This is a genomic window from Pseudooceanicola batsensis HTCC2597 (assembly GCF_000152725.1).
In the GTDB taxonomy this organism is placed as follows: domain Bacteria; phylum Pseudomonadota; class Alphaproteobacteria; order Rhodobacterales; family Rhodobacteraceae; genus Pseudooceanicola; species Pseudooceanicola batsensis.
Genome location: NZ_CH724131.1, coordinates 2,735,412 through 2,918,710, shown reverse-complemented (window position 1 = coordinate 2,918,710; position 183,299 = coordinate 2,735,412). Strand labels below are relative to the sequence as shown.

Annotated in this window: 157 protein-coding genes, 3 tRNA genes, 2 rRNA genes and 1 pseudogene; 67 read left to right on the top strand and 96 right to left on the bottom strand. The window is 66.7% G+C overall.

Features of this window, described 5'->3' with window-relative positions:
• The 3 genes from yaaA to OB2597_RS17920 form a co-directional block, all read right to left on the bottom strand.
• The coding region (yaaA, locus tag OB2597_RS17930) for a peroxide stress protein YaaA (RefSeq protein WP_009807031.1) at nt 1-668 on the bottom strand (668 nt) is incomplete at its 3' end.
• Nucleotides 669-677: 9 nt separating this feature from the next.
• Entirely contained in the window at nt 678-2,717 is a 2,040-nt protein-coding gene (gene recQ / locus OB2597_RS17925; protein WP_009807030.1) for a DNA helicase RecQ, read from the bottom strand.
• 171 nt (nt 2,718-2,888) lie between these two features.
• Nucleotides 2,889-3,176 (bottom strand): YggT family protein, encoded by a 288-nt coding sequence (locus OB2597_RS17920; protein WP_009807029.1) that lies wholly within the window; start codon nt 3,174-3,176, stop codon nt 2,889-2,891.
• A 137-nt stretch (nt 3,177-3,313) separates the two neighbouring features.
• Between OB2597_RS17920 and OB2597_RS17915 the strand changes: the two genes are divergently transcribed.
• From OB2597_RS17915 to OB2597_RS21555, 11 genes are all read left to right on the top strand, one after another.
• The gene (locus tag OB2597_RS17915; protein WP_009807028.1) at nt 3,314-3,850 is read left to right on the top strand and encodes an acyl-CoA thioesterase; all 537 of its coding nucleotides are present in this window, start codon (nt 3,314-3,316) and stop codon (nt 3,848-3,850) included.
• A gap of 81 nt (nt 3,851-3,931) precedes the next feature.
• Nucleotides 3,932-5,287: an MFS transporter gene (locus tag OB2597_RS17910; RefSeq protein WP_009807027.1), complete on the top strand. Its 1,356-nt coding sequence runs from the start codon at nt 3,932-3,934 to the stop codon at nt 5,285-5,287.
• Nucleotides 5,257-6,162, top strand: coding sequence for a penicillin-insensitive murein endopeptidase (mepA, locus tag OB2597_RS17905; RefSeq protein WP_009807026.1), 906 nt, complete (start codon nt 5,257-5,259; stop codon nt 6,160-6,162). The genes OB2597_RS17910 and mepA overlap by 31 nt, the downstream gene beginning before the upstream one ends.
• Nucleotides 6,135-7,034: an esterase-like activity of phytase family protein gene (locus OB2597_RS17900; RefSeq protein ID WP_009807025.1), complete on the top strand. Its 900-nt coding sequence runs from the start codon at nt 6,135-6,137 to the stop codon at nt 7,032-7,034. Before mepA ends, OB2597_RS17900 begins: the two co-directional genes overlap by 28 nt.
• Before the next feature lie 64 nt (nt 7,035-7,098).
• Nucleotides 7,099-7,719, top strand: a complete 621-nt coding sequence (locus OB2597_RS17895; protein ID WP_009807024.1) for a queuosine precursor transporter — start codon at nt 7,099-7,101, stop codon at nt 7,717-7,719.
• 255 nt (nt 7,720-7,974) lie between these two features.
• On the top strand, nt 7,975-8,388 hold the full coding sequence (gene arfB, locus OB2597_RS17890) for an alternative ribosome rescue aminoacyl-tRNA hydrolase ArfB (protein ID WP_009807023.1): 414 nt from the start codon (nt 7,975-7,977) through the stop codon (nt 8,386-8,388).
• Nucleotides 8,389-8,452: 64 nt separating this feature from the next.
• The gene (locus OB2597_RS22110; RefSeq protein WP_009807022.1) at nt 8,453-8,614 is read left to right on the top strand and encodes a hypothetical protein; all 162 of its coding nucleotides are present in this window, start codon (nt 8,453-8,455) and stop codon (nt 8,612-8,614) included.
• Nucleotides 8,615-8,710: 96 nt separating this feature from the next.
• Complete coding sequence (locus tag OB2597_RS17885; RefSeq protein WP_009807021.1) at nt 8,711-8,968, top strand: type II toxin-antitoxin system ParD family antitoxin; 258 nt, start codon at nt 8,711-8,713, stop codon at nt 8,966-8,968.
• Nucleotides 8,965-9,282: a type II toxin-antitoxin system RelE/ParE family toxin gene (locus OB2597_RS17880; RefSeq protein WP_009807020.1), complete on the top strand. Its 318-nt coding sequence runs from the start codon at nt 8,965-8,967 to the stop codon at nt 9,280-9,282. Before OB2597_RS17885 ends, OB2597_RS17880 begins: the two co-directional genes overlap by 4 nt.
• 236 nt (nt 9,283-9,518) lie before the next feature.
• Nucleotides 9,519-9,704, top strand: a complete 186-nt coding sequence (locus OB2597_RS21560) for a hypothetical protein (RefSeq protein WP_084658882.1) — start codon at nt 9,519-9,521, stop codon at nt 9,702-9,704.
• A 4-nt stretch (nt 9,705-9,708) separates the two neighbouring features.
• Nucleotides 9,709-10,227 (top strand): Fic family protein, encoded by a 519-nt coding sequence (locus OB2597_RS21555; protein ID WP_202944585.1) that lies wholly within the window; start codon nt 9,709-9,711, stop codon nt 10,225-10,227.
• Between the two features lie 249 nt (nt 10,228-10,476).
• Here OB2597_RS21555 and pncB read toward each other — a convergent pair whose 3' ends face one another.
• Nucleotides 10,477-11,769, bottom strand: coding sequence for a nicotinate phosphoribosyltransferase (pncB, locus tag OB2597_RS17875; protein ID WP_009807019.1), 1,293 nt, complete (start codon nt 11,767-11,769; stop codon nt 10,477-10,479).
• A 60-nt stretch (nt 11,770-11,829) separates the two neighbouring features.
• Entirely contained in the window at nt 11,830-12,426 is a 597-nt protein-coding gene (gene pncA, locus OB2597_RS17870; RefSeq protein WP_009807018.1) for a bifunctional nicotinamidase/pyrazinamidase, read from the bottom strand.
• A 176-nt stretch (nt 12,427-12,602) separates the two neighbouring features.
• Between pncA and trhO the strand changes: the two genes are divergently transcribed.
• Complete coding sequence (gene trhO, locus OB2597_RS17865) at nt 12,603-13,514, top strand: oxygen-dependent tRNA uridine(34) hydroxylase TrhO (protein ID WP_009807017.1); 912 nt, start codon at nt 12,603-12,605, stop codon at nt 13,512-13,514.
• A gap of 112 nt (nt 13,515-13,626) precedes the next feature.
• Here trhO and OB2597_RS17860 read toward each other — a convergent pair whose 3' ends face one another.
• From OB2597_RS17860 to OB2597_RS17820, 9 genes are all read right to left on the bottom strand, one after another.
• Nucleotides 13,627-14,841: an MFS transporter gene (locus OB2597_RS17860; RefSeq protein WP_009807016.1), complete on the bottom strand. Its 1,215-nt coding sequence runs from the start codon at nt 14,839-14,841 to the stop codon at nt 13,627-13,629.
• Between the two features lie 410 nt (nt 14,842-15,251).
• Nucleotides 15,252-15,782, bottom strand: coding sequence for a 2,4'-dihydroxyacetophenone dioxygenase family protein (locus tag OB2597_RS17855; protein ID WP_238529732.1), 531 nt, complete (start codon nt 15,780-15,782; stop codon nt 15,252-15,254).
• An 11-nt stretch (nt 15,783-15,793) separates the two neighbouring features.
• Nucleotides 15,794-16,495, bottom strand: a complete 702-nt coding sequence (locus OB2597_RS17850; RefSeq protein ID WP_009807013.1) for an SDR family NAD(P)-dependent oxidoreductase — start codon at nt 16,493-16,495, stop codon at nt 15,794-15,796.
• Nucleotides 16,492-17,409, bottom strand: a complete 918-nt coding sequence (locus OB2597_RS17845; RefSeq protein ID WP_009807012.1) for a sugar kinase — start codon at nt 17,407-17,409, stop codon at nt 16,492-16,494. The genes OB2597_RS17850 and OB2597_RS17845 overlap by 4 nt, the downstream gene beginning before the upstream one ends.
• Nucleotides 17,410-17,436: 27 nt before the next feature.
• A complete protein-coding gene (locus OB2597_RS17840; RefSeq protein WP_009807011.1) occupies nt 17,437-18,087 on the bottom strand; it encodes an RraA family protein in 651 nt (216 codons plus the stop codon).
• Between the two features lie 34 nt (nt 18,088-18,121).
• A complete protein-coding gene (locus OB2597_RS17835) occupies nt 18,122-19,099 on the bottom strand; it encodes a C-terminal binding protein (RefSeq protein WP_009807010.1) in 978 nt (325 codons plus the stop codon).
• Nucleotides 19,100-19,119: 20 nt separating this feature from the next.
• Nucleotides 19,120-20,133 carry a DctP family TRAP transporter solute-binding subunit gene (locus tag OB2597_RS17830; protein ID WP_009807009.1) on the bottom strand — a complete coding sequence of 338 codons (1,014 nt, stop codon included), beginning with the start codon at nt 20,131-20,133 and terminating at the stop codon, nt 19,120-19,122.
• A 17-nt stretch (nt 20,134-20,150) separates the two neighbouring features.
• Nucleotides 20,151-21,437: a TRAP transporter large permease gene (locus tag OB2597_RS17825; protein WP_009807008.1), complete on the bottom strand. Its 1,287-nt coding sequence runs from the start codon at nt 21,435-21,437 to the stop codon at nt 20,151-20,153.
• Complete coding sequence (locus OB2597_RS17820) at nt 21,434-21,937, bottom strand: TRAP transporter small permease (protein ID WP_009807007.1); 504 nt, start codon at nt 21,935-21,937, stop codon at nt 21,434-21,436. The genes OB2597_RS17825 and OB2597_RS17820 overlap by 4 nt, the downstream gene beginning before the upstream one ends.
• Before the next feature lie 156 nt (nt 21,938-22,093).
• Between OB2597_RS17820 and OB2597_RS17815 the strand changes: the two genes are divergently transcribed.
• The 10 genes from OB2597_RS17815 to OB2597_RS17770 all read left to right on the top strand — a co-directional run bounded on the left by OB2597_RS17815 (nt 22,094) and on the right by OB2597_RS17770 (nt 31,526).
• Nucleotides 22,094-22,750, top strand: coding sequence for a GntR family transcriptional regulator (locus tag OB2597_RS17815; protein ID WP_009807006.1), 657 nt, complete (start codon nt 22,094-22,096; stop codon nt 22,748-22,750).
• 573 nt (nt 22,751-23,323) lie between these two features.
• Nucleotides 23,324-23,929, top strand: coding sequence for a hypothetical protein (locus tag OB2597_RS17810; protein WP_009807004.1), 606 nt, complete (start codon nt 23,324-23,326; stop codon nt 23,927-23,929).
• Nucleotides 23,929-24,336, top strand: coding sequence for a phage holin family protein (locus OB2597_RS17805; protein WP_009807003.1), 408 nt, complete (start codon nt 23,929-23,931; stop codon nt 24,334-24,336). The genes OB2597_RS17810 and OB2597_RS17805 overlap by 1 nt, the downstream gene beginning before the upstream one ends.
• Nucleotides 24,329-25,510, top strand: a complete 1,182-nt coding sequence (locus tag OB2597_RS17800; RefSeq protein ID WP_009807002.1) for a DUF3618 domain-containing protein — start codon at nt 24,329-24,331, stop codon at nt 25,508-25,510. Before OB2597_RS17805 ends, OB2597_RS17800 begins: the two co-directional genes overlap by 8 nt.
• On the top strand, nt 25,507-26,454 hold the full coding sequence (locus OB2597_RS17795) for a YihY/virulence factor BrkB family protein (protein ID WP_009807001.1): 948 nt from the start codon (nt 25,507-25,509) through the stop codon (nt 26,452-26,454). The genes OB2597_RS17800 and OB2597_RS17795 overlap by 4 nt, the downstream gene beginning before the upstream one ends.
• 111 nt (nt 26,455-26,565) lie before the next feature.
• Complete coding sequence (gene ehuR / locus OB2597_RS17790; protein WP_009807000.1) at nt 26,566-27,936, top strand: MocR-like ectoine utilization transcription factor EhuR; 1,371 nt, start codon at nt 26,566-26,568, stop codon at nt 27,934-27,936.
• Nucleotides 27,937-28,045: 109 nt separating this feature from the next.
• Nucleotides 28,046-29,065 (top strand): TRAP transporter substrate-binding protein, encoded by a 1,020-nt coding sequence (locus tag OB2597_RS17785; RefSeq protein ID WP_040609428.1) that lies wholly within the window; start codon nt 28,046-28,048, stop codon nt 29,063-29,065.
• A 74-nt stretch (nt 29,066-29,139) separates the two neighbouring features.
• On the top strand, nt 29,140-29,781 hold the full coding sequence (locus tag OB2597_RS17780; RefSeq protein WP_009806998.1) for a TRAP transporter small permease: 642 nt from the start codon (nt 29,140-29,142) through the stop codon (nt 29,779-29,781).
• A gap of 4 nt (nt 29,782-29,785) precedes the next feature.
• A complete protein-coding gene (locus OB2597_RS17775; RefSeq protein WP_009806997.1) occupies nt 29,786-31,069 on the top strand; it encodes a TRAP transporter large permease in 1,284 nt (427 codons plus the stop codon).
• Nucleotides 31,070-31,085: 16 nt separating this feature from the next.
• Nucleotides 31,086-31,526: a universal stress protein gene (locus tag OB2597_RS17770; RefSeq protein WP_009806996.1), complete on the top strand. Its 441-nt coding sequence runs from the start codon at nt 31,086-31,088 to the stop codon at nt 31,524-31,526.
• A 74-nt stretch (nt 31,527-31,600) separates the two neighbouring features.
• Here the strand turns inward: OB2597_RS17770 and OB2597_RS17765 are convergent, their stop codons facing one another.
• Together OB2597_RS17765 and OB2597_RS21075 are read right to left on the bottom strand one after the other, a co-directional pair.
• Nucleotides 31,601-32,101, bottom strand: coding sequence for a hypothetical protein (locus OB2597_RS17765; protein WP_009806995.1), 501 nt, complete (start codon nt 32,099-32,101; stop codon nt 31,601-31,603).
• Nucleotides 32,098-32,673, bottom strand: a complete 576-nt coding sequence (locus OB2597_RS21075; RefSeq protein WP_238529731.1) for a helix-turn-helix transcriptional regulator — start codon at nt 32,671-32,673, stop codon at nt 32,098-32,100. The genes OB2597_RS17765 and OB2597_RS21075 overlap by 4 nt, the downstream gene beginning before the upstream one ends.
• A gap of 875 nt (nt 32,674-33,548) precedes the next feature.
• On the opposite strand from OB2597_RS21075, the gene OB2597_RS21070 reads away from it, so the two are divergent.
• From OB2597_RS21070 to OB2597_RS17740, 4 genes are all read left to right on the top strand, one after another.
• Entirely contained in the window at nt 33,549-38,453 is a 4,905-nt protein-coding gene (locus OB2597_RS21070) for a hypothetical protein (RefSeq protein WP_009806993.1), read from the top strand.
• Between the two features lie 124 nt (nt 38,454-38,577).
• Nucleotides 38,578-42,318: a hypothetical protein gene (locus OB2597_RS17750; protein ID WP_009806992.1), complete on the top strand. Its 3,741-nt coding sequence runs from the start codon at nt 38,578-38,580 to the stop codon at nt 42,316-42,318.
• Between the two features lie 359 nt (nt 42,319-42,677).
• Entirely contained in the window at nt 42,678-45,440 is a 2,763-nt protein-coding gene (locus tag OB2597_RS17745) for a type I secretion system permease/ATPase (RefSeq protein WP_238529730.1), read from the top strand.
• Complete coding sequence (locus OB2597_RS17740) at nt 45,433-46,773, top strand: HlyD family type I secretion periplasmic adaptor subunit (protein WP_009806990.1); 1,341 nt, start codon at nt 45,433-45,435, stop codon at nt 46,771-46,773. The genes OB2597_RS17745 and OB2597_RS17740 overlap by 8 nt, the downstream gene beginning before the upstream one ends.
• Before the next feature lie 153 nt (nt 46,774-46,926).
• Here OB2597_RS17740 and OB2597_RS17735 read toward each other — a convergent pair.
• The 8 genes from OB2597_RS17735 to OB2597_RS17700 all read right to left on the bottom strand — a co-directional run bounded on the left by OB2597_RS17735 (nt 46,927) and on the right by OB2597_RS17700 (nt 54,166).
• Nucleotides 46,927-47,003: transfer RNA gene (locus OB2597_RS17735), tRNA-Pro, on the bottom strand.
• Between the two features lie 274 nt (nt 47,004-47,277).
• Complete coding sequence (gene leuB / locus OB2597_RS17730; RefSeq protein WP_009806989.1) at nt 47,278-48,381, bottom strand: 3-isopropylmalate dehydrogenase; 1,104 nt, start codon at nt 48,379-48,381, stop codon at nt 47,278-47,280.
• A 340-nt stretch (nt 48,382-48,721) separates the two neighbouring features.
• The gene (locus OB2597_RS17720) at nt 48,722-49,615 is read right to left on the bottom strand and encodes an endonuclease/exonuclease/phosphatase family protein (protein ID WP_009806987.1); all 894 of its coding nucleotides are present in this window, start codon (nt 49,613-49,615) and stop codon (nt 48,722-48,724) included.
• A gap of 95 nt (nt 49,616-49,710) precedes the next feature.
• Entirely contained in the window at nt 49,711-50,553 is an 843-nt protein-coding gene (locus OB2597_RS22590) for a hypothetical protein (RefSeq protein WP_009806986.1), read from the bottom strand.
• Between the two features lie 284 nt (nt 50,554-50,837).
• Nucleotides 50,838-51,443 (bottom strand): 3-isopropylmalate dehydratase small subunit, encoded by a 606-nt coding sequence (leuD, locus tag OB2597_RS17710; protein ID WP_009806985.1) that lies wholly within the window; start codon nt 51,441-51,443, stop codon nt 50,838-50,840.
• Nucleotides 51,444-51,494: 51 nt separating this feature from the next.
• On the bottom strand, nt 51,495-52,898 hold the full coding sequence (gene leuC / locus OB2597_RS17705; protein WP_009806984.1) for a 3-isopropylmalate dehydratase large subunit: 1,404 nt from the start codon (nt 52,896-52,898) through the stop codon (nt 51,495-51,497).
• A gap of 297 nt (nt 52,899-53,195) precedes the next feature.
• Nucleotides 53,196-53,402, bottom strand: a complete 207-nt coding sequence (locus tag OB2597_RS22585; protein WP_009806983.1) for a hypothetical protein — start codon at nt 53,400-53,402, stop codon at nt 53,196-53,198.
• A 152-nt stretch (nt 53,403-53,554) separates the two neighbouring features.
• Complete coding sequence (locus OB2597_RS17700; RefSeq protein ID WP_009806982.1) at nt 53,555-54,166, bottom strand: VPLPA-CTERM sorting domain-containing protein; 612 nt, start codon at nt 54,164-54,166, stop codon at nt 53,555-53,557.
• A gap of 217 nt (nt 54,167-54,383) precedes the next feature.
• Here OB2597_RS17700 and OB2597_RS17695 point away from each other — a divergent pair, with 217 nt between their 5' ends.
• The 6 genes from OB2597_RS17695 to OB2597_RS17670 all read left to right on the top strand — a co-directional run bounded on the left by OB2597_RS17695 (nt 54,384) and on the right by OB2597_RS17670 (nt 60,979).
• A complete protein-coding gene (locus OB2597_RS17695; protein WP_009806981.1) occupies nt 54,384-55,703 on the top strand; it encodes a mechanosensitive ion channel family protein in 1,320 nt (439 codons plus the stop codon).
• Nucleotides 55,704-55,781: 78 nt separating this feature from the next.
• Nucleotides 55,782-56,240 carry a ribosome silencing factor gene (gene rsfS, locus OB2597_RS17690; RefSeq protein WP_009806980.1) on the top strand — a complete coding sequence of 153 codons (459 nt, stop codon included), beginning with the start codon at nt 55,782-55,784 and terminating at the stop codon, nt 56,238-56,240.
• 6 nt (nt 56,241-56,246) lie between these two features.
• Nucleotides 56,247-56,717 carry a 23S rRNA (pseudouridine(1915)-N(3))-methyltransferase RlmH gene (gene rlmH, locus OB2597_RS17685; protein WP_009806979.1) on the top strand — a complete coding sequence of 157 codons (471 nt, stop codon included), beginning with the start codon at nt 56,247-56,249 and terminating at the stop codon, nt 56,715-56,717.
• Between the two features lie 268 nt (nt 56,718-56,985).
• Entirely contained in the window at nt 56,986-58,503 is a 1,518-nt protein-coding gene (gpmI, locus tag OB2597_RS17680; protein WP_009806978.1) for a 2,3-bisphosphoglycerate-independent phosphoglycerate mutase, read from the top strand.
• Nucleotides 58,500-59,642 carry a murein hydrolase activator EnvC family protein gene (locus OB2597_RS17675; protein WP_009806977.1) on the top strand — a complete coding sequence of 381 codons (1,143 nt, stop codon included), beginning with the start codon at nt 58,500-58,502 and terminating at the stop codon, nt 59,640-59,642. The genes gpmI and OB2597_RS17675 overlap by 4 nt, the downstream gene beginning before the upstream one ends.
• A 5-nt stretch (nt 59,643-59,647) precedes the next feature.
• Nucleotides 59,648-60,979, top strand: a complete 1,332-nt coding sequence (locus OB2597_RS17670) for a S41 family peptidase (protein WP_040609921.1) — start codon at nt 59,648-59,650, stop codon at nt 60,977-60,979.
• A gap of 226 nt (nt 60,980-61,205) precedes the next feature.
• Here the strand turns inward: OB2597_RS17670 and OB2597_RS17665 are convergent, their stop codons facing one another.
• The gene (locus OB2597_RS17665; protein ID WP_009806975.1) at nt 61,206-62,069 is read right to left on the bottom strand and encodes an N-formylglutamate amidohydrolase; all 864 of its coding nucleotides are present in this window, start codon (nt 62,067-62,069) and stop codon (nt 61,206-61,208) included.
• A gap of 145 nt (nt 62,070-62,214) precedes the next feature.
• On the opposite strand from OB2597_RS17665, the gene OB2597_RS17660 reads away from it, so the two are divergent.
• The 4 genes from OB2597_RS17660 to OB2597_RS17645 all read left to right on the top strand — a co-directional run bounded on the left by OB2597_RS17660 (nt 62,215) and on the right by OB2597_RS17645 (nt 63,988).
• Nucleotides 62,215-62,289 (top strand) — tRNA-Val (locus OB2597_RS17660).
• An 80-nt stretch (nt 62,290-62,369) separates the two neighbouring features.
• Entirely contained in the window at nt 62,370-62,495 is a 126-nt protein-coding gene (gene ykgO / locus OB2597_RS17655) for a type B 50S ribosomal protein L36 (protein ID WP_007255499.1), read from the top strand.
• A gap of 327 nt (nt 62,496-62,822) precedes the next feature.
• On the top strand, nt 62,823-63,662 hold the full coding sequence (locus OB2597_RS17650; protein WP_161601047.1) for a WD40 repeat domain-containing protein: 840 nt from the start codon (nt 62,823-62,825) through the stop codon (nt 63,660-63,662).
• The gene (locus OB2597_RS17645) at nt 63,659-63,988 is read left to right on the top strand and encodes a hypothetical protein (RefSeq protein ID WP_009806973.1); all 330 of its coding nucleotides are present in this window, start codon (nt 63,659-63,661) and stop codon (nt 63,986-63,988) included. Before OB2597_RS17650 ends, OB2597_RS17645 begins: the two co-directional genes overlap by 4 nt.
• A 16-nt stretch (nt 63,989-64,004) precedes the next feature.
• Here OB2597_RS17645 and OB2597_RS17640 read toward each other — a convergent pair whose 3' ends face one another.
• From OB2597_RS17640 to OB2597_RS17580, 14 genes are all read right to left on the bottom strand, one after another.
• A complete protein-coding gene (locus OB2597_RS17640) occupies nt 64,005-66,338 on the bottom strand; it encodes a mechanosensitive ion channel domain-containing protein (RefSeq protein ID WP_009806972.1) in 2,334 nt (777 codons plus the stop codon).
• 102 nt (nt 66,339-66,440) lie between these two features.
• Entirely contained in the window at nt 66,441-68,087 is a 1,647-nt protein-coding gene (locus OB2597_RS21065) for a peptidoglycan-binding domain-containing protein (protein ID WP_009806971.1), read from the bottom strand.
• Nucleotides 68,088-68,124: 37 nt separating this feature from the next.
• A complete protein-coding gene (locus OB2597_RS17630) occupies nt 68,125-69,345 on the bottom strand; it encodes a phenylacetate--CoA ligase family protein (RefSeq protein ID WP_009806970.1) in 1,221 nt (406 codons plus the stop codon).
• Between the two features lie 17 nt (nt 69,346-69,362).
• On the bottom strand, nt 69,363-70,013 hold the full coding sequence (locus tag OB2597_RS17625) for a hypothetical protein (protein ID WP_040609919.1): 651 nt from the start codon (nt 70,011-70,013) through the stop codon (nt 69,363-69,365).
• Between the two features lie 62 nt (nt 70,014-70,075).
• On the bottom strand, nt 70,076-70,927 hold the full coding sequence (locus tag OB2597_RS17620) for an ABC transporter ATP-binding protein (protein WP_009806968.1): 852 nt from the start codon (nt 70,925-70,927) through the stop codon (nt 70,076-70,078).
• An 82-nt stretch (nt 70,928-71,009) separates the two neighbouring features.
• On the bottom strand, nt 71,010-72,296 hold the full coding sequence (locus OB2597_RS17615) for an ABC transporter substrate-binding protein (RefSeq protein WP_009806967.1): 1,287 nt from the start codon (nt 72,294-72,296) through the stop codon (nt 71,010-71,012).
• 94 nt (nt 72,297-72,390) lie between these two features.
• A complete protein-coding gene (locus OB2597_RS17610; RefSeq protein WP_009806966.1) occupies nt 72,391-73,467 on the bottom strand; it encodes a branched-chain amino acid ABC transporter permease in 1,077 nt (358 codons plus the stop codon).
• A 3-nt stretch (nt 73,468-73,470) separates the two neighbouring features.
• Nucleotides 73,471-73,665: a hypothetical protein gene (locus OB2597_RS17605; protein WP_009806965.1), complete on the bottom strand. Its 195-nt coding sequence runs from the start codon at nt 73,663-73,665 to the stop codon at nt 73,471-73,473.
• Between the two features lie 7 nt (nt 73,666-73,672).
• Entirely contained in the window at nt 73,673-73,882 is a 210-nt protein-coding gene (locus tag OB2597_RS17600) for a hypothetical protein (protein ID WP_009806964.1), read from the bottom strand.
• An 18-nt stretch (nt 73,883-73,900) separates the two neighbouring features.
• Nucleotides 73,901-74,887, bottom strand: a complete 987-nt coding sequence (locus OB2597_RS17595) for a branched-chain amino acid ABC transporter permease (protein ID WP_040609427.1) — start codon at nt 74,885-74,887, stop codon at nt 73,901-73,903.
• A gap of 45 nt (nt 74,888-74,932) precedes the next feature.
• Nucleotides 74,933-75,298, bottom strand: coding sequence for a hypothetical protein (locus OB2597_RS17590; protein WP_009806962.1), 366 nt, complete (start codon nt 75,296-75,298; stop codon nt 74,933-74,935).
• 92 nt (nt 75,299-75,390) lie between these two features.
• Entirely contained in the window at nt 75,391-76,209 is an 819-nt protein-coding gene (locus OB2597_RS17585; RefSeq protein WP_009806961.1) for an ABC transporter ATP-binding protein, read from the bottom strand.
• Entirely contained in the window at nt 76,202-76,534 is a 333-nt protein-coding gene (locus OB2597_RS21960; RefSeq protein ID WP_148234758.1) for a hypothetical protein, read from the bottom strand. The genes OB2597_RS17585 and OB2597_RS21960 overlap by 8 nt, the downstream gene beginning before the upstream one ends.
• Entirely contained in the window at nt 76,531-78,504 is a 1,974-nt protein-coding gene (locus OB2597_RS17580) for an AMP-binding protein (RefSeq protein ID WP_009806960.1), read from the bottom strand. Before OB2597_RS17580 ends, OB2597_RS21960 begins: the two co-directional genes overlap by 4 nt.
• A gap of 205 nt (nt 78,505-78,709) precedes the next feature.
• Between OB2597_RS17580 and OB2597_RS17575 the strand changes: the two genes are divergently transcribed.
• The 3 genes from OB2597_RS17575 to OB2597_RS17565 are packed head-to-tail and all read left to right on the top strand — an operon-like array spanning nt 78,710 to nt 82,010.
• Nucleotides 78,710-80,611 (top strand): PAS-domain containing protein, encoded by a 1,902-nt coding sequence (locus OB2597_RS17575; RefSeq protein WP_009806959.1) that lies wholly within the window; start codon nt 78,710-78,712, stop codon nt 80,609-80,611.
• Nucleotides 80,608-81,312 (top strand): response regulator transcription factor, encoded by a 705-nt coding sequence (locus tag OB2597_RS17570; protein ID WP_009806958.1) that lies wholly within the window; start codon nt 80,608-80,610, stop codon nt 81,310-81,312. The genes OB2597_RS17575 and OB2597_RS17570 overlap by 4 nt, the downstream gene beginning before the upstream one ends.
• Nucleotides 81,303-82,010, top strand: a complete 708-nt coding sequence (locus OB2597_RS17565) for a hypothetical protein (protein WP_009806957.1) — start codon at nt 81,303-81,305, stop codon at nt 82,008-82,010. The genes OB2597_RS17570 and OB2597_RS17565 overlap by 10 nt, the downstream gene beginning before the upstream one ends.
• Before the next feature lie 6 nt (nt 82,011-82,016).
• Here OB2597_RS17565 and OB2597_RS17560 read toward each other — a convergent pair whose 3' ends face one another.
• The 4 genes from OB2597_RS17560 to OB2597_RS17545 all read right to left on the bottom strand — a co-directional run bounded on the left by OB2597_RS17560 (nt 82,017) and on the right by OB2597_RS17545 (nt 86,215).
• A complete protein-coding gene (locus OB2597_RS17560; RefSeq protein ID WP_009806956.1) occupies nt 82,017-83,219 on the bottom strand; it encodes a hydantoinase/carbamoylase family amidase in 1,203 nt (400 codons plus the stop codon).
• A 148-nt stretch (nt 83,220-83,367) separates the two neighbouring features.
• Nucleotides 83,368-84,099 carry an SDR family NAD(P)-dependent oxidoreductase gene (locus tag OB2597_RS17555; RefSeq protein WP_009806955.1) on the bottom strand — a complete coding sequence of 244 codons (732 nt, stop codon included), beginning with the start codon at nt 84,097-84,099 and terminating at the stop codon, nt 83,368-83,370.
• Between the two features lie 45 nt (nt 84,100-84,144).
• Nucleotides 84,145-84,909, bottom strand: a complete 765-nt coding sequence (locus tag OB2597_RS17550; RefSeq protein WP_009806954.1) for a DUF1365 domain-containing protein — start codon at nt 84,907-84,909, stop codon at nt 84,145-84,147.
• A 1-nt stretch (nt 84,910) separates the two neighbouring features.
• Nucleotides 84,911-86,215 (bottom strand): NAD(P)/FAD-dependent oxidoreductase, encoded by a 1,305-nt coding sequence (locus OB2597_RS17545; protein WP_009806953.1) that lies wholly within the window; start codon nt 86,213-86,215, stop codon nt 84,911-84,913.
• A 238-nt stretch (nt 86,216-86,453) separates the two neighbouring features.
• Here OB2597_RS17545 and OB2597_RS17540 point away from each other — a divergent pair, with 238 nt between their 5' ends.
• Together OB2597_RS17540 and OB2597_RS17535 are read left to right on the top strand one after the other, a co-directional pair.
• Nucleotides 86,454-87,020, top strand: coding sequence for a sigma-70 family RNA polymerase sigma factor (locus OB2597_RS17540; protein WP_050759252.1), 567 nt, complete (start codon nt 86,454-86,456; stop codon nt 87,018-87,020).
• A complete protein-coding gene (locus tag OB2597_RS17535; RefSeq protein ID WP_009806951.1) occupies nt 87,017-87,661 on the top strand; it encodes a ChrR family anti-sigma-E factor in 645 nt (214 codons plus the stop codon). Before OB2597_RS17540 ends, OB2597_RS17535 begins: the two co-directional genes overlap by 4 nt.
• Here OB2597_RS17535 and OB2597_RS17530 read toward each other — a convergent pair.
• Both OB2597_RS17530 and mutL read right to left on the bottom strand, forming a co-directional pair.
• Nucleotides 87,658-88,908 carry a DNA recombination protein RmuC gene (locus OB2597_RS17530; RefSeq protein ID WP_009806950.1) on the bottom strand — a complete coding sequence of 417 codons (1,251 nt, stop codon included), beginning with the start codon at nt 88,906-88,908 and terminating at the stop codon, nt 87,658-87,660. The genes OB2597_RS17535 and OB2597_RS17530 overlap by 4 nt on opposite strands.
• Nucleotides 88,905-90,791 carry a DNA mismatch repair endonuclease MutL gene (gene mutL / locus OB2597_RS17525; protein ID WP_040609426.1) on the bottom strand — a complete coding sequence of 629 codons (1,887 nt, stop codon included), beginning with the start codon at nt 90,789-90,791 and terminating at the stop codon, nt 88,905-88,907. The genes OB2597_RS17530 and mutL overlap by 4 nt, the downstream gene beginning before the upstream one ends.
• Nucleotides 90,792-90,974: 183 nt before the next feature.
• Here mutL and OB2597_RS17520 point away from each other — a divergent pair, with 183 nt between their 5' ends.
• Nucleotides 90,975-91,784 carry a division plane positioning ATPase MipZ gene (locus OB2597_RS17520; RefSeq protein ID WP_009806948.1) on the top strand — a complete coding sequence of 270 codons (810 nt, stop codon included), beginning with the start codon at nt 90,975-90,977 and terminating at the stop codon, nt 91,782-91,784.
• A gap of 214 nt (nt 91,785-91,998) precedes the next feature.
• Here OB2597_RS17520 and OB2597_RS17515 read toward each other — a convergent pair whose 3' ends face one another.
• Genes OB2597_RS17515 through OB2597_RS17500 form a run of 4 tightly spaced genes read right to left on the bottom strand, consistent with a single transcriptional unit; the run spans nt 91,999 to nt 94,342 of the window.
• Nucleotides 91,999-92,757 (bottom strand): SDR family NAD(P)-dependent oxidoreductase, encoded by a 759-nt coding sequence (locus tag OB2597_RS17515; protein WP_009806947.1) that lies wholly within the window; start codon nt 92,755-92,757, stop codon nt 91,999-92,001.
• A gap of 58 nt (nt 92,758-92,815) precedes the next feature.
• Complete coding sequence (locus tag OB2597_RS17510) at nt 92,816-93,421, bottom strand: AAA family ATPase (RefSeq protein WP_009806946.1); 606 nt, start codon at nt 93,419-93,421, stop codon at nt 92,816-92,818.
• The gene (locus OB2597_RS17505) at nt 93,422-94,066 is read right to left on the bottom strand and encodes a DUF1523 family protein (RefSeq protein WP_009806945.1); all 645 of its coding nucleotides are present in this window, start codon (nt 94,064-94,066) and stop codon (nt 93,422-93,424) included.
• Nucleotides 94,067-94,078: 12 nt separating this feature from the next.
• Nucleotides 94,079-94,342, bottom strand: a complete 264-nt coding sequence (locus tag OB2597_RS17500; protein ID WP_009806944.1) for a hypothetical protein — start codon at nt 94,340-94,342, stop codon at nt 94,079-94,081.
• 167 nt (nt 94,343-94,509) lie between these two features.
• On the opposite strand from OB2597_RS17500, the gene OB2597_RS17495 reads away from it, so the two are divergent.
• Nucleotides 94,510-95,067, top strand: a complete 558-nt coding sequence (locus OB2597_RS17495; protein ID WP_009806943.1) for a hypothetical protein — start codon at nt 94,510-94,512, stop codon at nt 95,065-95,067.
• Nucleotides 95,068-95,142: 75 nt separating this feature from the next.
• On the opposite strand, the gene OB2597_RS17490 is transcribed toward OB2597_RS17495, so the two are convergent.
• Nucleotides 95,143-96,345, bottom strand: a complete 1,203-nt coding sequence (locus OB2597_RS17490; protein WP_009806942.1) for an aminopeptidase P family protein — start codon at nt 96,343-96,345, stop codon at nt 95,143-95,145.
• A 355-nt stretch (nt 96,346-96,700) separates the two neighbouring features.
• On the opposite strand from OB2597_RS17490, the gene OB2597_RS17485 reads away from it, so the two are divergent.
• Nucleotides 96,701-97,693, top strand: coding sequence for a P1 family peptidase (locus tag OB2597_RS17485; RefSeq protein WP_009806941.1), 993 nt, complete (start codon nt 96,701-96,703; stop codon nt 97,691-97,693).
• Nucleotides 97,694-97,796: 103 nt separating this feature from the next.
• Entirely contained in the window at nt 97,797-99,272 is a 1,476-nt protein-coding gene (locus OB2597_RS17480) for an NAD-dependent succinate-semialdehyde dehydrogenase (RefSeq protein ID WP_009806940.1), read from the top strand.
• 94 nt (nt 99,273-99,366) lie between these two features.
• Here OB2597_RS17480 and OB2597_RS17475 read toward each other — a convergent pair whose 3' ends face one another.
• Nucleotides 99,367-100,530: an MFS transporter gene (locus OB2597_RS17475; RefSeq protein ID WP_009806939.1), complete on the bottom strand. Its 1,164-nt coding sequence runs from the start codon at nt 100,528-100,530 to the stop codon at nt 99,367-99,369.
• A 242-nt stretch (nt 100,531-100,772) separates the two neighbouring features.
• Here OB2597_RS17475 and OB2597_RS17470 point away from each other — a divergent pair, with 242 nt between their 5' ends.
• From OB2597_RS17470 to OB2597_RS17450, 5 genes are all read left to right on the top strand, one after another.
• Nucleotides 100,773-100,955 carry a zinc-finger domain-containing protein gene (locus tag OB2597_RS17470; protein WP_009806938.1) on the top strand — a complete coding sequence of 61 codons (183 nt, stop codon included), beginning with the start codon at nt 100,773-100,775 and terminating at the stop codon, nt 100,953-100,955.
• A 129-nt stretch (nt 100,956-101,084) separates the two neighbouring features.
• On the top strand, nt 101,085-103,892 hold the full coding sequence (gene polA, locus OB2597_RS17465) for a DNA polymerase I (RefSeq protein WP_009806937.1): 2,808 nt from the start codon (nt 101,085-101,087) through the stop codon (nt 103,890-103,892).
• A gap of 25 nt (nt 103,893-103,917) precedes the next feature.
• Nucleotides 103,918-104,460 carry a carboxymuconolactone decarboxylase family protein gene (locus OB2597_RS17460; protein ID WP_009806936.1) on the top strand — a complete coding sequence of 181 codons (543 nt, stop codon included), beginning with the start codon at nt 103,918-103,920 and terminating at the stop codon, nt 104,458-104,460.
• A 92-nt stretch (nt 104,461-104,552) separates the two neighbouring features.
• The gene (locus tag OB2597_RS17455; RefSeq protein ID WP_009806935.1) at nt 104,553-106,307 is read left to right on the top strand and encodes a SulP family inorganic anion transporter; all 1,755 of its coding nucleotides are present in this window, start codon (nt 104,553-104,555) and stop codon (nt 106,305-106,307) included.
• A 41-nt stretch (nt 106,308-106,348) separates the two neighbouring features.
• Complete coding sequence (locus OB2597_RS17450; protein ID WP_009806934.1) at nt 106,349-106,999, top strand: 2-dehydro-3-deoxygalactonokinase; 651 nt, start codon at nt 106,349-106,351, stop codon at nt 106,997-106,999.
• Here OB2597_RS17450 and OB2597_RS17445 read toward each other — a convergent pair.
• The 4 genes from OB2597_RS17445 to OB2597_RS17430 are packed head-to-tail and all read right to left on the bottom strand — an operon-like array spanning nt 106,987 to nt 110,811.
• Nucleotides 106,987-107,901 (bottom strand): metal ABC transporter permease, encoded by a 915-nt coding sequence (locus tag OB2597_RS17445; protein WP_009806933.1) that lies wholly within the window; start codon nt 107,899-107,901, stop codon nt 106,987-106,989. The genes OB2597_RS17450 and OB2597_RS17445 overlap by 13 nt on opposite strands.
• Nucleotides 107,901-109,085, bottom strand: a complete 1,185-nt coding sequence (locus OB2597_RS17440) for a metal ABC transporter permease (protein WP_009806932.1) — start codon at nt 109,083-109,085, stop codon at nt 107,901-107,903. The genes OB2597_RS17445 and OB2597_RS17440 overlap by 1 nt, the downstream gene beginning before the upstream one ends.
• On the bottom strand, nt 109,082-109,873 hold the full coding sequence (locus tag OB2597_RS17435; RefSeq protein ID WP_009806931.1) for a metal ABC transporter ATP-binding protein: 792 nt from the start codon (nt 109,871-109,873) through the stop codon (nt 109,082-109,084). The genes OB2597_RS17440 and OB2597_RS17435 overlap by 4 nt, the downstream gene beginning before the upstream one ends.
• Nucleotides 109,873-110,811: a metal ABC transporter solute-binding protein, Zn/Mn family gene (locus tag OB2597_RS17430; RefSeq protein ID WP_238529728.1), complete on the bottom strand. Its 939-nt coding sequence runs from the start codon at nt 110,809-110,811 to the stop codon at nt 109,873-109,875. Before OB2597_RS17430 ends, OB2597_RS17435 begins: the two co-directional genes overlap by 1 nt.
• Before the next feature lie 232 nt (nt 110,812-111,043).
• Between OB2597_RS17430 and deoC the strand changes: the two genes are divergently transcribed.
• On the top strand, nt 111,044-112,033 hold the full coding sequence (deoC, locus tag OB2597_RS17425) for a deoxyribose-phosphate aldolase (protein WP_009806929.1): 990 nt from the start codon (nt 111,044-111,046) through the stop codon (nt 112,031-112,033).
• A gap of 42 nt (nt 112,034-112,075) precedes the next feature.
• A complete protein-coding gene (locus tag OB2597_RS17420) occupies nt 112,076-114,418 on the top strand; it encodes an aldehyde dehydrogenase family protein (protein WP_009806928.1) in 2,343 nt (780 codons plus the stop codon).
• 58 nt (nt 114,419-114,476) lie between these two features.
• Here the strand turns inward: OB2597_RS17420 and OB2597_RS17415 are convergent, their stop codons facing one another.
• The 6 genes from OB2597_RS17415 to OB2597_RS17390 form a co-directional block, all read right to left on the bottom strand.
• A complete protein-coding gene (locus tag OB2597_RS17415; RefSeq protein WP_009806927.1) occupies nt 114,477-114,797 on the bottom strand; it encodes a YciI family protein in 321 nt (106 codons plus the stop codon).
• 65 nt (nt 114,798-114,862) lie between these two features.
• Nucleotides 114,863-115,342 (bottom strand): SRPBCC family protein, encoded by a 480-nt coding sequence (locus tag OB2597_RS17410; RefSeq protein WP_009806926.1) that lies wholly within the window; start codon nt 115,340-115,342, stop codon nt 114,863-114,865.
• Nucleotides 115,339-115,671 (bottom strand): ArsR/SmtB family transcription factor, encoded by a 333-nt coding sequence (locus OB2597_RS17405; protein ID WP_009806925.1) that lies wholly within the window; start codon nt 115,669-115,671, stop codon nt 115,339-115,341. Before OB2597_RS17405 ends, OB2597_RS17410 begins: the two co-directional genes overlap by 4 nt.
• A gap of 59 nt (nt 115,672-115,730) precedes the next feature.
• A complete protein-coding gene (gene serB / locus OB2597_RS17400) occupies nt 115,731-116,597 on the bottom strand; it encodes a phosphoserine phosphatase SerB (RefSeq protein WP_009806924.1) in 867 nt (288 codons plus the stop codon).
• A gap of 83 nt (nt 116,598-116,680) precedes the next feature.
• Nucleotides 116,681-117,784 carry a class I SAM-dependent methyltransferase gene (locus tag OB2597_RS17395; protein ID WP_009806923.1) on the bottom strand — a complete coding sequence of 368 codons (1,104 nt, stop codon included), beginning with the start codon at nt 117,782-117,784 and terminating at the stop codon, nt 116,681-116,683.
• A gap of 21 nt (nt 117,785-117,805) precedes the next feature.
• Nucleotides 117,806-118,684, bottom strand: a complete 879-nt coding sequence (locus OB2597_RS17390; protein WP_009806922.1) for a M15 family metallopeptidase — start codon at nt 118,682-118,684, stop codon at nt 117,806-117,808.
• A gap of 138 nt (nt 118,685-118,822) precedes the next feature.
• Between OB2597_RS17390 and OB2597_RS17385 the strand changes: the two genes are divergently transcribed.
• Both OB2597_RS17385 and OB2597_RS17380 read left to right on the top strand, forming a co-directional pair.
• Nucleotides 118,823-119,401, top strand: a complete 579-nt coding sequence (locus tag OB2597_RS17385; RefSeq protein WP_009806921.1) for an OmpA family protein — start codon at nt 118,823-118,825, stop codon at nt 119,399-119,401.
• A complete protein-coding gene (locus tag OB2597_RS17380) occupies nt 119,401-121,596 on the top strand; it encodes a serine/threonine protein kinase (protein WP_009806920.1) in 2,196 nt (731 codons plus the stop codon). Before OB2597_RS17385 ends, OB2597_RS17380 begins: the two co-directional genes overlap by 1 nt.
• A 3-nt stretch (nt 121,597-121,599) precedes the next feature.
• Here OB2597_RS17380 and OB2597_RS17375 read toward each other — a convergent pair whose 3' ends face one another.
• From OB2597_RS17375 to tssA, 23 genes are all read right to left on the bottom strand, one after another.
• On the bottom strand, nt 121,600-122,319 hold the full coding sequence (locus tag OB2597_RS17375; RefSeq protein ID WP_040609912.1) for a PP2C family protein-serine/threonine phosphatase: 720 nt from the start codon (nt 122,317-122,319) through the stop codon (nt 121,600-121,602).
• Entirely contained in the window at nt 122,316-122,981 is a 666-nt protein-coding gene (tagF, locus tag OB2597_RS17370) for a type VI secretion system-associated protein TagF (RefSeq protein ID WP_009806918.1), read from the bottom strand. Before tagF ends, OB2597_RS17375 begins: the two co-directional genes overlap by 4 nt.
• On the bottom strand, nt 122,981-126,556 hold the full coding sequence (tssM, locus tag OB2597_RS17365) for a type VI secretion system membrane subunit TssM (protein WP_009806917.1): 3,576 nt from the start codon (nt 126,554-126,556) through the stop codon (nt 122,981-122,983). Before tssM ends, tagF begins: the two co-directional genes overlap by 1 nt.
• A complete protein-coding gene (gene icmH / locus OB2597_RS17360; protein WP_009806916.1) occupies nt 126,553-127,956 on the bottom strand; it encodes a type IVB secretion system protein IcmH/DotU in 1,404 nt (467 codons plus the stop codon). Before icmH ends, tssM begins: the two co-directional genes overlap by 4 nt.
• A gap of 42 nt (nt 127,957-127,998) precedes the next feature.
• A complete protein-coding gene (gene tssK, locus OB2597_RS17355; RefSeq protein WP_009806915.1) occupies nt 127,999-129,339 on the bottom strand; it encodes a type VI secretion system baseplate subunit TssK in 1,341 nt (446 codons plus the stop codon).
• 25 nt (nt 129,340-129,364) lie between these two features.
• Nucleotides 129,365-130,858 carry a type VI secretion system-associated FHA domain protein TagH gene (gene tagH / locus OB2597_RS17350; RefSeq protein ID WP_009806914.1) on the bottom strand — a complete coding sequence of 498 codons (1,494 nt, stop codon included), beginning with the start codon at nt 130,856-130,858 and terminating at the stop codon, nt 129,365-129,367.
• Between the two features lie 71 nt (nt 130,859-130,929).
• Nucleotides 130,930-131,244, bottom strand: coding sequence for a PAAR domain-containing protein (locus OB2597_RS17345; protein WP_009806913.1), 315 nt, complete (start codon nt 131,242-131,244; stop codon nt 130,930-130,932).
• Nucleotides 131,244-131,882, bottom strand: a complete 639-nt coding sequence (locus OB2597_RS17340; protein WP_009806912.1) for a DUF6931 family protein — start codon at nt 131,880-131,882, stop codon at nt 131,244-131,246. The genes OB2597_RS17345 and OB2597_RS17340 overlap by 1 nt, the downstream gene beginning before the upstream one ends.
• A gap of 8 nt (nt 131,883-131,890) precedes the next feature.
• Complete coding sequence (locus OB2597_RS17335; RefSeq protein ID WP_009806911.1) at nt 131,891-134,065, bottom strand: type VI secretion system Vgr family protein; 2,175 nt, start codon at nt 134,063-134,065, stop codon at nt 131,891-131,893.
• Between the two features lie 32 nt (nt 134,066-134,097).
• Nucleotides 134,098-134,385, bottom strand: a complete 288-nt coding sequence (locus OB2597_RS17330; RefSeq protein WP_009806910.1) for a hypothetical protein — start codon at nt 134,383-134,385, stop codon at nt 134,098-134,100.
• Entirely contained in the window at nt 134,385-138,680 is a 4,296-nt protein-coding gene (tssB, locus tag OB2597_RS22770) for a type VI secretion system contractile sheath small subunit (protein ID WP_009806909.1), read from the bottom strand. The genes OB2597_RS17330 and tssB (OB2597_RS22770) overlap by 1 nt, the downstream gene beginning before the upstream one ends.
• On the bottom strand, nt 138,677-139,534 hold the full coding sequence (locus tag OB2597_RS17320; RefSeq protein WP_009806908.1) for an ion transporter: 858 nt from the start codon (nt 139,532-139,534) through the stop codon (nt 138,677-138,679). The genes tssB (OB2597_RS22770) and OB2597_RS17320 overlap by 4 nt, the downstream gene beginning before the upstream one ends.
• Nucleotides 139,535-139,567: 33 nt before the next feature.
• Nucleotides 139,568-140,575: a hypothetical protein gene (locus OB2597_RS17315; RefSeq protein ID WP_009806907.1), complete on the bottom strand. Its 1,008-nt coding sequence runs from the start codon at nt 140,573-140,575 to the stop codon at nt 139,568-139,570.
• A gap of 42 nt (nt 140,576-140,617) precedes the next feature.
• Nucleotides 140,618-141,865 carry a hypothetical protein gene (locus OB2597_RS17310; RefSeq protein ID WP_009806906.1) on the bottom strand — a complete coding sequence of 416 codons (1,248 nt, stop codon included), beginning with the start codon at nt 141,863-141,865 and terminating at the stop codon, nt 140,618-140,620.
• A gap of 27 nt (nt 141,866-141,892) precedes the next feature.
• Entirely contained in the window at nt 141,893-144,628 is a 2,736-nt protein-coding gene (tssH, locus tag OB2597_RS17305) for a type VI secretion system ATPase TssH (protein WP_009806904.1), read from the bottom strand.
• The gene (gene tssG, locus OB2597_RS17300; protein ID WP_009806903.1) at nt 144,625-145,644 is read right to left on the bottom strand and encodes a type VI secretion system baseplate subunit TssG; all 1,020 of its coding nucleotides are present in this window, start codon (nt 145,642-145,644) and stop codon (nt 144,625-144,627) included. Before tssG ends, tssH begins: the two co-directional genes overlap by 4 nt.
• Complete coding sequence (gene tssF, locus OB2597_RS17295) at nt 145,641-147,518, bottom strand: type VI secretion system baseplate subunit TssF (RefSeq protein ID WP_009806902.1); 1,878 nt, start codon at nt 147,516-147,518, stop codon at nt 145,641-145,643. The genes tssG and tssF overlap by 4 nt, the downstream gene beginning before the upstream one ends.
• A gap of 6 nt (nt 147,519-147,524) precedes the next feature.
• The gene (tssE, locus tag OB2597_RS17290) at nt 147,525-148,022 is read right to left on the bottom strand and encodes a type VI secretion system baseplate subunit TssE (protein ID WP_009806901.1); all 498 of its coding nucleotides are present in this window, start codon (nt 148,020-148,022) and stop codon (nt 147,525-147,527) included.
• Nucleotides 148,015-148,818 (bottom strand): type VI secretion system accessory protein TagJ, encoded by an 804-nt coding sequence (locus OB2597_RS17285; RefSeq protein WP_009806900.1) that lies wholly within the window; start codon nt 148,816-148,818, stop codon nt 148,015-148,017. Before OB2597_RS17285 ends, tssE begins: the two co-directional genes overlap by 8 nt.
• Nucleotides 148,819-148,899: 81 nt before the next feature.
• The gene (locus OB2597_RS17280) at nt 148,900-149,424 is read right to left on the bottom strand and encodes an Hcp family type VI secretion system effector (protein WP_009806899.1); all 525 of its coding nucleotides are present in this window, start codon (nt 149,422-149,424) and stop codon (nt 148,900-148,902) included.
• 47 nt (nt 149,425-149,471) lie between these two features.
• A complete protein-coding gene (gene tssC / locus OB2597_RS17275; RefSeq protein WP_009806898.1) occupies nt 149,472-150,965 on the bottom strand; it encodes a type VI secretion system contractile sheath large subunit in 1,494 nt (497 codons plus the stop codon).
• A 3-nt stretch (nt 150,966-150,968) separates the two neighbouring features.
• On the bottom strand, nt 150,969-151,484 hold the full coding sequence (tssB, locus tag OB2597_RS17270; protein ID WP_009806897.1) for a type VI secretion system contractile sheath small subunit: 516 nt from the start codon (nt 151,482-151,484) through the stop codon (nt 150,969-150,971).
• Between the two features lie 60 nt (nt 151,485-151,544).
• Nucleotides 151,545-152,570, bottom strand: a complete 1,026-nt coding sequence (tssA, locus tag OB2597_RS17265) for a type VI secretion system protein TssA (protein ID WP_009806896.1) — start codon at nt 152,568-152,570, stop codon at nt 151,545-151,547.
• A gap of 182 nt (nt 152,571-152,752) precedes the next feature.
• Between tssA and OB2597_RS17260 the strand changes: the two genes are divergently transcribed.
• From OB2597_RS17260 to OB2597_RS21955, 5 genes are read left to right on the top strand one after another with little or no spacing between them, the layout of a single operon-like run.
• Nucleotides 152,753-153,175 carry a hypothetical protein gene (locus OB2597_RS17260; RefSeq protein WP_050759251.1) on the top strand — a complete coding sequence of 141 codons (423 nt, stop codon included), beginning with the start codon at nt 152,753-152,755 and terminating at the stop codon, nt 153,173-153,175.
• Nucleotides 153,176-153,177: 2 nt separating this feature from the next.
• The gene (locus OB2597_RS17255) at nt 153,178-153,810 is read left to right on the top strand and encodes a MotA/TolQ/ExbB proton channel family protein (RefSeq protein WP_009806894.1); all 633 of its coding nucleotides are present in this window, start codon (nt 153,178-153,180) and stop codon (nt 153,808-153,810) included.
• Complete coding sequence (locus OB2597_RS17250) at nt 153,807-154,226, top strand: ExbD/TolR family protein (RefSeq protein WP_009806893.1); 420 nt, start codon at nt 153,807-153,809, stop codon at nt 154,224-154,226. Before OB2597_RS17255 ends, OB2597_RS17250 begins: the two co-directional genes overlap by 4 nt.
• Nucleotides 154,223-154,627: an ExbD/TolR family protein gene (locus tag OB2597_RS17245; protein ID WP_009806892.1), complete on the top strand. Its 405-nt coding sequence runs from the start codon at nt 154,223-154,225 to the stop codon at nt 154,625-154,627. Before OB2597_RS17250 ends, OB2597_RS17245 begins: the two co-directional genes overlap by 4 nt.
• Nucleotides 154,628-156,523, top strand: coding sequence for a DUF4384 domain-containing protein (locus tag OB2597_RS21955; RefSeq protein WP_009806891.1), 1,896 nt, complete (start codon nt 154,628-154,630; stop codon nt 156,521-156,523).
• On the opposite strand, the gene OB2597_RS17235 is transcribed toward OB2597_RS21955, so the two are convergent.
• The gene (locus OB2597_RS17235) at nt 156,524-158,005 is read right to left on the bottom strand and encodes a caspase family protein (protein WP_009806890.1); all 1,482 of its coding nucleotides are present in this window, start codon (nt 158,003-158,005) and stop codon (nt 156,524-156,526) included.
• Between the two features lie 144 nt (nt 158,006-158,149).
• Between OB2597_RS17235 and OB2597_RS17230 the strand changes: the two genes are divergently transcribed.
• The 6 genes and pseudogenes from OB2597_RS17230 (at nt 158,150) to OB2597_RS22570 (ending at nt 169,218) form a co-directional block, all read left to right on the top strand.
• The gene (locus OB2597_RS17230; protein WP_009806889.1) at nt 158,150-159,202 is read left to right on the top strand and encodes an OmpA family protein; all 1,053 of its coding nucleotides are present in this window, start codon (nt 158,150-158,152) and stop codon (nt 159,200-159,202) included.
• 34 nt (nt 159,203-159,236) lie between these two features.
• Nucleotides 159,237-160,556 carry a hypothetical protein gene (locus OB2597_RS17225; RefSeq protein ID WP_009806888.1) on the top strand — a complete coding sequence of 440 codons (1,320 nt, stop codon included), beginning with the start codon at nt 159,237-159,239 and terminating at the stop codon, nt 160,554-160,556.
• A gap of 224 nt (nt 160,557-160,780) precedes the next feature.
• Nucleotides 160,781-162,448, top strand: a complete 1,668-nt coding sequence (locus tag OB2597_RS17220; protein ID WP_009806887.1) for a ShlB/FhaC/HecB family hemolysin secretion/activation protein — start codon at nt 160,781-160,783, stop codon at nt 162,446-162,448.
• A complete protein-coding gene (locus OB2597_RS17215) occupies nt 162,396-167,294 on the top strand; it encodes an MBG domain-containing protein (RefSeq protein ID WP_084658869.1) in 4,899 nt (1,632 codons plus the stop codon). The genes OB2597_RS17220 and OB2597_RS17215 overlap by 53 nt, the downstream gene beginning before the upstream one ends.
• Before the next feature lie 9 nt (nt 167,295-167,303).
• Nucleotides 167,304-168,665, top strand: a pseudogene (locus OB2597_RS17210) (caspase family protein); the annotation flags it as partial.
• Between the two features lie 106 nt (nt 168,666-168,771).
• The gene (locus OB2597_RS22570; protein WP_238529760.1) at nt 168,772-169,218 is read left to right on the top strand and encodes an SEL1-like repeat protein; all 447 of its coding nucleotides are present in this window, start codon (nt 168,772-168,774) and stop codon (nt 169,216-169,218) included.
• A 220-nt stretch (nt 169,219-169,438) separates the two neighbouring features.
• Here OB2597_RS22570 and OB2597_RS17205 read toward each other — a convergent pair whose 3' ends face one another.
• The 5 genes from OB2597_RS17205 to OB2597_RS17185 all read right to left on the bottom strand — a co-directional run bounded on the left by OB2597_RS17205 (nt 169,439) and on the right by OB2597_RS17185 (nt 174,830).
• The gene (locus OB2597_RS17205) at nt 169,439-170,266 is read right to left on the bottom strand and encodes a metallophosphoesterase (RefSeq protein WP_009806883.1); all 828 of its coding nucleotides are present in this window, start codon (nt 170,264-170,266) and stop codon (nt 169,439-169,441) included.
• A gap of 105 nt (nt 170,267-170,371) precedes the next feature.
• On the bottom strand, nt 170,372-171,619 hold the full coding sequence (locus OB2597_RS17200) for an ABC transporter substrate-binding protein (protein WP_009806882.1): 1,248 nt from the start codon (nt 171,617-171,619) through the stop codon (nt 170,372-170,374).
• A gap of 111 nt (nt 171,620-171,730) precedes the next feature.
• Nucleotides 171,731-172,693, bottom strand: a complete 963-nt coding sequence (locus OB2597_RS17195; protein WP_009806881.1) for a carbohydrate ABC transporter permease — start codon at nt 172,691-172,693, stop codon at nt 171,731-171,733.
• A complete protein-coding gene (locus OB2597_RS17190) occupies nt 172,690-173,670 on the bottom strand; it encodes a carbohydrate ABC transporter permease (protein WP_050759250.1) in 981 nt (326 codons plus the stop codon). The genes OB2597_RS17195 and OB2597_RS17190 overlap by 4 nt, the downstream gene beginning before the upstream one ends.
• Nucleotides 173,670-174,830 carry an ABC transporter ATP-binding protein gene (locus tag OB2597_RS17185; RefSeq protein ID WP_009806879.1) on the bottom strand — a complete coding sequence of 387 codons (1,161 nt, stop codon included), beginning with the start codon at nt 174,828-174,830 and terminating at the stop codon, nt 173,670-173,672. The genes OB2597_RS17190 and OB2597_RS17185 overlap by 1 nt, the downstream gene beginning before the upstream one ends.
• Before the next feature lie 110 nt (nt 174,831-174,940).
• Here OB2597_RS17185 and OB2597_RS17180 point away from each other — a divergent pair, with 110 nt between their 5' ends.
• Nucleotides 174,941-175,813 (top strand): LysR family transcriptional regulator, encoded by an 873-nt coding sequence (locus tag OB2597_RS17180; protein WP_009806878.1) that lies wholly within the window; start codon nt 174,941-174,943, stop codon nt 175,811-175,813.
• A gap of 379 nt (nt 175,814-176,192) precedes the next feature.
• Here OB2597_RS17180 and OB2597_RS17175 read toward each other — a convergent pair whose 3' ends face one another.
• From OB2597_RS17175 to OB2597_RS17165, 3 genes are all read right to left on the bottom strand, one after another.
• A complete protein-coding gene (locus OB2597_RS17175; protein ID WP_009806877.1) occupies nt 176,193-176,483 on the bottom strand; it encodes a hypothetical protein in 291 nt (96 codons plus the stop codon).
• 379 nt (nt 176,484-176,862) lie between these two features.
• Nucleotides 176,863-177,432: a VPLPA-CTERM sorting domain-containing protein gene (locus OB2597_RS17170; RefSeq protein WP_161601046.1), complete on the bottom strand. Its 570-nt coding sequence runs from the start codon at nt 177,430-177,432 to the stop codon at nt 176,863-176,865.
• A gap of 104 nt (nt 177,433-177,536) precedes the next feature.
• Nucleotides 177,537-177,860 (bottom strand): transposase, encoded by a 324-nt coding sequence (locus OB2597_RS17165; RefSeq protein WP_009806875.1) that lies wholly within the window; start codon nt 177,858-177,860, stop codon nt 177,537-177,539.
• A 382-nt stretch (nt 177,861-178,242) separates the two neighbouring features.
• Here OB2597_RS17165 and OB2597_RS22765 point away from each other — a divergent pair, with 382 nt between their 5' ends.
• Nucleotides 178,243-179,433, top strand: coding sequence for a recombinase family protein (locus OB2597_RS22765; RefSeq protein ID WP_407636178.1), 1,191 nt, complete (start codon nt 178,243-178,245; stop codon nt 179,431-179,433).
• Here OB2597_RS22765 and OB2597_RS17155 read toward each other — a convergent pair.
• The 3 genes from OB2597_RS17155 to OB2597_RS17145 all read right to left on the bottom strand — a co-directional run bounded on the left by OB2597_RS17155 (nt 179,390) and on the right by OB2597_RS17145 (nt 183,169).
• Nucleotides 179,390-179,466, bottom strand: a tRNA-Met gene (locus OB2597_RS17155). The two genes, OB2597_RS22765 and OB2597_RS17155, sit on opposite strands and share 44 nt — an antisense overlap.
• Nucleotides 179,467-179,537: 71 nt before the next feature.
• Nucleotides 179,538-179,652: ribosomal RNA gene (rrf, locus tag OB2597_RS17150) — 5S ribosomal RNA — on the bottom strand.
• A gap of 99 nt (nt 179,653-179,751) precedes the next feature.
• A 23S ribosomal RNA gene (locus tag OB2597_RS17145) occupies nt 179,752-183,169 on the bottom strand.
• Nucleotides 183,170-183,299 lie beyond the last annotated feature (130 nt).

The following is a 183,299-nucleotide window of genomic DNA, read 5'->3' as shown; positions in this document are numbered from 1 at the left end:
GCGATGCGGCGGGTGATGACGAAACGCGCCATCGCGCCGCGCGCCCTCTTGGCGTGAAAGGACACGACGCTCGTCCTGCCGTTCCTCTCCTCGAGGAAGGTGGGGGTGATCACCGCCAGGCCAAGCGCATCCGTGTCGACCGCACCGAAATATTCCTGGCTGGCGCAGTTCAGCAGCGTGTCGGTGCCGACCGCGCGGGCCTGCGCCTTCAGCGCCTTCGCGGGCAGATCGCGCCAGTAGTCGTAGAGGCTCCGGCCGCGGCGGGTTCTGAGCCGGGTTCCCATCTCCAGCCGGTAGGGCTGGATCCCGTCCAGCGGACGCAGGACACCGTAGAGGCCCGAGAGGATCCGCAGGCGCTCCTGCGCGCGGTCCAGTTCGTCGGCATCGAGCGAGCCCGCTTCGAGCCCCTGGTAGGTGTCACCGGCAAAGGCCAGCGCGGCGGGGCGCAGCGCCCCGGGGGCGGGATCGTCCACGTAGTCGCGATAGCGGTCGCGATTCAGCCGCGCGAGATCCTCGGAGAGGTCCATGAGGCCCCGCAGTTCCGTCAGCGTCCGGCCGCGCATGGTACGCGCCAGGCTGTTGGCCCGGGTCAGAAACTCGGGCCGGGTCATCGCGGCCTCGCGTGGGGTCCAGTCGAGCCGCTTGGCGGGAGAGATCACGATCAGCATGGGCCGGGTCTACCCGGCCCGCGCGATGGCGTCCAGAAAGGCCGCGCCGAAACGTTCGGCCCGACGGTCGCCGAGGATGCGCTCCATCGTCGCGGCGTCGCGGGGCTTGAGGTCCACCACCCTGGCGATCACCGAGGCCGAGCAGGACAGCGGCTTTTCGGTGCCGTCGGTGCCGGTGTGCAGGTCGCGCTGCACCTCCATCAGCCGGTCGAAGAGGCCGCCGCCGTCGCGGCCGGCCAGTTTCAGGCGCCGGGGGTGCATCTCTTCGGTCGCGCCGTTGATGACGGCGAGGAAGGTGGCGCCGTAGGTTTCGAGCTTCTTCGCCCCCACGCCCGAGATGCGGGCCATGGCGTCGAGATCGGCGGGCCGCTGTTCGGCCATCTCGATCAGGGTGCGGTCGTTGAAGACGACGTAGGCCGGCACGCCCTGTTTCTCGGCCAGGTCGCGCCGCCGCGCCTTGAGGGCGGAGAGGAGCGGTTCGTCCTCTTCATTGACCAGCGTCCTGACGGCCGGCCGCCGCGCCTTTGCCTGCATCGTGTCGCGCCGCAGGCGGATCGTCTCTTCGCCCCGCAGGATCGGCCGGGCGGCCTGGGTCATGGTCAGCGCGCCGTGCCGGTCGGGGTTGGGACGGACGAGATCGCGGCCCATCATCTGGCGGAAGATGCCCTGCCATTCGCCGCGCCCGATGTCGCGCCCGACCCCGAAGGTGGGCAGGTCGTCATGGCCGCGCGCCCTGACCTTGTCGGTGGCATTGCCGGTGAGGATGTCGACGAGGTGGCCGGCGCCGAACCATTCCTCGGTGCGCAGGATCGCCGAGAGCGCCTTGCGCACCGCCTCGGTCCCGTCGAAGACCTCGGGCGGCCGGTCGCAGAGGTCGCACTTGCCGCAGGCCTCCGACTCCTCGCCGAAGTACCGCAGGAGCGCCACCCGGCGGCATTCGAGCGCTTCGGCGAGGCCCAGGAGGGCGTTCAGACGACCGTGGTCGGCCATGCGCCGCTCGGGCGGGGCCAGACCTTCGTCGATCTGGCTGCGGCGCAGGCGGATGTCGTCGGGCCCGAAAAGGGTCAGGGTTTCGGCGGGCGCGCCGTCGCGGCCGGCGCGGCCGATTTCCTGATAGTAGGTCTCGATCGACTTGGGCAGGTCGGCATGAGCGACCCATCGGATGTCCGGCTTGTCGATCCCCATGCCGAAGGCGACGGTGGCCGCGACGATCAGCCCGTCCTCCTGCTGAAAGCGGGTCTCGGCGGCGCGGCGATCCCCGGCCTCCATCCCGCCGTGGTAGTGGATCGCGGCGTGACCCGCCTCGCGCAGGGCCTGCGCCAGGGTTTCGGTCTTGGCGCGGGTGCCGCAGTAGACGATGCCCGAGCGGCCCTTGCGGGCGGCGGCGAAGTCGAGGATCTGCCGGCGCGGCTGGTTCTTGGCGGCAAAGGCCAGGTGGATGTTCGGACGATCGAAGCCGCGCAGGAACCGTTCCGGCGTGCGTCCCTCGAACAGGCGCTCGACGATCTCGGTCCGGGTTTCGGCATCGGCCGTCGCCGTGAAGGCCGCGACGGGCACGTCGAGCGCGGTCCGCAACGACCCGATGCGCAGGTAATCGGGACGGAAATCATGGCCCCACTGGCTGACGCAATGCGCCTCGTCCACCGCGACGAGGGAGACGCCGATGCGCCGCAGCATGTCCTGCGTCGCGACCGAGGCAAGACGTTCGGGCGCGAGATAGAGCAGCTTGAGCGTTCCGGCGTCGATCGCCTCCCATACGGCGGCGGTTTCCTCTTCGGTATTGCCCGAGGTGAGCGCCCCCGCCTCGACCCCGGCGGCGCGCAGGGCCCGCACCTGGTCGCGCATCAGGGCGATGAGGGGCGAGATCACCACCGTCACGCCCGGGCGCATCAGGGCCGGCAACTGGTAGCACAGCGACTTGCCGCCGCCGGTCGGCATGATGGCCAGGACGTCCCGTCCGGCGGCGACGGCGGCGACGATTTCCTCCTGCCCGGGGCGGAACGCGTCGAAGCCGAATACCTCGCGCAACAGGGATGCCGTTTCGCTCATCTGCCTCTCGTGTCCGAAGTGTCTGCCCCTATTCGGCCCGATCGGCCGTTAAGGTGCAGTAAACCAAAATATGGGGGTCGGGTTCAAGGCAAGCGCGGCATCTCGTGGCATGATCCCGCGGGTTTTCCCGCGGTCCCGGAGTCCGGGCCGCGCATCCCCCTGCCAGCGCCTTCAGTAGAAGGCGGCGATATTGTTCTGGAGAATGATCCGCAGGGCGAAGACACCGATCAGCACCACCAACGGCGCGAGATCGAGGCCGCCCATGGGGGGCAAGATACGGCGGATGGGGCTGTAGAGCGGCTCCAGCAGGCGGTTGAGCCCGTACCAGATCTGACCGACCAGCTGCTGGCGCACGTTGAGCACCTGGAACGAGATCAGCCAGCTCATGATCACGTGGGCGATCACGAAGAACCAGACGATGTCGAGGATCAGCATCAGGATCTGGAATAGCGACTGCATCGAGGGCCTCCTGTCAAAGCGGTTCGTACCTAAGGGGCGGAGCGCGATTAGGCAAGGGGCACGGCGCGCGGGGGTGACGCACCGTCCCGGTTGACCCCCGGGCGCCCGCGGGTTCTCTACGCCGCAGGAGGCGCCCCATGTACCCATTTCTTCGTCTGGCAAAAGAGATCGTCAAGTTCCGCGGCGCGCCGCCGCTCGGGGCGCAAGACGTGCATGTCTCGCATCACCGGATCTGGCCCTGGGATCTGGACTTCATGTCCGAGCTCAACAACGGCCGGACCCTGTCGATCTTCGATCTCGGCCGGATTCCCTTTGCCATGCGGTCGGGGCTGTTCCGCGTGCTGCGCAAGCGCCGGTGGGGGCTGACCATCGCCGGGTCGATCGTGCGCTACCGGCGCCGGCTGACCAACCTCCAGCGGATCGAGATGCAGTCGAAGATGCTCGGCTGGGATGACCGGTTCATCTACATCGAACAGTCGATGTGGACGCGGGACGGGACCTGCGCCAACCACGGCATCTTCCGGGCCGCGCTGGTCGGCGAGGGCCGGATGGTCCCGACCGGGGACATCCTGCGGGAAATGGGGATCACCGACACCTCTCCGGCCTTGCCCGACTGGGTCGCGGCGCTCTTCGCGGCGGATGACGACCGGCCGTGGCCGCCTGACCGCATCTGAGCGCCAGCCCCGCTGTCGCAAAGGATTTTCTTGCCCCGCCATGCCTTTCCGGCTCATATCGCCGCAAACGGGGGACGGGATATGGAACTGCGCAGGCGCATCTGGGGCTGGTTCTTCTTCGACTGGGCCAGCCAGCCCTACAACACGCTGCTGATCACCTTCATCTTCGCGCCCTACGTGCAGGAGCTGATCGGGGATGGCGCCCGCGCGCAGTCGGCCTGGGGGTTCGGCGTGGGCCTGGCCGGGTTCCTGATCGCCGTGCTCGCCCCGGTGCTGGGGGCGATCTCGGACGTGTCGGGCAATCGGCGGCGCTGGATCTGGGCGTTCTCGGCGCTTTACGTGATCGGATCGGGAATGCTGTGGTTCGCCGCTCCGGGCGATTTCGACCTCTACACGACGCTGTTCTTCTTCGGCATCGGCATGGTCGGCATGGAACTGGCGACGATCTTCACCAATTCCATGCTGCCCGACCTCGGGTCGAAAGAGGAAATCGGCCGCATCTCGGGCAACGGGTGGGCCTTCGGCTATCTCGGCGGGCTGGTCGCGCTCGTACTCATGCTGACGCTCTTTGCCGAGAATGCCGAGACCGGACGCACGCTGATCGACATCGAGCCGGTCCTCGGCCTCGATCCCGAACAACGCGAGGGCACGCGCTTCGTCGGGCCGCTGACGGCGATCTGGTACGCGGTCTTCATGATCCCCTTCTTCCTCTACGTCCGCGACCCGAAACCGTCGCGCGTACCCAAGGGCGCCGCGCGCGAGGCGCTGCGCGGGCTGCGGGCGACCCTGCGCAACCTGCCGCGCACGCCGTCGCTGTTCTCCTATCTCGCCTCGTCCATGTTCTATCGCGACGCGCTGAACGGGATGTACGTGTTCGGCGGCATCTATGCCTCGGGCGTGCTCGGCTGGTCGGTCACCTTCATCGGGGTCTTCGGGATCGTCGCGATCATCGCGGGCGCGATCTTTGCCGTGATCGGCGGGCGGCTGGACCAGCGCTTCGGCCCGAGGCCGGTGATCATGGTCTGCATCCTGATCCTGTCCTTCGTGGCGCTGTCGATCGTCTTCGTGTCGCGCACCTCGGTCTACGGTGTGCCGGTGGATGCGGGCTCGATGCTGCCGGACATCATGTTCTTCGTCTTCGGCGCGCTGATCGGCGCGGCCGGCGGTGTCATCCAGGCCGCAAGCCGGACGATGATGGTGCGGCAGGCCAACCCGGACCGCATGGCCGAGGCTTTCGGCCTCTATGCGCTGGCGGGCAAGGCGACGTCGTTCCTGGCGCCCATGCTGATCGGGATCGTGACCACCATCAGCGGAAGTCAACAAATCGGCGTGTCCCCCCTGATCTTCCTTTTTCTCATCGGCCTGATCTTGTTAGTCTGGGTGAAACCGAACGGAGATCCCCAGGCATGGTCCGACCCTTCGCCCTCATCGCCCTGACCGCGCTGCTTGCCGCCTGCGGCGGCGGCACGCCGCAGGTCTCGTCGAAACAGGAGGTTCCGGCCTCGATGCAGGGCAAGGAGGCGCGGCAGCTCTTCGGGGCGATGAGCTTCGCTTCGGGCAACACGCCGGGCGCCTACGGCAGCTATGCCAAGGGCTGCGCCGACGGCAGCGTGCAACTGCCCGAGAGCGGACCGACCTGGCAGGGGATGCGCCTGTCGCGGAACCGCCACTGGGGCCACCCCGCGACCATCGACTTTGTCCAGGACCTCAGCCGCAAGGCCGCCGCCCTGCCGGGGTGGAGGGGTCTCTATGTCGGCGACATCTCGCAACCGCGGGGCGGGCCGATGCTCTCGGGCCATGCCTCGCACCAGATCGGGCTGGACGCCGACATCTGGATGCTGCCGCCGAAACGGCTCGACCTCAGCCGGTCCGAGCGCGAGAACATCTCGTCGATCTCGCTGCGCCGCGCCAAGGGGGCCTATACCAACGACAACTGGACACCCCAGCACCACGAGGTCCTCAAGGCCGCCGCCAGCGATCCGCGGGTGGCGCGCATCTTCGTGTTTCCGGGCGCGAAGGTGAAGATGTGCAACGAGGCGACCGGCGACCGGTCCTGGCTGCGCAAGATCCGGCCCTGGTACGGGCATCACTATCACTTCCACGTGCGGCTGAAATGCCCGCGCGGAGCCGCGGGCTGCGTGGATCAGGCGGCACCGCCGCCCGGCGACGGCTGCGCAGATGCGGAACAGTGGGTCCGCAACATCCTCAACCCGCCGCCGCCGGATCCGAACGCGCCCAAGCCGAAGCCGCGCCGGCAACTGACCATGGCTGATCTTCCCGGGCAATGCGTCTCCGTTCTGCAGTCGCGCTGACCCTCCTCGCCGCCTGCGCCTTCACCCCCGTCGCTCCGGTCGGGGCGGTCGAAGGACCTGCGCGCAAGGTGCCGGTCGTCGGCGAGGACAAGCGGATCGGCGGCCTGTCGGGTCTGGCGGTGCTCGATGGCGGCGCCCGCTTCGTCGCCGTGAGCGACCGGGGCGCCCTGGTCGAGGGGACTTTCCTGCGGGACGGTAGCGCGCTGCGCGAGGCGCGCGTCACCAGGGTGACCGAGCTGCGGGGAACGACCGGCGGTCGCCTCGACGGCAACAAGGTCGAAACGGATGCCGAAGGGTTGGCGATCACTCGCGACGGGGCGCTGAACATATCTTTTGAATACGTGCACCGTGTAGCCAAGTACCGCGATCCGTCGCGCGCCCTGCCCTATCCGGCCCTGCTGCGCGGCCTCGGGATGGAAGACAACGGTGGACTCGAGGCGTTGGCCGTGGACAGTCGGGATCGGCTCGTCGCGGTGCCAGAGACCGGGCCGCGCGGAACGGACCTGCCCGTCCTGCGGTTCGAGGACGGCCAGTGGCGAAAGATCGGCCTGCTGCACCCGAGCGACGGGTTCGCGCCCGTCGGCGCGGATTTCGGACCCGACGGCAGGCTCTACCTGCTGGAGCGCGCGGTCGGGGCCTTCGGCTTCCGCTCGCGCATCCGGCGGCTCGACTTCCGCGAAACCGGAGGGGTCTTCGATACGGCAGTGATCTGGCAGTCCGGTACCGGACTGGGCAATCTCGAAGGACTGTCGATCTGGTCCGACAGCGACGGCGCCGTCCATGCGACGATGGTGGCGGACGACAACTTCTCGGCCCTGCTCTACGGCGGGATGGTCACGCTGACCCTTGCCAAGTCCGCCGGGACGATGTAGGCGCCTCTCCGGCCCCCGAGGGGCCACAAGTCTCCGCGACCTTGTCTAAAAAACGGACCCTGACATGACCCGCATTCTTCCCGGCATTCTCGCCATGGCCGTCGTCGTCGTGGCCTCCAACATCCTCGTGCAGTTCCTGTTCGGACAGTGGCTGACCTGGGGCGCCTTCACCTATCCGATCGCCTACCTCGTGACCGACGTGATGAACCGCGTCTACGGCGTGGCTGCCGCGCGGCGCGTCGTCTTCATCGGTTTCCTCGTCGGTGTCGCCTGTTCGCTGGTCGGCACGCAGATCATGGGCGAGTTCGGGCCGCTCGTCACCTGGCGCATCGCCCTCGGATCCGGCCTGGCCTTCCTGACGGCGCAGTTGCTGGACGTGGCGATCTTCGACCGGCTGCGCTCGGGCCGGTGGTGGCGCGCGCCCCTGGCCTCGACGCTGGTCGGATCCTCGGTCGATACGGCGATCTTCTTCTTCGTCGCCTTCTCGGCCAGCCTCGCCGTGCTCGAGCCCGGAAACGACGTGGCCTGGGCGAACGAGACGCTGCCGCTGCTGGGCGCAGGTCCCGCCGCACCGCTCTGGGTCTCGCTCGCCGTGGCGGACTGGATGGTCAAGCTGAGCCTCGCGATTCTGGCGCTGCTGCCTTTCCGGGCGATCGTCGGAAAACTTTCACCAGAGGTTGCGTGATTTCTTTTGACACACACGAAATATGTGTCACCCTCCCAGTATCGGAAACAGATGAAAGGAGGTGCTCTAGTGTCTATTGAGGTATTGGAGAGAGGTGTCGGAACAGTTTGGAAAGGTGTGAGCTGAGGCAGCCCTTGGCTTGCAAATGACCAAATTGGTGGCAGCCTAACCGGCCCCACCTCCTGAACTCGAGGGAGCCGTCCGAACCGATCGGACGGCTCTTTTGCTTTTCTCCCCCCGCGCTATATCGGGCCCATGCTGCGCATCACCGATCAGATATCCATCGAGGACTGGGAGATCACCGAACAGTTCACCCGCTCGGGCGGCCCCGGCGGGCAGAACGTGAACAAGGTGAACACCGCCGTCGAGCTGCGCTTCGAGGCCGAGCGCTCGCCCTCTCTGCCGGATGCGGTCAAACGGCGTCTGCGGCGGCTGGCCGGGCGGCGCTGGACCAAGGAGGGCGCGGTGGTGATCCAGGTGTCGGAGGAACGGTCCCAGGCGCGCAACCGCGAGATCGCACGGGAGCGGCTGGCCGAGCTGGTGCGCAAGGCGACGGTGGCGCCGAAGCGACGGATCAAGACCAAGGTCTCGGCCAACCAGAAGCGGAAGCGGGTGGAGGCGAAGAAGGCGCGGTCGGAGGTGAAGGAAGGGCGCGGGTGGGAGAGGTAGCGGTGCCCATGGAACGCCGCGGCCGAGGTGGCGGTTGAGTCTCCGAGCAAGAAGGAGAGATCAGATGCCCGACCCGAAACCCAAGCGCGGAATGCCCCGCTCCCTCATCTACGCGGCGATCCCGGCAGGCTTCATCGTCCTCGTGCTGATCATGGTCCTCGGCGGCGTGGCGGTGAAGGAGGACGTGGTGCCGAGCGTCAGCGATGTGACGGAGGACGGGGAGTGAGGGGGCGCCCACGCCGGGCAGCGCCGGTTTGGGCATTCCCTATACATCTCGCGCATCTTGGCATATATTGCCAATGATCGCCGACGGGAGATTTCCATGGCCACACGCAATGTCGTTTTGACAGATCAGCAAGAATCGCTGGTGACCCGCTTGGTTGCCTCTGGCCGATACCAGAATGCGAGCGAAGCGTTGCGGGCTGGGTTACGGCTGTTGGAGGAAGAGGAGGCCGGGACGGCGGAGCTGCGGGCGCGGCTGGCGGAAGGCCTGCACCAGGCCGAGGTCGGGGTTCTGGCCGAGGGCAGTGGCGCGGAGGCGGTGCGGCGTGCCTTTGCAAAGGCACGGGATCGGGCGTGACCCGACCGTGGCGGCTGACCCGGCAAGCGGAAGAAAGCCTGACGGAGATCGCGCTGTGGACCTATGAGACATTCGGGCCGGCCCAGGCGGAGGCCTATGAGGCGGAGCTACTGGACTGCTGCGAGAGGATCGCGGCGGGAGAGGCGGTGACGCAGGGCTGCGACGTCCTTGTGCCGGGGGCAGAGGGGCTTCGGTTCGCGCGTGCGGGCGGGCATCACGTGGTGTTCGTGGAGCGGGAGGGGGCCGTTGTGGTGGTGGATGTGGTGCACCAGCGGATGGATTTGGCGAGGCGGGTGCGGGAGTTGGGGCATTAGGGTGCGGGGTTGCGCGCACCGATGGCGGGGCGACGGGTGGTGCGTGCGAGCACGCACCTTACGGCTTGCTTGGCTCGCTTCTAGATATACATGTTGAACCAAATACTACTTTTGGCCGCGCGGTGATGATCTGCGCAACAAAATGTAAGAACTTTCCCTGCAGCCACCTACGCACTTGCAGCGTTGATACGTATGTGAGATTCTGGGAAAAACAGCAGGCACAAGGACACGAGAAAATGAACAAGAGATTGAATGAACTAGTGAATTTTGCTCGAACCGTTCGAATGTCAGAACCACAGAAGTTTGAGCAACGAGTCAGCTTCGCCTACGGTACAGCAAACATAGAAAACGAAAACGTGACGCGCGAGATGGTCCAAAAAGCCGCTGATGCGCTACAGGCTGCCGTACCTAGCAAGGGCTGATTGAATGTCGGATCGAAAAAGCGAAGCCGAAATTCCTACGCTAATTTCGGATCCGACGGAACTTGCAGAGAAAGAAGCCGCCAACGCTCTCGAACAATTTGACTGGGCAATAGAAGAGACGGAGCGTTGGCTGGCTGAAGGGAAGCCAACGCTCCGAGTGTCGATGTTGCTCACGTTGCATCGAAAAGCTCTAGACGGAATCGATCGGCATGCAGGAAATTTCCGGCCCGCTGCAGTCACTATCAGAGGTAGTAAACATAATCCTGTTTCGGGAGACGACGTTGCTCGGTACGTCGAAGAAATGCTCGACTACGTTATCGAGAACTGGGATGAGCAAACGGCAATTCATCTTTCATCATACATAATGTGGCGTCTGAACTGGATTCATCCATTTGCAGACGGCAACGGTCTGCACGTCGAGGATGCTATCCTACATGGTGTTGTGCGGTCGTCTTGGACAAATTTTGCCCGGCACGAAGACGATTCCGGAACAAATCTCGGAAAGCAAGCAGCCCTACTATGATGCATTGGAGGCGGCTGACATAGCTTGGAAAAAAGGCCGAATTGATGTTTCGGCTATGGAGAGACTGATGGAGGGTTACCTAGCCAATCAGTTGGTCGGCCTCCAAGAGAAAGCAACTGGAAGATCATTGCTTCCAGAACCTAAGGCACCCGGTATTATTCGTCGCTGTATTACTGCGATCGAACGTCACCCAGTAATTTTCGGCGGTGTTTTCGTCGTGATCGCCGCTATATTGACTAGTGTACTTGCCTAAACCACAACCTCCACCCTCTCCTGCTCCCCAACCCCGAACACCCTTTTATACCGCGCGATCTCCGCTACCGGCCCCATGGCCTTCTCCGGGTTGTCCGACAGCTTGACCGTCGGCCGCCCCTCCGCCGCCACAGCCTTGCAGACCAGCGAAAACGGCGCCAGCGCGTCCCCGGGGACCAACCCGCGGAAGTCGTTCGTCAAGAGCGTCCCCCAGCCGAACGACACGCGGACCCGGCCCGAGAACTGGCGGTGCAGCTCCTCGATCTTCGCCACGTCCAGACCGTCCGAAAAGATGACCAGCTTCTCGCGCGGGTCCTCCCCGCGGGAGATCCACCAGTCGATGGCGGTCTCGGCGCCGGTCGCCGGGTCTCCGCTGTCGATGCGGATGCCGGTCCATCCGGCCAGCCAGTCGGGCGCGCGGTCAAGGAACCCCTTGGTGCCGTAGGTGTCGGGCAGGATGATGCGCAGGTTGCCGGAATGCTCCTCGTGCCAGTCGGCCAGCACGTCGTAGGGGGCGCGGGCCAGCGCCGCGTCGTCCTGCGCCAGCGCCGAATAGACCATGGGCAGTTCGTGCGCGTTGGTGCCGACCGCCTCGAGATCGCGGCGCATGGCGATCAGGCAGTTGGAGGTGCCGGTGAACTTCTCGCCCAGCCCCTCGATCATCGCCTGCACGCACCAGTCCTGCCAGAGGTGGGAATGCCGGCGCCGCGTGCCGAAATCGGCGATGCGCAGCCCGTCGAGATCGCGCAGCGCGGTGATCTTCTCCCATATCTTGGTCATGGCGCGGGCGTAGAGCACCTGAAGCTCGAACCGCCCCATCCGGTCGAGGATCGCGCGGCCGCGCAGTTCCATCAGGATGGCGAGGGCGGGTATTTCCCACAGCATGACCTCGGGCCACTGGCCTTCGAACGTCAGCTCGTACTGATCGCCGACCCGTTCGAGGTGATAGGGCGGGAGCGAGAGGTTCTCGAACCACTCCATGAAGTCGGGGCGGAACATCTGGCGCTTGCCGTAGAAGGTGTTGCCGCGCATCCAGGTGGATTCACCGCGCGTCAGCGACAGCGACCGGACATGGTCGAGCTGTTCGCGCAGCTCGCCCTCGTCGATCAGGTCGGCCAGGGGGACGTGTTTCGAGCGGTTGATCAGGGAAAACGTGACCTGCGTGTCGGGCTTGTTGCGAAAGACCGACTGACACATCAGCAGCTTGTAGAAATCCGTGTCGATAAGCGAGCGGACGATCGGGTCGATCTTCCAGCGGTGGTTCCAGACACGGGTGGCGAGATCGGTCATCGGGGGCTCCTGTCAGCGCCACACGGTTAAAGCAGGCGACAGGATGCAATGTCCAGACGGTCAGGCGATCCCGGCGCCGGCCTGCGTCATCCCCTCGAGCGCCGCCTGCAGCGACCCGTTCAGATCGATGGCGCGGCAGAGGTCGGTGCGGACGGTCACCCCGAAGCCCAGTTTCGCCGCATCGACGGCCGAGAAGTTCACGCAGAAGTCGGTCGCGAGGCCGACCAGCGTCAGGTCCTCGATGCCGCGGGTGCGAAGATAGCCCTCGAGCCCGGTGGGCGTCTCATGGTCGTTCTCGAAGAAGGCGGAATAGCTGTCGATGGCCGGGTCGAAGCCCTTGCGGATGATCAGGTCGGCCCGGTCGGTCGTGAGGTCGGGATGGAACTGTGCCCCGTGCGAGCCCTGGATGCAGTGATCCGGCCAGAGGACCTGCGGGCCGTAGGGCATCTCGGTCATCTCCATCGGCTCCTTCCCCTCGTGCGAGGAGGCGAAGGAGGAATGCCCCGCCGGGTGCCAGTCCTGCGTGAGCACGACCGCGTCGAATTCGGTCATCAGCTGGTTGATGCCGGGGACGATGGTGTCGCCCCCGTTCACGGCGAGCGCGCCGCCGGGGCAGAAATCGTTCTGGACGTCGATGACGAGCAGGGCGCGGGTCATATCAGGGCTCCGGTCTGGTTTGCGGGAACGTAGCAAGGCGAACGCCGGGGTCAATGGCCGATCCGGCGCGCGGCGCGCCAGGGGGGCAGCGGGTTCGGGCCACCGGTTCCCGAGACCGCCTGCCCGCGAGGCCTGGACGCTTGCCCGGGGCCGGCGCGAGGCGTAGAGGACGGCGCATGTTCACCATCGCCGCCCTCTATCACTTCACCCGGTTCGACGACCCCGCGGAACTGCGCGGGCCGCTGCTCGATCTGTGTCTGGCGGAAGGGGTGACCGGGTCGCTCCTGCTCGCGCAGGAGGGGATCAACGGCACGATCGCGGGAACGCGCGCGGGGCTCGATACGGTTCTGGCTCATATCCGCGCCCTGCCCGGCTGTGCCGATCTGGAGTGGAAGGAGAGCACGGCGGAGGCGCAGCCTTTCGGGCGGATGAAGGTCCGCCTGAAGAAGGAGATCGTGACCATGGGCCAGCCGGACGTCGATCCGCGCGCCCGGGTCGGGCATTACGTCGATCCGAAGGACTGGAACGATCTGATCCGGTCGCCGGACGTGGCGGTGATCGACACGCGGAACGACTACGAGGTCGCCATCGGCACGTTCGAGGGGGCGGTCGACCCGCAGACGGAAAGCTTCCGCGACTTCCCCGCCTGGTGGGAGGAGAACAGGGAGAGGTTCCACAACAAGCGGATCGCGATGTTCTGCACCGGCGGTATCCGATGCGAGAAATCGACCAACTACCTGCTCGGCCAGGGGGTCGAAGAGGTCTACCACCTCAGGGGCGGCATCCTGAAATACCTCGAGGAGGTGCCGCCCGAGGACAGCGCCTGGCAGGGCGACTGCTTTGTCTTCGACGGGCGCGTTTCGGTCGGGCACGGCCTGGCCGAGGGGCCGCACGAACTCTGCCATGCCTGCCGTCGCCCGATTCTGCCCGAGGACAGGGCGCGGGCGGCCTACGAGCACGGGGTGTCGTGCCACCACTGCATCGAGGAAACCTCGGAGGCCGACAAGGCCAGGTTCCGCGAACGCCAGCGCCAGATCGGCCTGGCCAAGGCGCGGGGCGAGAAACACCTGGGGCGGCAGGACACCTGATCCGCCCCCGCGCTGCGTCATCCTCGGGTTCGACCCGAGGATCTGCCGCCACTGCGCGCACGCTCCGGGACCGGAAATCCGCGGATCGGAGCCGAGGATGCCGGGGCGCGGACTACGCCGCCAGCGCGCCGGCCCGGCGGGTCCGCGCCAGGATCAGCAGCATGATACCGATGTTCAGAAGGTTCCAGGCAATGCCGTTGACGAAGGCCAGGAAATAGCTGCCCGAAACATCGTAGATCCAGCCCGCCATCCAGCCGCCGAGCGCCATGCCGACGATCGTCGTCATGATCACCAGGCCGACACGGGCGCCCGCCTCGCGGGCCGGCAGGTATTCCCGTACGATCACCGCGTAGCTCGGCACGATCCCCCCCTGCGATAGACCGAAGACCGCCGAGACCAGATAGAGCGACGTCAGGCCGCCGGAGGGCAGGTAGAGCACCAGCGCCATGGTCTGGAGGGTCGAGCCGATCAGAAGGGTGCGCACCCCTCCGATCCGGTCGGCCAGAAGCCCCGACAGGATGCGCGACGCGACGCCGCCCAGCAGCATCAGCGACAGCATCTGCCCGCCGACCGCCGGCCCGTAGCCGAGGTCGACGCAGAAGGCGACGATATGGACCTGCGGCATCGACATCGCGACGCAGCATCCGATACCAGCCAGCCCCAGCATCACGGTCAGGGCCAGCGGCGAGAAGCCCGAGGACCGCGCCCGCGCAAGGCTCATGCGGTCCGACTGCGCCACGGCCAGATCCGGCAGGCGGCGGCGCAGCAGGAACGCGCCGGGAATGACCACGGCCAGAACGGCCACGCCCAGAACCGAATAGGCCGCCCGCCATCCCCCGCCGGCGATCACGCCCGACAGAAGCAGCGGCCAGAGCGCGCCGGAAAGGTAGTTCCCCGAGGCGATCAGCGCCACGGCGATCCCGCGCCGCCGGAGAAACCAGAGCGAGACGTCGGCGATCAGCGGCGCGAAGCAGGCCGCGGCGCCGAAGCCGATGAAGAGATGCAGGACCGTGACGGCCAGGAACCCCGGGAACACGGCCGCGACGAGGAACCCGGCCCCCTGCAGGATGCCGGCACCGATCAGCGCCTGCGTGATGCCGTATCGGTCCACCGCGCGGCCGATCAACCCGTTGCCGAGGGCGAACCCGGCCATCGTCAGGGTGTAGGGCAGCGTGGAATCGGCGCGGTCGAGGCCGAACTCGGCCTGTACCGAAGGCAGGACCAGGATGACGGCCCACATGCCGACGTTGCCGACAATCGATAGGGCGAGCGAAAGCGCGAGCCTCCGCCAGGAATAACCGCTGTCCAGAACGTCCCCGTCACCCATGCGCGGACGCTATGGGCGGCCTGCGATCCCGGCAAGACCAAAAGCGATGCGCAAAAGCGCCGATGCGTCCGCTGGTGGCAACGGCAAGGAGGCGCGGAAGTCAGGAGCCCGCGAGACGGCCGGACAGCACGCTGAGTGCCGCGCCGCCGACTACTCGGGCGGCGAGCCGCCGGTTGCACCGGCGCTGAATTTCGCGACCGGCGGGCGGTCGTTTCTCTGCACCGCGTCGACCAACCACATCAACAGGATGAAGGGCGCGGCACGGCCCTCGGCGGTCCCTCCGGGAGGAGCCGCTCGCCGCGCCATGCGGCGCATCCGTGCGGGGTCGGGACGACCGGCCGCTCAGCCGCCCCGATCCGCGGGCCATACCCGCCGTGAGCGCCGCGGCCATGCGGCCCGGGCCCCTGCCATCACCGGATGAACTGCTGAACGTAGTCCTCGCCCAGGCCGACCTCGGCGTAGTGCGCGCGGCACATGTCGATCTTGGTGAAGACGTCCTCGTACCCGACCGGCTCGCCCCAGGGGTCGACGTAGGACATGACGCCGTTCACCTGGAAGAGCGTGATCATCTCCTCGACGTCCTCGGGGACCACCAGCGTATGCGTCTCGCCCGGCGGCTCCATGACATAGCCGCCCTCTTCGGCGACCCAGTCGTGTTCGAGATAATACCACTTTCCCCGGATCACATAGCCATGCACGGTGTTCGGGTGCCGGTGGCGCGACAGAACGCCGGATTTGCGGACCTTGAGAAGGTTGACCCAATATCCCTGCGACCGGTTCAGGCAGAGCGGGCGGAACCAGACGTTGGGGGCCTGAGGCACCCAGATGCGATCGTCCTGCGGCACGGCCTGCGGGACCACGATCTCGTCCAGGGCGTCCGCGGGGAACGGCTTCTGATAGGGCATCAGAGCCTCGTCGCGGGTCTCGTCTGTCTTGCTCATCATGTTCTCCTTCATACTGCCGAATAGCCGCCGTCGACCGGCACGACCGATCCGGTGACGAAGCTGCAGCGCGGATCCAGCAGCATGGCGACCACGTTGCCGACCTCGCGCGGACGGCCCCATCGGCCCTGGGGGGTGCGCCCGAGGATGCCGCTTTCACGGGTGGCGTCGCTGCGCAGCCCCTCGGTCATCCGTGTCTCGATCCAGCCCGGCGCGACGGCGTTCACGCGTATGCCCTCCTCGGCCCATTTCGCGGCGAGCGATTTCGTCAGCTGCGCCACCCCGCCCTTCGAGGCCGAATAACCCGGCACGAGGGGACCGCCGAAGAAGGACAGCATCGAGGCGGTGTTGACGATCGTGCCCCCTGCCGCGCGCAGCTTGTCGCGGGCGGCAAGACAGACCCGCATGGTGCCCAGGAGATTCACCGCGATGACCTGTTCGAAGACCGCCATCTCGTATTCCTCGCCGCGCCGCAGGATGCCGGCGCAGTTCACCAGCCCGTCCAGCCGGGGCAGATCGCCCAGCAGGTCGGTCACGGATGCGTCGTCGGTGACGTCCAGCGCCGCGTTGCGCAACCCCTCGGCCTCTTCGGCGTCGGCGGCCTCGGCTTCGGTGAGACCGGTGGCCGTCACCTGCCATCCTTCGTCCAGCAGCGCCTCGACCACCCCGCGTCCGATGCCGCTGGTGCCGCCGGTCACGAGCGCATGTTTCATGGTGCCGTCCTTTCGTTCAGGAAGGCCTCGACGGCCTCGCGCTTCGGCATCGGCGCGACGGCCCCGTAGCCCCGGGTGGAGAGGGCGGCCGCCGCATTGGCATAGCGGGCCGCCGCGAAGGGATCCCGGCCCGCCCGCAGCTCGGCAAGGAAGGCGCCGTCGAAGGTGTCGCCGGCCGCCGTCGCGTCCACGGCCTCGACGGGAAACGCCGCGACGCGGTCGCGCCGCTCACCGGTGGCCACCAGCGTGCCCTCCGCCCCGAGCGTCAGGGCGACCACGCCCGCTCCGAGGCCGAGGTAGAAATCCGCGATGGCGTCGGGATCCGAAAGACCGGTCAGCACCTCGGCATCCTCGAGCCCCGGCAGGGCGATATCCGCCATTTCCATCGCCGCGTGGATCACCGCGCGGGCGCGCGCCAACGGCCAGAGCTTGAGGCGCAGGTTCGTATCGAAGGACACCTGCACGCCCGCCTCTCTCGCGGCCTCCATCGCGGCGAAGACCGCGTCGCAGGAACTGTCCGAGATCGCCTGCGTGATGCCCGAGACGTGCAGCACCCCGGCCTGCGCGATCACCTGCGGGTCGATGTCAGCAGGCCGGATCCGGCTGGCGGCCGAATCCTTGCGCAGATAGCTGAAGCTGTGCCCGTCCGGCCCGTGGGTGATGAAATAGACGCCGGTATGCGCCTCCGCATTGCGCCGGACCGCGCCCGTCTCGATGCCCTCGTCCTTCCACAGCCGCATGAAACTGTCGCCGGCGGCGTCCGCGCCGAGATGCGTCAGCACGCCGACCCGCGCGCCCGAGCGGCGCGCGGCGACCGCGCAGTTCGAGGTATCGCCCCCGTGGCCCGCCAGGAAGCGGCCGTCGGGCTGTTCGTTGAACTCCAGCATGGGTTCGCCGAAACAGAGAATATCCATGTCCGCCTCCTCGCGCGTGTCGGGGCCTCAGATGCGGCCGTATTTCGCCAGCCCCTCCTGGAGCGAGCCGGCCTCGGTGATGAGCCGCGCCTGCTCGGCCTCGCGTTCGTCGATCTCGCGCGCCATCTTCAGGACCTCTTCGGCGTGGTCGCGCGGGATCACGACGATGCCGTCCACGTCGCCCACCATGATGTCGCCGGGGTTCACCTCGATCCCGTCCAGCTTGACCGGCACGTTGGCGGCCACGGTCTTGTAGCGGCCCACGGTCGTTCCGGGGGACGCCGAACGGGCATAGACCGGAAAGTCATAGTCGCGTCTGATCTCGGTGATGTCGCGCACCGCCCCGTCCAGCACGGCCGCCTCGAGCTTGTTGGCGACGGCGCCGGCGGTCATCAGGCCGCCCCAGACCGCGACATCGGCTTCGCCATCGATCGAGATGACGATCACCGAGCCGGCCTCGGAACTGTCGATCAGCTCGATCGCGTGGGTCGGCGGATGCGATTCCTCCGTCGCCTCTTCCAGCACGGTGACAGCCGGGCCGACGATCTTCTTGTCGTTGATGCGCGGCTTGATCGCATGAGCCAGGTAGCCGCGGCGCCCGGCGATCTGGTCCATCGCGTCGGCGCAGGACGCGATGGCGGTTTCGCGGAAACCGGCGATGAGTTGGTCGAGGGTCATTGTCTGTCCTTTCTGGGATCGGAATTTTCACAGGTCATCGCGTGGGCCACCGGTTCACCCAGTTCTCGGGCGGCTGCCCGGCCAGAACGCGGGCCACCTCCTGCGCGGCGAGCGTCTGCAAGCGCTCGACGGAGGCTTCGGAGTACCAGGCGCCGTGATCGGTGAGCACGGTGTTCGGGGCCTCGAACAGCGGGTTTGCCGCCGGGGCCGGTGGTTCGTCTTCGAAGACGTCGATGCCGGCGCCGAAAATCCGCCCCTCTGCGAGGGCGGCGGCCAGGGCCGGCTCGTCAACCAGCCCGCCGCGGGCGACGTTGACGAGGATTGTGGTGGGTTTCATCAGCGCGATACGTCGCGCGTCGATGATATGGTGCGTCCCGGCCACGAGAGGCGCGTGCAGGCTGATCACGTCCGCCTCGCGGCAGATCGTGTCGGGATCGGCGGGGGTCACGCCTTCGCGGCGCAGCTCCGCGTCGGGGACGCCAGGATCATGGGCCAGCACGCGGACAAACCCCAGGGCCCGGAATTTCGCGGCGGCGGCCCGGGCGATGCGGCCGTAGCCCACGAGCCCCAGGACCGCCGCGCGGCGGCCGGGGATCATGGCGGCCTGCCCCACGCCCCAGCCCCCCGAGCGCACCTCGGCGTCGCGCGCGGGGATGCGGCGGTTGACGGCGAGGTAGAGCGCCACGGCGTGGTCGCTGACCTCGTGCTCGGCGCCGTAGTCGGGGACGTTGGCCACGTAGATGCCGGCCTCGCGCGCCGCGGCCAGGTCGATGTTGTCGACCCCAACGCCATAGCGCACCACCCCCCGGAGGCCGGGTGCCGCCGCGATTTCCCCGGCCCCGAAAGGCCGTTCGCGCAGCAGCACCGCGACCGGATCAAGACGCGCGAGCGCCGGAGCCGCCGCCTCGGACTCGGGCACGGCGACCACCTCGACCCCGTGCTCCGCCAACAGCGCCCTTTCGGTCGCGTAGTCGGCGTAGCCCGGTTCGAGAACGGCAACGACCTTTGTCATGGCAGCAACCCCGGCTCTTCTCAGTACTGGTCGCGATAGGCCTGAACGGCATCGTCCAGCCGGTCGGGCCAGTCCTCGCCGATCTCGCCGACGATATAGTCGCGCACGGCGGGCTGCGCCGCCTCGCGGAACTTGGCCTTGTTCTCGGGCGAGACCGGGGTGACCTCGAGACCCTTCTCGGACAGGATCGTGGCCGCGTTGGCATCCTGTGCCGCGGTCATGCCGCGGTGGATGGTGACCGCGATGTCGACGCACTGGTCGACGGCCGTCTGCTGATCGCCGCTGAGGCCCTGGTAGAAGTCCTCGTTCATCATGTAGGCGTGCCACGAGAAGACGTGCCCATCGAGAGACACGTATTTCTGGTGCTGGTAGAGCGAGGCGTTGAGGATGTTGGTCACCCCGTTCTCCTGACCGTCCACGACGCCCTGTTGCAGCGCGCCGGGAAGCTCGGGCCAGGGGACCGGGGTCGCCGAGGCGCCGAGGCTCTCGACAAGGTTCACCCACACGGGCGCGGTCATCACGCGCATCTTCATCCCCTCCATGTCCGAGGGCTGCGAGACAGGCCGGACCGAATTGGTGAAGTTGCGCACGCCGTTGTCGGCCACGCCGAAAACGCGAATGCCGGTCTGATCGCGCATGTCCTCGAAGAGCGCATCGCCGAACTCTCCGTCCATGACCGACCACGCCATGGCCTGGTCGTCGAAGATGTAGGGCATCGCCAGAACCGAGAACGGCTTGTAGGTGCCCGAGATCGGACCGTCATGCACGACGCCCATCTGGATCGTCCCCAGTTCCAGCCCTTCCATGACCGTGGGGCCGTCTCCCAGCTGGCTGGCCGGGAAGATCTGGACGTCGATCGCGTCCGAGGTCTTGCCCTCGACGCAGCTCTCGAAGGCGAGCGCCGCGGCATGTTTGGGCGAACTCATGTCGGCCGACTGGAAATGGGCGTATTTCAGCACCTTGTCCTGCGCCTGAACGGCGCCGGCAAGGGCGGTCGCGGCCGCGGTGGTGGCCAGTAGGGTTTTGTACAGCATTGGTTTTCCTCCCTGAATCAGTTGCTGTATCCGAAGAACTCCGGAATGGCGGTGCTTACCGAGGGCACGAAGATGACCACGAGCAGCACCGCCAGCTCCGCCGCCAGAAGCGGCAGAACGGCACGGGACAGCGCCTCGAGGCGCAGGCGTCCCACGGTCGAAATGACGAAAAGAACGGGTCCGATCGGCGGTGTGATCATGCCGATGGCGAGGTTCAGCACGAGCATCATCGCGAACTGGCGCGGGTCGATACCGAACTGGTGGGCGATGGGGGCGAGGATCGGCGTCAGGATGATCAGCGCCGGCAGCGTGTCGAGGAACAGTCCGCAGAGCAGCGAGAAGACGGCGAGCAGGATCAGCACCAGCGTCGGGTTGTCGGTCAGCCCGCCGAGGATCGCGGCCAGTTCCTGCGGGACCTGCAGGTAGGCCAGCAGCCAGGCGAAGATCGAGGCCATCGCGACGATCAGCAGGACCGAGGATGTCGTCAGCGCCGCATTCACGAAGACCGCGTACAAGCGCCTCCAGCCGGCCTTGCGGCTCACCACCCCGAGCAGCAGCGCATAGGCTGTCGCGACGGCGCCCGCTTCGGTCGGGGTGAAGACCCCGCCGAGGATTCCGCCCAGGATCAGCAGGGGCATCAGCAGCGCCGGGATCGCCACGACGGCCGAGCGGCCGAGTTCGCCGGTGGTCGCGCGATGCTCGCGCCCGCGGTAGTCGTGCCTGACCGAGACGAAGTGGTTCACCGCCGCAAGCGCCAGCCCCATCAGTATGCCCGGCAGGATGCCGGCGAGGAACAGACCCGCGACGGTCACGTTGCTGTCCGAGATCGCGTAGACCACCATCAGGATCGAAGGCGGGATGATCGGACCGATCGTCGCCGTCGCCGCCGAGAGCGCGCCGGCATAGTTCTTTTCATAGCCCGCCTCGCGCATCATCTTCATCACGATGGCCGAGGGCCCCGCCGCATCCGCCAGGGCCGAGCCGCTGATCCCCGCGAAGAACATCGAGACCAGCACGTTCACGTGCCCCACCCCGCCGCGGATGTGGCCGACAAGGTCGTTGGCCAGCCGCAGGAGCGACTGCGTCAGCCCGAAGGCGGTCATCAGTTCCGAGGCGAGGATGAAGAACGGGACCGCCATCAGTGGAAAGGAATTGATCCCGCCGAATATCTGCTGCGTCGCCAGCATCGGCGTGAGCGAGCCGTCGATCAGGATCGCCCCGAGGCCTGCCACGCCCATCGTCAGCGCGACGGGCACGCCGAGGATCAGGCAGCCGAAGAACAGCAGGAAGAGCGCCGTGGTCATTCCGCACCCTCCTCGGCCAGGCTGACGGGGTCCTGAAAGTCGCCGCGCACGAAGCTGCGCAGGAACAGCAGCAGGTGAAGGATGAACAGCCCCGCGCCCACGGGAATGGCCAGATATGCCACGCCGCGCGGGATCTGCGTGGCCATGGTTTCCTTGTTCCAGCCGAACTGGGCAAAGGCCGCGCCGTACCAGACCAGCGCGCCCATGAAGGCCAGCATCAGGACCGCGATACCCGCACGCAGGCCCTTGCGCGCCGTGCCCGGAAGCACGTCCTGAAGCGCGGTGATCGCGACCAGCCGCCCCTCGCGCAGCGCGATGCCCGCGCCGAAGAAAGCGCCCGCGATCATCAGGAAACGCGCCACCTCGTCGCCCCAGGCGAAGGAGCTGCCGAAACCGTAGCGCAGCACCACGTTGACGATGACGACGGCGAAGGTCGCCGCCAGAAGCAGCGCGACCAGCACCTTGTTCAAGGCCGTGAGATAACGGTCGAACGCGTCCATGTCCCCTCCCTGCGACCGCAGCCCTTGCCGCGGCCTCGCCGCCGATCAAGCCACACTGGCATACAGTATGTCAAACTGTATCTGGCATACTGAGTGCCATGGAATTTCCGCAATGGCCGTGCTATTCACGGGGCAGAGAGCCGGAAAGACAGTCGCATGAACCGCATCGAGCGCCCCAAGTCCCTGACCGAACTAGTTTTCGAAGGTCTGAAGGCCGAAATCGTCACCGGGCAGCTGGAGATGGGCGAGATGCTGTCGGAGACCCGGATCGCGACCCGGCTGGAGGTCAGCCGCACCCCCGTCCGCGAGGCTTTCGCGCGCCTTGAACTCGAGGGGCTGGTCGAATCCCGTCCGCAGCGCGGCACCTTTGTGCTGACGATGGGCAATCGCGAGTTGCAGGATATCTGCGACACCCGCGTCTGTCTTGAGACCGGCGCGCTCCGCACCGCGTTCGAGCGCGCCCGCGCCGATCTGATCGCGGCCCTGCGCCGGATCCTGGTCGAGATGTCCCGCGCCCGCCGGGAGGATGCGACGGCGGAATACCTGCGCCTCGACGCCGAGTACCACGAGGCCATCCTGACCGCGTCCCGCAATCCTTTCATGCTCGACGCCTACATGACGATCGCCGCGAAGATGAGCGTCCTGCGAAACAAGCTGGGCGACCACCCCGACCACATGCGCAAGAGCTTTGACGAACACCGTCGCCTGATCGAACTGCTAGAGGCCGGAGACCTGCCCGCCGCGACCAAGATGCTGGTCAGCCACATCGGTCGCAAGGAAGGCAGCTACTGGAACATCCCCGCATCCAAGTAAACCGCCCCGGACGGACGCGCCGCCGATACGCCCGATCCTGAAGTCAGGCGCCGGCCTTCACCGCCGCAACGGCCAGAGAACCGGCTTTGCCGCCGGGATCAATGAACGCGCTTCACGAGGCCGCCCGGTCGATTGCCAGTGCATCTTCGCGGGTAGACGTCGCGCAGCCGGGTCGCATCCCCACCCGACCGCGCGGTCCGCGAACGCCCCGACGGACCGCGCGCGACCGAGGGACCGCCTCCGGTCCTTCAAGGCAAATCGTCCGGACCCGAACGCACGGTCAGATCGCGCGGACGGGACACCGTCGCCCGCGGGCGGGGGCGGTGCTGCGCGGTGGCTTCCGGGCCGCCGGTCAAACCTCGTTTCGGGGTCTCCCGGTGCGGTCGCGCGCGGCCCGGCGCCGGTACCGATCTTCCGGCCGGAGGAACCGAACGCCCGGCTTGAGCGTCTGTCCCTATGTGAGCAGAGCGAGGAGACCTTCATGCACGCAATCATCTATTTGGTCGGCCTACTGGTCATCATCGTCGCGCTACTGAACTTCATCGCGTGACCACTTCGACAGAGGGATTCTTCATGACACATCAAGACGACACTGGCACAGGGCGCGACAGCGCCGACACCGCGCAGGATACCGCCGAGCGGCTGGCGCAGGACGGCAAGGACGCCGTGAAAAGCGCCAAGGACCGGGTGAGCGAAGAAGTCTCGTCGCAGGCCGAAGCCGGCAAATCCGGAGTGGCGGACGAGATTTCCGACATGGGCCAGGCTCTGCGGACGGCCGCACAGGAGTTGCGGAACGGCTCGCCCCAGGAACGGACGCTCGGCTACATGGCCGATACGCTCGCCGATCTTTCCGGCACCGTCCGGAACAAGGACCTTGGTGAATTGGTGGACGACGTCTCGGGCTACGCCCGCAACAACCCCATGGGCTTTCTCGCCGGTGCTGCGCTGCTGGGATTCGCCGGGACGCGGCTTGCCAAGGCGTCGCGCCGTGATCGCGAACGCTCGGTCGACCTGCGGAGCTACTGGGATACCGACGACCACGACGAAGAGGTCGGCCGGCACATCACGCAGCGGGACGCTCCGGCAACGCCTCCGACCCCGGCACCCTCCACGACAAGCCCGGCCGGCGCCGCGAGCCATCCGGCCCCGGGCGTCCGCACAACCAAAGGAGAGACGTGATGAGCGGAACTGAACACACCCGTACCGAGAGCACCGGCTCTCTCCTGAGCGAGGCGATGACCCATGTCTCCTCGCTCGTCCGGGGCGAAGTGGATCTGGCGCGGTCGGAAATCGACCAGAACCTGCGCCGTGCAGCCACCGCCGTCGGACTTCTGATCGCGGCGGTCGTGATCGCTCTGACCGCGCTCAACGTCCTGTCCGCCGCCGTCGTGTCGGGCCTGACCGAAGCCGGCATACCCGCGGGCTGGTCCGCGCTCATCGTCGGTGTCGTGCTGGGGGTCATCGCGGCCATCCTGGTGAACAAGGGCACGAACGATCTCAAGCTGTCGAGCCTCGCCCCGAGCCGCACCGCAGAAAATCTCAAGCGCGACGCGCGCACCTTCACAGGAGACAGCAACGATGTCTGATACCAGATCTCCCGACGAAATCGAGCGCGACATCGAACGCGAGCGCTCGGACCTGAAGGACACGATGGACGAGCTGCAGGACCGTATCTCGCCCGACCGCATCATGCGCGAGGTGAGCCGGGGCCTGTTCGAACATGGCGGCGACATCGGCACGGCCATCAGCGCCTCGGTCAAGCGCAACCCGGTCGCTCTCGCCCTGACGGGTGTGGGCCTGGCATGGCTGATGAGCGGAAAGTCCTGGGACGAAACACCGGGTGCCGACAAGCTGCGCAGGTCCGTGGCGGACGTGGATGCGCCGAAGCGGCCCGTCACCCACGACCGGTCCCCCAACACCTATCCGCCTTACGCTGCGGGAACCGCCGGGCAGGATGCCACGCATCATCCCTATGCCCCCGCCGGCGCGCGCTCGGACACCGCGTCCGACCACTGGATCTATGCGGATGATGACGATTGGGACGACTATCCCCATCACGACGAGTCGAGCGGCCCGTCGATGAAGGACCGCATGTCCCAGGCGGCGCATTCGACCGCGGCCGGCGTCTCGGCCGCCGGCGATCGTGCAAAGGGCACCGCCGGCAATCTGCGCGATCGTGCCGCCTCGGGTGCGGGTTCGGTCCGCGACAGCGCCAGGGATGCGCAGGCCGCGACAGCCGAACGCGCCCGTCGCATCCGCGACCGCCTGGCGCGTGGCACCGAGGATCTGGGCGACGAGGCGCGCGAACGCATCATCGCCGCCCGTTGGGCTGCGGTGAAGGCTCGCCGTTCTGCCGCGCGCCGCGCCCGCCAGGGCGGCGACATGGCCTCAGACTTCTTCCAGGAGAACCCGCTGCTCGCAGGCGGGCTGGCCCTGGCGGCCGGCGCGTTGCTGGCCGGAGCGCTGCCCCGCACCAAGCAGGAGGACGACTATTTCGGCTCCCGCTCGGATGAGGCCTACGACCGGGCAGAGCGGATTTTCGAATCGGAACGTCGCAAGTTGACGAAAGTCGCCGGGCGGGCGGCCGAGGCCGGTCAGGAGGCGCTTCAGGACGCGCGCGGCAAAGCCGACGCCGCCGCCCCGGGCGACAAGTCGGCCGTCGAACACGTGGCGGACGAGGTCAAGGAGGGCGTGAAGTCGGTCCAGGACGAAACCCGCGACGAAGCCAAGGCCCAGAAGCTCGGGAAACCCGAGAAATGATGGACTCGCCCGATACCGGGCAGATGGCGCGCACACCGCGCGCCATCCCCGCCGCGGGATGGAAGGATATCCTGCTGCGCGTCTGGGCCGAGATGGGTCGGGACCACATCGGCCTGATCGGTGCCGGCGTCGCCTTCTACGGTCTGCTGGCGCTCTTTCCCGCGATCACGGCGCTGATGGCCCTCGCCGGACTGACCTTCGACGCCTCTCAGGTGACGGCTCAGATCGAGTCGATTTCCCAATTCGTGCCGGAGGCCGCGGCGGACATCATCATCGACCAGGCCGTCGCCGTGACCGGCAGCCAGGACGGCGGTCTCGGGCTTGCGGCGATCCTCGGCTTCGCCCTCGCCATATGGGCCGCGTCAAAGGGTGTCGGCAGCCTGATGGAAGGCATCAACATCGCCTATGACGAAACCGAAACGCGCGGCTTTGTCCGTCTGACGCTGACCCGGCTGGGCCTGACGCTGTTCCTGGTCTTCGGGATGGTGGCCGGGCTGGGCGCGACCATCGTCCTGCCGTCGATCCTGAGCCTGATCAACCTCGGCGCGACGACCGAATTGCTGATCGGCCTCGCCCGGTGGATCGCACTTCTGGCAATGACGGTCGCGGGGATCACGGTGCTCTACCGTGTGGCGCCCGACCGCAAGGACGCCACCTGGTCGTGGCTGGTGCCAGGGGCGGTGCTGGCCACCCTGCTGTGGATCGGCGCATCAGCCGCCTTCGCCATCTACGTGCAGAATTTCGGCAGTTACCAGGAAACGTTCGGAACGCTGGCCGGCGTGGTCATCCTGCTGATGTGGCTGTGGATTTCGGCGTATGTCATCCTGTTGGGTGCAGAGCTCAATGCAGAAGCGGAAGCCCAGACCCGCGTCGATTCGACGGTTGGCGCGTCGATGCCGCTGGGACATCGCGGCGCCGTAAAGGCCGACACCTTCGAAGGATAAACAGGTTTGCATTGCGGAGACAGATCCTTCCCTGCCGCGCCCTGCCGATTGACAGGCAGGAATACGGTCGATTGTATCGGGCGGCTCTAGCCCCGCCGTAACCCAGTCCCCATGCCGATCCAATTGCCCCCGCGCGAAACTCTGACCGAGCCGCTCTACCTCAGCCTCGCCTCCGCGATCGAGAAGGCGATCCTGACCGGACGCATCGCGCGGGGCGAGCGGTTGCCGACGCATCGGGCCGTGGCGGCGCAGCTGGGCCTCAGCATCCACACGGTCAGCAAGGCCTTCGACCGGCTGCGCCAGCAGAACCTGATTGGCGCGCAGGTCGGGCGCGGAACTTTCGTCGTCGATCCGGAGGCCGGGAGCGATCCGCCCTACGCGGTGCGCCCGCCGGAAGACGGCCTGCTGGACCTCGCCATCTCGCGCCCGCTGTTCGACCCGCGCCACGACCGGTTGATGCGGCAGGCCCTGCGCGACCGTGCGGCCCTGGCGGATTCCTCCGTCTTCCTTTCCAGCCGCCCGAACCTCGGCCAGACCGCGCACCGGCAGGCCGGGTCGACATGGCTGGAATGGTGCGGCGTGCCCGCCACGCCAGATCGGGTGGCGGTGACGAACGGCGCTGCCCATGGCCTCGCCCTGGCGCTTTCGGCGGCGACCCGGCCGGGCGATGTGGTGCTGGCGGACCGGATCACGCATCATACGATCGTATCGCTCTGCGCATATTTCGGGCTGCGCCTCATCCCGGTCGACGGGGATTCGGACGGCATGCTGCCCCGGAGCCTTGCCGCCGCTTGCGCGCAGGAGGGGGCGCGGGCGGTGGTGACCCTGCCGACGCTGTCCGGGCCGGTGCCGCGCATCATGCCCGAGGACCGTCGGCGCGCGCTTGCCGAGGTGCTTCGGAGGCACGATCTGACTGTGATCGAGAACGATGCGCATGCACCGCTCGCCCTCGATCCGCCCCTGCCGTTCGCGGCCCTGATGCCGGACCGGGTGATCCACCTGTCGACTTTTACAAAGGCGGTCATGCCGGGGCTGCGCACCGGCTATCTCGTCGCGCCGCTCAAACTGCGACCGGCGATCCTCGCCCGGATGATCGCTCTGAGCTGGAGCGCGACGCCGCTGCTGGCCGACATCGCCGCCGCCTGGGTGGAGGACGGAACCGCGTCCGCGCTGGCCAATTGGCAGCGCGGGGCCCTTGCCGGGCGGCACGCGGTCCTGGCCGAAGCTTTCGCCGGCTGCGACTGGGTCGGCCACCCCTCGGCCCTGCATGCCTGGCTGACGCTGCCGGGCGGCTGGCGCTGCGCGGATTTCGTGGCCGAGGCGCGGCTGCTCGACATCGATGTCGCGCCGGGTCCGAATTTCCTCGCCAACCCGTCGGACCGGGTGGACGCCGTCCGGATTTCCACCGGCGGCGTTCCGGATGACCCCGCCTTCCGCTCTGCTGCCAACCTGCTGGCGGAACTGGCGAAAATGCCGCGCTGAAGAATAGGGATCCAGCCCGCCAAATTGTCCTGCGACAATATTCGATTTGACATGCTGGACAATGCGCCCCAGCTTTAGAAAAACTTTGTTCAAAATCAGGGAGATCGCCATGACGCGCAGATTTACACGCATCCTGACGGCCGTTGCGGCCACCAGCACGCTCACCCTCGCTGCCAGCGGCGCAAACGCCGAGACCTGGCGCTACGCCTTCGAGGAAGCCATCGACGAGGTGCAGGGCGTCTTCGCCCAGAAGTTCAAGGAAGAGGTCGAGGCCAATTCCGATCACACCGTCCAGCTCTTTCCCTATGGAACGCTAGGCGAATCCGCCGACACCATGGAACAGGCGCAGGCCGGCATCCTGCAGTTCGTGGACCAGAGCCCGGGCTTCACCGGGTCGCTGATTCCCGAGGCGCAGGTCTTTTTCGTGCCCTACCTGCTGCCGCAGGACACCGAGACGCTCGGGGAATTCTTCCGCACCTCAAAGGCCATCAACGAGATGTTCCCCGAGCTCTACGCCGAGCAGGGGCTGGAACTGCTCACCATGTTCCCCGAGGGCGAGGTCTGCATGACCACGCAGGAGCCTGTCTCGTCCCCCGAGGACCTGAACGAGGTGAAGTTCCGGGTGATGACGAACCCGCTGCTGGTGGAAAGCTACAAGTCCTTCGGCGCCACGCCGACGCCGCTGCCGTGGGGCGAGGTCTACGGTGCGCTGCAGACCGGCATCATCCAGGGCCAGGAAAACCCGATGTTCTTCATCGAGTCGACCAAGATGTACGAAGTGACCGAGGTCATCACCTGCGCGGGCCACAACAACTTCACCACCGCGGTGATGGCCAACAAGGACTTCTATGACGGTCTGTCCGAGGACGACCAGCAGGTGATCCAGAATGCGACCGAAGTCGCCTTCGACCACATCATCGACTATCAGAAGGGCCTCCACGACGAGAGCATCGAGAAGATCACGGCGGCCAAGCCCGACATGCAGGTCAACGTGCTCAGCGAAGAAGAGCGCCAGCCCTTCGTGGACGCGGGCGAACAGGTCGAGGCAACCTTCCTCGAGATGACCGGCGACGGCGGCCAGCGTATCCTCGATCAGCTGAAGGCCGATCTCGACGCGGTCACCGACTGACCAGGGTCCGGGGCGGTCCCGTCAGGCACGGGGCCGCCCGCTCTTGCTTTTCAAATCAGCACGGGGACGGGGCATTGACCGACAAGGACGCTGGCGGCGGACACGACTCGCAGCTGCAATCCCAGACCGACACCACCGGTCTCGACGATGCCCCGACGGGGCCTTACACATCCAACCTTCCCGGCTTTCTCGGGACCATCGACATTGTCATCAGCCGGATCGAATCCCTCGTTCTGGCGGTCGGGGTCCTGCTCATGGCGGCGAACACGGTGGCCAACGTCATCGGGCGCTTCGTCTTTCAGAGCTCCATCTTCTTCTCGGAAGAGCTCAACCGCATTCTGATCATCATGATCACCTTCGCAGGCATCAGCTATGCCGCGCGCTACGGACGCCACATCCGCATGTCTGCGATTTACGACGCGCTGTCGTCGCGCACCCGCAAGGTACTGATGGTGGTGATCTGTTTCGTCACCTGCGCCTTCATGTTCGTGCTGGCGTACTACGCCTTCACCTACATCCTCACACAGGCCGGACGGGGCCGCGTGCTGCCGTCGCTGCAGATCCCCGTCTGGATCACGCTGGTGTGGGTCCCGCTCGGCTTTTTCATGACCGGCCTGCAGTACCTCCTGACCGGAGTGCAGAACCTGCTGGCCAAGGACATCTACCTCTCGACCGCCGTGCTCGAAGGGTATGACGACGACGAGATGGAGGTCTGACACAATGGCCCTGCCGCTGTTTTCCGTGATGATCCTGCTGCTGCTCGCCGGCTTTCCGATGATGATCCCGCTGATCGCGGCCTCGGTCATCGGCTTCGTGACGCTGTTCGGCGGCGTGTCGCAGCTCGAGACGATGATCCAGCAGATCATGGCGGGGATACGCCCCGCCTCTCTCATCGCCGTGCCGATGTTCATCTTCGCCGCCGACATCATGACGCGCGGCCAGTCGGCGAACCGGCTGATCGACCTCGTGATGAGCTTCGTGGGTCACATGAAAGGCGGGCTCGCCGTCTCGACCGCGGCCGCCTGTACCATGTTCGGCGCGGTCTCGGGCTCGACCCAGGCAACGGTGGTGGCCGTGGGCTCTCCGCTGCGGCCACGGATGCTCAAGGCCGGCTACAAGGACAGCTTCGTGCTGGCGCTGATCGTGAACTCCTCGGACATCGCGTTCCTGATCCCGCCGTCCATCGGCATGATCATCTACGGCGTCGTCTCGAACACCTCGATCGCCGAGCTCTTCATCGCCGGCATCGGGCCGGGGCTTCTGATCCTGGTGCTCTTCTCGATCTATTCCTGGATCTACGCAGTACGGAACAAGGTCCCGACCGAGCCGAAGGCGAGCTGGCGCGAGCGTGTCTCGGCGGTGCAGAAGGCGCTCTGGCCGCTCGGCTTTCCCGTCATCATCATCGGCGGCATCTACGGCGGCATCTTCAGCCCGACCGAGGCGGCCGCCGCCTGCGTGCTCTACGCACTGCTCCTCGAGGTCGTGATCTTCCGCTCGCTCAGCCTCAAGGGCGTCTACGACACCGCGAAATCCACAGGGCTGATCACGGCGGTGGTCTTCATCCTGGTGGGTGTGGGCGCTGCGTTCTCATGGGTGATCTCCTTCGCGCAGATCCCGCAGCAGATCCTCGGCTCCATCGGCATCGACGAGATGGGCCAGATCGGCGTGCTCTTCGTCATCTCCATCGCCTTCTTCGTCGGCTGCATGTTCGTGGACCCGATCGTGGTGATCCTGATCCTCGTGCCGATCTTCGCGCCGGTGGTGGATTCGGTCGGCCTCGACCCCGTTCTGGTCGGGACGATCATCACCCTTCAGGTCGCCATCGGGTCCGCCACGCCACCTTTCGGATGCGACATCTTCACCGCGATCGCGGTCTTCAAGCGGCCCTACGTCGAGGTGGTGCGCGGCACGCCGCCCTTCATCGTGATCCTGCTGGCGGTGGCCTGCGCCCTGATATTCTTCCCGCAGATCGCGCTGTTCCTGCGCGACCTCGCGTTCCGGTAAGACAAGGGAGGCCGGTATGTTCACCTCGATCCTCGTGCCGTTCGACGGCTCGCCAAGCGCGACCTCGGCCCTGCGCTATGCGCTGGACCTGTCCAAGCTGGGAGAGGGCGCAAAGGTCACGCTGCTGACGGTGTATCGCCACCATTCGATGCTCGAGGCGTCGCTGTCGATGGTCCGCCCGAACGACCCGGGCAACATGGACGATGCGATGCGCGGCCATGCGCGCGAGGTGGTGGAGTTCGGAAAGAACATCGCGCTGGAGGCCGGCTTTGACCGGGTACAGGCCTTCGTGAAATCGGGGCCGGCCGCGCGCACCATCATCAAGTTCTCGGAAGACCGGGGAATGGACCTGATCGTGATGGGCAGCCGGGGCATGGGCTCGATGGAAGGCTACCTGCTGGGCAGCGTGTCGCACAAGGTGACGGGGCTGGCGCGAATCCCGGTTCTGCTGGTCTGATCCACCTGCGCCGCTGTTTCATCGGGTAAGGCCGACCCCAACACCCATCCTGCCGGCGACGGTGGAGACCCGAATCACACGGGGTAGGAAAACGCCCGGATAATCCCCCAGAACCGCATGTTGAGCGATGCGATCCGGGCGATGTTGTCCTCGATCTCGGCGATGGCTTCGGCGTCAATGGCACGGGTCTTGCCGACGCGGATATCCTGCTTTCTGTCCGCGATGCGCATCATGATGGTGCGCACTTCGCCTTTTTCCTCGTCGAAGGAATAGATGCTGTGCGCGTAGTGATTGCGCAGCGCCGCCAGCTTCGAGAATTCGTGCGTCAGGTCGAGCACGCGCTTTCGCTCGGCATCGGGGGTCCGGTCCAGCTTGGCCAGACGCTCCACCAGGTCGACCCGCGCCCTTGTCGTGTTGAGGGTCAGGAAGATCACCGTCGCGGTTTCCTTGTCCGTCCGCGACAGCCCCGCGATCAGGTGGATCAGCAGGCTCTCGGTATTCGTCCAGACGTAGGTAAGGCGCCCGATCAGAACCAGGAGGTCATCGAACGGCTCGGTCGTCGCGCCCGGCGTCACACGTCGATCCAACCCGGCGCAGGAAGCCGCTCGCGGTTCTGCAGGAACCAGGTCGTCGCGCCGGTCCGGTTTCGCACGTTCAGCTTGGCGAGGACGTGGTGGATATGGAGCTTCACCGTGTGTTCCGACAATCCGAGGTCGTTGGCGATGGACTTGTTCTGCTTGCCCGCCGACACGAGTTCCAGAACCTGAAGTTCGCGGCCGGTCAGTCCTGCGGCGTCGTCCAGGCGCGGGCGGACGCCCCCCAGGGCATCGGGGGGCAGCCGGGTCTGCCCGCCCTCGTTCTCGGGTTGGAGCGAATCCAGCAGTTCGCTCGGCACGAACCGCTCTCCGCAAAGCTGCATCCGCAACGCGGCCAGCCACACGTCCATCTGCGCCCCGAGCGGCACGAACCCGATTTGCCCCGGCCCCGCCTCCCGCGGGCGCGCCAGCAGGCGCCGCGCGATTTCCGGATGGTAATAGGCCAGCGCGATCATCCCGCCACCGCAGGCGAGCGAAACGGCGTCCAGCTCGAAATCCGGCTCGTCCACCATGCGCTCCTCCAGGACGCAGACCTGCGGAACTCCATCCACGGAGGTCAACTCCTTCAGGGCGCGCACGCCAGGGACCCGGAGCGCTCGCACGCCACCCAGTTCGCCGTGCACGAACCGCAGAATGCTGTCTGAGAAAAAAATCGGGCTTCCGACGAAGATCACCGACCCGGCAACCGCGTCTTCACCCGACGCAGGCCACGATGATCCACGTGCTGCAAGACTATCCATAATGCCACCCCCCGGAAAGCAACTGATTGACTTAAATACGAAATCGGGACGATCCCGATATCGTCACATCAATAGATCCACAAGTTAGTTCAAATTCGCGTCAGGTCTATAAGGTAACTCAAAACCGGTCCGCCGGATATCAAGTTATCGAGAGGTTAATAACGATGTAAACTGGTAAACATCTTTTCCGGAGAATAACCGGATGAGACATATCCATAGGGTTAATGGACATAGATCGAATGGCTAGGTCGAAATCCTGCCGACGCCCCGACCTGAGAAAAAACTTCAACAAAAACATATATTTAGCCGACAACCGCCGCATTTAGCCGAATTGCCGGGCTGTTAGGATCTGTTAATCGGTAAATCATGAATTCATCGGCGCCATTTCTCGGCGACCGGCGAACGAAACCACCGATTGAACAGATCGGGCGGGTCCGCTCCCGAATGATCTTTTGGGCATCCGGCTTTTGCCGGGCCGGTCCCGTCTTGGAATTTAAGCAGTCGGAAGAATTATAGAAGGGAGGTATTTCGTCAAAGGAATTTGACGTCGCCGTCATTGTTCGGCCCCTCAATCGGGCAGCCGACAAGATGACACAAGACTATCCCCCAAGCATCAGACGATAAGCGCTTTTTAGAAGAGCTGCGCTGCGCTCCGATGCTTTCACATCAGAAAATGAGAGTGAAAAATGGCTAAGGATATCAGAAACAACCTGATCGGACTGACCGATCTCGACGACGGGGTCGAGGTCGATAAGGACGTTGATGTCGAGCTGGATGCCAATCTCAACGGCAACGGCAATCTCAATATCAACAAGGATCACAACGAGAGCGAAACAGACACCACAACCACGACCGACACGACGACCACGAACGAGAACTACAACACCAACACGACGGAGGCCACGAGCACGACCTCCGGGTCGAACGACAACTCGAACTCGAACACCAGCACCCAGTCGGCCGAAAACACCAACACGAACGGCAACACCGCCGACACCGAGGCGACCGCGAACGGCGAGGCCTCCAGCGACAGCGACAGCGGAAGCGAAAGCTCTTCCGACAGCACGTCCGACGCGGTGTCCAACGTCGAGAACACCAGCGACGTGGACGTCGACGTGGATCTTTCGCTCGAAGGCTACGAGCCAAGCGATGACGACTTCGGCGATTTCGACCTCGAAGGCTCGGAAGTCAGCGACTTCATCATGTCCGAGGGCGACGTCGATTATGATCCGGGCCACGACTTCGCGGTCGACAATCTGCTGAACAACTCGCTGAGCGGGGAAGGCAACGACTCCGGGTTCGTCGTGCCGCAGAACATCGTTCTGGAAGACAACGACACACTGGAGGAAGCCAGGGTCGTCAACGACGGCGATTTCTCGCAGTCCGGAAACGCCCATGGCGGCGAGGCCACTTCGGGTGACGGCATCAGCGTCAGCTCGGACGGTGCGGCGGGCGGCAGCGATGCCAGGTCCGAAGGCGGCGACGCCGAGACGGACGAGACCGAAGGCGGCGACGCCTCTGCCAAGGGCGGCGACAGCGGCGACACCGGCGAGGTCGATGTCGAATCCGGTGACGGCGGCGACAGCGGCGAGGTCGAGGCCGAAGGCAACGAAGGCGACGGTGCCCAGGTCGATGTCGAAGCCGACGGCGATGGCGGCGATGGCGGCGACAACGACTCCGAAAACGATGGCGACTCCGAGGCCATGACGGAAAGCGACGTCGAAGGCCGAGGCGGCGACGGAGGCGACGCGGATTCCGAGAACACGGTTGAAGCCGACAGCGATTCCGAAGTCGACAGCGACGTCGACGGCGGCGACACCGGCGAAGCCACCTCTGAATCCGACCAGGACTCCGAAGCCACTTCCGACACCGAAACCGATGCGGATGGCGGTGACAGCGGCGAAGCGCACAGCGAAGGCAACGGCCTTGGACTGGGCTTCAGCGAATCCGACGCGGACGCCGAGTCCGGCGATGCCGGCGACACGGACGGCGACGTCGAGGTCACGACCGAGTCGGAGACCGACAGCCACGCCGAAGGCGAAGCCGGCAACGGCGGTGACATCGACCAGGAGGCCGACGCGGAAGTCGAAGGCACGGCCGAGGCCGATGCCGAAGGCGACAGCGGCGACACCGGCGACATCGACACCGATGTCGAGGCCGACGCCAGGTCCGACGCCGACGGTGACTCCGAAGGCGGCGACGGCGGCGATGTCGAAGGCGACGTCGAGGGCGAGGCAGACGCCGAAACCGACAGCCACGCCGAAAGCGAAGGCGGCGACACCGGCGAAGTCGGTCAACTGGCCGGTTCGCTGGCCATGGGCGATGCCGAGACCGAGAATGACATCGAGGCAGGCGACACCGGTGATGCCGATGTCGAAGGCACGGCCGAGATGGATGCCGAGACCGACGGCGACGCCGACGGCGGCAACGGTGGCGACATCGACGGCGACGTCGAAGGCAGGATCGATGCCGAGACCGACAGCGACGCAGACGCCGATGGCGGCAACGGCGGCGATGTCGACGCAGAAGCCGAGGGCGACGCCGAGGGTGATGCCGAGAGCGAGAACGAGCTCGAGGCCGGAGACTCCGGCGAGGTCGACTCCCGCTCCGAGGCCGACGCCCAAAGCGACGGTGAGGTCGACAGCGAAGGTGGCGACACCGGCGAGGCCGACAGCGACTTCGAAGCCCAGTCCGACGCCGAAACGGACAGCGACGCCGATGCCGAAGGTGGCAATGGTGGCGATGCCGAAAACGAAGCCGATGGCGAAAACGACGTCGCAGCCGAATCCGACTCGGAAGCCGATGGCGGAGAGTCGGGTGATGTCGAGGGCGCGGCCGAAGGCGATGCCGAGGTCGATGCCGACTCCGACGTCGAAGGCGGCAATGCCGGCGACATCGACGGCGACGTCGACGGCGACGTCGATACAGAAGCCGCAAGCGAGATCGAGGCGGAAGGCGGCGACGCCGGCGATGCCGAGAACGAAGCTGACGGCGATGCCGACACCGACTTCGAATCCACGGCCGAAGCCGAAGCCGGAGACTCCGGCGAGGTCGATGCCGATGCCGAAGGCGACGCGGACGTCGACGCCCGGTCCGAAGCGGACGGCGGCAACGGCGGCGACATCGACGGTGACGTCGATGGCGAGGTCGATGCCGAAGCCGAAGGCACGGCCGAAGGCGACGGCGGCCAGGCCGGGGACGCCGAGAACGGCGCCGGGGCCCTTGGTCTGACCGGAGCCGGCCCGACGGCCGATGCAGAGGCCGGCGATTCAGGAGAGGTCGACACCGACGTCGACGGCTACAGCGGTGCCATGGGCGCCTCTGGTGCCGGTGCAGGCGGTGGTGGCGGCGGCGACGCCGAAAGCGAGGCAGAGACCGAAGGCGGCGGTGCGGGCGAAGGTGCCCAGCTCGACGTCGACGTGGCCGTCGCCGACGATGCCACGGGCGGTGCGGGAGGTGCCGGTACGGCAACCTCCGGCGAAGCCTCCGGTGCCAGCAATGCCAACGGCACCGCAACCGGCACGGGCGGCACGGGTGGCGCGGCCACCGGGACCACCGGCTCCATCGACCAGGACACCACCACCGACGCAGCAGCGAGCGGCAATGGCGGTGCGGGCGGACGCGGCGACGCGACCAACTCCGACACGGCGACGGGAACCGGAACGGCCTCGACCGACTCCGAATCCGGCGCTGGTGCGGCGGGCACGTCGGACGCGACCGGAACCGCCGGCGGTGACGCGACCAACTCCGGCATGTCCGGCGCGGGTGGCGCAGGCAGCGCGACCGGCGGGACCGGCACGCAGAACGCCTCGGGCGATGCCACGGCGTCGGGCGATGGCGGTGCGACCGGCATGACCGACGCGGACGCCACCGATACCGCGACCGGAACCGGGACGGCTTCGACCGACTCCGAATCCGGAGCGGGCGGCCAAGGAATGGCCGACATCGACGGTACGGCCGATGGCGACGCCAGCAACACCAGCACAGGTGCGGCAGGCGGTTCCGGAACGGCTGATGGCGGCATGGCCGACATCGACCTGACCGGGGATGTTGCCAGCAGCGGCGACGGCGGCATGGGCGCAGCGGGTGACGCTGCAACCGACGACGACGCCACCTCGACCGCGACGGGCACCAACAGCACCGCTTCCGGTGCAGGCGGCGCCACCTCCGGTTCGGCGGACAATGACGCGACGGGCGACAGCCAGTCGACGGCGACGTCCGGCGCAGGCGGAGCAGCCAGCGGCGACTCGGGCATGGTCGACAACGATGTGTCGGGTGATGCGATGGCAGACGGAACCGGCGGTGCCGGTGCGGCTGGCACGGCATCCACCGACGACGACGCATCCGGAACGGCCACCGGCTCCACCGACTCCGAATCCGGAGCAGGCGGCGCCGGCATGGCCGACAACGACGCCACGCAGACGTCCGACCTCATGGGCGATGCGGCATCCGGGGCCGGAGGCGCAGCCTCGGGCGACGGCGGCATGGCCGACAACGACCTGCAGTCCGAGGCGGCCAACGACGCCACCACGGGCAACGCGTCCGGCGGAACGGTCGGAACCGATGACGATGCCTCGGCCAGCGCCGACGGTACGGTCACCGGAACCAGCGGAGCCGGTGCGGCGGGCATGTCGGACAACGACGCCGATGCGGCGGGCAATGCAAGCTCGGACAACCAGTCCGGCGCGAGCGGAGCCAACACCATATCGACGGGCATGCTCGACACCGATGTGACGGGTGATGCCGCCAACACCGGCACCACCGGGGAAGGCGGTACGCAGACCTCGTCCACCGACGACGACTCGTCGGCGACGGGCACCGGCTCGCTCTCGGGTACCGGCGGCGCCAGCGGCGCGGCCGATGCCTTGAACGATGCCGACGCCTCGGGCGACGGCATGGGCCACGCCGAAGCCTCGACCGGAAGCGCGGATGCGGATGCGTCCTCGACCACGGACCAGGCTGCCGACGGCACGTCGACCTCGTCGGCCGCCAGCGGTGCCAGCGGGGCAACCACGGCCGACATCGACGGGTCGTCCTCTTCCACCGGAACGGGGTACGCCGACGGTGACGGAGGTTACGGCGGCCTGTCGGACATCGCGGCGGAAGCCCTCGCCGAATCCATGACGGACAACGACACCTCGGTGAACACCGGTGCAGGTGGCGCGGTCGCCAACGACGTCATGGCCGGGTCCGACACCTCGGTATCCGGAGATGTCTCCGCGATGTCGGGTGCCGGGGCCATGGGCGGCGAAGCCACGGGCACCAGCGGTGACTCGGGCTATGCCGAAGGCGGCATGGCGACGTCCGGCGCGGTCACTGGCGGCACGGCGACCGGCGGTGCCGGCGGCGCGGCCACCAACGGCGACGGCGGCATGGGCGGCAACAACGGCGGCTCGTTCGGGTCGGGCAACGGGGATGACGGCTTCATCCAGGGCGAGGCCTATGCCTCGGCCGCGGCGCAAGTCACCACCTCGGCGTTCAACCAGGACATCGTCATGGGTGCCAACGTCCTTGGCAACACGGTCGACATGACGGTCGTGGGCGGTGCGTTCAGCACCAACTACACCGGCGAGGACGACGACGGCATGTAAGCCGCAGAACGACACCGATCGGGGCCGGTCCGCCGGCCCCGATCACTCCCTCCGAAAGGGCTTCGGGCCCGCATCCGTTCCGGACCGGGATTGAATGTTGAACCAACCAGGGCGCATCTGAGCCATGAGAGACGACGCAGTCACCGAGTCCATCAGCCATTTCATAGGTTTTTTCTCTCTCGCCGAGGAACAGTCCCGGCTCCGCGCCGAGTATGACCGGTTCAAGGCCGAGCAGGCCGCCGCGGATGAGCAGGCCCTGCTGGAGACCGAAAGCCAGTTCCGCCCTGCCCCGCTGACGCCCAAGGGCTATGATCCCGACCTGAATTTCAAGGCGCCGCCCCCGCTTCCGGCCGAGCCTTTCGTTACGATACCCTTCGTTCCGGTGCCTCAGCTTCCTCCCGAGGTGCTGATCGTCGGCGCGACGCCGGTCCTGCCCGCGCCGGAGCCGCTTGTCGCGGCCGGCCCGCCCGGACAAAGCTTCACCCTGTCGCCGCCCAGTTCGATGGCCGCGGTCGTGGTCCAGAAGAATACCCTTTCGGACAACGACGTGGTCGGCGGAACGGCGGAGATCGGCCAGGCCGCCAAGGCAGAGACCGAAGCTGCCATGTCTGCCCTGGAGGCCCTGGCCGCGGCATTGAGCCCGATCGACCTGCCGATCTCCAGCATCGACGGCGACTGGTTCGAGATCGTCGACACGATCGTAGAGGCCGCCAGCACTCTCGCCGGGGCCGTAGGAGCGCTGCCGGGCGCCGTCACCCTGACCGCCGACACTGGCGAGGAAACGACCACCGCACAGGTTGGCGAAGGCGAATTGCAGATGACCTTCGCCTCGGGCGAGGCGGCGCAAGGGGTGCATGTCGACGGGGTCTCGATCGAGGACATACCCGAATGGCAGGACTATCTGCCCGATCTGCTTCAGGAGGAGGAAGAGGACGATAGCGAACTCTCGGACGAGGATCACGACGACGAGCCGGACGACGAGGAAAGCCCGGTCGAGATCGCGGCTGCGTCGAGCGATGACGACCCGGAGCCCTCCCTTTCGGGCGGCGATGGCGACACGGCCCTCGCGGGCGGCGAAGCCTCCGATGGCCTCGCCGCCTCGGGCGAGGACACATCCGGCCTGGGGGGGGCGGCCGGCGACGACACGCCCGACGAGGCCCAGGACGTCGCGAAAGAGCACGACTTTTCCGGGGATTTCGAAGACGGCTCTCCCGGTGCGGATGTGGACTACGACCCCGGCCATCACATCGGCACCGGCGGCAACGAACTGATCAACGAGACGACGATCAATTCGACCTGGCTGGATGCCAAGGCCTACGCGGTCGGCGGCGACTACATGAAGTTCGACGCCATCTCCCAGACCAACGTCATCGTCGAAACCGACAGCGCTCCGGCGGGGGTGTCCGCCGCGACCGGCGGGATCGGCGAGCCTGGTCCCGGTCCGTCCGAGGCCCACAACCTCGCCAGTATCGAATCACTCTCCCGCGAGGAATACGAGGCGCAGAAAGCCGCGGACTCCGAAGAAGAGCCGCCGGTCGTCGAACCGGCTGCGACGGTCTTCCCGACTGACTGGGTGGTCACGTCGGTGACGGGCGACCTGATCCAGACGAACTGGTCGCACCAGGTCAACTACGTGTCCGACAGCGATACGGTCTCGTTCAGCTTTTCCGGCAGCAACACCACGCTCGGCACCGGTGACAACCTGACGATCAACGACTTCTTCGCCTGGGAACTCGGGTTTCAGTACGATCTGATCGTCATCGACGGCCACATGATCGACGTCTCCATCATCAAGCAGATGAACGTCCTGCTCGATTCCGACACATTCGAGGTCCACCTCTCGGACGACACCGATGCCGCGACCGAAGACCCGGTGGAAACTGCGGTCGCCGCGGCGCCGGTTCCCGCACCGGCCGAGGGTGCCACGCAGGTGGCTGTCAGCGGGACCGGCCCGAGTGCTGGCCCGACGACCGAGGTGAGCGGGTCGAACGCGATTGCCGGTCAAGGGACCGAAGGCAAGAGCGCGGACGACACGGTGGTGACCGCTGCCGCCACCGCCTCGAACGATATAGCCGGTTCAATGGGTGCCTTGGGTGCCGAAACGTCCCCGAGCGCCGCGCCGGCCCCCGACACCGCAGAGCGAGAGAACAGTTCCGTCACGAGCGAGACGCAGACAGCATCCGCCGCGACGACCGAAACCGGCAGCGCATCACGGACCGACGAGGTCAGCACGACCCATGCTGAAACGACTGGTTTGTCGGTCAGCTCCGAAACGACAGAATCAAGCAGTACGCCGCCAGACAACGCCCCCGGCGCGGCCACGTCCGAGACTGCGGCCCCGGCGCAACCCGCGGGTGTGCTGACCGGCCCGGACACCACCGCCGAAGCATCCGACGAGGCCGAGCACACCCTTCCGCTCGCCTCACCCGAACCGACGGATCCAGCCCCGACCCACGAACCCGCTGACGCCACGGCCATTCCATCTGCGACGACGCAGACCGCCCCCGCGCAGTCCGCCGTCCCGCACACGCCGGCAGTCGAAGCGGATGCGGCGCCGGAGGCCTCTCCGTCCCTCGAATCCCCGGCCGCCGAACCCGCGGCAATTACGCCGCCCCCCCAACCGACAGGGGCGCCACTCACAGCGTCCGTTGCGGCGGTGGTCGGGGATACCCAAGCGCCGGAAACGACACACGGCCAGACGATGGCGGCAACGCCCGGCGAGACAGAGGCGCCGCCGCTTGACGAGGCCTCCGCCGATCCCCAGCCCCCCGATCAGTCCCAGGAGGTTTCGTCCACCGACCCCGCCTTGGAAAAGCCGGTCCCGGCCTCCTCCCCATCGCAGCTAAGCGGCACGCCGGCGACGACCGACGGCGCACCGGTTGTTCCGACGTCCGGCCTTTCGTCTCAGACGGTGCAATCGGCAACGGCCTCCGGCACAGACGAGACGGGACCGCTTGCCGAGAACGACGACGCGACGGCCGCCGGAGCCGACTTTTCGCAGACGGAGGTCGAAAAGGGCGAGCATCAGCTGGGCGCGACCGCGTCGGGCAGCATTGTCCAGGCCGGCGATCATCCCGACGTTACGCAACCGGACGCCGCGGCAACGTCCCAGGATGAACCGAAGGCTGCGCCCGAGGTGGCAGACGCCGAACCGGTTCAGGCGAGCTCTTTCGAAGACAGCGCTACCGAGGCCAGCGCAGCCGACCAGGCCGACGCCGCGCCCGAAGAGGGCCTCGCAACCGGCATCAAGGCCTCGATGGCCGACAACATGCTGGTGAACCAGGCCAAGATCACCACAATCGGCAAGGACCTGACCGCCGAGATGGACGCCGTCTACGGCAGGACGCTGGATGATTTCCAGTCCGGCAAGGAGAAGATCGAGGACGATCTTCTGGCGAAGCAGGAGTTCATGGGCACCTCGCTTCTCAAGGTCCTGCACATCAAGGGCGACTTCAAGACCGTCAACGCCGTCCAGCAGACGAACGTGCTGGGCGATGACGACGCGATCGAACTGGCCATCGACGAATTCGCCGCCGGATTGAAGGAGGACATGGAGGTGACCATGGGCTCGAACGCGCTCGCGAACCTCGCCTCGATCAAGGACAGCGGCATCGACTCCACGATCGTGGCCAAGGGGGCGACCTATTCCGACGCCCTGCTTCACCAGGCCGAATTGATCATGCCGGACATGCCCGAGTTGCCCGATCTGTCGGCGATGCACGGCGCCCTCGCAACCGAGGCGGTCGCGTTCCTGTCGGAAGACATGATCACGAAGGCGCCGATGCAGGCGATGAAGGCCGACATGCATGCGCAGATGGACGCGGCACCGCCAAGCGCCGACATCATGCAGACCATGCTGGCGTAGACCCTGACCAGAGAATTGATGTGAAAGACTATTCAGCCGACACCGAGCGGAACGAAACCGGAAGCCCCGCCGCAAAGGCATCCGCTGGGAAGGGCTTGCATCTGCCGCTCTATCTTCGGGTCGATCAGCGCGTGAACCTTGACGGCACGAAGGGTCGGTTCGTTTCCCGCCGAAGCTCCGTCTCGGACCTCGCCATAGAACTCGCGAAGACCGGGGTGAGACCAGTGGCCTCGGTCAAGGGCGGCAAGACATCCGGCTCCGCAGGGAGCTTCACGAAACGGTTTACACTCACGGAAACCAAGTCGCCACGATCTGCGGCCGGGGGCCCGCAGTCGGACACGGGCGCGGAGCCGGACCAGATGACAGCGGACCTTTCTGCTCCCGAGAAGCCGGAGGCGCCGGAGGTCCCGCAGCAGCAGGTAGCAAAGACGGACGGGCCGGATCGGGATACGGCGCCAAGGCCCGGAGCCGACGCCGATGTCGACCTCGATGCGGGTAAGCCCGCGCTGAGACCGGCGGCAGCCGTCCGCACATCGACGGGCCTCCAGGTCGCGATGGAAAGGATCAACGGCCCGTTCGCCTCGCCGCCCGCCGCTCCAGCGACCGAAACCGCTGTCTCGGAACCACCGGCGCAAGCCGAGACGGCATCCGGCGCACAGGGTGGCAAGCCGGGAACGGCGACCGGCGGCGAAGGGGCGACGCAGCGATCCGGGCAAGCGGAACAGGTGATCGCCGACAGCCCGTCCGAACCTGCTCATACCGATGGCACAGGCGCGGCTCCAGGCTGCGACGTCGGGCGGGCCGAGGCCGCCACCGAACGCCCCGTACCCGCCGGAAGTTCACAGGAAGACGGCAACCCCGTCCAGACCACCATGCCGCAAACGGCCGTGGACACCGCCGAAAGGGCCGACGACGCCCGGGCCGGAGGCAGCGCAGCCGACCCCGCGGAGACACAGATCAAGCCCGGCGCAGCAACCGCCCCTTCCCGCCCGCTGCAGCAGGCGGTGCACACGCCCGAACCCGCCAAGGCCACGCACCCTCGCGCCGAGACGCCGCGGACCAGCGACACCGCCGACGCCAAGGCGACCCCCGCGCCACCGGCCGGCCCGACCCGACCCTCTGCCCCCGAAACCGCAACCGGCACCACGCAGAAGACCACAGCCCCCCCGGAGCATGCCGGACACGCCCCGCAGGAAGCGCGCGTCACGGTGCCTGAGCAGGACGGCGCCACCGAACCCGTTGCGCGCGGCGGCGGCGACCGGATGGGAGAGACCATCGAGGGCGACACCGGTCCGATCATGCGTCGCAAGGATGATCCGCCCCCGGGCGGCGGCGACGGCGGCCGACCGCCCCCGCCAAAATTCCACCGCCGGAAGGGCCCGCAGGACTTCGGAGAGAACCTGCGCACCGGCACCATCGCCGTGCGCCGGAACCTCTTCATCGTGATGATCCTGACCCTGGCCACGAACCTTCTGATCCTGTCGATCCCCATCTATCTGTTCCAGATCTCGGACCGTGTTCTCACGAGCCGTTCGACCGATACGCTGGTCATGCTGACGGTGATCATCGTCGGGGCGGTCGTTCTGCAGACCTGTTTCGATGCCCTGCGGCGTTTCATCCTGATGCGTACAGCGGTCGAGGTCGCGGTCCGTCTCGGCGCGTCGATCCTGAGCGCGGCGGCGCATGCCTCGCTGCACGGCACCGGCCGCGAGTATCAGACGCTCGGCGATCTTCAGCAGCTTCGCGGTTTCCTCACCTCGGGCACGCTGCTGGCGTTCCTCGACGTGCCCTTCGCACCGCTCTTCGTGCTGGCGATCTATCTGGTGCATCCGCATCTCGGCTCGATCGTGGTGATCAGCGCCCTTCTTCTCGCGCTGGTCGCGTTCATCAACCAGCGCCTCACCCACAAGCCGTTTTCCGAGGCCAACCAGGCCCAGTCACGTGCCAACGGTCACCTCGAATCCATGTCGCGCAACAGCCAGATCATCAATGCGCTGGCCATGATCCCCGAGGCGGTCACGATCTGGGGACGGGACACGGCCGCGTCGCTGACCGCGCAGGTGCGGGCGCAGGACCGCAACATCGTGATGTCCGCCGTTTCCCGCGCGGTGCGTCTTCTGACGCAGGTGGCGATGCTCGGCTGGGGGGCGTACCTGGCCATCGACGGGCAGATCACGGGCGGTATGGTGATCGCCGCGTCGATCATCGCGGGGCGTGCGCTGGCGCCGATCGAGGGCTCGATCGAGGGCTGGAACGCGTTCATCATCGCGCGGCAGGCCTATGACCGGATCCGTACCCTGCTGACCAACTCGACGCTCCAGTTCGAAAAGCTCAACCTACCGCAGCCGGAGGGCCGGCTCGATGTGGAACGGCTGCTCTATGTCCCGTCGGGCACCAAGCATGTCGTGCTGAACAGCGTGAGCTTCAGCCTCAATCCCGGGGAGTCGCTGGCGGTGATCGGCAATTCCGGCGCCGGCAAGACGACCCTGGGCAAGATGCTGGTCGGATCGGTGCTGCCCACCTCGGGCAACGTGCGTCTCGACCTCATGGACCTGCGCAACTGGGACCCGAGGCAGTTCGGCGAGAATATCGGCTACCTGCCGCAGGACGTGCAGCTCTTTCCCGGCACCATCAAGGACAATATCGGACGCATGCGGCGGGACGCCACCGACGCGCAGGTCTATCGCGCGGCCATGCTGGCCGACGTGCACGAGATGATCGCCAACCTGCCGCATGGCTACGAGACCTGGGTGCAGGCCGACGGCTTTCCGCTGTCGGGCGGGCAGAAACAGCGCATCGCCCTTGCCCGCGCCTTCTTTGGCGATCCGCGGTTTGTGGTGCTGGACGAACCGAACTCCAACCTGGACACGAAGGGTGACAAGGCACTGTCACAGGCGCTCCAGCACGCGCGGCGCAACAAGATCACCGTGGTCGTGATCACCCAGAAGCCGTCGCTTCTGAGCGCCGTCGACAAGATCATGCTGCTGGCCGACGGGTCCGTGCAGATGTTCGGGGAACGGACGCCGATCCTTCAGGAACTCGCCGGACGGAAATCGCCGCAGCCCCGCGTGCCGGAACAGCCCCGTCCGCAGAACCTGCCGAAGGGGAACACCAATGTCTGATCAGGCCGGTCTTGCCGACATCGACGACTGGTATGCGGCCGTTCCGCGCTCGATCGCCCGGCAGGCGACCATCGGTCTGCTGCTCATGGCGATCACTTTCGGCGGCTTCGGAGCCTGGGCCTTTCTCGCCCCCCTCGCCGCGGCCGTGATCTCGCAGGGGAGTTTCGTCGCCATCGGGCAGAACAAGATCGTCCAGCACCTCGAAGGCGGCATCATCAAGGACATCCTCGTCGACGAGGGGGATCAGGTCCAGGCCGGCCAGCTTCTCCTGCGGCTCGATGAAACGAAGGCGCTTGCCAACGAACGCGAACTCGTGCTCCGCCTCAGCCGCCTGGAAGCGATCGAGGCCCGCCTGCTCGCACTCTACGACGGGAAGGAGCGACTGACGTTTCCGCCCCATCTCATCGAGCAATCCGAACGTGCCGAAATCCGCCAGATCCTTGCCGGTCAGCAGACCGCCTTCGACAGCGCCACCGAGGGACTGCAGAACGAGATCGCCCTGCTGGAGCGCAACCGCGCCGCCCTTGCGGTCCGCAGCGCGGGATACGAGGCTCAGCTTGCCTCGCACAACGAACAGGTCGAGCTTCTGGAAGAGGAATTCGCCGCCCGCGACATCCTGCTGGGCAAGGGGCTGATGCGTCGGGCCGAAATGACCGCGCTGAAACGCACCCTCGTCGAGGCGGCGGGCCAGATCGGCCGGCTCGAAGCGGAAATCGGAGAGATCGAACAGCTGTCGCACAAGTACGAGATGCAGATCGCGCAGACCGTCCGCCAGCACCAGCAGTCGGCGCTGGACGACCTGCAGCCGATCCAGGGCGAGCTCGACTCGATCCGCGAACAGCTTGCCGCCGCGCGCAACGTGCGAGAACGCACCGACGTGATCGCCCCCGTCTCGGGCACGGTGGTGCGGCTGCACTACCATACGGCCGGCGGCGTGATCGAAAGCGGCCGTGCGATAGCCGAGATCCTGCCCTCGGAACAGCCGCTCATCATCGAGGTGCAGGTCCCCCGGGTCGATATCGATAGCGTCCGCAAGGGCCAGCACGCCACCATCCGCCTCACCGCTCTCAACCGCCGGACGACCCCGATCCTGTACGGTAAGGTCATCTACGTTTCGGCCGACTCGGTGACCGACACGCAGAACGGAAACACGCAGGAGGTCTACATCGCCCGTATCTCGATGCCCGTGACCGAGTTGCGCCGCGTCGCGAACTTCACTCCGACGCCCGGCATGCCGGCCGAGATCATGATCCAGACGGCCGAACGGACCTTTGCGCAATATATCGTCAAGCCGATCCGAGACAGCCTCGGACGGGCCTTCAGGGAGCAGTAGGCCGCGTATCCGACGCGCGGTGGCGTACCTTTCCCAGCTGTGGCATTTTTTTACCGTCGCACCGATCGGGCCAGCGCAACCGCAACGCGTGGGTCCGGAAGGGCCCCGTAAAGGGTGTCATAAAATAAGGCGCCCGAAGGCGCCTCGTTTCATTGGTCGGAGTGGCGAGATTCGAACTCACGACCCCTGCCTCCCGAAGACAGTGCTCTACCAGGCTGAGCTACACTCCGACCGTGAGGCTGCGAGGTAGCGTCTTTGTTCCCGCTTGGCAAGAGAGATCTGGCGGCGTTTCCGCGATTCAGGGAAGCGGATCGGAGGCGCTGAGGGCAGACACAGCCCAGTTGAGCCGCGGGCGGCGCGGAGAGGCGAAACAACGCTGTTTCACGACCCGCGCGCCGTCGGGCCGCCCTCCGGCCGCGGAACGAGTGGTCAGCGGCACAAGGCCCGCCAAGGGGCGGGAGCGGCACCGGTGTGAGGCCGGCCGCGAGAGGCCCGCCCCTCTGATCAGAGCGACGCGTCCAGCGCCGCAAGCACCGCGTCGCCCATCTCGGCGGTGGTCGCCGGGGTGATGCCCTCTTCGTTCAGCAGGTCAGCGGTGCGGACGCCGTCGCCCAACACCGCGTTTACCGCCTGCTCCAGCCGCGTCGCCTCGTCCCCGAGATCGAAGGAATACCGCAGCGCCATGGCGAAGGAGAGGATACAGGCGCAGGGGTTGGCCTTGCCCTGCCCCGCGATGTCGGGGGCCGAGCCGTGCACCGGTTCGTAAAGTGCCTTGGGCCGGCCGTTGTCCATCGGCGCGCCGAGCGAGGCCGACGGCAGCATGCCGAGCGACCCGGTCAGCATCGCGGCGAGGTCCGACAGCAAGTCGCCGAAGAGGTTGTCGGTGACGATCACGTCGAACTGTTTGGGCCAGCGCGTCAGCTGCATGGCCCCGGCGTCGGCGTACATGTGGCTGAGTTCCACCTCGGGATAGTCCTTGCCCACCTCGGTCACGACTTCGCGCCAGAGGATACCCGACTCCATCACGTTGGCCTTTTCCATCGAGCAGAGCTTCTTGCCGCGCTTCATCGCCAGATCGAAGGCCGAGCGGGCGACGCGGTCGATTTCGCTCTCTGTATAGCGCTGCGTGTTGATGCCGACGCGCTCGTTGCCCTCTTCGAAGATGCCGCGCGGCTCCCCGAAATAGACGCCGCTCGTCAGTTCGCGCACAATCATGATGTCGAGCCCCGCGACCACGTCCTTCTTGAGCGACGAGAAATCCGCCAGCGCGTCGAAACACTGCGCCGGACGCAGATTGGAGAAAAGGTCCATCTCCTTGCGCAGGCGCAGCAGGCCGCGCTCGGGCTTTACCGAGAAATCGAGGCTGTCGTATTTCGGCCCACCGACGGCACCGAGAAGGACCGCGTCGACCTCCTGCGCCCTGGCCATCGTGTCGTCATGCAGCGGGGTGCCGTGCTTGTCATAGGCACAGCCGCCGACGAGATCTTCGCTGACGTCGAAGGTGATGCCGCGCCGGGCGCCGAACCAGTCGATGATCTTGCGCACCTCGGCCATGACTTCGGGGCCGATCCCGTCGCCGGGCAGGATGAGAAGCGAGGGGTTGGTCATGGATCTGTCCCTTTCGTCAATTGCGGGACATCTCCCCGTCCCGGTCGCCGGGCTTGGCGTAAACCGAGGGGCGGACGGGGTCAAGAAAGGCGGAGCGCGCGGTGCTGCAGGGATCCGGCACCCCCTGTAGCAGAAACGTCGCCGCGCAAGCGAATGTGCAGGTGACGACGTGGCATCGGGGGGCGGACAGCGGGTGCAATATTGCGGCGGGGCGCGGCGGCAGGATCAGCTACTTCGGCGCCAGGCCGGCGCGACTCTGCCCGCAGTTCCGGGTCACCGCGGTCGATGACGCGCGCGGCGCGCGGGACGCGGCGGGCCCTGAGGCTCAGGCGGCTGCGGCCTAGCTTTCTCCGATCCACAGGTCGATCCAGATCGGATGGTGTCGGCTGGCCTCGGGGTCGGCCGTCAAAACCCCTGCCGCGTCGACCGACAGTCCGGACGAGGGCAAGAGGTAGTCGACCCGCAGCGCCCCGGGGCCGGGCGGGGGCCAGTTCACCGTCGGCCGGTCCGTCAGGCCCGGCGGATCGAGGATCCGGGGATCCGCAAGAAAGGCGCGCATGACCTCCTGACGACCGTCGCCCCCGTGCGGGTCGAGGTTTGCCGTGCCCACGACTAGGAACGGCGGTTCGGGCGGCGGACCGAAAGCCCCGTCCAGCCGGTGGCGCCAGAACGAGAGTTCGTCCGCGTTTCGCCGGCCGTTCCGGTCCTCGGGTCCATCGAAGACCGGCGGGGCGGCGTGGAAAACCATCAGCGTGAGCGCGCCCCGGGGCAGATGCACTGCGACCTCCCAATGCGCCACGGTCGAGAGGCGTTGGATGTCCGCCCCGGTCGCGGCCGCGCCCAAGCGCCCCTGCACATCGATCAGGAGGCTGTCCGGGACGTTGCGCCAGAGCCGGGAGGAGTGATCGGCGGTGAGCGTCAGCGGCCATCGCGAAAGCACGGCCAGCCCGCCCTGCCCCGGAAACCGCCCGTAGCCCTGAGCGTCCCCGGGGGCGCCCGCCCGTCCGTCGCCGTTCAGGTCGAGACCCGTGGGGATACCGGAATTCGGGCGCTCTGCGAAAAGGTGGGGAAAGCGGGCGGCGCCGTCCGGGATCGCGTCACGCAGGGCGGTCAGCGCCGCCCCGTCATGATCGTAATCGATGTCGCCCAGCACGAGGATGTCGGCATTCAACTCCGCGATCCGCGCCGCCACCTTCACGACACGGGGCGTCCCTTTGCGGATGTCGCGCAGCAAGAGGCCCGGCCCGTCCGCCGCAAGTTCCGTGTGCCAGTAGGCGATGCGCAGCGGTTCGGCCCCGGCAGGGGCCGCGACCGCCGCGAGAAGAAGGATCAGACAGCCTGCAAGCCGTCGTCGGAGCGTGCCTCGGCATAGGTGCGGCGGCGCTTTTCCTCGATGATGTCCGCGACGCGGTGCAGCGCGATGCCGCGAATGATCAGGTTCGCCGGAAGAAAGGCCCATGCCGTCATCACCCATATCAGGGTGTGGGGATTGCCGATCGCCGACAGGTCCACCAGCACCCCGGCCAGTTTCACGAATGCCGGCAACAGGAATGGCAGAAGAAACCCTAAGGCCATGTTAACGACGCTGTCCCTTTTCAGGCGGGCCACGACGTCTCCGCCGCCCGTGGGGTCGAAAAGCGGCAGGTTGATCCAGACGTTGAACGCGCCGTATCGCACGGGCCAGCCGTAGATCCGCACCAGGAGGCCGAAGCCGACAACGCCGAGCAGCGCCACGACATAGGCGATGCCCGCCGCCGCGCGCACCATCGCGACCGTCGCGGCCGCCGTGTCCGACGGCAGCGCCAGCAGCACGAGGCGCACTGGCGAGAAAGGGAAGTCGATGGCCCGCGCCATAAGCTCGGCCAGGGTCATCAGCAGCGAGGCGATCGGCGTCTCGAGCGCGGCGCCCGAGAAGTAGACCGTCAGAAGCAGCACCATGGAGAACATTGTGAAATAGCGCAGACGGTTCACCGGCGGCGCGAAGCGGAACTCGAGGATCGAGGGGAACTGGCTGAAGTACTCGACAAAGGTGAACGCGCCGGCGACGAGCGCGACCAGGACGGTGACCTGCGCGACATCCGCCCCAACCTCCGGCAGGAGGAGCGACGGTGTGGCGATCGCCAGCGCGATCAGGAGGGCGCGCAAAAACGCGCCGGTCAGACGGACGATCACTGCTCTTTCCCCTCAAACTGGCCCGGTGCGATACGTCGCCGCCCCTGTGTTCCAACTTGATGCCGCATTTTGCGGTGCCTCATTATTGCCCCAATCGTGCCGACATTTCGCCCGAGGCTCAAGCGGCCATTCCATAAGACGCGGGAAATAGGGCGATTCCTTGGAGGAACTGGTGCGTTCTTGCATCATTTCAGGCGCGAAAAAGGGGCCAAACGGCCCCTTTTTGCTACAAGTTGTGGATCCCGGTCCGGCAGGCCATAGGCCCGGTCCAGGACGGACCCAGGTCAGACCCAGGGGCGGGCCTGGGCGGCGCGGGCCTCGAACGCGTCTATTTCGGCCACTTTCTCGAAGGTCAGGCCGATGTCGTCCAGCCCCTCGAGCAGGCAGTGCTTGCGGAAAGGGTCGATGTCGAAGCTGAAGGTCTCGCCCTCGGAGGTCGAGATCGTCTGCTTTTCGAGGTCGACTTCCATACGGGCGTTCGCGCCCTTCTCGGCGTCCTTCATCAGCACATCGACCTGCTCCTGCGGCAGGATGATCGGCAGCATGCCGTTCTTGAAGCAGTTGTTGTAGAAGATGTCGGCGAAGCTGGTCGAGACGATGACCTTGATGCCGAAATCCGCCAGCGCCCAGGGCGCGTGTTCGCGAGAGGAACCGCAGCCGAAATTATCTCCCGCGATCAGGATCTCCGCCTCGCGATAGGCCGGTTTGTTGAGCACGAAGTCGGGGTTCTCGTTGCCCTGCCGGTCATAGCGCATCTCGTCGAAGAGGTTCACTCCGAGACCCGAACGCTTGATCGTCTTGAGGAAGATCTTGGGGATGATCATGTCGGTGTCGATATTGACCAGCGGCATGGGGGCTGCGATGCCCGAGACTTTTTCGAATTTGTTCATTTCACTTGTCCTTCGGATTCTCCGGGTGGGGTCGACCCCCACCGTTCCGGCTCACATCATCTCGCGCACGTCGGTCAGACGGCCGGTCACGGCCGCCGCCGCCGCCATTGCCGGAGAAACGAGGTGCGTGCGGCCCTTGTAGCCCTGCCGCCCCTCGAAGTTCCGGTTGGAGGTCGAGGCGCAGCGTTCGCCTTCCGAAAGCTGGTCGGGGTTCATCGCAAGGCACATGGAGCACCCCGCCAGACGCCATTCGAAGCCAGCGTCCTGGAAGATCCGGGCCAGGCCCTCTTCCTCGGCCTGGGCGCGGACGAGGCCCGAGCCGGGAACGACCATGGCGCGCAGCCCGTCCTTGATCTTCTTGCCCTTGAGGATCGCGGCCGCTGCGCGCAGATCCTCGATCCGGCCGTTGGTGCAGGAGCCGATGAAGACCGTGTCGATCTCGATGTCGGACAGCTTCTGGCCGGGGGTCAGGCCCATGTACTCGATGGCGCGGCGGGCGGCTTCGGCCTTGCCGCCGTTGAAGGTCTCGGGGGCGGGGACCACCGCGTCGATCGGCAGGACGTCCTCGGGCGAGGTGCCCCAGGTCACCACCGGCGCGATATCCTCGCCCTTGATGGTGATGACCTTGTCCCACTGCGCATCATCGTCGGAATAGAGCGTCTTCCACCAGTCCATCGCCGCTTCCCACTGCGCACCCTTCGGCGCATGGGCGCGGCCCTTGACATAGTCAAAGGTCGTTTCGTCCGGCGCGATGAGACCCGCGCGGGCACCGCCCTCGATCGCCATGTTGCAGACGGTCATCCGGCCTTCCATCGACAGGTCGCGGATCGCCTCGCCGCAGTATTCGATGACATAGCCGGTGCCGCCGGCGGTGCCGGTCGCGCCGATCACCGAGAGGGTGATGTCCTTGGCGGTCACACCGGGGCGCAGCTTGCCGGTGATCTCGACCTTCATGTTCTTCGATTTCTTCTGGATCAGCGTTTGCGTGGCCAGCACGTGCTCGACCTCGGATGTGCCGATACCATGGGCCAGCGCCCCGAAGGCACCGTGGGTGGCGGTGTGGCTGTCGCCGCAGACCACGGTCATGCCGGGCAGTGTCCAGCCCTGTTCCGGGCCGACGATATGGACGATGCCCTGGCGGACGTCGTTCACCGGATAGTAGATCAGGCCGAAGTCCTTCGCGTTCCGGTCCAGCGCCTCGACCTGGATGCGGCTTTCCTCGTTCTCGATCACGGCGTTGCGGTCGCCGGTCGTCGGGACGTTGTGATCCGGAACGGCGATCGTCTTGTCGGGCGCGCGAACGGTGCGGTTCGCCATGCGCAGCCCCTCGAAGGCCTGGGGCGAGGTCACCTCGTGCACGAGGTGGCGGTCGATATAGAGCAGGCAGGTGCCGTCTTCGGCCTCATGGGCCACATGGGCATCCCAGATCTTGTCGTAGAGCGTCTTGGGGGACATGGAACTTTCCTTTGCTGAATGGATGGTTGCGCCATCGGGTTTGGCTGCGAAAGCAGGACGGGCGCGCAGGGTCAGCCCCGCGCGGCGGTCATAGGCGCGCCAGCACCGTCATCGTCGCGCCGAAGAAGCGCCAGGGAAGGCGTGCGCGATCATCCATGTCGAAAACCCGTACCATGCCGGGTGAAATACACCTGCGCGGCATTTCCCGCAAGGGGAAGCGATCAGGTACGGACCACGGTGGCCGCCCGGCCGCGGCGCGTGTCGCGGGGACGGGGTCCGCTGCCGTGCCCTGCGGCGTCAGCGGGCCGCGGAGCCGAAGACAATCCGGGCCGCCCTGTCGCGCGCGGGATCGCGCCGCGGCAGGGCGAGAACCCCCATGAAGCCCGGCCCCCGTTGCAGAAGCGCGCGCCGGTAGCGTTGCAGAGAGAATGCAGACCGTGCCTTCAGTGCGGGTCTGACCAGACCCTTCGGCGGGTTGGCGGTATGGTGAGTCTCGCGGGTCATGCCGGCATTGTAACACGACTCGCGCCAAATTGCGCGTTTCGTCCGGCGGAATCCGAGCGCTCGGGACACGGGTTCACGATGCGAAACGGGGCGGGGTCGATTCCGCCCCGTCCGGTAGTCACCCTGCACGCGGCCGAGGCCGCGCGGCGATATCAGCCCTTGCGGCGGCGCAGAAGGCCCAGCCCGCCGAGCGCGGACAGGAACAGCGCCGCCCCGGCGGGAAGCGGCACCGCGGAATAGGTGAAGGTGATGGTGCCCTCATCCGGAGTGGAGCTGTCGTAGAACCCCAGCCGGTACTGGCCCGCGGCAAGGTTCGCGAACAGCGTGGCCCCCGGTTTCGCCGCGCCCGCGGCCTGACCGCCCGTCGCGCCTGTCGCAGCCACGAGGTTGCAAAAACCACTCCCATCCGAGACCGGCGAGACAGAGCTGCCGCAGTTGGTGGTGTCGGTCGTCCAGCGACTTACGAAATCGCCCACCCCGTCGAGCAGATCGAGGGTGTAGCCGGAGACATCGTTGTTGTTCCCGTTCGCATCATACGCAGTCAGCGAAAGGGAGAACGCGGTGTCGGAGGTAAACATCGCCGTCGCCGTGAAGGGCGTGTTGCTGCCGGGATCGAACGAGAAATCCACCGTCGAGCCGAGCGGCGAGACGGTGACATCGCCGCCGCCCTGCTGGACCTCGGTGGTCGCTGAAACCACGGCCGCGCCGGCCTGGGTCGCGAGAAATGCGGCGGAGACCCCCGCGAGGAGAGAGAAAAACTTCATCTTTCAACATACCTTTCAATGCTTCCGTCCCCGCGCAGGGCCGCGGGACGATTTTGTTTGGCGCAGCTTAGCAGTGAAGTAAACGACTCCCAAAGGAATTCCGGCAATTCTGTGTTTCCAAACGGGCGACATTGCGGCGGCCTGCCTTTCGAACGGGCACCACCGCACTTGCGGCGGCGGTCGGCCCGATGCAGACTTCTCCGGCCAAGGAGACCGGATGGAAAACGACCCCCCGCTCAACCTCGTTCTCGAGACCCTGACGCGCCTCTGGGCCCAGGCGCAGGTCTTTCTCGGCGGACTGCTGCGAGAGTGGAACGCCTATCAGATCCTGATCGCCCTGGGCGTCTTCCTCGTGGCCATGCTGGCGACCCACCGGATCGCGCCCCGGTACCACGGCTGGCTCCGCGACCGTGAGAACTGGCCGAAATGGCGCCTGCGCTTCGCGCTGCTGCTGCATCGCCGGATGCGACTGATCGCCTTCGTGCTCCTGATCTGGCCGGTCATCTGGATCATGCGCGAGGTGACCTGGCCCTCCAGGAGCTATCTGCTCACCATCATCGGCAGCCTCGCCTTCGCCTGGCTGATGATCGCACTGGCCTCCCGGCTGATCGCCAACCCGGCGCTGCGCGCCATTCTGCGGATCGGCGGCTGGATCTGGGTCACGCTGATCATCCTCGGCCTCACCGGCGAAACCCGCCAGCTGCTCGAAAGCGCGGGGTTCACGCTGGGCGAGGCGCGGATCACGGTCTGGACGATCCTTCAGGCGCTGGTGATCCTGACGGCGCTCTTCACCCTGGCCCGGGTGCTCAGCCACGCCTCGGCCGCCAACATCAGCCGGGTCGAGGACATCTCGCCCTCGATGCGGGTGCTGGTGGTCAAGTTCCTGCAGCTGCTGCTCTACGGCCTCGCGCTGTTCATCGGGCTCAAGGCGGTCGGCGTCGACCTGACGGGGCTCGCAGTGCTCTCGGGCGCGATCGGCGTCGGCCTGGGCTTCGGGCTGCAGAAGGTCGTCTCGAACCTCGTCTCGGGCATCATCATCCTGCTCGACAAGTCGATCAAGCCGGGCGACGTGATCTCGGTCGGGGAAACCTTCGGCTGGATCAACTCGCTCGGCGCGCGCTATGTCTCGATCACAACGCGGGACGGCAAGGAATACCTCATCCCGAACGAGGACCTGATCACGACCCAGGTGGTCAACTGGTCCCATTCCAACGATTTCGTCCGGCTCGACATCTATTTCGGCACGGCCTACGGCGACGATCCGCACGCCGTGCGGCGGATCGCGATCGCGGCCGCCGAAAACGTGGACCGGGTACTGACGGACCGACCGCCGGTCTGTCACGTGGTCGGTTTCGGCGACAGTTCGGTGGACTACATCCTGCGGTTCTGGATCAGCGATCCCACGGGCGGGCTGACCAACATCCGGGGCAACGTCTACCTGGCGCTCTGGGACGCATTCCAGGACAACGGCATCTCGATCCCCTTCCCGCAGCGCGAGGTCCGGATGCTGAACGATCCCGCCAAGGCGCCAGAGTGACGGTCCTTTTCCGCCACTCTGCGGCCAAATCGCACCAGTTTCATTGAAATGACACGACCCCGCTGCTATTTTCAGATCATGTCCAGCGCCGGGACGCAGGCGGCGCGCAGCAAGGAGGACAATGTCCTGTCACTTGACATTGCAGCGGCGGAAACCGCTTCTCACGGGGCCGAAGTGATGGCCCAAGACCAGTCGATCAGCGAATCCCTTCTGGATCTGATCCTGACCTCCCTCGACACCGACAAGGCCGAAGACATCGTGCAGATCGATCTGCGCGGGCGGTCCTCCATGGGCGACTTCATGGTGATCTGCTCGGGCCGGTCGACGCGCCAGGTGGCCGCGATCTCGGAAAAACTCGTCGAGCGGATCAAGGAGACCTACGGCTTCACGGCCAAGATCGAAGGCAAGGATACCGGCGACTGGGTCCTGATCGATACCGGCGACGTGGTGGTGCATGTGTTCCGCCCCGAGGTCCGCGACTTCTACCAGCTCGAGAAGATGTGGATGCCGGCCCGGTCCGAAGCCAGCCACGCCTGATCTCGCGTGAAGCTGACGATCTGCGCCGTCGGGCGCCTGCGCAAGGGGCCCGAGGCCGATCTGATCGACGACTACCTGACCCGCGCGACCCGCACCGGCCGCGCCCTGGGCCTCGGACCCGCCTCGGTCTCCGAGGTCGATGACCGCAAGGGCGGCGGCATGGCGGCCGAGGCCGCGCTGCTGGACCGTGCCCTTCCCGCCCGCGCCCGGGTCGTCGCGCTGGACGAGCGCGGCTCCATGATCAGCTCCCCAGATTTCGCCTCCACCCTGGCCGATTGGCGCGACGACGGCGCGCAGGATGCGGCCTTTCTCATCGGCGGCGCCGACGGTCTCGACCCGACGTTGCGCGCCCGGGCCGATCTCACGCTCTCCTTCGGCCGGATGGTGTGGCCTCACATGCTCGCCCGGGTCATGCTGGCCGAACAGCTCTACCGCGCCACGACCATCCTGGCGGGCTCGCCCTATCACCGCGCCTGACTCCGGCTTCATCTTGCCCAAATACTCCGGGGGTGAATTGAGCCGCAGGCTCAAGAGGGGCAGAGCCCCTCTTTCCCCTTGATCGCGCACCTCCGGTTCGACAGGGGCCAGCGCCCCTCTTTCCCTTTCTTCGCGCACCTCCGGCGCCACAGGAACCACCGCCCTCCACGCAGGAAGCGGCCGGCAAAACCCCGCTTCAATCCCGGGCGCCGAGCCGTTAAGACAGGCACGACCGAGACAGGCTCGTGAGCAGGCCGGAGCAGACCCGATGACCACACCGAAACCCGTCGTCCTGTGCATTCTCGACGGCTGGGGCCTCTCCGACCAGGCCGAGGCCAACGCCCCGCATCTGGCCGACACACCGACCTTCGACCGGATCATGGCGACCTGTCCGAATGCCACGCTCGTGACGCACGGGCCGGACGTGGGCCTTCCCCGGGGCCAGATGGGCAATTCCGAGGTGGGGCACACCAATATCGGCGCGGGCCGGGTGGTGGCGATGGACCTGGGCCAGATCGACCTCGCGATCGAGGACGGCTCCTTCGCAGAAAACCCCGCGCTGACCGCCTTCGCCGACCGACTGACGGCCACGGGCGGGACCGCCCATGTCATGGGGCTGGTGTCGGACGGCGGCGTGCACGGGCACATCAGCCATATCAAGGCGGCGATCGCGGCGCTGGCGGCCAGGGGCGTGCCGGTCGCGTTCCATGCCGTGACCGACGGGCGGGACGTGGCGCCGAAGTCGGCCCATGGCTACCTGTCGGACCTCGAGGAGGCGATGCCCGGCACCGCGTGGATCGCCTCGCTGTCCGGGCGCTACTACGCGATGGATCGCGACAACCGGTGGGACCGCGTGGCCGCGGCCCATGCCGCCATGGTGCGCGGTGAGGGCGCCAGGGCCGAGACTGCCTCCGCCGCCATCGACCAGGGATACGACGCAGGCCAGACGGACGAATTCATCACCCCGACGGTGATCGGCGACTATTCGGGCGCGCGGGCGGGCGACGGGTTCTTCTGCCTGAACTTCCGGGCCGACCGCGCGCGCGAGCTCCTGCGCGCCATCGGCGAACCGGGGTTCGACGCCTTCGACACGGGGCCGCGTCCCGACTGGGCCGGGCTGCTGGGGATGGTGGATTATTCCCGCGATCACACGGCCTACATGACCACCTGCTATCCCAAGCAGGAGATCGTGAACACGCTCGGCGAATGGGTGGCCCGGCACGGCCGGACGCAGTTCCGCCTGGCCGAGACCGAGAAGTATCCGCATGTGACCTTCTTCCTGGACGGCGGCGTCGAGGTCGAGAAGGCGGGCGAGGATCGGCACATGCCGCTCTCGCCCAAGGTCGCGACCTATGACCTGCAGCCCGAGATGTCCTCCGAAGAGGTCACCGACCGCTTCGTCGATGCCATCGAGAAGGGCTACGACCTGATCGTCACCAATTATGCCAATCCCGACATGGTCGGCCATACCGGCGATCTCGCGGCCGCCATCGCTGCCTGCGAAGCGGTGGACCGGGGGCTGGACCGGGTGGTCGCGGCGCTGGACAAGGCCGGAGGCGCCATGATCCTGACCGCCGATCACGGAAATTGCGAGGTGATGGTCGACCCGGAGACCGGCGGACCGCATACGGCGCATACGACGAACCTCGTTCCGGTGGCGCTGATCGGCGGGCCGGAGGGTGCCGGCCTGCGCAGCGGGCGGCTGGCGGATCTGGCGCCGACGCTGCTCGCGCTCATGGGCCTGCCGCAGCCCGACGAGATGACGGGAGAGAGCCTGATCGCATGAACCGCGGCCTCCGCCTTGCCTGCCTGGTCGTCGCCCTGGCCCTGCCCCTGCCGGGCCGGACCGCCACGGATCCGGCGCGCGCGGCCTCGGACGCGGCGGTGGAGATAGAGGCGGCCATGCAGTTGCTGGCCGAGGCCGAGGCGGCGCCTGACCGCGTGGCCGCGCTGACCGAAACGACGCGCGCCTTCGAGACCGGACTGGCGGCGATGCGCGAGGGGCTGCGACGCGTCACCGCGCGCGAGGCGGAACTCGACCGCGAATTGCAGGCCCGCGAGGGCGAGATCGCGCAATTGCTGGGCACCCTGCAGGTGATGGGCGGCACCGGCACGCCGGCGGTCTTCCTGCATCCCTCCGGCGCGGTCGGAACGGCGCGGTCGGCGATGATCGTCGCGGATGTCTCGCGCGCGCTGGATGCGAAGGCCGCGGGACTGCGCGCGCGGCTCGAGGAGGTGCGCGTGCTGCGGCAGTTGCAACAGAGCGCCTCGGCCACCCTGGCGGACGGGCTGCGCGGCGTGCAGGAGGCGCGCACCGACCTCAGCCAGGCGGTGGCGGACCGCACCGACCTGCCGAGGAAATTCACCGAGGACCCGATCAAGACGGCCCTGCTGATCGCCTCGACCGAGACGCTCGGCGCCTTCGCCTCGGGCCTCGCGGGCATCGCCGAGGACGAGCGGGCGCTGGACCTGCCCCCGGTCCGAACCCGGCGGGGCGAAATCCCCTCGCCGGTGCGGGGCCGGGTGCTGCGCGGCCCGGGCGAGGCCGACGCGGCGGGCATCGAACGCCCGGGCGTGGTTGTCGCAACACGGCCACGGGCGCTGGTCACATCCCCCACGGCAGCGACAATTCGGTATCGCGGGCCTTTGCTGAACCTCGGAAATGTGATGATCCTTGAGCCGGAACCGGGGATTCTTTTCGTGTTCGCCGGGCTCGACGTCGTCTATGGTGCCTCGGGCGACATTCTGGCCGCCGGCGCCCCCATCGGGCTGATGGCCGGCCAGGAGGGAGACCTTGGCGCAATGCTGACCGAAGCCGGCGGGGAAGAGGCTGGAACTGGACGGAGCGAGACGCTCTATATTGAAGTCAGACAGGACAACGTCCCGCAGGACCCCGCAGAGTGGTTCCGGGGCCTGAAGGAATGATGAGCATGAAAAAGCATATCGTGGCGGGACTGGTCGGGATCACGGCGGGGCTGTTGGGATCGACGCAGGTGGCGGCACCGCTGCTGGCGCAGGACAGTGCCCGATCCAGCAACGTCTACGAACAGCTCGACCTGTTCGGCGACATCTTCGAGCGTATCCGGGCGCAATACGTGGAAGAGGTCGATGAATCCAAGCTGATCGAGGCGGCGATCGACGGGATGCTGACCTCGCTCGACCCGCATTCCAGCTATCTCTCCCCCGACGACGCCAGCGCGATGCGTGTCCAGACCCGCGGCGAATTCGGCGGGCTGGGGATCGAGGTCACGCAGGAAGAAGGTTTCGTCAAGGTCGTCTCGCCCATGGACGGGACGCCGGCGGACGAGGCTGGGATCGAGGCCGGCGACTTCATCACCCATGTCGACAGCGAGAGCCTGCTGGGCCTGACGCTGGACGAAGCGGTGGATCTGATGCGCGGGCCGGTCGGGTCCGAGATCATCGTGACCGTGGTGCGCGAGGGCGAGGCCGAACCGTTCGACGTCTCGATCATCCGGGACACCATCAAGCTCACCGCGGCGCGGGTGCGCACCGAAGGCCACGCCATCGTGGCGCGCGTGACCACCTTCAACGACCAGACGACGCCGAACCTCGTCGAGGGGCTGGAGCGCGAGATCGAGGCCGCCGGCGGCATGGAAGAGGTCGACGGCATCGTGCTCGATCTGCGGAACAACCCGGGGGGGCTGCTGACCCAGGCGATCAAGGTGGCCGATACCTTCCTCGAGAAGGGCGAAATCGTCTCGACCCGGGGCCGCAATCCCGAGGACGGGGAGCGGTTCAACGCGACGCAGGGCGATCTGATGGACGGCAAGCCGATCGTCGTGCTGATCAACGGCGGCTCGGCCTCGGCGTCCGAGATCGTGGCGGGCGCGCTGCAGGATCACCGGCGGGCGATCGTCGTGGGCACCAAGTCCTTCGGCAAGGGATCGGTGCAGACGGTGATGCCGCTGCGCGGGGACGGTGCGATGCGGCTGACGACGGCGCGCTACTACACGCCCTCCGGCCGGTCGATCCAGGCGCTCGGCGTCTCGCCCGACATCATCGTCGAACAGCCGCGCAGCACGCCGGACGAGGAGGAAGAGGACGAGGCGACGAGCCGCCGCAACCGGTCCGAGGCCGATCTGCGGGGCGCGCTGAACAACGACAGCCTGAGCGAGGATCAGATCCGCCAGATCGAACAGGAACGCGAAGAGGCGGAGCAGGCGGCGGCGCTGCGCGACGAGGATTATCAGCTGGCCTATGCGGTGGACCTGCTCAAGGGGCTGATCGCCCTGCGCCAGTAGGGTCGGCCCCAATCCGGCCCAATCCGGCGGAGCGCCTGCGGCGCATTCCATTCCACCGGCCCCTGCGGGGGCCGGGGCGCCTCCGGCGGGGATATTTTTCAGACCAAAGAAGATCAGGGCGCGATGCCCTCGGGCCGCGCTGCCGGGCCCGTGGCGGTGGCGCGACGGGTCAGGAGAACGCCTGCCCGAGACCACCGGGACGTGCCCGGGTCGGCCCCGAGGAGGATCATTCCGCCGCCAGCGGGGCCGCGGAGGCGCGGCCGATCTCTGCGATCGCGGCGGCCACGCGCGTCATCAATTCCTTGAAGGCCGCGAAGTCGGGACGGGGCTCGATGCGCTGTTCATCCATGTAGAGCGAGCGGTCGATCTCGACCTGGATGGCGTGCTGGCGGCGGGAGGGCCGGCCGTAGTACTGCGTGACGAAGGCGCCGGCGAAGGGCGTGTTGCGGGCCACGGTCAGGCCGGCGGCGCGCAGTGCGGCCTCGACCCCGTCGATGACACAGGTCGAGGCGGAGGAGCCGAACCGGTCGCCGATGACCACGTCGGGCCGCCGCGAGCCGGTCCGGACGACGCAGTCCACGGCCTCGCGCGGCATGGAGTGGCAGTCGATCAGGATCGCCTCGCCGAAGAGCGCGTGCGCCGCGTCCAGCTGCTGCTGGAGCGCCGCGTGATAGGGATGCCAGCAGGAGGCGAGACGGCCGCGGGCCTCGGCCAGCGTGATCTTGCCGCGATAGATCGCGCGGCCGTTCGACACCACGCGGGGGATGACCCCCAGCCCCGAGGCGATGCGGGGATTGTGGCCCGGGCGCCGGATACCGTCGATCACCGCGGGATCGAGTTCGTCGGGGCCGCGGTTCAGATCGACGTAGGCGCGCGGTACACGCGCGGCCAGAAGGGGGGCTCCGAAATCTCTGGCGGCGCGGAAGAGGATGTCGACGAAGGCGTCCTCGGACGAGCGGATCGAGCGTCGGTCGAGCACGGAGGCCCGGAGGAAGTCGTCCGGATAGTCGCGACCGGAATGCGGCGAGGCGAAGACGACCGAGGTCGTCAGCGCGTCAGGATGATAGAGGTCGTATCCGGGCATGGTCATGGGCGTTCCGATCACCGCAGTCTAGACCGAAAACTTTCGCCTCCAAAAGGCTTGATCCCCCCTGCGACTCTTATTATAGACACGCGGACCGGCGCGGGTTCCCCGCGCCCCTTTTGATTGAAGGGGCGGGGCCGTGCAGGGACATGGGCGGTTAGCTCAGCGGTAGAGCACTTCGTTGACATCGAAGGGGTCACAAGTTCGATCCTTGTACCGCCCACCATGTTTCACCGGCCCGCGGCCAAGGCCCCGGGTCAGATTGCGAATCAGGCGCTCGCCGCGCCGCGAAGAAGGAGATGACCGATGAAGGTCCGCAACTCGCTCCGCTCGCTGAAGCAGCGCCATCGCGATTGCCGCGTCGTGCGCCGCAAAGGCCGCGTCTACGTGATCAACAAGACGCAACGCAAGTTCAAGGCCCGCCAGGGCTGAGAACTTGGGGCACCCCGATCCGAAAGCCGCCCTCAGGGGCGGCTTTTGTCGTCCGGGGGTATTGAATCCGGGACCTGCGCCGGGCGTGTTCGTCGTGGTAGTGGAAACGGAGCGTTGCCGTGCGGAATGAAAATTGACGGAGTGTCGTCAAAAGGTTATTTATCCAAGCCCGCAGTTCACGAGGCGTTGTCCAAGGTGAAGAAACATTTCCGCTTTCTACCGGTCGTTGTTGCCGGATGCATGCTGGCCTCCGGGGCCGCTGCAGTGAGCGTGCCGGCCGACGATCCGCTGTCCGCGCGGCCCCTCGCGCCGGCCTCGGGGTCTCCGATGCCTCGGGTCGGCCCGGGACCGGCGACCGACGGGTACGACTTCGACACCGTGACGTCGCATCAGATCTGCCGCCTCTCGCGGCAGGGCTGCGATGGCGGAGATCCTGTCCCGACGCTGGTCCGCGCCGACGGTTTCGCGATCATGGACAGCGGAGCCTCGGCCGACGGCGGGGTCTATGTCTTCGACGGCGCGACGGGCGCGATGCTGCGTCAGCTGACCCCACCGGCCAGCGAAAGCGATCCGGCCTTCGGGCAGGCGGTTGCGGTGTCCGGCACGCAGGCCGCCGTCGGAAGCCAGGGCGACGCCTCGGCGCCGGGCGCGGTCTATCTGTTCGATGCCCTGACCGGGGGCGTTCTGGCCAGGTTCACCGCTCCGGATGGCGCAGCCGGCGACCGGTTCGGATACTCCGTGGCGCTATCCGGCACACGCCTTCTGGCCGGGGCGACCGGCGGCGGGAGCGGCGCGGTCTATCTGTTCGACACGGAGACCGGCGAGGTGCTGCGCAGGTTCACTGCCCCCGCGGGGCTGGGACTGAGCGATTTCGGCGGCGAGGTCGCCTTTCTCGATGACCGGATCCTGATCGGTGCGCAGAGCCGCGACGGGACGGGCGGAACGAGTCCGACCGCCCTGCTCTTCGACGGCCGGACCGGGGAATACCTGACGCGCACCACCCCTGTCTCCGGCGGACCGGCGATCTTCTCGGGCGGCGCGACGGCGCGGACGCAGACGGATTCCGCGGAGCCGGCACCGGCACCGGCGATCCCGCTTCCGGCGGCGTTCTGGCTTCTGGCCGCGGCGCTCGGCGGAACGGTCCTGATCCGGAAAGGCACGGCATGAGGCGGATCGGCCTGATCGCCCTGCTCGCCCTCTCGGGCGCGACCACCGGCGCGCTGGCGCAGACCGGCGAACGGTGCGCCCTGGTGGGTCAGATGGCCGGGTCGGTCTGGCTCGAGATGATCCAGGCGCTTGGGGATGCGCAGGCGGATGCGGTGGAGAGCGCGATCGGCAGGCTCGATCACCTGACCGCCACCTATGCCCGGATCGGCTGCGATCAGCGCGCGCTGAACGCCACCTTCGACTGCGTGCTCGACGGGGGCGCACCGGCCGGACCGCGCGCGGTCCTGCGGCAATGCATGGCGCGGCACGGCATCGCGCAGGAATAGCGCCGGCGCGCGACGGTCAGGCCGTCGCGTCCTGGTCCATGTCCACCTTGAAGGTCTGCGTGCTGCCGTCCTTGGCTTCGCCGAGGTAGATCGTCTGATGCGGAAAGGGGATCTCGATGTTGCGGTCGTCGAAGACCCGCTTGAGCACCTCGTTATAGGCCCGGCCGACACCCCATTGCGCGCCGGGGACGCTTTTGATCCGGGCGCGGCAAACCACGGCGCTGTCGCCGAAGGAATTCAGACCGAACCATTCCAGATCGCCGATGATATTGGCCCGGTTCTCGGGATTCGAACGCAACTCGTCGAAGGCGTCGAACATGGCTTTCTTCACCTCGTCGACATTCTCGCGGTAGGCGACGCCCATGTCGCAGACGAAATAACCGAAGTCGCGCATGTAGTTCGTCACCATGTCGACGGACGAGAACGGCACGATGTGAAAGGCACCCGCGAGGTCGCGCAGCGAGACGGAGCGGATCGTCAGACGCTCGACCGTGCCGGTGGTGCCGCCGACGGTGACGACGTCGCCGACGTTCATCGCATTCTCGAACTGGATGAAGATGCCGGTGATGATGTCCTGCACCATCTTCTGCGCGCCGAAGCCGATGGCCAGGCCCAGCACCCCGGCCGAGGCCAGGAGGGGCGCGATGTCCAGCCCGATTTCCGCCAGCACGAACATCAGCGTGACGATGATGAGGGCGATGGTCGCCGCGTTCCGCAGCAGCGACAGCAAGGTGCTTTCGCGCGCGGAAGCCACCGGCCCGAATTCGGGGTTCAGACGGTAGTCCACCCAGGAGGTCAGGGCGAGCCAGACCAGGAAGGCGACGATGAGAATGGCGAAGACCGAGAACACGGCGCCCGTCAGGCGCACGCCGATCTGGCTGGCCATCCAGCCGCGCAGGTCGATCAGGTCGATCGCGTTCATGGCGAAGAGCACGACGAGAAGGAAGATCACCAGCCGCAGCACGAAGAGAAGCCGCGGGACGAACCGGTTCAGCCGGGTCTCGAGCAGGGGCATCCGGGTCGTGATGCGGTCGGGCAGCGAGACGCCGCGCGCCATGGCACGGCTGATCAGGCCCGAGATCGCGACGCCGATCAAACCGATCACCGCCACCTGGCCCGAGGCGGCGAAGGCGCGGAACACCGCGTCGCCGGGCCGGACCAGCACGATCATGAACATGACGAAGAGGTAGGCCAGCGCCGGCCAGTGCCAGTGCGTGGCGAGAAAGTGGAGCGTTCCGCGGTGGCGGGACGGGCTCTCGGCATCGGCGAGGGCGCTTCCCATGCCGCCTGCATCGGTGTCGGGTGTCATCGCCTCGGCCGCGACGGCGGTCATCGGCTCGTCGCGGGTTTCCGCGACGGCGGGCCGTTCGTCGGTGGGGACCGCGGGCCGGCCCCCCCGCTCGCCCAGCATCCACTCGGTTACCGGGCGCCGGTTTCGGAGGATGAGCCAGACGGCGATGGCCAGCACCGCGAAGGCGATCAGGGTCGAGATCGCGCGCCCGGCGGCGAAGGAGACGTTGGCATTGATGATCGGCACGACCAGCAGCTGGCCATAGCCGCCGATCCCGACCAGCAAGCTGAGGCGCGCGCTCAGGTAGCTTGCGGCCCGGTCGCCGATCGGCATCGGCCGCAGATGGGTGGCCGAGGGTGAAAGAACCAGACGCACGGCAAGCTTGGCCATCTCGACCAGCAGGAAGGCGTTGAGATAGAGGGTCTGGCGGATGCCGATCTGCCCGAATTCGCCCAAGGCGAGCAGCGCGATCACATAGCCCGCCGCCCAGGCCAGTATCACGTTGAGCGCATCGATCAGGCCCGAGGCGATGTACAGCGCGACGGTGCGGGCGAAGCCCCCGTCGCGCGCCGAGCGGCCCATGCGCGCGTAGATCGACTTGCCGATGCGGCGCAGCATAACGAAGACGACGACCGTCGCGGCGATCACGAACGCCAGCTCCCACAGGGCGTCGAGAAGGACCGGGACTTCGTCGCCGCGCAGCCCCTCGAACACGGCCGGAGCGCGCGTCACCTGGGACCAGGCGGCGGTGGCGCTGTCGGCGATGCCCTCGGCGGCCTCCTGCGTGACCATCGCGATGCGCCGGCCGAACGAGAGGTCCTCGGGCGGGGGGGCGCCATCGGCCAGCGTTTCGACGACCTCTCCGGGCGTGGCCTCCGTCTCGGCGCCCGCCGCGCGCAGCTGTTCGATCAGCTGCTCGCGCGCGGCCTCGTCCTCGATCACGTCGAGCAGAAGCTTGAGGCTGGTCGGTTCGGGCGGCACCTCCTCTGCGGCGTCCTGCGCGATTGCCTGAAACGGCAAGAGAAGGATCAGGAGGAGGGTCGTCAGAAAAGTTTTCATATCACTACAGTTTGGCGTATTTCGGTTCCGGATCAAGATAATGCAAGCGCCACGATTTCAAGCCGCGACTGCGCGGGGGCGGGTGAAACGCCGGTGCGGCCGCTAGCTGGACAGCAGCCGCACCATGGTTGCCTGCGTGACGAAACCTGTCACCTCCAACCCGCGCGAGCGCTGGAAGCGCCGGATCGCACGCCGGGTCTCGGCATCGAACCTGCCGTCGGGCGCGCCCGGCTCGAACCCCAGTTGCTGCAGTCGACGCTCGACGAGAACGCGGGTGATCGGGTTGTTGACGACGCCCGCCTCCTGCTGGCGCGCGGCCTCTTCGGCGGCGGTGTCCCGCGGCGGTTCCCGCAATTCCGTGATCCGGCTGCGGGCGGCGCCGGCGAAGGCGTTGTCGGGATAGCGGCGCAGGAACCGGATGTAGGCCTCTTCGGTATCCTCGGACCGCGCGCGTTCCCAGGCGTCGCGGATTTCCGCATCGGCCTCGGCCTGCTCCCGCTCTTCGATCCGGTCCAGACGGTCGCGGGCCGTGTCGGCAAAAATACCGTCGGGGTAGCGGTCGAGATAGGCGGCGAGGTCGGCCCTGTCGCCGGTGATGCCGGTGCGGGCCCAGTAGTCGCGGTCCTGCTGTTCCTCGGCCGCGCGCCGGGCCTCGGCCTCGCGTTCCAGTTCGGCAGCGCGCGCCGCCCCTTCCGAGCGCAGCGCGGAAAGCTGGCGCGCATCGAGGTATCCGGTCTCGTCAAAGCGGCGGGCCACCTGCCAGTCCGTCAGGGCGCTGCGCGTCGCCGGCCCGAAGATGCCGTCCACGCCCCGCGTGTTGAACCCCAGGATCGTCAGATACCGCTGCACCTCGCGCCGCGCCTCGCGGGTGAGGGCGAGATCGGCCTCGGCACTCTGCGCGGCGCGCAGGGGCGCGTCCCGCAGGCCCTCGATCCGGGCCCGGGCGTCGGCCGCGAACCGGCCGTCGGGATACCGGTCGAGATAGGCGCGGAAGGCCGGCTCGCTGCCGATGTCCTGCGCCGCGTTCCAGTAGGCGAATTCCCCGGGATCCGGCAGGCTCGGGCCCTGCCCCCCCTGCCCCGAGCCGGTCATCAGCCCGATGGCGCGGGAGAGAAAGCCGGAATAGGTGACGCCGCGGGGCGCGTTCGCGGCAACATCGGCGAAAGAGCCGCCGCGGGTGAGCAGGCCGGCCCGAAGCGACGACAGGAGCGGGCGGACATTGCCCTGCGCCAGCGCCACGCCCTGCGGCGCCTCGACCGCGCCCGCGCCCGCCGCGAGGGCCGGCCCGGTGTCGAATTCCGCGCCGCCGGCCGACATCATGACCACCGACCGCCCCTGCGCCGTTCCGGCGAGGTCGAGCAGAGGCGAGACGGCGATCCCCTCTTCCGCGACGGAAATTCCGTCCGGAAGCGCGGCCTCGGTCCCGAGAAGAAAGGTTTCCGAGGCGGTGGCGGCCATCTGGCCCGAGAGCACCACCACCACGCGGTTGTCCGTGTCCGAGGCAAGGGCCGCGGCGAAATCACGCGCCATGGCGCGCATCCCCGACCCGGTGCCGTCCTGAAGCGCGAAGGTGGTGAAGCCCGCTGCTTCCAGCTCGCGTTCGAACCAGGCGGCATAGCCGCTGCCCTCCCTGTCGCCGATCTCGTCGTATTCGGCATTGACGAGGACGAGGGCGAGGTCGGCCGCGCATAGCGGCGCGGCCATGGCCGAGGCCGCGAGAATGGCGATCCGTTTCAGGGTCTTGAACATGGCATCCTCCCGTCAGGCGGGATCGCGCCCCGCCAGGTCAGTCGTAGCTGCGCTGATCCTCGATGACCTTGCCGTCGTTGGGCAGCGCACCCGGGGCGACAACTTCCACCCGGCCCTTGAGTTTCAATACATCCATGACCGACTTCTGATATGCGATATCATCGCCACCATCGGCTTCGACCTGGACAACCATGACATCCATCTCGCCCTCGCGCTGCGCGAGAACGCGGGCGCGACGGATTTCGGAATGGCGGGCGACAAGCTGGGCGACCTGTTCGGGGCGGACGAACATGCCCTTGATCTTCGTGGTCTGGTCCGCCCGGCCCATCCATCCCTTGATCCGCATGTTGGTCCGGCCGCAGGGGCTTTCGCCCTGCAGGACCGCCGACAGGTCGCCCGTGGCGAAGCGGATCAGCGGATAGTCGGGATTGAGCGTGGTCACTACCACCTCGCCGACCTGGCCGGGCTCGACCGGGTCGCCGGTGCCGGGGGTGACGATTTCGACGATGACGCCCTCGTCGACGATCATCCCCTCCTTCGCGTCGGATTCATAGGCGATGTTGCCGAGATCGGCGGTGGCATAGCTCTGCAGGCAGGCGATGCCCCGGTCGGCGTATTCCTGGCGCAACGACGGGAAGAGCGCCCCGCCGCCGACCACTGCCCGCATGAAACCGAGCGGCATGCCCATCTCGTCCGCCTTGTCGAGGATCACCTTGAGGTAATCCGGCGTGCCCGCATAGGCGGTGCAGCCGATGTCGCGGGCGGCCTGGACCTGCAGCTCGGTCTGGCCGGTGCCAGCGGGCAGGACCGCGGCGCCGACGGCGCGCGCACCGTTCTCGAAGATCATGCCGGCCGGTGTCAGGTGATAGCCGAAGCAGTTCTGAACGATATCGCCCTTGCCGATCCCGGCGGCATGCAGGAACCGCCCCATCCGCCACCAGTCGTGGCCGACGCCCCCCGGCTCGTAGATCGGTCCGGGGGACTGGAAGACATGGGCAAACCCGGAAACCGGCAGCGTCGTCAATCCGCCGAAGGGCGGCCTGGCTGTTTGCGCCGCCCCCAGGTCGGACTTGCGCAGAACCGGCAACGCGGCCAGATCCTGCAGGGTGATCACAGACGGGGCGTCGACCTCGTCGAGCCGTCCGCCGTAGCCGGGCAGCCCCTGGGCCGCCGCCACCTGGCGCGGCAGATCCTGCGCAAGCGCCGCGGCGCGTTCATCCGCGCTGCGCGTCTCGAGCGTGTCGTAGTGGTACTCCATGCCTTCACTCCGTCGCGTCAGGTCCGGGCGGCTTGCGCCACGGCGTCGCTTTCTCCGTCCAGGGCCGCCCGCGCCAGCCCCGCAAGAAGCCGCACGAAACGGCCCCTCTCTCCTGCCAACTCTTCCAGCTTTTCCGCATCCTCGGGCAGGCCCAGCTTGCCGGCCTGGTCCAGACACAGCCGGTCCGCCGTCGGCCCGAGCCCGGTCCAGACCATCTGCGCCTCGCGGCAGAAGATGTCGGCGCCCGTCGAACCGATGCCCTTCACCTCCTGCAACAACTTGCGGACCCGGGCCGGGTCGCCGCCGGCCCGCTCGTTCAGATTGCGCAGGTCGTCGTCATATGTCTCGCGCACCAGTTCGGCGGCAGCGCGGATCTGGTCTGCGCCGACATTGTCGAACCGGGCATAGCCATTCTCGTTCAGCACCCGGATCAGCCTGCCTCGGCCCGCGTCGAGGATCGCGTCGATCTTGTGAAAACCCGTCTCACGCAGCGCCGCCGAAGCCTGGAGGGCCTTGCGCCCCGAGATACGGGCCGAACACAGCTGCGCCGTCAGCAGCCAGTGGAACCATTGCTGCGGCACGTCGCGCGCGATGTTGGCGCCCACCTCGTCGCTGAACAATTGGCCCTGCGTGTCGATCAGGGCCTTGGCGATCTCCTTGCAGCTCATGGTCACCTCCGTCGCAAAGGGAGGAAACGACCGGCGCAGGGCGCTGTTCCGGGCCGGCGCGATCATGACAGCCAACGTTTGCGGCGGCGGTACGACCGGACATCCCGGAACGACTTGCGCCCTTCGTCGGACATGCCGAGGTAGAATTCCTTCACATCCGGGTTCTCGCGCAGTTCGGCGGCGGGGCCATCCATCACGATCCGGCCGGATTCGAGGATGTATCCGTAATGCGCGAACCGCAGCGCCACGTTTGTGTTCTGCTCGGCCAAGAGGAAGGTCAGCCCCTCCTTCTCGTTCAGGTCCTTGACGATGCCGAAGATCTGCTCGACCAGCTGCGGCGCGAGGCCCATCGAGGGCTCGTCCAGCAGCACGGTTTCCGGACGGGACATGATCGCCCGCCCGATGGCGACCATCTGCTGTTCTCCGCCCGAGGTATAGCCGGCCTGCGACTTGCGTCGTTCCTTGAGGCGCGGGAAATAGCTGTAGACAAGGTCGAGATCGGCGTCGATCTCGCCCTTCGAGGCGCCGCGGGTATACGAACCTGTCAGCAGGTTCTCTTCGACGGTGAGGTGCTCGAAACAGTGGCGGCCCTCCATCACCTGGATCACGCCCTTCTTGACCATCGCCGCCGGATCAAGGTCCGCGACACGTTCGCCGCGGTAGAGGATCGAGCCCTTGGTGACCTCGCCGCGCTCGGAGTGCAGCAGGTTCGACACCGCCTTGAGCGTCGTGGTCTTGCCCGCCCCGTTGCCCCCCAGAAGCGCGGTGATCCCGCCCTTGGGGACATGCAGCGAGACGCCCTTCAGCACGAGGATCACGTGGTTGTAGATCACCTCGATATTGTTGACTTCCAGAAGCTTCTCGGCCGTGGCGGGCGCCTGGTCGGGGGGCTGTCGCAGCTCGGTTCGGGTCATTGCGTGTCCTCGGAAATCTTTGGGGCCGTGGCCCGCCGGAATGTCCGGGGCCCCGTCGGGCCCCGGACAGGATCGGGTCGGATCAGTCGCACTCGCGCGGGGTGATCCCGTTCTCTTCCGCGTAGGCCATGGAATCCTCCATGATCAGCGGGTCGATGACCTCGAGATCGGGCTCCATGAAGTCCGAGACCGGGGTCCAGGTCTGGTCCGCGGCGTTCCACTGCTGGATGAAGGCGGTCCGCGGCGCAGAGTGCTGCGCGCAGCTCAGCTGGAAGCCGCCGGTGAAGCCGGGCAGACCCAGTTCCTCGAAGCGGGCATCGCTGATCTCCAACGTCTCCATCGCGTCGCGCAGCTGCGTTGCGTCGATGTCGGAGGTGCCGCTGGCCTCCTGTGCCTGACGGATCGCCTCGGCCAGGACGGCGGCGGTGTAGACGCCACGATTGTAGCCGACCTCGCCGAACTTGGTGCCGTCCCCGGCGGCCAGGCCCGCGTCGATCACGGTCGACTTGATTTCCTGCATGGCGGGGTAATCGGTGCCCGCGCCGTGCCAGGTGACCGACTTGTAGCCGTCGGCGCCCTCACCCACGGGAACGACGTCCGCTTCGGAGCCGGACCACCAGACACCGATGAACTTGTCCATCGGGAAGCGGATGTTCGACGCCTCCTGGATGGCGACCTGGTTCATCACGCCCCAGCCCCACATGAAGACATAGTCAGGACGTTCGCGCCGGATCTGCAACCACTGGGACTTCTGTTCCTGGCCCGGGTGATCCACGGCCAGCAGGACCAGTTCGAAGCCGTGCTTCTCGGACAGCTTCTCAAGCGTGCGGATCGGCTCCTTGCCGTAGGCGGAGTTGTGGTAGACCAGCGCGATCTTCTTGCCGTCGAGCGACCCCCCCTCCTGCTCCATCGCGTATTTCGTCATGATGGAGGCCGCGTCCCAGTAGGTGCCGGGCAGGTTGAAGATCCATTCGAAGACCTTGCCGTTCACCGCCGAGGTCCGGCCGTAAGCGACGGACCAGATCGGGATCTCGTCGGCGGTCGCCTTGGGGATCAGCTGATAGGTGATGCCGGTGGATTGCGGGATGTAGACCAGAGCGCCCTGGCCCTTGGTCTGCTCGTAGCACTCGACGCCCTTTTCGGTGTTGTAGCCGGTCTCGCATTCCAGCACGTTGATCTGCTCGCCGCCGATGCCGCCGTCGCGTTCGTTCAGCATGGTCATGTAGTCGCTGAACCCGTCGGCATAGGGGATGCCCGACGGCGCGTAGGGGCCGGTCCGGTAGTTCAGGGCGGGGATGGTCAGATCGGCCAAGGCCGGTGCCACCCCCATGACCGTTGCAGCAAGTGCTGCCATCAGTTTCAGTCTCATCGGTTCTATCCTCCCTTTTTTTCGAGTCCGATGCAGTTGGTTTGGGGCAGTCGCCCCGGGACGTTCCCGCGGTGGATGCCGCGCTCCTCTCGCGTCAGTGGGGGAACGGCCAGAGTCGGAGTTTCTCCTTCGTGACGCGCCACAGCTGGGCCAGCCCGTGCGGCTCCGCGACAAGGAAGACGATGATAAGAAAGCCCAGGATCATGATCTCGAAATGTGACGCCAGCCCCGTGGGCCAGCCCAATGTGCCGACCAACACGTTCTTGAGCAGTACGGGCAGGAGCACCAGGAAGGCCGCCCCCGCGAAGCTGCCGAAGATCGAGCCGAGACCGCCGATGATGATCATGAACAGCACAAGGAAGGACTTGTTGATGCCATAGACCTCACCCACTTCGACCGCGCCGAGATAGACCGCGAAGAACAGAGCGCCCGCTATGCCCACGAAGAAGGACGACACGGCGAAGGCGGTCAGCTTGGAGATCAGGGGATTCACGCCGATGATCTCGGCCGCGATGTCCATGTCCCGGATCGCCATCCACCTGCGGCCCATGGCGCCGCGGGTGAGGTTCCGGGCAAGAAGGGCCGAAGCGACGGTGAAGACGAGGCAGAAGAGATAGGTCGCCCAGGCCTCGGTCGCAGGGCCGGTCACGGCCTGGCCAAAGACGGTGCGTTCGGGCGCGTTGATCTGGCCCGAGGCCGAGTTGTTGTAGAACCACGGGACCCTGTTGAAGAGCCACACCAGGAAGAACTGCGCGGCCAGCGTGGCCACTGCCAGATAGAACCCCTTGATGCGCAGCGACGGCAGGCCGAACAGCACACCGACGATGGCGGTGATGCCCCCCGCCATGACGATGTGAAAGAAGATGTTGATGTCGGGGAAGGCAGTCATCAGCTTGTAGGTCGCGTAGGCCCCGACCGCCATGAAGCCCCCCGTCCCGAGCGAGACCTGTCCGCAGTAGCCCACGAGGATGTTCAGGCCGATCGCCGCGATGGCGTATATCAGGAACGGCAGCAGGACCGCATTGGCCCAGTAGTCGTTGATGACGAAGGGCACGATCAGGAAGGCGACCGCCAGAACGGCGTAATAGCGGTAGCGGTCGAACCGGATCGGAAAGGTCTGGTTGTCGTCGACATAGGATGTCTTGAACTCACCGGCTTCGCGATAGAACATGTCTCAGACCTCGTGCATCTTGGGGGACCGCGGGCAGGCGGTGTCGCCCGAGCGGTGAATTGGCGTGCGGAAACGGATGCCGACGTCCGCCAGGGCAAGGGATGTCATGCGCAGCCCCCTCGTCGCCTCGCGGGCCGCGACCGCGAGGGATCTGAAGTTCGGCCGGAACGTCCCGTCGGAGATGGCGCGCTGCTTCATGTCGGTCTCAGGCCCTCGCCAGCGCGACCAGCCGGACGATCAGCCAGACCAGACCCGCCGAGACGAGCGCCAGACCAAGCATGGACAGAAGCGTCACGTCCGCCCAGAAGGGGCCGCTCTCCAGATCGCCCTTTCGGGCCTCGCCGATCATTCGGGCGAGCCAGATGGCGGCCGACCCCGGGATCAGCAGGATGACAGGTGGCAGGAGTGCGCGCATTGGGTTTCCTCCGCATCGTCAGACCCTCTCGATGATCTTCTCGCCGAACAGGCCCTGCGGCCGGAAGACGAGGAAGATCAGCGCGAGCACATAGGCGAACCAGTTCTCGGTGGCACCGCCGACGAGCGGCCCGATGGCGAATTCGAAGAGCTTCTCGCCGACCCCGATGATCAGCCCGCCGACGATGGCGCCGGGGATCGAGGTGAAACCCCCGAGCATCAGGACTGGCAGCGCCTTGAGTGCAATGAGCGAAAGCGAGAACTGAACGCCCGATTTCGCGCCCCACATGATGCCCGCCACCAGTGCGACGAAGCCCGCGATGGACCAGACGAGAACCCATATGAAGTTGAGCGAGATGCCCACCGACAGCGCCGCCTGGTGATCGTCGGCTACGGCGCGCAGGGCCCGGCCCTGCTTGGTGTACTGCGAGAAGAGCATCAGGGCGGCCACGAGGATGATGGCGATCACCGTGGCCCAGATGTCGAGGTTGTCGATGAAGAAGCCGTAGCCGAAGAAGTCGTAGGTCGCCTCGTCTATGGCGGTGTTGATGCCCTGCGGCAGCCCGACGTCTAGTTTCTTGATGTCGGCGCCCCACATGAGATCGCCCAGCCCCTCCATGAAATAGGCAAGCCCGATGGTCGCCATGAAGAGGATGATGGGCTCCTGGTTGACGAGGTGCCGCATGATGAAGGCGTTTACCGCCCAGGCGAGGCCGATCATCACCACGATGGTCAGCACGATCCCCACGACGGCTGGCAGGTGCCATCCGAAATGATGCACCTCGGTTCCGAATATGGCGTTGATCAGGTGGGAGAAGGGCACCTGACCCTCCATGATCCCCACGAGAGTGAGGGCGGCAAAGAGCGCCATGACGCCCTGCGCGTAGTTGAAGATGCCGGAGGCCTTGTAGATCAGAACGAAGCCCAAGGCGACGAGGGCATAGAGCACCCCGGCCATCAGGCCGTTCAGAAAGACCTCCATTCCGAATAGCAGCTGGTCAGGCATGCGCCGCGCCCCCCTTTCTCAGCGGGCACGCGGCGCGCGCCCTTGTCAGTTCCGCGTCGCGCCAGCCGGTTCGCAGGCGCAGTCCGCGATCAGCGCGTTGGCCTTTTCCGAACGTTTGCCGGCCGGCACCGCCTCGAGCGCGGAGCGTGCCGCCAGCAGGCCCTCGGTGATATCCTCGGCCGTGAAGTCCGGCCGCGTGTCGCCCTCGCCCATCTCGGGCTGGCGGGCATTGCGCGCGGCATGCGCCGCGTCCCGCAGCGCCTGTTTCAGCGCCTGCCGTTCGTCCGTCAGCAGATCGTCCAGGTCCTCCTGGCGGAACTGCGCCGCCTGCAGGGCGGCCGCATCGCTCAGTCCACGATCCTCTCCGAGGATTTCCGCAAGTGTCTTCTTGGTCCAGGTCAGGTCGGGCATCCGTGGTCTCCTTCCGTGTGTTCGGAAGGACAACGGCGACGGACCGGGCAAAGGTCCCCGCACGGGCGGAATTCGCCAACGGAGTCGCGGCCTCAGTCATGCGCAACCCCCAGATAGGCGTCGATGACGTCCTGGTTGCTGCGCACCTCGTCCGGTGTGCCGTCGCCGATCTTCTGGCCGTAATCCATGACGACCACCCGGTCGCTGAGATCCATCACCACGCCCATGTCATGCTCGATCAGCGCGATGGTGGTGCCGAACTCGTCGTTCACGTCCAGGATGAAGCGGGACATGTCCTCCTTCTCCTCGACGTTCATGCCCGCCATGGGTTCGTCGAGCAGCAGGAGCGACGGTTCGGCCGCCAAAGCCCGGGCCAGTTCGACCCGCTTCTTCAGTCCGTAGGGCAGGCGCGCGACGGGCGTCTTGCGGATATTCTGGATTTCGAGGAAGTCGATCACCTTTTCCACGACTTCGCGGTTCTCGACCTCTTCCTTCTCGGCCCTGCCCTTCCAGAGCGCCTGTTGAAACAGGTTCGTCTTCATGTGGTTCAGGCGCCCGGTCATCACGTTGTCCAGAACCGTCATGCCCTCGAAGAGAGCGATGTTCTGGAAGGTGCGCGCGATACCCTGCCGTGCGACCTCGTAGGGTTTCATCTGGGGCCGCTTCGCACCCTTGTAAAGCACCTCGCCCTCCTGCGGGATGTAGAAGCCGCTGATGACGTTCAGCATCGAGGACTTGCCGGCGCCGTTCGGCCCGATGATCGCGCGGATCTCGCCCTCGCGGATGTCGAAGCTGATGTCCTTGATCGCCACCACCCCGCCGAACCGAAGAGTGATGTTCCGCATCTCCATCACCACGCCGCCGATCCTGCGGCCGTCTTCGGTGGTGTAGCCCTCGGTCTGGTCAAGCATAGACAACCCCCTGATACTGATAATTTTTTCTGCAGAAGGTGCGATGGCCCGTTGTTCGGTCTTTCCTTGTGCATTTGCTGCCAGAGGAAACTGCTGAAGTTGGAAGGCTCAATTCACTAGGAGCATTCCGATGCCAATAGCACCGACCCAACCCGACCTCTTTGAAGATGGCCTTGTTGCTGTCGCAAAGACGGATGGTCTCCCCGCCCAGTGTGCGTTCGAGAAACTTTGCAGCACGCATGGCATCAATTCCGGCTTTGCTCCTCTGAGCTTCCGTCTTGTTGTGCAACGAATATTCGACGCGCAATGACAGATGTTTGCTCATTCCGCCGCCACCTTGCGCGTCGCGACCGGCACCACCCTGGCGTCGCGGATCTCCAGCGTCGCCGAGATATAGCCCTTGCGGCCGTCCTCGTAGGTCACCTCGGTCCGGGTCGAAACCTCGTTCGAGCCGTCGTAGAGCGCGGTGATCAGGTCATCGTACTTGTCCGCGATCATGCCGCGGCGCACCTTGCGGGTGCGGGTCATCTCGCCGTCATCGGCATCCAGTTCCTTGTGCAGGATCAGGAAACGATGCACCTGGCAGCCCGAGAGCATCTCGTCCTCGGCGATCGAGGCGTTCGCCTCTTCCACATGCTCCTGGATCGTCGCCATGACCTGCGGATGACCGGCCAGTTCCTGGTACGAGGAATAGGCGATGTTGTTGCGCTCGGCCCAGTTGCCGACGGCGCTCAGGTCGATGTTGATGAAGGCGCAGCAGCGGTCGCGCCCGCTGCCGAAGACCACGGCTTCGAGGATGTTGGGATAGAACTTGAGCTTGTTCTCGACATACTTGGGCGCGAACATCGAGCCGTCAGCCATCTTGCCCACGTCCTTGGCGCGGTCGATGATCCGCAGATGGCCGGTGTCGGGCTCGAAGAAGCCCGCGTCTCCCGTGGCCACCCAGCCCTCGGAATCCTTGGTCGATGCGGTGCTCTCGGGGTTCTTGTAGTACTCCACGAACACCCCGGGCGAGCGATAGAAGACCTCGCCGTTGTCGGCGATCCTCACCTCGACGCCGGGCGACGGCACGCCCACGGTATCGGCGCGGACCTCGCCATCGGGCTGCTGGGTGATGAACACCCCCGCCTCGGTCTGGCCATAGAGCTGCTTCAGGTTGATCCCGAGCGAGCGGTAGAAGCTGAAGATCTCTGGCCCGATCGCCTCGCCCGCCGTATAGCCGACGCGCACGCGGCTGAGGCCGAGCGTGTTCTTGAGCGGGCCGTAGATGAACAGGTCGCCCAGCCGGTATTTCAGACGGTCGCCGAAGCCGACCGGCCTGCCGTCCAGGATGTCTCCGCCGACTTTTCGGGCATGGGCCATGCACCGGTCGAACAGCCATTTCTTGAACCGCGTGCTGTCCTCCATCCGGATCATCACGGTGGTGAGCTGGGTCTCGAAGACGCGCGGCGGGGCGAAATAATAGGTCGGCCCGATCTCGCGCAGGTCAGTGATCAGCGTGTCTTCGCTCTCGGGGCAGTTGACGCAGAATCCCGTCCAGTAGGCCTGGCCGATCGAGAAGATGAAATCCCCCACCCAGGCCATGGGCAGGTAGGCCAGCACCTCCTCTCCGGTCGACAGGCTGTCGAATTCCGATGAGGCGATTGAGGTCTCGATGATGTTCCGGTTCGACAGGACGACGCCCTTGGGCTTGCCCGTCGTGCCCGAGGTATAGAGCATGACGCAGGTGTCGTCATAGGCGATCGCGGACTGGCGACGTTCGAGCTCGGGGTTCAGCTTGTCCCGCAGGTCGTGGCCGGTCTGCTGAACCTGCCGGTAATCGTGCAGCTGGGAGTGGTCGTATTTCCGCAGGCCGCGCGGGTCGAGGTAGACGAGGTGTTCGAACTGGTGCAGCCTCTCCTGCACCTCGACGACCTTGTCGACCTGTTCCTGATCCTCGGCGATGACGAAGCGCGCCCCGCAGTGGTCGAGGACATAGGCCATCTCGTCGGCCGCGCTGTCCTGGTAGACGGGGACCGGAACCGCCCCCACCATCTGCGCAGCGACCATCGACCAGTAGAGATGCGGGCGATTCGACCCGATGATGGCGATGAAGTCGCCCTTCTCGACGCCCATGTCGATAAGGCCGCGTGCCAGGTTGCGGATTTCCTCGCGCGTGTCGGACCAGGTCCAGGTCTGCCAGATCCCGAACTCCTTTTCGCGATAGGCCGCCTTGGTCGCGAATGTCTCGGCATTGCGATCAAGCAGGGCCGGTATCGAAACCAGCCCGTCCTTGCCACCGGACGCAGGTGCCATGCAGTGTCCCTCCCCTTGTCCCGGCACCTCCCCGCGCCGGTCCGCCCTGTCGCGGCGAATCCCCCCGTCGTGCGGAAGGTCCCCAATAAGTTGCGGCGAACCTTTTCGGCATCATTTCCGAAATGTAACGAATTGTAACAGCTGCGACGCGCTTTCCCCCGTGCGCGGCGGATGCTACCTCATGATGTCACCAGCGGGGGCGGCGATGGACTTCAGCAGACGGGATTCCCTGACCCGAGCGGGCCTGAACCTGATCCAGCAGGCCCTGTCCATCTATGACGAGGATCTGCGGCTCGTGCTGTGCAACCGGCAATTCCGCGAGATGTTCGCCCTGCCGAACCGCCTGACAAAGGCGGGCGCGCCGTTCCAGGACACGATCCGCCATCTGGTGGAGACCGGCGAATACGGCCCCATCGACGACACCGAGACCGCCATCCATGAACGGGTCGCGCAGGCCCTGACCTTCCGGCCGCATTATTTCGAACGGACGCGATCGAACGGGCGGGTGATCTCGGTCGAGGGGGCGCCGCTGCCCCAGGGCGGATGGGTCACGGTCTACACCGACATCACCGACATCAAGCGGCAGGAGGAGCTGCTGCGCGCGCGGTCGGCCGAATTGTCGGGCCAGCTGATCAACCATGCCGAGGATCTCGCCGCCGCCAACCGCAAGCTGCAGGCGACGAATGCCGCGCTCGAGGAGGCCCGGGGCGAGCTGACGCAGATGGAGGCGCGAATCCGGCTGACGACCGAAATGATGCCGGCGCATATCGCCCATATCTCGCCGCGCCGCACGTATAATTATTCCAACCGGCGGCTGAACGCGATCATGCCGGGGCGGCCGTCGAATATCCTCGGACTGCACATGGCGGATGTGCTGGGGGCGCAAGCCTACGCGGCGGTGAAACCTTATCTCGACATCGCCTACGAGGGGCGGGAGTCGGTGTTCGAATTCACCGATGCGGCCTCGTCCCGGCGGATCCGCACGGCGCTCAACCCCGACGGCGAGGGCGGCGCCTACATCCTGTCGATGGACGTCACCGAGGAGACCCAGACCCGCGCCGCGCTGGCCCAGTCGCGGCGCCGGCAGCTGGCAGCACAGGTCACCAGCGGCATGGCGCACGATTTCTCGAACCTGCTGACGATCATTCTGGGCACCCAGTCCCGCCTCGCGGCGAGCGACCTCGACCCGGATGCGCGGCGCCTCGTCGAGGCGACACTGGCCGCCGCGCGTCGCGGAGGCGATCTGCTCAACGGGCTGGCCAAGATGACCGCCGACCGCAGGCCCGCCCCGGCCCCGGTCGAGCTGTCGGGCTTTCTGTCGGAACTGACGACGCTGGCCGAGCCGACGCTGGGCGAGGGCGTGACCCTCGCGGTCGATGATCGCACCGGCGGGGCGCGGCTCATGCTCGATATCGCGATGCTTCAGGACAGCCTGCTGAACCTGATCCTGAACGCCAAGGATGCGGTCGGCGGCGCGGGGCGCATCACGCTCACCGCGCGCAACCTTCAGGACACCTGGCTGGAACTCGTCCTGGAGGATGACGGGCCGGGCTTTTCCGAGACCGCACTGACCCATGCGCTGGATCCTTTCTTCACGACCAAGGGCGACGCGGGCAGCGGACTGGGCCTGTCGACCGTGTACGACATGACCCAGATCGTCGGGGGGCGGATGAAGCTGGGCAACACGCGGTCGGGGGGCCGGGTGGTCCTGCAACTGCCGTGGCGACCTGCGCAGCCCGCCGCCGCCCCGGGGCTGGCGCTGCTGGTCGAGGACAGCCCCGACCTGCGCCAGACCGTCCGGAGCATGCTGCGCGCCGAGGGCTATTCGGTCATCGAGGCCGCCAGCGTCGAGGAAGCACGCAGCCTTGTCACCCAGGTTCCCGGCCTGACGCTGATCCTGACGGACATCACGCTGGAGGGGTCGCTCACGGGGATAGATCTCTTCGACAGCTTGCCTGCCGATGCGCCACCCTGCTACATGATGACGTCCCTGCGGACGGATCACACGCTCTTTGTCGAGGCGGCGCAGCGATGCCCGGTGCTTCGCAAGCCCTTCGATCCGGCCGACCTGTCGCATCTGCTTTCGACCGGAGCGCTGCCCCAATGACCGACATTCCGTTGGTGACGATCCTCGATGACGAACCTGAGATCCGGTCGATGCTGACCACGGCGCTGGAAGAGGCCGGTTACAGGACGATGGGCTTCGCCCGCGCGACGGAGTTCGAGGCAGCCATGCAGTCGGTGACGCCGGATCTCTGCCTGCTGGACCTGTCGCTTCCGGACCGCGACGGGCTGACGCTGATCCACCGGCTGGCGCTGGAAAAGGGCGCGACGGTCGTGATCATCTCGGGCCGGGCGCAGGTGCAGGACCGCGTGACCGGATTGGAGCTGGGGGCCGACGATTACATCATCAAGCCATTCGATCCGGCCGAGGTCGTGGCGCGGGTGCGGGCCCGGCTACGGCGGGACCGACCTTCGGCCTCGGCGGCGCAGACCGCCCAGTTCGCCGGGTGGACCGCGCATTTCGACCGTTTCCTGCTCGAAGACGCCGCCGGCGCGGAGGTGCCGTTCTCTCATGCCGAGGGCGAAGTGCTTCGGCTGTTTCTGGAGCGTCCGAAACGGCTGATATCGAGGGCGGTCATGCAGGAGGCGCTCGGCGGCGCGGCGGGCGACAGTTTCGACCGCGCGATGGATGTCCGGATCTCGAGGCTGCGGACCAAGCTGCGCGAGGACCCCAGGAACCCGCGCCTGATCAAGACGATCTACGGGGCGGGCTACATCTTCCTGGGAGACGTCAAATGGAGCTGAGCCACTTTGCCCTGATCACCGGGCCCTTCGTCGGCCGAAGCTCGATGCTCGCCACCGCCGAGGCGCTGCGCGCCGCCGGGGCCATGGTGACCGAGCCCGATCCGCACCAGGCGCACCCGGTCGATCTTCCGTCGCTCGGCGACTGGGCGCTGTCGCTGGTGCCGGCGGTACCGCGCACGCCCGCCCCGGTCGTCGTGGGCTACGGCGCGGGCACGGTTTTGGCCGCCTGGCTAGCACCGCGCATCGGCGCTTCGGCGCTGATCCTCGTGGACGGAGAGGTTCCGCCGGACCGGGGCGCCGCGCCCATCCTGCCCGACCGCGTGTCGTCGCTGTTGCGGGGCGCCGCCGGAACTCAGGGTCTGCCCCGGTGGTCGGACTGGTGGACGGACCTGTCGACGCAGGAGGACATGGGTCTCGCCGCGCTCTCGCGCCAGCGGCCCGAACTGGTCGAGCCCCTGGCCCGCGAGCAGCGGCATTTTCCCGCGGACTGGCTGGATCAGACGCTCGACCTCGATCCATGGACGGACCTGCCGGTCGGCTACCTGCGCCTGTCACGGTTCTTCACGACGGCGGCCGAAGCGGCATCCGGCCGCGGCTGGCCGGTCGAAACCATCGACGGCAGCCACCTGCACCCTGCGCTCATGGGGGCCGAGACGGCCGGGGCGATCCTGGCCGTGGCCGGCGAACTGGACCTCTGAGGGCGCTCAGCGCGCCGCCATCTCCGCGGCCGCATGGGCCAGGATCTGCAGGCCGGTGACGAGGTCCGCCTCGTCCGTGTCCTCTTCGAAGGCGTGGCTGATGCCGTTGATCGAGGGCACGAAGAGCATGGCGGCCGGCATAAGCGCCGCGACCGAGGCCGCGTCGTGCAGCGCGCCCGACGGCATCCTGCGCCAGCGTCCGGGGGCAACCGCCTGGGCCGCACGGGCCAGCGCCTGCTGCATCCCTTCATCCATCGGCACCGGGTCGAGGCCGAGCATGTCCGAGGTCTCGGCGGTCAGACCGGTGTCCGCGGCGGCGTCCTCGATCGCCTGGCGGATGATCTCCTCCATCCGGTCGAGGCGCTGCTTGTCACCGTCCCGCCACTGCATCGAGAACGTGCAGCGGCCCGGCACGATCGAATGCGAGCCGGGGTGCAGTTCCACATGCCCCGTGGTCCAGACCGTCTCGCCAACCACGACGTTGCGGAACCGGTCGGCGATCAGGTGCTGGAACCGCAGCAGTCCCTTGAGCGCGTCCCTGCGCAGGTGCATCGGCGTGGTGCCCGCATGGTTCTGTTCGCCCGTGAAGGTCACCCGCATGTCGCGTATGCCGACGATGCCGGTAACCACGCCCGCCGCCTCTCCGGCCTGATCGAGCCAGGGGCCCTGTTCGATATGACATTCCAGAAAGCCGCGGAAACGCCCGGGATCCGGGAATTCGCCGGCGATATCTGCGATGCGCGCGCGGGCCTCGGCATAGGTGACACCCTGGGTGTCGGTCAGGCGATCGGCCGCGGCGAGCGAGGTGAAGCCGCCCCAGACGCGGCTGCCGGTGGTGACGCCGAAGCGCCCCTCCTCGTCCTCGAAGGAGACGGCCGAGATCGGAATTCCCGCCTCGGCGCCCGCCCGGGCCAGCTCCAGGCCGCAGATCACACCGAGCGTGCCGTCCAGCCAGCCGCCCTCGGGCTGGGTATCGGTATGCGATCCCACCAGAAGCGACTGCCCCTCGGCCAGGCCCCAGACCGTCCCGACCGGATCGATGCGCGCCTCGAGCCCGCAGGCGGCGAACTGTTCGCGCAGCCATCGGCGCGCGGCGATGTCGGGATCCGTGAAGGCCGGGCGGACCACGCCCCGGCCCACGCCCGCGGCGCCGAATTCGCGCAGGCGGTGAAGATCGGCGAGGAACCGGTCAGGGTTGACGGGCAGCATGACGGTCCTTTCCGGATTGGCGGACTTGATCGTGATAAATCCGCGGGAGGTTAGTCATGGCACCCTGAGAAGGTCAACCGCCCCGGTCTGCCGGGCCGGAGTGGCCTTCGATGTGCGTGTTTCGGCTCATTGCCGGGCAGCGCCGCCGTCAGGAAAACAGCCGGAAATAGAGCCAGTTCGGCAGGTAACGCGCGCCCCGGAAGATCAGCGAGAACCAGGTGGGAAAGGCACGCGAGAAGGCATGGGAATTCATGTGTTCGAAACAGATGCGCGCGGCTTTTTCCGGCTCCATGATACCGGGCATCCGGAAGTCGTTCTTTTCGGTCAGGCGGGTGCGGATGAAGCCGGGGTTGAGCAACTGGACCTCGATGCCGCTGTCCTGCAGGTCGCAGCGCAGGCTTTCGGCCAGCGCCATGATCCCCGCCTTCGTCGCCGTGTAGGGCGCCGCGCCAGGCAGCCCCCCGTAGGCGGTCAGCGATCCCGTCAGAACCAGATGGCCCCGGCCGCGCTCCTGCATTCGCGGCAGGACGGCGCCGACCACGCGCATCGCGCCGCCAAAGTTCACATCGGCCATGGTCTCGGCCTGTTCGGCATCCCACCCTTCGGCGCCGAACGGCCAGTAGGCGCCCGCCAGATAGACCACGCCGTCGACCTCTCCGGCCTCCTCCGCCGCAGCATGCACCGCCTCGCGGTCGGTCACGTCGAGGGGCAGGACACGGGCGGGGCCGGGCAGGTCGTCGGCCAGCGCGTTCAGCGTCTCCTCGTTCCGGGCCGACAGGATCACCCGCGTGCCGACCCGGCTAAGCTGGTGCGCCAGTGCCGCGCCCAGCCCCTCGCTCGCGCCGATCAGCCAATAGGTCTTTCCCTGCCAAGTTTTCATCCGTGTCTCCTTTCGGGGGCAACGTCCCGCGTCATGCCCTGTTCCCTAACGCGACACCTCGTGCCGGGGCGGCTCGGGCCGGGGGCGATAGGCGGCCCCCTTCCACCAGAGTTTGAAGGCCTGCCAGTGGATCAGTGCCAGGACGCGGAGCGATCCCAGGGGCCGCCGCAGGGTCGCCCCGAGCAGCCGGGCCGTGGTCAGCGGGACAAACGGGCCGGTGAGCGTGGCGATCACGCCCTCGCCGGCCGGGCCATAGTCGATGCGGATGCCCACATGATCGTCGCGGATGTCGAACCGGAACCTGTAGCCGCCCGTGCGCGGCTGAAACGGCGAGACGTGCATGACCTTGTCGGCGGCCAGGGGAAGGTCGCCGTCGATCGCCGCCAGATCGTCGTGGTGACACAGATAGGAATGGCGGTCGCCGAAGGTGTTGGTCACTTCTGCGACGACGCAGAAGAGCCGGCCCCGATCATCCTCGCAGAGCCAGAAGGAGACCGGGTTGAAGACATGCCCCAGGAGGCGGGGCTGGGCGAGAAGGCGCAGGCGGGCCGGCTGCGGCAGGCCCCGTTCGCGCAGGACCTCGCGCACCCATGCGGCGCCACGCCCCCGCCCCGGGGCGCCGCCGTGATCGCGGTCGTGGATGGCCGCCAGGGCGCGGCGATTGCGACCGAAGAGCCGGGGCGTCCGGAGCGGGGCTTCGGCGTCGATCAGCACATAGTCGACGCCGTAGCGAAAGGCGTTGCGGACCGCCCCCTTGCGGCCATGCCAGGTGTGACCCCTGAGCAGCAGCGGTTGCGCGGGATCGATCATGTCACTCGGCCGCCAGAGCCGCCGGACCGGGCGTGGTGCTGGCGATGCCCTCGACCACGTCGACGGCGCTGGCCAGACCGTCCTCGTGGAACCCGTTTCGCATCCAGGCGCCGCAGAACCAGGTGTTGTTGTGGCCGTTGATCCGCGCCATGTCCTCCTGCGCGGCCAGCGCGGCGGCGTCATAGACCGGGTGGCGCATCGTCACCTGATCGTAGATCTTCGCCGGATCGATCGCGCGGGTCGCGTTGAGCGTGACGAACATCGGATCGTCCTGCGGGATCGGCTGCAGGCGGTTCATCCAGTAGGTCAGATCGAGCGAGTCGCCGATGCGGCCCTGCGCCTCGCGATAGTTCCACGACGCCCAGGCCCGCCGGTTGCGCGGCATCACGCCATCGTCGGCATGCAGGATGACCTCGTTCGGCTGATAGCGGATCGCCGAGAGGCCAGCCTGTTCCTCGATCGTCGGATCGATGAGCATGCGCAGACTGTCGTCGGAATGCGTCGCCAGCACCACCTCGTCGAAAGCCTCCCACGCCTGACCTGCGATGCGCAGTTCGGGGCCGGTCAGCCGGCGCCGGATCGCCTCGACCGGGCTGGAGAGGCGGATGTCGACCCCGGCCGAGCGCAGGGCGGCCTCAAGCCGGGTGACGTACTGGGCGGACCCGTCGCGAACGGTGTACCACTGGTGCTGACCCGTATGGCTGAGAAGCGCGTGGTTCTTGAAGAACTGCACCATCGCCCGCGCCGGAAAATCCAGGATCTTCTCCTTGGGGGTCGACCAGATCGCGCCGGAGAGGGGCAGAAGATAGTAGTCGCGGAACCAGATGCCGGTGCCCAGCGACGCGAGCAGGTCGCCGATCGTCATCGCGGGGTCGTGCGAGGCCGCCACCGCGCGCTTGTTGAAGCGCATGACGTCGCGCAGCATGCCGATGAACCGCGGATCGGCCATATTGCGCAGTTGGGCAAAGACGGCCCGCAGATCGGAGAGCCCGTATTCGATCCGCCCGCCGCGAACCGAAGCGCCAAAGCTCATGTCGCTTTTCACGACCGGTACACCGAGCTCGTCGAAGAGGCGCGTCAGCAACGGATAGTTCGGATAGTTGAAGACGATAAAACCCGTATCGACCGGCTGATCGCCGCGCTTGCCCGCCAGAACCGTGCGGGCATGGCCGCCCAGCCGGGGCGCGGCCTCGACCAGGGTCACGTCATGGTTGCGCGACAGAAGCCGCGCGGCGCCCAGCCCCGAAATGCCGCCGCCGACGACGGCGATGCGGCGCCGCGGGAAATGACTGGATTCGAATGGCATTCAGGGCCCCTTTCCGGCAAAGTCTCGTGTCCTGTACGCGCGAGAGGTCGGGGTGGATGCGGACCGGCTGCACTTTTTTTGCATTTCAGCCTTTTTGCTCCGTGACGGTGATCCGGTTCCGGGGCGCCCGCGTAACCGGGTCATGTTGCAGCAAGCCACCGAGCCGTATCATCATCGCTCGTCCCCGCTGCGGTCTCGTGCTAGGTCATCCATGGTGATGGAGAAACCGAAGCCCGACATGCCGCAGAAGACAGGGGCCGCGCCCGACCGCGGCGCGTGGATCGTCGAGATGGAACTGATCCGCGACAGGCGCGACAAGGAAGCCTTCGGCCGTCTGTTCGCGCATTTCGCGCCGCGCGTTAAAGGCTTTCTGATGAAATCGGGGACCGAGGCCGGCGTGGCCGAGGATTGCGCGCAGGACGTCATGGTGACGGTCTGGCGCAAGGCGCACCTGTTCGACGCCCGGCGCGCCAGCGTCGCGACGTGGATCTTCACCATCGCGCGGAACCGTCGGATCGACATCGCCCGGCGGGAAAGGCGGCCCGAACCCGAGGACCTCGGCTGGGGACCCGAGCCGGATGCCTCGCAGGAGGACAGCATCGCGCTGCAACAGGACACGGACCAGCTGGGCGAGGCGCTGCGCACCCTGCCCGAGAAACAGCGCGCTCTGATCGAACGGGCCTATTTCGGCGACCTGTCGCACCGGGAAATCGCCGATCTAACGGGGCTGCCGCTGGGCACGATAAAATCGAGAATACGACTGGCGCTGGAGAAACTGCGCCACGCCATGGATCAGTCGACATGAGTATCAAGCATCATCTTACCGAGTCCCTGCTGATGGGCTACGCGGCCGGCACGCTGCCCGAGGCCTTCAACCTGGTGGTCGCGAGCCACGTCTCGATGTGCGATTCCTGCCGTGCGGCCGTCGAGAGCTACGAGACCCTCGGAGGCGCACTGCTGGACGATACGTCCTCGGAAATGGCTCCGGACGGGCTGGCCTCGTGCCTCGCGCGGCTTGACGGCGGCGGGGACGAAGTCATAGTCCCTCCGCGGCCGGCCGCCCCGGGAACGCTGCCCGCCCCGTTGCGAGACTATGTCGGCGGCGACCTCGAGGCGATCCGCTGGCGCCCGGTCGGGGGCGGCGTGAAACAGGCGATCCTGCCGACATCGGCCTCGGCCTCGGCGCGGCTGCTCTTCATTCCCGCCGGTGCGGCGGTGCCCGATCACGGACATCGCGGCATGGAGCTGACCATGGTCCTGCAGGGGGCCTTTGCCGACGAGACCGACCGCTTCGGGCGCGGCGACGTCGAGGTGGCCGACGAAGAGCTGGAGCACATGCCGGTGGCCGAGCCGGGCGAGGATTGCATCTGCCTCGCGGCGACCGACGCGCCCCTGCGGTTCCGGTCGTGGCTGCCGCGCCTGGCCCAGCCGTTCCTCAAGATCTAGTCGCGGCGGGTCAGCCGGGCGACGGCCGAGGTGGCCTCTTCGCTCTGCGGCTCGATCGAGAGATCCTCGAAGTCGAAATTGTCCAGCCGCGCGGCGCGCTTGCCCGCTCGCTCGGCCGCGGTGCCGATGCCGTCGATGTCCTTGCGGGCCTGGTCGAAATGGGTATCGAGCTTGCGGACCCGCTCGACCACCAGTTCCACGTCACGGTGCAGCATCTTCAGCGTGCTGCGGATCGCCCCCGCCTGTTCGCGCATCCGCGCATCCTTGAGGATCGCCCGCATGGTGTTCAGGGTCGCCATGCAGGTGGTGGGCGACACGATCCAGACGCGCGCGGCAAAACCGTCCCGCACCACGTCGGGAAAGTTCGCGTGCAGTTCGGCGTAGACCGCCTCGGACGGCAGGAACATCAGTGCCCCGTCGGCGGTCTCGCCTTCGAGGATGTAGCGCTCGGCGATGGCCTTGACGTGGGTCCGGACCGAGGTCCGGAAGGCCTGCGCGGCCGCCTTCGTCTCGCCGTCCGAGCGCGCGTTGCGCAGGGCCTCGTAAGCCTCGAGCGGGAATTTCGCGTCGATCACGATGGGGCCCGGAGGGTTCGGCAGGTGGATCAGGCAATCCGCCCGGCGCCCGTTCGATAGCGTGGCCTGCATCGTGAAACTGTCCTTGGGCAGCGCCTTCGAGACGATGTCGGTCAGCTGGATTTCCCCGAAGGCGCCCCGGGTCTGCTTGTTCGACAGAATGTCCTGAAGCGAGAGAACGTCGCCCGACAGCTTTGTGATGTTCTCCTGCGCCCTGTCGATCGTGGCCAGCCGCGCCTGAAGTTCGGTCAGGCTCTTGGTGGTCTTCTCGGACCCGCCCATGAGCTGCTTGTTCACCTGCTCCTGCATGTCGCTCATGGCGCGCGCGGTCTTCAGCGCGTTTTCGTGCAGGCGGTCCGTCATCTGCTGCTGAACGGCGGCCAGCCGCGTCTCCATCGTCTGGATGACCTGCGCCTGCGTGCTCGCCTGTGCGTTCGAGACCGAGGTCAGGCCGCCGGTCAGCTGCTCCTGCCCGCGCCCGAGCGCGTCGACCGCGCGCCCCATCTGGTCGAGCTGAAAGACCAGCGGTTCCGTCGCGCGGGCGGCCTTGCCGACGCCCCGCAGCGCGAAGATCAGCAGAAGAACGATCAGCAGGCCGAGCGCCGCGCCGAGAACGAGCGCGAGCGTGACCGGCTCGGCCAGGTCGAGGGTGGTGTTTCCGATCTGGATCATGTGCGTCCGAAGAGCCGTTCGATATCGGCCAGTTTCAATTCGACATAGGTGGGCCGGCCGTGGTTGCACTGACCGGACATCGGCGTCGCCTCCATCTCGCGGAGGAGCGCGTTCATTTCCTCGATCCGCATCCGGCGGCCCGACCGGACCGACCCGTGACAGGCCATCCGACTGAGGATGGCGTCGATGCGGGCCCTGAGGGTGGTGCTGTCGTCGCCGTCCGTCAGTTCGTCCAGAATATCCAGGATCAGCGCCCTGGCATCGACCTCGCCGAGGATCGCGGGGGTCTCGCGCACGGCCACGGCCGAGCCGCCGAAGGGTTCGACCGTCAGACCGAGGGCGCCCAACTCTCCGGCGGCCTCGGTGAGCCGCGCGCAGTCGCCCGCGCTCAACTCGACGATCTCGGGGATCAGCAGGGCCTGCGCAGGGACGCCCCGGGCCGCCGTCTGCGCCTTGAGCTTTTCGTAGACCAGCCTCTCGTGGGCGGCGTGCTGATCGACGATGACCATGCCGCGTTCGGTCTGCGCGACGATGTAGTTCTCGTGCACCTGTGCGCGGGCCGCGCCGAGGGGATGGCCCTCCAGTTCGGGGGCGGGTCCGGGAGCCGCGGGCTCGTACCGGGCGGAGGGGGCCGCGAAGCCGTCGAACCCGTCGGGCTCCCGGTCCTGCACCACGCCGCCGACCCCGGGGTCGGGGCAGGCGGGACCCTGACCGAGGTAGGCCATCGCGCGGGCCGGGCCCGAGGGGCGATCCATCTGGTAGACACGCCCCGCGGGGGCGGGTTCCGGCCGCATCGCGCCAAGCGTCGCGCCCGCCACGGTGGTCGAGGCGCGGTGCCCGGCCTCGGCCAGCGCGTGCCGCAGGCCAGACACGACGAGCCCGCGCGCCAGGCCCGGGTCGCGGAACCGGACCTCGGATTTCGCGGGGTGGACGTTCACGTCAACCAGCATCGGATCGCAGTCGATGAAGAGGGCCGCAGCCGGGTGGCGGTCACGGCTGAGAACATCCATGTAGGCCGCGCGCAGGGCGCCGGTCAGCAGCTTGTCCCGGACCGGGCGGCCGTTGACGAAGAGGAACTGTGCCACAGCCGCGCCGCGCGAATAGGTCGGCAGGGCCGCGTAGCCCGTCATGTGCAGCCCCTCGCGCTCGGCGTCGATGCGCAGGGCGTTCTCGGCGAATTCCCGGCCCAGCACCGCGGCCAGCCGGCCGTGCAGGGCGTCGAACATGTCGCCGCTTTCCGGATCGGCCCGGAAGGTCACCCGCCCCTCGCCCCCGCCCGAGACATCGCGCAGCACGAACCCGACGTAGGGTTCGGCCATGGCGAGGCGCTTGACGATGTCGGTGACGGCCTGGGTCTCGGCGCGGTCCGTCCGCAGGAACTTGAGCCGGGCCGGCGTCGCGAAGAACAGGTCGCGCAGTTCGACCACCGTGCCCCCGGACAGGGCGGCGGGACGGACCTCTCCCATTCGGCTGCCGCTGACGGCGATCTCGGCCGCGGTCGCCCCGGCGACGCGGGTGGTGATCCGCAGCCGTCCGACGGCACCGAGCGACGGCAGCGCCTCGCCCCGGAAACCGAAGGTGTGGATGTTCAGAAGGTCCGACCCGTCGATCTTGGAGGTCGCGTGGCGGGCCAGCGCCAGCGGCAGGGCCTCGGCCGGGATGCCGCAGCCGTCATCCTTGACCCGGATCAGGCTCTTGCCGCCCTCGGCCAGCGTGATCTCGATCCGCCGCGCCCCGGCATCCAGCGCGTTTTCCACCAGTTCCTTGACCGCCGAGGCAGGCCGTTCCACTACTTCACCCGCCGCGATACGGTTGATCGCCGCCTCGTCCAGCTGACGGATTACTGGGTTTTCATGGCTCATATTGGGGTCAGGGCGCAACATGCACCAAGACCTAGCACGAGGTTCTCGATTCGACCATGGCTCTTCGCGGCCTGTCTGGCGCTGGCGCCACGGCTTGCCGGAAAAGGCGGCCGCCGCAGCCTCGCCCCTTCCCTTGGAGACGCCCTCAACATATAGTGTTTGCAAATCAAAACCGGCAGAGAGCCGGGCAGAAGGGCTACAGGCATGGCGCATATCATCGTTGTGGGGAACGAAAAGGGCGGCGCGGGCAAATCCACCGTCTCGATGCACGTGGCCACGGCACTGGCCCGGATGGGGCACCGGATCGCCACGCTGGACCTCGACCTGCGGCAGAAGACCCTGGGCCGTTACGTCGACAACCGGAACCGGTTCCTGACGAAGGAAGAGCTCGAACTGCCGACGCCCCGGTACATCGACCTGCCCGAGATCGACGCCAGCAGCCTGAAACCCGGCGAAAATCCCTATGACCACCGCCTGTCCGCCGCCGTCTCCCAGCTCGAAACGGAAGCCGAGTTCATCCTGATCGACTGCCCCGGATCGCATACCCGGCTCAGCCAGGTGGCGCATTCGCTGGCCGATACGCTGATCACGCCGCTGAACGATTCCTTCGTCGATTTCGACCTGCTGGCGCATATCGACAACGACGGTCAGCGCATCCTCGGGCCCTCGGTCTATTCCGAGATGGTATGGAACGCCCGGCAGTTGCGCGCTCAGGCCGGCCTCAAGCCGATCGACTGGGTGGTGCTGCGCAACCGGCTCGGGGCGCAGCAGATGGTCAACAAGGCGAAGATGGAAAAGGCGATTGCGAAACTGTCCAAGCGGATCGGCTTTCGCGTGGCGCCCGGCTTCAACGAGCGGGTGATCTTCCGCGAGCTTTTCCCGCGCGGTCTGACCCTTCTGGATCTCAAGGACATCGGGGTCCAGCAGCTCAACATCTCGAACGTGGCGGCGCGGCAGGAGCTGCGCGACCTGGTGCGGGAGCTGAACCTGCCGGGCGTGTCCGTCACCTTCTGAGCCGCGCTGCTGGCTGAGCCGCCCGGGTTGCCGGCCATGCGCCCCGACCGGCGCACCGCCGGGCCGCGCCATCGCGCCATTTTCGGGCCCCGCGCGTCGCTCAGATCAACGAGCGGGGATCAACAGGAACCGGGCCCCTGCCCCGGGATTGCGTGCGACAGGAGGCCGGGCGGTGCGTGCGAGCCCCCACCCCAGGGGCCGGTGGGGCCAAGGCCTACCCGCGCAAGGCGGGCAGCCCGACACCGGTGCTTTCGAAGCCGCCGTCGGCCGCCAGGGTCTGGCCGGTGACATAGGCCGCCCTGTCGGAACAGAGGAAACAGATCACCTCGGCGACCTCGCGCTCGGAACCGTAGCGGTTCAGCGGGATGGCGTCGTGATAGGCGTCGATGATCTCCTGCGTGTGCACGGCCATGGCCAGCTTGGTGCGGACCGGGCCGGGGCAGACGCAGTTCGCGCGGACGCCGTGTTCGCCCCATTCCGCCGCCTGCTGCCGGGTCAGGTGTATCACGGCCGCCTTGGAGGTGCCGTAGGCCACCCGCAAGGTCGAAGCGCGCAGCCCCGAAATCGAGGCGATGTTGACGATGGCGCCGCTCACCGCCCTCAGCGCCGGCGACAGGGCCTGCGAACAGAGGAAGACGCCGTCGAGATTGGTGCCCATGACCCGCTGGCAGGTTGCAAAGTCGCATTCGTCGATCGGGCCGAAGTCGGCCACGCCCGCATTGTTGACCAGGGCGTGAACCTCGCCCAGATCGGCCACGGCGCGCCGGGCCATTGCCGCGACCGCCTCCGGGTCCGAGACGTCACAGGTGATCGGGATCACATTCTCCCGTTCGGCCGCCACCCTTTGCAGTTCGTCCGCATCCCGGTCGACCATGGCGACGCGCCGGCCCTCGGCGAGGAACAGGTCGGTCGTGGCCAGCCCGATGCCCCGGGCCGCGCCCGTGACGATTGCGGTTGTTCGTGTCATGCTCATCTCCCTCCTCCGCTTGTGCCTGCCGATGATTGCGGGAAAGCGGGCGGAATGGAAAGTCTCACCCCTGGCGCAGCACGAGATCGGGCGTGCTGCTCTCGCTGTAGACCATGCGCCCGTTCGGCAGATCGACCGCGTCCAGCTTGTGCGCGATCTGGGCGGGGCTCAGCGCGTGGTGGCGCCACCGCTCGGTCAGGCGCCGGCGGCGTTCGTCCTCGGGCACTTCGATCATCACGGTGAGGTCGAAATAGGGCCGCAGGCTCTGCCAGGGCGTCCGGTCGAGCAGCAGATAGTTCCCCTCGACCACCACGAGGCGGGACCGCCGCGAGATGACGCGCGCGCTGCCGCGGCTGATCTCGAGATCCCGGTCGAAGACCGGCACCGCGACCTCGGTCTCCTCCTGACGCAGGCGCTGCAGGACCGACCGCAGCCCGCCCACGTCGAAGGTATCCTGGGCACCCTTGAAAAGCAGCCGGTCACGGTCCCGCAGGACGGTATCGTCGAAATGGAACCCGTCCATCGGCAGGAGCGCGGCCGACTCCTGCTCTTCGACCAGCCGTTCCGCCAGGGTGGACTTGCCCGACCCCGGCGCGCCGGCGATGGCGACGATGCTGCGCCGGGGCAGGTTCGACAGGCGTTCCGAGAGGTCGGGTTCGGAGGTTTGCACCTAGCGCCGCCAGCTTCCCAGCCAGCGCGAGACCCGGCCCCGGCGCTCGCGCGCGCTGTCGGTGAAATCGTCCCAGCTTTCGTCCATGCTGCCGACCATCGGGTCGATGCGACGCCTGCGGAAGCGGACCCAGCGGACACGGAGCGCCCAGACGACGGCCGCGACGATCAGCAGGATGACGATGTTCACCCAGGGTATCAGCGTCGCGTCCGGCGTGTCGGTCGCCTTGACGGCGATGGCGTTCGGATAGGCGGTGAGGAAGGGTATCCGCCAGCCATAGTGGGTGACGATGACCCATTGGGGATCGCTGCGGTTCGAGACGAGATCGCGCGCCTCGGCCTGGAGGTTCGAGGAATCGAACTTGAAATACGGCGGCCAGAACCCGGTATCCTCGTTCCGGTAGACCATCACGTCACCGTCCCGCTGGACCGTGTCGATAAAGCGCACGTCGCGTTCGATCGTCCCGCCCTGCGCCGCCGCCCCGCTGTCGGGCGCGGCCCAGAAGATCGAGTTTTCGCCGAACTGCTCGAGCTTGATCTCGACGCCGGTGACATAGACGATGTCGCGCTGCGGCAGGGTATAGTGGAAAAACGCCACGACGAAGAGCGCGACGATTCCCCAGAAGGCCCATTTGATGTAAGCCATGTCTCCGCCCCTTCAGCTATAGTTAACGGCGTAGATGATATAGGCGATGACGGCAACCGGCACCACATAGACCAGCAGGATGAGCTTGCGCCGGAAGCTGTCGTCATACGCCTCCAGCCCGCGGCGGACATAGCTCTCGCGGTCGTCGCCGAATTCCCGGTCGCCAGCCTCCCAGGCCTTGCGCAGCTTGGCCTTGCGCACTTGCCGCGACCAGAGCGAGAGCGTGATGTAGATCGCCGTCAGCACGACGAGCAGGACGAGGAGGAGCTGCGCCATTGTCTCCGTTTTGGAAAAGCGAACGATCGATATGGCAGTAAACGGCATTTGCTCAGTGCCGTCACGCGAATTCAGGGTCAGGGATCCCCGACTTGCGCCACATCCGGGAGCGGGGCAATCTGGCGGGGCATTCAACCGGTCCGCACCGGAATTTATGGGAGGTTTTCATGAAGAGACTGATTTTCGCCGCCGCATGCGCGGTATCCGCACTGGGCCTGGCGGCGCGGGCCGACGACGTGACCGAGACCCTGCAAAGCGCGATGAGCGCCTATGAAGAGGGCGATCTGCAATACGCGCTCGAAGAGCTGGAATATGCCAAGCAGCTGATGCTGACGATGAAGACCGACGCGCTGTCGGGTTTCCTGCCCCCAGCACCCGACGGCTGGACCCGCGAGATCAACACCGAGATCAACGCCTCGCTCGGCATGATGGGCGGCGGCGTCGGGGCCGAGGCCGAATATTCCGGCGACAACGAAAGTTTCACGCTCACCATCCTGGCGGACAATCCGATGGTGAATGCCATGGGCGCGATGATCGGGAATGCGGCGGCCATCGGTGCCAAGATCGAACGGGTCGGCCGCGAGAAGTTCATGGTGCAGGACGGCACCGTTCAGGGGCTGGTCGACAACCGCATCCTCGTGAAGGCCGAAGGCGGCGAGGTGGAGGCAATGCTCACCATCCTCGAAGAGATCGATTACCGCGAACTCGGGCGCTTCGGGAACTGAAGCCGCCCGCGACGCGACGGACCCCCATGGCGGTCTTGCACCGCAGGCCGCCAACCTGGGGTCCGGCTTGCGCCGTCAGATCACGTTGTGTTCGGGGCCATAGGGAAAGCCGGTCAGGTTCTCGTTGCCGTCCGCGGTGATCAGCAGGATGTCGTGCTCACGGTAACCGCCAGCGCCCGGCATGCCCTGCGGCAGGGTCAACATAGGCTCCATCGACACGACCATGCCCGGCTCGAGCACGGTGTCGACGTCCTCGCGCAGCTCCAACCCCGCCTCGCGGCCGTAGTAGTGAGAGAGGACGCCGAAGGAATGCCCGTAGCCGAAGGTGCGGTACTGAAGCAGGTCCCGCTCGGCGAAGAAGTCGTTGATCCGGGCGGTGATCTCGGCGCAGGACATGCCCGGCTTCAGCAGGCTCGTTCCCAGTTCGTGCGCGCCGACATTTGCCTCCCATATCTTGCGCGAGGCGGCATCGACCTCGCCCAGAAACAGGGTGCGCTCCAGCGCCGTGTAGTAGCCCGAGATCATCGGGAAGGTGTTGAGCGACAGGATATCGCCATGCTCCAGCTGGCGGGCGGTGACGGGATTGTGGGCACCGTCGGTATTCGGGCCGGACTGGAACCAGACCCAGGTGTCGCGGTATTCCGCCTCCGGAAACCGGGCCGCGATCTCGAGTTCCATGGCGTCGCGCCCTGCCATCGCCACGTCGAGCTCGCGCACGCCGGGACGGATCGCGCTGCGAATGGCGTGACCGCCGACATCCGCCACCTCGGCCCCGGCCCGGATCAGCGCGACCTCGGCCGGGGACTTGTGCATGCGCTGGCGCATTGTGGCCTCGGCGAGGTCGATCTGCGCGAGAGGCGACAGGAAGTCCTCGAACTTTTCGCGCTGCGCCACCGTCAGGTGATCGCCCTCGTATCCGATGACCCGGTTCTCTCCTGCGACATGGGCCACGGCGCGCCAGAAATTGTCGCGGGTCCAGTCGGTGTAGGTGAGCGCGTCGCCGTGGCTCCGCCGCCAGGGCTGACCGGCGTCGATGCCCGCGCTGATCGTGACGCAGTCGGTTTCGGTCACGACAAGCGCATAGGGCCGGCCGAACGCACAGTAGAGAAAGCCGGAGTAATAGGCGACGTTGTGCATCGAGGTGAGGACCGCGGCGTGGATGTTCTGCTCATCGAGGATGCGGCGCAGCGCCTTCAGCCGGGCCTCGTATTCGATCTCGGCGAAGGGGAGCGGGGCCTTGTCGCCGTCGTGAACGCGGTGGAATGCGGGTCGTGTCATGAAACGGTCTCCGATTGGCCCCGGCGTACAGGGCGGCACGGCCGGAGAACGGGCGACGCCATCGCCCGGGCCTGCCCGAGCGCTAGCACGGCCGGTCCGAATTGTCCTTCGGAAATTGCGGCTTGCACGCGGGACGCGCGGGAGAAATGGTGGCGGCATCTGGCACCCGGCGCATCGCGTGCCGGAGCGGAGCACGGGCACGAGACGATCCGGACGCCGCCGCAGGCAGGCGACGTGCCTGACAGGCGGGGCGCCGACGCATCGCATCGGGGCGCGCGCACGGCAAAACGCCCCGTTTCGAACCGGGGGCTCGGCGCGCCTCCGGAAACTTGGTTCGAGACGAAAGAGGGGCGACATGCAGACCGGAAAAGGCAACCTGATCACGGACGTGCCGGGGCTTCTGGTGGGGAACGCTGCGGATGCGGGGCTCAAGTCCGGCGTGACCTGCCTTGTCGGGGACAGGCCGTTCACGGCGGGGGTCCACATCATGGGCGGCGCCCCCGGCACGCGCGAGACCGACCTGCTGTCGCCGGACAAGACCGTCGAGCAGGTGGACGCCCTGGTGCTGTCGGGTGGCTCTGCCTTCGGGCTGGACGCCGCCTCGGGCGTGGCGGACGGGCTGCGGTCGGCCGGGCGCGGGTTCGAGGTCGGCGGGATGCGGGTCCCGATCGTGCCGGGCGCGATCCTGTTCGACCTGCTGAACGGCGGCGACAAGGACTGGGCAGACAACCCGTACAAGGGACTCGGGCGGCTGGCGTTCGACGGGGCCGGCGCGACATTCGGGCTGGGCACCGAGGGCGCGGGCACCGGCGCGACGACGGCGCAGCTCAAGGGCGGGCTGGGCTCGGCGTCGGTGGTGCTGCCCTCGGGCGTGACGGTCGGAGCGCTGGTGGCGGTGAACGCCCTCGGCTCGGCCATAGTGGGCGACGGCCCGAATTTCTGGGCGGCCCCGTGGGAGATGGAGGCGGAATTCGGCGGCCGGGGCGTGGCACCGGACTGGCCCGATCCGCATGCGGCGGTCACCAAGATGGGCGGGGGGGGCAACACCACGATCGGCATCGTGGCGACCGATGCGGCGCTGACGCAGGCGCAGTGCACGCGACTTGCGACCGCGGCGCATGACGGGTTCGCGCGGGCCCTGGTGCCAAGCCACACGCCGCTGGACGGCGACCTGATCTTCGCCGCCGCCACGGGGGATCGTACCCTGGGGGATCCGGTTTCCGAGCAGTTGCTGATCGGTCACGCGGCCGCGATCTGCATGGCGCGGGCCGTGGCGCGGGGCGTGTATTCCGCGACGGCCGCCCCCGGCGATCCCTTTCCGGCATGGGTCGACCGGTTCGGCACGTGACCCCGCGGGACTGCCGGCAGGCCCGGGTTCCGACGACTGGCGCTGGACAGTGCACGCGCTAAGTGCTCCAACAGGTCCGAACCCATGAAGGATGGAGGCTGTCATGCTGGATCAAAGCACCGATCTCAAATCACTGCTCAAGGACCCGTCGCTGCTGGTCGAGGCGGCGTACCTGGCCGGAGACTGGGTCGAAGGGGACGACGGCACCTTCGATGTGGTGAACCCGGCGCGGGGCGACGTGATCGCCCGGGTCGCCGATCTCAGCCGGGCGCAGATCGCGCTGGCCATCGACAAGGCCTACGAGGCCCAGAAGGACTGGGCGCGCTGGACCGGCAAGGAACGCGCCACCGTTCTGCGCAAGTGGTTCGACCTGATGATGGAGCACCAGGACGACCTGGGCACCATCCTGACCGCCGAACAGGGCAAGCCGCTGGCCGAGGCCAAGGGCGAGATCGCCTATGGCGCCTCGTTCATCGAGTTCTTCGCGGAAGAGGCCAAGCGCGTCTACGGCGAGATGATCCCCGGCCACCAGCGCGACAAGCGGCTCATGGTGATCAAGCAGCCCGTCGGGGTCGCGGCCTCGATCACGCCCTGGAACTTTCCCAACGCGATGATCACCCGCAAGGCCGGCCCGGCGCTGGCGGCGGGCTGCGCCTTCGTGGGACGGCCGGCCAAGGAGACGCCGCTGTCGGCGCTGGTCATGGGCGTGCTGGCGGAACGGGCGGGGATTCCGAAGGGCGTCTTCTCGATCGTGACCTCCTCGAAATCCTCCGAGGTCGGCAAGGAGTTCTGCGAGAATCCCAAGGTGCGCAAGCTGACCTTCACCGGCTCGACCGAGGTGGGCCGGATCCTGCTGCGCCAGTCGGCGGACCAGGTGAAGAAATGCTCGATGGAGCTGGGGGGCAACGCGCCCTTCATCGTCTTCGACGACGCCGATGTCGACGCCGCGGTCGAGGGCGCGATCATGTGCAAGTTCCGCAACAACGGCCAGACCTGCGTCTGCGCCAACCGGATCTACGTGCAGGCCGGGATCTACGACACCTTCGCCGAAAAGCTGAAGGCGAAGGTGAGCGAGATGACCGTGGGCGACGGGCTCGAGGAGGGCGTGCAACTGGGGCCGCTGATCAATCCGGAGGCCAAGGACAAGGTGAAGGAACACCTCGAGGACGCCACCTCGAAGGGGGCGCTGGTCTTCTACGGCGGAGACCTGGGCGAGGAGGGATCGAACTTCTGCCCGCCCACCATCGTCACCGGCGTGACGCAGGAGATGCAGGTCGCCACGGAGGAGACCTTCGGCCCTCTGGCGCCGCTCTTCAAGTTCGAGGATGTGGACGATGTGATCGCGATGGCCAACGACACGATCTTCGGCCTGGCCTCGTATTTCTACGCCCGGGACCTGAGCCGGGTCTACAAGGTCGCCGAGGCGCTGGAATATGGCATCGTCGGCGTCAACACCGGCATCATCTCGACCGAGGTGGCGCCGTTCGGCGGCGTCAAGCAGTCGGGCCTCGGACGCGAGGGATCGCATCACGGGATCGAGGACTTCCTCGAGATGAAATACGTCTGTCTGAGCGTCTGACGCCAGGGAGGGGGCTGTCTGCCCCCTCTTGCCCCCTTCAGGGCCAATTCACCCCCGAGGATACTTGCCGGACCAAAGAAGGTGCGAGGCCGCCTCAGGCCCGGCGGCGCGCCGCGGCGTGGAGGTGGACCAGGGCGCACCCCGCGTAGGCAAGGAGCGCGAAGAGGATCGCGCCGTCGAAGCCCAAGGGCGAGGTCATGGCGATCAGCACCGGCGTGCCGAGCAGGTTGCCGAGGTTCCCCATCTGCGCCAGCGCGCCGTTCGCCAGCGCCTGGTCGGCCGGGTCCGGGTTGAGTTGCGGGATCGCCGTGAAACTCGCCCCCTGCACGAGACCGAGCGCCCCGAAGAGACAGATGGGCGGCAGGAGCACACCCGGAGCGCGCCACATCGCCAGGACCGACAGCATGGCGCCGGCCAGACCGATCAGGATGATCGTGACGGCCGGCAGGATCCGCAGCAGCTGCGCACCGAGCGTGAGCGAGACGATGATCCCCGCCAGCGGCATCCAGAAGGTCAGCGTGGCGCGGGTCGCGTCGGGCAGCATCGGCGGCAGGACGGTCAGCAGGGCGACGAAGGTCAGCGTGTAGAAGAGCCAGCCGAGGGCCGGCGCCGCGATGTAGGGCGAGGCATAGATGCGCGGATGATCCCCGAGTATCTTCCGCGGTGTCGGCAGGGGCCGGGTGCTTCGCGGGACGAGACCCGCGGGCAGGCGCCAGGCCAGCGCGGCGGCAAGCACGGTCATGCAGCCGGCATGGACCAGGAAGAGGGGAGCCGGGCCGCGCGCCTCGGCCAGCGGGATGCCGAGCCATGCGACCAGGGCGAAGGTGACGCCGAAATAGCTGCCCCAGAGGGTCATGGTATAGGGGCGGTGACGCGCGGCCGAGAGCTGCGCGATGAGCGTGGGGATCGCCACGACGAGGGCGATATGGCTGACACCCTCGACCGCGCGGGACAGCAGCATCAGCGGCAGCGGGAGGACCAGGGCCTGCACCGCCGACATGGCCGCCCCCAGCAGCAGACCCTGGATGACCACGCGGCGAAACCCCGCCCGGGCGACCAGCATTCCCGCGACGAGCCCCGCCAGCACGCCGGTGAGGCTGATCACCGAGACGAGGAAGCCGACGCCGGCTCCGGCCTCGGGATAGAGGGCGCGCACCTGCGGAAAGATGACCGAGACCTTCGCGAACTGCGCCGCGGCGGTCATGCCGGCCAGCAACAGCAGGGCGAGGAGACCGAAGGGAGAGCTGTCGCGCGTCATGCCGTATCCCTTGCCCGGATCGGCGCGTTTGGCAAGCCGCGGCGGGGCAAGGGCGGCGCTGCGGGATCAGGGCCCGCCATCGGGGTGACGGTCCTGTCGCACCGAGGCACCTGCAAGGCCGCGGGGGGGCCAAGACCGCGTCGGCGCGCCGGCACCGGCGGCGCGGAGCGAGGCTTGCCCCACCCCGACGTTTCGACCATATTGCGGTGCAGCACCGCGAATGACCAAGCAGGATCACGACCATGAGCATCGAGGCCCCGGAAACCAAGATCGTCGAAAGCCGCAGGGTCGCCTGCGACGGCGGCGAGGGCGCCCTCGGCCATCCTCGGGTCTGGCTTTACATCCCCGAACGGACCAATTTCGTCGAATGCGGCTATTGCGATGCGAAATTCGTGCTCAAGGGGCATGAAGAGGGCGCGGCCTGACCGGGCCGCGGGGGCCAGGACCTGACAATCGTGATCGCGGACGCCGGAGGCCGGCGGCAATCTGCGTCTGGCCGTGCCACCGGGATCGTGGCAGAACCCTGACGACGACTGCGGCGCGGAGATAAGATCATGACGGACAAATTCGGCAAGGGCTGCCATCTGCACCTGATCGACGGGTCCGCCTTCATCTTCCGGGCCTACCACGCGCTGCCGCCGCTGACGCGCAAGTCCGACGGCCTGCCCGTGGGGGCGGTCAGCGGGTTCTGCAACATGCTGCACCGCTATGTCGAGGCCAACACCGGGCCCGAGGCGCCGACCCATGTGGCGGTGATCTTCGACAAGGGGTCGCACACGTTCCGCAACGATCTCTACGATCAGTACAAGGCCAACCGCGAAGCGATGCCCGAGGATCTGCGCCCGCAGATCCCCCTGACCCGCCGCGCGACCGAGGCGTTCAACATCGCCTGCAAGGAGATCGAGGGATACGAGGCCGACGACATCATCGCCACCCTCTCGTGCCAGGCGCGCGAGGCCGGGGGGCGGGTGACGATCATCAGCTCGGACAAGGATCTGATGCAGCTTGTCGGGGGCGGGGTCGAGATGCTGGACGCGATGAAGAACCTGCGGATCGACGTCGAGGGGGTCGAGGCCAAGTTCGGTGTCGGGCCGGACCGGGTGGTGGATGTGCAGGCGCTGGCCGGGGATTCGGTCGACAACGTGCCGGGCGCGCCGGGGATCGGGATCAAGACCGCGGCTCTGCTGATCAACGAATACGGCACGCTCGAAGAGCTTCTGGACCGGGCCGGCGAGATCAAGCAGCCGAAACGACGCCAGACCCTGATCGAACATCGCGAACAGATCGAGCTGTCGAAGAGGCTGGTGCAGCTGGATTGCGACACGCCGCTGGATTTCACGCTCGAGGATCTCGAAGTGCGGGATCCGGACGGCGAGACGCTGCTGGGCTTTCTCAACGAGATGGAGTTCCGCACCCTGACCAAGCGGATCGCGGACCAGATGGGGGTCGAGCCCCCGGCCCTGCCCGAGGTGAACACCCGGGGCGGCGACGACGCGCCCGAGACCGTCGAGATGCCGGCGATAGACCCGGACAGCTACGAGACCGTCACCAACGCCGACCAGCTTGCCGTCTGGATCGGCCGCATTCGCGAGCGGGGCTATGTCGCGGTGGATACCGAGACGACCGGGCTGGACGAGATGCGGGCCGACCTCGTGGGGATCTGCCTCGCCACCGAGCCGGGCCTCGCCTGCTATGTGCCCCTGGGGCACAAGGCGGCCGAGGGCGAGGGTCTTTTCGCGACGGAGGACCTGGCCGAGGGGCAGATGGCCGAGGCCGAGGCGCTGGAGATGCTGAAGCCGGTGCTCGAGGACGAGGCGATCCTCAAGATCGGCCAGAACATGAAATACGACGCGAAGATCCTGAAACGCTGCGGGATCGATGTGGCGCCCTGCGACGACACGATGCTGATCAGCTATGCGCTGAACGCCGGTCTGCACCAGCACGGGATGGATGCGTTGGCCGACCGCTATCTTTCGCATACCTGCATTCCGATCAAGGAATTGCTGGGTACGGGCAAGGCGATGATCACCTTCGACAAGGTGCCGATCGACAAGGCGACACGCTATGCCGCCGAGGATGCGGATGTCACGCTGCGCCTGTGGCAGGTGCTGAAACCGCAGCTTCACGCCAAAAAGGTCACGACGGTCTACGAGACCCTGGAGCGGCCGCTCGCGCCGGTGCTGGCGAAGATGGAGATGCACGGCATCAAGGTCGACCGCGATACGCTGTCGCGCATGTCCAGCGCCTTTGCGCAGAAGATGGGCGCGCTCGAAGCCGAGATCCACGAACTGGCGGGCGAAAGGTTCAACGTCGGCTCTCCGAAGCAGCTGGGCGAGATCCTGTTCGACAAGATGGGGATGGAAGGGGGCAAGAAGGGCAAGACCGGCGCCTATGCGACCGGGGCGGATGTCCTCGAGGACCTGGCGACGCTGCACGAACTGCCCGCCCGCGTTCTCGACTGGCGGCAGCTCTCCAAGCTGAAATCGACCTATACCGACAGCCTCCAGACCCATATCCATCCCGAGACGGGGCGGGTGCATACAAGCTATCAGCAGACCGGGGCGAATACCGGGCGGCTCGCCTCGACCGATCCGAACCTCCAGAACATCCCCGTCCGCTCGGAAGAGGGCCGGCGCATCCGCGAGGCGTTCATCGCCGAGGAGGGCAAGGTGCTGCTGTCGCTCGACTATAGCCAGATCGAGCTGCGCATCCTGGCGCATATCGCCGACATTCCCGCGCTGAAGCAGGCCTTCGACGAGGGGCAGGACATTCACGCCGCCACCGCATCCGAGATGTTCGGCGTGCCGATGGAGGAGATGACGCCGGAGATCCGGCGGCAGGCCAAGGCGATCAATTTCGGCGTGATCTACGGGATTTCGGGGTTCGGGCTGGCCCGGAACCTGCGCATCCCCCGCGCCGAGGCGCAGGGCTTCATCGACCGGTATTTCGAGCGGTTCCCCGGCATCAAGGACTACATGGCGGAGACGACCGAGTTCGGCAAGAAGAACGGCTATGTCCAGACGCTTTTCGGCCGCCGAATCCACACGCCCGAGATCGACGCCAAGGGGCCGCGTGCGGGATTCGCCCGGCGCGCCGCGATCAACGCGCCGATCCAGGGCACGGCGGCGGACATCATCCGACGCGCGATGATCCGGATGCCCGACGCAATCCTGGGTCTGCCGGCGAAGATGCTGCTGCAGGTCCATGACGAACTGGTGTTCGAGGTCGACGAGGCGGCGGCGGACGAGGTGGCCGAGGTGGCGCGCGGGGTCATGGAGACGGCGGCCGATCCGGCTGTGAGAATTGACGTGCCGCTGGTGGTCGATGCCGGCCAGGGCAGGAACTGGGCCGAGGCACACTGACACGCACCCGCAAAGGAGCGCCCCGATGTCGCTGAACGTTCCCAACCTCGCCCCGCTCGACGACGCCGACTGGCCCGACGCGGTCGCCGATCTCAAGGACGGCTTTGCCGGAGCGCTGAACGTCTACCGCATGATGGCACATGACCCGGCCCTGCTGCGGGCCTGGGCGCCGCTGCGACAGCATCTCGTCCGGGATACGGCGCTCGGGGCGGAGCGGTCCGAAGTGGTGATCCTGCGGACCGGCGTCCGGATCGGGTCGGACTACGAGTGGGCACACCACGTCAGCCGCGCCCGCGCGCTCGGCTTTCCGGATGCGCGCATCCGCGCGATCCGCGACATGCCAGAGGGCGAGGACGGGCTGCTGGTGCGGGCGGTGGACGCGATCTTCGACGATCACCGTCTGCCCCCGGACCTCGAGGCCGAGCTGCGGGCAGTGATCGGCACGGAGGCCGTATTCGATCTGATCGCGACAGTGGGCTTCTATTCGGTGCTGGGAACGATCCTGAAGACCTACGACGTGCCGGTCGACGAGGCCATATCGCAAGAGTTGGCGCGAGCCCCCATCTAGCGCCCCGCGTCTGCTCGTGAAATAGCGGGTTGTACAACATATTCTAAAAATGTTATGTGTTTGGGAATGGCGCCCGCAGGAAAGCCCCCATCGTGACACGTTCCCCGCTTAGCGGCCTGAATATCAGGCGCTATTTCCCGATACTCGACTGGTCGAAACGCTATACGCGCCAGACGCTCGCCTCGGATCTCATGGCAGCGTTGATCGTGACGATCATGCTGATTCCGCAGTCGCTGGCCTATGCGCTGCTGGCGGGCCTTCCGGCCGAGATGGGGCTTTATGCCTCGATCCTGCCGCTGGTGGCCTATGCGATCTTCGGCACCTCTCGCGCTCTGGCCGTCGGGCCGGTGGCGGTGGTGTCGCTGATGACCGCGGCGGCGGCGGGAAACCTGGCGGCGCAGGGCACGCCGGACTACATCATGGCGGCGATCACCCTGGCCTTCCTGTCGGGGCTGATGCTGCTGGCGCTCGGGCTGCTGCGGCTGGGGTTCCTGGCGAATTTCCTGTCGCACCCGGTGATCGCGGGCTTCATCACCGCCTCGGGCGTGCTGATCGCGACCTCGCAGCTCAAGCATATCCTCGGCGTCCAGGCCGAGGGGCACGACTTGGTCGATCTGCTGGGCAGCCTGATCGGGAACCTGGGGCAGACCAACCTGGTCACGCTCGCCATCGGTGTCGCCTCGCTCGGCTTCCTGTTCTGGGTCCGCAAGGGACTGAGGCCGCTGCTTCTCGCGACCGGGCTGCCGCCGCGCATGGCCGACCTGCTGGCCCGGGCCGGGCCGGTGCTGGCGGTCGCGGCCTCGGTCCTGGCGGTCTGGGGGCTGGGGCTGGACGAACGCGGCGTGGCCATCGTGGGCGATGTGCCTGTCGGCCTGCCGCCGCTGTCCCTGCCGTCCTTCTCGGGCGCGTTGTGGAGGGAGCTGTTCCTCTCGGCGCTGCTGATCTCCATCATCGGCTTCGTGGAATCCGTCTCGGTGGCGCAGACGCTGGCAGCAAAGAAACGGCAGCGCATCGTGCCGGATCAGGAGCTGATCGGGCTGGGCGCCTCGAATGTCGCGGCGGCCATGTCGGGGGGCTATCCGGTCACCGGCGGATTTGCCCGTTCGGTGGTGAATTTCGACGCCGGCGCCGAGACCCCCGCCGCCGGGGCGTTCACCGCCCTCGGAATCGCGATGGCCGCCCTGTTGCTGACCCCGCTGCTGTTCTTTCTGCCCAAGGCGGTGCTGGCGGCGACGATCATCGTCGCGGTCCTCAGCCTCGTCGACCTCTCGATCCTGAAACGGACCTGGGGATATTCGCGGGTGGATTTCGCCGCCGTGACGGCGACCATCGTCCTGACGCTGGGTTTCGGGGTCGAGATCGGCGTCTCGGCCGGGGTGGCGCTGTCGATCCTGCTGTTCCTCTACAAGACCTCGCGGCCGCATGTCGCCGAGGTGGGGCTGGTGCCCGGCACGCAGCATTTCCGAAACATCAACCGGCACCGCGTCGTGACCCATCCGAACCTGGTCACCATCCGCATCGACGAGAGCCTTTATTTCGCGAACGCCGCCTTTCTTCAGGACCTGATTCGCGACCGCGTGATCTGCGACCAGCCGATCCGGCATGTCGTGCTGATGTGTTCGGCGGTGAACGAGATCGACCTTTCGGCGCTGGAGAGCCTCGAGGCACTCAATCGGCAGCTCGACGAGATGGGGATCAAGCTTCACCTGTCCGAGGTGAAGGGCCCGGTGATGGACCGGCTCAAGCGATCTCATTTCCTCGAAGAGATGACCGGAGATGTCTTCCTGTCGCAATACGACGCCCATGTCGCCCTGGCGGGCCGACCGGCCGAGGCCGCGGCGGAGTAGACCGCATTGACCGGCGAGGATCGCGCGCCTATCCCTCGGTCATGAGCTGGCAGGGACGGATATCGGGCAGCGACGGGGTGTGGGGCGACGCGCAGCCCGATCTCGTCATCCTCGTGAGCGGCGAAGCCTCGGGCGCGGACCGGGTTCCGGCAAGGCTGATCCCCGAGAGCCCCCGAACCGGCGACAACGCGCTGATGCTGCCCGGCCTCGGCGGGCTGAGCGGCCGGGAGCGGCTGATCCTGATCGGCTTTCAGGCCCTGAACCCGCATTGGGACGGCGTGGCCGTGGTGGTGGGCGAGACGGCGGCGCACTGGGTGACGCTTTCGGCGGGCGAGGTCATCCATGCGCAGGGAAGTCTCGCTCCGGCGATGGCGCGGGCGCTTGGTGCGGCCGAGGCCGCCGCGCAGGGACTGGACGAGGCGCTCGACCGGCCGGAACGCCTGCCTCTCCTGCTTCATGACGCCGCGACCGACGGGGCCCGGCTGGGCGCCCTGCTCGGCGCCGACGTGGGGGCGACACGCACGCTCTGGCTGGGACAGCAGGCGGTTCTCGTGGGCAGCGGGCCGCTGGCCAAGGGATACATCGCCGCGCTGAGTGCCGCGCATGTTCCGGTCACGCTCACCGATAGCGGCGCATTGATCCAGAAGGGCTTTGCCGCGCTGGCGGCCCGCTGGTCGCCTCAGGCCGACTGACCCCGGCGGCGCGGGCCGACAAGGGCGGCGGCAGCCAGCAGGAGGCCCGAGACCGTCGCGATCATGCCGGCCGCGCTGACCGCATCCGCATAGCCCAGCCAGATCGGGCCGTACCCCGCAAGGACGTATCCGACCACGGCCGACACCAGGGCAAAGACGGCGCTGAGCGCCACCTGCACCGCCAGCCGGTCGGTCATCAGCCGCGCCGTGGCGGGGGGGCAGATGAACATGGCGATGACGATGATCGAGCCGACGGCGTCGAAGGCCGCGACCGCCGCGATGGCCGAGACGGTGACCAGCGCGAGGCCGAGCAGCGTAGCCGGGATGCCCAGGGTGCGGGCGAACCCCTCGTCGAAGGTCGAGATCGCGAGAGGACGCCAGAGAAGCCCGATGAAGGCCATGACGATGAGACAGACCAGCGCCATCCGGATCAGCTCCGGCGGCATCCAGGCGAGCGCCTCGGGATCGAGCAGGCTCTGCCAGCCGGTGGCGTCGATCCAGATCAGGCTTTCGAGATTGCCGTAGAGCGCGTGCTGCACGTCGAGATGGACGTTCGACGTGTCCGATTGCTCCAGCAGCAGGACCCCGGCGGCGAAGAGCGTGGTGAAGACCACGCCCATGGCCGCTCCGGGTTCGATCCGGCCGATGCGCTGGATCAGCTGGATCGCCCCGACCGCGACGAGGGCCGCCGCCGCCGCACCCAGCAGCATCGGCCAGGTCGAGACGGTGCCGGTCAGCAGAAAGCCCACCACGATGCCCGGCAGGACCACATGCGAGATCGCGTCGCCGATCAGCGCCTGCCGCCGCAACAGAAGGAAGTTCCCCGGCAGCGCGCAGGCCAGCGCGGCGAGGCTGCCGATCAGGATCGGCGGCAGGGACAGCGCGACGAATTCGGCCCCCATCACGCGGCCCCCCCGCTGCCCGTCATCTCGCGGTCGAGCGTGGCGATCTGATCCGGCGTCAGCCAGGTCTCGACCGGGGTGAGCCCGTCATAGCGTGCGGCCAGGGCGGCGTTCTCGGACCGGCTCCTCAGGTGCTGCCAGCGGCGTTCGTCGAGCGCGGCGCGCGCGGCATGGGCGCGGCCCTTCTCAGTGGCGACCCCGTCGGCACGGATCAGGCCGGCCCCGCGCAGCAGGCGCATGGTGTATGGCTCGTAGACCGTGTGCCCGTGCGCGAGGGCGAGCAGCCCCTGGCGCATGTGAACCCGGTGCCGGAAGCGCAGCCATTCCAGCGCCCCCGCCATGACGCCCCGTTGCGGGGCCAGGAGGAGCGAGGCGATGAAGACCGCCGCCGCGACCAGCACGATGATCGGTCCCGTGGGCAGGTCGGGCGCGAGCGACGAGATCACCGCCCCCGCCGTGCCCGAAACACCTCCGAAGAGGCCGGCCAGCAGGGCGACGACCTCGCTGCGTTCCGTCCAGAAGCGCGCGGCCACCGCCGGCAGGATCAGCAGGGCGACGATCAGGATCAGCCCGACGATCTTGAGCCCGACGACGGTGACGGCCAGCGCCAACGCCATCATCGCCATGTCGACACGGGCGGGATTCAGCCCCTGCGTCGCGGCGTACTCCGGGTCGAAGGAGACCATGGTCATCGGCCGGCGCAGGATCGTGCAGGCGAGCAGGGACAGGGCGCCGCCCGCCGCGATCACCCAGGCGTCGGCGCGCAGCATTCCGGCGGTGGACCCCAGGAGGAAGGTTTCGAGCCCCGCCTGCCGCCCTGCGCCGATGGTCTGTATCACCGTCAGCAGCACGACGCCGAAGCCGAAGAAGACCGACAGAACCGCCCCGATGGCCGCGTCCTCGCCCAACCGGGTCCGCTGGTTCAGCCAGTGGACGACGCCCAGCCCCGCGAGCGCGGAGAGCGCCGCGCCTGCCAGCAGCGCGACGAGGTTCCGCCCGTCCCCGCCGAGCGCCACCATGACGAGGAAGGCCAGGGCGACGCCCGGCAGGGTGGCATGGCTGATCGCGTCGCTGACGAGCGAACGCTTGCGCAGGTAGAGGAAGGCACCGATCACGCCGGCCGCGATCCCCAGCAGGCCCGCGCCGATGGCGACGAGCGTCGCGTTATAGCCGATGTCGATCATGACGGGCGGGCGGGGAATGCCGGCGCCGCCGCGGCCGGGGTCGCCGGAAAGAGCTGATCCAGAAGTCCGGTGGCGAGGCGCCCGCCGTAGGCCTGCTGCAGCGTGTCCTGGGTGAAGGCCTGCGCCACAGTGCCTTCGGCCACGGGGGACTTGTTGATGACGAAGACGCGATCGAAATAATCGGGCACGGTCGAAAGGTCGTGGTGCACGGCGAGGATGGTCCGGCCCTCGTCCTTGAGCGACTTGAGGACATCGATGATCGCCTTCTCGGTCGCCGCGTCGACCCCCGCGAAGGGTTCGTCGAGCATGTAGAGATCGGCCCCCTGCGCCAGGGCCCGGGCAAGGAAGACGCGCTGTTGCTGACCGCCGGAGAGCTGGCCGATCTGGCGCGTGGCGAAGTCCGACATGCCGACGCGGGCCAGGCAGTCCCCGGCCGTGGCGCGGTGCTGGCGGGTCAGGCGCCCGATCAGCCCCACCCGGCGGTAGAGGCCCATCTCGACCACGTCGATCACGCGGGTCGGGAAATCCCAGTCGACCGAGGCGCGCTGCGGGACATAGGCGATGCGGGCGCGCTGTCGCTCGAGCGCGGCGCCGAAGACCTCGATCTGCCCCGAGACGCGGGGCACGATGCCCAGCACGGCCTTGAGCAGTGTCGACTTGCCCGCGCCGTTCGGGCCGATGATCGCGGTCATCGCGCCCGGCGCGACGGTCATGTCGGCCGAGAAGACGGCGGGGCTGGCGCCGTAGGACACGGTGAGCCCCCGGACCCTGAGCGGCGCGTCACCCATCAGCCGGCCGCCGCGAGGTTGCCGTCCATTCCGCGCTCGGGGGCGTCGCCCCCCAGGGCGCGGGTGATGGTGGTGACATTGTGGTCGATCATGCCGGGATAGGTGCCCTCGTAAGTGCCGGGTTCGCCCATAGCGTCCGAATAGAGTTCGCCGCCAATCCTTACCTCGTGGCTGCTGGCGGCCGCGCCTTCGATCAGGGCCCGCATGTTGCGGTCCGAGACCGAGGTCTCGACGAATACGGCTCCGATCCCGCGCTCGACCAGTATGTCGACGAGCTGCCGGATGCGGTTGAGACCGGCCTCGGATTCGGTGGAGATCCCCTGGATGCCCAGCACCTCGAGCCCGTAGGCGCGGCCGAAATAGCTGAAGGCGTCATGGGCCGTGACCAGCACGCGCGCGCTCTCGGGGACGGTGGCGAGGACGGACTGCGCGTAATCGTGCAGGCGCGCCACGGTGGCCCGGTAGTCCTGCGTACGCGCCTCGAACGTGGGGGCGAGATCGGGGCGGGCCGATTGCAACGCATCGGCGATTGCCGCCACCACTTCCGTCCAGATCGCCGGCGCCATCCAGACATGCGGATCGAACCGCCCGTCGTAATCGGCGTGGCCGAGCAGCCGCTCGCGGTCGAGCGCCTCGGCCACCGCCACCACCTTGCGCGAGCGGGCGAGGTTCAGCAGGAACTCCTCCATCTGCGCCTCGAGGTAGAGCCCGTGCCAGAGGATCAGGTCGGCGCGGGTCATCGCCACGATGTCGCTGCGGGTCTGGCGAAAGCTGTGCGGATCGACCCCCGGCCCCATCAGGGCCCGGACCGACCCGGCATCGCCGAGGATGTATCGCGCGGCATCGGCGATCATGCCGGTCGTGGCCACGACATCCAGCGTGTCCGCGGCACGCAGGGCCGGAGCAGGCATCGCGACGGCGGCAAGGCCGGCGTGCATGAAACTTCGTCGGGTCAGGATCATTTCGGGTACGATTCGTCCAGATTGCAGGTGCTTGCCGGAAAGATGCGAACCATTCGCAACATTGTCAACCGAAATGCGAACCATTCGCAACTAGAGCAACTGGGCGGGCCGCTTCCGATCGCCGCGCCTGCCCCTGCGGCGTGCTTGCCAAGGTCCGGGGGCCGTGCGACGCTGACGGGGCAATGCATTTGAAGACCGGGAGGAGCGGATGCAGACGAAGGTGGAGAGCCCCGCGGCGCAGCTTCCCCAGATGGTCGATGCGCGCAATCCGGGCCAGCCGCTCGACCTGGACTGGGTGCTGGGCGCACAGGCCAACCTGTCGGCGATCGAGCGCCGCTGCGCGACCCTGCCGGGGCGGCGTTCGGTCAAGAAGGATCACCAGGCGGCCTGGCTGCTGAAGGCGATCACCTGCATCGACCTGACGACGCTGTCCGGCGACGATACCGTGGGGCGGGTCCGGCGGCTCTGCGCCAAGGCGCGGCAGCCGGTGCGCGCGGACATTCTGGACCGGCTCGGGGTGAGCGGGATCACCACCGGCGCGATCTGCGTCTATCACGAGATGGTGCCGGCCGCGGTCGCGGCCCTGGACGGCTCGGGCGTGCCCGTGGCCGCCGTGTCGACCGGGTTCCCGGCCGGGCTGTCGCCCTTTCACCTGCGGGTGGCAGAGATCGGCGAGAGCGTGAAGGCCGGGGCTGCGGAGATCGACATCGTCATCTCGCGCCGCCACGTGCTGACCGGCGACTGGCAGGCGCTCTACGACGAGATGCGCGAATTCCGCGCCGCCTGCGGCGATGCGCATGTGAAGGCGATCCTCGCCACGGGCGAGCTGGGCACGCTGCGCAACGTCGCGCGGGCCTCGCTGGTCTGCATGATGGCCGGGGCGGATTTCATCAAGACCTCGACCGGCAAGGAAAGCGTCAACGCGACCCTGCCGGTGAGCCTCGTGATGCTCCGGGCGATCCGGGATTATCACGAGCGCACGGGCTATCGCATCGGCTACAAGCCGGCGGGCGGGATCTCGAAGGCGAAAGACGCGCTGGTCTACCTGTCGCTGATGAAGGAGGAGCTGGGCGACCGCTGGCTTCAGCCCGACCTCTTCCGCTTCGGCGCCTCCTCGCTGCTGGGCGATATCGAACGGCAGCTCGAGCATCACGTGACCGGCGCCTATTCCGCAGGGTGGCGCCATGCGGCGGGGTGAGGACCGGTTGAGTATTTCTGGCAAGATGAAGGGGATTTCGGGATGGGCGTGAAGGAGATCTTCGAGACCATGGACTATGGCCCCGCCCCCGAAAGCGCCGCAGAGGCGCTGGCCTGGCTGGTCGACCAGGGGGACAGGTTCGGGCATTTCATCGAGGGTGCCTGGACCGACGTGGGCGAGACCTTCGAAAGCCGCAACCCCGCGACGGGCGAGGTGCTGGCGCATGTGACGCAGGGCACGCAGGCCGATGTGGATGCGGCTGTCGCGGCGGCGCGGAAGGCTCAGCCGAAATGGGCGAAGCTGGGCGGACCCGGCCGGGCGCGGGTGCTCTATGCGCTGGCGCGGCTGGTGCAGAAACATTCCCGCCTGCTGGCGGTGCTGGAGACGATGGACAACGGCAAACCGATCCGCGAGAGCCGCGACATCGACATCCCGCTGGTGGCCCGCCACTTCTACTATCACGCCGGGCTGGCGCAGCTGATGGAGAGCGAGGCCCCCGGGATGGAGCCGCTCGGCGTCTGCGGGCAGGTGATCCCTTGGAACTTTCCTCTGCTGATGCTGGCGTGGAAGGTGGCGCCGGCCATCGCCGCGGGCAACTGCGTGGTGCTGAAACCGGCGGAGTACACCTCGCTCACCGCGCTGTGTTTCGCGGATATCTGCCGGCAGGCCGGGGTTCCGAAGGGTGTCGTGAACATCGTCACCGGCGACGGGCGCACGGGCGAGATGATCGTCACGCATGACGGCGTGGACAAGGTGGCCTTCACCGGCTCGACCGAGGTAGGCCGGCGCATCCGCGAGGCCACGGCGGGACAGGGCAAATCCCTGACGCTGGAACTGGGCGGCAAGGGGCCGTACATCGTTTTCGACGACGCCGACCTGGACAGCGCCATCGAGGGGCTTGTCGATGCCATCTGGTTCAACCAGGGACAGGTCTGCTGTGCCGGATCCCGCCTGCTGGTGCAGGAGAGCGTGGCCGGGCGGTTCCACGACAAGCTCAAGGCGCGGATGGACAAGCTGCGCGTCGGCGATCCGCTGGACAAGTGCGTCGACGTCGGCGCGGTGGTCGATCCGGTGCAGCTCGGCACGATCCGGGACATGGTCGAGGGTTCGGACGGCGAGGTCTACCGGGCGGATTGCGATGTGCCCGAGGGCTGCTTCTATCCGCCGACGCTGATCACCGGGCTGGCCCCGTCGGACCGCCTGATGCAGGAGGAGATATTCGGACCGGTGCTGGTGTCGACGACCTTCCGCACACCTGACGAGGCGGTCGCGCTGGCCAACAACACGCGCTACGGCCTCGCGGCGTCGGTCTGGACCGAGAACCTGAACCTCGCGCTCGGCATGGCGCCGAAACTGGCGGCGGGCGTTGTCTGGATCAACGGCACGAACATGTTCGACGCGGCGGCCGGGTTCGGCGGCGTGCGCGAGAGCGGCTTTGGCCGGGAAGGCGGGTGGGAGGGTCTCTCGGCCTACCTGAAACCCGCGGTCAAGGCGAAGGCACTGAAGACGACAGAAGCGCGGACCGGCACGCCGGACGAGACCGGCGAGGCGCTGGACCGGACCGCCAAGATGTACGTGGGCGGCAAGCAGGCGCGCCCGGACGGCGGCTATTCCCGCGCGATCTACGGCGCCTCCGGCAAGCTGATCGGCCATGTCGGGATCGGCAACCGCAAGGATCTCCGTAACGCCGTCGAGGCGGCGCAGGGCGCGAAGGGCTGGTCGCGAACGACGGGCCACCTGCGGGCGCAGATCCTCTATTACATCGCCGAGAATCTCGAGGCGCGGAGCGGTGAATTCGCCGCGAGGATCGACGCGCTGACAGGCGGACGAAACGGCAGGACCGAGGTCGCGGCCACCGTCTCGCGCCTGTTCAGCTACGGGGCCTGGGCCGACAAGTACGCGGGCGACCTGCGCTCGGTGCCGATCCGGGGCATGGCGCTGGCGGTGCGCGAGCCCGTGGGCGTGATCGGTGCGCTCTGCCCCGACGAGGCGCCGCTCCTGGGCTTCGTTTCGGTCATGGCCCCGGCCATCGCCATGGGCAATCGTGTGGTTCTGGTCCCGTCCGAGGCCTACCCTCTCGCGGCGACCGATTTCTACCAGGTGCTCGAAACCTCGGACGTGCCGGGGGGCGTGGTCAACATCGTGACCGGTAGACATGCCGACCTGGCCGAACCGCTGGCGTCGCATCTGGATGTGGACGCGGCCTGGAGCTTTTCCTCCTCCGCGCTGTCGCAGGCGATCGAGGCAAAGAGCGCGGGGAACCTGAAACGGACCTGGGTCAACAACGGCATCGCCCGGGACTGGATGGGGACCGAGGGCGAAGGCCGTGCCTTTCTGGATCAGGCGACCGAGGTCAAGACGGTCTGGGTGCCCTACGGGGAATAGCCCGGAGGCGCCGCGAGCTGTCCCGGCCGGTGCGCCGGGACAGCTCGCCCGCCAGCGATCACATCGAGATGGGGACGATCTCGGCCACTTCGACGCCGCCGTCGCCCGCGACCATCGGGTTGCCCTTCGCCATTTCGCAGGCCTCCTCGATGCTGCCCGCCTCGACGATCGAAAAACCGAAGCTCGGGTTCGGGACCTGGTCCGTCACGCCCTGTTCGGTGACAAGCTTCGACGTGCCGACCGGATCGCCGGGGGTCACCATCCTGTCGCCGATCCGGGCCATCCAGTCGCCCCAGGCCTTCATCGCGGCCTCCTGTTCGGCGGGGGTGTCGGGAACCTGCGATTTGTCGCCGCGGTAGATATAGAGATACTGGGGCATGGGTCAGCCTTTCCGAGATGCGTGAAGAGTGCCGCCGCGCCGCCCGGAGGCGGCGCGACACGGGGTCAGCGCGGCAGTTGCGCCGCGGGATCGAGCAGGACGTCCAGTTTCCGCAGGGTCGATAGCCAACCCCGCGTGTGACCCTGCGCCGTCTCGGCACCGGCGAGGTCGCGATGCGCGAGGGTGAGGCGGGCGCCGGTGCCGGTTTCCTCGACCGTGAACGACACGTGGCTTTCGGGGCCGCGTCTGTCCTCGTCGTCGTGCCAGGCCCAGGTGAAACCGACGGTACCTGTGCCCTCCTCGGGAGGGCTCACATGGGTGATCTGGCCGGACACCTTGAACCGGCTGCCGCTTTCCTTGCCGAACATCGTGCAGGTCCAGGGGCCGGTGGAGCGGAAATCCATCTCGCAGCTGTCGAGGTAGACGCCTTCGGGCCCGAACCACTGGATCAGCTGGACCGGCTCGGTCACGGCGCGCCAGAGGCGCGTCACCGCGACCGGATAGTCGCGGACGAACTCGATATCGGCGGCTTCGGCGTCTTTCATCGGTCGTCTCCTTCGGGGTCGAGGGCAATGAGGGTATCGAGCCGGTCGAGGCTGCCGGACCAGAAGGCCCGGTGGTCCATCGTCCACCCGTGGATGGCGCGAAGGGCGTCGGCATTTGCGGCATAGTAGCGGTGCGTACCCTGGGCGCGCTGCGTGATGACCCCGGCCTCTCGCAGGACCCTGAGATGGCGCGAGATCGCGGGGGCCGAAATCTCGGTCTCGGCGGCCAGCGTACCTGCGCTGAGTTCGCCCCGGCGGATCAGCTTGTCGACGAGCGCGAAACGGGTGTCGTCAGAGAGGGCGGCAAAGGTTCGGGTCAGTCGTGTCATGCGGACAGACTGGCGCGATTCCTTTTTTAACGCAAATGTTAATTAACGGATGCGCGAAATTAAGGCGTCACGAAGTCGGCCCGGGCGTAGCCCTGGAGGTAGAGAAGGCTGGAGAGATCGCCGTGGTTGATCCGGATCTCGCATTGCGCGGCCACGACGGGCTTGGCATGGAGCGCCACCCCCGTTCCGGCGCGCCCCAGCATCCCGAGGTCGTTCGCTCCGTCGCCCACGGCAATCACGTCGGCCTCGGTGATGCCGAGTTGCGCAGTGATCTCTTCCAGCGCCTGGACCTTGGCCTCGCGCCCGAGGATCGGCTGCTGCACCCGGCCGGTGAGCGCTCCGTCCTCGGCCAGGAGGATGTTCGCGCGGTTCTCGTCAAAGGCGAGCGTGGTGGCGATCCGGGCGGTGAAGGCGGTGAAGCCACCCGACACCAGGGCACAATAGGCGCCGTTGGCCTTCATCGTCGCGATCAGTTCGCGGCCGCCGGGCATCAGGGTGATCCGCGTCTCGATGACCTTGCCGATGATGTCTTCGGGCAGGCCCGCAAGCAGCGCGACCCGTTCCGTCAGGGCCCCTTCGAAATCCAGCTCGCCGTTCATGGCGCGGGCGGTGATCTCTTTCACGCGCTCGCCCACCCCGGCCTCTTCGGCAAGCTCGTCGATGCATTCCTGCCGGATCATCGTGCTGTCCATGTCCGCCAGCAGCATCTTCTTGCGGCGGTTGTCCGCGGCCTGAACGTTCAGATCGATCTGCAACGCCTGAAGATCCTCCCAGACGGCGCGGAAGTTCGCGGGAACGTCCTGCAATGCGAACTCGGCCGCGCGGTCGGGGTCCAGCCACTGCAGGTCGCCGCCGCCCCAGGCGTTGCGCAGCGCCTCGGCCGCGGCGGGATCGAGGCTGGGTGCTGTGAGCGTGGCGATGTACATGGGAACCCCCGATCCGTTGCCGGGGTCATAAAGCACGGGACGACGCCGAGGGCCAGAGGTTGGCAGCGGCCCACCGGCGGCGGTCAGGCAGGCTCTCGGATCCCGCGGCGCAGCCCGGGCACCGTGTCGCCCACGCCGATGTCGAACCGCGATGCGTCGAGCAGGGCCGACCAGAAGCCCGGATCGCGGGCGAAATCGCCGCTGCGGGTCACGAACCGGTCGTCCGTGTGCTCGGCCTCGTAGCGGATGGCGTCGGCCTCGTCCTGAGTGATGCCCGCGATGAAGATGCAGCGCTCGATCCTGGCACAGTCGAAGTCGGACCTCGGGTTCAGCATGACATCGTAGGGGGCGAGAATCACGGTGCCGGGGCGCGCTGTCGACAGGACCCGATCCTCGAGCCTGGCCAGCATCCGGTCGTCGATCATCGGGCGGTAGAAATAGATCACGTCGTAGTCGCCGTAACCGTCGAAGACCAACGCATCGGCCTGAAAGGCGAAACAGGATTCGGCCCGGACCGTGCGCAGCGTCCGTTCGGCGGCGGCGATATAGTCGCGATCGTAGTCGAGGCCGTGACATTCGGCAAAATATCGGCTGGCGAGAAAGACCTTCGAGCCGCCGCCGCAGCCGACGTCGATGAAACGCGCGGTGCCGGTCCGGCCCTGGGCGAGCAGGATCCGGTAGGCAGCGAGCATCAGGGTTTCATAGCGATAGACCGGCATCGGGATGTCGGAAAAGCAACCGTGCGCCTCGGCCTCTTCGGACTGGCCGCCGGACCCCGCAAGCCGGTGGAGCGCCCTGTAGATCACCTCGAGAAGCCCGACATCCTGGCTGTCGGGGATCTCGCGCAGCAGCGGGCGACGCTCGGGGTTTGCGTGACGCGCGACCATTTTGTGGACCGCGTCCCACATCTTGATACGGTTCGAGAACTGCTGAACGTACCGCTTCGTACCCCCATCTATCAGCGCATTGCCGAGCCGCTCTTTCCGGCCGGCCTTGCGGTCGATCGACGCCAGCGTCCGGCTCAGGGAATTCGCGCGCCACCTGAGGTTCTCGATCTCCTGCCAGCCCTGTCGGATTTCCGCCGCGTCGCGTGCGGCCGCTGGCTGTGCGATGAGTTCCGCCAGATCTACGCAAAGACGGGCGAGGTCCGCTTCCAGTGCCTGGGCATCTGCGAACCCCTTTTCCATCTTCCGCCTCCCGCTGATCGGTCAGAGCTTGCCTTCTGCGATCCATTTCTCGACGAGGTCGCGGCTGGCCTCGAAGTGCATCGAGTCCTCGCGCGTGAACCCCGCGCCCCAGTACCAGCCGGCGTCGCGAAAAAAGTCGGCCAGGATGGTCAGGCCGAGCTGCGTCTTGCCGTCGCCGAGCGTATCGAGCCGGCCGTCGATGTTCAGATCGACCGACAGGCCGAAGGCATGGGTCGAGGTCCGGCCCGGCGCCCCGCGTATGTGCCGGACACAGAGCGAACCCGAGGTGTTGATCCGGTCATAGAGGTCGGGATCCGTGGTCCTGATCTTTTCGAAGACCTCGCGCAGGCTGTCGATGGCGGGCTGCAGCATCTGGACCCGGATCGGCCCGACGGTGTCGACCCGCAGCTTGTCGGCCAGCCGCTTGTTGGTCATGGTCTCGCAGCGGCTGCTCAGCACCTCGCGCGGCTTGCCGAAGACGGATTCCAGATAGCTGGGAGAGGCGATCCGCACGCCCTTGTTCAACTCGCGCCGGGCGGCGATCAGCACGACCTGGGCATAGGACCCGACGATCTGGTTGTCACCGTCGGGCACGAAGGGGGTGAGCCCGCCGTCGCGTGGCGCGGTGGCGGGGGCACGACTCGATTCCAGACGGTTGATCTCGCCCTGAAGGCGGTTGACCTCTTCGGTCAGCCCCTCGATCTGCTGGCGCAGCTTTTCGATCTCGATCCGCGCGCCGCTGTCGATGGCCGGGGCCGCGCTGTCGGCATCGCCGCTGAAGGTGTCGGCCTCGTAGACCGGCACGCTGGGGCCGCGGACCTGGATGAAGATCAGAATGCCCAGCCCGACGACGATCAACGCCATGACGCCGAGGATCGCCGCGATTATCCGCTTGTCCATGAAATGTCCGACCTGAATCCCGTTCCATGACAGTGAAATAGCCCCCCGCCCAAGTCAACAAACTAGGTGAACTGCGACATTGTCCGGTGTGACCCGCTGGTGTAGCATCCGCGTGACTTCCGCAACCGAGGCGCCGAAATGTACAGAAAACTGGTCATTGGATTTGGTCTCCTGCTCGCCGGAGCTCTTGTTCTTCCCCTGCCCGTCGCGGCGCAGAGCAACGACGCCAGCGAGATGTCGGCCGAAGAGCTTGAGACCCTGTTCCAGAAGCAGAAGACGCGCGGTCTCGTCCTTGCGCCCACCAACCAGGAGGACGCGGCGGCGAACACCGCCGACACGGCCCCCGAGGCCCAGGACAGCACCTATGTCGAATTCGCGCCGGAAGATCAGGTGAACATCCAGATCAGCTTCGATTTCGACAGCGCGGCCCTGCGCGACGACCAGAAGCCCAAGCTGGCCACGCTGTGCCAGGTGATGAAGTCGGCCGATATCGGCACGTTCCGGATCATCGGGCACACGGATGCCTCGGGCTCGGCCAGCTACAACGAGCGCCTGTCGCTGCTGCGGGCCGAAGAGGTCAAGCGCTACCTCTCGGGCGACTGCGGGATTGAGGAACAGCGGCTCGAGGCGGTCGGCGTGGGCGAACAGTTCCCGCTGGACAAGGCCGATCCGCGGGGCGACGCGAACCGCCGCGTCGAGTTCCAAGCGCTCAGCTGATGGCCCAGTCTCAGGCAGGGGACATCTTCCGCCCCGGCGACCTGCTGAACAACACCTACCGGATCGAGGCCATTCTCGGCCGGGGCGGCACGTCCGAAGTCTACAAGGCGCGGTCCGAGATCTCGGGGCGCGTCATGGCGATCAAGGCGTTGCGGGCCGAGTTCGCCAGCAACGAGGACTTCCTGGCGCTGATGACGCGCGAGGAAGACATCCGCGATGTGCGCCACGACGCGATCGTGCGGTATTTCGATACGCAGCGGATGGCCGACGGGGTGGTCTATCTCGTCATGGACTACGTCGACGGGCCGGGACTCGATCGCAAGCTGGCCGATGGCGGGATGAGCGCGGGCGAGCTCATGGTCATCGGCGAACGCGTGACCGAGGGGCTGATCGCCGCGCATGGCCGCAACATCGTTCACCGCGACCTGTCGCCCGACAACATCATCCTGCGCAACGACACGCCCTCCGAGGCCGTGATCATCGACTTCGGCATCGCCAAGGATACCAATCCCGGGGCCGAAACCATCGTGGGCAACGAGTTCGCCGGAAAATACGCTTATGCCGCGCCGGAACAGCTGAGCGGCCGGACGGATCACCGGTCCGACATCTATTCGCTCGGCGCGCTGCTGCTGTCGACCTTCCGCGGAAAGAAGCCGGACACCGGCAAGAACCCGATGGAGGTGGTCGAGAACAAGCAGAAGCCGCTGGACCTGGACGGCGTCCCCGACCCGCTGCGCAAGATCATCGCCAAGATGACGCATCCCGATCCGGATCAGCGCTTTGCCACGGCACAGGACCTGCTGGCGGCCTTCCGGGATCCCTCGCTGGTCGAGGCTGCCGGGGTCGTGACCGTGCAGGACGATATCCTGGACGATGCGACGGTAATCGCCGCTCCGCCGGCGCGGCGCGAGGCGGCAGAGGCGGCGGAAGAGGCGGTCGGCATCCCCTCGGACACGCCCGATCCACGCCCGCAGGACAAGGCGCGCCGGTCGCGCGGCCTCTTCGTGCCGATCGTCGCGCTGATCGTAGTGGCCGGCCTCGGCGCCGTGGCCTGGATGGGCGGGCTTCTGGACGGGATCGTCGGGCCCCGCTACCCCGTCGCCGACCCCTATTCGCTGATCATCGAGGACTCCTTCGGTTCGGACCCTCAGGCCGTCGGATACGTCCCCTCGCCCGAGGTGGGGGCCGAGGTGTCGGGCCTGATGGAAGGAATCGGCGGCACCTCCGAGCTGACGCTTGCGACGGGCGATATCGCCGAGACATGGGGCACTGGCATCGTGGAGGTGTTGCGGCAGGCGGTGGAGCTCGAGGAGTTCCGGCTGGTCGCTGATGGCAACCAGGTGAAGCTGAGCGGGCTGGCCCCCGGACGGGCCACGAAATCGGCCATCGAATCCGCCCTGGCCGACGGGTTCCCGGAGGGGCTGAACGGTTCGCTGGACCTGCAACTCGGACCGCGGCTGCTGGAGCCCGGGACGATCGAACCCCTGCTAAGTCAGTATGCGGATTGCGGTCAGCTCAGGCTGGTGGCGCCGCCCCCGCTGGGCTACGGGCTCGAGGATCAGGTAATCGTGACCGGCCGCTTCGCCGACGAGGCAAGCCGTCGGGGCCTCCAGTCCGCGATCACCGCGCAGGCCGGTGACCGTGCCGTCCGCGTCGAGGGCGAGATCCTGAACGAGGCGCTGTGCCAGGTGGATGCGGTGCTGCCGGGCGCAGGCCCCGGAGGCTTCGATCTGCGGATGGGGTTCGGCGATCAGGAGGGCGAGAATGTCTCGGGGCGCTATACCGTGGGCGACAATCCGGTGCTGGACGTCCGGATCCCTGCGGATGTGACCGACGGATACCTTTACGTCACGGTCATCGACGTCAAGGGCGATGTCTTCCACCTGCTGCCGAACCGGATCCGACCCGAGAACAGCATCGAGGCCTTGCGCGCGGAGGCCGAAAACGGCTGGGTGCGGCTGGCCTACGCGCTGGACGAGGCGCAGGGGACGGGGCGGATCGCTTTCACCGTCGACGATTCCGTGCTCGGCAAGAGCAAGATCGTCGTCCTGCACTCCGAACAGCCGCTGTTCGACGAACTGCGCCCCACCACCGAATCCGCGGCCGGCTATGCGGAGGCGCTGGCGCAGCTTCGCGAGGACGGGGCGCTGAGCGTGACCTCGATGGACACGGCGATCCTGACAACCGAACGGTAGCGCTCAGACCACGTCGATGACGATGATCGAGATGTTGTCGGCCCCGCCACCGTCCAATGCGAGCTGCTGAAGCGTGTCGGCCACGGTTTCGATCGGTTCGGACCCGAGAATGCGTTCGAGCATGTCGAACGTGGCGTATTTGGTCAGGCCGTCCGAACAGAGCAGGAAGCGGTCGCCGGGAAAAAGCTCCCCCCGGATCTTGTCGAGTTCGAGGTCCTCGCCGACGCCGACAGCACGGGTGACGGCGTTCGACTGGGGGTGCAGTTCGGCCTCATCCCACGACATCTGGCCCGCCAGCACCAGATCCGCGACGACCGAGTGGTCCGTCGTGAGCAGTTCGATCGACCCGGACTGCAACCGGTAGAGGCGGCTGTCGCCCGCCCAGAAGGCCGCGAAATGCCCGTTCGCCACGGCGAAGGTGACCACGGTCGCGCCGATGGTGGCGTTGCGCCGGGCGCCCTCGTCCCGGATCGCGCCATGGGCCCGGGTGATCGCCTCGCGCAGGTCGCGGATCAGCTCGGCGGGGGCGAGGTCCGCGTCGATCGCGGCGATGCTGTCCACCACCGTCTGCGAGGCATAATCGCCCCCCGCATGCCCCCCCATGCCGTCCGAGACGGCCCAGATTTTCTGGTCGGGCAAGGTGAGGATGCTGTCCTCGTTGATCTTGCGTTTCCGGCCGACGTGCGTGGTGGCCGAGAACCGGATGCGGTTGTCGTGGGTCATGCGGTCCGCGCCACTGCGTTCGGGCGCCACATGGCGGCCTCGGGGTCGATCATGCCGGTGAATTGCCGCGCATCGGGCAAACCGCGGGTGAGGAACATGCGATGATCTCCTTCCGAGGCGCTGGTCCAGATGCCGGATCCGGGAAACTGGTCGTCGATGCCGCGCGCGGCCAGGCGATGTTCGGGCCTGACCCCGCCGGCATAGCCATCCGGCGACACCGGCATCTCATCGGGCAACCGCGGCGCAATGCCGTCGAGCCGGGCCGCCAGCAGCTCGCGCGTGAGGTCCTCTTCGAGCGTTGCGAGGGCGTGCGTCTCGAGCATGTCGAAAAAGCCGTCGTTGGCGAAATGGCGCAGGGCCGCGGATCCGTTCGGGCAGGGGGCGGCCAGCGTCAGGGGATACTGACGCCCCACCCGGTCGACCGAGGGCATGACGACACCGCTCATCGCCGGCTGGCCCCCGGCGAGCGGCGGCAGGGAAAAGCGCCAGATGGGGGCGGACAGGTAGCGCTCGTCCCATTGCGCCCCCAGGGTGGCGCGCGCGGCGATCATCGCCTCCTGCAACCAGCTGTCCCAGGATTGCACGAACCCCGCAGGCAGATTCAGCCGCAGGAAATCCCCCATTCCGGGCATTTTCCCGAAGAACCCGACGCTTCCGGTCATCAGAACGATTTCGGGCAGGAGAACTTGCCCAGGGCCGGAAGTGCGAAGGGATTCAGCACCGAACCGGACTGAAGGATGAAGATGGCATGGCGGCCGCCGACGCTGAAGATCACGCGCTTGCGGTCCGATACGTTGGTGTTGCGCACCTCCGCCGCGTTGAGCAGCCGGAACCAGGCCCATGGGCCGTCGCGGATGATGGCGTTCGCCGTGCCCGGCTCGGCCGGACCGAAGACCACGCGCGCCGCGCCGACCGAGCCGGGCCAGGTGACGGCCGAGGGGCGCGGCGACATGCCGTGCTTGTATTCGATCATGGTACCGTCGATCTCGAGTTGGACGACGCTGGCCTTGGGGTCCAGCGCGTTCGGCGTGATCTGGAACTGGATCTGCGGCTGTGCGCCGGAGGCGAAGAACGCGTCCCGGATCTCGGCGGCGTACTGGAATTGCTGCAGCACCGCCTGGCTGATCCCCAGATCGGCGTCGTTGACACGCTTCCACGCCCAGGGCCGCGAGCGGACGTCGACATAGTCGCGCAGGTTCTCGTTGAAGAACGAGTCGATCAGCCCCCCCGGCCCGAAGAGCCGGCCGAAGTCGGACAGCGACACATCCGCCCGCGCCTGTCTGTCAAAGGGATAGCGGTTCGAAAGGGCCTGTTCGCAGAAGGGCAGGACATTGGCCTGCCAGCTGGCGTTGATGCCCGCCCGGGTGCCGTCGGCGGTGATCCCCGACGATCCGCTGGTGATCTGTGTGGCCCATCTGGGGATCGGCCCGTCGAGACGCTTCGCGGTCTCCTGGAAACGGACGAGCGCTGTGGTCTCGCCTCCGCCTGCCCCGATGCCGCCCGAAAAGGAGAGCTTGTTGAGCTCCTGGTAGACCTCGGTGAGGCGGCCCATGAGCGCGTCCAGCTGCGAGGGCTGTCCGTCGGGACGTTCGACCAGCTGGTGAAGCCAGTTGAACCGGTCCTCGACATATTCGCCAGGCTTCTTGGGTGGCGGGCCGCCCTCGGCCGTGGCCGAGGCGCGCAGGGTCTCGAGGAACAGCTGGCTGCGGCTGGACAGCGACGATTGCAGTTCGAGCGCCCCGATCTCCTGGGCGCCTTCGGCAAGCCCCTCGCCGCCGAGCGCCGAGCGGTCCTCGGTCAGCTTGGTCTCTTCGGCGATACCGTTGAGGATGTTGACCAGAGGCGAGGTCGGACCGGAGAGGATGTTCGTCACCTCGACCGCGTGGCTGAGGCTTTCCATCGGAATGATGTCGATGTCGCCGAGGATCTGGTCGTACCGCGTGATGAAATCGTTGTAATAGAGGTCGAGCACGTCACGGCTGAGCGCGACGAGCGCGGTCTCGTTCTGCACCGCTTCGCCGCGCGGTCCCAGCACCCAGCTTTCCCGCTGAATGCGCTTCGCGACGCCGAGCGCCTCGTCCAGGAAGACCGAGTTGAAGCCGTCATAGGTGAAGATGCCCTCGATCCCCTCGTTCAGCGGCTTGCCCGAGGACCGCACGATCGCGCGGCTGATGGCCGGTCCGCCGATCTCCGTCAGTCGCCATTCCGGCAGTTCGGTCGCGCGCGGCGAATTGATGATGCCGTTGTAGACGCGCTGCGCCAGCGGCATCTCGGACAGGAGGCTCTGGATGCGTTCGACAAGCGGGCCGTTCAGACTGATCCTGTCCATCGGCTGCGACAGCAGCGCGTCGAGATGGGTGGAGAGGTCGTTGCGCAGCGGCTCGCGACCGGAGCCGGCATAGGCCACCGACCAGTCGAGCGCCATCCACTCCTTGACGAGGTCCTGGTTCATCGGCCCCTGCTGGCCGAGGATCAGGTAGACCTTGAGCACCTCGTAGAGAAAGTCGGGATTGTCCATGTTCGCCTGCATCTGCTCTTCCAGACGCAGGAGGAGACGGGGCAGCAGGTGCTGGTTCAGCGCGGCGCGATAGGTCTGCGCGGCCTGGTTGCCCAGAACCTTGCCCTGGTAGAGGCCGTAGGTCATGGCGCGGGCCGGGCGCGGCGTGGTGATGGCCGGGTTGGCCGGCAGATCGCGCAGGATGTTCAGCGCCGGCACGACGCTCGGCAGGTCGCTGTCCTCGATCGGGCTGCCGGGAATCTGAGAGGCGGCCTCGCGGTATTCGCCCACCTTGGCGGCGGCACCGGCGACCATCTCTCGGTTGCCCAGGTAGCTGCGGGCCCAGAGGCCGCCGATGCCGACCGCCGCGAGAACCGCCGCCGCGATCGAGATGCGCTTGCCCCACCTGTACCGCCGTTCGACCTTGTCGTCGGCGCTGACCAGCCCGGCCTCAGGAAAGATGACGCCTTCGAAGAGGCGCGTCAGGAAGAAGGAGCGCCCGGTGCCCCGCCCGGTCCCGATGGCCTGGCGCCCGATCCCGAACGTGCGCGCCATGCCCATCATCAGGCGGTCGATCGGGGTGCCCTCCTGCGTGCCGGAGGTGAAGTAGACCCCGCGCAGCAGGTGGCGCTTCTCGAAGCGGTTGTCCTGGAAGACCTCGGCGAGAAAGCCATGCGCGGTGGCGCGGACCGAGGCGAGCTGCGCGGGGAAGTTGTAGATCAGGCTGCGGCGCTGGTGGTCGGTCTCGGACTGCATCCGTTCCAGCGACTGCGCGTTGACCTGCGCCAGAAGCAGGCCGAACTCCTCGTCGAAGGCGGCGACCGGGTTTATCTCGGCCTTGGTCTTCTTCTGCAGCGGCAGGGTGAAGCCCCAGACCTGTTCCCGCTCTTCCTTGCCGAGGTTGTCGAAATATTCCGAGAATCCGGCGATCAGGTCGGATTTCGTGAACAGCACGTAGACCGGGAAGCGGACGCCCAGCTTCTCGCGCAATTCATGCAGGCGCCGCCGGATCGCGGCGGCATGGCTCTTTTGCGTGATCTCGTCCTGAAGCGAGAGGTCGGAGAGGGAAATGGCGACGATGGCGCCGTTGATCGGCTGCCGTTTCCGGTGCTTTTTGAGCAGATTGAGAAATCCGAGCCAGCCGGCATTGTCCTCGCTCTCGCCGCTTTCCTGCGTCGTGTAGCGGCCGGCGGTGTCGATCAGGACCGCATTGTTGGTGAACCACCAGTCGCAGTTGCGCGTGCCGCCGACACCGCCGACGGCATCCTTGCCCATGGTGTCGGCCAACGGGAACTGCAGGCCCGAATTGACGATGGCCGTGGTCTTGCCCGCGCCCGGCGGCCCGATCATGACGTACCAGGGCAGTTCGTACAGGTGCTTGCGGCCCAGCTTGGACTTGCGCAACGCGACCAGCGCCTGCTTGAGCTTGCCCTTCAGCTCGCCCAGTTCGGCCTTGACCAGTTCGTTCTCCTCGTCGGTGTCGTCCACGGACTCGACGATATCCTCGGCCATTTCCCTGTCCTTGCGGGAGCGGCGCAGGAGGATCAGCAGAAGCACCGTCAGGGCGATCAGGGTGATGACGCCGATGCCGATGATGCGGTTCGGGGCGCTGTCGAAGGGGTGCGCCTCGCCGATTCCCAGCAGCGGACCCAGAAACCAGAGCGCCAGCGACAGGCCGAGAGCCACGAGGATCGTGATCGAGATGGCCGACCCCAGCTTGCGGAGAATTCTGAGGATCATGTCGCGTCTTCCCTTACCAGGACAATCTCGATGCGGCGGTTCCTGGCCCGTCCTTCCCGCGTGTCGTTCGTGTCGATCGGCTCCTTTGCCGCGCGGCCCTCGGACTGGAGGCGGGTGGGGTCCTCGATCAGCCCGGCGAGTTTCTGCATCACCGACTCGGCCCGGGCGAGCGAGAGATGCATGTTCGACGGAAAGCGCGAAGAGCGGATCGGCACGTTGTCGGAATGCCCGACGACGATGACCGGACCTTCGGTTTCCGTCAGGGCCTGCGCCACGCGCTCAAGCGGCTGATCGAATTCGGGCTGCAGCCGGTCCGAGCCCGAGCCGAACATGTTGGACCCGGCGATGCGGATCGTGATGGTCGAGTTGTCCTGGAACACCTCGACAAGTCCCTGGTCGATCTCGGCCTCGAGGAAGCCGGCCACCTTGGTCACCTGTTCGACCGGCGGCGGGGGCGGCGGCGGGGGCGGCGGGGCGCGACGGAACAGCTCGGCCACCTGGCCGGTATCGAGCACGGAGAGCTGGCCGATCACCCGTTCCGTCGACTGGTTCAGCATCCACGACAGTGTCATGAAACCGGCTGTCAGAAGGACCGCAACGGCGGCGGTGGTGATCCAGACCGGTTTCCAGATCGACAGCACCCGGTGAGGCATTTCCAGCCCCTTCCAGTGCGGCGAGAGATCGCGCTCGACCACGCCGCGCTGTCCGCGGATGATCCGGGCCAGGCCCGCGCGGATCTGCATGTGCTTGTCCGAGCCGTTCTGTTCGACCCGCAGCCGCCCCTCGAAGCCGAGGGACAGGCAGACATAGAGCAGCTCCAGCAGGTCGATGTTCTTGCCCGGCTCCTGTTCCAGCCGCGCCAGCAGGTCATAGAAGCGGTCGCCGCCGACGGTTTCCTTGTGGAAGGTGCCGACCATGGATTGCTGTGCCCAGACCGACTGGCCGCCCCAGGGCGTGTTCAGCACCACGTCGTCCAGCGTGGCACAAAGCGCGTAACGGGCGATCTTGACGTCCTGCGCGTCGATCCCGGCCTGCAGGGCGCGGCTCTCGAAGGCGCGGACCTCGGCCACGACCGAGCGGCGCAGCTTGTCCGGGTCCATGTGCTGCGCGCGGTTGCGGATGCGGCTGATCAGCGAGAAGAGGGTCGAGGCGGCGGCGTTGATCCGGTTCATCCCGGTCATGCCCTGTTCGACAGCCGGTTCGGTCGTGGTGCCGTCGGCCCGCGAGGGCGCGGCGAGGCCATAGCTCTGCGGCTGCGCGCCCTGTGCCGGCTGCGGCTCCGGCTCGGGTTGGGGCGCCGGCCTGGGGGTCTGCGGCATGGTGCGGCGACCGCCGGGGTTCGGCTTGATCACCGTCTTGTCGGCGTCGTCCGGTTCCGCGAATGGATCGTTGTCAGACATCTGTCGCCGTTCCTGCGTTTGTGCTGCGCCGGTGCTGCATCGTCATCCCTGCCTGATCGCCCAGAGCTCCATCTTGAGCCCCGGGAATTCACCGGACACGTGCACGGCGATCCCGCCGGATGTCGACATCTTACCCCAATGCGGGCTGTCGCCGTCCAGTTCAAAGTAGACCACCCCCGCGTGATAGGGGATCTGGCGCGGCGCCACCGGAAGCGGCCGCAGCGGGATCCCCGGCAAAGCGGAATTCACCAGTTGCCGGATCTCCTCGACCGGGCCGATCTTGGCCTGGTTCGCGAAATGACGGCGCACGTTCTCGGCCGGGATATCGGCCTGGACCGCCAGCACGAAACCCGCCGTCGACAGCAGCTTGCGATCGGCGATGACGCCGACGCTGATGCCGTACTTGCGCGGATCGAGCGGGATCGAGATCGCCGTCTGCTCGAGCACCGACGACAGGTACTGCCGCAGCGCCTTGATCACCGGGTTGAACGACCGGGTCAGGTCGTCGTGGGCATAGGCCGGAAAGTCGGGGGCACGCTTTTCGGGCGCCATGAAGGTCGAGAGTTCGCCGGCGAGTTCGACGCAGGCGCGGTAGAAGGCCTCGGGGTGGATGTTCTCGACCTGGGTCAGGTGATGCACGACCGGCTTGGCCCGGTTCACGCACATCAGCAGAAGGAAGTCCGAGATCTCGGCCACGCCCTTGGCGGTGCCGCCCTCGGACAGACGCCCCGCCAGCGCGGTCATCCGGTGGCCGAGCAGGCCGTCCAGCTCCTTGGCAAAGCCGTTCAGGGTCTGCGCGGCGCGGATGTCGATGCAGGAGGGAATGAAGGCGGTATCCAGCACGATTTCCTTGTCGGGCTTGACCTCGACGATGCGGGCGATCGGGATGGCCAGCCGGTCGGCCAGGTCGTCGACCTCGAGCGCGAATTGCAGGCGCAGCTTGCCCACGCCGAGCGTCACGGCCTTCTTGCCGGTCGAAGTCACGTCGGTCACCTCGATCTCCGAGGGACGGAGCCGCGCCGCCGAGAGTTCCGCCCCCGTCATGTCGACCTCGAGCGCGCCCTGCCGGCGTTGCGGCACGGTCAGGTAGACGACGCAGTCCTTGACGGTGTCGGGCACATCCAGAGCGGGGGGATGTTCCTCGGCCGCGGGGACGCGAAAGACGGTGCCGTCCTCGGTCAGGCCGGAACAGGACTTGATCGCGAACTGCCCGACCTTGAGCACCTCTTCGTCGATCTCGAGCTGGTTGACCCCCCAGGCATAGGGGGTGACCCGCCGCGCCAGCCCGGCCACCAGGCTTTCCGTATAGCGGTCGGCCTGCTGGAAATGGTGGGGTTGCAGAAACAGACCCTCGGTCCAGAGAACTTTGCTATCCCACGACATCAGCCCGCATCCCTCGTCATTCTTTTCATTTCAGCTTGTCCAACTGTTCCTTGTAGGCCCGCGCGAATTCCTTGGCGAAGAGCTCCTGAAAGTCGTTCTCGGCCTGGTCAGAGATCTCGGCATACATGGTCTCGTACACCTCCCAATAGCGCGCCTTCTTGCTCTTCAGCACGCTGGAGAACCCGCCGCCGACCTTGATTTTTTCCTCGAGCGCGGCGGGGTCGAGCCGCTTCAGCACGCCCTTCAGCGCCGCCTCCATGCCGGTGACCATCGCCACCTCGTGCGCCTTGATGTCCCGCAGGGCCTGGTTTGCGGCCTCGGTCGCGTCGAGATAGCCCTTGGCCGAGGGCTTCACCATCGCCTCGATGGCCTGTTCGGGGCTGATCGAGAACTTGAGCGGGTTGTTCCCGCCAGCCTGTATCATCGTCTGCTCGATGCGGAATTCGGACTTGATCGAGGTCCGGGTCATCAGAATTTCGCGCATCCCTTCGACCATGATCCGCAGAACATGGCCCAGACGCGACATCGTCGGCGTCAGCTCCTCGTCCGAGACCTTCACCTCTTCGGCGCCGAGCGACTTGAGGAAAACCCGCGCAGCGGCATCGCCACCCGTCGCAGACGCCGGGGCGGGGGCCGGGGCCGGCGTGGGCGGTTCGGCCTCGTCAGGCGCGGGATCCGGAGCGGGATCGGGGGCGAGATCGGGGGCGAGATGGGGCGGAAGGGGGGCGGGATCCCTCGGGGCGGGCTCTTCGGGCGCGGGCGGCGGCTCGGGCGTCGGGTCCTGCGGCCCGTCGAGGTCGAAATCATCCGGGATGAAGGCCGATCCCCCCGACCCGCTGTCCTGCATCGGCTGCGCGAAGGGGTCCGAGGCATCGCCCGCCGGTTTCGACGGCGCGAGATCGTCCTCCCAGTCATCCGGGATGACCGAGGCGGGACCGGCGGTGCGCGGGGTCTGGAAGTGATCCTGCGCCGAGGCCGAGTTGTAGCGCTGGCTGGCCCCCTGCCCCTGCATGTCGTCCGGCGCGGGCGGCAGGATGTCGTCCTCTTCTCCCAGCGGGGGAAGAAGTCCGTCCTCGCCAACCTCCTCTCGCTGGACGCCCCGGGGCCCGACCGGCCCCTCGCGCCCCGTCAGCAGATCGTCGAGGAAATCGCCGCCGTCGCCCGGCGCGTCCAGCAGGTCGGCCGGGCTGGGTGCGGCTCTGGCGGCCCCGTGCGAGACGGGGCCGTCTTCCAGCGGGTCGGCGATCCGGTCGTCCTCGGCCTGCCCGCTGGAGATGCTGACCAGAAGCTCGTAAGGCCCGAGGGACAGGATATCACCGTCGTTCAGCGGGGTCGGCACGGCGCCGAGCGGCAGCTTTCCGTAATTGAGGAAGGTGCCGTTGGTCGAGAAATCGACGACGATGACATTGCCGTTGTGATCCTCGATCGCGCAGTGCCGCTTCGACAGCGTGCGGTCGGGGTCGGGCAGGCAGAGGTCGTTCTCTTCGCCGCGGCCGATGGTGAGACTGTGCCCGATCATGCTCACAGGCTCCCCTCTCCCGGGGATGCTCCCTGTAGGCTGGAATTTCAGTACGACGGGCATTTGGGGGGTCAACCTCCTGTCAGAACAGTGAATTCGCCAAGAATGATGCTGCCGCCCATGGCGCAGAGGTCACCGATGCGCGCCGCCGGCTGTTTCTGGATCAGCACCGTCATCGACCCCTTGGCGATCGGATGCGGCGGTGCCGGGACCGGCCCGACGGGAGAGGGCATCACGCCCACGCACATGTCGCCCATACGGGCGGCCGGTTTCTTGCCGACGATCACGGTAACGGCACATGGCGGAATGATCGGCATCGGGCCGGTCACTGTGCATGTCGGCCCGACGTGCAAGTCCGCCAGTCTGGCCTGCGGCGGTCCGGGCATCAGCTCTCCTCCTCTTGCAGATCGTCCTCATCGTCCGACAGGGGCGCGGGCGAGGTGTCGATCGCGGGGACGTCGACCTTGCCGTTGCCGCCCCTCGCAATATCCACTGCCCGATCGATAAGCCAGTGCATGTGCAGCAGCGGGTCTTCGGCCTCGCCGACGGCGACCATGTTCATTCCGAAGGCGCAGGCGGAGACGGCCGAGGGCGGCGCGGCGAGTTCGGCCATCTCCCCGACCCCGAGGGTGCCGGGCGCGTAGAGTGCCGCGGTGGCGGCGAGGGTGGTGTCGTCGTCCATGTCGGCGGCATCGAGCGCGACCTGCACCGCCTCGCGGTTCTTGTCGTTCGGCCCGAATACCCAGGCTTCGGCCGCCTTCAGGCAGGGCGTCGCCTCTTCTCCGGTAAGATCGCGCGCGGCGATGCAGGCCCACCACACGGCCTCGCGCTCGGGAAGCGCCACCGACAGAAGCCGCAGGATATCGACCCAGCCGCCCTTTTCGGCCAGTTCGGACAGGACCACCTCGACCCGCGCGCTGGCCGGCGCCTCGACCGGTGTGTCGAGCTTGGTGGCCTTGGCCGACAGCATCCGGGCGGCGGGCTCGTCGGGGATCTTCTTCAGGTTATCGAAACGTTCAGACATGCCGGCCCCTAGTTGATCATCGTGACGCCGCCCTTGAGGATCAGGACTGCGCTGGCGTCTTCCTTGATCATCGGGGCCTTGGTCTGGAGCATCGCCGTGCCCTCGATCTTGATCATCATGCCCTTGATCGTCACGCCGGTCTGGTCGATCTTGATCGAATTCGCCCCGACCTTCATCTCGATCTTCTGCAGGGCTTCCTCGCTGATGGACCCGAGCGAGGTCTTGAGCCCGTAGTTCCCCGTCTTCACGGTTTCATTGTAGTTGCCGATCTTCACCGTCCGGGTGAGGTTGCCGGTATCGATCGACTGGGTGTAGTTCCCCATCTTGACGGTCTGGGCAAAATTTCCCTGCTTGACCGTCTCGGTATAGTTGCCCGTGATCGTGTTGGTCGACTTGCCCTCGATCGTCTCGTCATGGTCCTTCTTGACAAAGACGGTCTGGTTTCCGGCCTTGACCGTGAAGGTGTGATCGCCGGTGTTCAGCGTCTCGGTCTTGTGGCGGTGGATCGTCTGGGTCAGGTCACCCTTGTCCTTGTGCTCGAGCCCGATGGTGATCTCGGCGTTGTTCTTGATCGTCTCCTTGTAATCCCTTTCGGACTGGAGGCGGACGAATTCGGCATCCTTCTTGTCCTCGAAGATCAGCTCGTTGAAGGTACTAGCCGAGCCGCTCTTGGTCGACCGGGTGACGATGCCGGTCTGGGTCATGTTGGCCGGCAGGGCATAGGGCGGCTTGGTTTCGCCGTTGTAGAGCATGCCGGTGCAGAAGGGGCGATCGGGGTCGCCCTCCTCGAACTGGATGACGACCTCCTGTCCGATGCGGGGGATATGGATCATGCCCCAGTTCTTGCCTGTCCAGGGCATGACGCAGCGCACCCAGCAGGTTGTCTTGTCATCCTTCTTGCCCATCCGGTCCCAGTGGAACTGGACCTTTATGCGACCGTATTCGTCGGTATGGATCTCCTCGCCGCTCGGGCCGGTGACCATGGCGGTCTGCAATCCGGCGATCTCGGGCCAGGGCGTCGTCTGCGGCGCGCGGAACGGCTCGGACTTGGGAATCACGCTGAACATGCAGCGATAGGTATCGCGGTTTTCGGGGCCGAAATGTTCGGCGTTGTCGGCCCCTTCGGCGCTGAACGGGCGGTCCAGCGTCTCGGCATCCTCGTAGTCGTTCTCGATCTGCATCAGGTGGACGGTCGAGATCGCCAAGAACTCCTTGCCGGCCTTGCCCATGCGGGGATGACCCTTGAGCTTGAACGTGGTGCCGGTGCGCAGGCCCCGGACGTTGCCGACACCGCGCGACACGAGGTGCCGCACCGCCTCGGACTCGATCCTCACGCGGGCGCGCTTTTCGCCCAGCGCCGGCTTGGTGTAGCGGCCCGGATAGTCGTAGAGTTCATAGTTCTTGTGCGAATGCTTGCCCTTGGCGATGGCCTTGGTGCTCTTGAGTTCGGCGCGCGGGCTCTGGAAATCGTAATCCTCGAGTGTGACCTTGCCGGGCGTGACCGCGGCGGCGTCGGACCAGTCGAAGATGTGGTCGTCCCTTCGCCGATATTTCTCTTCGCGATAGTGAAAGTCGATCTCGGCATGGGACGGCACCGGAGAATGGGCCGAGATTCCGTCGGCGATGACCATCTTCTCCTGCTTGCCGGACTGGTCGAAGTAGTAGTAGATCCCCTCTTCCTCCATCAGACGGCTGATGAAGTCGAAGTCGGATTCACGGTACTGCACGCAGTAGGTGCGGACGTCGTAGCTGCCCTGCGTCTTCTCGGTGATGTTGCCGCTGAACCCGTGATCGCCGAGCACCGACTTGATGATCTCGACGGCGTTCATCTCCTGGAAGATGCGGTTGTTCATCGTGCGGGTGAGGTACCACAGCCAGGGCCGGACCTCGGCGACGAGATGCAGCATCCCCTGGTAGAGCCCGAGGTATTCGACCGAGATGCAGGTGCCCGAAAACTTGTGCCTGGCGTCCTGCGGCTCCTCGTCCAGTTCGATCGTGATCGGGGTGCCGATGAAATCCTGAAGGTCGATGTTCCTGTCATTCGAAAGGAATTCGATCCGCGTTTCGGTCAGCTGGCTCAGCCCCTCGGAGACACGGGCGTTCTTGATGAACACCTTTTCCTTCGGCAGCGCGGTCTCCATCCGGAGCATTCTGTTCTTGAGATTGGGACCTTCGGCAGGCATGGGCGATATCCTTGTCGGGGATGCCGGGCAGTTCAGGCTTCCGTTTCTATCAGTTTCTCGTCTTTGCGAAGGCGCGCCACGACTTCGGGATGCACGGCCCAGTTATTCGCGACCGAGACGCTTTCGCCCAGCATCAGCTTGACGTCGAGCACGTTGGCAAAGCGAAGGCAGCATACCGGCGTGGGATAGGTGCCGTCCGCCAGAAGCAGCTGGCTCAGGTATTCCTCGCCCCGGTAGAGGAAATAGTTCTCCTCTCCCACGCCGATCAGGATGATCTCGTGGTCTTCGGTCGGCAGGCCGTTCTGTATTCCGTCGTTCATCACAATCCTTCCAGCAGGGCGGCAAGTTCGGGATCCATCTCGTCGTCGTCCCCTGCCGCGTCGTCCTCGTCGTCGAAGCTGGCGAGCAGGGCATCGAGATCCGGGTCCGTGGCGGTGTCGGCCACTGCATCATCCGGTGTCGCGGGCGCGTCCTCCTCCGGGTCCGGCGCGCCCGCGTCTGCCGGTCCGGCCGAAATGTCCATGCGGAGGTCGGCTTCGGGCGGCGTTGGCGCCCCCGCCGCCGGCGCGTCGGACCAGCTTCCGGCGATCGGCGTTCCGGCCAGCGACCGGAAAGACCCCAGGCGCACCTCGTTCCGGCCCTTGACGCTGACCACGGGCATGAAGCCCCGCGCCAGCGTGTGCTGGACCGGATCCGCCGTCAGGTTGCGCTCGGTGCAGGGCAGGGCCACCTGATCACCATAGCGATCCGTGACATAGTGGAAAGGCATATCGCCCAGCGACATGACGCTGCCCGGCTCCATCGCCTTGCCGTCCTGCGTGTAGGTCGCCGCCAGCAGGATCGCGACCACCACCGCCGGGTTCGCCCAGAGCATGCCCGAAAGCCCCTCCTGCGGGGTGAATTCCTCGAAGTCGAAGGCGTGGCAGGGCTCGGATTTCCTGCCGTAGGGCAGGCGCAACAGGACGCGCGGCGATGCGAGGCCGAGATAGGCGGCCTCGGGCGTGGCGCGGAGGGCGTCCCAGGCCCCGGCGACCAGCGGATGCCGGTCCTCCCTGGCGGTGTCGAGATAGGCGGGGGTCACCGCCGCGAAGAAGGGGGCATCGACATGACGGGCCACCTGCCCGATCCGCGCCAGAAGCTCGGCATGCGGCGGCGTCTCCTCGAAGGTGTAGAGACCGAAGAGGGCCGAGAAGCCGCCGTCGCCCTCTTCGGGGTCCAGCACGTTCGTCAGCAGACCGTACAGGCCGCTTTCGGCAAGATCCTCCTGCGCGGCCAGGTCGATGGCGAGTTCCTCGGCCGAGATGTCATAGAGCACGATCTCGAGGGTGGTATCCGTCTCGATCCGGCGGGCCAGCAGGTCGAGCGACCGCCACTGCGCCTCGAGTGCCTGGACATCGGGGTGGTGCAGCACAAGCCGCATGGCCGAGGACAGCGCCTCGTCCACCGCCGCGAGCATCGCTTCGGTCCCGGCGTCCGGTGCCTTGACGATATGCGGGCCGACGATGCGTGCGATCAGGTCGTCGAGGGGGCCGGCGGTACTTAGCTGCCCCCCGGTGTCGCCGATCAGCGCCTGGAAGTCGCTGAGCTTGAGATTCGCCGGAACCGAGGTGCCGGCCGAGTGCTTCGGCAACCGGACGGGGGTGCCATGCGCCTCGCCCCAGGCTTTCAGACGCTCCTTGGCCTTGTCGGCCATCGATCCCATGCCGAGTTGCTGGCGCAGACCCGCAAGCTCGTCGAAGATCGGGATGTTGTCATAGAGTTCGTCGGGATGAAGGTCGTCCAGTTCCTTCAGCCCGACCTCTATCCCGGCGCCGTCCTTGCCGATCGGCAGCGTCAGGGTGGTCGCAAAGCCCTCGATGACCTCCTCGACCGTATCCACGTCGAGCGGGATCGCCCGGCGGGCCGCCAGCGCCGGGCCGGTCTCGCGAAGGCCGCGCGAGGCCCGGCCGGTAAAGTCGCCGAATATCGCCATGCGGAATCGCGACCGGTTGAGGTCGCTCCGCTCGGGGCGCGGCGCCGAAATACGACCGAAGGGCGATTGCGGCGGCGCGGCTTCGGCGGTCTCGCCGGTCCTTCCATCGAGATCCGCAAGAAGGTCGTCCAATTCATCGGCGGCGCTATCCGCCGTCGCCCCGGCATCGTCCGCCTCGAGATCGGCAAGCAAGGCGTCGAGGTCGTCCCCGGCCTCATTCGTCTCGTCCCCTGCGGGCGTCCCGGCTTGGCTGTCGGCATCGAGCGACGCCAGCAGGGCATCGAGTTCGTCCACTTCCCCGGCCCCGGGGTCCTGTGCGTCAGCGGCAGGCTCCTCCTCCGCCTCCCCCGCGTCCAGATCACCGAGCAGCGCGTCGAGGTCGTCTTCCGCTCCGTCCGTTCCGGGCGCGTCCCCGGCCTCCAGATCGGCGAGCAGCGCGTCCAGATCGTCCTCGGCCGCCGGGGCTTCACCGGCACCGGGTTCCCCGGTCGTCGTATCGGCGTTCTCCGGGTCCGCAGCCGTATCGGGTGTGCCTTCCGCGGATGCTTCGGGATCCTTGAGGTCGCCCAGCAATGCGTCCAGATCATCCCCGCCGGGGCGGGCCTCGTCCGACCCGGTCGCGTCGTCCCGGGGCTCGGGCGCGGGATCCGGCGCGTCCAGACCGGCGAGCAGCGCATCCAGATCGTCGTCCGGCGGGTCGCCGGCAGTGCCCTCCGCCTGACCGTCCAGGGCGGCGAGTACCGGGTCGGGATCGGCTCCGGACGCGTTTTCGGCCGCCGTCTCTTCCAGGCCGGACAGCAGGGCGTCGAGATCGCTCTCTTCGGGCTCCGGCTCGGGGGCGGCATCCAGACCCGCGAGGACTTGGGAGGTCGTATCGGCCGTGTCCGCCGGATCGGGGCCGTCGAGCCCGCCGAGGATGTCGGCCAGATCCCTACCCGCCTGCTCCGCCTCGGCGGGCGCGTCCAGACTGGCGAGAACATCGGCGGTCCGGTCCGCCTCCGGGGTCTCCTCGACCCGCTCGAGCGACGTCAGCACGTCGTCCGGCGTCTCCTCGGCTTCGGCGGCCTCGACCCGTTCCAGCGCGGCGAGGACGTCGTCGCCGGTGTCTTCGGGGGCGCTCTCCGGCGCGGGTTCGAGACCGGCGAGGATACCGGCGGTGTCCTCCGCGCCCTCCTCCTCGGGCGATGCGTCCAGGCTGGCGAGGACATCGGCCGTCCGATCGGCCTCCGGGCTCTCCTCGACCCGCTCGAGCGACGCCAGCACGTCGTCCGGCGTCTCCTCGGCTTCGGCGGCCTCGACCCGTTCCAGCGCGGCGAGGACGTCGTCGCCGGTGTCTTCGGGGGCGCTCTCCGGCGCGGGTTCGAGACCGGCGAGGATACCGGCGGTGTCCTCCGCGCCCTCCTCCTCGGGCGGTGCGTCCAGGCTGGCGAGGACATCGGCCGTCCGATCAGCCTCCGGGGTCTCCTCGACCCGCTCGAGCGACGCCAGCACGTCGTCCGGCGTCTCCTCGGCCTCGGCGGTCTCGACCCGTTCCAGCGCGGCTAGAACGTCGTCGCCGGTGTCTTCAGGGGTGCTCTCCGGCGCGGGTTCGAGACCGGCGAGGATACCGGCGGTGTCGTCCGCGACCTCCTCCTCGGGCGGTGCGTCCAGGCTGGCGAGAACATCGGCCGCTCGGTCGGCCTCCGGGGTCTCCTCAAGCGGCGCGTCCAATTCCGCCAGTATATCATCCGTCCGGTCGTCCTCCGGAGAGGACTGCGGCGCGTCCAGGCCGGCGAGGATCTCCTCCGTCCGGTCGGCTTCGGGCGCGGCCTCGCGTCGTTCCATGGCCGCGAGAACGCGATCGGAAGCGTCCTCGGTCTCTGCCGTGTCCGGCGCCGCGCGCGACAGGTCGGCGAGGATGTCGGCGCCCGCGTCCTCCGGTTCGTCCTGAGTTACGGGCGCCGCGCGGAGGGCGTCGAGGGCGGCGGCGTGGCCGTCCTCCTCTTCAGGGGTGTCGGCGGGCCCGATGGCACCGAGGATGTCTTCGACGGCGGGCTCCTGCGGAGCCGCCTGGGGCTGCGCCGCCGCCAGGGCAGAGAGGGTCGCGTCGGTGGTATCCGCGGTTTCCTGCTGGTCCGGCAAGGCCGCGCGGAGGCTGTCCAGCGCCGCGGCCATGTCGGCCGTCTCGGTCGTCCCGGAGGCCAGAGCCTTCAGCAGGTCGGGCGAGGTCAGCAATGTCTCGATCAGCGTCTCGGCGCCGGACTTGCCATCCATGTAGGCCATCAGGTCGCCGAGTTGACGCCGCGCCTCGAGCAGCGGGGCAAGAGCATCGACCTTGCGCGCGATGGCTTCGGGGCTGAAATCCGTCATTTTCTCGAAGGTCAGATCGACCGGCAGCGACCCCTCGCCCGTGAGCGTGTTCGGCACGGTGAAACTGGCGCGGGGGGCAATGGCCTTCATCCGCTCGTCGAACGTGTCGACGTCGATCTCGAGGAACTTGCGGTCAGCCACCGGCGGCTGTTCGGATTTGCCGGAGAGGTCGGACATCACGCCCATCACGAAGGGCAGCTGCACCTTCTTCTCGGCGCCGTAAAGCTCCACATCGTATTCGATCTGGACCCTCGGCGCGCGGTTGCGGGATATGAACTTCTGGCTGTCGCTCATTCCCGGTCGTCCCTTGCGGCGCGCAGCTCTTCGCGCAGAGCCCGGACCTCTTCGGTCAGGGCCAATACATGCGCGTCGACCTGGTCGGTTTCGGTGCGGACAAGCGCCTGGAGCTTCTCCATCTCGGCCTCGTGCTCTTCTTCCACCGCCGACTGCATGGTGTTGACCAGGAGGCCGATGAAGAGGTTGAGCACCGAAAAGGCGGTGATCACGATGAAGGGCACGAAAAACGCCCAGGCGTTGGGATAGACCTCCATCACCGGGCGGACGATGCCCATGGACCACGATTCCAGCGTCATGATCTGGAACAGCGAGTAAAGCGACCGGCCCAGCGTGCCGAACCACTCGTCAAATGCGTTGCCGTACATGATCGTGCCCATGACCGCGAAGACGTAATAGACGATCGACAGCATGATGATCACCGCCCCCATGCCGGGCAGAGCGTCGAGCAGGGCCTGCACCACGGCCCGCATCTGCGGCACCACCGACAGCAGGCGCATTGCCCGGATCACCCGCAGGCCGCGCAACGCCGACAGGCTGTCGGTCTGGGGCAGCAGCCCCACCGAGACGACCACCAGGTCGAAGACGTTCCAGGCGCTGCGGAAGAACGAGAGGCCGTAGGCGTAGAACTTGAGCGTCAGTTCCACGACGAAGATGCCGAGAACGACCTGGTCGACAATCCGCAGCGTCGGACCGATCGCGTCCCGCACCGTATCGGAGGTGCCGAGGCCCAGCGTGATCGCGTTGAAGATGATGATCCCGAGGATCGTGTTGCGCACGCGGGCCGTCTCGAGAAAGGCGCGGAGGCGGGCCCGCGCGCTCGGTTGGTGGCTGTCTGCGGTCTGGTCGATCATCACGTCTTCCGCTATCCCCCGGATCGGGCCCTGTCAGGCCTTCACGTCCTTCATTGCCTTGTTGAATTTCTGGCTGATGAGCTTGACCGCGGCGACCGCATCCTTGACCGTCTTGTCCCGGCCGCCGAAGGTCTTTTCGAACCGCGAGCCCCAGGTCTTCATCGCCGGGCCGCTCCCCTTGCCGTCGCGCGCGATCCGCACCGTCGCGTCTAGCTCCTTGTCGAACTCGTCGATCGCCGCCGACAGCCGCGTCATCGCGGTCTTGAGCCGACCGTTGGCCGAGATCTCCTTGCCGATCTGCTGAAGCGACGGGGCCGCATTCTTGTCCTTGGCCATCTTGGCGCCGCGGTCGAGCAGGAACTTGATCACGTTCTGCGTCGTCTTGCCCGTCGCCTCGAAATCCTTCTGCACACCCAGAAGCTGCGTATGCGCCCGGTTGAAGGCGCCGGGATCGTCACCGTCGTCCCGCGCGGCCAGTTCCGTGCCCAGCCGGGTCATGATCTTGCCGACCTCGGTCGCGGGGGCCGAGAACATCGCCCGGGTGTCGAGGCTGTCGAACTTGCGGATGGCATCCCGCCCGGCGGCGATGGCGCGCTTGTTGTCGCCCTTGTCGGCCTCGACCTCGTCGAGCGCGAGCGACACCTTGTCGGTGATGGCCTTGTGGTACTTCTTGTGCAGGCTGGTCACCTCGCTCGCCGCCTTGTCCAGCGCCGCGGTCTCCTCCTTGCTCTCGTCCCTGGTGTTCTTCGAGAACTTCTTGCCCTTGGGCATGACCTTGGCCAGGTCCTTGTTGATCTTGGTCAGGGCGGTATCGAAGACCTTCAGCTCATAGCGCGCGACGGCATAGACGCCCTGTTCGATGGTCGATTTCTTCCACTTGCGCGGGTCGAGCTGCATGGTCTTCTTGACCGGGATCACGAAGGGTAGCTTGGCCACCTTCGGCCGGGCCACGAACCAGTCGGGCGCGGATTTCGACCGCGTTTCGGCGAACATGCTGATGGTCGTGTCCACGGTGATCGGTTTCTTTCCGTCAGCCGCCATATCCGTCCCCTTCCTCTGCTGTCAGCCGCGGCCGGTCACCCGTCACGCCGCGTCGAAGACCGTGCCGTCCAGCGCCTTGCTGGTGATCTTGTCATAGGCATAGCCGCCCAGCGATTCCCCCAGCCCCAGACCCAGGTCCTTGGCCGTGGTCGCAATGGAATTGCCGTCGAGCACGCCGGTCGCCGCGCTGGCCAGCTTCAGCGCCTCGCGGAACACCTTGAGACCCTTGCTGTCCTTCAGTTCGACCTGCGCCACGCGTTTCATCAGGTCCTTGATGGTGTTCGCCCATTTGCGCGCATCGCCATACATGTCCTGGACCTTGTCGATCTGGCTTTGCACCTTCTTGTAGTTGTCGGACAGCGCGTCATCGAGCCCGGCCTCGATCTTCTTCTGCTGCGTCCCGGTATCCTTGATCGGGTATTTCTTGAGCTTCTTCGCCGCCTCCGAGAGGAACTCCTTCTTCAGCTTGTCCTGCTGGGCGAGGATCTTGTTCAGCACCTTCGAAAGCTCGTGCATCTTGACGATCATCTGCGCGTACTTGGCCTTGATCGTGTCGGCCGCGTCCTGCACCGACTTGATCGAAGGCTGCGCGATGCCGATGAATTCGTTGAGGATTCCGGCCCCGACTTCGTTCGCCGTGTAGAGACCCTTTTTCTTGGCCGTCGCCTCGACGAACTTGAGGTTGCGTTCAAGCTGGGTGTTGGCCGTGTCGATGCCGATCGCGAGCTTGTTGATGTCCTTGGCCAGCGAGATGCCGGACTTGATCAGCCCCGCGATCCCGACCACCGCCCCGGCCCCGCCCGAGAAGGGCGAGGTCGCCATGGCCGCGATCGAAGCGCCGAGGCCCGCCAGCGTCCCGACGATCGAGGCCGCGACCTTGATCTTGAACTTCTTCCATTCCTTCTTCTTGCCCTGCAGGTTCTGCCAGGCCTTCTGGACCCCCAGTTCCGCGGCCTTGTTGGCGACCTTCATGTCTTCGGAAATCGCCTTGTTCAGGCCGGTCAGCTGCTTTTTCACATCGTTGACCGAAGCGCCCTTCTTGATCATGTCGTCGAAGAGCTTGTCGAAGACCTTGCACTTCTGCTCGATCATCTTGACCGTCTGGTCGAGGATCTCCTTGGCCTGGGCCTGGAACTCCTGCTGGAGCAGGGGGTCCTTCTCGGCCCCCTTCTCCATCTTCTTGTCCAGCTCGGCGACGACCTTGAATGACAGTTCGGGGGGCTCGACATGGATCAAGCCGCTCGTCTTGATCGGGACCTTCTTCATGTCCATGATCACGTATTTCGCCATGTCGTTATCCTCCGGTCCGTGCAGAAATCAGTTGAAACTGTACGTGAATTCACCGTCCGTGACGTCGATCGCGACCTTCTCGACGGTCTCGCCCTCCATCATGCGTCGCAGGAACTCGGCCGAGATCTCGGGCAGCATGGTGTTGGTGACGATGGCGTCGATCATGCGGCCGCCGCTTTCCAGTTCCTGGCACCGGTTGACGATCTCGCTCACCACGGCATCGGTGTATTCGAAGGGCACGCCGTGCGCCTCTTCGACCCGTCGCTTGATGCGGCCCAGCTGGAGCTCGGTGATCTTGCCGATCATGTCCGGCGTCAGCGGGTAATAGGGGATCGTCACCAGGCGGCCCAGAAGCGCCGGCGGGAAGATCTTGAGCAGCGGTTCGCGGATGGCCTTGGCCATGCCTTCGGGCTCGGGCATCAGCTCGGGGTCGGAACACAGGTCCTGGATCACCTCGGTACCCGCGTTCGAGGTCAGCAGGATCAGCGTGTTCTTGAAGTCGATCAGCCGGCCCTCGCCATCCTCCATCACACCCTTGTCGAAGACCTGGAAGAAGATCTCGTGGACATCGGGGTGCGCCTTCTCGACCTCGTCGAGCAGCACGACCGAGTAGGGCTTGCGCCGCACCGCCTCGGTCAGGACGCCGCCTTCGCCATAGCCGACATAGCCCGGAGGCGCGCCCTTGAGCGAACTGACGGTATGCGCCTCCTGGTATTCCGACATGTTGATGGTGATGACGTTCTGTTCGCCGCCATAGAGCACCTCGGCCAGCGCCAGCGCGGTTTCGGTCTTGCCGACGCCCGAGGTGCCGGCGAGCATGAAGACCCCGATCGGCTTGTTCGGATTGTCGAGCCCGGCGCGCGAGGTCTGGATGCGCTTGGCGATCATCTCCATCGCGTGATCCTGACCGATCACGCGCTTGGCCAGATGCTCCTCGAGGCTGAGAACCGTCTCGATCTCGTCCTTGACCATGCGGCCGACCGGGATGCCCGTCCAGTCGCCGACGACGCTGGCCACCGCCTGGTGGTCGACGATGGGCATGATCAGCGGCGTGTCGCCCTGAAGCTCTTCCAGCTCGGCATTCTTGGCCCTGAGCGCGGTCAGAAGCGCCTGGCGCTCGTCTTCTCCCAGTGTCGCGCCGATGGCCGCGGCTTCGGCGGCCTCGTCGGCGGCCTCGCCCTCGCGGGTGTGGGTCGCCTCGACAGGCTGCCCGCCCTCGCGCAGCTTGGCGCGCAGGTCGATGATCTCGGCGACGAGCGTCTTTTCCGCGTCCCATTTCGCGGTCAGGTCCGCCAGGCGGATCTTCTCGGCCTCCATGTCCGCTTCGACCGCGGCGCGGCGCTCGGCCACGTCGTATCCGGCGGTCTCGTCCCGGCCGATGATCTCGAGCTCGGTGGTCAGTGCCTCGATCCGGCGCTGGCTGTCATCGACCGGCGCGGGCACGGCGTGCTGGCTGACCGCGACGCGGGCGCAGGCGGTGTCGAGCAGGCTGACCGACTTGTCCGGCAGCTGGCGGGCGGGAATGTAGCGGGCCGAAAGCGTCACCGCCGCCTCGATCCCCTCGTCCAGCACCTGCACGCGGTGGTGGCTTTCCAGCATCGACGCGATACCGCGCATCATCAGGATCGCCTTGGAGACCGAGGGTTCCTCGACATGAACCACCTGGAAGCGGCGGGTCAGGGCGGGGTCCTTCTCGATGTATTTCTTGTACTCGGCCCAGGTCGTGGCACCGATGGTGCGCAGCGTGCCGCGGGCGAGGGCTGGTTTCAGCAGGTTCGCCGCGTCGCCCGTTCCGGCCTGGCCCCCTGCCCCGACCAGCGTGTGCGTCTCGTCCACGAACATGACGATGGGTGTGGGGCTGGCCTGCACCTCGTCGATCACCTGCCGCAACCGGTTCTCGAATTCGCCCTTCATCGACGCCCCGGCCTGCAGCAGCCCCACGTCGAGCACCAGCAGGCGCACGTCCTTGAGCGCGGGCGGCACGTCGCCGCGCGCGATGCGCAGCGCGAAGCCCTCGACCACGGCGGTCTTGCCCACCCCGGCCTCGCCGGTGAGGATCGGATTGTTCTGGCGACGGCGCATCAGCACGTCGATGATCTGCCGGATCTCCTCGTCCCGGCCGACGATCGGGTCGATGTCGCCGTTGCGCGCCTGTTCGGTCAGGTCGGTGCAGAACTGGTCCAGCGCCTCCTGCTTGCCCATCTGCGCCGGAGCCCGCGCGCCCGAGGCCTCGCCCGGTTCGGCCCCGCCGCCGGTGACGGACCCGTCCTGCGGCTTCATGCTGTCCTCGGGCGAGCCGTCGGTGATGGTGTGGAAATCGTCCGCCAGGTCGTCGGGCTTGATGCTCGCCAGTTCCGCCGAGATCGACGTCAGGATGTTCTTGAGGTTCGGCGTCTCGAGCATGCCGAGGATCAGGTGCCCCGTCCGCACCTGGTTCGAGGAATAGAGGAGCGACCCCCAGACCCAGGCCCGCTCCATCGCGTCCTCGAGATGCGAGGACAGGTCGCTGACAGACGAGGCCCCGCGCGGCAACGCATCGAGGGCGGCGGTCATCTGGGTCGCGATCTTGCCGGAATCCAGGTCGAAGTGGCGGATGATGCGATGGATGTCGCTGTCCTGCCCGTTCAGGATCTGATGCAGCCAGTGCACGATCTCGACATACGGATTTCCCCGCATCTTGCAGAAGACCGTCGCGCCTTCGATGGCCTTGTAGCCCAGGGTGTTGAGCTTTCCGAATAGCGCCACACGGCTGATTTCCGTCATATCGCGTCCCTTTCTCTGTCAGACGGGGTGCCAAGGGCCAGCCCCGGCTCGAGGTACAGGTCGTCCGCGTCCTGCCCCTTGTTCTTCGTTCCGATCCAGCCGGTCTGCCCCAGGCGGACGGTTTTTCCGATGATCGGCTCGGGCCGCTCGTCGCCGCGCAGGACGAGATTGACGTCCCATTCCAGCGCGTCGCCGACATAGCCCCGCACGATGGCCCGCAGCCGGTTCAGACTTTCGCCGCCCGGCAGCAGACGCTCGTACTCCGCCAGGCTCAGCGGCCCCATCCGCAGCCGGAACTTGGCGCTTCGCGTCCAGACCCGTTCCCCGATCGAGGTGGTCTGCCCCAACCCGGTGCGCGCGCCCAGTTGCCAGCGGTCGTCCGGCTCGAGTTCGAGCCAGGTGCCGACGAACTGCTGAAGCTGCACCCGCGCCCCGAAGAAGGCCGACAGGATCGAGACGAGCCCCTCGGCGTTCTTGGGGCCCTGCGCCAGCAGGCCGGTGAAATGGCGCTTGGCGAGGTCCGGAAAGGCATCGCGGTCGCGAAGCCCCTCGGCATGGAAACCGGCGACCGAGGCGATCTTGCGCTCGAAGGCGTCGTTGTCCCCGCGGTCGAAACTGGGCGCGGGTTGCCCGGACCGCCAGGCGCGGAACAACAGCGTGGTCATCCGGTGCGTCAGCATGTTCGCGAAGCCGACGAAGGTGGAATCGCGGAAGTTCCGCTGCCGTTCGCGGGCGAATTCCGTCAGGTGCAGCGGCAGCGGGCCGTTCGGGCCGAAGAGACCGAAGAACCGATTGGTCAGGCGGCCCGGCCTGTCGGCCTCGGGGGGCTGGAAGGCCGCGACCGTCGAGGGGGGGAAGGACAGCTCGGCCTCCTGGCCGAAGCGGATGCTCTCCTCGCGCGGGCGTCGGGCGTTGCCGATCCGCGGCGCGTCCGGAAAGGCCGCCTCGAGCACGCGGAAGGCATGGAACACGTGGTTCTTCTGCGGGGCGTTCCTGAGGCGGTCGAGGTGGCTCATATGATCCGCCCCAGGCCTGTTTCGGGGCGCCAGCGCGTGATCTCTCCGCGTTGCTGGGTGACGAAGACGGTTTCCGTGAAGCTGTTGATCGTCACGTAGCGGCGCATGAACCGCTCGAGCACCGCCGCCAGGAGATAGGCGTTGGTGCCTTCGAAAAAGCTCTCGTCGAAGGTCACCGAGATTTCCAGCCCGCGCACGGCCGTGGACATCACGCCATCGGCCATGCGGCGCACGATCGGCCGGGTGGAGACGCCCACCAGCCCCTCCAGCTGTTTTTCCAGCACGCGGTTGCCCTCGGGGGCGTAGATGCCGATCAGTTCCCGCATCGCCGCAGCCCCGTCAGAACCGCTGCCGTCGGCGATCGACAGGTAATTGAGACTGAGGTGGCTGATCAGCCGCCACGCCGTGTCGCCCTGCGCCAGTGAGGGGCGGGGCCGCGTCGGGCTGACCGGCGTCGTGACATGCAGCACCGGGCCGCCGTCCTGCAGGTGGAACACGTCGCGCGAGCCCGTCGGCAACAGAAGCGGCAGGTCGCGATTGGTGACCATGGCCGTCACCGCCAGCTGATCGAGGTCGGCGCTGTAGGGGGCCTGCGAGGGTTCGACGAGCGACAGATAGAGCTCGGATCCGAGATAGGAGGTGCGGACACCTTTCAGCCGTTCCTTCTCGGCCCGCTGCCGCATCTTGCGGGACTGGGTGTAGAAGGCGGGGTGGTTCTCGCCCGCGGCGGTCAAATCGTCCGCGGAATAGAAGGGACGAAAGGCCGTGTCGTTCTCGCCGCTGGCGCTGATGCCGGTGACCGAGTTCAGTGAATAGATCTCGAAATCCAGCGGCGCCGTGCGATCCGCGACGACGTGCTGCTCGACGTCGCTGGCGGTGACGTGGACGCGGTCGCAGCGCTTCTCGAAAAGATTCACGGCGGGCACGGCGTTCAGGGTGAAAGCCTCGGGCGTGACACCCGAGGCGACATCGGGGTCGCCTTCGCGCAACAGGATGTAAATATCGACATCGGGGCCGGTCGCCCGCCCCAGCGCCATCGAGAGGCCCTGGACGTCGACGAAGTGATACCGCTCGGGCATCGCGAAGTATTCCTGCAGCAGCCGGTAGCCGTCGAAGGACTGGCGCGGCGTGGGCAGCAGCGCCTCGTCCGGATCGAAGCCGCGCGGCACGACCCGGCCATTCGCGAGATGCGCCACCCAGTCCGCGCGGCGGTCGGTCGAGCGCCCGACCACGCCGGTCACCTGCGTGCACAGCAGTTCATGCAGAAGCCAGTTCTTGCCCTCCTGCCCGTTGAGGAAGACGACGAGATTGTCCAGGGACAACTCCGAGATCGGCAGATCGCCCGCGCGGCTCAGGCGCAGCCGGATGGCAGCGCGCGCCTCGACGTCCCGGGCGATGCCGGCGGCGGCGAGTTCGCCGCGACCGTCGATGTACTCGGCCTCCGAGACCGTCACCGGCCAGAGCGTCACGTCGGAGGCGGTGCGGAAGATGCAGGGCGTATGGTCGTCGGTGCCGAGGGCGCTCCGCAACTCGGTATGACGCTTGATGACGAAGCCGTCGGTCAGCGCGGCGTTCTCCATGTCCGGCTCGAAGGCCGTGATCATCATCGAAGGGATCGGCGCGAGGTAATGCGGATAGACGATCTCGAGCAGGTGGCTCGTCAGGTTCGGGTACTGGAGCTCGAGTTCCAGCTGAACGCGGGCCGAAAGGAAGGCGACCCCCTCGAGCAGGCGCTCCACGTAGGGGTCGACCACCTCGGTCCCGTCCATCCCCAGCCGCGCGGCGACCTTCGGATAGGACCGGGCGAACTCGGCCCCCATGTCCCGCATGAAAGCCAGCTCGCCTTCATAATGTTTGAGCAGCCGGGTATCCATGAGGGGTCACGCGATCCTTTCCAGCGCCAGCTCTCCGGTCGTCACGTCCACCTCGGACCGGAGGTAGAGTTCCATGGGCATGGGCTGGGCCCACATGTCGGCGCGAATGTCGAAACTGACGATGGTCGTGCGGTTCTCTTCGCCCTGGCGCAGCGCGACGTCGATGGAGCCCGGGTGGATGCGGGGTTCGAAGATGCGGATCGCCTCGTGGATTGCGCGGCGGATCAGCTGCGCCCGTTCGACGGTGGAATAATCGCCGGCCACTTCTCGGATGCCGAAATTCAGAACCGATTCCGAGGCATGCGGATATCGCTCCGGGTCGATCAGGTTGCCGTTGTCGCTGGTGTTCAGCAGCCAGGCCAGATCGCGCTGGATGATCTCGCGCAACTGCCTGACGTCGATCACCCGGTCCTCGCGCCGCTCCGCCTTTTCCGACGGCTCCCGGTCCGTGAGCCGGTCCAGAAGCGATGGTTGCAGCCTCTCGGATATCGTCCGGTCAGACATCCGCCTCTCCGAGGTCCATGACGAGCGATCGGACATCCATGAGGGCCTTGTCGCCGGCATCGGTCGTCAGCAACCGCTGACCGAGCCCGGCGTAGGTGTCGGCCCCCAGGTCGGTCCAGTCCGTGACGCGGGCCAGTTTCTGCGCCGCATTTCCCCTGTCCGCCGTGCCGGCGTATCGTGTCGGGATCAGGGCCACGACCTCGCCGCCGCTGGCGACCTTGAGCGTCGCCGGGGTCCAGACCGCGTCGCGCAAATCCGCCGGCGCGTCGAAGGTCGCGGTCTGCAGCGCGCTGAAAGGCATCCAGTAGTACTTGCCGTTGACCACCGCCTCGAGCAGCGGACCGAGCCGCATGTCGGCATCGGCGATCCATTCGAAGGGGTCGTCGTCCAGACTGCCCGACACCGCCGGCGCGGCATCGAAGGCGCGGGCGCGGGTGTCGGCGGCCTTGTCCGCCTGACCGGCGGCCTGAAGCTTGAGCGCCTCGATCATCAGGGCGATCCATTCCTGCGGCTCACCGAAGATCAGCGGCTCTTTCTCGCCGGCAAAGACCTTTTCGCGGTAGACCTCGCAGATGATGCCCTCGCGGTAGGTCTGGGCCATCGGCGTGGCCAGCGGGTCGAGCTCGGCGGAAACCTTGAGTTGCGCGATCGCGCGGTTCCAGTCGCCGCGCACGGCCAGAAGCTGGAACAGGAAAATCCGCAGGTTCGCATTCGATGCATCCTTGCGCACGGCAGCCTGCAGCGCGTCGAGCGCACCGTCCAGATCTCCGGCTTTGAGAAGGTCTTCGGCCTGCAAGGCAATTCTCCTGATATGGGACAGGTGACGGGCCCCTTTTGAGGCCCGCCACCACAACAAACTTCCAACTGATGAGTTGGCTTACTTGACGTCCAGGCTCGCCTCGTTGAGGACGCGGCTCCACATCTTGTTGGTGGGCGTGCCGGCGGTGCCGTCTGCCTTCTGCGGCGTGTAGGTCACCTTCATGGCGCCGTACTGGATCACGACGGTTTCCTCGCAGATGTCGTCGCCGTCCGAACCCGACCAGCTGATGTCCTGGATCATGACCAGCTTGAATTCCCACATGAGGAAGGTGCCGGCCTTGCCGCCGCCGCCCTGGGCCGACCGGCGCAGTTCGATGATCATCGTGTCGAAGTGGGCGCCCGTCACACAGGACTCGAACATCATGTCCGACATCAGGTCGGTCTTCTTGGTGATGGTCAGTTCCTTGAAGGTCGCCTTGCCGGCACCACCGCCCGCGGTGATCGAGCCGATGTTGATGTTGTTCTCGGCGCCGATCTCAAAGCTCAGGATTTCCGTCGCCTTGTTTTCCTTCATGCTCTTGTCTTGCGTTTCCCCGACCATCTTCGAGTCATTGGGGAAATAGAGGAACGCGTCAAATGCCATGGTGTCGTCCTTTCATGGTTGATAGACTAGTTTAAGTATCTGCCAAATCAGCCTTTTTCGGTTGGCAGTTTGGAGACGAGCCGCAGCGAAACCGACAGACCCTCCAATTGGTAATGCGGACGCAGGTAGAACTTCGAGGAATAGTACCCCGGGTTACCTTCGACCTCTTCGACCACGACTTCCGCCGCGGACAAAGGCTGGCGTGCTTTCACGCTTTCGGGCGAAGTTTCCGAGTTGCGGTCGACATACTGGTTGATCCAGTCCTGCAGCCACGCCTGCATGTCGTCGCGGCTCTTGTAGGACCCGACCTTGTCGCGCACGATGCACTTCAGGTAATGGGCAAACCGGCAGGTGGCGAAGAGATAGGGCAGCCGCGCCGCGAGGTTCGCGTTGGCCGTCGCATCGTCATCGTCGTATTCCGCAGGCTTGTGCAGGGACTGCGCGCCGATGAAGGCCGCGATGTCCGAGTTCTTGCGGTGGATCAGGGGCATCATCCCGTTCTTGGCCAGCTCGGCCTCGCGCCGGTCCGAGATCGCGATCTCGGTCGGGCACTTCTGATCGACGCCGCCGTCATCGGTCGGGAAGGTATGCGAGGGCAGGTTTGTCACCGCACCGCCGGATTCGATCCCGCGGATCCGCGAGCACCAGCCATATTCCTTGAAGGATCGGTTGATGTTGACCGCCATGCCGTAGGCCGCGTTGACCCAGCCGTACTTGGAGCTATCGGCGCCGTCGGTATCTTCCTCGAAGGCGAAGGCCTGGACCGGGTCGGTCTTGGAGCCGTAGGGAAGGCGCCCGAGGAACCGCGGCATGGCGAGACCGACGTATTTGGAATCCTCGCTTTCGCGCAGGGACCTCCAGGCGGCGTATTCCGGCGTCTGGAAGATCTTGGTCAGGTCGCGCGGATTCGCCAGTTCGGACCAGTTGTCCATCTGGAACAGCTCGGGCTTGGCCCCGGTGATCAGCGGGGCGTGGGCCGCCGCGGCGACCTTGGCCAGTTCGCCCAACAGTTCGACATCCGGCGGGCTGTGATCGAAGTGATAGTCGGCGACAAGCGAACCGTAGGGTTCGCCGCCGAACTGGCCGAATTCCTCTTCGTAGACCTTCTTGAAGATCGGCGACTGGTCCCAGGCGGTGCCCTTGAACTTGCGCAGGGTCTTGTGCACCTCCTTCTTCGAGATGTTCATGACCCGGATCTTCAGCATCTCGTCGGTTTCGGTGTTGTTGACGAGGTAATGCAGACCGCGCCACGCGCTTTCCAGCTGCTGGAAATCCTCGTGGTGCAGGATCAGGTTCACCTGCTCGGTCAGTTTCTTGTCGATCTCGGCCACGATGCTCTCGATCGAGCGGAGCGCGTCGTCCGAGATCAGGCCGGTGTTGGCCAGCGCCTGTTCGGCCAGGGTCTTGACCGCCTGCTCGACCGCCGTCTTGGCCTGGTCGGACTTGGGGCGGAATTCCTTTTGCAGCAGGTTCTCGAAATCCGAGGACCCGAACGCGGTGGCTTCTGCACCACCCGAGACTTCTGTTTCTGCTTCGGCCATCTCTTACTCCTGATCTGCGCTGTCAGCTTTCGGGGCGGGCTGGGCGGCCAGCGTCTTGAGCAGCGCCGGATCCTGCATGATCTTCGAGATCAGATCTTCCGCGCCGGTCTTTCCGTCCATGTATGTCATGAGGTTCGACAACTGGGTCCGCGCATCCAGCAGCTCTTTCAGCGGCTCGACCTTGGCGGCGATCGCGGCCGGACTGAAATCGTCCATGCTCTCGAAGGTTATGTCCACGGCCATGTTGCCCTCGCCGGTCAGCGTGTTGGGCACGGTGAAGGCAGCGCGCGGCTTCATCGACTTCATGCGGTCGTCGAAATTGTCGACGTCGATCTCCAGGAACTTGCGGTCGGCGACGGCCGGCTGCTCGACCTCGGACTTGCCGGCAAGATCGGACATCACGCCCATGACGAAGGGCAGCTGCACCTTCTTTTCCGCGCCGTAAAGCTCGACGTCGTATTCGATCTGCACGCGCGGCGCGCGGTTCTTGGCGATGAATTTCTGGGAACTACCAGACATGTCCTATGCTCCTTCGTAACCTGTCGTCGTTTCTTGCAGCCCCCTCGCGGCGGCCTGTGTTCAGTATTCTTCCTCGATGCCGCCAACGAGATGCACGTTGTCCAGCCCGTTCGGAGCCAGGTCCTTGACGATGGTCAGGAAGTCGGCGTTCACCAGTTTCCGGGCCCGCACCAGCAGGATGGGCAGCGGGCTGGAGGGTTCGGCGCGTTCGTAATAGGCGATGATCCGGTCCAGCGTGTTGATCACGTCGGTGGGCGAATTGATCCCGCCCCCGCCCGAGGCGCGCTGCCCCGGCGCCGCGGCGGCGTCACCGTCCTCCTCGGCTTCGGCGTCCGCGGCGCCCGCTTCGACCGGGTCGCCAAGGGCGCCCATCAGCCGGGCCTCGGCCTGCTTGAGCATCCGGATCAGCGGATCGAGATCGGGACCCTGCCCCGGAGTTTCCTCGTCAAACTTGGCGCTGATGGCCTGCACGTCGCTCAGGGCGGTGCTGGCACTCTGGGCGATGTTGCGCAGAACCTCTTCGTCCGTGTCCTGGAATGCTGCCGAGATCGCGGCCCCGTCGGGCACGTCGTCCATGTCGGCCGGGGCGGTGATCTCGCCCTCCGCCACGGCGATGTGGCGGAGCGAGAGGTTGCCGAACATGCGGCTCTGGGTCAGGGGCGCGCGGCGGACGCCCCGGATGATCCGGTCGGCATCGGCCAGCGAAAGCACGGCGTTGACGCGCATCGTGGGATCGTCGTCATCCTCGGCATCGAGCTGCGGGTGACAGCTCGGCCAGTAGTCCTCGAGGAAGCGGCGGATGAGCGTGGTCGCCTGGGCAAAGCCGGGCAGACCGTTCAGCCGCAGCTGCGCTTCGCCGAAATATATGGCGGCGCGCAGGTCGTGGCTGCGCCCCAGGACATCCTGCGCGAGGCGCGAGACCTCCTTGTAGTCGGGCTCTTCCGCGGCGAGGATTTCGTCGCCCGCCTGCCGTTCCTCGCCCGGCTGCGCAGCGATCTCGAGCTCCATGAAGACCGGATCGTATTCCAGATCCTCGCCACTCGGGGCGTCATCCCCGTGGCTGTCAAGAAGCTCATCCAAATTCATAATCCCTCCCGCCGATGTCGTTCAAAATCAATGGCCGGAACGGCAACGCGGTCACCGTATCACAAAAAATCAACTTGCCTAGTCAACTTTGCGACCTAAGGGAAACTTGTGGCCGGTCCATGGCGCGACCTTGACCGAAGCAAGGCTTTGGCCTTTCATCGCGGCACAGCGCGGGAGGTCACATGCAAAAAATCGCATCACTATTCATCGGCTTGGGCATCGCCCTCGCCGGTCCGTCGGCATCGGCACAGGAAGGGAACCTGACCGTCGAGCTGAACAAGTTCGAGCCGGCCGAAGGCGCGGGCTGCCGGGCGTTCTTCCTGTTCCGGAACCGGACCGGAAAGGCCTTCGAAGGGTTCGAGATGTCGCTGGCGATCCTCGACGGGAACGGCGTGATCGACCGTCTTCTCAACATCGACGCCGCGCCGCTGCCGGTGGCCCGGACGACGCTGAAGCTCTTCGAGATCCCCGAGATCGGCTGCGGCGACATCTCGGAGATCCTGCTGCACGCGATCGACACCTGCCAGCCGCAGAACGAAGAGAACACCGACTGCTTTCCGATGGTGGACCTTGTCAGTCGGGCACCGGCCGACCTGGTGAAGTAGACATGCCGGGATCGGACCTGGCCCTGAGCAGCCCCGGCGGGATCGTCCTGATCGTCCTGGCGGTGCTGTCGCTCATCTCGATCGCGCTGATCGTCGCCAAGTCGCTGCAACTCGCCTCGGCCCGCGGCGGGGCTGCGGGGCGCGACGAGGCGCTGGTGCAGTGGTCCAAAGGCGACAAGGAACAAGCGATCGCGGCCCTCGCGGCGGGCCGGACACCGGCGGACCGGGTGCTGCACTACGCGCTCAAGGCGACGCTGGGCAAGATGCCCCGCAAGCCGCTCGAGGCCGAGCTGATGCGCCGCGGCAATGCCGAGGTCGAGGCGCTGAACCGCAACATCCGGATCCTCGAACTGGTGGCGATGATCGCGCCGCTGCTGGGCCTGCTGGGCACGGTGCTGGGGATGATCCAGTCGTTCCAGGAACTCGAGATGGCGCAGGGCGCCGCCAACGCCTCGGTGCTGGCGGGCGGGATCTGGCAGGCCCTGCTGACCACCGCGGCCGGATTGGTCGTGGCGATACCGGCCGCGGTCGGTGCGACGCTGCTGTCGTCGCGTGTCGACGGGGCGGCCCATGACATCGAGGCGGCCGCCGGACAGTTCTTTCTTCTGGAGGACACCGGAACCCACGCCCCATGAAACTCGCCCGCAGACAGCCCGCACGGCCCCTGATCTCGCTGGTCCCGATGATCGACGTGATGCTGATCCTGCTCGTCTTCTTCATGGTCACCTCGACCTATCTCAACCTCGACATGATACCCTTCGTCGAACGGCGCGACGAGGCCCCTGCACCCACCGCCACCGCCGGCGAGGACACGGCCACAATGCTGGTCCGCATCTCCGCCGACGGCCGCACCTATCTGAGGGGCCGGGAGCTCGACCCGGACATGCTCGGCCGGGCGGTCCGGGAACGGCTGACCGGTAACCCGCTTCTCAGCGTGGTGGTGCTGCCATCGACCCGGGCCACGACCCAGCAGCTTGTCTCGACGCTCGAGACGTTGACCCGGGCGGGGGCCACACGGGTCCGGCTGATGCGGCTGGAGGCGGCGGAATGAAGCTGGCCCGTCCCGTCCGCCGCACGCCGCCCGAGACGATCATCGCCCTGATCGACGTGGTCTTCTTCCTGCTGGTCTTCTTCATGCTGGTCGGCCGGATGGACGCCACCTCGCCCTTCGAGGTGCTGCCGGCCGAGGCGCGCACCGGCGCGGATCTTCCGGCCGGGGGGACGATGGTCTCGGTCGGGGCCGAGGGGGCGCTGGCACTGGACGGTCATGCCACTGGGGCCGATGCTCTCGTCGCGCGGGTGACGGCGATGCTCGCCGACCGACCCGATCTGATGGTCCGTATCAACGCGCACAAGGACGCGCGGCTGACCCATGTCCTGCCGCTGGTCGCCCGGATCGAGGCGGCAGGCGCACGCGATGTCATGCTGATCGTGACACCGGGCGGCGGCTGAATGGGCGGGGCCGGCAGATGGACGGCGGCGCTGGCCGCCTCGGCCCTGGCCCATTTCGGCGCCGCCGGTCTCTACCTTGCTCTGAACGATCCGCAGCCGCCGCCGGATCAGGCGACCGGCACCTCTTCGGTCGAGATGGATACCGTGACGGCCCCGACGCAGGACGCCCTCCCGCAGGAGGCGACGGCCGAACGGGCCGAGGAGGCCGAGGGCGAGAGCGCGGCCGTCAGCGCCGGTGCCGTCTCGCGTTCCCGGGCGCGGCCGGTGGCCGTGCCGACCGCGACGGCCGGGGCGGTGGCGCCGGAGGCCGCGGCGATCCATGGGGTCGAGGCGACGGGTGCCGAGCTGACGCGGGTGACACCGGGCGCGCCACGGGCCACGCCCTCGCGGCTGGACGCGTCGAGCCTATCGGCACAGGAGGCGGAGGCCGATCCGCTTGCCTCCGCCGATCCGGTTTCCGCGGACGCAACGCCGCTCCGGCCGGACACCCGGCCCGCCCGCGCAGCACAGCCCGAGGCGGCCGCGCTGACCGGTGTCGCAGCGCCGACGGCCACCGCGGCACCGGTCGCAGAGGCCGACCCGATCACGCTTGGTGAGGCCACGGCCGCCGGCCAGCGGCTCGCCGTGGCGGCGCCCGATCGGCAGAGCCTGTCGGGAGAGAAGCCCGCCGCCGAGAGCGCTGCCGCCGCCGCCCCGGACACCGCCGTCGCCGCGACGGTCCTTCCCGACGCGCAGGCCGCGCAGGCCGAGCGACCGGCCGGCGCGACCGCCTCGGCCCTCGCCTCGCCCTCGAAACCGGCCGCGGCGCTCAGCGCTGCGGTCGCTCCGGCCGTTGCCGCCGTTCCGGATAGCGCGGCCGCCGCCCCTGCGGTCGCCCTGCCCGCAGCACAATCCCTGGCGCAGGCCGCACCACCGGCGGCCCGGGCCGATCCCGTCGCACCGACAGGCCGGGCAACCGGCGCCGAGACCCCCGAGACCACCGCCGCCCCGGCACTCGCCGCCGCCGGAGAACCCGCCGCCCCCCGTTCGCCCCCAGCCACCGTTGCGCCGTCCGCCACCCTGCCCGCCACGCAGGGCAAGGCCGCGCTTGCCTGGCAGTTCGGCGACCGCACAGTGACCGACCCCCAGGCGCTGGAGACGATCCAGGCATTCATGTCGCCCCAGGCGCTCGACGGGGCCGAGGAGGTGCGCGACGACCTCGCCTCGATCCTCACGGGCGTGGACTGCGCCCGCGTCTCGGCGACCTTCGTCCCCGAGACCGGCGCACTGGTATTGCGCGGCCATATCCCCGACCCGGAGTTGCGCGGCCCGCTTCTGGCGGCGATGCGGGACCAGGTCGGCGAGGGCCTCAAGGTCACTGCCAACCTGCTGCATCTGCCCAAGCCGCAATGCGGCGCGCTGGAGGGGATCGCGCAGGCGGGTCTGCCGCAGTCCACCGACCAGTTCACCAACACGCGCCTGATCGGGGCGAACGCGCAGGCGCGGGACTACCGCTTTACCGACGGTCAGCGATTGCAGTTCGACCTGACGGCGCCCGATTACGACGCCTATGTCTATGTCGACTACTTCGCGGCGGATGGCAGCGTGATCCACCTGGTCCCGAACGAGACGATCCCGCTGGACCATCACGATGCCCAGTCGGTGGTGGGCATCGGGACGGACCGCCCCGGCCGGCCCGGGCTGCGACTGACGATCGGTCCGCCCTTCGGCCAGGAGATCGCCGTGGCGTTCGCGGCCTCGGAACGGCTCTACGAGGGGCTGCGCCCGATCACCGAACCGGCGGAGCCCTACCTTGCCTTCCTGCGGGACCGGATCGCGGCGGCGCGCGCGGCGCACCCGGACTTCAAGGGCGAATGGGTCTATTTCTTCATCACCACCGCGCCCGCGACACAATGATCAGCGACAGCCGCCATCCGCCCAGATCTTGAGGTTGCGCTTGAACGAACCGCCGAAGGGATGCTCTTTCTGAAGCGAGCGCGCCGCGACCTCGCGGTTGTAGAATTTGGCCTGTTCGCACAGATCGGCGCGCGTCCACTGATGACAGTTGCTGCAGGACTGCTCTTTCCACAGCTCTTCCGGAAGGCCCTCGATCGGGGGAAAGACCGGACTCGAGGTTGCGACCTCCATGATGGTCTTGCCGACGATCTCGGCGGCCCCGTGTTCGAGCGGGCGGTCGAAGAAGACGTCGTAATCGACCGGCACCGGCGCCGGAGCGGGAGCGGCCGCCTGCTGGCGCGGTTCGGCCGGGCGCTCGGGGTCCTTCGCCTGCCTCTCGCGGATGGCGGCGATCTCGATCTTCACCAGTTCGGCGAAGACCCCCTCGGGATAGGCGTCGAGATAGGCCTGGTAATCCGCGATCGCGCCCGAGGCGCGCGCGATCTCCATCATCTCGGCCTCGGACCCGGCGGGGGTGGCGACATCGGGTTGCGGCGCGGGTGCGGCCTGAGAGGTCGGTTCCGGCGCCTCCTGTCCGGCGTCGAGCTCGTCGGCCAGGGCGGCATTCAGGGCCAGCCGCGCCTGTTCGTGGTACCGGCCGTCCGGATAGGACCGCAGGAAGAGCATGTACTGGATCGGGTCCCGGGTCTGCTGCACCGAGACCCAGAGCCGTTCCTCGGCCGCTTCCTCGGGCGTCAGCCGCTCGCCGGCGAGGAAGACGAAATCGCGCGTCAGCGAAGACGTGTCCCAGGGTGTCTGCGCTCCGCCGGTCTCGGCGATGACCTTGACGCGGACGTCCTTGAAGACCTGCTCGATGGGCTTGTCCTGCTCGAGAATGGTCTCGGCCAGCGCGCGGGTGAAGGGGCTGTTGTCCGAGACGCCGTCGAGGGCCACCGCGCCGGGTGCCGTCGCATAGGATAGGAAGGTGCCCGTCGGCGCCTTCATCTCTGCCAGACCGTTGTCGTCCATGTCCGGAATGTCGTCGAAGGGGTTGTTCCGGCAGGCGTCGAGAATGACGATATTGGTGCGGTTCCGGGCCGAGGCCATCTGGCGCAGCACCGTTGAGGCCTCGACCCCGACGAGGTCGAGATCGGCGGCCACGGTCAGGCTGGCGTCCACGGGCACGAGGTAGTTGGCCCCGAAGGACTGCACCCCGTGGCCAGCGTAGTAGAAAAGCCCTACCGCATCCTCGCCTCCGGCCCGCAGGTCGCGGCCGAACTGGGCGACCGCGCGCTTCATGTCGACCTCGGTGGCGTCGGTCAGCAGGGTGACGTCGAAATCGAGGGCGCGCAGTCGACCGGCGATCAGGCCGGCATCGTTGGACGCGTTGTCGAGCGATGCGACCTGCGCATACTGCGCATTGCCGATGACGAGCGCGATCCGCTCTTCGGCGGCGGCCGGCAAAGTCGCCAGCAACATTATGATCGCGAAGACGGTCCGCATGAGCTGCCCCTTTCGTTTCCCGCCTCCATTCTACCCATTCCTTGCGGCCGCGCCATGCACGAACCGATGAGGCGTGACGACAATATAGTTGAATTCGGGCCCGCCACGCCGGATAGTCTCAGTTGATACTTGTGGGAGTAGCTTATGGTCAAACTGTGGCGTTCCGCGGCTTTTGTCCTGTTTGCAACGCTCTGGGCCCCGCTGGCCGTGGCACAGAGCGACCCGTTCAGCGGCGGCTGGCGACTCGAGGCCGAGGCATCGTCGCTCCAGTTCCAGTCGATCAAGAACGGCTCCACCATCGAAACCTCCTCTTTCGCGACCATGACCGGAGAGATCGCGCCGGACGGCACCGCCGTGCTCACGATCCTGCTGGACAGCGTCGACACAAAGGTCGACCTGCGCAACGTGCGGATGCGGTTCCTCTTCTTCGAGACGTTCCAGTTCCCCGAGGCGAAGGTGAGCACCCGCATCGACCCCGGCATGGTGGCCGATCTGGAAACGGTGCGCCGCAAGACGGTGGACCTGCCGTTCAGCCTGTCGATGCACGGCGTCAGCCGCGATCTCACCGCGCAGATTTCCCTGACGCTGATCGGCGCCGACCTCGTCGCCGTCTCGACCGCCGAGCCGATCCCTCTCCAGGTCGCGGATTTCAACCTGATGGGGGGGCTGGAAAAGCTGGAGGACGCGGCCAGCGTGACCATCGTTCCCTCGACCACGGTGAGCTTCGACCTCATCTTCCGTCGCGGCGAGGGCGCCCCCGCGGCCGTCCAGACCGTCGCGGCCGAAGCGAAGCCGGCCTCGGCCGCGCTGGAGCCGACCGGAAACTTCGACCTCGAGGCCTGCGTCGGCCGGTTCGAGATCCTATCGCGCACGGGAAACATCTATTTCCGGCCGGGGTCCTCGCGGCTCGACGATGCGAGCGCGCCGTTGCTGGACTCGATCTACGACATCATCTCGCGCTGTCCCGGCCTGCGCATCGCGGTCGCCGGTCATACCGACAGCATCGGCAGTGCCGCGTCGAACCAGTCGCTGTCCGAACGCCGGGCTAGTTCGGTGGTGGACTACCTGGCCGCCAAGGGGCTGGGACAGGGGCGCATGATCGCCGTCGGCTACGGCGAGGCGCGGCCCGTGGCCGACAACGGCACCGACGCCGGGCGCAGCAGGAACCGGCGCATCGAATTTTCCGTGGCGGAGTGACCGCCGACGGCACGTTATCGGAGGAGGAATCCAGATGCTCATGCAGGACGACCAGATCGACGAACTCAAGGGCCTCTTCATGAAGGCGCGGCAGCGGCCGGTGAACTTCGGCCTGTCGCTGGGCAAGAAACCCGAGAACACGGTCATGATGCTCGACCTCAAGAAGCCGCCGGCCACGCTGATGCGAAACGCCAAGAAGGCCGGCGAGACGCCCAAGGTGACCTGCGGCACCTGCGAGATCAACGGCAAGGAAATGGTGCTGACCTGCGAAGCAGACGTGCCGCCCGGCATCGCCAAGAGCATGAAGAAGTTCTTCACGAACATGAACCAGAAGTTCAAGGTCATCGTGCTGGACGCCAACGGCGGCACGGTCGAGGCCGAAGAGGACGCCGAAGATGACGGCCCCGAGGCCCAGGCGCCCGACGCGGGCACCCCGGCCGAGGAACAGCAGGCCGGCAACGACGCAGTAGGCGATGCCGACGACCCCCTGGCCGGCCGCTGGACCCAGATCGAGGGTGCGCTGTCGCCTGTGATCCAGAGATTCGCCGCCGCGGACCAGGCCAAGGGCCCGGCCGTCGCCAAGGCCTGGAGCGGTGCGCAGGCCGCCGCGGCCAAGGGCGACTACAAGGGCGCGCTGGCCGTGGCCGCCAAGCTGAAACAGGTGGTCGATGCCGGCGCATCCGGCCAAGCGCAGCAGGAGCAACCCGCAGCCGCCCCGTCCGACGACCCCGATGCCGCGAAATGGACCGCCATCGCCGATAATCTCGCCGCGCTCTACATGAAGGCCATAGCGACCAATCCGGCCAACCGGACGCAGCTCGAGGGCGCCTACATGATGGCCGTCGAGAAGGCCGAACAGCACGACTACAAGACGGCGGTGACCATCGCCGGCAAGCTGACGCCGGCCCTGCAGAAGGCCGCGGCCGAAGGGTCGGGCACCGAGCAGGAGGTCCCGAAGGATGTCGTGCCCTTCCAGAAGTCGCGCATCCTCTGGCAAAGCACGCGCTCGAGCATGTTCTCCGAAATCGGCAAGCTTCAGGACGCCATCCGGGCGCAGATCGCCGAGACCCCGGAGTTGGCCGCGATCTCCGGCGAGATCAACGGCCTGACCGATCGACTCGCCGATTTCGATACCCAGCTCGAGAAGGTTCTCGACCAGATCACGGTGACGCCGGACGGACGCGACCGGGAGCTGTTGAAGAAACAGGCCCTCGACGCGGTCAGACGCTATCAGGCGGCACTGCAGGACGACTTCTTCGGGGACGTCGATCAGAACAACGGTTTCGTCAACGTCTCGGTCACGGCGCCGGCGACAAAGTCGCTCGAGAGCATCGCCAAGGTACTGGTGGCCTGACCCGCCCGGCCGCCGTCCCGAAACGGGGCGGCGTCGCATTCCGGAGACACTTTGACGTCAGGTCAGGTTTTTTGGCCCGCTGCATTGATGCAACGTGGAAAATCCATTCAACTGACGGTAGGAAACCGTCGACAGCAATCCCGAAGGAACCGCGCGTGGCACCTGCTTTCCGATGCCTTGGGGCACATCTCCTGCAATACAGAAAGTGCCTGACGGCGCTTTGCGTGACCGGTACGCTGGCTCTGACCAACGGGGCCCTCGCGCAGACGGCCTCGGACATCACCCCCGAAAGCTTTGCGCCGCCGCTTCAGCGGCTGGACGGCGCGGTGGTCTTCACCGGACAGGTCGGCACGGCCGCGCCGGCCGGATCCGAGGCGATCGGCATCACGCTTTCGGGTGTCGCGCTGCGCGATCCGCTTCCGCAGATGGCCGCGGCGAACCAGGCCTATGTCGACCGGCTGACCCGTGGCCGCATTCCGGTGTCGGAACTGTTCGAGGCGACGGCCGATCTCGAGGCCGCCTATGCCGAGGCCGGGTTCATCCTGGCCCGCGTGGTCCTGCCGCAGCAGCAGTTGCAGGACGGCGGGCGGCTGCAGGTGGTGGTGGTCGACGGGTACATCGAAGAGATCGACACCTCGCAGGTGCCGCAGGAGATCCGTCCGCGGATCGACGCCCTGACCTCGGGTCTCGTGCAGCGGCGCGGGTTGCGGCAGGGCGAACTCGAGCGGCGGCTCCTTCTTGCGGGCGACGTGCCCGGCACCGCCCTGCGCTCGGCCATCGCGCCGGGCAGCGACAGGGGCGCCGCGATCATCGGGCTCGATCCGCAATACCAGCGGGTCACCGGCTTTGTCGGGTTCAGCAATTCGGTGGGATCGGAACTGGGCAGCGTCGCCCTGGACGCCGGGGTCGACGCGAACAGCGCCTTCGGTCTGGGCGAGACGCTCTATGCGCGGATCTCGGGGGCACCGCAGGCCCTCTTTTCGGGCGATCCGCGCAGCCGGATCATCGCCTTCGGCGGCGTCGTGCCCGTCAACTTGTCCGGCACCAGCGTGAACCTCGAGTTCACCTTCAGCGACACCACGCCCGACAACCCGGTCGCACCGGCCCGGTCGGATTTCGACCGGCAGTCCCTGCGCGTGATCCATCCCTTCATCCGGGGCCGGCAGTTCAATCTTTCGGGGCAGCTCGCCCTCGATCTGCAGCAGGACCGGCAGACCCTCGTCGGCGGGGCGGATATCTATTACGACCGGCTCGCCGTGCTGCGGGCCACCGGGAACCTGACGTACCTGCACAACGACAACGCCTTCACCTCGGCTTCGCTGACGCTCTCGCAGGGGCTGGACGGGCTGGGCGCCCGGACGGCGGCCAGCGCCGCGGGCGGAACACCCCTGTCGCGCGCGGGCACGGATGCGACCTTCACCAAACTCGCGGCGACGGTGTCCCATTCCCGGTCGCTGACCGAGTCCATCTCGCTCTCGCTCTTCGGCCGATTCCAGTCCTCGTTCGGAAGCCCGCTGCCCAGTTCGGAACAGTTCAGCCTCGTCGGCGCCTCGGAGCTGTCGACCTTCGACAGCGGCGCGCTCAAGGGCGACAGCGGCTGGCTGCTGCGCGCCGAGGTCTCGACCCGGTTCGAGTCGCAGGTCGGCCAGGTGCCCTTGCGCCTGCACCCATACGTCTTCCTGGCCGGCGGCATGGCGCACCTCGCTCAGCCGACCGCGCTTGAACAGGCCAAGACGAGGGCAATCGCTTATGGTATCGGTATAGATATTTTCACGGCCACGAATTCCAGCTTCCGGTCCAGCAGTCTCAGGATCGAATTCGGAAGAGGAGAACGCAACGATGCGGTTCCGGACGACAATCGATTCAGCATTTCGGGGACTTTCCGGTTCTGACCGGCCACGCCGCCTGAAACCGGCCCTGCTCGGCGGTGTGGCGGCCTGCATCTGTCTTCCCGCCATGGCCGATCCGCTGCCGACCGGAGAGAGCGTCGTCGCGGGCCAGGTAAGCGTCGCCCGTCCCGGCGCGACCCACATGACCGTCACTCAGGGCAGCGATTCCGCGGTGGTGAACTGGCAGGGCTTTTCCATCGGTGCGGGCGCGCATGTCGATTTCCGCCAGCCCTCGGCCAGTTCCCGCATTCTCAACCGCGTCACCGGCGACACGACCAGCGCGATCCACGGGCGCCTGACGGCAAACGGCCAGGTGCATATCGTCAATCCCAACGGCATCTTCATCGGCCCGACCGGGTCGGTGAACACCGGCGGGTTCGTGGCCTCGACCCTGGGCATCGATACCGACGACTTCCAGGCCGGGCAGTTCGATTATTCCGGCGGGGGCAATTCCGCCACCGTCACCAACGAGGGTCGCGTGATGATCGGCCGGGGCGGTTACGCCGCGCTGATCGGGGGCCGCGTCCGCAACAGCGGGACCGTGGCCGTGCCGCTGGGCCGGGTCGGTTTCGCCTCGGGCGAACGGGTGACGCTCGACGTGTCGGGCGACCAGTTCCTGCAGGTGGCCGTCCCGACCGGCGGCGCGGACATGGATGCGCTGATCGAGAACACCGGCACCGCCAGCGCCGAGGGCGGGCTGATCGAGATGCGCGCCGCCACGGCCCGCCATGCCGCCCGCCATGCGATCAACCTCTCGGGGCTCGCCGAAGCACGCTCTGTCGCGGTGCGCAACGGCACGATCATCCTCGGCGGCGGGTCCGGCGGCACGGTCACCGTCTCGGGCACCGCGACCACCCGCACCCGGCAGGGGTCGAGCGCGAGCACCACCGGCGACCGGCCCAAGATCGACCTGACCGGGCAGAAGATCGCCCTGATGGGCGCGCGGATCGTCGCCAGCGCCGATGGCGGGGGCGGCGTGGTCCGGATCGGCGGGGATTTCGGCGGCGAGGGCTATCTGCAACATGCCGAGACGGTAACGGCGGATGCCGAGACGCATATCGCGGCCGATGCCCTAGACACCGGCGACGGCGGCCTGATCGTGGTCTGGTCGGACCAGCGCACGACCTTCAGCGGCGCGCTCAGCGCGCGGGGCGGGGACGCCTGGGGCGACGGCGGCTTCATCGAGGTCTCATCGAAGGAAACGCTGGCCTACTCCGGCCGTGCCGATACGCGCGCCGCGGCCGGCGCCTGGGGCACGCTGCTGCTCGATCCCGAGAACATCACGATCAATCCGGGCGCCGGGGGCGAGGACGATCTCGAGGCGAACCTAGCCTCGTCGAATGTCGTGCTCGACACGTCCAACAATGGTGTCAGCGATGCGGGCAACATCACGATCAACGCAGACATCGACTGGAGCGCAGCCACCGGCCTTTCGATGTTCGCCGACAATAACATCGACCTGAACGGGGCGATGAACGGGCCGAACGGCCGGCTCACGCTGAATGCCTTCAATACGATAACGCCGGCGGCCGCGGCCGTGATCGATGTGGACAGGTTCGAGCTCCAGCAGGGGCTCTGGTCCCAAGTCGGCACGATCGCCGCCTTCTCGGCCGCCGATTTCCGCATCTCCAGCGGGTCCGATTTCCTGCGCGCGCTCGGCGGCGACGGCAGTAGCGGCACCCCCTACCAGATCACCGATGTCTACGGCCTCCAGGGTCTCGGCGGCAACATGCTGTCCGGGATGAGCGTAGTGCTTGCCAACGACATCGACGCCAGCGGCTCGGCCAGCTGGACGGCCTTCAACGGCTCCGGATTCGAGCCGATCTTCCAGTTCCAGGGCGATTTGGACGGCGCCGGCTTCACGATCTCGGGCCTCGCGTCGAGCGGGTACGGCGACGGGCTGAGCAACTCGGGTCTGTTCGACACGATCGGCATGGGCGCAACGGTCCGGGATCTCACGATTTCGAACGCCAGCATGGGTGGTGCCGATTCCGGCATCCTGGCCGCCCGCAACGACGGCACGGTGCGCAACGTGCGCGTCAGCGGCACGATCGCCAGCGCGGGCTACGACACCGGCGGGCTGGTCGGGTACAATACCGGCCTGATCGAGGACAGCGTCGCCGCCGTTGCCGTCTCTGCGAACATCACCAACGATTCCTCGAACTTCATCGGTGGCTTCGTCGGGGTGAACGACGGCACGATCAACCGCTCCAACGCCACCGGGGAGGTGAGCGTCGTCAATGTCGCCACCGGCAACCTGATCTACGCGGGCGGTTTTGTCGGCCGGGAGGGCAGCGCCTTCACGGTCAACGATTCCCATGCCCGGGGCGACGTTTCCGTGGACGCCGGGGCCGCTTCGGGCGCCACCGTCTATGCCGGCGGGTTCGCAGGCGCGATCCTCGGCACGATCAACCGCTCCTATTCCACCGGCGCCGTGTCGACTTCGGGCGACGCGACGTTCAACTCCGGCGGCTTCGCGGGGGAGGATTTCGGCTCGAACGGCGGCAACTTCTTCGACACCAACACCTCGGGCTTCTCGAGCAGCCCGGGCGCGACCGGTCTGACCACCGCGCAGTTCCAGGACACCGAGACCTTCATCTCGAACGCCTCGGGCTTCGGCTGGGACTTCGCCTCGGTCTGGGCGCCGGGCGACACGGGCTTCTATCCGGTGAACTATTCCACCTCGCCCGTCGTTCTGGCGACGCCGGATGCGCTCTCGGTCCAGTACGGGCTGACGCCCTCGGCGACGGCCACCGGCACGGTCGCGGGCGGGCCGGGCAGCTATGTCTTCGACGGCGACAACGACACGCTCGACACCTCTCCGATCTTCGCCAGCCTCAGCTTCTCGGGCCAGACCGTGGGTGCCCAGAGCTTTACCGTCGACGGTTCCGACCTGACGAGCACGCAGGGCGTCACCTACCGCGTGATCGACCGGGTGGGCAGCGCGACAGTCACCGCAGCACCGCTGACAATCACGCCCGACAACATCTCGAAGACCTATGGCACGGCCGTCACACCGACCGCCTTCTCCGTCACCTCCGGCACGCTCTATTTCAGCGACACCGTGGATGACGTGTCGCTGTCCTCGGCGGGCGCCGCAGCCACGGCCGAGGTCTCGGGGTCGCCCTACGACATTACGGGCTGTTGCGCCACGGGCACGGGCCTGTCGAACTACAGCATCACATATGGCACCGGCGCGCTGACGGTGACGCCGGCCCCCCTGACGATCACCGCCGACGACAGCTCCAAGACCTACGGGCAGAGCTTCACGCCCAACGGGTTCTCAACCTCGGGCCTGCTCTTCTCGGACAGCGTCGAGAGTGTCGAGCTGACGTCGGCCGGATCCGCCGCCTCGGCCACGGTCAGCGGGTCGCCCTACGACATCGTCGCCAGCGGCGCCTCGGGCTCGGGTCTCGGCAATTACGACATCACCTATGTCTCGGGCGCGCTGACGGTGAACCGGGCGCCGCTGACCATCACGGCGGACGACGCGAGCAAGACCTACGGCACCGCGCTGAACCCGACGGGCTTCACGACCACGGGGCTGATGTTCTCGGACACGGTGGACACCGTCGATCTGAGCTCGGCCGGATCGGCCGCGACCGCCACGGTCGCGGGCTCCCCCTATAGCATCGACGGGTCGAACGCCTCGGGCTCGGGGCTCGACAACTACAATGTGACCTATGTCCCCGGATCGCTGACCGTGACGCCGGCGTCCTTGATCATCACGCCCGACGACGTCTCGAAGACCTATGGCCAGGATTTCACGCCCATGGCCTTCAGCACCACCGGGCTGGTGAATTCGGACACGGTGGACAGTGTCACCATGACCTCGGCCGGCTCGGCCGCGACGGCTACTGTCAACGGGGGGCCTTACAGTATCTCGTCCTCCTCGGCGGTCGGCAGCGGGTTGTCCAACTACACGATCAGCTACGGGTCGGGCTCGCTGACGGTCAATCCCGCGCCCCTGACCATCACCGCCGACGACGCCGTGAAATTCTTCGGCGACACCTTCACGCCGACTGAATTCTCGGTCGACGGGCTGCAGAATGCCGATACCGTGGACGACGTCATGCTGACCAGCAGCGGCTCTCCTGCCAGCGCGACGGTCGAGGGCAGCCCCTATCCGATTTCGGCGGGCGGCGCGTCCGGGACCGGACTGGACAACTACATGATCTCCTATGTCGACGGCAGCCTCACCGTGGCAGAGCCCGCCCCCGACGACACGACCCCCGTGCCGCCGCCGACGGTGGTGGATTCCGGCCTGCCGAACCCGCCGGACACCGTCATCGTCTTCGGTGACGGAGGGGACAACACGGACGGAACAGCAGGCGCCGGCACGACCGGAGGCACCGGCACCGGCGGCGAGACCGAAGCCGCCCGCGAGACGCTCGAGGCCGCGCAGGCCATCGCGCAGGGTTTCGAGGCCGACTTCTCGGCCTGCGATGCCCAGGGCGGCGGCGGGCTTGGGGCGCTGGCCTGTCTCTCCGACGCGCTCGACGACTTCGCGAGCGAACTCGACAGCATCTCGACCGACCTGCCGCCGGGGATGGAGAATGTCGGCCAGATCGTCCAGACCGCCCGCGCGCGCATCGACGGTGCCCGCAGCCGCGCGGCGCAGCGCCTGGCCTCCGCCCAAACCGATGCCGAACGCCGCGCCATCACCGCCGAGGCCGTGGCCGAGGCGCAGGGCGCGCTGGATACGGCGTCAAACGAGATACGCAAGGCGATCTCGCTGATCCGGGCCGAGGATCCCGAACTGGCCGCCGTGCAGACCGCCACGGTCAACACGGTGAGTTCGGCCCTCGACACCGCCGGCATCCAGCTGAGCCGCGTGGTCGAACTGTAAGGAGGAGACATGTACCGCCTGATCGTCGCCTGCCTCGTCTGGTGCCTCTCCGGCACCCTCGCGCTGGCGGAATCGCGTCTCGCCTTCGTCGTCGGGAATTCGGCCTACCGCTCGGTCAGCGCGCTCGAGAACCCGATCAACGACGCGCTGGACATCTCGGTCGCGCTCGAGGGGCTCGGCTTCGACGTGATCCTCGGCAGCGACACCTCGATGGAGGAGATGCGCACGGGCATCCGGCATTTCGCGGAACGCGCCGAAACCGCCGATGTGGTGCTCTTCTACTATGCCGGCCACGGGTTCCAGGTGAGCGGGCAGAACTATCTGGTTCCGGTGGATGCCGAGCTGACCTCGATCGCGGACCTGCAGGACCAGACGGTGCCTGTTACCGACATCATGACGGCGATGCAGAAGTCCCGGGGCATCAAGCTGGTCTTCCTCGACGCCTGCCGGGACAATCCCTTCGGCGTCGGGATGGAGACCCTGCCCGGCGTGGATACCGGCCTCGCCCGGGTCGGCACCGCGGCGGATTTCATGTTCGTCTACGCCACGCAGCCGGACAATGTCGCCTATGACGGGACCGGGCGGAACAGCTTTTTCACCGAGGCCGTGCTGAACCACATCTACACGCCCGGCCAGGACCTGGCCGAGCTGATGGTCTCGGTCCGGCGCGACGTGCTGGCGGCCACCGGGGGGCGGCAGGTGCCGTGGGAGAATTCCTCGCTCACCCGGCTTTTCGAGTTTGACCAGAGCCCCGAGACCGTTTCCGAGGAAACCATGCTCTGGCAGGTCGCGGCGAGCGAAAAGGACCCGGGCCTCATGCAGCTCTACATGGAGAGGTACCCGCAAGGCACCCATGCCGAGGATGTGCTGGCCTTTCTCGATACCGGCACCCGAACCCGAACGCTGGGGCTGAAGGACGAAGAGGCCGAGGCTTCCCGGCTCTGGCACCTGGCTCGCCGTTCGCGGATGCGGCCGCTGTTGGAATACTACGTCGAGACCTACCCCGACGGCGCGAACGCGGCCGAGGCGCGGCGCTTGCTGTCGCTCATCCCCAGGGCCGAGGACAGCACGCCTGGCGGGATCTGCGAACGGCTGGCGACCCATCCCCGGGACGCGACGGCGGCCAATTCCGGCGTGCCCTTCTCGCGCCTGCGCGAGAATGCGCTGACGGCGATCCAGGCCTGTTCCGCGGCCGCCGCGCAGTCGCCCGAGCTGCCGCATTACACCGCCCTACTGGCCCGCGCCACCGCGGCCTCCGGCGATTTCGACCGCGCGATCCAGCTCTACAAGAGCGCCTCGGACCGCGGCGACCTGCGCGCCATGGTCAGCCTGGCGCAGCTCTACGAATCCGGCACCGGCGTTCCCCTGGACCCGGCCACGGCACAGTCGCTCTACGAACGTGCGGCCGAGGGCGGAAGCCCCGACGCCATGATCAACCTCGCCGTCTCGCTCTTCACCGGCGCCCAGGGCACGACGGATGCGGAGCGCGGCGTCGCCTCCTGCGCCGCGCGCCGAGTCGGTTGGCCAAGGGGAGTTCAACCTCGGCGTGCTGGCACAGGACGGCGTGATCGACACGCCGGAGGCCGCGCTGGAGTATTTCGAACGGGCCGCAAAGGACGGCGAACACGCGGCCTATCGCGCCTCGGCCATCCTGCTCGACGAGGGTCGCGGCGTCCCGCGCGACCCCGAGCGCGCGGCGAACCTCCTTCTTCGGGGCGTCGCGGAGGACCGGGGGACGCTGATCAAGCACCTGACGGAAGCGACCAACGAATGGTCGCGCGACACGCTCATGGCGGTGCAACAGCGCCTCAAGACCGCGGGGTTCTACGCCAGCGCGGTGGACGGCCTGCCCGGTCCGAACTTCACCTCGGCCCTGACCCGCTGGCGGAACGGTGGCTTCAACGCCGACGTGCTCGTGAATTGAGACAGGCCGGCGCGCCGTCCTGACGGGGGCGTCCCGGCGCGGAAACCCGGGGACAGCGCGGCTTGCGAAAGCCGATCCCAGACCCGGAGAGACCGGCGCATCGAAAGCGGGGGACGGGTGCTGTTCGAGGGCGAACCCGGACGCGCTCCGCAAGCCTGTCGACCACATCCCGCCACGTTGGCGGCCGCGCCGTCCGCGACCGTCGCCACGTCAGCCCGCTTCACTCTGCGGCAAGGGGCTTTGCCCAGTCCTCCCAGGCGGTACCCGTGGCAAAGACCGGTCCGTCCCAGAGGAACGGGACCTGGTGGATACGCGTCGCGCGCCCGTCGACCTGGACCACGTAGTAGGCCGGAGGCAATGGCCCGCCAAGGAGCATGCGCGGCTCGGCGAAATCCGGGATCGACTGGTTGCCCAGGGACGGCACGGAGGAAAACGGAATCCCGCAATAGGAGCCGTGGATCGGGGCATGGACGTGACCGAAGTGGATATAGTCGATCACGGTACTGTACCGCTCGAACAGGGACTTCAGCCCGGGACGATCCTGCGCCACCATGGTGATGAGATCCTTGGCCGGGACGCCGACCTCCATCGGACCGTGATGCATGAAGATGCGCGCGTGATCCGCTGCGGCGAGTTCTGCCTCGAGCCACGCAAGGCGGTCGGCGCCGAAATGGCCGGCGTGAGTCTTGGGTGCACAGCTGTCGAGATAGATCAGCCGGGTGTCATCCAGGGTCTCGGCGTGGTTGACGTAGCCGTTCGCATCGCAGGGATGGTCAGTGAAAACGCTTTTGAACCTCTCGCGGTCATCGTGGTTTCCGATCAGCAGGCGCACCGGCACGGCCTGCTCTGTCAGGACGTTCTGCAAGACCTCATAGGCCGCGCGCTCGCCCCAATGCGTCAGATCCCCGGTGATGACGATACGGTCAGCATCGCTGTGGTGGGCGTTCACGTGCTCCAACGCCTGCGCGAACCGACGGTGCGGATCGAGGCCGCCCATACGTTCGCCCGGAACGGTCAGGTGGATATCTGAGAGGTGGATCAGTTTCATATCGGCGTCTCTTTCGGCCTTCTGCTTGGGAAATCCTCTTCGGGAGGGGCGGGGAGAGCAAAGCTCTTCCCGCCGGGGCGCCGCGCCACCGCGCGGCACCGATGCTCAGCCGTTGGGCAGCAGGTCGCTCACTTCGTCGACCAGTTCTTCCTGCAACTCTCCCATGTCCGTGGCGTCGCCGATCACGATGCGCTCGATCCCGTCATAGATCACCTGCGTGATCGCCAGACCGTTGTCGCCCGGATAGGCCAGCCAGTCGCGCAGCAACGGCAGCTGATCGACGGCGGTCTGCTTGTTCGGGTTCTGCTCGTAAAAATCCGCGAGGATGATCTCATTGGCAGCCTTGTTCGGCGGCATGTAGCCGGTGGTCTTCGCGACTTCGGCTGCACCTTCACCGGAGGTGATGAACTTCAGCCAGGTCCAGGCGGCTTCCTGCACCTTCGGGTCCTCCGAGGTCGAGGTCAGGAGCGCGGCGTTGCCCCCGGCGGGCAGGCCCTCGGGCGCCTCGCCCATGCCCGGGAAGGGGCCGGTGACCAGTTCGAAATCGCCCTTGGAGCGTTCGACGGCCCCCAGTGCCGAGGTCGACCAGAACATCATGCCGATCTCGCCTGCCGAGAACGACGCCAGCGCCTCTTTCCAGCTGAGGTTCTTCATCTCGCAGCCGGTGAAGATCTGCTGCATCTGCTCCAGCGCGGCCAGCGCCTCGGGCGAGTCGAGCTGCATCGCGCCGTTTTCGACGATCGCCTTGTCCTGCGACCACATCAGCGCCTGCAGGAACCAGTTGCCGGTGATGTTCCAGCCCCAGAACATCGGGTTCTCGATTCCGTTGGCCTTCATCGTCTCGCAGGCGGCGATCACCTCGTCCCAGGTGGTGGGCAGGGTCTCGATGCCGCCTTCGGCGAGAATGTCCTGGTTATAGTAGCCGACCGGCAGCGACACCGAGAAGGGCAACCCGTGCACCTCTCCGTCGAAGCTCGACAGCGACAGCATGGCGGCGTGGTAGCCATCCTTTTCGAAATCCGTTTCCTTCGCGATGAAGGGTTCGAGCGACTTTGCGATGCCCTTTTCGACGAGGATCTGCTGGCGGTTGAGGCCCTGCATGGTCACGTCGGGCAGGTTGCCGGACACGGCTTCGCGCAGGATGGTGTTCGTACCGTCCTCGTAATCCTCGTAGGTGGCGCGCATCATCACCTCGATATTCGGATGCGCGGCCTTGAAGGCGGGCATCATGGCCTCGTAGGTGACATCGAAGAGGTGAGAATAGGGATAGGCGAATTCGATGGTTACAGTGTCTTCGGCGAAGACGGCCGTGGCACTGAGGGCCAAGGCGATTGAGGCTGCGGTGCGTTTCATACTATTGTGTCCTCTCATGAGCTGTCTCGGAGCGGGCGGTTTGGCGACTTGACCGCTCCTTGGCTTATCCCGATCGGGATCTCTGTGGTGTAGGGCGGGCCTCGGCCTGCCCTACTTCATTCCGGAAAGCGTGATCCCCTCGATGAAGCGGCGCTGCGCCAGCAGGAAGGCGACGATCAGCGGCGTGACGATCACCGTGGCCGAGGCCATCATCGGCCCGAACATGGACCCATCGGCCCCGCCCTTGAACTCGCGCAGGCCGAGGGGTGGGGTGAAGAGGTCCCGATTGCCGGTGACGACGATGCGCGGCCAGAAATAGTCGTTCCAGTGTGCGACGACGCTGAAGATCGCAAAGGCCAGCAGCGCGGGAATGGCGGTAGGAAGCATGATGCGCCAGACGATGGCGAACTCGCTCATCCCGTCCATCCGCCCCGCGTCGATCAGATCGTCCGGTACCGTCAGAAAGAACTGTCGCATCAGAAAGATGCCAAAGACCGAGATGGTCCAAGGGACGACGAGCGCCGCGTAGGTGTTCGTCAGGCCCAGCTTGGCCAGCCCGATATAGAGCGGCAACGCCACCGCGTGCACCGGGATAAGCAAACAGAAGAGGACCAGACCGAAGACGGCCTCGCGCCCCCAGAAGCGCAGCTTGGCCAGCGCATAGGCGGCGGGCAGCGCCACGACGACCTGAAGGGCGAAGATCGACAGGGTCACGATGACGCCGTTCGCCAGATAGCGCAGCAGCGGCGCCTGCGTGAAGGCCTGGCTATAGTTGTAGACCGCCGGGCGCATGGAACAATCCGCCTCCGCCTCGCTCGCCAGCGCCTTGCGGATCGCGTTGTCATCCATTCCCGGAAAGCGCGCGGAGGCGGCGGCGATGTCATCCCGGTTCGGGTCGCGCAACTTGACGCATTTCTCGTCGACCATCAGTTCTTGCCGGCCGAAAAAGCCCCCCTCGCCCCGGTCGATCTCCCCCGGGCTTTTGAAACTGTAGCTTACCATGGTGTAGAACGGCGCGATCACGATCAGGGCGCCGAGGATCAGGACAAGGTGCTTCCACCACTCGCGAGTCATCCGTAATGCACCTTTCGCTCGACCAGCCAGCGCTGGATCAGGGTGATCATCAGCACGAAGCCGAGAAACATCATGGTGATGGCCGACCCGATGCCGATCAGGTTCTGCTCGACGCCCTTTTCGAAGATCGCGAACATCATCACGTAGGCCGATTTCCCGGGCCCCGCGCCGATCGGGTAGAACGCCTCGATCGTGTCGAAGACCTGGAAGGAACGGATCGAACTGATGGTGACGACGAAGACCGTGGTCGGCCCCAGTGCGGGCCAGGTCACCAGCCGAAACCTTTCCCAGCCGGATCGCGCGCCGTCGATCTCGGCGGCATGATAGAGCTCACGATGGACCGAGGTCAGCCCGGCCAGGTAGAGCACCATGTTGAAGCCGAAGCCCTGCCAGATGCCGACAAAACACACGACCCAGATCGCATAGCGCCGGTTGCCCAGCCACAGCGGCATGCCCTCGGCGCAATGCATCGCCAGCCAGGGCCAGAGCGTTTCGACCCAGGTTCCGCACCCCTTGGCGAGGGTCTGGTTCACCACTCCGATCGTGGGGTGCAGCATGAACTCCCACGCAATGGACATTGCGATCAGGGTGGCCATGACCGGCAGGAAATAGATCGTCTTGTAGAGATCGCGCAGCCGCGTCAGCGAATTGATCAACAGCGCCGCGCCCAGCCCCAGCCCGACCGAGATCGGCGTGACCGTCAGCACGTAGGTGAAGGTGGCAGTGAACATCTTGGCATAGGTCGAGCGGGTGAGCAGCTTGTCGTAATTCTCGACGCCGACCCAATCAAAGCCGAAATTTCCCAGCGAGTAGTTGGTGAACGACAACACAGCGGCGATCGCCACCGGGGCGAGCAGGATGAGAACCATCAGCGCCAGCGCCGGAGCGGTCAGCATCCACGCCGTGCGTCGTTGACGCCGCGCGGGATCGGCCGCTGACAGCTGTTGCGGGCTGAGGATGGTATCGGTCGCGGTCATCACAGTACCGCCTCGCGGTGCCGGTTGGCGGCAGGCCGTCGAAGATCGCGCAACCGCTTGCCCGCCCCGTCGAAGACCAGCGCCGCCGCCGGATCGAAAGACAGTGCGACCGTGGCGTCGAGGCGCAGGGACGAGCGCATCCTCGGGCTGGCACGCAGGACCACCCGATCTTCGAGACCGGGAACCGCCACCTGCGCGAAGAGATCCGATCCGAGATTCTCGAAATGGACCACGCGGCCCACCAGCGGTGCGCCGGCATCGGCGACCACCAGGGCTTCGGGGCGAAGGCCGATGCGCACGCCCCGGGCCCCCGACGGGACAGCCAGATCCAGCGGATGCCCCATGACCGACAGCCGACCGCCGTCGCCGACATCCGCAGGCAGCAGGTTGATCTTGGGCGAGCCGATGAATTCGGCCACGCGCAGGTCTTCGGGGTCGTCATAGACGACGCCAGGTGCCGCGCATTGCAGGATTTCGCCCCCCATCATCACGGCGATCCGGTCCGACATCGTCATCGCCTCGACCTGGTCGTGCGTGACATAGACGAAGGTTGCGCGCAGCTGGCGGTGCAGTTCGGCGATTTCGGCGCGCGTATGCACGCGCAGCTTGGCGTCGAGGTTCGACAGCGGCTCGTCCAGCAAGAACGCGGCGGGCTCGCGCACGAGCGCTCGGCCCAGAGCCACGCGCTGGCGCTGTCCGCCCGAGAGCTGCCCCGGCTTGCGTTCCAGCAGGCCGTCTATGTCGAGCGTGCGCGCCGCCTCGGAAACCGCGCCGGCGATCTCGCGGCCCCTGGCGCGCGCGCCCGGCATCAGGGAACCGATGACCGGCAGCCGCTGCGCCGCCGTCAATTGGCGCATGCGAAGCGGCACGGCGATGTTCTCGCCCACCGTGAGATGCGGATAAAGCGCATAGGATTGAAACACCATCGACAGGTTCCGGTCCGAGGCGCGCACTCCGGTGACGTCTTCTCCGCCGATCAGCACTTCGCCGGAACTCTGGGCCTCCAGCCCGGCGATGATCCGCAGAAGCGTAGACTTGCCACACCCCGAGGGACCGACAAGCGACACGAATTCGCCATCGGCTATATCGAGGGAAATGCCGCGCAGGACGCGCGTCTCGCCGAAAGTCTTGGCAATCTGTCTGAGTATGAGCCCGGCCATGTGATACCCCCACGTTCTGCCATGGTCTTACGTGCAACAGACGTCAGGCATGTAACGTCATATTAGCGAAACTTAAGGGTGCGATACGGCGCTCAACCCGAGAGACCCTCATGCGCCCCAACCATCACCAGTTCACCGCTTTCGCCTATGTCGTCCGAGAGGGCAGCTTTTCGGCTGCGGCCGAGCGCCTCGGCGTCTCGCAATCCGCGGTGACCCAACAGGTGGCAAAGCTGGAACGCAATGTCGGGGCCCAGCTGCTGATCCGCGGCCGTGACGGTGTGCAGGTCACGCCCACGGGCCAGGACCTCTATACGCTCGCGGATCGGCTGGTGGCCCTGGACAGCGCGATCGCAGAGCAGCTTGAAGGCTTCGCCTCGATGAAGGACGGGCGGATCAAGATCATTGCCAATGCGCCTCAACCGACGCTGAAGATCATCGCGCGCTTTACCGAGCGCTTTCCCGGCATCCACGTGGACTTCGGACTGCACGACTGGACCACGGCGACCGGCATGATCCGCAAGCGACTGGCCGATGTCGGGCTCATCACCGACCCGCCCCGGTCCGAGGACTTCGTCCATCACAGGCTGCAGACCACGCGCTACGTGGCTTACTGCCGACAGGACCATCCTCTGGCCGGCCGGTCCCGGCTCCGCCTCGCCGACCTGCAGGACGAGACGATCATCCTGCCTGAAGAAGGCTCTCTCACGCAGCGCGTGGTGAAGGCAACGCTGCGAAAGCGCAGCCTGCCCATGCCGCGCACGGTGACCATGACGACCTTCCCGGTGATGTGCGAAGCGGTCCTGCAGGGCATCGGCATCGCGCTTTTCCTGCGCGACAGCAGCCTGATCGACGAAGGCATGGTCGAGATCGAGGTCGAGGAGTTCGATACCCTTCACGAAATCTGGCTGGTGGCAACGAAGGACCGAGCGCGGCTCCGCCTGGTTTCCGAATTCGTGGCAACCGCAACATCGACAGTGTTCTGAGCTGTCGTGATCCGTGTCCCGATGAGTGGTCTCCGCACGTGGCTCGGGGCCTCCCTGAACGCCGCCGCGCCTGCTGCGTCCCCGACAACCGGACCGTCCGACTGCGGGGGCGCCATCCACCCAGCCTTCGTCGATGAGAGATAAGCGGAAGCGCACGCAGCAGCGCGGCGACACTCGTCCGAGGTCCGCAGCAATTTCTGGAGCCGCCGAACGGTGCGGACAACAAAAAATCCGCTTCCCTCGCGGGAGCGGCTTCATATGTTGGTTGGGTGCGGGAGCCCGCATTGGACTCAACCGAACCCTGCCGGTGTTCACCGGTCCGTAGCGAGACTGTCGCGACGCAACCGGCGATCGACGCCGGTGCACTGCGGGTCAGCGGTCATTGCTCTGCGCTGCTCCCGGTTGCCTCGGCTTCCGGCGTAGCAGTGGTCGCGCCGACCTGTCGCGCTGGCTTCTCAGTGCCCTTCGCGTCGGCTGCCCCCTCCGCTTCCGCGGCCTTCTCGGCGGCGCGGTCTTCTTCGTCCGCCTCCAAATGCATCTCATCGACGATCTCGGGGCGCAGCGGGTGCTTGGCGGTGGGGCGGCGATTGGGCGCGGTCGCCACGCGCTCGAGCGCGAAGAAGAGCGGAGCCAGCGCCTCCTCGTCCATCGCCGCGATCAGCTCGGGCATCGTGTCGGCGATTGCCTTCGTGACGCTCGGCTAGTCCTCGAACCACGAGCGCTTCGATCTCGTCATCGGCTACGACGCGGACCGCATCCGCGACAGGCGAGACGCGCGATGCCATGCCGGTAGACCCAACCGCCGCAACCGCAAAGCCCTTACGAGCGTCGACCGGACCCTCTACGCGCTGCGCAGCAGTCGTGAAGCGCTGCTCCGGGCGCCGCAAGAACACCCGCCGCGTCGCCACGAGTTTCCTCGGCTTCGTCGGCATCGGATGCATCCGGTTTTGGATCAGTCGCTTTGCCGACACGTCCGTGCTACCGCACACATCCGGAAATCAAGTCGAGAAAAATCCCCGGCCGGCCGCACCAACCTCGGGCTGCCCCGGTTATGCTGCCTTGCGCCGCGCGCGTCGCCGCATCGCGCCGAAGCCGGCCAGGCCTGTGAGAAGGAACGCGGCGGAGGCAGGCAAGGGCACCACGGTGGTGTCGTACGAGACAACGATGTTGTCCAGCCGATGTTCGTTAGAATTCCGTGAGAAAAGGACCGACGTGACATCGGTGAATCCGAGAGGGGTCAGCGTCGCATAATCATCGACGGCCGTCGACCCCGAAGTTACGGCTTGCGATCCGACCGAAAAGTCACAAGTAGGTCCGCAGGAATAATCGAAACTGATCAAGGAAAATGCGCCGCCCCCCGTCCGGGTAAGCGTGAGACTCGTCGTCAACGCATCGAGAAAAATGCTCGAAGGCGGGTTGCCAGTGCCAATTATAAAAAGATCGCTTCCTGCGATCTCGAAGCCGTCCTCGACGTATGGGCTGGCAAAATCGCCATACAATGTACCGAAATCCAGTGTGACCTGAACGGATCCGGCATTGGCCGTGTTTGCGGTCAAGCCGATCGTCGCAGCAACGGCGAACGCGGCAAGGCCCGCGCGGGCGCATTTCAAAGATGCCATGCACAAATCCTCCATACGACAGTTCGTTAAAAAAATGAGAGATCTTGAGCAAACATAGCTTAAGTAGGAGAGTCAACGTTTATCCGCCGAACGGGAACCGTCGGCTAATGGCTCGACCTCCAGTCCGAAGCACGCCAAGACGAGTTGACAAAACGCCTGATCCACGACCGGATGCATGCCATATCGACGAAGCCGAGAAAGCTCGGCGCGGTCTTGACGTAGCGAGTTGCGACGCGGTGGTTCTTCGTGAGGCGTCCGAAACAGCGTTCCGCGAGGTTGCGCAGCGGGTAGTGGGTCCGGTCGACGCCCTCGCGCGCCTTGCAGTTGGGGTGCATGGGGAATACCGGGAGGGCATCGCGCGCCTCGGCCCAGTCGCGGATGCGGGCCGCGTTGTAGCCCTGGTGGTTTGAGGGCTGGCCGGGCGTCATGTGGGTGCGCGTACGCAGGCCCCAGCGTTGCAGCGGAGGTGAATCTTGGCCGTCTTGCCGCCTCGCAAGCGCCCGAAACCCTATCTCAAAGTCCCCCCCTCTTGCTGCATTCTCAGGCGCCTGAACGACCGTGCTATCGATCATCCAAAGCCGGGCGGGCGGGCGCTTGAGCTTGACCGCGCCCTCGTTCAGCGCTTTTGGGATTGCCTTCCACAGTCTGCCGGCACAGAACGCTCACTCCGCCCCGGTATCGGCCCTCGCACCATCGTATCGCCCAACCACGGTCGGGCGGCGTGAATGACAGCGCGGCGGTCAGGGAGGCAAAAGCGCCGGCGGCCTCTCCTACGGCTATGCTCGCGGCCAGGAGACTGGGACGCTCGTCATCGACGAGGACGAAGCCGCGATCGTGCGGCGGATCTTCCGCGAGTATATCGAAGGCAAGTCACCCCTGAAGATCGCTGCCGGCCTGAACGCTGACCTGATCCCCTCCCCGGCCAAGGGCACGAGGCGCAAGACCTCGGGACACTGGAAGCATAACACGATCAACGGTAACCCCGAGCGGGGCACGGGGATTCTGAACAACGAGCTCTACGCGGGACGACGGGTCTGGAACCGCCTGCGCTATTCGAAGGACCCGACCACCGGTCGGCGGGTCTCACGCCTCAACGACCGTTCGAAGTGGACGGTCGTCGAGACCCCGGACCTGCGCATCATCGACGAGGAGACATGGGCGGCGGCAAAGCAACGCCAAGCCGCCATGCGTGCGCGGCGCGGCAAAGCCGAGCCGGGGACGAGCACGCTTGCCGTGACCCGCGACAACCGCCGCCGGAAGTATCTGCTGTCGGGCCTGGTGCGCTGCGGCCTCTGCGGAGGTCCGATGACGATCGCCGGGGGCAACCCCAAGGGCGGCAAGCGGCGCTACTACTGCGCCAACGCTCGCGAGAAAGGGCCGGCCGTCTGCAAAGGGATGCCAGGCGTGCTGCAATCGAAGATCGAGGAGCTAGCGCTCTCGGGCGTCCGCCACGGCATGATGCAGGACGCGGCCTACGATCAGTTTAGAGCGGACTTCGAGGGGCACCTGCGCGCCACCCAATCCACCGTCGGCGAAGACCTCCGGCTGCGCGACAGGATGATCGCCGAGCAGCAGGCCAAGGTCGACAACATCTTCGAGGCCATCGAGACCGGTGAGTTCTCCCCGCCGCTCGTCGCACGCCTGAACAAGCTACAGGCCGAACTCGACCAGATGAAGAGCCAGCGCGAGGCGGCGACTCCGGCCCCGGTGGAGCTGCCCGACGATATGCCGGCGCTCTACCGTGCGCATGTCGCGGATCTCGTGGGGATGCTGTCGGACCCGTCGGTGCGGGACCGGGCGTCCGACGCACTGCGCGAGCTGATCTCGGCCGTGATCGTCCGCCCCCACCCGGGCGGCGGGCACGAGGTCGAGCTCGAGGGCAAACTGTTGGAGATGCTCACAAAAGCAAAGCCCGCCGGAGAGGCGGGCTTTCGGTCGAACCAGAGTTCGCTTGAGTTGGTTGCGGGAGTAGGATTTGAACCTACGACCTTCAGGTTATGAGCCTGACGAGCTACCGGACTGCTCCATCCCGCGCCAGTTGCGCACCTCAAATCGTGTAGGGTTTGAGGCACATCGAAAGAGAGAAATCTTGAGGGCCTTGCTAGGTCTGGCGGTGACCTACTCTCCCACGTCTTGAGACGCAGTACCATTGGCGCGACAGCGCTTAACGGCCGAGTTCGGGATGGGATCGGGTGTTTCGCTTGTGCTATGACCACCAGACCAAGAAAGACCCTCAACACGCGTTGTTCAAATCGCTGATACACTGTGATGTGTATGCTTCTGATTGTCCGTATCGGCCAGTCCTGGCTTCTACTGGATCAAATCAAGCCTATCGGGCAATTAGTACTGGTCAGCTGAGTACGTTACCGCACTTACACCTCCAGCCTATCGACGTGGTCGTCTACCACGGCCCTCAGGGATACCTTGTTTTGAGGGGGGCTTCCCGCTTAGATGCCTTCAGCGGTTATCCTGTCCGATCATAGCTACCCTGCACTGCCGTTGGCACGACAACAGGTCCACCAGTGGATCGTTCACCCCGGTCCTCTCGTACTAGGGGCAACTCCTCTCAAGTATCCTACACCCACGGCAGATAGGGACCGAACTGTCTCACGACGTTCTAAACCCAGCTCACGTACCTCTTTAAACGGCGAACAGCCGTACCCTTGGGACCTGCTCCAGCCCCAGGATGAGATGAGCCGACATCGAGGTGCCAAACACTGCCGTCGATATGGACTCTTGGGCAGTATCAGCCTGTTATCCCCGGCGTACCTTTTATCCGTTGAGCGATGGCCCTCCCACTTGGGACCACCGGATCACTATGGCCGTCTTTCGACTCTGCTCGACTTGTCAGTCTCGCAGTCAGGCTGGCTTATGCCATTGCACTCAACGAGCGATTTCCGACCGCTCTGAGCCAACCTTCGCGCGCCTCCGTTACGCTTTAGGAGGCGACCGCCCCAGTCAAACTACCCGCCACACAGGGTCCCGGGCCCCGATAAGGGGTCGCGGTTAGACATCAAGCGAAGCAAGGGTGGTATCTCAAGGATGGCTCCACCCAGACTAGCGTCCGGGTTTCAAAGCCTACCACCTATCCTGCACATGCTTGGCCTGATGCCAGTGTGAAGCTGTAGTAAAGGTGCACGGGGTCTTTCCGTCTAACCGCGGGAAGCCTGCATCTTGACAGGCAATTCAATTTCGCTGAGTCGATGTTGGAGACAGCGGGGAAGTCGTTACGCCATTCGTGCAGGTCGGAACTTACCCGACAAGGAATTTCGCTACCTTAGGACCGTTATAGTTACGGCCGCCGTTTACCGGGGCTTCAGTTCGGAGCTTGCACCCCTCCCTTTAACCTTCCGGCACCGGGCAGGCGTCAGACCCTATACGTCGTCTTGCGACTTCGCAGAGCCCTGTGTTTTTAGTAAACAGTCGCCACCCCCTGGTTTGTGCCCCCAGCCACTAGTTGCCTAGAAACTGGGCCTCCTTCTCGCGAACTTACGGAGGTATTTTGCCGAGTTCCTTCAACATCGTTCTCTCAAGCGCCTTGGTATTCTCTACCAGTCCACCTGTGTCGGTTTCGGGTACGGTCCTACGGAGGGCTATTTCCAGGGACTGCTGAACGGCCCGACCAATCCGATAAGGTCGAACAATCTTCGCAATCCGTCACCATCTCCTGGCCCAGGAATATTAACCTGGTTCCCATCGACTACGCCTTTCGGCCTCGCCTTAGGGGCCGGCTTACCCTGCTCAGATTAGCTTTAAGCAGGAACCCTTGGACTTTCGGCGACAGGGTCTCTCACCCTGTTTATCGCTACTCATGTCATCATTCTCGCTAGTGATCTCTCCACCGGATCGCTCACGCGCCGGCTTCATCGAAAACACCTCGCCTCCAATGCGCCCGAAGGCGCTAAGGAGGCATGGTGTTATGTCACACTACGCTCCGCTACCATGCACTACGTGCATCCTCAGCTTCGGCTCATGGCTTGAGCCCCGTTACATCTTCGCCGCAAGACAACTTGTTTAGACCAGTGAGCTGTTACGCTATCTTTAAAGGATGGCTGCTTCTAAGCCAACCTCCTGGTTGTTTTGGTCGTCTCACCTGCTTTCCCACTTAGCCATGAATTAGGGGCCTTAGCTGGAGGTCAGGGTTGTTTCCCTCTCCACGACGGACGTTAGCATCCGCCGTGTGTCTGCCATCTAGTACTCCCGGGTATTCGGAGTTTGGTTAGGATCAGTAAGCCTGTGGGGCCCCATTACCCATCCAGTGCTCTACCCCCCGGGGTATTCGGATGACGCTCTACCTAAATAGATTTCGCGGAGAACCAGCTATCTCCGAGTTTGATTGGCCTTTCACCCCTAGGCACAACTCATCCCGACCTTTTTCAACAGGTGTGGGTTCGGACCTCCAGTTAGTGTTACCTAACCTTCATCCTGGTCATGCCTAGATCACTCGGTTTCGGGTCTGATCCATCTAACTCATTCGCCCTATTAAGACTCGCTTTCGCTGCGCCTACACCTAACGGCTTAAGCTTGCTAGATAGACCAAGTCGATGACCCATTATACAAAAGGTACGCCGTCACAAGACTGGACACTAATGACAACCTAGAAGGGGATCGAAACCCTGAATTGGATGGTTTCGAGGCCCGGGTTGGTTGATGACAGCTCGGCATTCGACCGGTGGTCGTAACTGATGCCGATACGCATCCCGTTTCTGGTTTGATATCCGAGTTCGGCACCCGATCGGAATTCGACCGTATGGCCGAGATCGGGTCCGCTGCCGCGGCTGTAGATGCCGGGCATCAGATGCAGCTGGGCGTAAAGCCCGGTATCTGCCAGTGTGGCGGTCCATGCGGCGCCTGCCCCGATCCACGCGTCTCCGCGGGTCGTGACCGATGCGCCGACTATGGGCTGGAACGGTCCGAACGTCCGACCGAAATCGTACCTGAGGTAGATTTCTTCGTCGACGCTCGCCCCCTGGTATTGCACCTCGCCGAAGCTGAGTGCGATACGGTCACGTTCTTCGCCGGAGGCGAAGCATCCGCTTCCGCAATGATTTACTCCCATGTCGGTCAGCGATGCGACCAGGAAAAGGGCTGCCAGGGTTCCGTCCATGTCTCTGCTCCACTTTGCTTTCGCTCGTGGTAGCCGAGACCGCCGGGATTGTCATTAGAGTCCAGTCAAGCTCCGACTGATTGTAGGCATTCGGTTTCAGGTACTGTTTCACTCCCCTCGTCGGGGTGCTTTTCACCTTTCCCTCACGGTACTGGTTCGCTATCGGTCAGTAAGGAGTACTTAGCCTTCGAGGGTGGTCCCCCGATCTTCAAACAGGATTACACGTGTCCCGCTCTACTTAATACGTCCAATCGAGCTTCCTATACGGGGCTGTCACCCGCTATGGCCACGCTTCCCAACGTGTTCTAGTCACTCTCATGGCTCGGCTGGTCCCCGTTCGCTCGCCACTACTAGGGGAGTATCATTGATTTCCTTTCCTCCGGGTACTTAGATGTTTCAGTTCCCCGGGTTTGCTCTTAAAACCCTATGTATTCAGGTTAAAAGTACCTGTTTCAGCCAGATATAAATCGCCCGAAGGCTATTATATCGAACTGTCAGGTGGGTTGCCCCATTCGGAGATCCATGGATCAAAGCTTATTCTCAGCTCCCCATGGCTTATCGCAGAGTATCACGTCCTTCATCGCCTCTTACTGCCAAGGCATCCACCAAACGCCCTTCTCGCGCTTGATTTGATCCAGAAGAAGACAGGCTTGCGCCCATCGCGGTCATATGCGGGCTGGTTCGTCCGCTGACCTCTATCCTGGATCAAAAGCATACTATCCCGCTCGATCCCGAAGGATCGAACTTTGCCATCCTTACG

Coding starts and splice junctions, on each gene's coding strand:
- OB2597_RS17335 (WP_009806911.1), bottom strand. CDS start 134,065: ATGCCTGCCGAAGGTCCCAATCTCAAGAACAGAATGCTCCGGATGGAG.
- OB2597_RS21560 (WP_084658882.1), top strand. CDS start 9,519: ATGAACAAGAGATTGAATGAACTAGTGAATTTTGCTCGAACCGTTCGA.
- OB2597_RS17750 (WP_009806992.1), top strand. CDS start 38,578: ATGAGAGACGACGCAGTCACCGAGTCCATCAGCCATTTCATAGGTTTT.
- trhO (WP_009807017.1), top strand. CDS start 12,603: ATGTTCACCATCGCCGCCCTCTATCACTTCACCCGGTTCGACGACCCC.
- OB2597_RS17675 (WP_009806977.1), top strand. CDS start 58,500: ATGAACCGCGGCCTCCGCCTTGCCTGCCTGGTCGTCGCCCTGGCCCTG.
- OB2597_RS17450 (WP_009806934.1), top strand. CDS start 106,349: ATGAGCTGGCAGGGACGGATATCGGGCAGCGACGGGGTGTGGGGCGAC.
- OB2597_RS17205 (WP_009806883.1), bottom strand. CDS start 170,266: ATGAAACTGATCCACCTCTCAGATATCCACCTGACCGTTCCGGGCGAA.
- OB2597_RS17840 (WP_009807011.1), bottom strand. CDS start 18,087: ATGACCCTCGACCAACTCATCGCCGGTTTCCGCGAAACCGCCATCGCG.
- OB2597_RS17630 (WP_009806970.1), bottom strand. CDS start 69,345: ATGGAGTACCACTACGACACGCTCGAGACGCGCAGCGCGGATGAACGC.
- OB2597_RS17860 (WP_009807016.1), bottom strand. CDS start 14,841: ATGGGTGACGGGGACGTTCTGGACAGCGGTTATTCCTGGCGGAGGCTC.
- OB2597_RS17800 (WP_009807002.1), top strand. CDS start 24,329: ATGTCTGATACCAGATCTCCCGACGAAATCGAGCGCGACATCGAACGC.
- OB2597_RS17320 (WP_009806908.1), bottom strand. CDS start 139,534: ATGATCGACCAGACCGCAGACAGCCACCAACCGAGCGCGCGGGCCCGC.
- OB2597_RS17260 (WP_050759251.1), top strand. CDS start 152,753: ATGCAAAAAATCGCATCACTATTCATCGGCTTGGGCATCGCCCTCGCC.
- OB2597_RS17165 (WP_009806875.1), bottom strand. CDS start 177,860: ATGACGCCCGGCCAGCCCTCAAACCACCAGGGCTACAACGCGGCCCGC.
- OB2597_RS17845 (WP_009807012.1), bottom strand. CDS start 17,409: ATGGATATTCTCTGTTTCGGCGAACCCATGCTGGAGTTCAACGAACAG.
- OB2597_RS17700 (WP_009806982.1), bottom strand. CDS start 54,166: ATGAAGTTTTTCTCTCTCCTCGCGGGGGTCTCCGCCGCATTTCTCGCG.
- OB2597_RS17225 (WP_009806888.1), top strand. CDS start 159,237: ATGCTCATGCAGGACGACCAGATCGACGAACTCAAGGGCCTCTTCATG.
- OB2597_RS17345 (WP_009806913.1), bottom strand. CDS start 131,244: ATGCCCGGACCGCCGCAGGCCAGACTGGCGGACTTGCACGTCGGGCCG.
- OB2597_RS17385 (WP_009806921.1), top strand. CDS start 118,823: ATGTACAGAAAACTGGTCATTGGATTTGGTCTCCTGCTCGCCGGAGCT.
- OB2597_RS17900 (WP_009807025.1), top strand. CDS start 6,135: ATGCGTCTCCGTTCTGCAGTCGCGCTGACCCTCCTCGCCGCCTGCGCC.
- OB2597_RS17195 (WP_009806881.1), bottom strand. CDS start 172,693: ATGACTCGCGAGTGGTGGAAGCACCTTGTCCTGATCCTCGGCGCCCTG.
- tssM (WP_009806917.1), bottom strand. CDS start 126,556: ATGATCCTCAGAATTCTCCGCAAGCTGGGGTCGGCCATCTCGATCACG.
- OB2597_RS22110 (WP_009807022.1), top strand. CDS start 8,453: ATGCCCGACCCGAAACCCAAGCGCGGAATGCCCCGCTCCCTCATCTAC.
- OB2597_RS17545 (WP_009806953.1), bottom strand. CDS start 86,215: ATGCCATTCGAATCCAGTCATTTCCCGCGGCGCCGCATCGCCGTCGTC.
- OB2597_RS17815 (WP_009807006.1), top strand. CDS start 22,094: ATGAACCGCATCGAGCGCCCCAAGTCCCTGACCGAACTAGTTTTCGAA.
- OB2597_RS17585 (WP_009806961.1), bottom strand. CDS start 76,209: ATGCTTGACCAGACCGAGGGCTACACCACCGAAGACGGCCGCAGGATC.
- tagH (WP_009806914.1), bottom strand. CDS start 130,858: ATGATCGGGCACAGTCTCACCATCGGCCGCGGCGAAGAGAACGACCTC.
- OB2597_RS17855 (WP_238529732.1), bottom strand. CDS start 15,782: ATGAGCAAGACAGACGAGACCCGCGACGAGGCTCTGATGCCCTATCAG.
- ehuR (WP_009807000.1), top strand. CDS start 26,566: ATGCCGATCCAATTGCCCCCGCGCGAAACTCTGACCGAGCCGCTCTAC.
- OB2597_RS17340 (WP_009806912.1), bottom strand. CDS start 131,882: ATGTCTGAACGTTTCGATAACCTGAAGAAGATCCCCGACGAGCCCGCC.
- OB2597_RS17770 (WP_009806996.1), top strand. CDS start 31,086: ATGTTCACCTCGATCCTCGTGCCGTTCGACGGCTCGCCAAGCGCGACC.
- OB2597_RS17445 (WP_009806933.1), bottom strand. CDS start 107,901: ATGGGGGCCGAATTCGTCGCGCTGTCCCTGCCGCCGATCCTGATCGGC.
- rsfS (WP_009806980.1), top strand. CDS start 55,782: ATGTCCAGCGCCGGGACGCAGGCGGCGCGCAGCAAGGAGGACAATGTC.
- OB2597_RS17920 (WP_009807029.1), bottom strand. CDS start 3,176: ATGCAGTCGCTATTCCAGATCCTGATGCTGATCCTCGACATCGTCTGG.
- OB2597_RS17565 (WP_009806957.1), top strand. CDS start 81,303: ATGGAGCTGAGCCACTTTGCCCTGATCACCGGGCCCTTCGTCGGCCGA.
- OB2597_RS21960 (WP_148234758.1), bottom strand. CDS start 76,534: ATGAGCAAACATCTGTCATTGCGCGTCGAATATTCGTTGCACAACAAG.
- OB2597_RS17230 (WP_009806889.1), top strand. CDS start 158,150: ATGGTCAAACTGTGGCGTTCCGCGGCTTTTGTCCTGTTTGCAACGCTC.
- OB2597_RS17620 (WP_009806968.1), bottom strand. CDS start 70,927: ATGACCCGAACCGAGCTGCGACAGCCCCCCGACCAGGCGCCCGCCACG.
- OB2597_RS17695 (WP_009806981.1), top strand. CDS start 54,384: ATGGAAAACGACCCCCCGCTCAACCTCGTTCTCGAGACCCTGACGCGC.
- pncB (WP_009807019.1), bottom strand. CDS start 11,769: ATGACCGATCTCGCCACCCGTGTCTGGAACCACCGCTGGAAGATCGAC.
- tssG (WP_009806903.1), bottom strand. CDS start 145,644: ATGAGCCACCTCGACCGCCTCAGGAACGCCCCGCAGAAGAACCACGTG.
- OB2597_RS17830 (WP_009807009.1), bottom strand. CDS start 20,133: ATGCTGTACAAAACCCTACTGGCCACCACCGCGGCCGCGACCGCCCTT.
- OB2597_RS17375 (WP_040609912.1), bottom strand. CDS start 122,319: ATGACCCACGACAACCGCATCCGGTTCTCGGCCACCACGCACGTCGGC.
- OB2597_RS17390 (WP_009806922.1), bottom strand. CDS start 118,684: ATGGACAAGCGGATAATCGCGGCGATCCTCGGCGTCATGGCGTTGATC.
- OB2597_RS21065 (WP_009806971.1), bottom strand. CDS start 68,087: ATGTTCAAGACCCTGAAACGGATCGCCATTCTCGCGGCCTCGGCCATG.
- OB2597_RS17190 (WP_050759250.1), bottom strand. CDS start 173,670: ATGACCGCGACCGATACCATCCTCAGCCCGCAACAGCTGTCAGCGGCC.
- OB2597_RS17250 (WP_009806893.1), top strand. CDS start 153,807: ATGAAACTCGCCCGCAGACAGCCCGCACGGCCCCTGATCTCGCTGGTC.
- tssH (WP_009806904.1), bottom strand. CDS start 144,628: ATGACGGAAATCAGCCGTGTGGCGCTATTCGGAAAGCTCAACACCCTG.
- OB2597_RS22570 (WP_238529760.1), top strand. CDS start 168,772: ATGCGGAGCGCGGCGTCGCCTCCTGCGCCGCGCGCCGAGTCGGTTGGC.
- tssF (WP_009806902.1), bottom strand. CDS start 147,518: ATGGATACCCGGCTGCTCAAACATTATGAAGGCGAGCTGGCTTTCATG.
- gpmI (WP_009806978.1), top strand. CDS start 56,986: ATGACCACACCGAAACCCGTCGTCCTGTGCATTCTCGACGGCTGGGGC.
- OB2597_RS17440 (WP_009806932.1), bottom strand. CDS start 109,085: ATGATCGACATCGGCTATAACGCGACGCTCGTCGCCATCGGCGCGGGC.
- OB2597_RS17915 (WP_009807028.1), top strand. CDS start 3,314: ATGTACCCATTTCTTCGTCTGGCAAAAGAGATCGTCAAGTTCCGCGGC.
- OB2597_RS17560 (WP_009806956.1), bottom strand. CDS start 83,219: ATGCTGCCCGTCAACCCTGACCGGTTCCTCGCCGATCTTCACCGCCTG.
- tssB (WP_009806897.1), bottom strand. CDS start 151,484: ATGTCTGGTAGTTCCCAGAAATTCATCGCCAAGAACCGCGCGCCGCGC.
- OB2597_RS17470 (WP_009806938.1), top strand. CDS start 100,773: ATGAGCATCGAGGCCCCGGAAACCAAGATCGTCGAAAGCCGCAGGGTC.
- tssC (WP_009806898.1), bottom strand. CDS start 150,965: ATGGCCGAAGCAGAAACAGAAGTCTCGGGTGGTGCAGAAGCCACCGCG.
- OB2597_RS17885 (WP_009807021.1), top strand. CDS start 8,711: ATGGCCACACGCAATGTCGTTTTGACAGATCAGCAAGAATCGCTGGTG.
- tssA (WP_009806896.1), bottom strand. CDS start 152,570: ATGAATTTGGATGAGCTTCTTGACAGCCACGGGGATGACGCCCCGAGT.
- OB2597_RS17850 (WP_009807013.1), bottom strand. CDS start 16,495: ATGAAACATGCGCTCGTGACCGGCGGCACCAGCGGCATCGGACGCGGG.
- mutL (WP_040609426.1), bottom strand. CDS start 90,791: ATGTTGCGCCCTGACCCCAATATGAGCCATGAAAACCCAGTAATCCGT.
- OB2597_RS17495 (WP_009806943.1), top strand. CDS start 94,510: ATGAAGAGACTGATTTTCGCCGCCGCATGCGCGGTATCCGCACTGGGC.
- OB2597_RS17670 (WP_040609921.1), top strand. CDS start 59,648: ATGAAAAAGCATATCGTGGCGGGACTGGTCGGGATCACGGCGGGGCTG.
- OB2597_RS17895 (WP_009807024.1), top strand. CDS start 7,099: ATGACCCGCATTCTTCCCGGCATTCTCGCCATGGCCGTCGTCGTCGTG.
- serB (WP_009806924.1), bottom strand. CDS start 116,597: ATGTACATCGCCACGCTCACAGCACCCAGCCTCGATCCCGCCGCGGCC.
- OB2597_RS17785 (WP_040609428.1), top strand. CDS start 28,046: ATGACGCGCAGATTTACACGCATCCTGACGGCCGTTGCGGCCACCAGC.
- OB2597_RS22585 (WP_009806983.1), bottom strand. CDS start 53,402: ATGACCCGCGAGACTCACCATACCGCCAACCCGCCGAAGGGTCTGGTC.
- OB2597_RS17315 (WP_009806907.1), bottom strand. CDS start 140,575: ATGGCGGCTGACGGAAAGAAACCGATCACCGTGGACACGACCATCAGC.
- OB2597_RS17610 (WP_009806966.1), bottom strand. CDS start 73,467: ATGTTCTATCGCGAAGCCGGTGAGTTCAAGACATCCTATGTCGACGAC.
- OB2597_RS17775 (WP_009806997.1), top strand. CDS start 29,786: ATGGCCCTGCCGCTGTTTTCCGTGATGATCCTGCTGCTGCTCGCCGGC.
- OB2597_RS17175 (WP_009806877.1), bottom strand. CDS start 176,483: ATGCCCGAGCTGATCGCGGCGATGGACGAGGAGGCGCTGGCTCCGCTC.
- OB2597_RS17235 (WP_009806890.1), bottom strand. CDS start 158,005: ATGCGGACCGTCTTCGCGATCATAATGTTGCTGGCGACTTTGCCGGCC.
- OB2597_RS17380 (WP_009806920.1), top strand. CDS start 119,401: ATGGCCCAGTCTCAGGCAGGGGACATCTTCCGCCCCGGCGACCTGCTG.
- OB2597_RS17505 (WP_009806945.1), bottom strand. CDS start 94,066: ATGGCTTACATCAAATGGGCCTTCTGGGGAATCGTCGCGCTCTTCGTC.
- OB2597_RS17475 (WP_009806939.1), bottom strand. CDS start 100,530: ATGACGCGCGACAGCTCTCCCTTCGGTCTCCTCGCCCTGCTGTTGCTG.
- OB2597_RS17665 (WP_009806975.1), bottom strand. CDS start 62,069: ATGACCATGCCCGGATACGACCTCTATCATCCTGACGCGCTGACGACC.
- OB2597_RS17615 (WP_009806967.1), bottom strand. CDS start 72,296: ATGAGACTGAAACTGATGGCAGCACTTGCTGCAACGGTCATGGGGGTG.
- OB2597_RS17490 (WP_009806942.1), bottom strand. CDS start 96,345: ATGACACGACCCGCATTCCACCGCGTTCACGACGGCGACAAGGCCCCG.
- OB2597_RS17200 (WP_009806882.1), bottom strand. CDS start 171,619: ATGAAACGCACCGCAGCCTCAATCGCCTTGGCCCTCAGTGCCACGGCC.
- OB2597_RS17170 (WP_161601046.1), bottom strand. CDS start 177,432: ATGGCATCTTTGAAATGCGCCCGCGCGGGCCTTGCCGCGTTCGCCGTT.
- OB2597_RS17540 (WP_050759252.1), top strand. CDS start 86,454: ATGCCGCAGAAGACAGGGGCCGCGCCCGACCGCGGCGCGTGGATCGTC.
- OB2597_RS21555 (WP_202944585.1), top strand. CDS start 9,709: ATGTCGGATCGAAAAAGCGAAGCCGAAATTCCTACGCTAATTTCGGAT.
- tagF (WP_009806918.1), bottom strand. CDS start 122,981: ATGACCGGAAGCGTCGGGTTCTTCGGGAAAATGCCCGGAATGGGGGAT.
- OB2597_RS17795 (WP_009807001.1), top strand. CDS start 25,507: ATGATGGACTCGCCCGATACCGGGCAGATGGCGCGCACACCGCGCGCC.
- deoC (WP_009806929.1), top strand. CDS start 111,044: ATGCAGACGAAGGTGGAGAGCCCCGCGGCGCAGCTTCCCCAGATGGTC.
- OB2597_RS17215 (WP_084658869.1), top strand. CDS start 162,396: ATGCGGTTCCGGACGACAATCGATTCAGCATTTCGGGGACTTTCCGGT.
- OB2597_RS17460 (WP_009806936.1), top strand. CDS start 103,918: ATGTCGCTGAACGTTCCCAACCTCGCCCCGCTCGACGACGCCGACTGG.
- OB2597_RS17575 (WP_009806959.1), top strand. CDS start 78,710: ATGGACTTCAGCAGACGGGATTCCCTGACCCGAGCGGGCCTGAACCTG.
- OB2597_RS21955 (WP_009806891.1), top strand. CDS start 154,628: ATGGGCGGGGCCGGCAGATGGACGGCGGCGCTGGCCGCCTCGGCCCTG.
- OB2597_RS17645 (WP_009806973.1), top strand. CDS start 63,659: ATGAGGCGGATCGGCCTGATCGCCCTGCTCGCCCTCTCGGGCGCGACC.
- OB2597_RS17430 (WP_238529728.1), bottom strand. CDS start 110,811: ATGCACGCCGGCCTTGCCGCCGTCGCGATGCCTGCTCCGGCCCTGCGT.
- OB2597_RS17255 (WP_009806894.1), top strand. CDS start 153,178: ATGCCGGGATCGGACCTGGCCCTGAGCAGCCCCGGCGGGATCGTCCTG.
- OB2597_RS17415 (WP_009806927.1), bottom strand. CDS start 114,797: ATGCCCCAGTATCTCTATATCTACCGCGGCGACAAATCGCAGGTTCCC.
- OB2597_RS17420 (WP_009806928.1), top strand. CDS start 112,076: ATGGGCGTGAAGGAGATCTTCGAGACCATGGACTATGGCCCCGCCCCC.
- OB2597_RS17310 (WP_009806906.1), bottom strand. CDS start 141,865: ATGGCGAAATACGTGATCATGGACATGAAGAAGGTCCCGATCAAGACG.
- OB2597_RS17745 (WP_238529730.1), top strand. CDS start 42,678: ATGACAGCGGACCTTTCTGCTCCCGAGAAGCCGGAGGCGCCGGAGGTC.
- leuD (WP_009806985.1), bottom strand. CDS start 51,443: ATGAACAAATTCGAAAAAGTCTCGGGCATCGCAGCCCCCATGCCGCTG.
- arfB (WP_009807023.1), top strand. CDS start 7,975: ATGCTGCGCATCACCGATCAGATATCCATCGAGGACTGGGAGATCACC.
- tssK (WP_009806915.1), bottom strand. CDS start 129,339: ATGTCGTGGGATAGCAAAGTTCTCTGGACCGAGGGTCTGTTTCTGCAA.
- tssE (WP_009806901.1), bottom strand. CDS start 148,022: ATGTCTGACCGGACGATATCCGAGAGGCTGCAACCATCGCTTCTGGAC.
- OB2597_RS17650 (WP_161601047.1), top strand. CDS start 62,823: ATGCCTCGGGTCGGCCCGGGACCGGCGACCGACGGGTACGACTTCGAC.
- tssB (WP_009806909.1), bottom strand. CDS start 138,680: ATGAGCGACAGCCAGAAGTTCATATCCCGCAACCGCGCGCCGAGGGTC.
- OB2597_RS17580 (WP_009806960.1), bottom strand. CDS start 78,504: ATGGCACCTGCGTCCGGTGGCAAGGACGGGCTGGTTTCGATACCGGCC.
- OB2597_RS17805 (WP_009807003.1), top strand. CDS start 23,929: ATGAGCGGAACTGAACACACCCGTACCGAGAGCACCGGCTCTCTCCTG.
- ykgO (WP_007255499.1), top strand. CDS start 62,370: ATGAAGGTCCGCAACTCGCTCCGCTCGCTGAAGCAGCGCCATCGCGAT.
- OB2597_RS17640 (WP_009806972.1), bottom strand. CDS start 66,338: ATGAAAACTTTTCTGACGACCCTCCTCCTGATCCTTCTCTTGCCGTTT.
- OB2597_RS17740 (WP_009806990.1), top strand. CDS start 45,433: ATGTCTGATCAGGCCGGTCTTGCCGACATCGACGACTGGTATGCGGCC.
- OB2597_RS17590 (WP_009806962.1), bottom strand. CDS start 75,298: ATGCCCGACCTGACCTGGACCAAGAAGACACTTGCGGAAATCCTCGGA.
- recQ (WP_009807030.1), bottom strand. CDS start 2,717: ATGAGCGAAACGGCATCCCTGTTGCGCGAGGTATTCGGCTTCGACGCG.
- OB2597_RS17485 (WP_009806941.1), top strand. CDS start 96,701: ATGCAGACCGGAAAAGGCAACCTGATCACGGACGTGCCGGGGCTTCTG.
- OB2597_RS17185 (WP_009806879.1), bottom strand. CDS start 174,830: ATGGCCGGGCTCATACTCAGACAGATTGCCAAGACTTTCGGCGAGACG.
- OB2597_RS21070 (WP_009806993.1), top strand. CDS start 33,549: ATGGCTAAGGATATCAGAAACAACCTGATCGGACTGACCGATCTCGAC.
- icmH (WP_009806916.1), bottom strand. CDS start 127,956: ATGTCTGACAACGATCCATTCGCGGAACCGGACGACGCCGACAAGACG.
- OB2597_RS17405 (WP_009806925.1), bottom strand. CDS start 115,671: ATGACACGACTGACCCGAACCTTTGCCGCCCTCTCTGACGACACCCGT.
- OB2597_RS17530 (WP_009806950.1), bottom strand. CDS start 88,908: ATGATCCAGATCGGAAACACCACCCTCGACCTGGCCGAGCCGGTCACG.
- OB2597_RS17245 (WP_009806892.1), top strand. CDS start 154,223: ATGAAGCTGGCCCGTCCCGTCCGCCGCACGCCGCCCGAGACGATCATC.
- OB2597_RS17410 (WP_009806926.1), bottom strand. CDS start 115,342: ATGAAAGACGCCGAAGCCGCCGATATCGAGTTCGTCCGCGACTATCCG.
- OB2597_RS17520 (WP_009806948.1), top strand. CDS start 90,975: ATGGCGCATATCATCGTTGTGGGGAACGAAAAGGGCGGCGCGGGCAAA.
- OB2597_RS17480 (WP_009806940.1), top strand. CDS start 97,797: ATGCTGGATCAAAGCACCGATCTCAAATCACTGCTCAAGGACCCGTCG.
- pncA (WP_009807018.1), bottom strand. CDS start 12,426: ATGACCCGCGCCCTGCTCGTCATCGACGTCCAGAACGATTTCTGCCCC.
- OB2597_RS17825 (WP_009807008.1), bottom strand. CDS start 21,437: ATGACCACGGCGCTCTTCCTGCTGTTCTTCGGCTGCCTGATCCTCGGC.
- OB2597_RS17810 (WP_009807004.1), top strand. CDS start 23,324: ATGACACATCAAGACGACACTGGCACAGGGCGCGACAGCGCCGACACC.
- OB2597_RS17910 (WP_009807027.1), top strand. CDS start 3,932: ATGGAACTGCGCAGGCGCATCTGGGGCTGGTTCTTCTTCGACTGGGCC.
- OB2597_RS17570 (WP_009806958.1), top strand. CDS start 80,608: ATGACCGACATTCCGTTGGTGACGATCCTCGATGACGAACCTGAGATC.
- polA (WP_009806937.1), top strand. CDS start 101,085: ATGACGGACAAATTCGGCAAGGGCTGCCATCTGCACCTGATCGACGGG.
- OB2597_RS17435 (WP_009806931.1), bottom strand. CDS start 109,873: ATGGGTGACGCGCCGCTCAGGGTCCGGGGGCTCACCGTGTCCTACGGC.
- OB2597_RS17330 (WP_009806910.1), bottom strand. CDS start 134,385: ATGAACGACGGAATACAGAACGGCCTGCCGACCGAAGACCACGAGATC.
- OB2597_RS17395 (WP_009806923.1), bottom strand. CDS start 117,784: ATGGAAAAGGGGTTCGCAGATGCCCAGGCACTGGAAGCGGACCTCGCC.
- OB2597_RS17820 (WP_009807007.1), bottom strand. CDS start 21,937: ATGGACGCGTTCGACCGTTATCTCACGGCCTTGAACAAGGTGCTGGTC.
- OB2597_RS17605 (WP_009806965.1), bottom strand. CDS start 73,665: ATGAAGCAGCGCGCCATCTCCGACGGGACGTTCCGGCCGAACTTCAGA.
- OB2597_RS17535 (WP_009806951.1), top strand. CDS start 87,017: ATGAGTATCAAGCATCATCTTACCGAGTCCCTGCTGATGGGCTACGCG.
- OB2597_RS17280 (WP_009806899.1), bottom strand. CDS start 149,424: ATGGCATTTGACGCGTTCCTCTATTTCCCCAATGACTCGAAGATGGTC.
- leuC (WP_009806984.1), bottom strand. CDS start 52,898: ATGTCCCCCAAGACGCTCTACGACAAGATCTGGGATGCCCATGTGGCC.
- mepA (WP_009807026.1), top strand. CDS start 5,257: ATGGTCCGACCCTTCGCCCTCATCGCCCTGACCGCGCTGCTTGCCGCC.
- leuB (WP_009806989.1), bottom strand. CDS start 48,381: ATGACCAACCCCTCGCTTCTCATCCTGCCCGGCGACGGGATCGGCCCC.
- OB2597_RS17500 (WP_009806944.1), bottom strand. CDS start 94,342: ATGGCGCAGCTCCTCCTCGTCCTGCTCGTCGTGCTGACGGCGATCTAC.
- OB2597_RS17515 (WP_009806947.1), bottom strand. CDS start 92,757: ATGAGCATGACACGAACAACCGCAATCGTCACGGGCGCGGCCCGGGGC.
- OB2597_RS17555 (WP_009806955.1), bottom strand. CDS start 84,099: ATGAAAACTTGGCAGGGAAAGACCTATTGGCTGATCGGCGCGAGCGAG.
- OB2597_RS17550 (WP_009806954.1), bottom strand. CDS start 84,909: ATGATCGATCCCGCGCAACCGCTGCTGCTCAGGGGTCACACCTGGCAT.
- OB2597_RS17180 (WP_009806878.1), top strand. CDS start 174,941: ATGCGCCCCAACCATCACCAGTTCACCGCTTTCGCCTATGTCGTCCGA.
- OB2597_RS17835 (WP_009807010.1), bottom strand. CDS start 19,099: ATGACAAAGGTCGTTGCCGTTCTCGAACCGGGCTACGCCGACTACGCG.
- OB2597_RS17600 (WP_009806964.1), bottom strand. CDS start 73,882: ATGCGCGCACTCCTGCCACCTGTCATCCTGCTGATCCCGGGGTCGGCC.
- OB2597_RS17595 (WP_040609427.1), bottom strand. CDS start 74,887: ATGCCTGACCAGCTGCTATTCGGAATGGAGGTCTTTCTGAACGGCCTG.
- OB2597_RS17625 (WP_040609919.1), bottom strand. CDS start 70,013: ATGAGCTGCAAGGAGATCGCCAAGGCCCTGATCGACACGCAGGGCCAA.